This window comes from Pandoraea oxalativorans, from assembly GCF_000972785.3.
Taxonomy (GTDB): Bacteria; Pseudomonadota; Gammaproteobacteria; order Burkholderiales; family Burkholderiaceae; genus Pandoraea; species Pandoraea oxalativorans.
This window is the reverse complement of record NZ_CP011253.3, coordinates 1,836,601-2,067,286: the sequence shown is the minus strand read 5'-3', so window position 1 is coordinate 2,067,286 and position 230,686 is coordinate 1,836,601. Positions and strand designations below refer to the sequence as shown.

208 protein-coding genes and 2 tRNA genes (2 of these 210 running past the window's edge) are annotated in these 230,686 nt (G+C 62.9%); 66 read left to right on the top strand and 144 right to left on the bottom strand.

Going from position 1 to position 230,686, the window contains the following annotated elements:
• A protein-coding gene (locus MB84_RS09335) for an extracellular solute-binding protein (protein WP_084010024.1) crosses the window boundary here: on the bottom strand, positions 1 to 1,876 show its 5' portion. It extends 122 nt beyond the left edge of the window; 1,876 of the gene's 1,998 nt are visible here — the first part of the coding sequence; its start codon is at positions 1,874 to 1,876; its stop codon lies off the left edge, out of view.
• 303 nt (positions 1,877 to 2,179) lie between these two features.
• Between MB84_RS09335 and MB84_RS09330 the strand changes: the two genes are divergently transcribed.
• Complete coding sequence (locus tag MB84_RS09330) at positions 2,180 to 3,076, top strand: aspartyl/asparaginyl beta-hydroxylase domain-containing protein (protein ID WP_046291581.1); 897 nt, start codon at positions 2,180 to 2,182, stop codon at positions 3,074 to 3,076.
• Positions 3,077 to 3,173: 97 nt separating this feature from the next.
• Here the strand turns inward: MB84_RS09330 and MB84_RS09325 are convergent, their stop codons facing one another.
• From MB84_RS09325 to cysS, 8 genes are all read right to left on the bottom strand, one after another.
• Entirely contained in the window at positions 3,174 to 4,424 is a 1,251-nt protein-coding gene (locus tag MB84_RS09325) for an MFS transporter (protein ID WP_046291580.1), read from the bottom strand.
• 155 nt (positions 4,425 to 4,579) lie between these two features.
• A complete protein-coding gene (locus MB84_RS09320; RefSeq protein ID WP_039399124.1) occupies positions 4,580 to 4,921 on the bottom strand; it encodes an FKBP-type peptidyl-prolyl cis-trans isomerase in 342 nt (113 codons plus the stop codon).
• A 121-nt stretch (positions 4,922 to 5,042) separates the two neighbouring features.
• Positions 5,043 to 5,136, bottom strand: a tRNA-Ser gene (locus tag MB84_RS09315).
• A gap of 267 nt (positions 5,137 to 5,403) precedes the next feature.
• A complete protein-coding gene (locus MB84_RS09310; protein WP_046291579.1) occupies positions 5,404 to 6,654 on the bottom strand; it encodes an aspartate kinase in 1,251 nt (416 codons plus the stop codon).
• 459 nt (positions 6,655 to 7,113) lie between these two features.
• Positions 7,114 to 8,574 (bottom strand): tRNA lysidine(34) synthetase TilS, encoded by a 1,461-nt coding sequence (tilS, locus tag MB84_RS09305; RefSeq protein WP_065225768.1) that lies wholly within the window; start codon positions 8,572 to 8,574, stop codon positions 7,114 to 7,116.
• Positions 8,575 to 8,689: 115 nt separating this feature from the next.
• Positions 8,690 to 9,658, bottom strand: coding sequence for an acetyl-CoA carboxylase carboxyltransferase subunit alpha (locus MB84_RS09300; RefSeq protein ID WP_046291578.1), 969 nt, complete (start codon positions 9,656 to 9,658; stop codon positions 8,690 to 8,692).
• 177 nt (positions 9,659 to 9,835) lie between these two features.
• Positions 9,836 to 10,852, bottom strand: coding sequence for an endonuclease III domain-containing protein (locus tag MB84_RS09295; RefSeq protein ID WP_046293602.1), 1,017 nt, complete (start codon positions 10,850 to 10,852; stop codon positions 9,836 to 9,838).
• A 170-nt stretch (positions 10,853 to 11,022) separates the two neighbouring features.
• Positions 11,023 to 12,426 carry a cysteine--tRNA ligase gene (cysS, locus tag MB84_RS09290; RefSeq protein WP_046291577.1) on the bottom strand — a complete coding sequence of 468 codons (1,404 nt, stop codon included), beginning with the start codon at positions 12,424 to 12,426 and terminating at the stop codon, positions 11,023 to 11,025.
• 298 nt (positions 12,427 to 12,724) lie between these two features.
• On the opposite strand from cysS, the gene MB84_RS09285 reads away from it, so the two are divergent.
• The 4 genes from MB84_RS09285 (at position 12,725) to MB84_RS09270 (ending at position 15,482) form a co-directional block, all read left to right on the top strand.
• The gene (locus MB84_RS09285) at positions 12,725 to 13,399 is read left to right on the top strand and encodes a tetratricopeptide repeat protein (RefSeq protein ID WP_052653097.1); all 675 of its coding nucleotides are present in this window, start codon (positions 12,725 to 12,727) and stop codon (positions 13,397 to 13,399) included.
• Between the two features lie 64 nt (positions 13,400 to 13,463).
• Complete coding sequence (locus MB84_RS09280) at positions 13,464 to 14,069, top strand: peptidylprolyl isomerase (protein ID WP_425415892.1); 606 nt, start codon at positions 13,464 to 13,466, stop codon at positions 14,067 to 14,069.
• 45 nt (positions 14,070 to 14,114) lie between these two features.
• A complete protein-coding gene (locus MB84_RS09275; RefSeq protein WP_046291576.1) occupies positions 14,115 to 14,609 on the top strand; it encodes a peptidylprolyl isomerase in 495 nt (164 codons plus the stop codon).
• Between the two features lie 135 nt (positions 14,610 to 14,744).
• The gene (locus MB84_RS09270) at positions 14,745 to 15,482 is read left to right on the top strand and encodes a UDP-2,3-diacylglucosamine diphosphatase (protein WP_245725519.1); all 738 of its coding nucleotides are present in this window, start codon (positions 14,745 to 14,747) and stop codon (positions 15,480 to 15,482) included.
• 78 nt (positions 15,483 to 15,560) lie between these two features.
• Here the strand turns inward: MB84_RS09270 and cysE are convergent, their stop codons facing one another.
• Entirely contained in the window at positions 15,561 to 16,379 is an 819-nt protein-coding gene (gene cysE / locus MB84_RS09265) for a serine O-acetyltransferase (RefSeq protein WP_046291574.1), read from the bottom strand.
• Positions 16,380 to 16,685: 306 nt separating this feature from the next.
• A complete protein-coding gene (locus tag MB84_RS09260) occupies positions 16,686 to 17,504 on the bottom strand; it encodes an RNA methyltransferase (protein WP_046291573.1) in 819 nt (272 codons plus the stop codon).
• Between the two features lie 436 nt (positions 17,505 to 17,940).
• Between MB84_RS09260 and MB84_RS09255 the strand changes: the two genes are divergently transcribed.
• Complete coding sequence (locus MB84_RS09255; RefSeq protein WP_046291572.1) at positions 17,941 to 18,804, top strand: inositol monophosphatase family protein; 864 nt, start codon at positions 17,941 to 17,943, stop codon at positions 18,802 to 18,804.
• Positions 18,805 to 18,941: 137 nt separating this feature from the next.
• On the opposite strand, the gene gltX is transcribed toward MB84_RS09255, so the two are convergent.
• The 6 genes from gltX to ssuE all read right to left on the bottom strand — a co-directional run bounded on the left by gltX (position 18,942) and on the right by ssuE (position 24,650).
• Positions 18,942 to 20,333 carry a glutamate--tRNA ligase gene (gltX, locus tag MB84_RS09250; protein WP_046293599.1) on the bottom strand — a complete coding sequence of 464 codons (1,392 nt, stop codon included), beginning with the start codon at positions 20,331 to 20,333 and terminating at the stop codon, positions 18,942 to 18,944.
• A 230-nt stretch (positions 20,334 to 20,563) separates the two neighbouring features.
• Complete coding sequence (locus tag MB84_RS09245) at positions 20,564 to 20,779, bottom strand: TOBE domain-containing protein (RefSeq protein ID WP_010807342.1); 216 nt, start codon at positions 20,777 to 20,779, stop codon at positions 20,564 to 20,566.
• 75 nt (positions 20,780 to 20,854) lie between these two features.
• Positions 20,855 to 21,874: an ATP-binding cassette domain-containing protein gene (locus MB84_RS09240; RefSeq protein ID WP_046291571.1), complete on the bottom strand. Its 1,020-nt coding sequence runs from the start codon at positions 21,872 to 21,874 to the stop codon at positions 20,855 to 20,857.
• Entirely contained in the window at positions 21,871 to 22,782 is a 912-nt protein-coding gene (gene ssuC, locus MB84_RS09235; protein ID WP_157122673.1) for an aliphatic sulfonate ABC transporter permease SsuC, read from the bottom strand. Before ssuC ends, MB84_RS09240 begins: the two co-directional genes overlap by 4 nt.
• Positions 22,783 to 22,863: 81 nt before the next feature.
• Positions 22,864 to 24,021 (bottom strand): FMNH2-dependent alkanesulfonate monooxygenase, encoded by a 1,158-nt coding sequence (ssuD, locus tag MB84_RS09230; protein ID WP_046291570.1) that lies wholly within the window; start codon positions 24,019 to 24,021, stop codon positions 22,864 to 22,866.
• A gap of 14 nt (positions 24,022 to 24,035) precedes the next feature.
• Positions 24,036 to 24,650, bottom strand: coding sequence for an NADPH-dependent FMN reductase (gene ssuE / locus MB84_RS09225; RefSeq protein ID WP_046291569.1), 615 nt, complete (start codon positions 24,648 to 24,650; stop codon positions 24,036 to 24,038).
• Positions 24,651 to 24,903: 253 nt separating this feature from the next.
• On the opposite strand from ssuE, the gene MB84_RS09220 reads away from it, so the two are divergent.
• The 4 genes from MB84_RS09220 to MB84_RS09205 all read left to right on the top strand — a co-directional run bounded on the left by MB84_RS09220 (position 24,904) and on the right by MB84_RS09205 (position 28,827).
• On the top strand, positions 24,904 to 25,677 hold the full coding sequence (locus tag MB84_RS09220; RefSeq protein WP_046291568.1) for a helix-turn-helix transcriptional regulator: 774 nt from the start codon (positions 24,904 to 24,906) through the stop codon (positions 25,675 to 25,677).
• Between the two features lie 101 nt (positions 25,678 to 25,778).
• Entirely contained in the window at positions 25,779 to 26,144 is a 366-nt protein-coding gene (locus MB84_RS09215) for a tRNA-binding protein (RefSeq protein ID WP_046291567.1), read from the top strand.
• Between the two features lie 205 nt (positions 26,145 to 26,349).
• On the top strand, positions 26,350 to 28,032 hold the full coding sequence (locus MB84_RS09210; protein WP_211279361.1) for a phosphoethanolamine transferase: 1,683 nt from the start codon (positions 26,350 to 26,352) through the stop codon (positions 28,030 to 28,032).
• A gap of 72 nt (positions 28,033 to 28,104) precedes the next feature.
• Positions 28,105 to 28,827, top strand: coding sequence for an MFS transporter (locus tag MB84_RS09205; protein WP_052653093.1), 723 nt, complete (start codon positions 28,105 to 28,107; stop codon positions 28,825 to 28,827).
• A gap of 23 nt (positions 28,828 to 28,850) precedes the next feature.
• Here MB84_RS09205 and MB84_RS09200 read toward each other — a convergent pair whose 3' ends face one another.
• From MB84_RS09200 to MB84_RS09075, 26 genes are all read right to left on the bottom strand, one after another.
• A complete protein-coding gene (locus MB84_RS09200) occupies positions 28,851 to 30,071 on the bottom strand; it encodes a delta-60 repeat domain-containing protein (RefSeq protein ID WP_046291566.1) in 1,221 nt (406 codons plus the stop codon).
• A gap of 269 nt (positions 30,072 to 30,340) precedes the next feature.
• The gene (gene hisC, locus MB84_RS09195) at positions 30,341 to 31,411 is read right to left on the bottom strand and encodes a histidinol-phosphate transaminase (RefSeq protein WP_046291565.1); all 1,071 of its coding nucleotides are present in this window, start codon (positions 31,409 to 31,411) and stop codon (positions 30,341 to 30,343) included.
• A 16-nt stretch (positions 31,412 to 31,427) separates the two neighbouring features.
• The gene (locus tag MB84_RS09190; protein WP_046291564.1) at positions 31,428 to 32,615 is read right to left on the bottom strand and encodes an O-succinylhomoserine sulfhydrylase; all 1,188 of its coding nucleotides are present in this window, start codon (positions 32,613 to 32,615) and stop codon (positions 31,428 to 31,430) included.
• A 276-nt stretch (positions 32,616 to 32,891) separates the two neighbouring features.
• Entirely contained in the window at positions 32,892 to 34,412 is a 1,521-nt protein-coding gene (gene purF / locus MB84_RS09185; RefSeq protein ID WP_046291563.1) for an amidophosphoribosyltransferase, read from the bottom strand.
• 55 nt (positions 34,413 to 34,467) lie between these two features.
• A complete protein-coding gene (locus MB84_RS09180) occupies positions 34,468 to 35,403 on the bottom strand; it encodes a CvpA family protein (protein WP_157122672.1) in 936 nt (311 codons plus the stop codon).
• 1 nt (position 35,404) lies between these two features.
• Positions 35,405 to 36,427, bottom strand: a complete 1,023-nt coding sequence (locus tag MB84_RS09175; protein WP_052653087.1) for an SPOR domain-containing protein — start codon at positions 36,425 to 36,427, stop codon at positions 35,405 to 35,407.
• Positions 36,428 to 36,471: 44 nt separating this feature from the next.
• Positions 36,472 to 37,770 carry a bifunctional tetrahydrofolate synthase/dihydrofolate synthase gene (folC, locus tag MB84_RS09170; RefSeq protein ID WP_046293593.1) on the bottom strand — a complete coding sequence of 433 codons (1,299 nt, stop codon included), beginning with the start codon at positions 37,768 to 37,770 and terminating at the stop codon, positions 36,472 to 36,474.
• A gap of 240 nt (positions 37,771 to 38,010) precedes the next feature.
• A complete protein-coding gene (gene accD, locus MB84_RS09165) occupies positions 38,011 to 38,886 on the bottom strand; it encodes an acetyl-CoA carboxylase, carboxyltransferase subunit beta (protein ID WP_046291562.1) in 876 nt (291 codons plus the stop codon).
• Between the two features lie 151 nt (positions 38,887 to 39,037).
• Positions 39,038 to 39,862 carry a tryptophan synthase subunit alpha gene (trpA, locus tag MB84_RS09160; RefSeq protein WP_046291561.1) on the bottom strand — a complete coding sequence of 275 codons (825 nt, stop codon included), beginning with the start codon at positions 39,860 to 39,862 and terminating at the stop codon, positions 39,038 to 39,040.
• On the bottom strand, positions 39,816 to 40,688 hold the full coding sequence (locus MB84_RS09155) for a DNA-methyltransferase (RefSeq protein WP_039403618.1): 873 nt from the start codon (positions 40,686 to 40,688) through the stop codon (positions 39,816 to 39,818). The genes trpA and MB84_RS09155 overlap by 47 nt, the downstream gene beginning before the upstream one ends.
• A gap of 108 nt (positions 40,689 to 40,796) precedes the next feature.
• Entirely contained in the window at positions 40,797 to 41,999 is a 1,203-nt protein-coding gene (gene trpB / locus MB84_RS09150; RefSeq protein ID WP_046291560.1) for a tryptophan synthase subunit beta, read from the bottom strand.
• A gap of 75 nt (positions 42,000 to 42,074) precedes the next feature.
• A complete protein-coding gene (locus MB84_RS09145) occupies positions 42,075 to 42,749 on the bottom strand; it encodes a phosphoribosylanthranilate isomerase (protein WP_046291559.1) in 675 nt (224 codons plus the stop codon).
• Positions 42,746 to 43,546, bottom strand: a complete 801-nt coding sequence (gene truA / locus MB84_RS09140) for a tRNA pseudouridine(38-40) synthase TruA (protein ID WP_046291558.1) — start codon at positions 43,544 to 43,546, stop codon at positions 42,746 to 42,748. The genes MB84_RS09145 and truA overlap by 4 nt, the downstream gene beginning before the upstream one ends.
• A gap of 119 nt (positions 43,547 to 43,665) precedes the next feature.
• Positions 43,666 to 46,725 (bottom strand): FimV/HubP family polar landmark protein, encoded by a 3,060-nt coding sequence (locus MB84_RS09135; protein ID WP_046291557.1) that lies wholly within the window; start codon positions 46,723 to 46,725, stop codon positions 43,666 to 43,668.
• A 192-nt stretch (positions 46,726 to 46,917) separates the two neighbouring features.
• Positions 46,918 to 48,048, bottom strand: a complete 1,131-nt coding sequence (gene asd, locus MB84_RS09130; RefSeq protein ID WP_084009683.1) for an aspartate-semialdehyde dehydrogenase — start codon at positions 48,046 to 48,048, stop codon at positions 46,918 to 46,920.
• Positions 48,049 to 48,108: 60 nt separating this feature from the next.
• Positions 48,109 to 49,176, bottom strand: a complete 1,068-nt coding sequence (gene leuB / locus MB84_RS09125) for a 3-isopropylmalate dehydrogenase (RefSeq protein ID WP_039399163.1) — start codon at positions 49,174 to 49,176, stop codon at positions 48,109 to 48,111.
• Between the two features lie 34 nt (positions 49,177 to 49,210).
• The gene (gene leuD / locus MB84_RS09120; RefSeq protein WP_039403621.1) at positions 49,211 to 49,861 is read right to left on the bottom strand and encodes a 3-isopropylmalate dehydratase small subunit; all 651 of its coding nucleotides are present in this window, start codon (positions 49,859 to 49,861) and stop codon (positions 49,211 to 49,213) included.
• A 119-nt stretch (positions 49,862 to 49,980) separates the two neighbouring features.
• On the bottom strand, positions 49,981 to 50,109 hold the full coding sequence (locus MB84_RS09115; RefSeq protein WP_044455330.1) for an entericidin A/B family lipoprotein: 129 nt from the start codon (positions 50,107 to 50,109) through the stop codon (positions 49,981 to 49,983).
• Between the two features lie 55 nt (positions 50,110 to 50,164).
• The gene (gene leuC, locus MB84_RS09110; RefSeq protein WP_046291555.1) at positions 50,165 to 51,574 is read right to left on the bottom strand and encodes a 3-isopropylmalate dehydratase large subunit; all 1,410 of its coding nucleotides are present in this window, start codon (positions 51,572 to 51,574) and stop codon (positions 50,165 to 50,167) included.
• A gap of 283 nt (positions 51,575 to 51,857) precedes the next feature.
• A complete protein-coding gene (gltA, locus tag MB84_RS09105; RefSeq protein ID WP_046291554.1) occupies positions 51,858 to 53,159 on the bottom strand; it encodes a citrate synthase in 1,302 nt (433 codons plus the stop codon).
• Between the two features lie 29 nt (positions 53,160 to 53,188).
• Complete coding sequence (locus MB84_RS09100; protein ID WP_046291553.1) at positions 53,189 to 53,461, bottom strand: FAD assembly factor SdhE; 273 nt, start codon at positions 53,459 to 53,461, stop codon at positions 53,189 to 53,191.
• Positions 53,462 to 53,471: 10 nt separating this feature from the next.
• Complete coding sequence (locus MB84_RS09095) at positions 53,472 to 54,176, bottom strand: succinate dehydrogenase iron-sulfur subunit (protein ID WP_039368514.1); 705 nt, start codon at positions 54,174 to 54,176, stop codon at positions 53,472 to 53,474.
• A gap of 12 nt (positions 54,177 to 54,188) precedes the next feature.
• A complete protein-coding gene (gene sdhA / locus MB84_RS09090) occupies positions 54,189 to 55,964 on the bottom strand; it encodes a succinate dehydrogenase flavoprotein subunit (RefSeq protein ID WP_046291552.1) in 1,776 nt (591 codons plus the stop codon).
• A gap of 3 nt (positions 55,965 to 55,967) precedes the next feature.
• Positions 55,968 to 56,333 carry a succinate dehydrogenase, hydrophobic membrane anchor protein gene (gene sdhD, locus MB84_RS09085; RefSeq protein WP_039399175.1) on the bottom strand — a complete coding sequence of 122 codons (366 nt, stop codon included), beginning with the start codon at positions 56,331 to 56,333 and terminating at the stop codon, positions 55,968 to 55,970.
• 1 nt (position 56,334) lies between these two features.
• Positions 56,335 to 56,748: a succinate dehydrogenase, cytochrome b556 subunit gene (sdhC, locus tag MB84_RS09080; RefSeq protein ID WP_046291551.1), complete on the bottom strand. Its 414-nt coding sequence runs from the start codon at positions 56,746 to 56,748 to the stop codon at positions 56,335 to 56,337.
• A gap of 218 nt (positions 56,749 to 56,966) precedes the next feature.
• The gene (locus tag MB84_RS09075) at positions 56,967 to 57,827 is read right to left on the bottom strand and encodes a GntR family transcriptional regulator (protein ID WP_425415891.1); all 861 of its coding nucleotides are present in this window, start codon (positions 57,825 to 57,827) and stop codon (positions 56,967 to 56,969) included.
• Between the two features lie 350 nt (positions 57,828 to 58,177).
• Between MB84_RS09075 and MB84_RS09070 the strand changes: the two genes are divergently transcribed.
• The 6 genes from MB84_RS09070 (at position 58,178) to MB84_RS09045 (ending at position 67,010) form a co-directional block, all read left to right on the top strand.
• Positions 58,178 to 59,161 (top strand): malate dehydrogenase, encoded by a 984-nt coding sequence (locus MB84_RS09070; RefSeq protein ID WP_046291550.1) that lies wholly within the window; start codon positions 58,178 to 58,180, stop codon positions 59,159 to 59,161.
• Between the two features lie 611 nt (positions 59,162 to 59,772).
• Positions 59,773 to 60,255, top strand: a complete 483-nt coding sequence (locus tag MB84_RS09065) for a hypothetical protein (protein WP_046291549.1) — start codon at positions 59,773 to 59,775, stop codon at positions 60,253 to 60,255.
• A 233-nt stretch (positions 60,256 to 60,488) separates the two neighbouring features.
• Complete coding sequence (gene acnA, locus MB84_RS09060; RefSeq protein ID WP_046291548.1) at positions 60,489 to 63,197, top strand: aconitate hydratase AcnA; 2,709 nt, start codon at positions 60,489 to 60,491, stop codon at positions 63,195 to 63,197.
• A gap of 401 nt (positions 63,198 to 63,598) precedes the next feature.
• Positions 63,599 to 65,095 carry a DNA-3-methyladenine glycosylase 2 family protein gene (locus MB84_RS09055; protein ID WP_046291547.1) on the top strand — a complete coding sequence of 499 codons (1,497 nt, stop codon included), beginning with the start codon at positions 63,599 to 63,601 and terminating at the stop codon, positions 65,093 to 65,095.
• Complete coding sequence (locus tag MB84_RS09050; RefSeq protein WP_046291546.1) at positions 65,092 to 65,667, top strand: methylated-DNA--[protein]-cysteine S-methyltransferase; 576 nt, start codon at positions 65,092 to 65,094, stop codon at positions 65,665 to 65,667. The genes MB84_RS09055 and MB84_RS09050 overlap by 4 nt, the downstream gene beginning before the upstream one ends.
• Positions 65,668 to 65,831: 164 nt before the next feature.
• Complete coding sequence (locus MB84_RS09045) at positions 65,832 to 67,010, top strand: DUF2863 family protein (RefSeq protein ID WP_046291545.1); 1,179 nt, start codon at positions 65,832 to 65,834, stop codon at positions 67,008 to 67,010.
• A gap of 62 nt (positions 67,011 to 67,072) precedes the next feature.
• Here MB84_RS09045 and trmB read toward each other — a convergent pair whose 3' ends face one another.
• Positions 67,073 to 67,759 (bottom strand): tRNA (guanine(46)-N(7))-methyltransferase TrmB, encoded by a 687-nt coding sequence (trmB, locus tag MB84_RS09040; protein ID WP_046291544.1) that lies wholly within the window; start codon positions 67,757 to 67,759, stop codon positions 67,073 to 67,075.
• Positions 67,760 to 68,260: 501 nt separating this feature from the next.
• On the opposite strand from trmB, the gene MB84_RS09035 reads away from it, so the two are divergent.
• Positions 68,261 to 68,896 carry a BspC domain-containing protein gene (locus tag MB84_RS09035; protein ID WP_084009682.1) on the top strand — a complete coding sequence of 212 codons (636 nt, stop codon included), beginning with the start codon at positions 68,261 to 68,263 and terminating at the stop codon, positions 68,894 to 68,896.
• A 133-nt stretch (positions 68,897 to 69,029) separates the two neighbouring features.
• Here the strand turns inward: MB84_RS09035 and MB84_RS09030 are convergent, their stop codons facing one another.
• The 3 genes from MB84_RS09030 to yaaA form a co-directional block, all read right to left on the bottom strand.
• Positions 69,030 to 70,079, bottom strand: a complete 1,050-nt coding sequence (locus MB84_RS09030; RefSeq protein ID WP_157122671.1) for a hypothetical protein — start codon at positions 70,077 to 70,079, stop codon at positions 69,030 to 69,032.
• A gap of 674 nt (positions 70,080 to 70,753) precedes the next feature.
• Complete coding sequence (locus tag MB84_RS09025) at positions 70,754 to 71,902, bottom strand: M14 family metallopeptidase (RefSeq protein WP_046291542.1); 1,149 nt, start codon at positions 71,900 to 71,902, stop codon at positions 70,754 to 70,756.
• Between the two features lie 66 nt (positions 71,903 to 71,968).
• Positions 71,969 to 72,748: a peroxide stress protein YaaA gene (gene yaaA / locus MB84_RS09020; protein WP_046291541.1), complete on the bottom strand. Its 780-nt coding sequence runs from the start codon at positions 72,746 to 72,748 to the stop codon at positions 71,969 to 71,971.
• A 58-nt stretch (positions 72,749 to 72,806) separates the two neighbouring features.
• Between yaaA and MB84_RS09015 the strand changes: the two genes are divergently transcribed.
• Positions 72,807 to 73,319, top strand: coding sequence for a putative toxin-antitoxin system toxin component, PIN family (locus MB84_RS09015; RefSeq protein WP_157122670.1), 513 nt, complete (start codon positions 72,807 to 72,809; stop codon positions 73,317 to 73,319).
• Positions 73,320 to 73,409: 90 nt separating this feature from the next.
• The gene (locus MB84_RS09010) at positions 73,410 to 74,597 is read left to right on the top strand and encodes a pyridoxal phosphate-dependent aminotransferase (RefSeq protein WP_046291540.1); all 1,188 of its coding nucleotides are present in this window, start codon (positions 73,410 to 73,412) and stop codon (positions 74,595 to 74,597) included.
• An 88-nt stretch (positions 74,598 to 74,685) separates the two neighbouring features.
• Here the strand turns inward: MB84_RS09010 and MB84_RS09005 are convergent, their stop codons facing one another.
• A complete protein-coding gene (locus MB84_RS09005; RefSeq protein WP_046293589.1) occupies positions 74,686 to 75,333 on the bottom strand; it encodes a glutathione S-transferase family protein in 648 nt (215 codons plus the stop codon).
• Positions 75,334 to 75,739: 406 nt separating this feature from the next.
• Here MB84_RS09005 and MB84_RS09000 point away from each other — a divergent pair, with 406 nt between their 5' ends.
• From MB84_RS09000 to MB84_RS08970, 7 genes are all read left to right on the top strand, one after another.
• On the top strand, positions 75,740 to 77,305 hold the full coding sequence (locus MB84_RS09000; protein ID WP_084009681.1) for a 3-hydroxyacyl-CoA dehydrogenase: 1,566 nt from the start codon (positions 75,740 to 75,742) through the stop codon (positions 77,303 to 77,305).
• A gap of 15 nt (positions 77,306 to 77,320) precedes the next feature.
• Positions 77,321 to 78,100, top strand: coding sequence for an oxepin-CoA hydrolase, alternative type (locus tag MB84_RS08995; RefSeq protein WP_046291539.1), 780 nt, complete (start codon positions 77,321 to 77,323; stop codon positions 78,098 to 78,100).
• A 171-nt stretch (positions 78,101 to 78,271) separates the two neighbouring features.
• Positions 78,272 to 78,988: a histidine phosphatase family protein gene (locus MB84_RS08990; RefSeq protein ID WP_425415906.1), complete on the top strand. Its 717-nt coding sequence runs from the start codon at positions 78,272 to 78,274 to the stop codon at positions 78,986 to 78,988.
• A 136-nt stretch (positions 78,989 to 79,124) separates the two neighbouring features.
• Positions 79,125 to 80,243 carry a phosphotransferase family protein gene (locus MB84_RS08985; RefSeq protein ID WP_046291537.1) on the top strand — a complete coding sequence of 373 codons (1,119 nt, stop codon included), beginning with the start codon at positions 79,125 to 79,127 and terminating at the stop codon, positions 80,241 to 80,243.
• A 51-nt stretch (positions 80,244 to 80,294) separates the two neighbouring features.
• Complete coding sequence (locus tag MB84_RS08980) at positions 80,295 to 81,524, top strand: acyl-CoA dehydrogenase family protein (RefSeq protein WP_046291536.1); 1,230 nt, start codon at positions 80,295 to 80,297, stop codon at positions 81,522 to 81,524.
• A gap of 235 nt (positions 81,525 to 81,759) precedes the next feature.
• Positions 81,760 to 82,452 (top strand): glutathione binding-like protein, encoded by a 693-nt coding sequence (locus tag MB84_RS08975; RefSeq protein WP_046291535.1) that lies wholly within the window; start codon positions 81,760 to 81,762, stop codon positions 82,450 to 82,452.
• 206 nt (positions 82,453 to 82,658) lie between these two features.
• Complete coding sequence (locus MB84_RS08970; protein WP_039399211.1) at positions 82,659 to 82,994, top strand: YegP family protein; 336 nt, start codon at positions 82,659 to 82,661, stop codon at positions 82,992 to 82,994.
• A 208-nt stretch (positions 82,995 to 83,202) separates the two neighbouring features.
• On the opposite strand, the gene MB84_RS08965 is transcribed toward MB84_RS08970, so the two are convergent.
• Positions 83,203 to 83,658, bottom strand: coding sequence for a MaoC family dehydratase (locus tag MB84_RS08965; RefSeq protein ID WP_046291534.1), 456 nt, complete (start codon positions 83,656 to 83,658; stop codon positions 83,203 to 83,205).
• A 307-nt stretch (positions 83,659 to 83,965) separates the two neighbouring features.
• Here MB84_RS08965 and MB84_RS08960 point away from each other — a divergent pair, with 307 nt between their 5' ends.
• Complete coding sequence (locus MB84_RS08960; RefSeq protein ID WP_046291533.1) at positions 83,966 to 88,642, top strand: dermonecrotic toxin domain-containing protein; 4,677 nt, start codon at positions 83,966 to 83,968, stop codon at positions 88,640 to 88,642.
• 44 nt (positions 88,643 to 88,686) lie between these two features.
• On the opposite strand, the gene MB84_RS08955 is transcribed toward MB84_RS08960, so the two are convergent.
• The 23 genes from MB84_RS08955 to MB84_RS08845 all read right to left on the bottom strand — a co-directional run bounded on the left by MB84_RS08955 (position 88,687) and on the right by MB84_RS08845 (position 111,083).
• A complete protein-coding gene (locus MB84_RS08955; RefSeq protein ID WP_046291532.1) occupies positions 88,687 to 89,172 on the bottom strand; it encodes a DUF1178 family protein in 486 nt (161 codons plus the stop codon).
• An 80-nt stretch (positions 89,173 to 89,252) separates the two neighbouring features.
• The gene (locus tag MB84_RS08950; RefSeq protein ID WP_046291531.1) at positions 89,253 to 89,843 is read right to left on the bottom strand and encodes an NUDIX domain-containing protein; all 591 of its coding nucleotides are present in this window, start codon (positions 89,841 to 89,843) and stop codon (positions 89,253 to 89,255) included.
• 79 nt (positions 89,844 to 89,922) lie between these two features.
• Positions 89,923 to 90,234: a DUF2818 family protein gene (locus MB84_RS08945; RefSeq protein WP_046291530.1), complete on the bottom strand. Its 312-nt coding sequence runs from the start codon at positions 90,232 to 90,234 to the stop codon at positions 89,923 to 89,925.
• A gap of 105 nt (positions 90,235 to 90,339) precedes the next feature.
• A complete protein-coding gene (gene nuoN, locus MB84_RS08940) occupies positions 90,340 to 91,809 on the bottom strand; it encodes an NADH-quinone oxidoreductase subunit NuoN (RefSeq protein WP_084009680.1) in 1,470 nt (489 codons plus the stop codon).
• Between the two features lie 20 nt (positions 91,810 to 91,829).
• Complete coding sequence (locus MB84_RS08935) at positions 91,830 to 93,311, bottom strand: NADH-quinone oxidoreductase subunit M (RefSeq protein WP_046291529.1); 1,482 nt, start codon at positions 93,309 to 93,311, stop codon at positions 91,830 to 91,832.
• 18 nt (positions 93,312 to 93,329) lie between these two features.
• Positions 93,330 to 95,381 (bottom strand): NADH-quinone oxidoreductase subunit L, encoded by a 2,052-nt coding sequence (gene nuoL / locus MB84_RS08930; RefSeq protein ID WP_046291528.1) that lies wholly within the window; start codon positions 95,379 to 95,381, stop codon positions 93,330 to 93,332.
• 13 nt (positions 95,382 to 95,394) lie between these two features.
• Entirely contained in the window at positions 95,395 to 95,706 is a 312-nt protein-coding gene (gene nuoK / locus MB84_RS08925; protein ID WP_023596640.1) for an NADH-quinone oxidoreductase subunit NuoK, read from the bottom strand.
• A 9-nt stretch (positions 95,707 to 95,715) separates the two neighbouring features.
• Entirely contained in the window at positions 95,716 to 96,351 is a 636-nt protein-coding gene (locus MB84_RS08920) for an NADH-quinone oxidoreductase subunit J (RefSeq protein ID WP_046291527.1), read from the bottom strand.
• An 80-nt stretch (positions 96,352 to 96,431) separates the two neighbouring features.
• Complete coding sequence (gene nuoI / locus MB84_RS08915; RefSeq protein WP_046291526.1) at positions 96,432 to 96,923, bottom strand: NADH-quinone oxidoreductase subunit NuoI; 492 nt, start codon at positions 96,921 to 96,923, stop codon at positions 96,432 to 96,434.
• Between the two features lie 23 nt (positions 96,924 to 96,946).
• Positions 96,947 to 98,011 carry an NADH-quinone oxidoreductase subunit NuoH gene (gene nuoH / locus MB84_RS08910; protein WP_039399237.1) on the bottom strand — a complete coding sequence of 355 codons (1,065 nt, stop codon included), beginning with the start codon at positions 98,009 to 98,011 and terminating at the stop codon, positions 96,947 to 96,949.
• Positions 98,012 to 100,324: an NADH-quinone oxidoreductase subunit NuoG gene (nuoG, locus tag MB84_RS08905; protein WP_046291525.1), complete on the bottom strand. Its 2,313-nt coding sequence runs from the start codon at positions 100,322 to 100,324 to the stop codon at positions 98,012 to 98,014.
• Positions 100,325 to 100,353: 29 nt separating this feature from the next.
• On the bottom strand, positions 100,354 to 101,646 hold the full coding sequence (gene nuoF, locus MB84_RS08900; RefSeq protein ID WP_046291524.1) for an NADH-quinone oxidoreductase subunit NuoF: 1,293 nt from the start codon (positions 101,644 to 101,646) through the stop codon (positions 100,354 to 100,356).
• Positions 101,643 to 102,143: an NADH-quinone oxidoreductase subunit NuoE gene (gene nuoE, locus MB84_RS08895; protein WP_046291523.1), complete on the bottom strand. Its 501-nt coding sequence runs from the start codon at positions 102,141 to 102,143 to the stop codon at positions 101,643 to 101,645. The genes nuoF and nuoE overlap by 4 nt, the downstream gene beginning before the upstream one ends.
• 170 nt (positions 102,144 to 102,313) lie before the next feature.
• The gene (locus MB84_RS08890; protein WP_046291522.1) at positions 102,314 to 103,567 is read right to left on the bottom strand and encodes an NADH-quinone oxidoreductase subunit D; all 1,254 of its coding nucleotides are present in this window, start codon (positions 103,565 to 103,567) and stop codon (positions 102,314 to 102,316) included.
• A gap of 9 nt (positions 103,568 to 103,576) precedes the next feature.
• Entirely contained in the window at positions 103,577 to 104,176 is a 600-nt protein-coding gene (locus tag MB84_RS08885; RefSeq protein WP_046291521.1) for an NADH-quinone oxidoreductase subunit C, read from the bottom strand.
• A 12-nt stretch (positions 104,177 to 104,188) separates the two neighbouring features.
• On the bottom strand, positions 104,189 to 104,668 hold the full coding sequence (locus MB84_RS08880) for a NuoB/complex I 20 kDa subunit family protein (RefSeq protein WP_010807413.1): 480 nt from the start codon (positions 104,666 to 104,668) through the stop codon (positions 104,189 to 104,191).
• Positions 104,669 to 104,716: 48 nt separating this feature from the next.
• The gene (locus MB84_RS08875) at positions 104,717 to 105,076 is read right to left on the bottom strand and encodes an NADH-quinone oxidoreductase subunit A (protein ID WP_039368621.1); all 360 of its coding nucleotides are present in this window, start codon (positions 105,074 to 105,076) and stop codon (positions 104,717 to 104,719) included.
• 130 nt (positions 105,077 to 105,206) lie between these two features.
• Positions 105,207 to 105,291, bottom strand: a tRNA-Leu gene (locus MB84_RS08870).
• Between the two features lie 142 nt (positions 105,292 to 105,433).
• Positions 105,434 to 105,802, bottom strand: a complete 369-nt coding sequence (gene secG / locus MB84_RS08865; RefSeq protein WP_046291520.1) for a preprotein translocase subunit SecG — start codon at positions 105,800 to 105,802, stop codon at positions 105,434 to 105,436.
• A 100-nt stretch (positions 105,803 to 105,902) separates the two neighbouring features.
• Positions 105,903 to 106,670, bottom strand: coding sequence for a triose-phosphate isomerase (gene tpiA, locus MB84_RS08860; RefSeq protein WP_046293586.1), 768 nt, complete (start codon positions 106,668 to 106,670; stop codon positions 105,903 to 105,905).
• Positions 106,671 to 106,861: 191 nt separating this feature from the next.
• Entirely contained in the window at positions 106,862 to 107,875 is a 1,014-nt protein-coding gene (locus tag MB84_RS08855) for an NAD(P)H-quinone oxidoreductase (RefSeq protein ID WP_046291519.1), read from the bottom strand.
• Between the two features lie 445 nt (positions 107,876 to 108,320).
• Positions 108,321 to 108,719 carry a response regulator transcription factor gene (locus MB84_RS28890; protein ID WP_084009679.1) on the bottom strand — a complete coding sequence of 133 codons (399 nt, stop codon included), beginning with the start codon at positions 108,717 to 108,719 and terminating at the stop codon, positions 108,321 to 108,323.
• A gap of 390 nt (positions 108,720 to 109,109) precedes the next feature.
• Complete coding sequence (locus MB84_RS08845; RefSeq protein ID WP_046291518.1) at positions 109,110 to 111,083, bottom strand: sensor domain-containing diguanylate cyclase; 1,974 nt, start codon at positions 111,081 to 111,083, stop codon at positions 109,110 to 109,112.
• A 333-nt stretch (positions 111,084 to 111,416) separates the two neighbouring features.
• On the opposite strand from MB84_RS08845, the gene mutS reads away from it, so the two are divergent.
• A complete protein-coding gene (gene mutS, locus MB84_RS08840; protein ID WP_084009678.1) occupies positions 111,417 to 114,131 on the top strand; it encodes a DNA mismatch repair protein MutS in 2,715 nt (904 codons plus the stop codon).
• A 34-nt stretch (positions 114,132 to 114,165) separates the two neighbouring features.
• Positions 114,166 to 115,599, top strand: coding sequence for a hypothetical protein (locus tag MB84_RS08835; RefSeq protein ID WP_052653079.1), 1,434 nt, complete (start codon positions 114,166 to 114,168; stop codon positions 115,597 to 115,599).
• Between the two features lie 194 nt (positions 115,600 to 115,793).
• Here MB84_RS08835 and MB84_RS08830 read toward each other — a convergent pair whose 3' ends face one another.
• Entirely contained in the window at positions 115,794 to 116,321 is a 528-nt protein-coding gene (locus tag MB84_RS08830; protein ID WP_046291517.1) for an FKBP-type peptidyl-prolyl cis-trans isomerase, read from the bottom strand.
• 65 nt (positions 116,322 to 116,386) lie between these two features.
• Between MB84_RS08830 and MB84_RS08825 the strand changes: the two genes are divergently transcribed.
• Positions 116,387 to 117,607 (top strand): ribosomal protein uL16 3-hydroxylase, encoded by a 1,221-nt coding sequence (locus MB84_RS08825; protein WP_065225766.1) that lies wholly within the window; start codon positions 116,387 to 116,389, stop codon positions 117,605 to 117,607.
• 179 nt (positions 117,608 to 117,786) lie between these two features.
• Entirely contained in the window at positions 117,787 to 118,044 is a 258-nt protein-coding gene (locus tag MB84_RS29840) for a hypothetical protein (protein WP_072617452.1), read from the top strand.
• 134 nt (positions 118,045 to 118,178) lie between these two features.
• On the opposite strand, the gene MB84_RS08820 is transcribed toward MB84_RS29840, so the two are convergent.
• From MB84_RS08820 to MB84_RS08775, 10 genes are all read right to left on the bottom strand, one after another.
• Positions 118,179 to 118,970 (bottom strand): MBL fold metallo-hydrolase, encoded by a 792-nt coding sequence (locus MB84_RS08820; protein ID WP_046291515.1) that lies wholly within the window; start codon positions 118,968 to 118,970, stop codon positions 118,179 to 118,181.
• Positions 118,971 to 118,977: 7 nt separating this feature from the next.
• Complete coding sequence (gene bamC, locus MB84_RS08815) at positions 118,978 to 120,120, bottom strand: outer membrane protein assembly factor BamC (protein ID WP_046291514.1); 1,143 nt, start codon at positions 120,118 to 120,120, stop codon at positions 118,978 to 118,980.
• A gap of 51 nt (positions 120,121 to 120,171) precedes the next feature.
• Positions 120,172 to 121,089 (bottom strand): 4-hydroxy-tetrahydrodipicolinate synthase, encoded by a 918-nt coding sequence (gene dapA, locus MB84_RS08810; protein WP_046291513.1) that lies wholly within the window; start codon positions 121,087 to 121,089, stop codon positions 120,172 to 120,174.
• A gap of 42 nt (positions 121,090 to 121,131) precedes the next feature.
• A complete protein-coding gene (locus MB84_RS08805) occupies positions 121,132 to 121,743 on the bottom strand; it encodes a class I SAM-dependent methyltransferase (protein ID WP_169834994.1) in 612 nt (203 codons plus the stop codon).
• A complete protein-coding gene (locus tag MB84_RS08800; protein WP_046291512.1) occupies positions 121,740 to 122,942 on the bottom strand; it encodes a tryptophan--tRNA ligase in 1,203 nt (400 codons plus the stop codon). The genes MB84_RS08805 and MB84_RS08800 overlap by 4 nt, the downstream gene beginning before the upstream one ends.
• A gap of 26 nt (positions 122,943 to 122,968) precedes the next feature.
• On the bottom strand, positions 122,969 to 123,634 hold the full coding sequence (locus tag MB84_RS08795; protein ID WP_046291511.1) for a site-2 protease family protein: 666 nt from the start codon (positions 123,632 to 123,634) through the stop codon (positions 122,969 to 122,971).
• A 105-nt stretch (positions 123,635 to 123,739) separates the two neighbouring features.
• Entirely contained in the window at positions 123,740 to 124,366 is a 627-nt protein-coding gene (locus MB84_RS08790) for an L-threonylcarbamoyladenylate synthase (protein WP_046291510.1), read from the bottom strand.
• Positions 124,367 to 124,378: 12 nt separating this feature from the next.
• On the bottom strand, positions 124,379 to 125,212 hold the full coding sequence (locus MB84_RS08785) for a 3',5'-nucleoside bisphosphate phosphatase (protein WP_046291509.1): 834 nt from the start codon (positions 125,210 to 125,212) through the stop codon (positions 124,379 to 124,381).
• 200 nt (positions 125,213 to 125,412) lie between these two features.
• Positions 125,413 to 126,303, bottom strand: coding sequence for an alpha/beta fold hydrolase (locus MB84_RS08780; RefSeq protein ID WP_084010022.1), 891 nt, complete (start codon positions 126,301 to 126,303; stop codon positions 125,413 to 125,415).
• 148 nt (positions 126,304 to 126,451) lie between these two features.
• The gene (locus MB84_RS08775; RefSeq protein ID WP_084009676.1) at positions 126,452 to 127,384 is read right to left on the bottom strand and encodes a ferritin-like domain-containing protein; all 933 of its coding nucleotides are present in this window, start codon (positions 127,382 to 127,384) and stop codon (positions 126,452 to 126,454) included.
• Between the two features lie 49 nt (positions 127,385 to 127,433).
• Between MB84_RS08775 and MB84_RS08770 the strand changes: the two genes are divergently transcribed.
• From MB84_RS08770 to MB84_RS29835, 3 genes are all read left to right on the top strand, one after another.
• Positions 127,434 to 127,958, top strand: a complete 525-nt coding sequence (locus MB84_RS08770; RefSeq protein ID WP_046291507.1) for a gamma carbonic anhydrase family protein — start codon at positions 127,434 to 127,436, stop codon at positions 127,956 to 127,958.
• Positions 127,959 to 128,225: 267 nt separating this feature from the next.
• On the top strand, positions 128,226 to 129,161 hold the full coding sequence (gene hslO / locus MB84_RS08765) for an Hsp33 family molecular chaperone HslO (protein WP_046291506.1): 936 nt from the start codon (positions 128,226 to 128,228) through the stop codon (positions 129,159 to 129,161).
• A gap of 146 nt (positions 129,162 to 129,307) precedes the next feature.
• Complete coding sequence (locus tag MB84_RS29835) at positions 129,308 to 129,754, top strand: hypothetical protein (RefSeq protein WP_157122668.1); 447 nt, start codon at positions 129,308 to 129,310, stop codon at positions 129,752 to 129,754.
• Positions 129,755 to 129,859: 105 nt separating this feature from the next.
• On the opposite strand, the gene ftsB is transcribed toward MB84_RS29835, so the two are convergent.
• From ftsB to MB84_RS08710, 9 genes are all read right to left on the bottom strand, one after another.
• Positions 129,860 to 130,285, bottom strand: coding sequence for a cell division protein FtsB (gene ftsB, locus MB84_RS31590; protein ID WP_046291505.1), 426 nt, complete (start codon positions 130,283 to 130,285; stop codon positions 129,860 to 129,862).
• Between the two features lie 75 nt (positions 130,286 to 130,360).
• Positions 130,361 to 131,644, bottom strand: a complete 1,284-nt coding sequence (eno, locus tag MB84_RS08750) for a phosphopyruvate hydratase (RefSeq protein WP_046291504.1) — start codon at positions 131,642 to 131,644, stop codon at positions 130,361 to 130,363.
• 411 nt (positions 131,645 to 132,055) lie between these two features.
• The gene (gene kdsA, locus MB84_RS08740; RefSeq protein ID WP_046291502.1) at positions 132,056 to 132,910 is read right to left on the bottom strand and encodes a 3-deoxy-8-phosphooctulonate synthase; all 855 of its coding nucleotides are present in this window, start codon (positions 132,908 to 132,910) and stop codon (positions 132,056 to 132,058) included.
• A 32-nt stretch (positions 132,911 to 132,942) separates the two neighbouring features.
• Entirely contained in the window at positions 132,943 to 134,601 is a 1,659-nt protein-coding gene (locus MB84_RS08735) for a CTP synthase (protein WP_039399291.1), read from the bottom strand.
• A 287-nt stretch (positions 134,602 to 134,888) separates the two neighbouring features.
• On the bottom strand, positions 134,889 to 135,719 hold the full coding sequence (locus MB84_RS08730) for an alpha/beta fold hydrolase (RefSeq protein ID WP_046291501.1): 831 nt from the start codon (positions 135,717 to 135,719) through the stop codon (positions 134,889 to 134,891).
• A gap of 213 nt (positions 135,720 to 135,932) precedes the next feature.
• Complete coding sequence (locus MB84_RS08725) at positions 135,933 to 138,995, bottom strand: DNA internalization-related competence protein ComEC/Rec2 (protein ID WP_084009674.1); 3,063 nt, start codon at positions 138,993 to 138,995, stop codon at positions 135,933 to 135,935.
• A 44-nt stretch (positions 138,996 to 139,039) separates the two neighbouring features.
• Positions 139,040 to 139,897 (bottom strand): TatD family hydrolase, encoded by an 858-nt coding sequence (locus MB84_RS08720; protein ID WP_046291500.1) that lies wholly within the window; start codon positions 139,895 to 139,897, stop codon positions 139,040 to 139,042.
• Between the two features lie 206 nt (positions 139,898 to 140,103).
• The gene (gene lolD / locus MB84_RS08715) at positions 140,104 to 140,829 is read right to left on the bottom strand and encodes a lipoprotein-releasing ABC transporter ATP-binding protein LolD (protein ID WP_046291499.1); all 726 of its coding nucleotides are present in this window, start codon (positions 140,827 to 140,829) and stop codon (positions 140,104 to 140,106) included.
• The gene (locus MB84_RS08710) at positions 140,822 to 142,075 is read right to left on the bottom strand and encodes a lipoprotein-releasing ABC transporter permease subunit (RefSeq protein WP_046291498.1); all 1,254 of its coding nucleotides are present in this window, start codon (positions 142,073 to 142,075) and stop codon (positions 140,822 to 140,824) included. Before MB84_RS08710 ends, lolD begins: the two co-directional genes overlap by 8 nt.
• A 182-nt stretch (positions 142,076 to 142,257) precedes the next feature.
• Between MB84_RS08710 and MB84_RS08705 the strand changes: the two genes are divergently transcribed.
• Positions 142,258 to 143,337, top strand: a complete 1,080-nt coding sequence (locus tag MB84_RS08705; RefSeq protein ID WP_046291497.1) for a hypothetical protein — start codon at positions 142,258 to 142,260, stop codon at positions 143,335 to 143,337.
• Positions 143,334 to 145,031, top strand: a complete 1,698-nt coding sequence (gene recJ / locus MB84_RS08700) for a single-stranded-DNA-specific exonuclease RecJ (protein ID WP_046291496.1) — start codon at positions 143,334 to 143,336, stop codon at positions 145,029 to 145,031. The genes MB84_RS08705 and recJ overlap by 4 nt, the downstream gene beginning before the upstream one ends.
• On the opposite strand, the gene MB84_RS08695 is transcribed toward recJ, so the two are convergent.
• Positions 145,022 to 145,948, bottom strand: a complete 927-nt coding sequence (locus MB84_RS08695) for a LysR family transcriptional regulator (RefSeq protein WP_046291495.1) — start codon at positions 145,946 to 145,948, stop codon at positions 145,022 to 145,024. The two genes, recJ and MB84_RS08695, sit on opposite strands and share 10 nt — an antisense overlap.
• A gap of 336 nt (positions 145,949 to 146,284) precedes the next feature.
• Here MB84_RS08695 and MB84_RS08690 point away from each other — a divergent pair, with 336 nt between their 5' ends.
• From MB84_RS08690 to lysS, 4 genes are all read left to right on the top strand, one after another.
• Positions 146,285 to 146,518, top strand: a complete 234-nt coding sequence (locus MB84_RS08690) for a hypothetical protein (protein ID WP_046291494.1) — start codon at positions 146,285 to 146,287, stop codon at positions 146,516 to 146,518.
• A 102-nt stretch (positions 146,519 to 146,620) separates the two neighbouring features.
• Positions 146,621 to 147,725 (top strand): peptide chain release factor 2 gene (gene prfB, locus MB84_RS08685; RefSeq protein WP_211279360.1). Its coding sequence is split into 2 segments (ribosomal slippage): positions 146,621 to 146,692 and positions 146,694 to 147,725, totalling 1,104 coding nucleotides; the frame shifts between segments, so codons are not numbered across the junction.
• A 3-nt stretch (positions 147,726 to 147,728) separates the two neighbouring features.
• On the top strand, positions 147,729 to 148,208 hold the full coding sequence (locus MB84_RS08680) for an Ivy family c-type lysozyme inhibitor (protein ID WP_052653071.1): 480 nt from the start codon (positions 147,729 to 147,731) through the stop codon (positions 148,206 to 148,208).
• A 16-nt stretch (positions 148,209 to 148,224) separates the two neighbouring features.
• Positions 148,225 to 149,769: a lysine--tRNA ligase gene (gene lysS / locus MB84_RS08675; protein ID WP_046291493.1), complete on the top strand. Its 1,545-nt coding sequence runs from the start codon at positions 148,225 to 148,227 to the stop codon at positions 149,767 to 149,769.
• Positions 149,770 to 149,869: 100 nt separating this feature from the next.
• On the opposite strand, the gene MB84_RS08670 is transcribed toward lysS, so the two are convergent.
• The 3 genes from MB84_RS08670 to MB84_RS08660 all read right to left on the bottom strand — a co-directional run bounded on the left by MB84_RS08670 (position 149,870) and on the right by MB84_RS08660 (position 152,970).
• Positions 149,870 to 150,883, bottom strand: coding sequence for a hypothetical protein (locus MB84_RS08670; protein ID WP_157122666.1), 1,014 nt, complete (start codon positions 150,881 to 150,883; stop codon positions 149,870 to 149,872).
• Between the two features lie 245 nt (positions 150,884 to 151,128).
• The gene (locus tag MB84_RS08665; protein ID WP_046291491.1) at positions 151,129 to 151,731 is read right to left on the bottom strand and encodes a DUF1444 domain-containing protein; all 603 of its coding nucleotides are present in this window, start codon (positions 151,729 to 151,731) and stop codon (positions 151,129 to 151,131) included.
• Positions 151,732 to 151,791: 60 nt separating this feature from the next.
• A complete protein-coding gene (locus MB84_RS08660) occupies positions 151,792 to 152,970 on the bottom strand; it encodes a glycosyltransferase family 87 protein (RefSeq protein WP_046291490.1) in 1,179 nt (392 codons plus the stop codon).
• Between the two features lie 383 nt (positions 152,971 to 153,353).
• On the opposite strand from MB84_RS08660, the gene MB84_RS08655 reads away from it, so the two are divergent.
• Positions 153,354 to 154,040, top strand: coding sequence for a glycine zipper 2TM domain-containing protein (locus tag MB84_RS08655; protein WP_046291489.1), 687 nt, complete (start codon positions 153,354 to 153,356; stop codon positions 154,038 to 154,040).
• A 132-nt stretch (positions 154,041 to 154,172) separates the two neighbouring features.
• On the opposite strand, the gene iscX is transcribed toward MB84_RS08655, so the two are convergent.
• The 12 genes from iscX to uvrB form a co-directional block, all read right to left on the bottom strand.
• Positions 154,173 to 154,367: a Fe-S cluster assembly protein IscX gene (gene iscX, locus MB84_RS08650; protein ID WP_046291488.1), complete on the bottom strand. Its 195-nt coding sequence runs from the start codon at positions 154,365 to 154,367 to the stop codon at positions 154,173 to 154,175.
• A 50-nt stretch (positions 154,368 to 154,417) separates the two neighbouring features.
• Entirely contained in the window at positions 154,418 to 154,759 is a 342-nt protein-coding gene (gene fdx / locus MB84_RS08645; RefSeq protein ID WP_039399319.1) for an ISC system 2Fe-2S type ferredoxin, read from the bottom strand.
• A 22-nt stretch (positions 154,760 to 154,781) separates the two neighbouring features.
• The gene (gene hscA / locus MB84_RS08640; RefSeq protein WP_046291487.1) at positions 154,782 to 156,659 is read right to left on the bottom strand and encodes a Fe-S protein assembly chaperone HscA; all 1,878 of its coding nucleotides are present in this window, start codon (positions 156,657 to 156,659) and stop codon (positions 154,782 to 154,784) included.
• A gap of 85 nt (positions 156,660 to 156,744) precedes the next feature.
• The gene (gene hscB, locus MB84_RS08635; protein WP_046291486.1) at positions 156,745 to 157,275 is read right to left on the bottom strand and encodes a Fe-S protein assembly co-chaperone HscB; all 531 of its coding nucleotides are present in this window, start codon (positions 157,273 to 157,275) and stop codon (positions 156,745 to 156,747) included.
• Positions 157,276 to 157,369: 94 nt separating this feature from the next.
• Positions 157,370 to 157,600: a DUF3565 domain-containing protein gene (locus MB84_RS08630; RefSeq protein WP_245725518.1), complete on the bottom strand. Its 231-nt coding sequence runs from the start codon at positions 157,598 to 157,600 to the stop codon at positions 157,370 to 157,372.
• Positions 157,581 to 157,904 carry an iron-sulfur cluster assembly protein IscA gene (gene iscA, locus MB84_RS08625; protein WP_039399326.1) on the bottom strand — a complete coding sequence of 108 codons (324 nt, stop codon included), beginning with the start codon at positions 157,902 to 157,904 and terminating at the stop codon, positions 157,581 to 157,583. Before iscA ends, MB84_RS08630 begins: the two co-directional genes overlap by 20 nt.
• Before the next feature lie 29 nt (positions 157,905 to 157,933).
• Entirely contained in the window at positions 157,934 to 158,341 is a 408-nt protein-coding gene (gene iscU / locus MB84_RS08620) for a Fe-S cluster assembly scaffold IscU (RefSeq protein WP_039399327.1), read from the bottom strand.
• Between the two features lie 18 nt (positions 158,342 to 158,359).
• Complete coding sequence (locus tag MB84_RS08615; protein ID WP_046291485.1) at positions 158,360 to 159,583, bottom strand: IscS subfamily cysteine desulfurase; 1,224 nt, start codon at positions 159,581 to 159,583, stop codon at positions 158,360 to 158,362.
• Between the two features lie 31 nt (positions 159,584 to 159,614).
• On the bottom strand, positions 159,615 to 160,142 hold the full coding sequence (iscR, locus tag MB84_RS08610) for a Fe-S cluster assembly transcriptional regulator IscR (protein WP_039399331.1): 528 nt from the start codon (positions 160,140 to 160,142) through the stop codon (positions 159,615 to 159,617).
• A 116-nt stretch (positions 160,143 to 160,258) separates the two neighbouring features.
• Complete coding sequence (locus MB84_RS08605; protein WP_046291484.1) at positions 160,259 to 162,367, bottom strand: site-specific recombinase; 2,109 nt, start codon at positions 162,365 to 162,367, stop codon at positions 160,259 to 160,261.
• A 218-nt stretch (positions 162,368 to 162,585) separates the two neighbouring features.
• Positions 162,586 to 163,062: a low molecular weight protein-tyrosine-phosphatase gene (locus tag MB84_RS08600; RefSeq protein WP_046291483.1), complete on the bottom strand. Its 477-nt coding sequence runs from the start codon at positions 163,060 to 163,062 to the stop codon at positions 162,586 to 162,588.
• Positions 163,063 to 163,117: 55 nt separating this feature from the next.
• Positions 163,118 to 165,205 (bottom strand): excinuclease ABC subunit UvrB, encoded by a 2,088-nt coding sequence (uvrB, locus tag MB84_RS08595; RefSeq protein WP_046291482.1) that lies wholly within the window; start codon positions 165,203 to 165,205, stop codon positions 163,118 to 163,120.
• 332 nt (positions 165,206 to 165,537) lie between these two features.
• Between uvrB and MB84_RS08590 the strand changes: the two genes are divergently transcribed.
• Positions 165,538 to 166,737 carry an amino acid aminotransferase gene (locus MB84_RS08590; protein ID WP_046291481.1) on the top strand — a complete coding sequence of 400 codons (1,200 nt, stop codon included), beginning with the start codon at positions 165,538 to 165,540 and terminating at the stop codon, positions 166,735 to 166,737.
• A 244-nt stretch (positions 166,738 to 166,981) separates the two neighbouring features.
• A complete protein-coding gene (locus MB84_RS08585; RefSeq protein WP_046291480.1) occupies positions 166,982 to 168,223 on the top strand; it encodes a polyhydroxyalkanoate depolymerase in 1,242 nt (413 codons plus the stop codon).
• Between the two features lie 137 nt (positions 168,224 to 168,360).
• Here the strand turns inward: MB84_RS08585 and MB84_RS08580 are convergent, their stop codons facing one another.
• Entirely contained in the window at positions 168,361 to 168,999 is a 639-nt protein-coding gene (locus tag MB84_RS08580; RefSeq protein ID WP_046291479.1) for a TetR/AcrR family transcriptional regulator, read from the bottom strand.
• Between the two features lie 104 nt (positions 169,000 to 169,103).
• Here MB84_RS08580 and rsxB point away from each other — a divergent pair, with 104 nt between their 5' ends.
• Positions 169,104 to 170,012 (top strand): electron transport complex subunit RsxB, encoded by a 909-nt coding sequence (gene rsxB / locus MB84_RS08575; RefSeq protein WP_046291478.1) that lies wholly within the window; start codon positions 169,104 to 169,106, stop codon positions 170,010 to 170,012.
• 124 nt (positions 170,013 to 170,136) lie between these two features.
• Entirely contained in the window at positions 170,137 to 170,781 is a 645-nt protein-coding gene (nth, locus tag MB84_RS08570) for an endonuclease III (protein ID WP_046291477.1), read from the top strand.
• 138 nt (positions 170,782 to 170,919) lie between these two features.
• Here the strand turns inward: nth and MB84_RS08565 are convergent, their stop codons facing one another.
• Both MB84_RS08565 and MB84_RS08560 read right to left on the bottom strand, forming a co-directional pair.
• Positions 170,920 to 171,513 carry a malonic semialdehyde reductase gene (locus MB84_RS08565; protein WP_046291476.1) on the bottom strand — a complete coding sequence of 198 codons (594 nt, stop codon included), beginning with the start codon at positions 171,511 to 171,513 and terminating at the stop codon, positions 170,920 to 170,922.
• Positions 171,514 to 171,604: 91 nt separating this feature from the next.
• Positions 171,605 to 172,555: a DMT family transporter gene (locus tag MB84_RS08560; RefSeq protein WP_084009673.1), complete on the bottom strand. Its 951-nt coding sequence runs from the start codon at positions 172,553 to 172,555 to the stop codon at positions 171,605 to 171,607.
• Positions 172,556 to 172,722: 167 nt separating this feature from the next.
• On the opposite strand from MB84_RS08560, the gene MB84_RS08555 reads away from it, so the two are divergent.
• Positions 172,723 to 173,154, top strand: coding sequence for a DUF1841 family protein (locus MB84_RS08555; RefSeq protein ID WP_039399351.1), 432 nt, complete (start codon positions 172,723 to 172,725; stop codon positions 173,152 to 173,154).
• Positions 173,155 to 173,293: 139 nt separating this feature from the next.
• On the opposite strand, the gene MB84_RS08550 is transcribed toward MB84_RS08555, so the two are convergent.
• Together MB84_RS08550 and MB84_RS08545 are read right to left on the bottom strand one after the other, a co-directional pair.
• The gene (locus MB84_RS08550) at positions 173,294 to 173,695 is read right to left on the bottom strand and encodes a c-type cytochrome (RefSeq protein ID WP_039403682.1); all 402 of its coding nucleotides are present in this window, start codon (positions 173,693 to 173,695) and stop codon (positions 173,294 to 173,296) included.
• Between the two features lie 46 nt (positions 173,696 to 173,741).
• Complete coding sequence (locus tag MB84_RS08545) at positions 173,742 to 174,056, bottom strand: c-type cytochrome (protein WP_425415905.1); 315 nt, start codon at positions 174,054 to 174,056, stop codon at positions 173,742 to 173,744.
• Positions 174,057 to 174,388: 332 nt separating this feature from the next.
• Between MB84_RS08545 and MB84_RS08540 the strand changes: the two genes are divergently transcribed.
• The 4 genes from MB84_RS08540 (at position 174,389) to MB84_RS08525 (ending at position 178,181) form a co-directional block, all read left to right on the top strand.
• Complete coding sequence (locus MB84_RS08540) at positions 174,389 to 175,231, top strand: AAA family ATPase (RefSeq protein ID WP_046291474.1); 843 nt, start codon at positions 174,389 to 174,391, stop codon at positions 175,229 to 175,231.
• 13 nt (positions 175,232 to 175,244) lie between these two features.
• The gene (locus tag MB84_RS08535; RefSeq protein WP_046291473.1) at positions 175,245 to 176,420 is read left to right on the top strand and encodes a vWA domain-containing protein; all 1,176 of its coding nucleotides are present in this window, start codon (positions 175,245 to 175,247) and stop codon (positions 176,418 to 176,420) included.
• A gap of 140 nt (positions 176,421 to 176,560) precedes the next feature.
• Positions 176,561 to 177,757 carry a benzoate/H(+) symporter BenE family transporter gene (locus tag MB84_RS08530; RefSeq protein WP_046291472.1) on the top strand — a complete coding sequence of 399 codons (1,197 nt, stop codon included), beginning with the start codon at positions 176,561 to 176,563 and terminating at the stop codon, positions 177,755 to 177,757.
• A 79-nt stretch (positions 177,758 to 177,836) separates the two neighbouring features.
• A complete protein-coding gene (locus tag MB84_RS08525) occupies positions 177,837 to 178,181 on the top strand; it encodes a DUF2322 family protein (RefSeq protein WP_046291471.1) in 345 nt (114 codons plus the stop codon).
• Positions 178,182 to 178,319: 138 nt separating this feature from the next.
• Here the strand turns inward: MB84_RS08525 and MB84_RS08520 are convergent, their stop codons facing one another.
• The 5 genes from MB84_RS08520 to MB84_RS08500 all read right to left on the bottom strand — a co-directional run bounded on the left by MB84_RS08520 (position 178,320) and on the right by MB84_RS08500 (position 184,256).
• A complete protein-coding gene (locus tag MB84_RS08520) occupies positions 178,320 to 179,162 on the bottom strand; it encodes a class I SAM-dependent methyltransferase (protein ID WP_046291470.1) in 843 nt (280 codons plus the stop codon).
• A 116-nt stretch (positions 179,163 to 179,278) separates the two neighbouring features.
• A complete protein-coding gene (locus tag MB84_RS08515; RefSeq protein ID WP_046291469.1) occupies positions 179,279 to 179,815 on the bottom strand; it encodes a DNA-deoxyinosine glycosylase in 537 nt (178 codons plus the stop codon).
• Positions 179,816 to 179,820: 5 nt separating this feature from the next.
• On the bottom strand, positions 179,821 to 180,417 hold the full coding sequence (locus tag MB84_RS08510; RefSeq protein ID WP_046291468.1) for a chorismate--pyruvate lyase family protein: 597 nt from the start codon (positions 180,415 to 180,417) through the stop codon (positions 179,821 to 179,823).
• Positions 180,418 to 180,640: 223 nt separating this feature from the next.
• The gene (gene htpG / locus MB84_RS08505; RefSeq protein ID WP_046291467.1) at positions 180,641 to 182,527 is read right to left on the bottom strand and encodes a molecular chaperone HtpG; all 1,887 of its coding nucleotides are present in this window, start codon (positions 182,525 to 182,527) and stop codon (positions 180,641 to 180,643) included.
• 283 nt (positions 182,528 to 182,810) lie between these two features.
• Positions 182,811 to 184,256 (bottom strand): aminotransferase-like domain-containing protein, encoded by a 1,446-nt coding sequence (locus tag MB84_RS08500; RefSeq protein WP_052653070.1) that lies wholly within the window; start codon positions 184,254 to 184,256, stop codon positions 182,811 to 182,813.
• A 279-nt stretch (positions 184,257 to 184,535) separates the two neighbouring features.
• On the opposite strand from MB84_RS08500, the gene MB84_RS08495 reads away from it, so the two are divergent.
• The 5 genes from MB84_RS08495 to MB84_RS08475 all read left to right on the top strand — a co-directional run bounded on the left by MB84_RS08495 (position 184,536) and on the right by MB84_RS08475 (position 188,563).
• Positions 184,536 to 184,907, top strand: coding sequence for a DUF2917 domain-containing protein (locus tag MB84_RS08495; protein ID WP_052653068.1), 372 nt, complete (start codon positions 184,536 to 184,538; stop codon positions 184,905 to 184,907).
• 143 nt (positions 184,908 to 185,050) lie between these two features.
• A complete protein-coding gene (locus tag MB84_RS08490) occupies positions 185,051 to 185,737 on the top strand; it encodes a VOC family protein (RefSeq protein ID WP_046293573.1) in 687 nt (228 codons plus the stop codon).
• 77 nt (positions 185,738 to 185,814) lie between these two features.
• Positions 185,815 to 186,711, top strand: a complete 897-nt coding sequence (locus MB84_RS08485; protein WP_046291466.1) for a DMT family transporter — start codon at positions 185,815 to 185,817, stop codon at positions 186,709 to 186,711.
• Positions 186,712 to 186,853: 142 nt separating this feature from the next.
• Positions 186,854 to 188,044, top strand: coding sequence for an aminotransferase-like domain-containing protein (locus tag MB84_RS08480; protein WP_046291465.1), 1,191 nt, complete (start codon positions 186,854 to 186,856; stop codon positions 188,042 to 188,044).
• Positions 188,045 to 188,107: 63 nt separating this feature from the next.
• A complete protein-coding gene (locus MB84_RS08475; protein WP_039399369.1) occupies positions 188,108 to 188,563 on the top strand; it encodes a RidA family protein in 456 nt (151 codons plus the stop codon).
• Between the two features lie 155 nt (positions 188,564 to 188,718).
• On the opposite strand, the gene MB84_RS08470 is transcribed toward MB84_RS08475, so the two are convergent.
• Entirely contained in the window at positions 188,719 to 189,972 is a 1,254-nt protein-coding gene (locus tag MB84_RS08470) for an MFS transporter (RefSeq protein ID WP_046291464.1), read from the bottom strand.
• Between the two features lie 127 nt (positions 189,973 to 190,099).
• On the opposite strand from MB84_RS08470, the gene MB84_RS08465 reads away from it, so the two are divergent.
• Together MB84_RS08465 and MB84_RS08460 are read left to right on the top strand one after the other, a co-directional pair.
• Positions 190,100 to 191,365 (top strand): IS256 family transposase, encoded by a 1,266-nt coding sequence (locus tag MB84_RS08465; RefSeq protein ID WP_046290953.1) that lies wholly within the window; start codon positions 190,100 to 190,102, stop codon positions 191,363 to 191,365.
• A gap of 202 nt (positions 191,366 to 191,567) precedes the next feature.
• Positions 191,568 to 192,488, top strand: a complete 921-nt coding sequence (locus MB84_RS08460) for a LysR substrate-binding domain-containing protein (RefSeq protein ID WP_046291463.1) — start codon at positions 191,568 to 191,570, stop codon at positions 192,486 to 192,488.
• A gap of 28 nt (positions 192,489 to 192,516) precedes the next feature.
• Here the strand turns inward: MB84_RS08460 and MB84_RS08455 are convergent, their stop codons facing one another.
• From MB84_RS08455 to MB84_RS08420, 8 genes are all read right to left on the bottom strand, one after another.
• Positions 192,517 to 192,969 (bottom strand): CopD family protein, encoded by a 453-nt coding sequence (locus MB84_RS08455; protein WP_046291462.1) that lies wholly within the window; start codon positions 192,967 to 192,969, stop codon positions 192,517 to 192,519.
• A gap of 11 nt (positions 192,970 to 192,980) precedes the next feature.
• A complete protein-coding gene (gene parC / locus MB84_RS08450) occupies positions 192,981 to 195,317 on the bottom strand; it encodes a DNA topoisomerase IV subunit A (RefSeq protein ID WP_046291461.1) in 2,337 nt (778 codons plus the stop codon).
• Positions 195,318 to 195,571: 254 nt separating this feature from the next.
• The gene (locus MB84_RS08445; protein ID WP_065225765.1) at positions 195,572 to 196,519 is read right to left on the bottom strand and encodes a lytic transglycosylase domain-containing protein; all 948 of its coding nucleotides are present in this window, start codon (positions 196,517 to 196,519) and stop codon (positions 195,572 to 195,574) included.
• Complete coding sequence (locus MB84_RS08440) at positions 196,500 to 196,907, bottom strand: DUF4399 domain-containing protein (protein WP_046291460.1); 408 nt, start codon at positions 196,905 to 196,907, stop codon at positions 196,500 to 196,502. The genes MB84_RS08445 and MB84_RS08440 overlap by 20 nt, the downstream gene beginning before the upstream one ends.
• A gap of 163 nt (positions 196,908 to 197,070) precedes the next feature.
• Positions 197,071 to 199,050 carry a DNA topoisomerase IV subunit B gene (locus MB84_RS08435; RefSeq protein ID WP_046291459.1) on the bottom strand — a complete coding sequence of 660 codons (1,980 nt, stop codon included), beginning with the start codon at positions 199,048 to 199,050 and terminating at the stop codon, positions 197,071 to 197,073.
• Between the two features lie 319 nt (positions 199,051 to 199,369).
• Positions 199,370 to 201,301: an ATP-binding cassette domain-containing protein gene (locus MB84_RS08430; protein ID WP_046291458.1), complete on the bottom strand. Its 1,932-nt coding sequence runs from the start codon at positions 201,299 to 201,301 to the stop codon at positions 199,370 to 199,372.
• Between the two features lie 134 nt (positions 201,302 to 201,435).
• The gene (locus MB84_RS08425) at positions 201,436 to 201,915 is read right to left on the bottom strand and encodes a GNAT family N-acetyltransferase (RefSeq protein ID WP_084009672.1); all 480 of its coding nucleotides are present in this window, start codon (positions 201,913 to 201,915) and stop codon (positions 201,436 to 201,438) included.
• A gap of 152 nt (positions 201,916 to 202,067) precedes the next feature.
• Entirely contained in the window at positions 202,068 to 202,301 is a 234-nt protein-coding gene (locus MB84_RS08420; RefSeq protein ID WP_046291456.1) for a hypothetical protein, read from the bottom strand.
• Positions 202,302 to 202,447: 146 nt separating this feature from the next.
• Between MB84_RS08420 and MB84_RS29830 the strand changes: the two genes are divergently transcribed.
• A complete protein-coding gene (locus MB84_RS29830; protein ID WP_157122665.1) occupies positions 202,448 to 202,603 on the top strand; it encodes a hypothetical protein in 156 nt (51 codons plus the stop codon).
• 318 nt (positions 202,604 to 202,921) lie between these two features.
• On the opposite strand, the gene MB84_RS08415 is transcribed toward MB84_RS29830, so the two are convergent.
• Entirely contained in the window at positions 202,922 to 203,437 is a 516-nt protein-coding gene (locus tag MB84_RS08415) for a membrane protein (protein WP_046291455.1), read from the bottom strand.
• 175 nt (positions 203,438 to 203,612) lie between these two features.
• Here MB84_RS08415 and MB84_RS08410 point away from each other — a divergent pair, with 175 nt between their 5' ends.
• The 3 genes from MB84_RS08410 to MB84_RS08400 all read left to right on the top strand — a co-directional run bounded on the left by MB84_RS08410 (position 203,613) and on the right by MB84_RS08400 (position 206,901).
• Positions 203,613 to 203,813, top strand: a complete 201-nt coding sequence (locus MB84_RS08410; protein WP_046291454.1) for a hypothetical protein — start codon at positions 203,613 to 203,615, stop codon at positions 203,811 to 203,813.
• A 150-nt stretch (positions 203,814 to 203,963) separates the two neighbouring features.
• Positions 203,964 to 205,682: a glutamine--tRNA ligase/YqeY domain fusion protein gene (locus MB84_RS08405; RefSeq protein ID WP_046291453.1), complete on the top strand. Its 1,719-nt coding sequence runs from the start codon at positions 203,964 to 203,966 to the stop codon at positions 205,680 to 205,682.
• A gap of 316 nt (positions 205,683 to 205,998) precedes the next feature.
• The gene (locus tag MB84_RS08400; protein WP_169834993.1) at positions 205,999 to 206,901 is read left to right on the top strand and encodes an urea transporter; all 903 of its coding nucleotides are present in this window, start codon (positions 205,999 to 206,001) and stop codon (positions 206,899 to 206,901) included.
• 307 nt (positions 206,902 to 207,208) lie between these two features.
• Here the strand turns inward: MB84_RS08400 and MB84_RS08395 are convergent, their stop codons facing one another.
• On the bottom strand, positions 207,209 to 208,705 hold the full coding sequence (locus MB84_RS08395) for a cryptochrome/photolyase family protein (protein ID WP_046291451.1): 1,497 nt from the start codon (positions 208,703 to 208,705) through the stop codon (positions 207,209 to 207,211).
• Positions 208,706 to 208,796: 91 nt separating this feature from the next.
• On the opposite strand from MB84_RS08395, the gene MB84_RS08390 reads away from it, so the two are divergent.
• A complete protein-coding gene (locus MB84_RS08390) occupies positions 208,797 to 209,261 on the top strand; it encodes a hypothetical protein (RefSeq protein ID WP_046291450.1) in 465 nt (154 codons plus the stop codon).
• Positions 209,262 to 209,553: 292 nt separating this feature from the next.
• Here the strand turns inward: MB84_RS08390 and MB84_RS08385 are convergent, their stop codons facing one another.
• The 9 genes from MB84_RS08385 to MB84_RS08345 form a co-directional block, all read right to left on the bottom strand.
• Complete coding sequence (locus MB84_RS08385; RefSeq protein WP_046291449.1) at positions 209,554 to 210,063, bottom strand: MgtC/SapB family protein; 510 nt, start codon at positions 210,061 to 210,063, stop codon at positions 209,554 to 209,556.
• A gap of 25 nt (positions 210,064 to 210,088) precedes the next feature.
• A complete protein-coding gene (dinB, locus tag MB84_RS08380) occupies positions 210,089 to 211,255 on the bottom strand; it encodes a DNA polymerase IV (protein ID WP_046291448.1) in 1,167 nt (388 codons plus the stop codon).
• Between the two features lie 136 nt (positions 211,256 to 211,391).
• Positions 211,392 to 212,123, bottom strand: coding sequence for a hypothetical protein (locus MB84_RS08375; RefSeq protein WP_052653064.1), 732 nt, complete (start codon positions 212,121 to 212,123; stop codon positions 211,392 to 211,394).
• 196 nt (positions 212,124 to 212,319) lie between these two features.
• The gene (locus MB84_RS08370) at positions 212,320 to 213,438 is read right to left on the bottom strand and encodes a CaiB/BaiF CoA transferase family protein (protein ID WP_046291447.1); all 1,119 of its coding nucleotides are present in this window, start codon (positions 213,436 to 213,438) and stop codon (positions 212,320 to 212,322) included.
• A gap of 103 nt (positions 213,439 to 213,541) precedes the next feature.
• Positions 213,542 to 214,834 (bottom strand): CaiB/BaiF CoA transferase family protein, encoded by a 1,293-nt coding sequence (locus MB84_RS08365; RefSeq protein WP_084009670.1) that lies wholly within the window; start codon positions 214,832 to 214,834, stop codon positions 213,542 to 213,544.
• A 3-nt stretch (positions 214,835 to 214,837) separates the two neighbouring features.
• Positions 214,838 to 216,883 (bottom strand): aconitase family protein, encoded by a 2,046-nt coding sequence (locus tag MB84_RS08360; RefSeq protein WP_065225764.1) that lies wholly within the window; start codon positions 216,881 to 216,883, stop codon positions 214,838 to 214,840.
• Positions 216,884 to 217,011: 128 nt separating this feature from the next.
• A complete protein-coding gene (locus tag MB84_RS08355) occupies positions 217,012 to 218,088 on the bottom strand; it encodes an ABC transporter substrate-binding protein (protein WP_084009669.1) in 1,077 nt (358 codons plus the stop codon).
• 223 nt (positions 218,089 to 218,311) lie between these two features.
• The gene (locus MB84_RS08350) at positions 218,312 to 219,286 is read right to left on the bottom strand and encodes a LysR family transcriptional regulator (RefSeq protein ID WP_245725517.1); all 975 of its coding nucleotides are present in this window, start codon (positions 219,284 to 219,286) and stop codon (positions 218,312 to 218,314) included.
• 656 nt (positions 219,287 to 219,942) lie between these two features.
• Entirely contained in the window at positions 219,943 to 221,655 is a 1,713-nt protein-coding gene (locus MB84_RS08345; protein ID WP_342672642.1) for an ABC transporter permease, read from the bottom strand.
• A 386-nt stretch (positions 221,656 to 222,041) separates the two neighbouring features.
• On the opposite strand from MB84_RS08345, the gene MB84_RS08340 reads away from it, so the two are divergent.
• From MB84_RS08340 to MB84_RS08330, 3 genes are read left to right on the top strand one after another with little or no spacing between them, the layout of a single operon-like run.
• Entirely contained in the window at positions 222,042 to 223,139 is a 1,098-nt protein-coding gene (locus MB84_RS08340; protein WP_052653060.1) for an ABC transporter ATP-binding protein, read from the top strand.
• A gap of 59 nt (positions 223,140 to 223,198) precedes the next feature.
• Entirely contained in the window at positions 223,199 to 223,993 is a 795-nt protein-coding gene (locus MB84_RS08335; RefSeq protein ID WP_046291445.1) for a thymidylate synthase, read from the top strand.
• Entirely contained in the window at positions 223,990 to 224,478 is a 489-nt protein-coding gene (locus MB84_RS08330; protein WP_046291444.1) for a dihydrofolate reductase, read from the top strand. The genes MB84_RS08335 and MB84_RS08330 overlap by 4 nt, the downstream gene beginning before the upstream one ends.
• A gap of 56 nt (positions 224,479 to 224,534) precedes the next feature.
• On the opposite strand, the gene MB84_RS08325 is transcribed toward MB84_RS08330, so the two are convergent.
• Positions 224,535 to 225,974: a sensor domain-containing diguanylate cyclase gene (locus MB84_RS08325; RefSeq protein WP_046291443.1), complete on the bottom strand. Its 1,440-nt coding sequence runs from the start codon at positions 225,972 to 225,974 to the stop codon at positions 224,535 to 224,537.
• A gap of 144 nt (positions 225,975 to 226,118) precedes the next feature.
• On the opposite strand from MB84_RS08325, the gene MB84_RS08320 reads away from it, so the two are divergent.
• A complete protein-coding gene (locus tag MB84_RS08320) occupies positions 226,119 to 226,526 on the top strand; it encodes a helix-turn-helix domain-containing protein (protein ID WP_046291442.1) in 408 nt (135 codons plus the stop codon).
• Between the two features lie 110 nt (positions 226,527 to 226,636).
• On the opposite strand, the gene MB84_RS08315 is transcribed toward MB84_RS08320, so the two are convergent.
• The 5 genes from MB84_RS08315 to MB84_RS08295 all read right to left on the bottom strand — a co-directional run.
• A complete protein-coding gene (locus MB84_RS08315; protein ID WP_046291441.1) occupies positions 226,637 to 227,350 on the bottom strand; it encodes an ABC transporter ATP-binding protein in 714 nt (237 codons plus the stop codon).
• Positions 227,347 to 228,147: an ABC transporter ATP-binding protein gene (locus tag MB84_RS08310; protein ID WP_046291440.1), complete on the bottom strand. Its 801-nt coding sequence runs from the start codon at positions 228,145 to 228,147 to the stop codon at positions 227,347 to 227,349. Before MB84_RS08310 ends, MB84_RS08315 begins: the two co-directional genes overlap by 4 nt.
• Before the next feature lie 18 nt (positions 228,148 to 228,165).
• Positions 228,166 to 229,041 carry a branched-chain amino acid ABC transporter permease gene (locus tag MB84_RS08305; protein ID WP_046291439.1) on the bottom strand — a complete coding sequence of 292 codons (876 nt, stop codon included), beginning with the start codon at positions 229,039 to 229,041 and terminating at the stop codon, positions 228,166 to 228,168.
• A 13-nt stretch (positions 229,042 to 229,054) separates the two neighbouring features.
• Positions 229,055 to 229,936, bottom strand: coding sequence for a branched-chain amino acid ABC transporter permease (locus MB84_RS08300; RefSeq protein ID WP_046291438.1), 882 nt, complete (start codon positions 229,934 to 229,936; stop codon positions 229,055 to 229,057).
• Between the two features lie 127 nt (positions 229,937 to 230,063).
• Positions 230,064 to 230,686 carry the 3' portion of an ABC transporter substrate-binding protein gene (locus MB84_RS08295; RefSeq protein ID WP_046291437.1) on the bottom strand. The gene runs 529 nt beyond the window's last position, so the window shows 623 of its 1,152 coding nt (coding positions 530-1,152); the start codon falls outside the window, past its right edge — the gene reads right to left on this strand; the stop codon is at positions 230,064 to 230,066.

The window sequence follows — 230,686 nt, the reverse complement described above, 5'->3', positions numbered from 1 at the left end:
CGGCGGTGAAGTACAACGGCAGTTTCTCCGGGAATTGCAGATTGCGTTTGAACGCCATGCGATGCGTCGACGAGAACCAGTGCGGCACGATGTAATAGCCGTGCATCAGCACCCGGTCGAGCGCACGCGCGGCGGCAACGAGATCGTCGTAGGTATGCGCGCGCACGAGGCTGCCAAGCAGCGAATCGACCGCCGGATCCTTCAGGCCGATCACGTTATCCGACCCATCCACGTTCGCCGACTGGCTGCCGAAGCGGTCCAGCAGTTCGGTGCCGGGAATCTGCGAATCGGGATAGCGCAGCGAGATCATGTCGAAGTCGAACGTCTCGATGCGCTTTTGATAGAGCGCGAAATCGCTCTGACGGAAATTGAGCGTGATGCCGAGCTTCGCGAGATTGCGGGCATAGGCCGACGCCACCGGTCCCATCGCCCCGCCATCGTCGAGAAACTCGAAGACGAACGGTTCGCCCTTCGCATTACGCAGCGCACCGTCGCGGTACGTCCAGCCCGCCTGCGCCAGCAGTTCGCGCGCCTCGCGCAGATTGTCGCGCAGGCTCGCGGGAGGCGTCGTCGTCGGTTGCACGACCATCGGCCCGAATACCGCCGGGTCGAGCTTCTTGCGCAGCGGTTCGAGCAGTTTCAACTCCGCCTCGCCGGGCATGCCGCGTGCGGCGAGGTCGCTGTTCGTGAAGTAGCTGTAGATGCGCTGATACTGGTTGTAGAACAGTTGACGGTTAAGCCACTGATAGTCGAGCGCGAGATCGAGCGCCTTGCGCACGCGCACGTCTTTGAACAAGTCGCGACGCGTGTTCACGATGAAACCCTGCATGCCCGCCGCGTTGTGATGCGAGAACTCACGCTTGATCAGCTCACCGTCCTTGAAGCGCTTGCCGACGTAACTGCGCACCCAACTCCGGGCACGGTATTCGGTGATCGCGTCGAACTCGCCCGCCTTGAAGCCTTCGAGCCGCACGATGTCGTCGGAGTACAGCTTGTAGACGATGCGCTCGAAGTTGTAGGTGCCGCGTCGCACCGGCAGGTCGTTGCCCCAATACTTCGGGTCGCGCCGGAAGGTGATGCGACGTCCGCCGTCGTACGATTCGATCAGATAGGGACCACTCGCCACCGGACGCTCGAAGGTCAGCGCATCGAAGGCCTTCTTCTTGCCGTCCGCCCCCACGCTCCACTTGGGCGAGAAGACGGGTACCGTCGCCACGAGCAGCGGCAAATCGGGGCTCACGCGCTTGAAATCGAACCGCACACGACCGTTGTCGAGCACGCTCACGCCCTTCACATCGGCGAGCATCACCTTGAAACCGGGTGCCGACTGCGGGCTCATCAATGTGTCGAAGGAATATTTGACGTCCTGCGCCGTGACCGGGTCGCCGTTGTTGAACCGCGCCGCCGGGTTGAGGTGGAACGTGACGGAGGCGCCGTCGGGTGCAACGGCGATGTCGTCGGCCAGCAGACCGTAGACGGTCGCAGGCTCGTCGGCGCTGCCGATACCGAGTGTCTCGAACATGAGGCCGGACACGCCGGGCGCAGACGTGCCTCGCAATGTGAACGGATTGAATTTATCGAAGCTGGTGCGACGGTCGGGGTTCGCGAGCGTCAACGTGCCGCCGCGCGGCGCATCGGGATTGACGTAATCGAAGTGCGTGAACCCCTGCGGATACTTCGGCTCACCGTACTGGGCGATGGCGTACTTCGCGTGCGCCGGGGACGTCGCCAGCAGACCGGCAGCCAGTGCCGCTGCGACGGGCGCAGTGCGCGACACCGTGAGCACTCGGGAAATGCGCCGGAAGCCGAAGCGCACGGCGCGAACGGAAGAAACGGCAAGATCGGCGCGCGGCGTCGGGAGAAGCGATGACGCCATAGAGGTCACGAAACTGTGGAGCGAGCCCCGGTTCATGTGTGGATGCCGTGTTGTGCGCGCGTTCATGCGTCTCCTGTGTTGGTCGGCCAGCGCCAGCCTGCCCCGGGGTCCGGACGCATCCAGCCCCGCCCCTTCGATCCGCCAGAAACATCCCGTAACCACGCCCTCACGCACATTTCCCGCATGAGGCTTGGCGTCACGGCCGGACCGCGCGACAATTGTACCCAAAAGCCCGGCGTTCACCGCACTGAAAGACACAAGCTCGGCGGCCCGGTTCCCTCATTTCCGCCCTGGAGGCCGACGTTGAGTGCCACACGATCGCCCGCGCAGAACCCCAACCGTACCCTGCCCCGCTGGCTCGCCAGATTTTTCTTTCAGTGTGTGGAAGCGGCGCAACGGAGTATTGCCCGTCACTCGCTGGTTGGCGACAAGCCCATTTTCGATAACGCCCAGTTCCCCTGGGTCGAAGCGATCGAGGCCCAGGCACCGGCCATCGCCCGCGAACTCGAAGCCGTGCTCGCCACACCGGGGCGCCTGCCCGCGTTCCACGAGATCTCTCCCGACGTCGCCACCATCACGCAAGACCACCAGTGGCAGACATTCGTTTTCCTCGGCTACGGCATGCGTGCCGAGCGCAACCTCGCCCGCTGCCCCGCGACTGCCGCCGCCCTCGACGGCATTCCGGGCCTTCGCACGGCTTTCTTCTCGATTCTGTCGCCGGGCAAGAAGATTCCGCTGCATCGCGGCCCGTACAACGGTGTGCTGCGGCTGCATCTGGCATTGAAAGTGCCGCGCGAGCGCGAGAAGTGCTGGATCGAGGTCGATGGACAACGCTATGTCTGGCAGGCGAATCGCGCCGTGATCTTCGACGACGCCTATGAGCATCAGGTGCACAACGACACCGACGAGACGCGCGTGGTGCTGTTCGTCGACTTCGAGCGTCCTTGCAAAGCACCTGTCTCATGGCTCAACAAACTGCTGCTGTCGTTTGCCCCGCTCACACCGGAGTTGCAGCAAGCCAAGACCAATCACGAGAAGTGGGAGCGCGACTATTACGCGACGCCCACGCCCACGCCAACGGCATCGACAGCCACGTCTGCATCGCCATCGGGCGCACCATCCGGCACCCCACCCGCCCAGAGCGGTGCGGCGAAAGACACGCATGCGGAAACGGTCGCCGACGAACGCGCGCATGGTTGATCGCGGTTGTTGACGGGGCATCCGTCACCCACACGAAAAACGCCAGCGAAATCGTCTTCGCTGGCGTTTTTCATTGTGACGAATGAAACCGTCGGCATTACGCCTTTCGTGCGGGCTGCGCGAGCGCGTCTTGCGTCGGCGGCGGGACGAAATTCGCCGCGAGCACCGCGACGAGCGCCGCCGCCAGCATCGCACCGATGCCCAGCGCGGCATCGCCGAAATGCAGGTAGGCGAACTTCATCGCTTCGATGACGGCCACGGCCACGACGATGGTGATCATGCTGAGCATGCCTGCGACCGTCGCCCGGTTGGGACTGTCGACGGCGAACAGCGACTGGCGATACACCACGCCGTAGCACATGCCCATGCCGAACGCGTGCAGCGTCGTGCCGATCAGCAGCGCCGGATAGCCCGGCGCGAGGATGGCGGTGCCGACGAGCGACACTGCCGCACCGATCAGCATGGCCGCCACGCCGGTCGCCAGCAGACGCCCGTTCGACCAGCGCCCCACCTGACGCGCGAGCAGCACGTTGCCGAGAATCAGCGCCGCGAACACCGGCACTTGCAGCATGGCGTACTGCATCTGCGACAGCCCGGCGCGCTCGATCAGGAACACCGGCCCGAGCGCGATCCACGTGAGCAATGGCGTCACCGCCAGCCCCGTGAGCACCGCGCCGCGCCAGAACCGTCCACTGGAAAGCGGCAGCTTGTAGCCGGCCCAAAGTTGCCTCGCGTTCAGCGCGTTACGATCGTGACGCGACAACTCGGGCATCGTGCGATACAACCCGACGAACGAGAACACCGCGACGATGGCAATCAGCCAGAAAATGCTGCGCCACGGCCAGAACGACACGACGGCAGCACCCGCGAGCGGCCCGAACAGCGGTGAGAGCAGCGACACGTTCGCCATGAGCGCCATCACACGCACGGCGGTCTTCTCCTCGAACGCTTCATGCACCGTCGGGTACCCCACCGTCAGCACGAAGCAGCAGCCCATACCTTGCAGAAAGCGCAGCGCGATGAACTGCGGCATCGTTTGCACGTAATGCACCGCCAGACACGCGACGATGAACATGACAAGGCCACAAAGCAGCACACGACGGCGACCGAAGCGGTCGGCGAGCGGGCCCAGCAGCCATTGCAGACTCGCGTTGCCGAGCATGGCGGCGGTCAGCGCCAGCGTGGTCATTTCCGCAGACGCGCCGAACTCGCGCGTGACGAGCGGCATGCCGGGCATGATCATGTCGTTGGAGATGTAGACCGCGAACTCGAAAAGCACCAGCGAAAAGGGAAACCAGAATCTCGAGACGGGCGACCTGGGGGACAGCGGACTTACAGAGTGAGACACCTCGTAAAGGCTCCTTTGTGCGACCCACGCTCGTGACGTCGGCACACATGTATTTGAACTCCAAAAGACAACACCCCCGGTGCCTGCGAGGCACCGGGGGTGTCTGTTGCTTCGACTGTGCCGCCTCAGTGTGGTTCGGGCGGCGTTTCGATGCTTCAGACGTCCAACAGATCGACCTCGAAGACCAGGGTGGCGTTCGGCGGAATCACGCCGCCTGCGCCGCGTGCACCGTAGCCAAGTTCGGCCGGAATAATGAGTTTGCGCTTGCCGCCGACCTTCATGCCGGCAACGCCTTCGTCCCAACCGCGAATCACCATGCCGCCGCCAAGCACGAAGGCGAACGGATCGTTACGGTCTTTGCTGGAATCGAATTTCTTGCCGTCGGTGAGCCAGCCCGTGTAATGCACGGTCACGGTCTTGCCCGGGGTGGCTTCAGCGCCATCGCCCACTTGCAGGTCTTCGTATTGCAGGCCGGAATCGGTAGTGACAGTCGACATGGTTGTTCTCGCTCGAAGAAGAGAGGATATCGACGCGCGAGGTATCGCCAACGCGCGAACTCTGGAAAGAAAAAACCCCCGGCTCTCCGCGAAGAGCCGGGGGTGTTCCGCCAAGGCGACTTGGCGGAGACGGAGGGATTCGAACCCTCGATCCAGGTTTTGGCCCAGATGCTCCCTTAGCAGGGGAGTGCCTTCGACCTCTCGGCCACGTCTCCCAAACTTGTCGTCGCACCAGGGAGGTGATGCAACGAGACCGTGATACTACCGGCTGTTCTCGATGCCGTCAAACATTATCCGCATCGAAACCCAACTTTTTTTGCGTACCTGTCATGCACTCGACACGTACACGGGAATTTTCCCGCATCGCTGCCCGAAAATTCCGTTACGCGCCGCATGCATCACGCTCACATGCGGCACGTCTTTTTGCCATCCGAAGCGACGGCGTGCCATCGCTACGATCGTCAACCGTCACTTACGCCGATTCACGCCTGATCGAGTTCGAACGCCTTATGCAGCGCGCGCACGGCGAGCTCCATGTACTTCTCGTCGATCAGCACCGAGATCTTGATTTCGGACGTGGAGATCAGTTGGATGTTGATACCCTCTTCCGACAGCGTGCGGAACGCCTTGCTGGCGATACCCACGTGCGAGCGCATGCCCACGCCGACGATCGACACCTTCGACACCTTCGGGTCGCCGAGGACTTCGGCCGCACCGATATGGCCTTGCACGTCGCTTTGCAGCAGCGTCATGGCGCGCTGGTAGTCGCCGCGCGGCACGGTGAACGTGAAGTCGGTCTTACCCTCGACGCTCAGGTTCTGGATGATCATGTCGACATCGATGTTCGCGTCGGCGATCGGGCCGAGAATCTGGTACGCAATGCCCGGGCGATCCGGCACGCCACGCACGGTGATCTTGGCCTCGTCGCGCTGGAATGCGATACCCGAGATGATGGCCTTTTCCATTTGTTCGTCTTCCTCAAAAGTAATCAGCGTGCCCGAGCGCGCTTCTTCGTCGAGCGCGATCATCGGGTCGGTCAGGCTCGACAACACGCGAGTCTTGACTTGGTACTTGCCAGCGAATTCCACCGAGCGGATCTGCAGCACCTTGGAACCGAGGCTGGCCATTTCCAGCATCTCTTCGAAGGTCACCTTGTCGAGACGGCGAGCCTCGTCGACCACACGCGGGTCCGTCGTGTACACGCCATCGACGTCGGTGTAGATCAGGCACTCGTCGGCCTTGAGGGCGGCCGCGACCGCCACCGCCGAGGTGTCCGAGCCGCCGCGACCGAGCGTGGTCACATTGCCGTTCGGATCGATCCCCTGGAAGCCGGTGATGACGACCACGCGGCCAGCATCGAGATCGGCCATGACGCGCTTGTCGTCGATTTCCGAAATGCGCGCTTTGGTGAAAGCGCTGTCGGTCTTGATCGGTACTTGCCAGCCGGCGTAGCTCACGGCATCGACGCCGGCCTCTTTGAGGGCCATTGCCAGCAGGCCAACGCTCACTTGCTCGCCCGTGGCGGCAATGGCGTCGAGTTCGCGCGGATCCGGATTGGCCGAAATCTCTTTGGCCAGACCCAGCAGACGATTGGTCTCGCCGGACATCGCCGACGGCACCACCACCATCTTGTGACCGGCCTTATGCCACTTGGCCACGCGCTTGGCGACGTTCTTGATGCGCTCCACCGAGCCCATCGACGTGCCGCCGTATTTGTGTACGATCAGAGCCATAACATTGCTAACACATTGATTTAAAACCGTTTATGAATCCTGCGCGGATACCCCTTCATGGATATCGGTGACGTTTCGATTCGCGGAACTTTTGATTATCGCACGAATGTATCGCGTTGGCGTCGGTTTGACGCACATTGCGCTGCGATGAACCCACGAAGCCGCATCCGACAGCACGTTATGCTGAATTTCGCGGAAGTTTTAGTCGGCGGTGGCTCGTTTCTCTTCAGGCTCCGCTCCATTTCCTTGGGCCTTGGGCCTTGGGCCTTGGAACACTCAGGCCCCTCGCTCCGGCATCCGCCCGCCCAGCCCTCGCTACCTTCCGGGCCGCGGGGATTGGCAGCACCCGGCTAGGCTCCACTGAAAGTCGCTACGCCAGGGCGCCACCAATCCCCGCCCCTCAAACGCCCGGATCCCACCACTAACCTCGTCATATCTTTTATCGAAGCTCGCACCGGCTCACGCCTCGTCTCGCCACGCCATCGCCCATCGCTTGCCACCCGCCTCCCGTTGCGCCGCGCCGTCGATACCAAGCCGCGGGACGAAAACAATTGCCCCCCCCTGCCACACGATCGGCACGTTTCTCGACCACGCCGCAACACCCCGACTCTGATACCAATGCTTCAGCGACCGCGAATGCCCCTGCGCATGTTCCCGCCAGCGCTCGCCACCCATCCTCGCCCTTGCCACCAACGCGGATGCGCGCAATACCCCCTCGTCGATGCTTCCCGTCACTTCTTCATCGTCGCCCAACGGCGTGAAAACGATACTGCCCTTCCACTGGGGTAAATGCCACGCTCGCTCGCCCGCCCAACGCAACACGACGTCGGACGCCACATCGTCCGGATCCGCCGTCTCGTAGATCGCCGTCCACTGCAATTCGTCGCGATACAAACGCAACACCGCTTCACCATGCGGCAATTCGAGCGACGCCTGCGGCTGCGCATCGCGAATCTGACGCACCCATTCATCCAGACGCGCTTCCGGTGGCGTCGCCAGCCCGCGACGTGCCGCCCAGTAACGCAGCAAGTTCGCCAGACGTGCAGCGTCAAGACCCTGCAAATGCGTGCGCTGCAAACGCTCGTCGCCATTCGCAGTCGACGCACGCGCCCTCTCGAAATCGATCTGCGCCAATTGGTCGAGCAACGTCTGCGCCTGCGCAGCATGACGCGCAAATCGCGCCAGGGTCTCGCGATAAGCAGGCACGTGCGACGCAATCGCAGGCATCACGTCGTGACGCAACGCATTGCGCAAATAGTGACGGTCTTCGTTGGACGGATCCTCGACCCACGTCAGCGATCGCGCCTTCGCGTACGCACGCAGGGTCTCGCGCGACACGTCGAGCAGCGGACGCAACAGACGCACACGATCCGAGCCACGCCCAACAACCGGCAACACACCTTCCAATGCCATCGCGGCGACGCCCGGCAATCCGGCACCGCGCAGCATCTGCAACAGCACGGTCTCCGCCTGGTCGTTGGCGTGATGCGCCGTCAGCAAACACCCGACGTTATGCGCCAGACAGGTCGACGCGAGCGCTTCGTAGCGCGCCGCACGCGCCGCACCCTCGATGCCTTGTCGCGCATGGGTCGGCACACTCACGCGCCGCGCTTCGAAGGCAAATCCACGCAGGCGCGCCTCGCGCTCGCACACGGCGAGCCAGTCGTCGGCATGCTCGGAAAGCCCGTGATGGACGTGGATGGCCAGCGGCTGCGGCATCGCCTCGACCGCTTCGCCCGACGCCCCGGTTTCGCGGCGCTTTTGCACCCAATGCGCCAATGCATCGAGCAGCACCATCGAATCGAGGCCGCCACTGAGCGCGAGTGCGAGACGTGGCGTGGGCGATGAGACAGTTTCGCGAGGGGGCAGGACGTGCGCCGTCAGTGCAATACTTAACGCAAGACGTAAAGCGACGTCCACATGTGCAACTGCCGCGTCGCATCGGGCAGATGCGAACGCGGCAGCAGAGGATTCGTGATGAGGCATCGGATTCGGCGTCATCGCCACCACGGGCGACGACGCATCGGCACGCGCTTTACTTCGCGCCGGCTTCCTTGAATTTGCCATAGCTCATCAGGCGCTCGAAACGACGCTCAAGCAGTTCCTTATGGCTCATGCCCTGGAACTGACGCAGCGAGTCGGCCAGCGCACGCTTGAGCATACCGGCCATCCCGAGCGGATCGCGTTGCGCGCCACCCAGCGGCTCGTTGACGATCTTGTCGATCAGACCCAGCGCCTTCAGACGATGTGCCGTCAGGCCCAACGCCTCGGCAGCCTCAGGGGCCTTCGCCGCGCTCTTCCAAAGAATCGATGCGCAACCTTCCGGCGAAATCACCGAATACGTCGAGAACTGCAACATCATGACGGTATCGGCAACCGCCACGGCCAACGCGCCGCCCGAACCACCCTCACCGATGATCGTGGTGATGATCGGCGTTCTGAGTTCCGTCATCGCGTACAGGTTGTGACCGATGGCTTCCGACTGACCGCGCTCCTCGGCATCGATGCCCGGATAGGCACCCGGCGTGTCGACGAACGTGAAGAGCGGAAGACCGAACTTCTCCGCCATCTTCATCAGGCGCAAGGCCTTGCGATAGCCTTCCGGACGCGGCATGCCGAAGTTGCGCATGGCGCGCTCTTTGGTGTCGCGACCCTTCTGATGACCGATGACCATACAGGCCTGGCCATTAAAGCGAGCCATGCCGCCCACAATGGCGTGATCGTCCGAGAAGGTACGGTCGCCATGAAGCTCATGAAAGTCGGTGAAGATGTCGCGGATGTAATCGAGCGTATAAGGACGCTGCGGATGGCGTGCGATCTGCGAAACCTGCCACGGTGACAGGTTTGCGTAAATGTCCTTGGTGAGCTGCTGGCTCTTCTTGGAGAGGCGCTCGATCTCTTCGGAAATATCGACGGCTGAATCGTCTTGCACGAAGCGCAACTCTTCAATCTTCGCGTCGAGTTCGGCGATCGGCTGTTCAAAATCCAAAAAGGTGTTCTTCATCAGGTTTCCCCGGAAATGCGGCAGCGTATTGTACCGCCGGTAACGTCTACCCGGATGAGATAGGCAACTTTCATCGCCCGTCGATCCGCAATAGCCGTCAAAAATGACTGGATGAGACGGATTGGACGCGGATTATACGTCCTCACGTCTATAGAAACCGTAAATGATCGGTATCGATCAATATTCGACCGGCACTGGTTCGAGACTCCGCCACATGTACCACGTGGCGACGGAGCGCCAGGGCTCCCAGTTGGCAGCGACTTCGCGTGCTTCGCTTCGCGTGACAGGCTCGCCGCTGAAATAGTTGACGCTGATGGCGTTGATAAGCCCGACATCGTCGAGCGGCAGAACGTCGGGACGCAGCAGGTTGAACATGAGGAACATTTCCGCCGTCCACCGGCCAATCCCACGGATACCGGTCAGTTCGGCAATGACCGCCTCGTCGTCCATGCTTGCCCACGCATCCACGTGCAAGGCGCCGGACTTGAAATGCGTCGCCAGATCGAGAATGTACTCGGCCTTGCGACGCGACAGCCCACAGCCGGCGAGCGCATCGTGCCCCGCCTTGATGAACTGCGACGGCGAAAGCTTCGGGCAAATCGCCACGACACGATCCCACACCGCCTGCGCCGCCTTCACGGAAATCTGCTGCCCGACGATCGAGCGCGCGAGGGTGACGAACGGCTCGCCACGTCCGGTCAGATGCGCGGGGCCAAACTGAGGAATCAGCTTCTTGAGAATCCGGTCGCGCCTCATGAGATCGGCGCACGCCTGATCCCAGAAGTCGGGACGTGTTGCGTCGGGCGCAACCGGCAAAGGCACTACGCCCGTCACCGCCTGCTCGACTACCTCATGTTCGAGACGTTCGATCTCCGGCGTAACGATGCGCGTCTCACCGTCGCGCTTGGCGATAACGCGCCGCGTAGTGGCAGCGCTGGACGCGTCCGGTTTCACGGCGGTCTTGCGCGACGGCTTCACAGGCGTCTTCACCGGCAGCTTCGAAGCCGCCTTCTTTGCCACGACGGGTCCGGCCTTCGCAACCTTCTCCACCTTCCCGGCCTTCGACACCGACGCCTTGCGGGCTGCACCCACGCCGGACGTCTTCGCAGGCGCCTTGGCGGTCTTGCTCGCCGCTGGCTTGCCTGTCGGCTTGGTTGTCGGCTTGATGGCCGTCGTTCGCGTCGCGGATGCGATCGAGCCGGTCGACTTCAGCGGACTGCGACGCGCGCCGTCGACCGATGCCGACACCGGCTTCGCCGTCGTCGAACCTTTTGCCGAACGCTTCGCCGACGGGGTCCCGGTTGGGACCTTCGCGGCTACGGATTTACGAGTCACCATGAGTGTTTTGCCTCGATGCGTCGCGCTCAGGCACGACGCCATTCGGTGGCGCCTCCGGGACGGTCTTCCAGCACGACCCCTTCGGCCAGCAATTCGGCACGAATACGATCGGCTTCCGCAAAATTACGATCACGCTTGGCCTGGGCACGCGCTTCGATACGCGCCTCGACCGAAGCACGCAACGCGTCTCCATCACCCGCATCCTCGCCACCCGTCGCCCCTTGCAGGAACGACTGCGGATCGCGGCCGAGCAGGCCCAGCGTCGCCGCCAGCCCCTGCAACTGACGCACCAGCACAGGATTGCGCTGCTTGTTGATTTCACCCGCCAGCTCGAAGAGCACGGCGATGGCGACCGGCGTGTTGAAGTCGTCGTTCATCGCCGCGGCAAATCGCTGCGCGAACGGCTCGCTCCAGTCCAGCGGCGCACCGTCGCCCGCCGCATCCTTGAGCGCCGTGTACAGCCGCGTCAGACCGCCGCGCGCATCGTCCAGATGGGCATCGCTGTAGTTGAGCGGGCTGCGATACTGGGCGCGCAAGATGAAGAAGCGCACGACTTCCGCGTCGAACTTCGCCAGCACTTCACGAATGGTGAAGAAGTTGCCGAGCGACTTGGACATCTTCTCGTTGTCCACGCGCACGAAGCCGTTGTGCATCCAGTAATTGACGAACGTCTCGCCCGTCGCCCCTTCGCTCTGCGCGATCTCATTTTCGTGATGGGGGAATTGCAGATCCGCGCCGCCACCGTGAATGTCGAAATGGTTGCCGAGCAACTGGCAGCTCATGGCCGAGCACTCGATGTGCCAGCCAGGACGGCCAGCGCCCCACGGCGACGCCCACTTCGACTCTTCCGGCTCGGTGTCCTTCGCGCGCTTCCACAACACGAAGTCGAGCGGATCCTGCTTTGCCGTGTTGGCCGCCACGCGCTCGCCCGCGCGCAGGTCTTCGATGGACTTGCCCGATAACTGGCCGTACGTCGAGAACTTGCGCACGGCATAGTTCACGTCGCCGTCTTCGGCCTGATAGGCATAGCCGTTGCGTTGCAACGTGCCGATCATGTCGACCATTTGCGCAATGAAGTCGGTCGCACGCGGCTCATGGTCGGGACGCTGAACGCCGAGCGCATCGGCGTCTTCGTGCATCGCAGCAATGAAACGCGTGGTCAGGTCGCGCATGGTTTCGCCGTTCTCGACCGCGCGCTTGATGATCTTGTCGTCGATATCCGTAATGTTGCGCACGTACGTCACGCGATAGCCGAGCGTGCGCAACCAGCGCTGCACCATGTCGAACACCACCATCACGCGCGCATGACCAATGTGACAGTAGTCGTACACCGTCATCCCACAGACATACATGCGAACTTCGCCGGGAACGAGGGGTGCGAACGGCTGTTTATCTCGCGCGAGCGAGTTGTAGACACGGAGTGAATCCATAGATATGCGCTTGACCGGGCGGCAACAGCGCTGGACGCTGCGACGATATCCCCGTGTGAAACGAGAGCGATATCGCGAGGCGGGCTGCGCGCCGTGCGGTAGAAAAAACGAACCTGCGAACCGCCTCCACCGCCACATCGAGAAATGGCGCGGGCCGGGCGCAGGTGTTTTGTTAGAATGCGGCCGAGTATAGCATCTCTTGCGCACCTCTCAGGCATCCCAAGCACCCACTATGACGCAACGAAGCCGGTCACTTTTGTCTCCCCTGACGCACGTTCCTTCGCGCCTTCTTTCTCATGTGCGCCCGCTCGCCGCTGTCACGCGCAGCGCACGCGCACTCACGCTTGCGGCCGCGACGCTCGGCGTGGCCAGCGCGCTGTTCGCACTGCCCGCAGGCGCGCAGGCCATTACCGATCCGCCCCCGCCCGCGCCGCTGCAAACGCCGCAACAAGCGAGCGAATCGGCCATCAACAAGCTGGTCGAAGCAGACAAGTTCAACGACGCCCTGACTAAGATCGACGAGCATCTGAAACAGTACCCGCGCGACGCGCAGGTGCGCTTCACGCGCGGTCGTGTGCTGATGGAAATGGGCCGTAATGCCGAAGCCATCGACGCCTTCACGGCGCTCACGCAGGACTTCCCGGAACTGCCCGAGCCGTTCAACAACCTGGCCGCGCTCTACGCGCAGGCCGGCGAGTACGACAAGGCCCGTGCCGCACTCGAGAGCGCGATTCGCAATAACCCGAACTTCGCGACCGCGTATTCGAATCTGGGCGACGTCTACGCCAAGCTCGCGCAGCAGACTTATCAGAAATCTCTGAAGCTCGCGCCGACCGCTCGCGTGTCGAACCGCGAAAAGCTGCTGTCCAATATGCTGAGCCCGCAACGCGCCGCGCCTGTCGGTCAGACGCCGTCGCCGCAAAAGCCGGGCGAGGACGCGGCCGTGAAAAACATCGGCAAGTCGGGCAACTAAGCCCCGGGCAGCGACTCGAACTCCGTTCCACCTTCCCCCTTCTCATCGATACAGGGAGACACGCATGTCCTTTCCGAATCGCCTGCGTCGCGCCATGCTCGGTGGCGTTGCCACCGTGGCAGCGGCCGCAGTCCTGAGCGGCACGAGCCTGCCGGCCTTTGCACAAAGCGCGCAGCCGCAGGTGCAATTCAAGACGTCGCTCGGCAATTTCGTGGTCGAAGTCAACCCGAAGGCTGCACCGAAGACGGTCGAGAACTTCCTTCAGTACGTCAACGATGGCTTCTACAACGGCACGATCTTCCATCGCGTGATCAACGGCTTCATGATTCAGGGCGGCGGTTTCACCCCGAACATGGACCAGAAACCCACGCGCGCCGCGATTCCCAGCGAATCGAAGAACGGCCTGAAGAACACCATCGGCACCATCGCCATGGCGCGCACCTCCGATCCGAACTCCGCGACCGCGCAATTCTTTATCAATGTGAAGGATAATGCGTCACTGGATTACCCCAACCCGGATGGCTTCGGCTATACGGTATTCGGCAAGGTGGTGTCCGGCATGGACACCGTCGAGAAGATCAAGGGTGTGGCCACGACCCGCAAGGGCATGTATTCCGACGTGCCCGCCACGACGGTCGTGATCGAATCGGCCAGCGTCGTCAAACGCTGAAAATCCTCCGGCCCGCCGGGACCATTTCATTAGAAGGAAAGCATCATGGTTGAACTGCACACCAATCACGGCGTCATTCGCATCGAACTCGACGCTGCCAAGGCACCGAAGACGGTCGAGAACTTCCTGAACTACGTCAAGAACGGTTTCTATGACGGCACGGTGTTCCATCGCGTCATCAACGGCTTCATGATTCAGGGTGGCGGTTTCGAAGCTGGCATGAAGCAAAAGCCGACCGAAGCAACCATCGAAAACGAAGCCAACAACGGCCTGAAGAACGACAAGTACACGCTGGCCATGGCCCGCACGAACGATCCGCACTCGGCCACGGCCCAGTTCTTCATCAACGTGAACGACAACGACTTCCTGAACCACAGCTCGCCCACGCCGCAAGGCTGGGGTTACGCCGTGTTCGGCAAGGTCGTCGAAGGCCAGGAAGTGGTTGACGCCATCAAGGGCGTGAAGACCGGCTCGAAGGGCTTCCACCAGGACGTGCCGGTCGACGACGTCGTGATCGAGAAGGCTGTGATCGTCGCGTAAGCGCCCTCACGCGAACTGCGACACTCGATGCCAGTATCGACTGCGCGGTGCCCGCAATGCCCCGTGACACCACGGGGCGACGGGCCCGCGCTTTTCATTTCCGATCTTCACCTCTCGCCGGCCCTGCCGCGGACGGTGCAAGTCTTCGAAGACTTCCTCCGCGGTCCCGCGCGTGAAGCGTCCATCCTTTTCATCCTCGGCGATCTGTTCGAATACTGGATAGGCGACGATATGCTCGACGCCGACCGCACCAGCGGACATGCGCCTGCTCCCGCCACGCCAGCCAGCGAACCGCTCGGCGTGTTCGCGCGCCGCATGACGGCTGCGATGGCGGAACTCTCGGCCAGCGGTGTGCCCATCGCGGTGATGCGCGGCAATCGCGACTTCCTGCTCGGTAAGCGCTTCGCGCGGGCGGTAGGCGCGGTCATGCTCGACGATCCCTGCGTGTTCTCGTTTCTCGGTCAGGCGCTCGTGCTCAGCCACGGCGACCAGTTATGCACTGACGATGTGGGCTATCAGCGCTTTCGCCGCGTCGCGCACTCGCCGCTCGGTAAAGCCTTTTTCCTGACGTTGCCGCTGCGCGTGCGCATGAGGATTGCAGATCGCATCCGCCGACGCAGCGCCGCCAAGGGCGCACATCGCATGGCCTACGCCGACGCCAACGCCCATGCCATCGCGACGCTGCTCGACGCCGCGGGCGAGCGCACGCTGGTGCACGGTCACACGCATCGTCCGGCACGTCACGTCGACGGGCGACGCATACGCTGGGTCCTGCCCGACTGGGAATTCGATGTGGACCCGCCACGCGGCGGCTATCTGCAGTGGGACACGCACGGCTTGCGGGCCGTCGACCTTGCCCCCTCCGCGACATAAGCGTTGCAACGTAAAAACGGCTCGTTGCCAAACGAGCCGTTTTTGCTTGAATCGGTGACGACGAAACGCCCCACCACGTCACATGTCCTGAATTTCCTTGCCTAACTTGCGCAACTCGGCCGTGTCGATCTTGCTCGCGCCGAGCGCTTCCAGATGCGCGCCGAGTTGGTTGAGCGCCGCCACCATGACATCGATCTTGTGCGACTGCTCCGTGGCGTTCTCGATCAGGCCGTGAATCGCAAGCGAGACCGGGTCATCGGCGTTGGGCGTAATGCCGTAGGCCGAGAACTCCGGCGTTTCGGGCTGATTCGCCTTATTCGGCTGATTCGCCTTACCCGGCTGACACTCGCCCTCGCCAACCTTTGCGCCTTCGCGCGGTGCACCGGGCCGCACGACGCGCGCCGGGTTGCCCACCGCCGTGCCACCCGCCGGGACCGGTTTGACGACCACCGCGTTAGAGCCGATCTTCGCGCCCTCGCCCACCGTAAAGCCACCGAGCACCTTCGCCCCCGCACCGACGATCACCCCCGCCTCCAATGTCGGGTGACGCTTTGCGCCGCGCGTGAGCGACGTGCCGCCGAGCGTCACGCCCTGATAGATCGTGCAGTCGTCGCCGATCACCGCCGTCTCCCCGATCACCACGCCCATGCCGTGATCGATGAAGACGCGCCGGCCAAGCGTCGCCCCCGGATGAATCTCGATGCCGGTCAGAAAGCGAGCGTATTGCGAGATGTAGCGTCCGCTCCATTTGAAACCCGCCGTCCAGCAGCGATGCGCCACCCGATGCAACATCACGGCATGCAGCCCGGGGTAGCAAGTGAAGACTTCCCAGTTGCTACGGGCAGCGGGGTCCTTTTGCCGGATGGCGGCGATATCTTCGCGAAGACGAGTGAACATAAGCCTGAGTTCTGTCCTGTCATGCGGCGTCCGGCCGTCTTGGGGACGGATCGTCGCGTATTAGCGGGTGATTCCGGGAGTACGGGAATGCAGTGCGGCGGCCGTGGCGGCGGTGCATTGCGAAGTGGCGAAGCGGTGACGCACGCCGACGAAGCAATGCATCCCGCAGGTCAGCGCAGGGCTAACAACAGTGGACGTGGTAAGGCAGAGAGGCGGCGCAACGCTGGCGCAAACGATTCATATCCGCGAAAAGCGTATAAGTATATGACTGACGATTGTAGGGCGTTTTCGCGAGAATTGCAGCAATCAGCGGCGCACCTTGCGCTCCAGAATGTGCTTCGAGATGCCGCGCAGGATGTTGACCTCTTCGCGCTCCAGATGGCTCTTCGCGAACAGACGACGCAATCGCGTCATCAACTTCTTGGGATTGTCGGGGTCGAGAAAATCGAGTTCGACGAGCGCACGCTCCAGATGCGTGAGCATGCCTTCGACGTCGTCGCGTGTTGCCAGTGCGTCATGCGACGCAGCATCGGCGAGCGGCGTCGCCACCGTCACGACCTGTGGCGCGTCGCCGCGCGCCTGCGCCAGGCACGCCATGCGCATTTCCCAGGCGATCAGTTGCACCGCCTGCGAAAGGTTGAGCGAGCTATACACCGGGTTCGCGGGAATGTGCACGAGCGCGTTGCAGCGGTCCACATCCGCATTCGACAAACCGGTACGCTCGCTGCCGAACACGAACGCCACAGCTTCGCCCTGCCCCGCATGTTGCACGGCGATGGCCGCACTCTCGCGCGGCTCGGCGTTCGGCGGTCCGTACTCGCGTGAGCGCGCGGAGAGCGCCACGGCCCAGCTCACGCCCTGCAATGCCGCGACGAGATCGGGCACGATCAGCGTGTTGGCGAGCACGTCGTCGGCGCCGCTGGCAAGCGCGATGGCTTCCGGATCGCGCAGCACGTCCGCCCCGGCGCGTGGCGCGGCAAGCACCAAGCGGCCGAAACCCATCGTCTTGATCGCACGCGCGGCCGAGCCGACGTTACCGGGATGGCTCGTCTCGTTGAGCACGAAACGCACCTGATCGAACAACGACGAGGGGGAATGGGGAGCGGACGCAGCAGACTGTGACATGAGACGGCAATGGACGGGGATCGGGAGCGGGAGCGGGAGCGGAAACGACGCGCAGCGCAGGAGCCTGCGACAGCGCACAACGGCGCTATTTTGCCTTATTCGGCGCGACGGAGGGCAACGCCGGACATGATGCCTCCGTAATGCTCACCGTGATGCCGCCGTAATGCCCGACGAACATCCGCCGACAGCGCTGCCGACCCACCATGACATGGCGCAAAAACTGCAAAAAGGGTCAGAACAAACAGGTTCCGAAGCGCGCCCGCCGCATTTTTGCTAAAATACGCGTTTTCGCCCCTGCAAACGAGCCGCCACATCGTGCGCGGCGCTTGTCGGGGCATCGCTCTTGCTCAATTTGTTCGCTTTGTCTGCCACGCTTGCCGACCGGCCCAATGGGGGTCGCGCGTCTCGCGAGCGATGGCCTTAACAGGAATCTGTCATGCAGCATCCCATGCTCAATATCGCGGTGAAAGCCGCGCGCCGCGCCGGCACCATCATCAGCCGAGCCTCCCTCGACATCGATACCGTCAAGGTCAGCAAGAAGCAGCACAACGACTTCGTAACGGAAGTGGACAAAGCGGCAGAGCAAGCGATCATCGGCGTCCTCCTCGAAGCCTATCCCGACCACGCCATCCTCGCCGAAGAATCGGGCGAAGAGCACGGCAACTCCGGCTCGGAATTCCAGTGGATCATCGATCCGCTCGACGGCACCACCAACTTCATCCACGGCCTGCCCTACTACTGCACGTCGATTGCCCTCGCCCACAAGGGCGTCGTCTCGCAAGCCGTGATCTACGATCCGACCCGCAACGAACTGTTTACCGCCTCGCGCGGCCGCGGCGCATTCCTCGACGGCAAGCGTATTCGCGTCTCGCGCCGAGATCGTCTGGCCGACGGCCTGATCGGCACGGGCTTCCCGTTCCGCGATCTGCAAGGCGTGGCAAACTACCTGAAGATGTTCGGCACGATGACCGAGCATTGCGCTGGCATCCGTCGCCCGGGCGCTGCCGCACTGGATCTGGCCAACGTCGCCGCCGGCCGCATGGACGGTTTCTTCGAGCAAGGTCTGAACCCCTGGGATATGGCCGCCGGTAGCCTGCTGATCACCGAAGCCGGTGGTCTGGTCGGCAACTACACGGGCGAATCCGACTTCCTGTTCGAAGGCGAAATCCTCGCGGGCAACCCGAAGATCTACGCACAGATGGTCAAGCTGCTCGAAGGCTATTCGCTCACGAAGCGCCCGGCCCCGTCGGCCAAGACGGGCACGCTCTCCGTCTCCGCGGAAGGTAGCTCGCAGGCGTAAATCCCTGCGAGACATCAGGGACGCGGCACTGGCGGCGTCCCCAGTAAAAACCCCGGCGATGCTCACGCATCCCGGGGTTTTTTATTTCCAGCGCCGCCGTAGCCGCGCATGAATCTCGCGCAATGACCTCGAACCGGTCAGGCAGACAGACGCGCCAGCACTGCGTCGCGGCCCAGCAGTTCCAGCACGGCGTCGATGGCCGGCGTGTGTGTGGTGCCTACGACGAGCAGACGCACCGGCATCGCGAGTTGCGGCATCTTCATGCCGTGTTGCGCGAGCGTGGCCTTGAACGCCGGCGAAATGGCATCCTTCTTCCATTCGGGCAACGCAGCCAGCGCAGCCGCCAGATCCTTCACGGCAGCGCGTGCGGCGTCGGTCATGTGCTGCGTCATGTCTTGCGCAGACGGGGCCGGTGCACGGTAGAACATCTCGGCGCTGGCCGCGATGTCCTTGATCGTGTTGGCGCGATCCTTGAACAGACCGACGACACCGGCCAGCGACGGACCGCCCTCGATCGAGACGCCCGCCTTTTGCAGGAACGGCTCGGTCAGCCCGGCCAGACGATCGTTGTCCGCCTGCTTCAGATACTGATTGTTCAGCCACTGAAGCTTTTCCGGGTTGTGCTGTGCGGGCGACTTGCCGAGATGTTCCAGATCGAACCACGCCACGAACTGCTCGCGCGAGAACACTTCCGCGTCGCCGTGCGCCCAGCCCAGACGCGCCAGATAGTTCACCACGGCTTCCGGCAGATAGCCTTCTTCCCGGTACTGCACGACGCTCATCGCGCCGTTGCGCTTCGACATCTTCTCGCCCTGGTCGTTGAGCACCGTGGGCAAATGCGCGTACACGGGCCACGGCTTGCCCAGCGCTTCGAAGATGTTGATCTGACGCGGCGTGTTGTTCACGTGGTCGTCGCCACGAATCACGTGCGTGATGTCCATGTCGATGTCGTCGACCACCACGCAGAAGTTATACGTCGGCGTGCCGTCGGGACGCGCGATCACCAGATCGTCGAGCTCTTCGTTCGAGATTTCGATGCGCCCCTTGACCGCGTCTTCCCACACGACGCTGCCCGTCAGCGGGTTCTTGAAGCGCAGCACCGGCTGCACGCCGGCCGGCGGCTCGGGCAACAGCTTGCCCGGTTCCGGACGCCAGCGACCGTCGTAACGCGGCTTCTCGCCACGCACGCGTTGCTGCTCGCGCAGTTCGTCCAGTTCCTCCATGCTCATGTAGCACGGATAGACGTGACCGCCCGCCTTCAGTTGCTCCAGCACTTCGCGATAGCGATCCATGCGCTGCATCTGATAGAACGGACCTTCGTCGTAATCGAGGCCGAGCCATTCCATGCCTTCCAGAATGACGTCCACGGCCTGCTGCGAAGAGCGCTCGAGATCGGTGTCTTCGATGCGCAACACGAACGCGCCGTTGTTGTGACGCGCGAAGGCCCACGGATAGAGAGCGGAACGGATGTTGCCCAGATGGATGAAACCGGTCGGGCTAGGCGCAAAGCGGGTGCGGACAGTGGTCATGGTTTGGCTTCGGTGCATCGCGTTGGCGACAAACAAAAACGCCCGCAGCGGAGGGATTCGCGCAGGCGGGTCACCAACATTTGGAAGCCGTCATTATATCAGCCGAGTGCGTGCATTCGCGGCACAGTCCGAGACGGGACTCGGAATTTCCTGAAACCTGCATCGGGACGTCGCCCCCGCGCGCGCCCGATGCAGGCCGACGCCTCAGGAAAAGCGGGACGGACAACTCGTCAAAGCTTCGCGAGCGACACTTCGGTGGCCTTGACCAGCGCCACGACCTCGGAGCCGACATCCAGACGCAGTTCGTCGATCGAGCGCGTGGTGATGACCGACGTGACGATGCCGCTCGGCGTCTCGACGTCCACTTCCGAGAGCACTGGACCGCGCAGGATCTCGCGAATACGGCCCTTGAACTGGTTGCGCACGTTGATGGCGGTGATACCCATGATGAACTCCTGTGTTCGAAAAGATGTGATCGAGTAGTCGTAGATAAGCGCGTCGGGACGCGGGTAGAAATGCGGTTAGATCGCCCACCGCACGGTCGCCGCCGGCCACAGCGGCTCGGGGACCGGCGCATGCGAGGACGGCGCGACCTCGGTTTGCAGTACGCGCGCCAGCACCTGTGCTTCGAGCCCCGCGAATTCGGCGCTTCCGCGGGCTCGTGGACGTGCCAGCGACACCGTCTGATCGAGCCCCAGTTGCCCCTGTTCGATGAGTACGACACGATCGGCCAGCGCTACCGCCTCCTGCACGTCGTGCGTGACGAGCAGCGCCGTGAAACCGTGCGCGCGCCACAGGCGCTCGATCAGCGCATGCATTTCGATGCGGGTGAGCGCGTCGAGCGCGCCGAGCGGCTCATCGAGCAGCAACAGATCGGGTTGGTGCACCAGCGCACGCGCCAGCGCCACGCGCTGACGCTGACCGCCCGAGAGCTGACTCGGCCAGTCGCCGGCGCGCTCGGCCAGCCCCACTTCGCGCAGCACCTCGAGCGCCTTCGCATGCGAAGACTTCGGCAAACCGATGGCGACGTTCTCCAGCACGGTGCGCCACGGCAGCAGACGCGCGTCCTGGAACATGATGCGCGTGGCCACCTTGCCGGACGCGTCGCCCAGCGCGTGACCGTCGAGCGTGATACGTCCCGCGTCCGGCGTCTCCAGCCCGGCGATCAGACGCAGCAGCGTGGACTTGCCGCAACCGCTACGTCCCACGATGGCCGCGAATCCACCGCGCGGAATCGTCAGCGAGAAGTCCGACAGTACCGAACGTGCGCCGTAGCGCTTGCCCACGGCGTCGACACGCAATCCGCCGGAAGCAGGGTCCGCTGATGCTTGCGCGTCACCCGTCGGATGCACGACTTTAAGATTCGTCCCCACCGCGCCACGTTGTGCTGCCACGTTCGCCCCGAGCGGCAACCGCGTGCCGAACGGGTCGATCTGCGGATCGAGCGACAGCCGGTGGGCGTGGCCGGTGGCGCGCTGCTCGGCCGTCCATTCGGCTTCGATGTCTGCACCCGCGACCGGGGCCAGTTGTTGTGCGCTCATGCGGCGGCTCCTCGTTGAAAGGCCGGATGCCAGCGCAACCAGCGAAATTCCAGTTCCTTGGCCAGCACATCGGCCAGCTTGCCCAACAGCGCGTACAGCAGAATCCCCACGAGCACGATGTCCGTTTGCAGGAACTCGCGAGCGTTCATCGTCAGATAGCCGATGCCCGATTGCGCCGAGATGGTTTCCGCCACGATCAGCGTCACCCACATCAGGCCGAGCGAAAAGCGTACGCCCACCAGAATCGACGGCAACGCCCCGGGCAGGATCACGTCGCGATACAGCGCCCATCCGCGCAATCCGTAGCTGCGCGCCATCTCGACCAGCGCCGGATCGACGGCACGAATCCCCGCGTACGTATTGAGATACATCGGGAAGAACACACCGATGGAGACGAGGAACAGCTTGGCTTTCTCGTCGATGCCGAACCACAGAATCACCAGCGGAATCAGCGCCAGGTGCGGGATGTTGCGCAGCATCTGGAACGACGAGTCGAGCGCCGTTTCCGCCACGCGCGACAGCCCTGTCAGCATGCCCAGCAGCAGCCCGAGACCGCCGCCGATGACAAAGCCGATGACAGCGCGTCCGGTCGATACACCGATATCGCGCCAGATCTGCCCCGTGATCGCGAGTTGCCACGCGGCTTCCACGACGGCGGACGGTGCAGGCAGCACCCGTGTCGAGAGCCAGCCCTGCTCTGCGGCGAGTTGCCAGAGCGCGACGAGAACGACAGGCACGGCCCACGGCGCGAGACGGCGAGCGGCGCTACGTCCGTAGCGTTGCAACACGCCGGGCGCCGCCGCACCGGTAGCGGAGATGCCGCCGCCGGTGGTGGCGTCGGGGGTGACGCCGCTGGTGACGTCGTTAGTGACGTCGGTGGGCGAAGTCGTCAGCGTAGGTTGGGTCATGCGAATATCCCCCGGGGCATCGCGGCCCCGATTCCGTTCAATCCAATGAAGTCGATGTGTATCGGCGGCGAGGCTCGCGAATCAGCTTTGCGACGCCTGCGGCACGATGTTGTTGGCCATCACTTCGCCAATCGGCCCGGCCAACGGACCGTGACCGTTCCCTAGCTTCTCGCGCACGTCGCGCGGCAGATGCGGGAACACCAGTTCGGCGAAGCGATACGCTTCTTCAAGGTGCGGATAGCCCGACAGAATGAACGTGTCGATGCCGAGATCCGCGTATTCGCGCAGACGCTGGGCCACGGTCGGGCCATCGCCCACGAGCGCCGTACCCGCACCGCCGCGCACGAGTCCCACACCGGCCCACAGGTTCGGTGCGATCACGAGCTTGTCACGGCGTCCGCCATGCAACGCGGCCATGCGTCGCTGCCCTTCCGAATCCATCTTCGCGAACTGTGTCTGCACGCGCGCGATGGTCTCGTCGTCGAGCTTGCTGATAAGCGAGTCGGCGGCACGCCATGCTTCGTCTTCCGTCTCGCGCACGATCACATGCAAGCGCAGACCGTAGCGCAACGTGCGCCCGAGTTTGGCGGCGCGCGCACGCACGTCCGCGATCTTCTCGGCAACGTCGGCCAGCGGTTCGCCCCACGTCAGATAGACGTCGAGCTGCTCGGCCGCGATCTGACGCGCTGCCTCCGAAGACCCGCCGAAATACAGCGGCGGATGCGGCGTCTGCACCGGTGGATACAGCAGCTTTGCGCCCTTCGCGCGCAGATGTTCGCCGTCGAAATCGACGCTCTCGCCGCGATGCGATTTCTCCAGAATCGAACGCCAGATGCGCAGGAACTCGTCCGTCACTTCGTAGCGCTGGGCGTGATCGGCAAAGAAGCCGTCGCCTTCGAGTTCACCGGCGTCGCCGCCCGTGACGACGTTGATCAGCAGCCTGCCCCCCGACAGGCGATCGAACGTCGCCGCCATGCGCGCAGTGAGCGCAGGCGATGCGATGCCAGGGCGAATCGCGACGAGAAACTTCAGATGACGCGTCGCGCCGATCAGGCTCGACGCCGTCACCCAGGCGTCTTCGCAGGAACGCCCCGTGGGCAGCAAAACACCTTCGTAGCCGAGCGTGTCGACTGCACTCGCGATCTGTCGTGCGTAGTCGAAATCGAACACGCGCCCGCCGTCGGACGTGCCGAGATAACGGGTATCGCCATGCGTCGGAATAAACCAGAAGACTTGCATACGGACTCCGGCGCTCAGGCGGCGAGCGTTGCGCCCGCGGCGCGCGCACCGCGGGCATTCCGGACGCTTTCGGCGACCTTGCCGGGCCACTGACGGATCACCTCGCGCTCATGCAGCCATTGCGAGAGCTGATCGACGGTCGCGCCCAGACGTTCGGCGATGCCCGCATCGAGTGTGGCGCCCTCTTCTTTCGGTACTTGCAGATCGACGGCAAACACGCCGCGCAGAATGTGCTGCGCACCAAGCGCCGACAGCACGGGCTTGAGCGCATAGTCGAGCGCAAGCAAATGCGCGGGGCTGCCGCCAGTCGCGAACGGGGCGACGAGCTTGTCCGCGAGACCATCTTGCGGCAGCACGTCGAGGAAGGCTTTGAGCAAGCCGCTATAAGCCGCCTTGTAGACGGGGGTTGCGACGACGACCGCCTGTGCACCGGCCACTTGGGCGAGCGCATGACGCAGATCGTCGTGTGAGGTATCGGCGGCGAGCAGCGCAGCGGGCGAAAGCGCACGGATATCGATGCGGCGCACCTCGATACCGGCCGAAGCCAGATCGGATTCGACGAAACGCAGCAACCGGGCGCTGCGCGAGGCGGCCGACGGGCTGCCCGAGATCGTGACGGCGTATGTCATACTTCCCTGCCAAAGACGGGCCACTGCCCTGTGGAATCGAAGCGCGCCACGGGCACGTAAGCGGTGCCCGCGATGCAGGCCGGGACGTCGATAAGTACGCGCCGTCGGCCACTGGTGAACCAGTGTAGCGAGGCGTCCCGCGCGCCCGAACCAATCAATCCGGGATAGCTTTGCGCGTTTTCTCATAACCTGAAGTCATGCACCTTTGCCGCCTTATTCCTTCCGGCGGTGATTGCCGCACCACCTCATTGCCATGTCCACCCCGATCCTCGAACTTCGCGAGTACCGTCCCACCGATAGCACCGACACGCACGACTTCCACCAGGTCGTGATCGGACTGTCCGGACGCATGTCGCTCTCGCTCGACGGTCAAGCCACCCAGCACGGACGCGTGGGTGCGCGCAACGGCGCGGTCATTCCGGCGGGCGTACGGCATGGCTATCGGGGCGACGGGCCGAACCGGCAAATCGTGCTGGATGTCCCAGCCGCGATCGCGCACGCCACCGGCACGTCGCGCGCCTTCGCGCGGGAGGCATTCTTCGCGCTGGACGCCGGACTGCTGGCGCTGGTCCATCGGGTGAGCGCCAGCGTGGATAGCGGACGCCCGCTCGATGCCGACGACCCCGTCGTACGGGAATGGCTCGCCGCGCTTGCCCCCCGGTTGGCACCGGCACGTCATGCCTCGCGCACTGTGCGGCTGGATGTGTCGCAAGTCGATGCGCGTTTGCAGTCCGACCTCGCCACACCGCTCGACACTGCCACGCTCGCGCGGGAAGCGGGCATGAGCGTGCGGCATTTTCACGACTGCTTCGTCGCGATGACCGGCGAGACGCCTCACCGGCATCTCATGCGCCTGCGGCTCGCCCGCGCTGCCTCGCTGCTGCTGGGTGAGGATGCCCCGCTCGCGGACATCGCACTTGACGTCGGCTTCAACGACCAAAGCGCACTGACCCATGCCTTCCGTCAGCACTACGGCCTGACGCCCGCCGCCTGGCGACGCGCCCGGAGCGCCCGGAGCGCCAACTGACAGACGCGGCGGTCCGTCTGCCGTATTTCACAAGCCTCTTCCACGCGCGACGCGTTACGCTCTTCCGTTCCTTCCCCATCGCACCGCGAACGGAGCAGCAAATGACGGATTCCGAGCACAAGACCGAGACCCCGAACACCATCGAATGGCAGGACTTCGAGAAGATCGAGCTGCGCGTGGGCACGGTCGTGTCGGCACGCGTCAATGAAAAAGCGAAGAAGCCCGCCTACGTGCTGGAAGTCGATCTGGGCGAGTTGGGCGTGAAGACGTCGAGCGCACAGATCACGGTGCACTACATACCGCCGGCCCTCGTCGGCCGACAGGTACTGTGCGTTTGCAACTTCGGGCCGAAGCGCATCGCGGGCGTCGTGTCCGAGGTGCTGGTGACGGGCTTTGCCGACGCCGACGGGGCCATCGTCCTGGCCGGTGTGGAGCGCAAAGTGCCTAACGGTGCGCGCTTGCACTGAGCTTCAGCGACCTTCGGCGCAACAAGTTCCTCAGTCATTTCGGAATACCGAACGGCATTCGTCCCAAAAATTGCGTCCCCCCGACACCAAATACGCGATCTGCGGTCGAAGCTGCGACCCGATTGCTGCTGCTGGCGCCCAGGCCCCCGCAGCAGCAATCGAAAGACACGCCCTGACGTGTTGGCAGCTTTGGGGGACGACCATCTTGAAATCACTGTTTTGCCGCCTCGGGCTCGGCCTCGGCGGACTCGCCCTGTTCTGGGCGCTCGGCATGCTCAGCGCGAACGAGTTCGGCAAGAGCGCGGCGATCATGGCAACGGCCTTGCCGGGGCTCGGCGGCCTGTGCCTCCTGCTGCGCGCGAGACCGGCATGGCTCAGCGCCACCACGCTGGGCGTCATCGCCCTGTTCTTTCTCGATGCCGCAACCAAGGGCTTCCTGCGCGATTATTTCGGCCTGCGTCCGAATCACCTGCTGGTCTTGCAGGCGGTATTCAATACCAACCCGGCCGAGACGGGCGAGTTCTTTCGCCATAACTGGCGCGACGTAGCCGAAGCCAGTGCCGTCTTCACGATGCTGATGACGGCAGTCGCCGTGCTGGAGCGCCGCCTGTCGCGCGCGGAGGCTCACCGTCCACTGCGCCCGTTGCGACGCCGCAGCAAGCTCGCCGTGGCCACGCTCTTCACCGGCTTCGTCGCGCTGCATCTGAACCCGACGATGGCCAAGGAAAATCCGGTCCTCTACTGGCCGCATCGTTACCTCGACTACAAGGGACAGTTGGCGCACGCCGACGAATTGCAGCGTCAGCTCGATCGCAACATGGCGCAGCGTGCCGACTGGCAAGTGCAGTATCGCGGACCGGCGCAAAAGACAGTGGTGTGGGTCATTGGCGAGAGTTCGAACCGCAACAACATGTCGCTCTACGGCTACGCACGCAACACCACACCGATGCTCGACACGATGCGCGACGATCTCATCGTGTTCCGCGACGTCGTGTCCTCGGAACCGGCGACGATGGCCTCGCTCATGAAGATGCTCACCCCCGCGCATCTGAACGACCCCGACGCGTGGATGAGCAAACCCGACCTCGTGATGCTCGCCAAAGAGGCCGGATTCCGCACGTACTGGATCTCGAATCAGATGCCCAACGACGGCTGGCTCGGGTTGGTCGCCAACCGCGCACACGAGCGTGTCTTCATCAACAAGGGCGCCGGACGCGGCGAGAACAACTTCGACGGCAATCTGCTGCCGGACTTCGAAGCGGCGCTGGCGAGCGACGCACCGCGCAAGCTCATCGTCGTGCACTTGCTGGGCGCGCACCCGACCTACGATATGCGCTACCCCGACGAGTTCGCACGTTTCGACAATACCGACGACAGCGTGATGGCCACGCTCGAAGCACAGGGGCGCTCGCTCTGGGTACGTCATGCGCGCAACGACTACGACAACGCTATCGCCTACAACGACTTCGTCGTCTCCAGTCTGATTCGCAAGACGATGGCAGCGACCGGATCGTCCGACGCGAGTCTGCTGTTCAGCTCGGACCACGCGCAGGAGGTCGGCCATACGCGCAATCACTCGGGCCAGTCGGTGGCCGACGCGTCCGGTTACGAGATCCCGATGCTGGTCTGGTCTCGCCACGCCGTCGATGCGAAAGCGCGCCCGGCGCTGGAGCAGCGCCCGTACCAGACTGATCGTCTGGACCATACGATGCTCGGCCTGCTCGACATCGACACGCCGTACTACAACGCGTCGCACGACGTGCTTAGCGATGCATTCATGCCCATGCCCCGCCGCATCAACGGACGAACGTATGTGCCGAATATGCCGTCAGGGCACGCAGCCCTACCGGCCGACGCGGGCCAACAGCGGGAAACGTCAATTCAATAGTGAGAAACGGAGCGTGTGCAAACCGGGATCTGCCTAGACTCCCTTCGTGATATCGATCTCGAAGAGAGTCCCATGTCAGACGCGCGCCCGCCGCTCTCGTCGTGCCCGAGCGCAGCCACCGCCACAGCCGGGGCGGATGCGCCCACCGTACAAGACACCGCGTCGCCCGATACGCACGTTGTGTCGCTCGTCACGTCGCTGTCGCGCGCGAATCTCGCCGCACAGTTCAGCGAACAGATGACGTTGGCCGTCATTCCGATTGTGGCGGTGATTGCATTGCGGGCGTCCGCAGAACAGACCGTCGGCGCGGCATTGAGCGTATATGGCTTCGGGATGGTGTGCGGCGCGATGGGTTACGCACGCATCGCGCAGCGGCTGTCGTTCGGACGACAAATCCTTTTGGGGCCGGTTTGCGCGGCGGTCGCGGCGCTAACGTTGGCGTCGACATCGGTGCTGAGCGTCGGCGATAAGCACGGTGTGGCCCACGCGCTCGTCTTCATCGCGTTCTTTCTGTTCGGATTCGGCCCGATTGTGTGGACGATCTCGACGACGTCGCTGCGCCAGGTGGTCACGCCGGGCGGTCTGAACGCGCGCGTGTCGGCCGCGACGATGACGGCGACCTTCGGTGCGCGTCCGCTCGGCGCTTTTCTGAGTGCGTGGGTCGCATCGTCGCTCGGCATCAAGGCGTGCCTGATCGCGATGGTGTTGGGCTTCGCGCTGCAACTCACGATCATCCTCCGCTCGCCTGCGGCGCGATTGAGAACGCTGAGCGCATCTGTCGCGGTTGTCAGTTGATGCCAACGTTGGCAGTTGCACACTCAGAGAAGCATTCGACTCAACCGTGTCGGCGAGGAATGGAGGAGCGTAAACGCAACGATCAACAGTTCGCTGTCTGACTGGACCAGCAATTGATAAGGCGTCCATAGTGCATTCGGAGTGGGCAGTTCGGCCAGCACAATACCCCCGTCGCCAAAGCTCGGATCGGGCTCACCATTCGGCCCGATGCGCTCGAACAGGGCTTTCGAGACACCCAGGGTCGCACCGGTGGCTACGCCCTTGCCGTCGGGCGTGACCGCCAACGCGAGTCCCGACCACTGAACGTCGCCCGCCTGGGAAAAAAGCAGTTCACCACCGTTGAAAGACGTGTCGATCGAACCGTCGGGAAGCAGTCGCGAGTACCAGCTCAAGCTTTTGAATCCCGGGTCACGACAGTTGCCCATCAGCATGGACTTCCCATCGGCCTGCGGAACAACCCCCTGAACCTGCCAGGCCGAGGTGTCCGGAAATGTCTCCGAATACTCGAGATAGGCATAACCATCCGCACCGAACGACACGTCGGCCTGTCCATTGCTTAGGAAACGCGCCACCAACATCTTGGTCGGGGCGGGAGATGCCCCACCTCCAGCAAGTAGTATCTTGCCGTCAGGCAGCAAGCTCGCATGGAGAACGTTCACCCCCCTGGCAATGGTGCGGGCAAAGCCACCCTCGCCAAACGTGTAATCGAACGTGCCGTCGGGCGCCAGACGGACGAAAACTCCAATAAAGTTGTCCAGGCCCATGACACAATGAACGACCATCACAATCTTGTCGTCGGGCAACATCATTGCGCCCCGAATCCGGTTGCCCGGACCTTCCGGAACCTCGACGAGGGTCACGCCGCCATTGCCGAAAGTCTCGTCGAGGCGGCCGTCGGGATGCAGTCGCGCTACGAGCCCACGGCTGACGGTATCGGTGATATCCAGCGTGCCCGCGACCACGAATTTGCCACTGGACTGCCGCATCAGCTTGAACGGCCTAAAACTACCAAAGAAGTCATGGGGAAAACGAACCTCGACGCCCGTTTCGCCGAACGACGGGTCCGGGCGGCCGTTGGGCATCAACCGGTACACCATAAGACCCACAGCACTCGGCAGCGTACCGGCGAGAACAATCTTCTGATCTGGCAGCAACATTGCAGCCGGCATCTGCACCGACATATCCACGTGCCCACCCTGACCGAATGTCGGATCGAACTCGCCACTGCGCAACGATTTACTCATGATGCCCTCCACGCTGTGTAAGTGAAGAGGCCACCGTCCGTCTGTGCCACCCATTTCCCGCACGAAGACGGCTACCCCAGGAGACGCGGACGTCTCGCCGTCATACTGATCCGGGCTCCTTACGCGCAACAACTGTCAACGTTGACAGGTCCGCACTCGGGCGCAGGCGTCCCCCGCTGACATACGAACAAAAACGCGATGGGGGAAGGGCTCAATGTTGCGCCCCTCCCCCATCGCCTCCAAGTCGCGACCGGCCTGCCGTCTACGCGTTATGTCCCGAGCACCCCACGCAGCGCATCGGTCAATGCCGTGCACTCACTCTCTTTGCCAACCGTGATTCGCAGGAACTGGGCGATGCGTGCGTGTTTGAAGTGACGCACGATGATCGAACGCTCACGCAACGACGCCGCCAGTTGCGCCGCATCGTGCGACGGATGCCGCGCGAATACGAAGTTCGCCGTCGACGGCAACACGTCGAAGCCGAGTGCCGACAGCCGCACTGTGAGCGCATCGCGACTCGCGATCACAGCTTGACGCGTCTCGTTGAAATACGCCTCGTCTTCGATGGCCGCAACCCCCGCCGCTTGCGCCAGGCGGTCGAGCGGATACGAGTTGAAGCTGTTCTTCACGCGCTCCAGCGCTTCGATCAGATCCGGATTACCGATGGCGAAACCGAGACGCAACCCCGCCAGTGAGCGCGACTTCGACAGCGTTTGCACGACGAGCAGATTCGGATATTTCGCGATCAGCGTCGCCGCCGTCTCGCCACCGAAATCGACGTAAGCCTCGTCGATCACTACCACCGAATCCGGGTTGCCTGCCAGCAGACGCTCGATCTCGCCCGACGCCAGCGCGCGCCCGGTCGGCGCGTTCGGATTCGGGAAAATGATGCCGCCGTTCGGCTTGAGGTAAGCGTCGACGTCGATCTCGAACGTGTCGGTCAGCGGCACGTTCTCGAACGCCACGCCGTACAGCCCGCAGTACACGGGATAGAAGCTATACGTGATGTCCGGATACAAGATCGGCTTGTCGTGCCTGAGCAGGCCCTGAAACACGTTGGCCAGCACTTCGTCCGAACCGTTGCCCACGTGCACGTTAGCCACTTCCAGACCGAAGCGCGTCGCGATGGCCTGCTTGAAGCGGCGTGCATCCGGGTCCGGATACAGCTTCAGGGCATCGGCATCCGCGCCGAGCGCGTCGCGAATGGCGGCGAGCACGCGCGGCGACGGGCCGTACGGATTCTCGTTGGTATTGAGTTTGATGAGCCGCTGCATCTGCGGCTGCTCGCCGGGGACATAGGGTGTCAGTTCGGCGACGCCCGCACTCCAGAATTTGCTCATGACGTGTTCGATCCGCTCAGCTCACGAAACCGCGCGCCAGATCGGCCTGAATGTCGGCCGGCGACTCCAGACCGACGGCCAGACGGATCAGCCCCTCGGTGATGCCCGCTGCGGCACGCGCTTCCGGCGTGATGCGACCGTGCGTCGTGCTGGCCGGGTGCGTGATGGTCGTACGCGTGTCGCCGAGGTTGCCCGTGATCGAACACACCCGCGTGTTGTCGATCAGACGCCATGCGTTCTCACGCTGCTCGGCAGGCGTCGCGCCCTTGAGTTCGAAGGCGACAATCGCGCCCCCCGCCTTCTGCTGACGCTTCGCGAGTTCGTATTGCGGATGCGACGGCAGGCCCGGATAGTACACACGACCGATCTGCGGCTGCTGCTCCAGCCATTGTGCGAGCTCCAGTGCGTTGGCCGATTGCTTCTCGACACGCAGCGACAGCGTTTCCAGTCCCTTGAGCAACACCCATGCGTTGAACGCCGAGAGCGTCGGGCCCGCGCTGCGCACGAACGTGAAGACCTTGCCCATGATGAAGTCCTTCTTGCCAACGATCGCGCCACCCAGCACGCGACCCTGACCATCGAGGTACTTCGTCGCCGAGTGCACCACGACGTCTGCACCGTACTCGATCGGACGCTGCAACACCGGCGTGCAGAAACAGTTGTCGACGACGAACAGCGCGCCCGCTTCCTTCGCGATCTTGCCGATGGCTTCGATGTCGGCGATGTCGGTGAGCGGGTTGGACAGCGTCTCGAGGAAGAACATCTTCGTGTTCGGACGGATCGCGGCGCGCCAGGCGTCGAGGTCGGTCGGGTCGACGAAGGTCGTCTCGACGCCGAAGCGGCTGAAGATCTGCGAGAACACGTTCAGCGTCGAGCCGAAGATGCTCTGCGAACTGACGAGGTGGTCGCCAGCCGACAGGGCCGTCATCACGACCGAGACGATGGCGCTCATGCCCGACGCCGTCGCCATGCAGGCCTCCCCGCCTTCGAGTGCGGCCAGACGGTCCTGGAACATCGATACGGTCGGGTTGGTGAAGCGCGAGTATGTGAACCCTTCTTCCGAATGGGCGAAGCGCTCGGCGGCCTCGGCCGCGCTCTTAAAAACGAAGCTCGAGGTCAGGAACAGCGCCTCGGAGTGTTCACCAAACTCGGAGCGTTGCGTGCCCGCGCGCACCGCCAGGGTATCGAAGTCGAAGGAATCCATCGTGTGTCTCGTCATTGGGTCGGCGCACTCGCCAGCCAAAAAAAGAAAAGCCCGTTTCGCTTGTCAGCAAAACGGGCTCGAAATCCATCTGTCTAGGCCTCGCTTTAGCTGTTTCGGGGATATTCCCCCACGTCCGCAAGCTGAAATCAAATCGACGTGAGAAGCAGTGTAGCACGTTGCAACAGGAGAAGGAAAACCTCCGCCGACCGCTCCTGTGGCCTCGGCAGCCCCGGCCCGACAAGCCTTCCGGCCATGTCAGGCCCGGCCGCGCAAGGTTCAGAGGCCCAGTTGCGCGCCGCGCGGCTCGCCGTCATCGCCTTCGCTCGCTTCCACGACCGGCGCCTTCGGTGCCTTGCGTTGCTGCTCCAGGCGATTCAGGTACTCGGGCGTGACGTCGCCGGTGATGTAGTTGCCGTCGAAGCACGAGGCATCGAAGTCCGACAGCGCCGGGTTGATGTCGCGCACCGCGGCCTTCATGTCCTCGACGTCCTGATAGATCAGTTCGTCCGCACCGATGATGCGAGCCACTTCCTCGTCGCTGCGATCATGGGCGACGAGTTCGCTACGCGTGGGCATGTCGATACCGTACACGTTAGGGAACTTCACGGGCGGCGCAGCCGAGGCGAAGATCACCTTGCGGGCACCCGCGTCGCGCGCCATTTGCACGATTTCCTGGCTGGTCGTGCCGCGCACGATCGAGTCGTCGACGATCAGCACATTCTTGTCCTTGAACTCGACGCGCATCGCGTTGAGCTTCTGACGCACCGACTTCTTGCGCATCGCCTGGCCCGGCATGATGAAGGTACGGCCGACGTAACGGTTCTTGAAGAAGCCTTCGCGATAGTTCAGACCCAGACGCTTGGCGACTTGCATCGCAGCGGGACGGCTGGAATCCGGAATCGGCATGACGACGTCGATGTCCTTGTAATCGATCTCGCGGCGAATCTTCTCGGCGAGGTAGTCGCCCATGCGCAGACGAGCGTCGTACACGGGCACGCCGTCGAGCACCGAATCCGGACGGGCCAGATACACGAGTTCGAAAATGCACGGATGCATCGACGATGCCGGTGCGCATTGCTGCGACGTCAGTTCGCCGTCGTTGCTGATGAAGATCGCCTCGCCCGGCTTGACGTCGCGCTCGAATGCGAAGCCCATGCCTTCGAGGGCCACCGACTCCGATGCAATCATCCACTCCGTACCGTTCGGGCCGTCGAAGCGGCCGATACACAGCGGACGAATGCCATGCGGATCGCGGAAGGCGAGCAGACCGAAACCGGAGATGATCGAGACGATGGCGTACGAGCCGCGCAGACGGTTGTGCACCTTGCCCACGGCCTGGAACAGCGAGTCGACGGACAGGCCGTCGCGCGAGCTTTCCTGCAGTTCGTGCGCGAGCACGTTGAGCAGGACTTCGGAGTCGGACGTGGTGTTGATGTGGCGACGATCGACACGGAACATCTCGTCCTTGAGCTGTTCCCAGTTCGTCAGGTTGCCGTTGTGGGCGAGCACGATGCCGTAGGGGGCATTCACGTAGAACGGCTGGGCCTGTGCCGCACTCGACGAGCCTGCGGTCGGATAGCGCACCTGACCGATGCCCACCGTGCCCGGCAAGTCGCGCATGTTACGCGTGCGGAACACGTCGCGCACCATGCCGTTGCCCTTGTGCATGTAGAAGGACTGGCCATCCGTCGTCGCGATACCGGCGGCGTCCTGGCCGCGGTGCTGCAACAGCAGCAGACTATCGTAGATGAACTGGTTGACCGGGGATTTGGAGACTACACCGACGATGCCACACATGGCATGAATCCTTCAAAAAACATCGAAATCTGCATCAAACGAACTGTATTATCCGTCATTCGGAAACGTTGTGCAGGCCGGTCGATGGCGTGGACGATCCGTTGGATCCGCCACTGCGCATTCCCCACCCCTGCTGCTGGCCATTCGCCGTGTCGCCCGCGCCCTGCGCGCTCAATCCCGTTCCCGCGCCGCCCATCAGGTTCGACAATCGGGTCGAGACGGCCTTCGTAGCGCCTGTCTTCACTTCGTTCACCACTTCGGTCGTCACGCCGCGCGCCACCTGATCGACGACGCCGTTCGACGCACCGCTCTGTCCGTTCTGTCCGCCCGTCGGCTGGCCCGGCGCACCGGGCTGCAAGCCCCGACCACCCTGGCCGCCCTGGCCGCTTGCCTCAGGCGCACCACGATAAGGCTCCATTTGTGGCAAGGGAACCGTCATTCCCAATGGATTGACGCTCGGCACGGCGGCGTCCGGCTTGCGCAGGTAGTACTGCACCGGCTCCGGCAGATACGGCATCAGCCGCTCCAGCCCCGCCTCGACCCACGGACGCGTCACCGAATGCTGCCAGACCGGTTGTTGGGGCAACGTCGTTAACTTGGCGGCGACCATCAACAACATCAAGAGCAAAATGCCGCGAACAATGCCGAAAAGCATGCCCAACCCGCGATCGGCCGGACGCAGGCCGATCATGTCGGTCATGCGCCCCACGAGCGCGCTGACGATCCCGGCGCCGAACACCACGGCCACGAGCACCAGCAGAAAACCCAGCGCCCCTTGCGTCAGTTCGCCGCCCGGCAAATCGGCCGGTAGCCAGTGAGCGACGCTCGGACCGAAGGCGCGCGCGACGAAGAACGCGACCACCCAGCCCACGAGGTTGAACAACTCGCGCACCAGACCGCGCAACATGCCGAGCAACATCGACCCGACCAGAATAGCGATGGCCGCGTAATCCACCACGGTCAACAGACCGCTATGCACCGTATCGCCCAACTCAGCCCGCCTCGGCGACCTGCGCCGTCAGACCGGCGTCGCGAATCTTCTTGCCGGCCGCTTCGGCCGACGTGCGATCCGGGAACGGGCCTGCCCGCAGCAAATACAGTTCACGGCCGTCGACCGAACTCTTGACCATGTAGCTCGGCACGTTCACCAGCTTGAGTTTGACGAGCCACGCCTGCGCACGGTCCTGCGTCGAGAACGCGCCGATGCGCACCAGGAACTTGCCGTTCGAGGCGGTCTTCTGCGCGGTGTCGTGACTGTCCTGCTTGGCGGCGGGTTTGGCTGCCGTGTTGTTCTGCGCGAACTGCGCGATCGGGTCGGCGACGTTGTTGTTGACTTGCGCAGGCTTGGTCTGCGCCTTGGCCGCGTCATGCGAGTCCGGCTTGGGCGCAGGCTTCACGTCGGCGTGCTGTTCCGGCTTCTTGACATCGGGCTTGGCGTCCGGCTTAGGCTCCGGCTTGGCCTGCGCCACCTGCGGCTCGGGCACCACGCTCGGCGCCGGTGTCGGTGCGGCGGCAGACGGCGGCACGGCGGACGGTGCCGGTGCGGGCTTGGCGTTGTTCGCCAGCGAACTGCTGTCGAGCGCCTCCTCCCCCTTGTCGAGCGACGCATCGGAGGGCGGCACGGCAGCCGCCTGCGGCTTCACGCGCACGGGCGGCGAGTTGGCGTCTTTGCCGGGAATCTGGATGGCGATATCGTCGGCCGTCGGCTTCGGCTCGGGCGCGAGCACCATCGGCAAAATGATGACGGCCGCGAGCACCAGCGCCAACGCCCCGACCAGACGGCGGCGCGCGCGTTGCTTTTCGGGCAGCAACGGGTCGAGTTGCTCGTGCTCGCTGTACTCGCCCCCTCCTCCCGCCGTACGGGTGCCGGTGCGGCCGCTCCTGCGGCTACCGCGCTTCGGGGGAACGGCTTCGGCGTCTTTCTTGCGGAAGGAAAACAATCCCATAGGCCCTTGGCTCAGGTCGAAACTTGCGTCGTTGGACTGATCATCGCGCATCCGGTGCGTCGTGCGCATGACAATTCTCGTAAGCAAAAGTCACGGCATGCGCGCTTTCGCGCTCAATGGCGTTGCAATTTGCGGTGCGACATCACACCCGCCACCGTAAAGAACGATCCAAAAACCACAATTCTATCATTCTCGCCGCACTGCTCGAGCGCGGCAGCATAGGCTTTCTCAGGGGATTCGAAGGTTTCGACCGAATGATCCGCATCTTCGACAAACCCGACCGCGCGAAGCTTCTCTTCGAGCAGCGCCGGACTCGCGGCGCGCTCCGTCGGCAACGCGCACAAACGCCAGTGATCGACCTTGTCGACCAGATGCCGCAGCACGCCTTCGATATCCTTGTCGGCCATCGCCCCGAACACGGCGTACGTGTACGGAAAGAAGCCCATGCCGTCGAGGTTGTGACCCAGCGCTGCTGCGGCGTGCGGGTTGTGCGCCACATCGAGCACCACGGCCGGACGCCCCGGCAGCACCTGAAAACGCCCCGGCAGCTCGACCGACGCGAGCCCGAGTCGAATGTCTTGCGCCGAGACCGGCAACATGTCGCGCATCGATTCGAGCGCCGCGAGCGCCGCCGATGCATTGAGCAACTGATTCGCGCCGCGAAGCGCCGGATACGCAAGCGCCGGGCGACGCATCTGACGTCCGCCATAGCTCCACTGCTGCTTGTCGCCCTGATAGTTGAAGTCGCGACCGAACAGCCACAGATCGGCGCCGATGCGCTCGGCCTCGTCAAGCAGGGTCTTGGGCGGCATCGGGTCGCCGCAAACCGCCGGTTTGCCTGCACGGAAGATGCCCGCCTTCTCGGTCGCGATGGCTTCGCGCGTGTTACCGAGGTATTGCTGGTGGTCGATGTCGATGCTCGTGATGACGGCGCAATCCGCATCGACGATGTTCACGGCGTCCAGTCGGCCGCCCAAGCCCACTTCGAGAATGACGGCATCGAGCCCGGCCGTCGCGAACATATGCATGATCGCGAGCGTGGTGAATTCGAAGTACGTGAGCGAGACCGGTTCGTCGAAACTCGTGCGGGCTTTCTCCACCGCCTCGAAATGCGGCAGCAGCGTGGCGTCGTCGACGATCTCGCCGTTCAGACGCGCGCGCTCGTTGAACGAGATCAGATGCGGCGACGTATGGCAGCCGACGCGGTAACCCGCCGACAGCAGAATGGCTTCGATGATGGCGCAGGTCGAGCCCTTGCCGTTCGTGCCGCCGACCGTGAAGACGGGACACGGAAATTGCAGGCCGAGGGCGTCTTTCACGCGACCAATGCGCGTGAGACCCATGTCGATGCCCACAGGATGAGCGGTTTCAAGATGGGCGAGCCAGGCGTCGAGAGTGGAGTATGTCGGCATGATGTGCGGGCAGAAAAACAAAAACGCGGACGTCACGAACGTCCGCGCTTCCTATCCTGCTAAGTGATGCTTTCAGGCGCCGCGGGTGCAGCGCTTGCGTGGCGTTGCGCCATTCTACGCCGTTGCACCGCCCTTGGGGGCGCCGCAACCGCGCGCATAACGTCATCGCCAGCGTGAGCACGCGCAAGTCATGTGCGTCATGTGCGTCATGTGCGACTTGCGCGCGCCGGCCATCGCGTATCAGGCAACGGCGTCTGCCGGCTGACGCAGCATCAGCGCGATCAGGCGAGCGATCTCGTCACGCATGTCGCGACGGTTGACGATCATGTCGATCGCGCCCTTCTGCAACAGGAACTCCGAACGCTGGAAGCCTTCCGGCAGCTTTTCGCGCACGGTCTGCTCGATCACGCGCGGACCGGCGAAGCCGATCAGCGCCTTCGGCTCTGCGATCACCACGTCGCCCAGGAAGGCGAAGCTGGCCGACACCCCGCCCATCGTCGGATCGGTCAGCACGGAGATGAACGGCAGCTTGGCATCGGACAGCTTGGTCAGCATGGCCGTGGTCTTCGCCATCTGCATCAGCGACAGCAGACTTTCCTGCATACGCGCACCGCCCGAAGCGGTCACGCAGATGAACGGCACGCCCTGCTCCAGTGCGTTCTGCGCACCGCGCACAAAGCGCTCGCCAACGACGGAGCCCATCGAGCCGGCCATGAACGAGAACTCGAAGCAGGCGACGACGACCGGCAGCGTGTGAATCGCGCCGCCCATCACCACCATCGCGTCGGTCTCGCCGGTGTCGTCCATCGCTTCCTTGATGCGGTCCGGATACTTGCGGCTGTCCTTGAACTTCAGTGCGTCGACCGGCACGATTTCCTGGCCCAACTCATAGCGGCCTTCCGGATCGAGCAGCGCATTCAGACGCGCGCGCGCGCCGATGCGCATGTGGTGGTCGCACTTCGGGCAGACATGCAGATTGGCTTCCACGTCGGCGCGATACAGCACGGCTTCGCACGACGGGCACTTGATCCACAGCCCTTCCGGGATGCTCTTGTTGCGCTGCGTCGGATCGGTTTGCTTGATCTTCGGGGGCAGCAGCTTGTCGAGCCAGCTCATAGTTTCTCCTTGCCAAACGCCCGCCCCCAAGAGGGGACGGGCGTTTCCGGGGCATTTCAAGGCGACCGTGTAATACGGTCGTTTCAATTCAGCGTTTCACCGAGCAGATCTGCGTCGTGCAGCGCCATTCGGGCAAATTTCTGCCGCGAATTTACGCCGATTTGGCGCCCGAGTCGAGCGCCTGACGGATACCGCCGATAAATTCAGCCAGCGATTTTACCGCGTTCTGCCCCTCCAGATCACGCGGCGTGTTTTCCAGACGCTGCACGATGGCGCTGCCGATCACGACGGCGTCGGCCACGCTCGCCACCGCGCGGGCCGTTTCGGCGTCGCGAATACCGAAGCCCACGCCCACCGGCAGGTCGGCGACCGCCTTGATCTGGGGAATCTTCGAGGCCACGCTGTCCAGATCCAGACTTGCCGCGCCCGTCACGCCCTTGAGCGAGACGTAATACAGATAACCGCTGGCCTGACGCGCCACCGCAGCAATACGCGCATCGGTCGACGTCGGCGCGAGCAGGAAGATCGGATCGATGCCCTGCGCGCGCACGACACCGGCGAAGCCTTCGGCCTCCTCGGGCGGGTAATCGACGACCAGCACGCCGTCCACGCCCGCTTTGGCGGCACGTTCGGCAAAGGCGTCGAGCCCCATCGCTTCGATCGGATTGGCGTAGCCCATGAGCACGATCGGCGTGCGGTCGTTGGTCTGACGGAAGACGGCGACATAGCCCAGCACTTCGGCCAGGCTCACGCCACGCGCAAGCGCGCGCTCGGAGGCGCGCTGAATGACGGGACCGTCGGCCATCGGGTCCGAGAAGGGCACGCCGAGTTCGATGACGTCGGCGCCGTTGTCGGCCAGTGCATGCATCAGCTTGACCGTCCACCCCGGCTCCGGGTCACCGGCGGTAATGAACGGAATAAGGCCCTTTTTACCCTGCGCTTGCAAGGCTTGGAACGTCGCTTGAATGCGGGACATGATCGGAAAGTCTCTGAAGTCGTTGGTTTGCGAGCGCGTGGTAGTGCGCGTTCAGCTCATAGCCGACAAAACGCCGGCCGTGCAGCGCGCAGGCCACGGCTGTCGTGCCGCTGCCCATGAACGGGTCGAGCACGAGACCGCCGGGCGGGCAACTGGCCAGCACCATGCGCTCGATGATATGCAGCGGTTTCTGCGTCGGATGATCGACGCGTTCGGGGTCTTGCCGGTGCAATCGCGAGATCGACCACAGATCCTTGGGGTTATAGCCCAGCTCCAGCCACTTGCTGCCTTCGAAGATGCGGCGCGAGCGCGCCTTCTTCGTAGCGGCGTCGTACGGCACGCGCACGGCGTCGAGGTCGAAGTAATAGTCCTTCGAGATCGCGAAAAAGCCGATGTTGTCGTGCACGGACGAGAACCGCCGCGTACTGCCGCCCATGCTGGGCACGCGGCGATCCCAGATGATCTCGTTGATCATCAGCATGCGCTGCTTGAGGAAGACGAACAGTTCCGGGGCGTACTGCCACGTGCAGAACAGGTAGAGCGAGCCGCGCGGCGCGAGCTTCGGAATCGCCGCTTCGAGCCAACCGTACGTCCAGCCGAGGAAGTCCTCGCCGGAGCGCTTGTCGGAGTCATTGCCGTAGTCCTTTCCGAGCCCGTAAGGCGGGTCGGCAAGGATCAGGTCGACGCTGCCGTCTTCCAGTTCGTGCAGATGTTGCAGAAAGTCCGCATGACGCAACGTGATGTCGCCCGGCGCCCAACGCGCGCGCAACTCGCCGGCCGCTTCCATGGCCTCGAGACGTGCGGCGGCGGCTTCGGTGGCGTCCATGGGACGCTCGGTCCCGAGGACGTCATTCTGTGCCTTGCGATCAGTCAGATCGGTCATGCTGGTTCTGTTGTCCTTAACCTTAGGATCGATGGAGTCTCGCCGCGCCGCTCAGGTGCCCGAGGGCTCTGGCCTGGCCAGCGCCATCACCGTGTGCATGTCCTTGTCGCCACGCCCCGAGAGATTGACCAGAACGATCTGATCCTTCGGCAGCGTCGGTGCAAGCTTGCACGCGTAAGCGAGCGCATGGCTCGACTCCAGCGCGGGGATGATGCCCTCGATCCGGCAGCAATCGTGGAAGGCCCGCAGCGCCTCGTCGTCGGTAATGCCCACGTACTCGGCGCGCTTGATGTCGTGCAACCAGGCGTGCTCGGGACCGACGCCGGGGTAATCCAGACCGGCCGAAATCGAATGCGTCTCGGTGATCTGACCGTTGGCGTCCTGCAGCAGATAAGTGCGGTTGCCGTGCAACACGCCGGGCGTGCCGCCGATGATCGACGCCGCATGACGGCCGGTCTCGACGCCGTCGCCGGCCGCTTCCACGCCCACGAGCTTCACGTCCGGCACGTCGATGTACGGGTAAAAAATCCCCATCGCATTCGAACCGCCGCCCACGCAGGCCAGCACGTAGTCCGGCTGGCGACCCGCGAGTTCGGGCATCTGCACCTTGCACTCTTCGCCGATCACGCTCTGGAAGTCGCGCACGAGCATCGGGTACGGGTGCGGGCCAGCCACGGTGCCGATGATGTAGAACGTGTTCTCGACGTTCGTCACCCAGTCGCGCATGGCTTCGTTCAGGGCGTCCTTGAGCGTCTTGGAGCCGGATTCCACCGGCACGACGGTCGCGCCGAGCAGTTGCATGCGATACACGTTGGCGGCCTGACGCTTGACGTCTTCCGCGCCCATGTACACCACACACTCCATGCCGAAGCGCGCCGCGATGGTCGCCGTGGCCACGCCGTGCTGCCCTGCGCCGGTCTCGGCGATCACACGGGGCTTGCCCATACGACGCGCGAGCAGCGCCTGCCCGATCACGTTGTTCACCTTGTGCGCGCCCGTGTGGTTCAGGTCTTCGCGCTTGAGGTACAGCTGGGCGCCGCCCAATTCCTGGCTCCAGCGCTTGGCGTGATAGATCGGCGACGGACGGCCGACGTAGTGCTTCAGTTCGTAGTGGAATTCTTCGAGGAAGGCCGGATCGTGCTGATACTTGGCATAGGCCGCACTCAGTTCGTCGAGCGCGTGGATCAGCGTCTCGGCCACAAAGACACCGCCGTACGGGCCGAAATGGCCGCTGGCGTCAGGTAAATCGTACATGGTCGTCACTCATCGGTTGCCGGAGGGCGGGGAAACTGGGGAAACAGGCCCTGGCGTCCACCCCGGCGGGTTGCTTCACTGTGCGTCGGCAGCGAGAACCGCTTGCACGAACGCCGTCATACGGGCGTGATCCTTCACGCCCCGCGACGCCTCCACACCGCTCGACACGTCGACGGCATAAGGCGCCACCCGGCGGATGGCTTCAGCAACGTTGTGTGCGTTCAAGCCACCACTCAAAACGGCCCGACGCGCGATGTCTTTTGGAATAAGTGACCAATCGAAAACCTTTCCTCCACCGCCGTAGCCCTCGACCAGGGCATCGAGCAAGATGCCTTGCGCGGCGGTGTATGTATTGGCGAATTGTAGCAAATCGCCACTGTCTTTCGTGTCCGGGCCGATACGCATAGCGCGCATGTACGGACGGTTGCCCGCCGCCGCCGCCAACGCCGCGCATTGCTCGGGCGATTCGTCGCCGTGGAATTGCAGTGCGGTGAGCGCAACGGCGTCCACAGTGCGGGCGATCTCGTCGGCACTCGCGTTGACGAACAGTCCCACGAGGCTCACATATGCGGGCACCCGGCGGGCCAGCTCGGCCGCACGCGCGAGATCCAGGTAACGCGAGCTCGGCGGGTAGAAGACGAAGCCGATGGCATCGACGCCCAGCGCGACGGCGTGGTCGATGTCGGCAGCCTGCGACAGGCCGCAGATCTTGATACGCGTACGAGACTTCACAGCATTCGGGGATTTCATGACTTGGCCCACGGCATCGGGAACGGCCACGCAGCCCAATTGGGCTCGGGTACGTCGAATCGCTCAGGATACCCGACGCGCGCCAGATACAGGCCGTCGGGCATGAAGGTCGGGGCGGCCTGACGGCGGTCGCCGCTCGCGAGCACATGCGTCATCCAACTCGCCGGCTGCCGGCCACGGCCGACCGCGACCAGACACCCCATGATGTTGCGCACCATGTGATGCAGGAAGGCGCTCGCACGAAAGCGGAAAAGGAAGAAGTCGCCGTGCTGCTCGACATCGATGGCGTATAGGTGCTTCACGGGCGTCTTGGCCTGACATTCGGACGAACGGAACGCCGAGAAGTCATGCTCGCCGACGAGCGCCCGGCTCGCCTCACGCATAGCCTCGAGATCGAGCGGCGTATGCAGCCAGCCGCAACGACCTTCGAGCAACGGCGAGCGCACCGGATTCGCGTACAGGACGTAGAAGTACGTGCGCTCGAAAGCGGCGAAACGAGAGTGAAAATCGTCCGGCATCGCCTTCGCCCACTGCACGGCGACGGTCTTCGGCAGAAAAGCGTTAACACCGCGCACCCACGAGAACATCGCACGGTCCAGATCGGTATCGAAATGCACCACCTGGCCGATGCCATGAACGCCGGTGTCGGTGCGGCCCGCGACGGTGGTCGGCAGCGCCACACCGCCGAATTCGCGCAGCGCGGCTTCTAGCGTCTGCTGCACGGTGTTGCCGTGCGGCTGCGATTGCCAGCCGGAAAACGCCGTGCCGTCGTAGTGGATACCGAGTGCGATTCGCATAGGAAAAAGAAAAATGGGCGCTCAACCCACGAGCGCCCCAAACTACGGTCAATCAGTCTTGTTCGGGTCGGGCCTCGCGACGCACCCGCAGGCGCGTTGCGAGACGTGATGAACAGGGATTACTTGCCCAGCTCCGCCAGTCGCGAGCGCGCGACGGATTGCTGTGCGGCGTCGCCACCGGCAATCACTTCTTCGAGCAACTCGCGCGCGCCGTCATCGTCGCCAATCGTCTGGTAAGCGGTTGCCAGTTCGAGCTTCGTGTGGAACTCGTCCGGCACGCCGGGTTCGGCCGCCGGCGCCACCGGAGCAGCGCCTGACACGGCCTCGACCGGATGCGGGACGATCGCCTCAGGCGCATGCGCCACGGCTTCGGGGGCGGCCGCCTGATGCTGCGGCGCTGCGGGAACTTCGGCGTAAGGCGTGTGCGGTGCTGATGTCTCCAGCGTCTCGTGTTCGACCAGCGCTTCCTCGCCAGTCACGTCCGAGAGTGCCGGGGCGCTGACGAATGCCGGGGTCGCGTCGGGCGGTGCGTCGTCACCCTTCAAATCGAGGCTGAAGTCCGACAAATCGAACGACATCGGACGCAGCGACGGGGCTTCGTGCGCCGCATCGGTGAAGCTGCGTGGTGCTTCCGTGGCGCTGGCGGCCTGCTGCATCGCGGCCTCGAAGTCTGCGTCGCTCAGCTCATCGTCGAGGTCCGCCATATCCGTCATATCGCCGGAATCCGCCGTGTGGGCGGCTTCCAGACGCGGGTCCCCCGGGGGCGCCATCGTGAACTGCACCGAGCCGATACCGCGGCTCAACGACGGCAAGGCGTCGCTCGAAATCGTGCCGACATTCGTCGGCTGGCCCGGAATGCCCAGATCGAGATCGCCGAGCATGCCCGCCACACCGCCTTCGGGAGTCGCGCCCACCTGCGCCGCATGCCCTATATGAGAGAGCGTCCCGGCGGCAGCACCGTCGGTTGTGGCAGTTGCGCCCAGTGCTTCGAGCGACGTCAGCGCATCGTCGGCGTGCGCATCGGCGGACGCCTGCGGGGCAGACGTCTGACCCGCTTCTTCGGCAAATGCCGCATCCCAATCGATTTCCGGCTCGCTGGCGGCTTCTGCCACCGACTCCGGCTCGTAGGCCGCCACTTCATCCACCACAGGCTCTGCAGGCGCGTCGAAGGCCTCAGACGCGACTTGCTCGGCTTGCCCTGCGTCCTGCGATTCGGCAAGGCCTTCGGCATGCGCCGTCTCAGCCAGTTCGTCGGTCACCGGGGTCTGCTCGGCGTCCCACGCATCCGGCTCGTTCGATGCACCGGCGGTGGCATCCAGAGCGACTTCGTCGTGGGCGGCAGCTTCGGTCTCCGGCGCCGACCACGCTGCGTCGGCTTCCGGATGGAGATGTTCGTCGGCCTCGGCCTGATTCGCGGCGTACAGCGCGGCAGCCCCTGCGGCCCCCGCAGCGGCGACGCCCGCAGCCGTCGCAGCGCCGTGCGACGTCGGCTCAGCGGCATTGACAGCATCGACGGCGTGCGGCTTGTCTTGCGAGGACGTGGGCTCGACGTTGCCCCCCTGACCATCCCGACCATCGTCGTACGGTCCCGGCTGGCCCACCGGCGGCTCGGCGCGGCGACGGCGCATGAGCCACCACAGGCCGAGCAACACCACCAGCACGCCAGCGCCCGGCAGCACATACGGATTCTGCGTCACTGCACGCCAGTTCATGGCGGCGTTAGGCGTCGGCTTCGACTCGGCCGCCGGTGCGCTGGCCGATGCCGCGGACGCTGCGGCCGCATCGCTTGCCGGAGCAGCCACCGCCGTCGCTTCGGAGGCGTTCGCGTCGGCCGATGCGGTCGAGGCGGCCGAGGCGGCATCGCTCGCGGCTGCGCCGGACGCAGCCGCCGCCGTCGCGTTGCTCGCAGCGGCATCTGTCGGTTTGGCGTCGGCGTTCGCAGCCGCATTCGTCGCCGGTTGGGTGCCTGCGACCGCAGGCGCGGTCGTCTTGCCATCGGCGGATTTCGCCGTCTTCTCTTGCGCAGACGCCCCGGAAGCGGTGGCGGCCTGCTGCTCCAGATTAGCGACGGCCTGATTCTTCATCGCCAACAGCTTCTGGAGATCTGCTACGTTCTTCTGCAACTCATTCACCCTGCCCTGAGCCTCGGTCTGCGCCTTGCCCTGGGCGATTTGCTCTTCTTCGTTGCCGCCGGCACGGCCCGCCGTGCCTCCCTTGCCGGGTCGCGACAACTTCAACTCATCGCGTGTGGCGGGGGCGGCAGCTTCCGGTGCCTTGCCCGCCTCGATCGCGCCCTGTGCACTGCGGCCACCGGCCGGTGCTGCCTGCTGCGCCGTGGAATCGGCCAGCCGCGCGCGATACGCGTCAAACTGTTCCCGCGCAGCAGACACGAACTTGCGTGCCTGCGCAGGCGGAATGCTCTGCACTTGCGCATCGGCGGGACGATTCAACGTCGCCCCCTGGCGCAAACGGTTGGGATCGTTGCCAATGAACGCCGAACGATTCGATTCGAACAGCGCGGTCATCATCTGGGCCAGCGTCGTGCCGCCTTCCCCGCCCGTGTACTCGCGGGCAATCGACGACAGCGAGTCGCCGCGCGTCACCGTGCGGGCGCTCTCGCCCGAGGCCGCAGCACGCTTCTCAGCGCTATTCTCAACGCTATTCTCAGCACCATTACCAGCGCGCGCTGGCGCGGCAGTCGCAGCGGGGGTCGCTGAGCGAGACGTGGAAGCCGATGCGTCGGCACCGGCGGCAGAATTGGCCGCAGCGGCAGGCACGACAGCCTGCGGCTGTGCAGCGCTGGCTTCCGGAATGGCGGACAGCGTCACGGCATTCGACTGACGCCCCGTGCGCCATTCGAGCACCAGCAACAAATCGAGGAACGACGTGCTGACGGGCTCCGCCGAATCGACGTGCACGAGGTACGTGCCGCTGTACCCCGCGTCGCGACCGCCCGTGGGCGTCACCGACACGGACAGCTTGTCGAGCGTGGGGTCGTAGCGCAGCCCGGCCTGCCTGAAGGCATCGCGCGGCGCGAGCTTCACCGACAAGCCATCGGCCTCGGCCTGCGAGACATTGCCCAGCACGATCACGGCGCGCAACGGCTGGCCCGGACCCGAGCGAACCTGTTGCGGACCGAACTCGGCCGCGCCGGCGTTCAGGAGCCCGAGGCTCCACAAGACAGCTGCCGCCGCACTCAAGCGAAACGAATTGCGGGACGAATTTGCGCGCTTGCCGGTCGAGTATTTCCGCACTGTGTCTTGTCTAGCCTGTCAGTCGTTTGTCACTGGCCACTCATGCAATACGAGTGGCCTCCCAAAGCGCCGACGGCGGCCTCGCGGGCCGCCGTTCTTCACGATACGCTGCAACGCTTACGCGTCGAGCAGGATCCGCAGCATGCGGCGCAGCGGTTCTGCCGCGCCCCACAACAGTTGATCGCCCACCGTAAATGCCGACAGGTACTCCGGACCCATCGACATCTTGCGCAAGCGACCCACCGGGATCGTCATCGTGCCGGTCACGGCGGCAGGCGTCAAATCGGTCATCGACGCTTCGCGCGTGTTCGGCACCACCTTCACCCAGTCGTTCGCCTGGCCGATGATGTCGGTCAGTTCGTCTAACGGCACATCTTTCGTAAGCTTGATGCTCAGCGCCTGGCTGTGGCAACGCATCGCACCGATACGCACGCACAGACCGTCGACCGGAATGGCACGCGTGCCCGGGAAGCCGTCGCCCAGACCCAGAATCTTGTTGGTCTCGGCGCCGCCCTTCCACTCTTCCTTCGACTGCCCGTTGCCCAGATCCTTGTCGATCCAGGGAATCAGGTTACCGCCCAGCGGCACGCCGAACTGCTTCGTTTCGTCAGCGCTCAGCGCGTGTTGCTTGGCCAGGACCTTGCGGTCGATCTCGAGAATCGCCGAATGCGGATCGTCGAGCAGCGCCTTGACTTCGGCGTTGATCGTGCCGAACTGCGTGAGCAGCTCACGCATGTGCTGCGCGCCACCCCCCGATGCCGCCTGATACGTCATCGACGTCAGCCAGTCGACCAGACCGTGCTGGAACAGACCACCCAGACCCATGAGCATGCAACTGACCGTGCAGTTGCCGCCGACGAAGTTCTTCGTGCCCTTGGTGAGCGCGTTCTTGATGACGTCGAGGTTGACCGGATCGAGCACGATGATCGCGTCGTCCTTCATGCGCAGCGTCGACGCCGCATCCACCCAGTAACCGTTCCAACCCGCTGCACGCAGCTTCGGGAAGATTTCTGTTGTGTAGTCACCGCCCTGGCAGGTAATGATGATGTCGCATTTTTTCAGTTCGTTGACATCATTGGCGTCTTTCAGCGAAGTTTCGTTCTTCGCCATCGACGGGGCTTTGCCGCCCGCGTTGCTGGTGCTGAAAAACACCGGCTCGATCAAGGCAAAGTCGTTCTCCTGCTGCATACGCTGCATCAGAACAGAACCGACCATGCCCCGCCAACCTACCAGACCTACGGTTTTCATTTATCCACTCTCTTATCGTTGCAATTGCGCCGAGGGGCGTCTCCCGACGCCCCGTCAACGTTATAGCGCAGCAACCACTGCTGCGCCCATTTCGCGCGTACCGACCTTGGTCGCGCCTTCCTGCCAGATGTCGGGCGTGCGCAACCCCTGCGCCAGCACCTTCTTCACAGCGTTTTCGATACGGTCGGCCTGTTCGGCACGACCCAGTGTGTAACGCAGCATCATGGCAGCCGACAGGATCGTCGCCAACGGGTTGGCCACGCCCTTTCCGGCGATATCGGGGGCCGAACCGTGCGACGGCTCGTACAACCCCTTGTTATTGGCATCCAGCGAAGCCGACGGCAGCATGCCGATCGACCCCGTGAGCATCGCGGCCTCGTCCGACAGGATATCGCCGAACATGTTACCCGTCACCACCACGTCGAAGTTCTTAGGTGCCTTGACCAGTTGCATCGCGGCATTGTCGACGTACATATGCGAAAGCTCGACCTCCGGATACTGCTTCGCGACCTCGATCATCGTGTCGCGCCACAGTTGCGACGTCTCCAGCACATTGGCCTTGTCCACCGAGCAAAGACGCTTGTCGCGCTTGGCCGCAGCCTGAAAAGCCACGTGCGCGATACGTTCCACTTCGGGCACGCTATAGCGCATGGTATCAAAACCTTCGCGCGCACCTTCGAAAGCCCCATCCGGCGATTGACGGAAGCCCTTGGGCTGACCGAAGTAAATGTCGCCGTTCAGCTCGCGAATGATCAGGATATCCAGACCGGCGACGATCTCCGGCTTCAGGCTCGACGCGTCGGCCAGTTCCTTGTACAGAATGGCCGGACGGAAGTTGGCGAACAGCTGAAGGTGCTTGCGCAGCCCCAGAATCGCCTGCTCGGGACGCAGCGCGCGCTCCAGCGAGTCGTACTTCCAGTCGCCCACAGCCCCGAACAGGATGGCGTCGGCTTCCTTGGCCAGCTTGAGCGTGGCGTCCGGCAGCGGATGCCCCGCCGCCTCATAGCCCGCACCGCCCACCGGCGCCTCTTCCATCTCGAACTTCTCGCCAAGCGCGTTAAGCACATTGACGGCTTCCGTCACGATTTCCGGACCAATGCCGTCACCCGGCAACACAGCGATTTTCATGCAATCTCCTTGGATGTGCTCAGCAGCGCGGGACTCAGCCCGGCAAACGCGTTGCGAGCCACGGCTGCTTGGCAAGCCGCTCGGCCTCATAGGCGCGAATCTTGTCGGCGTGACGCAGCGTCAGGCCGATATCGTCGAAACCGTTCAACAGGCAGTACTTGCGAAACGGTGCGATGTCGAACTCATAAGCGCGACCGTCGGCCGTAATGACCGCCTGCTTGTCCAGATCGATGGTCAACTGATAGCCGTTAAACGCAGCCGTCTCGTTGAACAGATGGTCGACCTGCATCTCGGACAGCGCGATCGGCAGCAGCCCGTTCTTGTAGCAGTTGTTGAAGAAGATGTCGGCGAAGCTCGGCGCGATCACGGCACGGAAACCGTATTGCTGCAATGCCCACGGGGCGTGCTCACGCGAGCTGCCACAGCCGAAGTTCTTGCGTGCGAGCAGCACGGTCGCGCCCTGGAAGCGCGGCTGGTTCAGCACGAAATTCGGGTTGAGCGGACGCGTGCTGCAATCCTGGCCCGGCTGACCGACATCGAGATAACGCCACTCGTCGAACAGGTTCGGGCCGAAACCCGTGCGCTTGATCGACTTCAGGAATTGCTTGGGGATGATCGCGTCGGTATCGACGTTTTCGCGATCCAGCGGTGCCACCAACCCCGTATGGACGGTAAATTTTTCCATCACGAACCACCTGATCAAAACAGTTCGGCCGCGGCCTGCCGCGTGTATGGCGGGCCGTCAAACCGGAAATTTATAGGTGTGCGTGCCAGGCGTCTGCCCGCGCGACGCACACCGTCGCATCACTTCTTCGCGGCGTTTTCGAGCGCCGAGCCAGCGGCTTGCGTGTCTCTGCCGAGGCCCGCCATCGTGTTGCAACCCGCCACGCCCAACAGCAGCACCGCACCGATCAGCATCCACAGTTTCTTCATGGTCTTGTCTCTATCAAAGAAAATGGCCGACAACGGATAAATCGATGCTTGCCCGTCAGACGAGGCGACGCACGTCGACGAAATGGCCTTCGATGGCAGCCGCAGCCGCCATCGCCGGGCTCACCAGGTGGGTACGTCCACCCGCGCCCTGACGGCCTTCGAAGTTACGATTCGACGTGGAAGCGCAACGCTCGCCCGACTCCAGACGGTCGGCGTTCATCGCCAGACACATCGAGCAGCCCGGCTCGCGCCACTCGAAACCGGCGGCCTTGAAGACCTGATCCAGCCCTTCCTGCTCTGCCTGATGCTTGACCAGCCCCGAGCCCGGCACCACCATCGCCAGACGCACGTTCGACGCCACGCGTCGACCGAGCTTCTTCACCACATAAGCCGCCGCACGAATGTCTTCGATGCGCGAGTTGGTGCACGAACCGATGAACACCTTGTCGACATTGATGCTCGACATCGGGGTGTCCGGCGTCAGCGCCATGTACTCGAGCGCGCGCTCCATGGCGCTGCGCTTGACCGGGTCCTTTTCCTTCTCGGGATCCGGCACGCGATCTTCGATGCTCACGACCATCTCCGGCGACGTCCCCCAGCTCACCTGCGGACGCAGCGTGCTCGCGTCGATCTCGACCACGTGGTCGAACTCGGCACCGGCATCGGTATGGAAGCCGCGCCAGTAGGCTTCGGCTTGCTGAAACTCCACGCCGGTCGGCGCAAACGGACGACCCTTCACGTAGTTGATGGTCGTATCGTCAACGCCCACCAGACCCGCGCGCGCACCGGCTTCGATCGCCATGTTGCACACCGTCATGCGACCTTCCATCGTGAGCGAGCGAATCGCCGAACCTGCGAACTCGATCGTGTAGCCCGTGCCGCCAGCCGTGCCGATCTTGCCGATGACGGCCAGCACGATGTCCTTCGCCGAGCAACCGCGCGGCAGCGTGCCTTCGACCTTCACGAGCATGTTCTTGCTCTTCTTCATGAGCAAGGTCTGCGTCGCGAGCGTGTGTTCGACTTCCGACGTGCCGATACCGAACGCCAATGCGCCGAAAGCGCCGTGTGTGGACGTATGCGAGTCGCCGCAAACCACCGTCATGCCGGGCAAGGTCGCGCCCTGCTCCGGCCCGATCACGTGCACGATGCCCTGACGGACGTCGTTCATCTTAAATTGGGTGATGCCGTAGTTGTCACAGTTCGCGTCGAGCGTATCGACTTGCAAACGCGAGACCGGATCGGCAATGCCTTGCGTGCGGTCGGTGGTCGGCACGTTGTGGTCCGACACCGCGAGGTTGGCGGACAAACGCCAGACCGGACGCTGCGCGAGTTTTAGGCCCTCAAACGCCTGCGGACTGGTCACCTCATGCAACAGATGACGGTCGATGTAAAGCACGGTCGTGCCATCGTCCTCGGTATGCACGACGTGTGCATCCCACAACTTGTCATACAGCGTCTTGGCCATGATAAAAACGCGGGGGCGAAATAGTGTTCTGAGAACGCAAATTACGGTTCTGTGAACTTTTGATTATGCCATAGCGCTTTCGCGCCGGCGGAATACGAAATCCCCGGGAAACCGGGCGGTAAACGCACGATGAACCGGGGATTTGTGCGAATCACGGCAGCTTGTGCCGTGTATTCGAATATAGCGCAACGAGGGCTCGTTGCGGGCCGCACCGCCTTGCCGTTTCGGCAAGGTTGCGGTGTCGGCACGGCAAGCGGGGGCCGTGCCGGACGCCTCGACAGGCTTAGCGCTTGTCGATCGGCGCGACTTCGCGCGGCGTGTGACCGATGAACAGCTGACGCGGACGGCCGATCTTCTGATCCGGCTCGCCGATCATTTCGTTCCACTGCGCGATCCAACCCACGGTACGGGCCAACGCGAAGATGCAGGTAAACATCGACGTCGGGATACCCAGCGCGCGCTGAACGATGCCCGAGTAGAAGTCGACGTTCGGGTACAGTTTGCGCGACACGAAGTATTCGTCTTCCAGAGCGATCTTCTCGAGCTGCATGGCCAACTTGAACAGCGGGTCGTCGTGCAGGCCCAGTTCGTTGAGCACTTCGTAGCACGTCTCGCGCATCAGCTTGGCACGCGGATCGTAGTTCTTGTACACGCGGTGACCGAAGCCCATCAGCTTCACGCCCGAGTTCTTGTCCTTCACCTGCTTGATGAATTCGGGGATCTTGTCCGGCGAACCGATCTGCTCGAGCATGTTCAGCGCGGCTTCGTTCGCACCACCGTGCGCCGGGCCCCACAGACATGCGATACCGGCAGCGATACAGGCGAACGGGTTCGCACCCGACGAACCGGCCAGACGGACGGTCGACGTCGAAGCGTTCTGCTCGTGATCGGCGTGCAGGATCAGGATACGGTCGAGTGCGCGCACCAGCACGTCGTTGACCTTGTACTCTTCGCACGGGTTGGCGAACATCATGCGCATGAAGTTCGCGCTGTACGACAAGTCGTTGCTCGGGTACACGAACGGCTGACCGATGCTGTACTTGTACGCCATGGCGACGAGCGTCGGCAGCTTGGCGATCAGACGAATCGCCGAGACTTCGCGGTGGTTCGGGTTATTGATGTCGAGCGAGTCGTGGTAGAACGCCGACAGCGCGCCCACCGAACCCGTCAGCACGGCCATCGGGTGAGCGTCGCGACGGAAGCCACGGAAGAAGAAGTTCATCTGCTCGTGAACCATCGTGTGACGGGTCACCGTGTCGACGAATTCCTTCTTTTGCTCGGCGTTCGGCAGTTCGCCCTTGAGCAGCAGGTACGAGGTCTCGAGGAAGTCGCAGTGGGTGGCTAACTGCTCGATCGGGTAGCCGCGGTACAGCAGCTCGCCCTTGTCGCCATCGATGTAGGTGATGGCCGAATTGCACGACGCCGTCGACATGAAGCCGGGGTCATACGTGAATTTGCCGGTCTGGCCGTACAGCTTGCGGATGTCAATCACATCCGGGCCCATCGTTCCCTGATAAATCGGCAGCTCTACGCTGGGCGAATCGTCGGAGAAAGATAGGGTGGCTTTAACATCAGACGGAGTCATATCGCTTCCTCAAAAAAATTCCAAAACCCCTACACGGCACGCAAAAGCGCCAGCAGGCGCTGCACGTCCGGCCCGTCCAGATCCGCCTCGGGCTCTTTACGCGCTAGCAGCAGATCCATCAAATCGTTGTCGCTCAAATCGAGCAGCTTCGTGAGGGCGCCCACATCCTCGTCAGTCAGCGAAGCTTCGTACTTGGCGAAGAATCGTTCGAGAATGAGGTCGTTTTCCAGCAAACCGCGGCGTGCCCGCCAGCGCAGGCGGGCACGTTTGACCGGATCGGACTGGTGATTGATATCCGGCATGATCGTTGGGTCAGACGGCGCGACGCACCATCAGCTCCTTGATCTTGCCGATGGCCTTCGTCGGGTTCAGACCCTTCGGGCACACATCCACGCAGTTCATGATCGTGTGGCAGCGGAACAGGCGGTACGGATCTTCCAGATTGTCCAGACGCTCGCTGGTCGCCGTGTCGCGGCTGTCCGCGATGAAGCGGTAAGCCTGGAGCAGACCGGCCGGGCCGACGAACTTGTCCGGGTTCCACCAGAAGCTCGGGCACGACGTCGAGCACGATGCGCACAGAATACACTCGTACAGACCATCGAGCTCATCACGCTGCTCGGGCGACTGAAGACGTTCCTTCTCCGGTGCCGGCTCGGGGTTGATCAGGTACGGCTTGATCGAGTGGTACTGGTTGAAGAAGTGCGTCATGTCGACGATCAGGTCGCGAATGACGGGCAGACCCGGCAACGGCTTGAGCACGATCTTGTTCGGCAGATCGTTCATGTTGGTCAGGCAGGCCAGACCATTCTTGCCGTTGATGTTCATGGCGTCCGAACCGCACACGCCTTCGCGGCACGAGCGGCGGAAAGCGATGCCTTCGTCGATCTTCTTGAGCTTCACCAATGCGTCGAGCAGCATACGCTCGTGACCGTCGAGTTCGACCTCGTAGGTCTGCATGTACGGTGCGGCATCCTTGTCCGGATCGTAGCGGTAGACTTCAAAAATGCGTTTCATGATCTTGCGAATCCCTTAGAACGTCCGCGCCTTGGGCGGAACCGAGTCGACGGTCAGCGGCTTCATCTGCACCGGCTTGTAATCCAGACGGTTGCCTTCGCTAAAGAACAGCGAGTGGCGCATCCAGTTGGCGTCGTCGCGCTCCGGGTAGTCGCTGTGTGCGTGCGCACCGCGGCTTTCCTTACGGGCTTCCGCTGCGATCATGGTGGCCTTGGCCACTTCGATCAGGTTGTCGACTTCCAGCGCTTCCATACGCGCCGTGTTGAACACCTTCGACTTATCCTTCAGGTGGACGTGCGACACGCGCTCGGCCACTTGCTTGATCTCGTCCACGCCTTCCTTGAGCAGCTCCGAGGTGCGGAACACGCCAGCGTGCTTTTGCATCGTCGCGCGGATGTCGTTGGCGATGTCCTGTGCGTACTCGCCCGAGCTGGAGGCTTCCAGACGGCCGAGGCGCGCCAGCGCATTGTCGCCGGCATCGGCGGGCAGCGGCTTGTGGTCGCCGTGGTTCTTGACGAAGTCGACGATGTGGTTACCGGCGGCACGGCCGAACACCACGAGGTCGAGCAGCGAGTTCGTACCCAGACGGTTGGCACCGTGGACCGACACGCACGAGCACTCGCCCACAGCATAGAAGCCGTTGACGGGCACCGACGAGCCGTCCTTCTGCAGCACGACCTGACCGTTGTAGTTCGTCGGAATACCGCCCATTTGATAGTGGATGGTCGGCACGACGGGGATCGGTTCCTTGATCGCGTCGACGTTGGCGAACTTCAGTGCGATTTCGCGAATCGACGGCAGGCGCTTCATGATCGTCTCGGCACCGATGTGCGAGAGGTCGAGCAGCACGTAGTCGCCATTCGGGCCGCAGCCACGGCCTTCCTTGATTTCCTGGTCCATCGAACGCGACACGAAGTCACGCGGCGCCAGGTCCTTCAGCGTCGGGGCGTAACGTTCCATGAAACGCTCGCCGTTCGAGTTGCGCAGAATACCGCCTTCGCCGCGCACACCTTCGGTGATCAGCACGCCCGCGCCGGCCACGCCGGTCGGGTGGAATTGCCAGAACTCCATGTCTTCGAGCGGAATGCCTGCACGCGCAGCCATGCCCAGACCGTCACCGGTGTTGATGAACGCGTTGGTCGAAGCGGCGTACACACGGCCGGCACCGCCGGTCGCGAACAACGTGCACTTGCCTTCGAGCAGGTAGACTTCGCCGGTTTCGAGTTCCAGTGCCGACACGCCGAGGACATCGCCCTCTTCGTTGCGGATCAGGTCGAGCGCCATCCACTCCACGAAGAAGTGGGTCTTGGCAGCGACGTTTTGCTGGTACAGCGTGTGCAGCAGGGCGTGACCGGTACGGTCAGCAGCCGCGCAAGCGCGCTGGACGGGCTTTTCGCCGTAGTTGGCCGTATGGCCGCCGAACGGGCGCTGGTAAATCGTGCCGTCCGGGTTACGGTCGAACGGCATGCCGAAGTGTTCCAGCTCGTAGACGGCGTTCGGTGCCTGACGGCACATGAACTCGATCGCATCCTGGTCGCCGAGCCAGTCGGAGCCCTTGATGGTGTCGTAGAAGTGGTAATGCCAGTTGTCTTCGCTCATGTTGCCGAGCGAAGCGCCAATGCCGCCCTGAGCGGCCACGGTATGCGAACGGGTGGGGAACACCTTGGACAGCACCGCCACCGACAGACCGGCCTTGGCCAGTTGCAGCGAAGCGCGCATGCCCGAACCACCTGCGCCCACGATGACGACGTCAAAGCGGCGGCGCGGCAGCGAATTTTTAATTGCAGCCATTCTTTACACTCTCCACAAAATCTGCGCGGCGTAGCCGGCACAAGCCAGCAGCCAGACGATCGTCAGCGCATACAGCGCCAGTCGCACACTGACGGGCTTGACGTAGTCCATCCAGATGTCGCGAATGCCGACCCACGCGTGATAGAACAGCGCGAGCAGCGTAACGAACGTGGCCAACTTCATCCATTGATGCGAGAAGATGCCGGCCCAGCCTTCGTAGGAGAAGTTCTTGGCAGTGAAGAACCACACCAGCAGGATCACCGTGTACACGGCCATGATCACTGCGGTCATGCGCTGCGCAATCCAGTCGCGCAGGCCGTAGTGGGCGCCGACGACCAGGCGCTTGGAACCGATATTGTTCTGTGCCATCTTAGAACGCTCCGAACAGCTTGAGGGCGACGGCCAGCGTCAGCACCAGCGACACGGCCAGCACGACCACTGCCGAATTCTTGCCGCCTTCCTTGCTCACTGCGTCGTGATTGAAGTCCATGCGCAGGTGGCGCACGCCGGCACAGAAGTGGTGCAGAAAGCCCCACGACAACGCCAGGATGACGAGTTTGACAAACCAGTTGGAGGCGACGCTTCGAAGCGTTTCGAAGGTCAGTTCCGACGTGAGGCTCTGTTCGAACAAATACAGCGCGAACGGCAACAGAAGGAACAAGATGACACCGCTAATACGGTGCAGGATCGAAACGATACCAGCCGGCGGGAGACGGTACGTGACAATCTGTCCGATACCGATATTCCTGTAGACTGGCCGCTCTTTTTTTACCACTTCAGCCATGCTAGACCCCATGTAGTTACATCAGCCCCGGATTTTAGCGCCGATTCTAGTGCATTGCACCATACCGGTTCCAACGCTCCGGAAATTCCTGCCAACGGCGCACGACACGCCGCCCCCAAGCCTCGACTTTCAGGCATTTGCCGGCCACGACACCGGCGCATCCCTGGGAAAAGTCGCCCTACCCTCTCAACAAATTCACGTCAGACCCGACTTCGTCTTTAACTTAGTTCGTTCTGGTAATGATGTTCCGTGGTGACATACCAACCCCGGCGCACTTCCACCGGTTTATCTCCATAAGTGTAGGAAACGCGCTCCACACTCAGGAGAGGAAAACCCTTCGGCACCTTCAGCAGATCCGCCGTCATGTCGTCTGCGGCCACGGCGCGGACTTTCTCCACGGCGCGGATCATGCGCGTACCGAATTCGTCTTCGAACAGGCCGTACATCGGCCCCTTGTATTCATTGAGCTTTTCCGCCGTCAACCCACGGAACAGCGACCCGGGCAACCAGATTTCGTCGAGCACCGTCGGACGGTCCGAGAAATCCATCATGCGGCGGATGAGAATCACGCCGTCGCCGGCACGCAGATCCAGCTGACGTGCGATTTCCGCCGGTGCGCGCATACGGCGGCACTCGATCAGGCGACTGGGCGGGTGATGGGGTTCGCCCGAGTCGGGCGCGAGACGCAGAAACCGGAACTGCACCCGGTCTTCATGATGGGTAGCGACGAACGTGCCGCGGCCCTGACGGCGCACCAGCAGGTTCTCGGCCGCCAGCTCGTCGATGGCCTTGCGCACCGTTCCCTGGCTGACCTTGTAGCGGCCTGCCAGATCGACTTCGCTGGGAATGATTTCGCCGGGCTTCCATTCGCCGGCTTGCAGGCTCTGGGTAATGAGCCCCTTGATCTGCTGGTACAGCGGACTGAAGGTCGGCGACGCCCCGGCGCTCACGCCACCCTGCACGGCCTGAGCAGCCGATGCAGCCGGGGAGACCTGAGCGACATCGCGCGCGCTGTCCGATCGCTGCGGCGCGTCGACAGGCGGCGTGGTGTTGGATGTGTCGCGAACGTTCGCATTCATGGCGGGGATTTGACCACAAATCAAGACCTTCGTCCATCGAATAACAGCAATAATCCTATGTCTTATATAAGACATAAGATAGAGTTGACATTCGTTCTGGCGACTCCTACACTGGCGCGGGCTAACAGGGGCCTGCAGCTGCAGCACGGCTATCTTATAAGATAAGAGAGTCCGGTGCTTCGCACACGTCGACGGCAGCACTCCCCGCGCAGCCCGCAAGCTTCCGTAGGTCAAGGAATTTTAGAAGCTTGATGTGACGCGGCGCTGTCAGCCTGGCAAACGTTGCCACCCGGACGGTGAGCCGATCCTGAGCTTCGCAGGATTATTTGTACACGTCTGGAGAGATTCTCATGGCAAAACCCGCAATGCGTGTCGCCGTCACCGGCGCCGCTGGCCAAATCGGCTACTCCCTGCTGTTTCGTATCGCCAATGGCGACATGCTCGGCAAGGATCAGCCCGTCATCCTGCAACTGCTCGACCTCCCGCAAGCTCAAGCCGCCGTCAAGGGCGTCGTGATGGAGCTCGAAGACTGCGCGTTCCCGCTGCTGGCCGGCGTGGTCGTGACCGACGACCCGAAGGTCGCCTTCAAGGATGCCGACGTCGCCCTGCTGGTTGGCGCTCGTCCCCGCTCGAAGGGCATGGAACGTAAGGATCTGCTCGAAGCGAACGGCGCGATCTTCACGGTGCAGGGCAAGGCCCTGGACGAAGTCGCCAGCCGCAACGTCAAGGTGCTGGTCGTCGGCAACCCGGCGAACACCAACGCCTACATCGCCATGAAGTCGGCCCCGAACCTGCCGAAGGAAAACTTCACCGCGATGCTCCGCCTGGATCACAACCGTGCCCTGTCGCAACTCGCCGCCAAGACCGGCAAGCCGGTCGCAAGCATCGAAAAGCTGGCCGTGTGGGGCAACCACTCGCCGACGATGTACGCCGACTACCGCTTCGCCACGATCGACGGTCAGAGCGTGAAGGCCGTGATCAACGACGACGTGTGGAACAACGACGTGTTCCTGCCGACCGTCGGCAAGCGCGGCGCCGCCATCATCGAAGCCCGTGGCCTGTCGTCGGCGGCTTCGGCTGCCAACGCTGCCATCGACCACATCCATGACTGGGTGCTGGGCTCGAACGGCAAGTGGGTCACGATGGGTATTCCGTCGGACGGCTCGTATGGCATCCCGGAAGACGTGATCTACGGCGTGCCGGTGGTCTGCGAAAACGGCAAGTACAAGCGCGTGGAAGGCCTCGAGATCGACGCCTACTCGCGTGAAAAGATGGACTTCACGCTCAAGGAGCTCGAAGAAGAGCGCGCTGGCGTGGCCCATCTGTTGGGCTGATTTCCCAGGAATACCCCGGGATCCGGCCCCGCGCGACGCCAAAAGCGTCGCAACGGGCCGAAACTGCGCCGGCGGCTCCCCCCAGAGCCGGCGCAACTCCCCGCTTCACAAGCAGCACCCGTACGTTCCTTGAATCCAGAGTGACGACGTACCGCGCCTCGGTAGCACGCTATCACTTGCTACGGCGTTATGATCCCGCCACTCCCTCACGCATCATCGAGCGATTTCTTGGCCAAGCGAATGCAGCGTCCGATAGCCGCAAGCAATGCACCGCCCCGGATCTCCGGCGCCTGCGTAATGCCTGCGGCGAACGTCGTGAACGCCCTGCCGCACGGGGAACGGAACGCCCTCACCCGCGCCCCTTCGCGTTCGTTTCGCCAAGCACGCCGCCCGAAACACTGTCGAATTCGGTCAAACGCCGATTTGGCCAGCCTCTTAGCTTTGCGCACCGCAACACAATCCGTCGCGACGCCGGTACTTACCGCCGTCGCTTGTCGCGCTTGCGTGAAAGGAATTGAAAAAATTTGTGTGGTGACGTCGAACGACGCAGACTTCGTACGATAATCTGCGCTTTTGCAAACGACGGTTCTTACCCTCTGGAGAGACTCACCATGAAGAAGCTTTGTCTGACTGCGCTGGTTGCCCTGTGCTCCGTTGCCCTGGTCCCGACGGCATTTGCCGCTGAGCCGACCACCACGACCAAGAAGGCCGCTCCGAAGAAGAAGGCCCCGGCCAAGAAGAAGGCCGCTGTCGCTGCAGCCCCCGCGCAACCGGACGAAGGCTCGGAACTCTGGAGCTGCAAGGAGAACAATAAGTTGTACATCAAGGGCGACATGAAGCGCGACCAGATCCTGACGATGTTCTGGGAAGGCCGTAACTACAAGCTGCCGCGTCAAGGGACGACGACCGGCGCGGACCGTTTCTATGACGCAGCGAGCGGCATGGATCTGGTCGTGATTCCGACCAAGGCCATGCTCTTCACGCACCGCGACGGCGGCAATCGTCTGGCTGACGAGTGCATGACGCAAGCGATGTCGGAGCAGAACAAGACAGCACCGACGCAATCGAACGAGTTGATCAAGGTAACCAACTGAGCTGGCGCCGGGTCGACACCGGCGCAGCTCACGTGATGCGCCAGCCGCTTTCCTGATGCACTGTTGCACATTTGGTTTTACCGGTAATCATCGGAAGTCTTCGCAGTACCCGGCACGCCGGACGCATGACCTACCGGCATCGTAGCGGGCCCCCAGGCAGGTGCCTGCGCGATACCGGCCCCCACTCATCGCTTCACCACGCTTTGTTTTTCTGTATCACTCAAGGAAAGATCATGGCCCATAACCTCCACAAAACGCTTAAAGAGTTCAAGCTCGGCGGCAACAAGAAAGGCAAGTTCTACTCGCTGCCCCAACTGGGCAAGGCCCTGGGTGTGAACGTCGAACGCCTGCCGGTGTCGATCCGCCTCGTGCTCGAGTCCGTGCTGCGCAACTGCGACGGCAAGAAGGTGACCGAAGAGCACGTCAAACAACTGGCCAACTGGAAGCCGAACGCCGAGCGCACCGACGAAATTCCGTTCGTCGTCGCGCGTGTCGTGCTGCAGGATTTCACGGGCGTGCCGCTGCTGGCCGACCTGGCCGCCATGCGTAACGTCGCCGAACGTCAGGGCACGAACCCGAAGCGCATCGAACCGCTGGTGCCGGTGGATCTGGTGGTCGACCACTCGGTCACGATCGATCACTTCCGCGAGAAGAAGGCGCTCGATCTGAACATGCAACTGGAATTCCAGCGCAACAACGAGCGCTACCAGTTCATGAAGTGGGGGATGCAGGCGTTCGACACGTTCGGCGTCGTGCAACCGGGCTATGGCATCGTCCACCAGGTGAACCTGGAATATCTGGCACGCGGCGTGCACAAGAAGGACGACGTGTTCTATCCGGATACGCTCGTCGGCACGGACAGCCACACGACCATGATCAACGGTATCGGCGTGGTGGGCTGGGGTGTGGGCGGCATTGAAGCCGAAGCCGGCATGCTGGGTCAGCCGGTGTACTTCCTGACGCCGGACGTCGTCGGCGTGGAGCTTACCGGCCGTCTGCGCGAAGGCGTGACCGCCACCGACCTGGTGCTGACGATTACGGAAATGCTGCGTCGCGAGAAGGTCGTGGGCAAGTTCGTCGAATTCTTCGGCGAAGGCACGTCGAGCCTCGCACTGCCGGACCGCGCCACCATCGCCAACATGGCCCCGGAATACGGCGCGACGATGGGCTTCTTCCCGGTCGACGAAAAGACGATCGATTACTTCAAGGGCACGGGTCGCACGAAGGCCGAAATCGACGCGTTCGAATCGTACTTCAAGGCCCAGAACCTCTTCGGCGTGCCGAAGACGGACAGCATCGATTACACCAAGACGCTTAAGCTGGACCTCGGCACGGTCGCACCGTCGCTGGCCGGTCCGAAGCGTCCGCAAGACCGTATCGAAATCGGCAACGTCAAGTCGACGTTCAAGGACCTGTTCACGAAGCCGGTCGCCGAGAACGGTTTCAATCTGACGCAAGAGCAACTCGACGCGACGTACAAGACGGCGAGCGGCATCGACGTGCACAACGGCGATGTGCTCATCGCCGCCATCACGTCGTGCACGAACACGTCGAACCCGAGCGTGCTGCTCGCCGCCGGTCTGCTGGCGAAGAAGGCTGTGGAAGCCGGTCTGAAGGTCGCCCCGCACATCAAGACGTCGCTCGCCCCGGGAAGCCGTGTGGTCACCGAGTATCTGCACGCAGCCGGTCTGCTGGGATATCTCGAGAAGCTCGGCTTCGGCGTGACGGCGTACGGCTGCACGACCTGTATCGGTAACGCCGGCGATCTGACGGCCGAACTGAACGAGACGATCACGAAGAACGACATGGTCGCGGCCGCCGTGCTGTCGGGCAACCGTAACTTCGAAGCGCGTATTCACCCGAACATCCGCGCCAACTTCCTCGCCTCGCCCCCGCTGGTCGTGGCTTACGCCATCGCTGGCAACGTCACCCGCGACCTGATGACCGAACCGGTCGGCAAGGGTAAGGGTGGCCGCGACATCTTCCTCGGCGACATCTGGCCGACCAGCGAAGAAATCCACAAGCTGATGAAGTTCGCCATGAACGCGAAGGTGTTCAAGGCCAACTACGATTCGGTGAAGGAACCGAGCCCGCTGTGGGCGAAGGTCAAGGGCTCGACGGGGCAGGTCTACGATTGGCCGACGTCGACGTACATCGCCGAGCCGCCGTTCTTCGACGGCTTCTCGATGGAACCGAACGCCGACATCAAGCCGATCCAGGGCGCACGCGCACTGGGCGTGTTCGGTGACTCGGTGACGACGGACCACATCAGCCCGGCAGGCTCGATCAAGGAAACGTCGCCCGCTGGCAAGTGGCTGCTGGAAAACGGCGTGCTCAAGGCCGACTTCAACAGCTACGGCTCGCGCCGCGGTAACCACGAAGTGATGATGCGCGGCACGTTCGCCAACGTCCGTATCAAGAACCTGATGATCCCCGCAAAGGCCGACGGCTCGCGCGTGGAAGGCGGCCTGACGATTCACCAGCCGAGCGGCGAACAGCTCTCGATCTACGACGCCGCCATGAAGTACGTCGCCGAGAACACCCCGACGGTGGTGTTCGGTGGCGAAGAGTACGGCACCGGTTCGTCGCGCGACTGGGCAGCCAAGGGCACGCAACTGCTGGGCGTGAAGGCGGTCATCACCCGTTCGTTCGAACGCATCCACCGCTCGAACCTGGTCGGCATGGGCGTTCTGCCTCTGCAATTCAAGGGCACGGACAGCGTCGAATCGCTCGGCATCACGGGCGAAGAAACGTACGACATCGAAGGTCTGACGGCCGACATCAAGCCGCAGCAAGACGTCACGCTGGTCATCCATCGCAAGAACGGCGAAACGCAAAAGGTGCAGGTCCTGCTGCGTATCGACACGCCGATCGAAGTGGATTACTACAAGCACGGCGGCATCCTGCCGTTCGTGCTGCGTCAATTGCTGGCAGCCGCTTAAGTTCGGTCGCTGTCGATGTGACGCAAGGGGCTGGATAGCGATGTCGTCGTCTTCCAGTTCCCAGAATGACGAAACCCGGCCTCCGCGCCGGGTTTTTTCTTGGGTTTTCGATCTCTGGCGCTGACCCCTGAACCTCCCCCTGAAGTTCACCCCTGAAAACCCTCTCGCCCTCACCGCCCACACCCTCCCACAACGCAGCGGGACAGACGCAAGCAGGCACTTCCCGGCGCTCCACTGAAAGTCGCTTCGGTAAGCGCCTCCTTGCGTCTGCCTGTCTTGCCCAGGGCCACGAACCTCCCGCCACCTCGCTCCCCTCCTCCCTGCTGTCATGTCCGAAAATGACTAGCCGGACGTCCGGCGCGCGCGTAGAGTGACACCATGTTTCCCCCTCCCCAAACCCCATGAAGCTCGATCCGGATGTCTGCTACAAAGCAGTCTCTGCACGCGACCGACGCTTCGACGGCTGGTTCTTCGTCGGCGTCTCTTCGACCGGCATTTACTGTCGTCCCGTCTGCAACGTTCGCACCCCCCGCTTCGAGAACTGCTCGTTCCACGGTAGCGCCGCCGCCGCGGAAAAGGCCGGATACCGGCCCTGCCTCAAGTGCCGCCCCGAACTGGCGCCCGGCGGCGCACGCTTCGACGCCTCCCGCGAACTCGCCGACGCAGCCGCCGCCATGATCGACGAAGGCTTCCTTAATCACGCGCCTCTGCCCGATCTCGCCGCCCGTATCGGTATCACGGAACGCCACCTGCGACGCATCTTTGCCGACGAATTCGGTGTCTCGCCCGTCGAATACGCCCAGACGCAACGACTGCTGCTCGCCAAACGTCTGCTCACCGATACCGCGCTGCCCGTAACGGAAGTGGCGCTTGCCGCTGGCTTCGGTAGCGTCAGACGCTTCAACGGACTCTTCAAGTCCCGCTATGGCTTCGCCCCCGGACGCCTGCGCCTGAGCGCGCACAACGCCCGCCTGGCCGCTATTCCCGACGGCGATCTAGTGTTTCAACTCGCCTATCGCCCGCCCCTCGCATGGCACGCCCTCCTCGACTTTCTCGGCGACCGCGCCATCGACGGCGTCGAGTCCCGTGAAGGCGACGTCTATACCCGCACGCTGAGTCTTCAACGTCAGGATGGGCAAACCGTCGCCGGATGGTGCCGCATCTCGCCGCTCACGAATCGCCACGCCTTGCAGGTGACACTTCCCCCCGCCCTCGCAGGCAACGTGCCGCAAGTGCTCGGCAAACTCCGTCATCTGTTCGACCTCGGTGCGCGCCCCGATGTCATCGACGCGCATCTCGGCCCCCTCGCCCTCACCACGCCCGGCCTTCGCGTGCCCGGCACGGTGGATGGCTTCGAGATCGCCGTGCGGGCCATCGTGGGCCAGCAAATCACGGTCAAGGGCGCGCGTCGCCTGCTCGGACGACTCGCTGAACGATTCGGTACGCCACTGCCGACCCCCGTCCACGGTCTGACGCACACCTTTCCGAGTGCCGCACAAATGCTCGCCGTCCCCGTGGACGCCCTCGGCGAAGCCGGTATCATTCGAAGTCGTATCGCCGCAATTCACGGTGTCGCTCAAGCGATCGTGGATGGTAAGCTGCGGCTCGATCCGCTCGCGCCGCTGGACGCGACGACGGCGTCGCTCCTCGCCATCAAAGGCGTCGGCCCGTGGACTGCGCAGTACATCGCGATGCGCGCCCTCGGCTCGCCCGACGCCATGCCGGTGGACGATCTGGTGCTGCGTCAGGCGCTCGGGGTGCCCAACGGCCGCGCCGTCGCAACGCGTGCCGCCCAGTGGGCACCGTGGCGCGCGTACGCCGCATTGCACGTCTGGCGTGCTGCGGCACAAGGACCGGCTCGCCAGCCGGTCGTGAATTTGCAGGAGGTGGTTGCATGATCCGTACGACAACACATTACGAAGCCTTTTACGACAGCCCGCTCGGCGAGATGCTGCTCGTCGCCAATGGCGACGCGCTGACCGGCGTCTATTTCACCCAGCAGAAGTACTTCCCCGGGGATGGCCAGACGCGTCGCGACGGTGCAGGCATCAAAGTGCTCGACGCCGCCAGGCAACAGCTCGACGAGTATTTCCACGACGGACGCCGTCTGTTCGAACTGGATCTCGCCCCGGACGGCACACCGTTCCAGAAAAGCGTCTGGGACGAACTGCGCCGCATCCCGTTCGGCGAGACACGCAGCTACGGCGATCTCGCCCATTCACTCGGCGACGCAAACAAGTCGCGCGCCGTGGGCGCCGCCAACGGGCGCAATCCGATCACGCTGATCGTGCCCTGCCACCGGGTGATCGGCGCCGACGGCACGCTCACGGGCTACGCTGGCGGCGTAGAGCGCAAGCTCGCCCTGCTCTCGCTCGAAGGCGCAGCACTCGCCCCCGTCATCGGCGCCAGCGCCGCCACGACGCGTCATACGCGCCTGTCCGCCCCGGCGAATCTCGCGTTCGACTTCTGATTCGGCGTCAAACGCCGTCGGCACACTGCCCGTTTGGCACCGGCTCATCGATGGCGACACCCCCTATCGCCATCGGAGTCGACGCGTTTGGTGACAGCGTCCCATCTATCGCGTTCACGCATGCCGTACAATCGTGAGTTCATGTGTTTCTGCTTCGCACGACTATGCGCTCACGCACCGCCAAACGACTGACCCCCGACGCCGAGAAGCTGGTCGGCCACGCACTCGCGCTGGCTGCCTCGGGTAGCCGCATCGAAGACCGTTTCTGGGAAGCCCAGCTCGACACGCTGCTCACGCGCGTGCTGCGCACCGGCAACCAGCCGGCTATCGACGCCGCACTCGACCATCTCCAGGCCAACCATAGCGAAGCCTATGGCGCACTCGCCGATCTGATCGAGTCGCAAAGCGAATCCGCCGAACCGGAGGCCGAAGGCCAGACGTGGGACGGCCTGCTCGTCGCCATTCCGATCCTCGCCTGGACGCGTTACGCCATTCCGTCCGGTGCAGTGAAGCCGGACGCCCTCATGCCGGTGCGCGCCCATCTGCACGCGCATGTCCTCGCCGAATCGGCACGCGTGGCCATTTCGCCGTACCTCTACAGCATCGACCAGCTCCCGCGTACGCACTGCGAATCGTGGAAGGTGACGCAGCAACTCGTGCAGGCCGCCGTCAGCAACGCCGAAGTCAAGCAGCCCGGCAACGACCTGCCAGAGACAGCCCCCATCCTCGCCGATCCGCGTTTCCTGCTCGCCGCCGTCGCCGTACCCAAGGGTGCCGCCATGTTCCGCTGGCAGGAAGACGGTCCGCGTCACGCAGAACGCGGTCAATGCCAGGAAGCCTGGTCGGCGCAAGGCGGGCCGAATCTGAATGCGCTGTTGCCCGGCTGCGAGATCGAGTGCCTCCTGCCCGACGCTTACTACGCCAGTTGCCGCGAAGCCGACGAACGCATTCGTCCGCACACGATTCGTACGGCGCTGCGCTATTTGGAAGACGTCCTCACGCTCACGCCGCCGGAATTGCGCGCTGTGGTCGCCGGCTTCGGCGAGCAGAATATCGACGAGTACCGCATCGGCTTCACGCAACGCGGCAGCAACGACGTGATCTACGGTGTGGTGTGGCCGCTCTATGGTCGCGAGAACGGTGAAGTCGAAGGCGGTGCGCTCGACGAAGTCACGGACCTGCTGAAGGCTTGCGGCGTGACCGAGATCCGAAAGCATCCGGGCCGCTTCGATCCGGAATACTGCGACGACTGTGGCGTGCCGCTCTATCCGGACCCCGTGGGCGAAGTCGTCCATGCGGAAATGCCGGAAGACGCCGAACCGAGCCGCCCGCACTTCCATTGATCGTGCGTCAAGATAAGTCGGCCGTGCGTGATGAGCGCCCGGCCGATTGGCTTTTGCGACGATCAGCGAGGTGCCAGCGTCACCACGCAACGATGCAACGTATGTCCTGACGCCAGATACTTTCGCTCGAACGGCGTCATGGTCGCGGCACTGTCCTTCGGCACCCACGCCTCCACCTCAGGAGACACGCCGCTCAGCCATTCGGCGGCAAGCGCGAATTCCTCGATGTAGATATCCCAGTTGCTGCGGCATTCGAGCACACCCCCGAGCGCGACGACCGTTGGAAAAACGGCGTGCGCATGCCAGCGACGCGAGAGCTGTCCGATCTTCGGCCACGGATTCGGATAGAGGATGTAGTGACGCGCAGGACGAATGCCCGCGTCGTACAGTTGCCGCCAGAAGTCGACGAGATCGGCGCGCACCCACACAAAGTTCTCGGGCCATTCGCCGTCCCACCAATCCTTGCCGCGCACAATGCGGCTCTCCGACTGATCGATGCCGACGACGAAGTGGTCGGGAAATTGCGAGGCGAGCCGCAGCGTGCTCTCACCCACACCACATCCGGCGTCGATGATCAGCGGTGCGGCGCCCGCGCTGCGCCATGCGGCGATCGCCGCGTCGAAGGCTGCGGCGCTGTAGGCCGCGAGTGGCTTGCGAAAGGCGGCGTCGCGATGACGGCTCACCAGATCCGCCAATTTCTCGTGTGGACCGGTCTGAGCACTGCCGACCGTGCGTGAATTTGCAAACATGCCGAATAGAAAAATCGAGGATACGCGCAGGGCAATGCACGAATGCAACGCGCATGAACGGCACGGTCCGCGTGAAAAGCCCCGAAATGTGCCGCTATTCGAGCAATTGCGTCAACGTCTGCGATGACACAATGCGCCCCCTGTTGCCGCATCACCGCGCTGGAAGCTGCAAGAAACCTGCAAGAAAGAAAAGCGCTTTCCACGCCGACGTTCGTGTCGGGAAACGTCACCATGCGGCGTGAATGGCCCGCATTGTAGCGCGTCGTAACTTTCACGCGCGGTGCGATGCGGTCTACTGGCTTACCCGGCGGGCGTGAGCGGCTTTTTTTCGGTTAAGATGGATGCCGCTTCGCCGCTGTCTTTCAAAATGCGGTCAAGCTTCTTCGCGAGCGGCGCATGCCAGCGACTCATAAGATGAGTTCTCGCATGCCCGCATTGCTCTGCAATGCTCAGGGCCGGTTCGCACACATGGCCCTTACGCCCCCGAGAATACGTCAAGCAATGTCGAATCGATTTTTCCAACGCGCCGCAGGCGTCGTGATGCGTGCCGTGCGCCAGGTCGCAGGCATCGCATCCATCGCTGCGCCGCTCTGCCTGTCGGCCTTCACGGCCCCGGTACAGGCCTTCACGCTCGAACAGCATCGTGCCCTGGTCGAGCAATTTGTCAACACGCGTCACGCCGATCCGATGGTGGCCGACTGCGCTGCGCACGCGAGTTTCGTCGTCGCCACGCTCCCCGGCTACGAGAGTGTCGAATACGGCGAGACCGCACTCGATCCCGAACACGCGAAAATCGCACCCTGGAATGGTCCGTTCGACGATCGCAAACAACGGGTCGACGTCACGCAGATGGTCGAACTCGATGGCGTCGGCAAGCGCACGAACGGCCAGACCGACAACATCCACATCCGCTGCGGATACGCCGACGGCCGCATGATGGGCTTCGACTACACGTCGCCGCTCTCTCAGGTCGAGCAACCGGTGAAGCGCACTGCGCGGGGCAAGGCTGCTCACGCCACCGCGAAGTCGGGAAAGAAAGGCGCGACGACCAAGTCGACGGGAAGCAAGTCCTCGGCAAAAGCCTCGTCGTCGAAGTCGGCCAGCACGAAGAAGAGCGCGACGAAAAAGAAGAACTGATCGCTGCGCGCCGATTCCTTGGCGCGACCCGGTCTGAGCGAATGTCGGAACGCGTAGCGCGAGAGATCGCGCTACGCGTCGTCACGCCTGTAAGCGCGTATTCGAGAGCGCCGTCGCCGTTGCGTCGCGCGCACTATGCGCCGCCGTTGTTCGATTCGAACCGCGCCATCGTGACGCGTCCCGGCTGTTTCAACGTCCCGCTGGACGTGACGTAGTGCCTCAGAATGTGCGGCGCAACGCGTCGTTTGCTCGCCACGGCATCCAGTCCGCCCTCGGACGCGATGCCGTGCTTGCCTAGCGCCTGGATCTCCCTGAGCAGCGTCGGCGTGACTCGGGTGGTATGGGACGGATCGACGCCGTAGAGTCTGACCCGGCCGACGGGCGTCAACTGGCCTCGGCAGTCGATGTAGCTTCTTAACGTATCAAACGCCACGTGGTTCGCCGTCGCCACGGCGACAAGTCCGCCCGCGGCCTTGATGCCTTGCGGACCCAACGCTTCGAGATCGCGCAATAGCTCGTTGGATATCTTGGAAATGCGCGCGCGCCGCTCGCCCTTCATCAACCGCTTTCCGAGGTGCCCCAACACGCCTTTGCCATTGATGTGACTTCTCAGGCTGCTAAGAAAAACGTTATGTCGGTCAGCCAGGGCACCCAGCCCGCCTGCGGCGCGAATACCGCTCTCGCCAAGCCCCTCAATGCTGCGCAGCAATTCAGGCGTCACTGGCACCTTGGCGGCCAGACGAGCGGGATCACCGTGGTCAAGAAGTCTTGCGCGTCCCAGAACGGACGGCTTGCCGTACCGGTCGACGTAACCCTTCAGGGTGCGAAACGGAATACCCTCGTCCCGGGCAATGGCGCGAAGGCCACCCCTCGACTTGATACGTTGAGGTCCCATCTTTTCAAGTGCCCGCAACAAGCCGACGGTCACCTTTCCCGTGCGGAACCGACCGGTTTCAGCCGCCCGGTCGCTCGCCTCCGAGTACAACTTGCCGCATTTGGAAACATAGGTTCTCAACGTACTTCGCGCGATGCCGTGCGCATCCGCTATCCGGCCGATGCCGCCCTTGGCCGCTATGCCACTCGCGCCCAAGGCCTCAATGCGGAGCAAGAGCTCGCCGGTCACTTTGCGGCCGCGCCCGCTACGCCTGGCATTTGGCGCTGCACTGCGAGGTTGAACGGACATGGGACTATCGCCTGCAGCGAGCCTGGCGTCCGTGCCGGACATCGGCGGTTGCCCCGAGGGTGTCGTGGCAGGGCCTTCGGCCGCACCACTTGCATGGGCCGTTCGCTGTAGCCGCATGTGCGCCACGATCCCATGAATGTCGGCGGGCGTCAGATTTCGTTCCGTATGCGTGATGTGCGGCGACGTCCGTGGCCACGAGGTGCCGTCTGGACACAACGCTTTAGCCTCGTGAGCCGCACGGACGCCTGCCATGATTTGCGTAAACTCCACAGGCGTGGCAACCGGCGGTGGTCTCCACGGAAGGTCGTGCGACGGATCGGGCGCGTATAAGGGAGCGTATAAGGGAGCGTATAAGGGAGCGTATGAGGGAGCGTCAGAGAGAGCGTGACGGGCTTCCCCCGCGCCCGCGTCGAGACTCGCGATGAGCGAATCGACCTGACGCAAACCTTGCCAGGCCGATGAGAATGTGGAGAACAAAGTCGCGGGCACTTCAGGTGCCCATTGAGCAGAGGAAACGGGGGCGTGCCCGTTTCCCGCGTCGAATCCGATACGCATGCCGTCCCCTGACAAAATGAAATGGGAACGCGCTGCGTCCCCGTCACCTGTCAGATTCTGTAACGCAAAGGACACGTCCCTGCCGTTACCTCATGCGTTTTGGGCGTTTCGACTGCGCTTTACGCCTGATCGGCCTGCATCTGCGCCCAGATCGCGGCAAGCATCGACGCGCCGAGGGCCGCACTTCGCGCACCGCTCCAACCGACTTGCGAATCGGGCCGGTTCGCGTTGTCCTTGAACGGCATCTCCAGCGTGAGCGACAGGCAGCCGAAGCGATGCGCCACCCACTTCGAGGCCAGCTTGAGCGACTCCATGCCGTGCTTGCCCGGGGGGTAGCCGAACTTGTCCTGGAAGTCGAGGCTCACCGCCTTGAAGCGCTCGCTGAACGCCTTCTCGCGCGCCAGCACCGCCTCCGTGCCCCACTCGACACCGTCGTTACCCGCCAGGAAGACGTAGGGCAGCGCTTCGTCGCCGTGGATGTCGAAGAACATGTCGCAACCGGTCGCTTCGATGGCCGCGCGCACATGATGCACTTCGGGACTGCGCACGAGGTCCGGCTCAAGCCATTCGCGGTTGAGGTTCGCGCCCGTCGCGTTGGTGCGCAGATTGCCGCGCGCCGAACCGTCGGGATTCATGTTCGGCACGACGTGGAACACCGCTTCGTCGAGCAACGCCGTCGCGAGCGGATCGCCTGCCCAGTCCCCCGCGCCAAGCAAACGACGCAACATGCCTTCCACGAACCACTCCGCCATCGTCTCGCCGGGATGCTGACGCGCAATCACCCAGATATTGCGCTTGCCCGCGCGCGGCTCGCCCACTGTGAGCAACGTCATGTCGCGCCCGTCGACGGTCTGCCCCAGTGAGCGCGAACTCACCCGCGACGAATTCTGCGCAGTGCCGAGCAACGCCAAGTGACGCTCTTCCGAATACGGTTCGAAATACGCGAGATACACGCTGTCGTGTTCCGGCGTGAAGGCGACTGTCATCACCTGCCCGTCGTAAGACGTCGGCACACGGAACCACGTCACGCGGTCGTAAGACGCCACCGCGCGATAGTTCTCCCAGCCGCGCGGATAGGACGTTTGCCCCGCGTTGTCGAAAACGATGCGGCACGGCGTACCGCCCACGCCCTGCACGCGGAAATGGAACCACTGCGCGAACTCGGCCGCGCCGTCTTGCGCGATGCGCACATGGATGTCGTCGGCGCGCTCGGCGCTCACCACATGGATGGCACCACTGTCGAATCGGCTGCTGATTTGGACGGTCATGACGGATCTCGCTGGCGAAAATGAAAAGCCCCGGGATCTTGGCCGGGGCGTGCGGACAGGCTGACGTCAGGCCACGCGGCGGCGGAACACCCAGAGCGAATCGTTCGACACGCTGTCGTCGAACGCGTAGCCCTCGGTATCGAACGCCTTGAGTTGCTGCACATCGGTCACACCGCGCTCGATGGCGTAGCGGGCCATCAGCCCACGCGCACGCTTGGCGTAAAAGCTGATGATCTTGTACTTGCCGCTCTTCCAGTCTTCGAACACGGGCGTGATGACCGGCGCATTGACCAGACGGCGTTTGACGACCTTGAAGTACTCCTCGGACGCCAGATTCACCAGCACGCGACGCGTTTCGCTATGTTCGGCGAGCGACGCGTTGATCGTCTGCGTGACACGCTCGCCCCAGAACGCATACAGATCGCGGCCGCGCTTGTTCACGAAGCGCGTGCCCATCTCGAGACGGTACGGCTGGAGCAGATCGAGCGGACGCAACACGCCGTACAGGCCCGACAGGATGCGCAGATGCTTCTGCGCGAAGTCGAGCTGCGTGGCGTCGAGCGTGCGGGCGGAGAGACCCTCGTAGACGTCACCGTTAAAGGCGAGCACGGCTTGCTTGGCGTTGGAGGTATCGAAGCGCGGCGACCATTCGGCGTAGCGCGTCGCGTTGAGCGCGGCGAGCGGGTCGGAAATGCTCATCAGCGAGCCGACCTGTGCCGGGCTCAGTTCGCGCAGGCCTTCGATCAATTCGGCCGCGTCGTCGACGAACTGAGGCACGGTGTGCGTGCTCACGTGCGGCGGCGTTTCGTAGTCGAGCGATTTGGCCGGCGAGAGAACAATTATCATATCGGGTGAGGCGTTCCTGCCTGCGCAGGAAATTATCGTAAAACCGTCATTCTATCCAATGCTTCAAAACGCTGTTGCCACGCCCGCCGAGCGGGCCTTCGCCGAGCATCTCGACACCCTCGCCACGCCGCCGCGCGTGGTGCTCGACACCAATGTCTGGATCGATCTGCTCGTGTTCGACGACCCGATTGCCCGCCCCATGCGCGACGCGCTCGCCGAACACCGCCTCATGGCCCTGATGGCCCAGCGATGTCGCGACGAACTCGCTGTCGTGCTGACCTACCCCCAATTTGCCTCGCGTGAGATCGACAACGACGCCGCCCTCGCATGGGTCGATGCGCACACACACCGGATCGTTGTCCCGGACGATGCTGCGCCGCCCGCACAACTGCCGCTCTGCCGCGACCGGGACGATCAGAAATTCCTCGAAGCAGCACGCGACGGACACGCCCACTGGCTCGTCAGCAAGGACAAGGCCGTACTGAAGCTGCGTAGCCGGGTGACGCGTCAGTTCGGCTTTCGCATCGTCACGGCGAGCGCTTTTACGTCATTGCTCGTGGTTGGCGGTTAATCGACCCCGGCGCCCCCGGCGACTCCGCCCGCAAGCCGGGCGCGACGGCGGTAGAATGGCGGCCTGATCACTGCTTCGTCCACCCACCCCATGAACGCGCCTCACACTGGATCCACCACGCCTGCGCTGGTTGCCCCGCCGCTCGCGTCGCGTCTGCCGAACGTCGGCACCACCATTTTCACTGTCATGTCGGCGCTCGCTGCCGCGAAGCAGGCGGTGAATCTGGGGCAGGGCTTCCCCGATTTCTCGTGCGATCCGAAGATCGTCGACGCCGTGGCACGCGCCATGCGCGAAGACCACAACCAATACCCGCCGATGGCAGGCGTGCCCGCGCTGCGTCAGGCCATCGCCGACAAGATCGGCAATCTTTACGGACAGCGCTACGACTGGAACACCGAAATCACGGTGACGGCCGGGGCGACGCAGGCATTGCTGACCGCGATTCTCGCCACCGTGCACCCGGGCGACGAAGTGATCGTGTTCGAGCCGACGTACGACAGCTACGTGCCGTCGATCGAGCTGGCCGGCGGCAAGCCGGTGTTCATCACACTCGAAGCCCCTGAATTCCGTATTCCGTTCGACAAACTGGCCGCGGCCATCACGCCGCGTACGCGCCTGATCCTGTTCAACACGCCGCACAACCCGAGCGGTACGGTGTGGCATGAGCAGGACCTCGTGAAGTTGTCCGAGATCGTGGCGGGCACCGACATTCTGCTGATCTCGGACGAGGTCTACGAACACATGGTGTACGACGGCAAGCGTCACGAGAGCGTGGCGCGCCACCCCGAACTCGCTCGCCGCAGTTTCATCGTGTCGAGCTTCGGCAAGACGTATCACGTCACGGGCTGGAAGGTCGGTTTCGTGGCCGCACCGGCCGCATTGTCCGCAGAATTCCGCAAGGTGCATCAGTTCAATGTGTTCACCGTGAACACGCCAATGCAGGTCGGGCTGGCCGACTACATGCGCGATCCGTCGCCGTATCTCGAACTGGCGGGCTTTTATCAGAAGAAGCGCGATCTGTTCCGCGAAGGTCTGGCCGGTACGCGCTTCAAGCTGCTGCCGTGCGAGGGCACCTACTTCCAGTGCGTGGACTACAGCGCGATCAGCGATATGAGCGAAGCCGACTTCGCGCTGTGGCTGACCGGCGAAATCGGTGTTGCCGCCATTCCGGTCTCGGCGTTCTATCACGCGCCGCACGAGTCGGGTGTCGTGCGCTTCTGCTTCGCGAAGCAGGACGCGACCTTGCGTGAAGCGCTCGCGCGTCTGGCGAAGATCTAAGCACGTCGCTGGCGACCGGCGTCGCCTCCAACGAAAACGGCCGCCATCCCTCGGATGGCGGCCGTCTCCATTTGCGGTCCAAACAAGCTTACCCGGCCTTCTTCGCCTGCTGATAAGCCTTCTGTTCGGCGCGCACGCGCTGGAACGATTCACGTTCGGCAAGGCGCTTCGTGTACGCCTTCCAGTCGATATCGGCAGCTTGCAGGAAGTCCTCGCCATAGACGGCTTGCGTCGCCATTCCGAGAATCGGCAGATGAATACCTGCCGCGATGTCGGCCATCGTGAACGTGTCGCCCGCGACAAACGGTGCGAATTTCGCGAGGCGCTTGAAGGCGACGATATTCCGGCGCAACAGCTTCTCCGTGCGGCTGCGCGTGCCTTCCGACGCCGTGCCGCCAAAGAACGCCTGCCCGTACACTTCACGCACCACCAGCTCCAGATGCAATTCCAGCATCGTTAGCAACTCACGTTCCTTGGCCTGTCGCCACGGATCGCTGGAGAAGAGCGCCGGCGTCGGATGCGTCACCTCAAGGTAATCGCAGATCACCTGCGACTCAGCGAGGAAACCTTGTTCCGTTTGCAGATACGGCACCTTACCGAGCGGCGAGCATTGCAGCAGCGGCTCGTCCTGACACGGAATGGATTCGGACTCTTCGAAGGGCACGCCCTTCTCGTACAGCACAACCTTAACCTTGTTGTAATAGTTGCTTACCGGAAAGCCGTACAGCTTCAACATGATGTCTCCCATGTGAGTGAGCCGGTGGACGCGTCCACCGGTTACCGAAAGTGTACCGGCACGCCTCTACCATGCGTGAATTGAATTCAACCCCAGCTGTCCCGAATTCCGACGCTCCGCCGGTGCACGCGCCCCTCGCGCCCGCAAGAGCAGACATCCACGCACTCGACCGCGCAGCGGAACAAGCGCTGGCAACGGCGGCGAGATCGGCGACAATAGCCGCAACGCGTTTGGGCATCGGTTTGCATCGTCCGGCAATTCGGCAGGAAATTCATTTCCCGACCGACCGGTCGGACGATAGAATGACGAGTCCCGTGCACGCAGTGCCTGGTTAAGCCTCGCGCAGGCCCTGAGCGCCCACACAATACCGATCGACGACATCGACACCAACTTCGAGACACTCCGAATGACTGCATCCCCCTCGTCTTCCTCGTCTAACGTGGCGGCCGCTGCCGGCAAGGCCATCGACGTTCTGGGCATCGTCGGTGCCGGCGCCATGGGGCGTGGCATTGCGCAGATTGCCGCGCAAGCCGGTCTGACGGTCAAGCTGTACGACACCAACGCCGCCGCCGTACAAGCCGCGCTGGGCGCCTTGCGCGACACGCTGGACAAGCTCGCTTCCAAGGGCAAGATCGACGCGGCGAGCGTTGAGGCGACGATGGGACGTCTGCACGCGTGCAACGCGCTGGAGGACCTGGCGGATTGCCAGCTCGTCATCGAGGCAATCGTCGAGAAAATCGAGATCAAGCGCGACCTCTTCCGCGCGCTCGAAGGCATCGTTGCCGCCGACGCGATTCTGGCGTCCAACACGTCGTCGCTGTCGATTACGGCGATTGCGGCAGCGTGCGAGCGGCCCGAACGCGTAGCGGGCTATCACTTTTTCAATCCGGTGCCGCTCATGAAGGTGGTCGAAGTCATCGACGGCCTGCGCACCGACCGGGAAGTCGGCGACGCGCTGCTCGCCCTCGGCCAGCGCATGGGCCACACGGCCGTGCGTTGCAAGGACATGCCGGGCTTCATCGTCAACCACGCCGGGCGCGGCATGAACACCGAAGGCCTGCGCGTGGCGAGCGAAGGCGTGGCGAGCTTTGCGGACATTGACCGCATCCTGCGCGAGCAGGCGGGCTTTCGCCTCGGCACGTTCGAACTCCTCGACCTCACGGCGCTCGATGTCTCGCACCCCGTGATGGAGTCGATCTATCACCAGTTCTACGAAGAAGCCCGCTTCCGTCCCTCGCCGATCACCGCCGTGCGCTTCGCGGGCGGACTGCTCGGGCGCAAGGTCGGCGAAGGCTTCTATCGCTATGTCGACGGCAAGCAGCAGGTGCCGCCCGAAGCCCCAGCGCCGGACGCGCTGCCCGCGAGCGTCTGGGTGAGCCGTGCGGATACGCGCGGCTTTGCGGCCGTCGTCGAGTTGCTGGGTGCGACGGGCGTGACCATCGAAAGCGGCGAGAAGCCGTCCGAGACCGCCGTGATCGTCGTCACGCCGCTCGGTCTCGACGCCACGACGTGCGCCGTCGAACAGGGTCTGGACGCGACGCGCACCGTCGCCATCGACACGCTCCTGCCGCTCGCCGGCGCGAAGCGTCACACGCTGATGACCACGCCCGTGACGACGGCCGACGCACGCAACGCCGCCCACGCGCTGTTCGCCCACGGCGGCACGCCGGTGACCGTGATCCGCGATTCGGCCGGGTTCGTCGCACAACGCGTGATCGCCACCATCGTGAACATCGGCGCCGATATCGCACAACAACGTATCGCAACGCCGGGCGACATCGACCGCGCCGTCACGCTGGGGCTCGGTTACGCCCGGGGGCCGCTCGCGCTGGGCGACGCCGTCGGGGCGCGTCAGTTGCTCACGGTTCTGCGTCATCTGCAATCGTTCTACGGCGACCCGCGTTATCGTCCGTCGCCGTGGCTCACGCGTCGCGCGCAACTCGGCGTGTCGCTGCTCACCGAAGAAGCGTGATCCGGAGACCGACTCATGCCTGCTGAACTGCTCGCGGAACGCGTCGACCAGACGCTGGTGCTGACGCTGTCCAATCCCGGCGCGCGTAACGCCCTGCATCCCGACATGTACGCCGCCGGCGTCGAAGCGCTGACCACGGCCGAGCGCGACGCGTCCGTGCGCGCTGTCGTGATCACCGGGGCCGACAACTTCTTCTGCGCGGGCGGGAATCTGAACCGCCTGCTGGAAAATCGTCAGAAGGACCCCACGGTGCAGGCGGCCAGCATCGACGCGCTGGCCGAATGGATCGAGGCGCTGCGTGCGTGCCCGAAGCCGATCATCGCCGCCGTCGAAGGCGCGGCCGCCGGGGCGGGCTTCTCGCTCGCGCTCGCCTGCGATCTGCTCGTCGCCGCCGATAACGCCAAGTTCGTGATGGCGTATGTCAAAGTCGGCCTCACGCCCGACGGCGGCGGTTCGTGGTTCCTCTCGCAGGCCCTGCCCCGTCCACTCGCCACCGAGATCCTGCTCGAAGGCAAGCCGGTATCGGCCGCGCGACTCGCCACCGCGGGACTCGTCAACCGGGTCGTCGCCCCCGGACAAGCCCGCGCCGAAGCACTGAACTGGGCGACGGATCTGGCGCAACTTTCGCCGAACGCCGTCGGCCGCATCAAATCGCTCATCGACAGCGGCGCCAGCGAAACGCTGACCTCGCAACTCGGTGCCGAGCGCGATAATTTCGTCGCGTCGCTGCACCATGCCGACGGCCTGGAAGGCATCAGTGCCTTCCTTGAAAAACGTCCGGCAAAATACCCCTGAAACGCGTACCCGCAGAGGGCGTACCCGAACCACCGGCGTGCGCCCTCTCTTTATGCCTTGGCGCAGCATCTGGCCATCAAGTCTCGCTGGCCTGCTAGCCCGCTGCCCGCATTCGTTCAGGAGATTCCTCGCATGAGTTCACTCGGCCAACTCGGTACCCAGACCGGCCCGTTGACCTTCACGCCGTCGGCACGTCGGCGCATCTATCTGATGCGTCACGGCGATGTCACGTATTTCGACGACAGCGGCCACCCGATCGATGCCGACACCGTCCCGCTCAACGAACTGGGACGCACGCAGGCCAGCGCCGCCGGACGCGCCTTCGCCGCCGAGAACATTCGCTTCGACCGGGTCATCGTGACCGGCCTGCCGCGCACGCGCGAGACCGCCGAGCGTGTGCTCGCAGAAACCGGACAGGACGTCGCCATCGAGACGTGGCCGTGCTGGCAGGAAATCCGTGCGGGCAAGATCTCCGACCTGCCCCCCGCCGAACTGGCACAAGCGTTTCTCGCCGCGTTCGACGGTCTTGTGCCGGAAGACACACGCTTCATGAACGGCGAATCGGTGCGCGAACTGCTCGATCGGGTCGTGCCGCCGCTCGCGGAACTGCGCGCCGATAGGTCGTGGGACACGGTGCTGCTGGTGTTGCACGGTGGCGTGAATCGCGCGATTCTGTCGCATGCCCTGCATCCGCTGGGACGCCTCTTCCTCGGCCAGCTCGCCCAGACGCCTGCGTGCATCAATGCGCTCGACGTCGGCGACAAGCCGCAGGACTGGGTGGTGCGCCTCATGAATTTCGCCCCGCCACAGCCGCTGCATCGCGATAACCGGCTCACGGTCATGGAGAAGATTTTCGCCTCGTTCGTCCGTACGCGGCAGCGCGGCTGAACGGCACGCGTCGTCGTCATTGCGGGCCGGGACCGCCCCGGCCCCTCCTGTTTCATAGCGCGCCGCCGTACAACAGCAAACGCCGAACCCAAGAATCAGTCTCGATCAACGCAGCACCGGAAATGCAGGAGACAGCATGGCCGAGGAGCTTGTACAGGACTTTTCCGCATTTGCAGGCGAACGGGCGCTGGGCAGTCGTGCGCCGTTCGACACCGCCGCGCTGGAACGCTGGCTGACCGCCAACGTCGACGGCTTCTCCGGGCCGCTGACGCTCACGCAGTTCAACGGCGGCCAGTCCAATCCGACCTACCGTCTCACCACGCCCTCGGCCGCTTACGTGCTGCGCACCAAACCGGCCCCGGCGGCGAAGCTTCTCCCCTCTGCGCACGCCATCGAACGCGAATACCGCGTGATGGACGCGCTCGCCAGCACCGACGTCCCTGTGGCCCGCATGCGGGGCCTATGCGAGGACGAAAACGTGATCGGGCTGGCGTTCTACGTCATGGATTTCGTGGATGGGCGGGTGCTCTGGGACCCGTCGTTACCGGGCATGACGGCGACGCAGCGCGGCGAGATCTACGACGAAATGAATCGCGTCGTCGCAGCGCTGCATCGTGTCGATTACCGCGCCGCCGGTCTCACATCGTTTGGCAAGCCGGGGGACTACATCGCGCGTCAGATCGCACGCTGGAGCAAACAGTACCGTGCGTCGGAGACGGAACCCATCGAGGCGATGGACCGGCTCATCGAGTGGCTGCCCGCCCATCTGCCGGTCGGCACGCCGCACGCACCCGAGCGCACCACCATCGTCCACGGCGACTTCCGTCTCGACAACCTGATCTTCCATCCAAGCGAGCCGCGCGTGCTCGCCGTGCTCGACTGGGAATTGTCGACGCTCGGCGACCCGATTGCGGACTTCGCCTATCACTGCATGGCGTGGCACGTCAGTCCGGGCGTGTTCCGCGGCATCGCCGGACTCGACTGGACGGCACTCGGCATTCCGAGTGAAGACGTCTACATTCGTCGATACAGCGAGCGCACGGGCACCGTTCCGCCTGCGCAATGGCACTTCTATCTGGCGTACAACATGTTCCGCATCGCCGCGATTCTGCAAGGGATCATGAAGCGTGTGAGCGACGGCACGGCCGCGAGCCAACAGGCGCTGGACGCAGGCAAACGTGCTCGCCCGGTGGCCGAACTCGCCTGGACGTATGCGCAGCGTGCAATGAACGCGACGCGCCCGCGTGATGCCTGACTACGCGCCGACCCGCCCCGATGCAGCAGACAGTCACCGCACGGAGACCTCATGAACTTCAGCTACAGCCCGAAAGTCGACGCGTTGCGCTCGCGTCTTTCAGCGTTCTTCGACGAGCACATCTTTCCGAACGAGCAGCGTTATCTCGAGGAGATCGAGATCGCCCGCCGCAATGGCGACGCGTGGCAGCCCTCGCAAGTCATCGAACGTCTCAAGCCGCTCGCGCAGCAAGCCGGACTGTGGAACCTGTTTCTGCCCAACTCCGGTCGCGGTGCAGGCCTGACCAACGTCGAGTACGCGCCGCTATGCGAGATCATGGGACAGGTGCCGTGGGCCCCGGAGGTCTTCAACTGCAATGCGCCCGACACCGGCAACATGGAGACGCTTGAGCGCTACGCCACCGACGCCCAGAAGGCGCAATGGCTCGAACCGCTGCTGCGCGGCGAGATCCGTTCGGCGTTTCTGATGACGGAGCCGGACGTCGCATCGAGCGACGCCACCAACGTGCAGTGCCGTATCCGTCGCGACGGTGACGACTATGTCGTCAGTGGTCGCAAGTGGTGGTCGACGGGGGCGGGCGATCCACGCTGCGCGCTCTACATCGTGATGGGCAAGACCGACCCGGACGCCCCGAAACACGCCCAGCAGTCGATGATCCTGATTCCGGCCGACGCGAGAGGTGTCTCGCGCGTGCGTCCGCTCACGGTCTTCGGTTACGACGACGCGCCACACGGCCACATGGAGATCGTGCTCGACGACGTGCGCGTGCCCGCAAGCAGTCTGCTGCTCGGCGAAGGGCGCGGCTTCGAGATCGCACAGGGACGGCTCGGTCCGGGCCGCATCCACCACTGCATGCGACTCATCGGACTGGCGGAGCGTGCCCTGTCGCTGATGTGTCAGCGCACGCTTTCGCGCGTGGCATTCGGCAAACCGATCGCGACGCAGGGCGTCACGCGCGAGCGCATCGGCGAGGCGCGGTGTCTGATCGAACAGGCACGTCTGCTCACGCTCAAGGCGGCCTACATGATGGACACCGTCGGCAACAAGGCCGCGCGCGCAGAAATCGCGATGATCAAGGTCGTCGCACCGAACATGGCGTGTCAGGTCATCGACTGGGCGATTCAGGCCCACGGGGCGGCGGGGCTTTCCGGCGATTTTCCGCTGGCGTACGCGTACGCCAGCGCCCGCACCCTGCGTTTCGCAGACGGTCCCGACGAAGTCCATCGCAACGCCATCGCAAAGCTGGAACTGGCGAAGTATCCAGACGTCGCGCCCGAGTGAGAGTGACCGCCCGGTTGCAACGGGCGGGGCCTGCCAGACCCCGCCGACCGGGCGTCCGGCAGGGAAAAACGTTCTGTGGTGTAATTTCCCGGCAGTTTTCCCCGGGAGGACGATGCCGCCCTCCCGGCCCCTTTGCCATTTGCGCCATCACCGTGCCTCCGGGGCCGCCTGAGCGACCCACGCACGACGTGATCCGCCGGCGTCGCTCGCTCGACGCCTCCCTGAGGAGCCGCAATTGATTCAGGTCTACTCCTGGGCCACGCCCAACGGCCACAAAGTCCACATCATGCTCGAAGAATGCGGGCTGGCTTATCACGCACACGCCGTCGATATCGGTGCGGGCGATCAGTTCAAGGACACATTTCTCGCCATCTCGCCAAACAACAAGATCCCGGCCATCGTCGACGAGGACGGCCCGGACGGCAAGCCGATCTCCCTGTTCGAGTCCGGCGCAATCCTGCTGTACCTCGCGGGCAAGACCGGCCGTTTCCTGCCGGAAGACGTGCGCGGCAAATACGAAACGCTCGAATGGCTGATGTTCCAGATGGGTGGCGTGGGGCCGATGCTCGGTCAGGCGCACCACTTCCGGATCTATGCGCCCGAGAAGATCGACTATGCGATCAAGCGCTACACCAACGAGGCGCGACGTCTGTACGGCGTGCTCGACAAGCGTCTTGGCGATCATCCGTACGTCGCGGGCGACATGTACACCGTGGCGGACATCGCCATCTGGCCGTGGCTGCGCTCGTGGAAGAATCAGGGCGTGGAGCTGTCGGACTTCCCGAACGTGCAGAAGTGGTTCGAAGCCATTGAAGCGCGCCCGGCGGTGCAACGCGGCATCAAGGTGCTCGCCGACGCCCGCAAGCCGCTTCAGGACGACAAAGCGCGCGAAATGCTCTTCGGCGCGACGCAATACACCCGCCGCTGAGCGCGGTGTGACCGTCGAACGGCGGCGTCCCGGGCCGTTCGACGGGCTGTCACTCAAGGTGGTTTACACTTCGAAACAAAGTGCGGTTTCGCCAAAGCGCTGGCGGTGCTAATCTAGGCGCATTCTTCGACGCGGCGCTCTGCCGCCGTCACTTGCAGTTCGCAGTCCCTCGCCGCTGGCCATTGGAAGATCCGGGAGATCCACAAATGTCAGGCAAGTTCGAACTCAAGCGCAGCCCCAACGGTGAATTCCACTTTCATCTGCTGGGCGACAGCGGGCATACCATCCTTTCCTCCGAGACGTACAAGGCGCGAGCGTCTGCGCAAAACGGCATCGAATCCGTTCGCAAGAATTCCGCTGAGGATCACCGATTCGAGCGCAAAACGTCGACTTCCGGGCGCCCCTACTTCGTGCTCAAGGCGCGCAACGGCGAGATCATCGGCCAAAGCCAGATGTTCTCGACCGCCGAGCAGATGGAAGACGGGATTACCCAGGTCAAGCGAGACGCACCGGCGGCATCGGTGAGCGATTTGTCGCATTGACGAGTTGTGCGCCTGGCCGGCGCGACGCTTAAGTGCGAGGGGGGTGACATCGTAGCTTCGTCACGCCCGCCACGTCATATCGATCCCATCATGAGGCTCTTCGTCCCCGTCACTCTCTGGTGAGTGACATCTCTTCGTGCGTCCCGTCGGATGCATCGGCGACCGGATGCCTGGTCGGCTCGATGGCGAGGATCCGGTAAATATGCGCTCAGACCACGCGTTTGCGATACAGGCCGGTCCCCCGAAAACGGCACACTTCTTCGCCATGCTGATTCGTTGCGGTCCACAGCTGGCGCACGACACCGCGATCCGGACGGCTCTTCGACGCGCGCACTTCGAGCGTGCTGCTCGTGACCGTCACCGTGTCGCCGGGACGCACCGGCTTGAGCCATTCGATCTGCTCCACGCCCGGCGAACCCATGCTGGACGAGCGCGACAGCAACTTGTCGACATTCATCCGCATCATGATGCTGCACGTATGCCAACCGCTGGCGACCAACCCGCCGAAGTGCGATTCGCGTCCTGCGGCTTCGTCGACGTGAAAGGGCTGCGGGTCGAACTGACGCGCGAACTGGACGATCTCGTCGGCAGTGAATGTGTATTCGCCAAGGTCGAAGGTGTCACCGACTGCGAAGTCCTCAAAGTAGTACTCAAGCGTTGCCATGCCAACCTCCCGCTATACGCATAGTCCGAGTGGATTCGAGCAATTCCGGCCGTTCCTGTGATGCATCCGGTGATGCGACTGGCGCTGAAAATCGCTGCGCGTGAGGGACATTATGCATGACCGCACGACGCTCTCGCTGGCAGACTTTGCGCGCCGCACCTCCCCCCAAAGCCCCCCGCAATCGACAAGCGATATCTGAAAGTCCCTGCGCTATTGGCGCACTCACCATAAACGCCAGTGCCCTCAGCGCTCGCAGGCCTCCCCCGTGCGCCGGAATCTCCCTCTCACAAGCAGGAGCCGTCGAAAAATGATCCGCTCGACTCAGTTTCCGCTCACGCCGATCTCACGCTGGCCCGCAACGGAACACGCGCATCGTACCGTCACTGCGGCGGCGTTTCCCCCGGATCGGCCACCCACGCTGCAAACGCTGCTCACCGCGTCGCTGCCTTCCGATGCGCCGTACTGGGCCGACAGGATGACGCAAATCTGCGAAGACCATCCGGCGCTGCGCACGAGCCTTCGATGGTTTCTCGGCAACGTCCCGCTTGCCGAGATCGCGCAGTTTCTGGACAGCGGTATCGAGGTGCTGGCCGACGCGCTCGATGCCTCGCCCGATCTGGCGCACGGCATCCTGATCTCCTGGGAGAGCGCGTTGGCGCGACGGCATCCCGCCGAATCTCTGGATGCGACCTGCCTGCGTGTGACGTCGCCCTCGAATCTGCGAGACATTCGGCGGTCGATGACGCGGGCCACCGCGCGCGATGGCCAATCCGAGCCTATCCAAATGGCGGTCTGCGGCAAGAGCTGGACGCAGAACGTCACAGACACGTTCCAATGGTTGCGCATGGCGGGCAGCGGATTCGATCCGAACCTCCGTGAGGCCGATTACGAACAACGCGCGCGCGAACTGGCGCACAAGGTGAGTTGTGCGACGCCAGCGCTCCGCTTCGACAGACGCGGCGCCATCGGCACGTTGACCGGCTTGCTTTACGCCTACGCAAGTGCCTCATGCATCCTGAGTGAAATCGGCATCGCAGGCCAGTTGCCCGCACCTGGCCGCGTCCTGCCCGACGACAGCGGGCGCCCCTTATTTCGGGAAGCCATCGGCGAAGCGGTCGACGCCTGTTTGCGCGTGATCTCCGAGGGCGCGGAGCGTCTGACGAACGCCATGCCGGGTTACGATCCGCTGCGCTTCCCGGCCACGGCAAGCGCAGCGGTATCGACCGCGTCCCCGAACGCGCTGCGTCCCGCGCCGGACGGTGCACCTCCAGCGCGTCATGCGTCAGGTCATCCCGGCCAAATGCAAACGCCGAAACAGTCCCCGCTGGACAATTCGGCCGCAATGCGACGCATCGTTTCCCTCGCCGATGCACAGGAAAATCGCGCCCGGACCCGCGAAGCCTTGATCGACGCAATCTCGCCAGTTTTGAATTTGCGGCAATTCGTCGACCGCGAACTGATCTCGGCGCTCGCCAGCGTCGGCATCACGCAAGATCCCGATCGCCTCTACCTGAATCGATTCAAATACTTCGGACGCCCGAAGAAAATGGGACTGCCGCCGGAGACCCTCGCGCGCAGCGGCCTGATCGAATCGTTGACGCTTCGCGACGCCGCACGCCAATTTGCGACACGGCAGAACCACATCAGGGAGACCCCGCTCGCCTACGGCATTTATGTGCATAACCGCACGCAGGAGAGTCACTATGTCCCCCAGGACGAGGTCAGGGGGATGACTGTCCCGGCTTTCGAGACGACGATCGACGCTTGCAGACAGCGCTGGCTTCGCCATCTGCGTGAGTTGGAAGTCCCTCCCGCCGACGCCACTGACATCGAGGCGCTGTACGACCGGGCGTTGAGCGCACTCGATCAGCAGGCGGCCATCGCGTACAACGCCGGACGCATCTCCGGCGATGGTCTCGTTCTGGCACAGATCGTCGCGTACGCACCCGACGCCGCGCATCGTCGATCACACCCCGACGCCGACATCGGCAATGTCAAAGGACACGAGATCGTCATCGACGTACCCGGCAGAGGCCACGTCAGGCCTGCGGGTGCATTTGCCATTTCAGAGTATCCCGCAAGGATGACACGTCACCCGGGAAGGATACTTGTCGCCGTACTGGGAAGTGGTTTTCCGCTGAGGGAGTACGAATCGGAACAGAGTCTCGAACGGGATCTGGCCCGAGGAGAAGGCTCCGTCATCTACCGCGAACTGGTCGGTCGGATTCCCCTCGATATGCAGCCCGGGTGCTTCGGCGACACCCCGTGCCGGGTGATGCTTCCCGCCGCCCGGGGCGATGTGATCCGTCTCGCACTGAGCGCGAGCTTCAGGGTCATTCGCCACGACTTCAACGACGGTGGCAGCGCGCTGCTCGACGGGCGGCGAAGTGCCGTCTGGACAACATGGCTGGCCGGTGCGAATACCACCGACTTCGACACGGGAATGCGGGAAGCTGCGCCCGGCAACACAGGCTTTCCCTCCGGCTTCCCCCCCGACGCGCTCCCCCGCGAACGGCGTCTGCAACTCGACCGTGGCGCTATCGGAGCGGCTCACCGGGTGGGCCGACTGCGGGTCTGTGTCGCCGCAGCCTTGCCCGATCTATCGCGCGCGACCGAGGATTACATGACCGCACTGATCAGCACCTTGAGCGGTCGCACGGTCTTGACGCCGCGAACTTACCTCCATGTCTACCGGCAGCGTGTGAGTTCCACGCTCGAATTTCCGACGATCGACTGGAACGGCCCGGAGACCCCCATCGAATCGTCGTCGCTGACGCAATACCTGGCGAACCGGGTCAGCGGCGCAAAAACCGAAGCGCTCTCACCGGGCACCCGGGCGATCTTCTCGAACGATGCAAACCCCGTCGACGCACGCGAACTGACGATTCCGAACCTGACACCGGCAGATTTGCTTAACGCCATCGACGCGAAGTCATTCATCGATCGGCAAACCGAGGTCTTCGATACCTTCTGGCAAGATCACTCGCAGAATATGTATGTGTCGCTCAAGGGTGCCTTCATCATCGAGGCATTCGTACAACAGCAGGAAAGTCGCCTGCCGCCCGCAGCGGTGGACATCGCGCGACGCGTCGCCGGATGCGCCAGCCTATATTCGCTGGATCTCGAACCGATGCACATGCCGTCGATTCCGGACCCCGGTATTCGCATGTCGTGGCTGCACATCGGTGGCGCGAAATCGGACATTCAAATCTTCGAAGATGTCGGCACCGGCTGGATGCTCGTTTATGCCCCTCGCGTGCTGTCGGATCATCTGATCGCGTTTGCCCGGCCTTCGGCGTTGCACAGTTGGCTTACCGAACAAATCAGAGATTCGAATGCCCGCGAACGGCTGGTGAGCGCGTTCTCCGAAGCCGATCGCGAAACCGCGATTCGCACCGGCCTCATCGGTGCGCCAGCGCCTGGCAGAGGCATCTTCCCCGCCTTGTCATTCTCGACATCGCCTATTTCCGGCGACCCCTTCGCCGCATACCTCGATGCGTTCCGGGCGCGCATGAAGGAAGAAACGCATCCCCGGGCTCCGAGGCCAGCCGGTAGTGTCATCGCACCGTTGCTCGACACGCTTGCCGCCACCAACTTTGTATTTGGCGTTGCGTCCGTCTTCGGGGGCGCGTTGCCGGGTATCGGCGCGACTTCCGGCATGCTCTCTGCGATTACCTTCGCGATAGGCACTACCGCCGTTGCCTTCGGCGACGCACCGACTCGACGTGCGGGCTGGAACGCCATGCTTTCCGGGGGGGCCGGGCTGCCCATCGGCTGGTATATGGATGCCGCCGCTGCGGTGCGCGCGCAGTTGCGACCGTTTCTGGTGTCCGGGTCAGCGCAACGGCTGCATCAATTGATGCCCAACCTATATCGCGGCGAACAAGGCATGGTGGTGCGTTCCGGGGAGCATTATTTCAATGTCGACTATTTTCCCGACCGCAGGTCCTGGAACGTGATCGATCATGGCAGGCCCGGCTCGCCCGGCCCCTCGATCTCGCAAACCGCGAATTACGACTGGATTCTCAGAGATCTGAGCGCGCCCTCCACACCCGACGGCGCAGTGAGTGCAACCGTGTTCCATGACGACGTGAGCCTGAATTTCCTCGATCTCGAATACCGCTCGAAGCTTTCGGCGCAGCATCATGCGGCGTCGGCCCCCCATCGGGAAGCCTTTCGGGCGGGACGAAGCGAAGCAGAGCGGAGTCCGTTGAATCGCCCCCCGGAAGCGCGCCCGTCGGAACTGCTCAAGCTGGATTTCGTCGATCCCGCGACCAGCGACCCCCGACTGCTCGGCATTCTCTCGCGCCGTATCGAAGAAGCCATGCGTGTCGAGGCCATGGAGCGCGCTGCGCTCAACGCTCAGCGCATTGCAGGAGATATTCGTGCCGCCTCCGGAGAATTTCGACCCCTGCCACAAATGGCCTATACGGCAAGCAACGGCGATGGACGTACCGGATTCTGCTTGCCGCTGGTGCGCATGATGGCGGTCGCGCAACATCGGGGGGACATCACGTCGTTCATCAGGACGATAGAAAATGCCGTTCAAAGGCCGCAATCGCCTCACGCGCTTTCGCTTCGGGAGAAGCTCATACGACTGCATTCCAGCGTGGAGGCCAGCGCTGCGGAGACGCATCTCGGACTGTTCGACCTCGTCAGGCTGGAACAAGCGATCGCCGACGGCCCTGCCTGTGCGACGTATCTCGTCACTACGCGGCGTCATGCCATGTCCATCGTGGTCGAGCGTGCCGGCACCATCGTCTACGATCCGAATTTTGGCGTTGCCGAATTTCGCTCGACGGGCGACGCGCTCAAGGCTTTCGGGGCGTTGATGCAGAGAGGCGATCTGGCGCGTCAATACGGGGCGTTCGACGGCGTGGGCGAGATGCAGTTCGTCCTCAAGCGAGTGGACGCGGAAAGACTCGCCCGGGTCGACGTAGGGGGAACGAAGGTGGCCGAGATGGCGATTTCGACGTGGGGGTGAAGTCAAGGCAAGCGAGGGCCGCCACAACGCCCCCCGGCGAACCGCTACTGGAGGGTTTCCTTGACGCCGTCAGGCAGCGGCAACGACATGATGTCGATACCTTCGTCGGCAAGCGCCTCGGCTTCTTCTCGCGACGTCGTGCCGCGAATATTGCGCTCCGGGGCTTCCTGATAGTGAATCTTGCGCGCTTCCTCGGCGAATCGATTGCCGACGTCTTCCGTATTCGCAATGACGTGGCGCACGGCCTTCATCCACAACGTCTGCAATTGACGCTGGGCTTGCGCAACTTCCGGAGGCGGCGCATCGGCACGCACCGGCGCGCCACCCGGCTGCACCGCCGAGGTCTCAGCGCGCGACGTCGTTCCCGACAGATTCAAACGCGGCGCGGACGGCATGCGCACGACCGCCGTGTCGCCACAGACCGGGCACGCCACCAGCCCTCCGGACTGCTGCGAGAGGTAATCGTCCTCCGAGCCGAACCAGCCCTCGAAGGTGTGCTCATGGGCACAACGCAGATCAAAAACCTTCATGATGCAACGGATGTGTCCCCGCCCCGCCGTTCGATGACATTGACGGGACCGGGATCGAATAATGACCGTAAGACGGCGAATCAGCGCAACGGCGTACGTTCGCCGGGCTGCCAGACTCCCGATAATATCTTTTCCAGCCAAAACGCGCCGATAATCGATTTCACGTCCGTGACGCGCCCTTCGCGCACCCATTGAAGCAAGTCCGTCGCGGGCATCTTGAAAACGTCCAGAAACTCGCCTTCGTCCAGCTTCTGCTCGCCCTTCGTCAGATCGCGTGCCAGCCAGATATCGATGAACTCCGTCGAATACGAAATCACCGGGTGAATGCGGGTCAGGTAATCCCAGCGCTCGGCGCGATAGCCTGTTTCTTCCAGCAATTCGCGCTGACCGCACACCAGACCGCCCTCGGCCTCGTCGAGCTTACCCGCGGGCAACTCCGTCATCACGCGCTTCAGGGGATAGCGATACTGGCGCTCCATGAGTACCTGACCGTCTTCGAACAACGGGATCACCATCACCGCCCCCGGATGAGTCGTGTACTCGCGAATCGCCGTCTTGCCGTCGGGCAGACGCACGCGATCGCGCTTGATGGTGAGGAACGCGCCTTCGTAGACGGTATCGCTCTCGATGCCGGTCTCAATCAGGTGCTGGTCGTCTTGCTGTTGGGTCATAAGCCCTCCACGGCTGAAAATTGGCAAACCCTGAATACAAAACGCCGCCTCGGGGGCGGCGTCTTGCAAAGCATCCATCTCACGCGGCGGCCGCCGGTCGATGGCGCCACAAATACCGGTAGACGAAGCCCGGAAACGCAAACACGACAAACAGGCTCGCCGTCACGGCATAGAACTCCCAGCCCTGCGCGAACACGTTACCGATGCCGGCCTCGATCAGGTAACCCAGCGCACCCACGACCAAGTACGCCACCACCATCTCGATCAGTCGAAGCCACAGCGGCTTGACCGCCGACTTGCGTCCGAGAATCCCAAACAAGCGCTGGTTCACGAACGGCAGGTTCGCGCCCAGCACGGCCAGCAGAATGACTAGCGTACCGCCTGCGGACATCCCCATCGTTCGTCTCCCCTGCTCGCCTTGCTATCTCTGTCAAACGACAGGGCAGATCGTGCCGATCTGCCCTGTGCGTTTCCCTATTCCGTCGTGTCTGACGAATCAGCTCGCCAGCGTCAGCTTGATCGTACGCAGGCACCAGTCCATCAACGAACCCGGCATCAGGCCGAGATACAGCATGGCCAGACCGTTGATCGACAGCACGAAGCGCATCGTACCGCTGCCTTCAAGCGCATGGGTGTCGTCGGCTTTGTCGAAGTACATCAGCTTCACGACACGCAGGTAGTAGAACGCACCAATCAGCGACGCGATCACCGCGACCACTGCCAGCCACACCATACCGGCGTTCACGACGGCCTGCAGCACGGCCAGCTTGGCGTAGAAGCCTGCCAGCGGCGGAATGCCAGCCAGCGAGAACATCAACATCAGCATGACGAAGGCAAACCACGGGCTGCGCTGATTCAGGCCCTTCAGATCCGAGAGGTTCTCGGCTTCGAAGCCCTTACGCGAGAGCAGCAGCACGATACCGAACGTACCCAGCGTCGTGAGCAGATAGATCACGCTGTAGAACAGCGACGAACCGTACGCGTCGGCGATGCCGTCGATCTTGCCGCCCACCACGCCCGAGAGCATGCCCAGCAGCACGAAGCCCATGTGCGAGATCGTCGAGTACGCCAGCAGACGCTTGACGTTGGTCTGCACGATAGCCGTCAGGTTACCGATCACCAGAGAGAGTACCGCCAGGATGATCAGCATCTGCTGCCAGTCGATCGCCAGCGGCAGCATGCCTTCCACCAGCAAGCGCAGCAGCAGCGCGAAGGCACCCAGCTTCGGTGCGCCGCCGATGAGCAGCGTGACCGGGGTCGGTGCGCCCTGATAGACGTCCGGCACCCACATGTGGAACGGCGCAGCACCCAGCTTGAACGCCAGACCCGCGACCACGAAGACCACGCCGAACACCAGCACGATCTTGTTCACGGCGCCCGAAGCGATCACTTCGAAGACCTTGGCGAGTTCGAGCGAGCCCGTCGCGCCGTACATCATCGACATCCCGTACAGCAGGAAACCCGAAGCCAGCGCGCCCAGCACGTAGTACTTCATGGCCGACTCGGTCGCGTTCGTCGAATCGCGCCACACGGCAGCGAGCGCATACAGCGACAGCGACATCAGTTCCAGACCCAGATACAGCGTCAGGAAGCTGTTGCCCGAGATCATCACCGACAAGCCCAGCAGCGAGAACAGGCTGAGGACGTAGAAGTCGCCTCGGGCAAGACCGCGGGCTTCCAGATACTTCTGGCCGTAGACGAACGTGACGAACGTGGCCAGACCACCGAAGGCCTTGAGCAGGTTCGACATCGGGTCGGCGACGAACACATTGCCGAACAGGTAATGCGACGCCGGGTCGGCGGCGTTGCAAGCCCACAGCACCGACACGACAGCCGACGTGATGAGCGCCAGCACGTAGTTGAGCTTGCGCGTCTGGCCGAAGAACGCGTCGCACATCATGATCACGAGGATCATGAGCAGCAGGATGGCTTCCGGCAGCGCAGGCAGCAGATTAATGTTTTGCATGATCTAGATGTCCTCCCCGATTACGGCAGCTTGGTCTGCGCCACGTGGGCGAGGAGGTTAACCACGGAGGTATGCATCAGGTCCGTAAAAGGCTTCGGATAGATACCCATGAACAACGTGAGCGCCGCCAGCACTGCGAGCATGAAGAACTCGCGCTTGTTGATGTCGACCAGCTCGCGCACATGATCGTTGGCGATGGCGCCGAAAATCACGCGCTTGTACATCCACAGCGAGTAAGCCGCGCCGGTGATCAGCGAGGTGGCAGCCAGCAGGCCCACCCAGAAGTTCAGCTTCACAGCGCCCAGAATCACCAGGAACTCACCCACGAAGCCCGACGTTGCCGGCAGACCGCTGTTGGCCATGGCGAACAGCATCAGGAACGCGGCGAACTTCGGCATCGTGTTCACGACACCGCCGTAGTCGGCGATGTTGCGCGAGTGCATGCGGTCATACAGCACACCGATACACAGGAACATGGCGCCCGACACGAAACCGTGCGAGATCATCTGCACCATCGCGCCCTGCATGCCGATTTCGCTGAACATGAAGAAGCCGAGGATCGCGAAGCCCATGTGAGCGATCGACGAGTAAGCCACCAGTTTCTTCATATCCGTCTGCACCAGGGCCACGAGGCCGATGTAGACGATGGCGATCAGCGCAAGCGCGACCATGAAGCCCGACAGGTAGTGACTGGCGTCCGGTGCGATCGGCAGCGAGAAGCGCAGGAAACCGTACGCGCCGAGCTTCAGCATGATGGCGGCCAGCACGACCGAGCCACCCGTCGGCGCTTCCACGTGGGCGTCCGGCAGCCAGGTGTGCACCGGCCACATCGGCACCTTCACGGCGAAGGCCATGAAGAAGGCCACGAACAGCAATATCTGCACGTTCATCGGCAGCTTCGCGGCGTACCAGTCGGTCAGCGTGAACGAACCCGTCGCGTTGTACAGATAGATCAGCGCGACCAGCATCAGCAGCGAGCCGAGCAGCGTGTACAGGAAGAACTTGAACGCGGCGTACACGCGGTTCGGACCACCCCAGACACCGATGATCAGATACATCGGGATCAGCGTAGCCTCGAAGAACACGTAGAACAGCAGGCCGTCCTGTGCCGAGAACACGCCGATCATCAGACCGGAGAGGATCAGGAACGCGGCCATGTACTGCGCCACGCGTTCGGTGATCACTTCCCAGCCCGCGATCACCACGATCACCGTGATGAGGGCGGTCAGCACGACAAGCCACAGCGAGATGCCGTCGATGCCGAGGAAGTAGTTGATGTGGAAGCGTTCGATCCAGCTCGATTTCTCGACGAACTGGAACGAAGAGGCCTTGGCGTCGAAGTTCGAGATCAGCGGCAGCGTGGCCAGGAAGCTCAGCAGCGAGCCGATGAGCGACAGCGCGCGTGCGCCGCCCGGATTGCGGTCGTTACCCACCGCGAGGACAACGATCCCCGAGATGATGGGCAGCCAGATGGCCAGACTCAGAAGCGGTAGCGATTGCATTGTTATTGGCTCCCCCTATTACTTGCCGTTCAACGTCACAAACAGCGTCAGGAGCCCGAGCATGCCGATGATCATGGCGAACGCGTAGTGGTAGATGTAACCGGATTGCACGAAGCGGATGACGCCGGCGAACCAGCCCACCAGACGCGCGCTGCCATTCACGACGGCGCCGTCGATGAGACCCTGATCGCCTGCCTTCCACAGGCCGCGACCAATCTTGAGCGCGCCCTTGGCGAAGACCACTTCGTTGATCTTGTCCATGTAGTACTTGTTATCGAGCAGGTTGTAGACGCCCGAGAACCGGTTCTTCAACGCTTCCGGAATGTCCGGACGCTTGAGGTAGAAGAACGCCGCCAGAATGATGCCCAGCGCCGACAATGCGATCGGCAACGTGCCGAACGAGTGCAGCGCCATCGCCACCCAGCCGTGGAACTCGTGGCCGAGTTCTTCCATCGCCGGGTGATTCTCGCCGACGAAGATCACGTCCTTGAACGCCACGCCTTGCTTGAAGAACTCGCCGAAGAGCATCGGCGCAATCGCGATGGCACCGATGATGACCGACGGGATCGCCAGCAGAATCAGCGGAATCGTGACGACAGCCGGCGACTCGTGCGGCTTCTGGCCCGGGGCCAGACCGTGGTGCTCGTCGGGCGAATCCTCTTCTTCCTCGTGGTGCGCGTCGTGATGATCGTGCGCATGCGCCTGACCGAAATGCTCCTTGCCGTGGAAGACCAGGAAGTACATACGGAACGAGTAGAACGCCGTGACGAACACGCTCGCGACCACTGCGAAGTAGGCAAAGCCAGAACCCGGCAGATGCGAGGCGGCGACGGCTTCGATGATCGAGTCCTTCGAGTAGAAGCCCGAGAAGAACGGCGTGCCGATCAGCGCCAGCGAACCCAGCAGCGACGTGATCCACGTGATCGGCATGTACTTCCACAGGCCGCCCATGTTGCGCATGTCCTGATCGTGGTGCATACCGATGATGACCGAGCCCGCACCGAGGAACAGCAGCGCCTTGAAGAACGCGTGCGTCATCAGGTGGAAGATGGCGACCGGGTAGGCCGACACGCCGAGCGCGACCGTCATGTAACCGAGCTGCGAGAGCGTCGAGTAGGCCACGACACGCTTGATGTCGTTCTGGATCATGCCCAGGAAGCCCATGAACAACGCCGTGATCGCACCGATGATCGTGATGAACGACAGCGCGGTGTCCGACAGTTCGAACAGCGGCGACATACGGCTCACCATGAAGATACCCGCCGTCACCATCGTGGCCGCGTGAATCAGTGCCGAGATCGGGGTCGGGCCTTCCATCGAGTCCGGCAGCCAGACGTGCAGCGGGAACTGCGCCGACTTACCCATCGCGCCGATGAACAGGCAGATACAGGCCACCGTAATCAGACGCCAGTCGGTGCCCGGGAACGACAGGGCCGCAACGTCGTTGGCCTTGGCGAACACTTCACCGTAGTTCAGCGTGCCGGTGAAGGCCAGCAGCAGGCCGATGCCGAGCAGGAAACCGAAGTCGCCGACGCGGTTGACCAGGAACGCCTTCATGTTGGCGTAGATCGCAGTCGGACGCGTGTACCAGAAACCGATCAGCAGATACGAGACCAGACCCACCGCTTCCCAGCCGAAGAACAGTTGCAGGAAGTTGTTGCTCATCACGAGCATCAACATCGAGAACGTGAACAGCGAGATGTACGAGAAGAAGCGCTGGTAGCCAGGATCTTCCGCCATGTAGCCGATGGTGTAGATGTGCACCATGAGCGAGACGGACGTTACCACGCACATCATCGTGACGGTGAGGGTGTCGACGAGGAAACCGATCTCGAGCTTGAGCTCGCCGATGCGCGCCCATTCGTAGACCGTGGCGTTGAAGCTCGCCCCGTTCAGCACGTCGATAAAGGTCATGACCGACAGGACAAACGCGACCAGCACGCCGAGGATCGTGACCGTGTGGGCGCCCGCGCGTCCGACTTGCTTGCCGAACAGGCCGGCAATCATGGAGCCGACGAGCGGCGCCAGCGGAATCGCGAGCAGCAGGTTGGGATTCAATGTGGATGCCATAACAGCGTTCGCTTTAACCCTTGAGGCGGTCGAGATCTTCGACGTTGACCGTTTCGAGCTTACGGAACAGCGTGACCAGAATGGCCAGACCGATCGCAGCTTCTGCGGCGGCCACCGTAAGAATGAAGAACACGAATACCTGGCCGGCAATGTCGCCCAGGTAATGCGAGAACGCGACGAAGTTCAGATTGACCGCGAGCAACATCAACTCGATGGCCATGAGCAGCACAATCACATTTCTGCGGTTGAGGAAGATACCGGTAATGCTGATCGCGAACAGAATCGCGCCCAACACCAGGTAATGCGCTAGCGACAACGACATCATGCTGTCTCCTTATTCCGCCGCCGGCTTGTCGGTGCCGGTGGATTGCTGCCGGGCTTCGGCGGGCATCGACACCAGACGCACGCGGTCGCGTTTCTTCACGCGCACCTGCTTGCTCGGGTCGGTCTGTTTGTGGTCCTTACGGGTACGCATCGTGAGCGCAACGGCTGCCACGACGGCCACCAGCAGGATCAGACCTGCCACTTCGAAGGCGAAGATGTAGTCGGTGTAGAGCGCAACGCCGAGCGCCTTGGTGTTCGACACGTCCGGTGCCGACACGGCCTTCACCGGGGCACGCGTGGCGCCGTAGCCGCGCATCAGCACGAGTGCCGCTTCGACGATCATGATCGCGCCGACGGTGCTCGCCAGCGGAATGAACTTACCGAAGCCGCGACGCAGTTCGTCGAGATTGATGTCGATCATCATCACCACGAACAGGAACAGCACCATCACCGCGCCGACGTAGACGAGCACCAGCATGATGGCCAGAAACTCGGCTTCGAGCAGCATCCAGATCGCCGCAGCATTGAAGAAGGCCAGCACCAGGAACAGTGCCGACTGTACGGGGTTGCGCGAGGTCACGACCTTCAGGCCGGAGATCACGAGGATCAGCGCAAACACGTAAAAAAGAAAAGTTGTGAATTCCATAATCACCGGGTGTGCCGAGAATTAGCCAACGTCTGTTGCCGTACCGGGCGCGCTACCCAAGCACCGCGCCCTGCCCTGCTTTAACGGTACGGCGCATCGGCCGCCTTGGCCGCCGCGATTTCGTTTTCGTAACGATCGCCCACCGCGAGCAGCATCTCCTTGGTGAAGTACAGATCGCCCCGCTTCTCGCCGTGATACTCGAGAATGTGCGTCTCGACGATCGAGTCCACCGGGCAGCTTTCTTCGCAGAAGCCGCAGAAGATGCACTTGGTCAGATCGATGTCGTAGCGCGTGGTACGACGGGTATTGTCGTCACGCACATCCGATTCGATCGTGATTGCCATTGCCGGGCACACGGCTTCGCACAACTTGCACGCGATGCAACGTTCTTCGCCGTTCGGATAACGGCGCAGTGCGTGCAGACCGCGAAAACGCGGCGACAGCGGCGTCTTCTCTTCCGGAAACTGCACCGTCACCTTGCGTGCGAACGTGTAGCGCCCTGTGAGCGCCATGCCCTTGAGCAGTTCCAACAACAGGAAACTGCCGAAAAAGTCCTTGATTGCCCTTACCATGGGATTCCTCTACTCCGTTCGCCTCAGCCCCAGATGTTCCAGGGCGACATGATCCAGCCCCCAACCACGATCACCCAGAGGATCGTCAACGGCAGGAACACCTTCCAGCCCAGACGCATGATCTGGTCGTAGCGGTAGCGCGGGAACGTCGCACGCACCCAGATGAACACCGACAGCAGCAGGAACACCTTGAAAGCCAGCCAGAACACACCCGGGATGAACGACAGGAAGCCGAACGGCGCACTCCAGCCACCCAGGAACAGCACCGAGGCCAGCGCCGAGATGATGATCATGTTGATGTACTCGGCCAGGAAGAACAGGGCGAAGCCCATGCCCGAGTATTCGATCATGTGACCGGCCACGATTTCCGACTCGCCTTCCACCACGTCGAACGGGTGGCGGTTCGTTTCCGCAATACCCGAGATGAAGTAGACGACGAACATCGGCAGCAGCGGAATCCAGTTCCACGACAGCAGGTTCAAGCCCATGCCCGCGAACATGCCGTGCTCTTGCGAGCGCACAATGTCCGACAGGTTGAGCGAGCCGGCCGTCATCAGCACCGTGACCAGCGCGAAGCCCATGGCGATTTCATACGAAATCATCTGAGCCGATGCACGCATGGCGCCGAGGAAGGCGTACTTCGAGTTCGAGGCCCAGCCGGCGAGAATCACGCCGTAGACACCGATCGACGAAATGGCCATCGCGTAGAGCAGACCGGCGTTCACGTCGGCCAGCACCGCGCCCGGCTGGAACGGAATCACCGCCCAGATCGCGAACGCCGGCAACACGGCCATCACTGGCGCAATAGCGTAAATGCCCTTGCTGACTTGCGACGGCGTGATCACTTCCTTGAGCAACAGCTTCAGCACGTCGGCGATCGGCTGGAGCAGACCTGCCGGACCCACGCGGTTCGGACCGAGACGCACGTGCATCCAGCCGATGAGCTTGCGCTCCCACAGAATCAGATAGGCCACGCACAGCAGCAGAATCACGGCGACGACGAGAATGCGGACCAGCGCCCACACCGTCGGCCAGGCAACGCCCAGCAGCTGCGTGCCGTATTGATTGATGACTTCGTTCAGGCTCATTTACACCTTCTCCACCGAGATTTCACCGAACATCGCGCCAAGCGCGGCGGACGCCGGCGTGGCCGCCGGCACACGCACCACATTGGCAGGCAGCGTTTCCGAGCGAGCGGCCGGCAGCGTGACCACGGCGTCGCCCTGACGCACGCGAACCGCGTCGCCCTTGGCGAGACCCAGGCTGTCGAACAGCGCAGCCGGCAGCGTTGCGCGCAGCGCAGCCTTGGCATCGTTGGTCAGTTGCAGCGACGGTGCGCGGCGCACGAGGGCGTCGGCAGCGTAGATCGGCACATCGGCCAGACGCTCCAGACCCTGACTTGCAGCCTTCGGCGCAACCAGTGCCGCGCGGGCGCGGTTGTCGAGCGACGCAGGCGAGAAACCGGCCAGCGCTTCGTCACGCACCTGTTCGGCGGTATCTTGCTCGAAACCTTGCAGCTTGAGCAGATTGCCCAGCACGCGCAGCACCTTCCAGCCTGGACGCGTGTCGCCCAGTGCACGCACCACACCGTTGAAGTGTTGCGGCAGACCTTCGGCGTTGACGAACGTACCCGCCGTTTCCGTGAACGGCGCGATCGGCAGCAGCACGTCGGCGTATTCGAGGCCGTGCTTGAACGGCGAGAGCGAGACGACCATCTTCGCGGCGGTCAATGCCGTGAGTGCTTGCTTCGCGTCGGCCGAGTCGAACTCCGGCTCGGCGCCCAGCAGCAGGTAAGCCTGACGCGGTTGTGCGAACAGTGCCGCAGCGCCCTTCGCGCTCAACGCCTTCACGGCATAACCGCCCACCGTGTTCGCGCCTTCCGTCAGGAAGCCCAGCTTCGCGCCGGTGATGTCAGCGATCACTTGTGCGATGGCGTGCAATTGAGCGAATTGCGGATGCTGGACAACGGCGTTACCCAGCAGAATCGCACGACGCTCGCCGTTGATCAGCGAAGCGGCGATCGCCTTGGCGGCGTCGCTGGCGCTCACACCGGCCAGTTCTGCCGGGGCGGCAACGCCCTTGGCAGCCGCAGCGGCGACGGCGATACCTGCCAGTTCGCTCACCCAGGCGCTCGGTGCCGCGATGATCTTGTTGGCGAGCTTCACCAGCAGATCGTCGTCCGAGCCGTGCAGCAGATTCAGTTGACCACCGGCCTTCACGGCCGAGCGCAGACGCGAGGCGAACAGCGGATGATCCTTACGCAGGAACGAGCCGACAACCAGCGCGCTTTGCAGCGTATCGAGTTCGGCGATCGGCAGGCCGAGCCACGGTGCACCCTGGGTGCCGCCCGACACATCCGTCTGACGCAGACGGAAGTCGACGTTGTCGCTACCCAGTGCACGCACGAACTTCTGCAGCAGGTGCAGTTCTTCGACAGTGGCGTGCGGCGAGGCCAGCGCGGCAACGGCGTCGGCGCCGAAGTCGCGGATAATGTCCGTCAGACCGTGACCGACGTACTCGAGCGCCGTCTGCCAGTCGACTTCGTGCCACTCGCCGCCCTGCTTGAGCATCGGCTTGGTGAGACGTTCGTCGCTGTTCAGGCCTTCGTACGAGAAGCGATCCTTGTCCGAGATCCAGCATTCGTTGACCGCTTCGTTTTCGAGCGGCACAACGCGCATGACCTTGTTGTTCTTCACCTGCACCACGAGGTTCGCACCCACGCCATCGTGAGGGCTCACCGACTTGCGGCGCGACAGTTCCCACGTGCGGGCGCTGTAGCGGAACGGCTTCGAGGTCAGCGCACCGACCGGGCACAGGTCGATCATGTTGCCCGAGAGTTCGGAGTCGACCGTCTTGCCGACGAACGACGTGATTTCCGAGTGCTCGCCGCGACCCAGCATGCCGAATTCCATGACGCCGGCCACTTCCTGGCCGAAACGCACGCAACGGGTGCAGTGAATGCAGCGCGACATCTCTTCCATCGAGATGAGCGGGCCCACGTTCTTGTGGAACACCACGCGCTTCTCTTCCTGATAGCGCGAAGCCGACTTACCGTAACCCACTGCCAGATCTTGCAGTTGGCACTCACCGCCCTGATCGCAGATCGGGCAGTCGAGCGGGTGGTTGATCAGCAGGAACTCCATCACCGATTGCTGTGCCTTCACAGCCTTCTCGGAGTTCGTACGCACGATCATGCCGTTGGCCACCGGCGTAGCGCATGCCGGCACAGCCTTCGGGGCCTTCTCGACCTCGACCAGGCACATGCGGCAGTTCGCAGCGATGGACAGCTTCTTGTGGTAACAGAAGTGGGGAATATAGGTGCCGTTCTTCTTGGCAGCCTGGATCACCATGCTGCCTTCGGGCACCTCGACCTTTTGGCCGTCAATTTCGATTTCAACCATAGCGGTTCAATGCCAAGCGTCAAAAGGGATTAGTGAGCGCCGACCAAGCAATGCTTGTGCTCGACGTGGTAGGCGAACTCGTCCCAGAAGTGTTTGAGCATGCCGCGCACAGGCATCGCTGCGGCATCGCCCAGCGCGCAAATGGTACGGCCCATGATGTTCTCGGCCACCGAGTTGAGCAGGTCCAGATCTTCCTGGCGGCCTTCACCATGCTCGATACGATTGACCACGCGCCACAGCCAGCCAGTACCTTCACGGCACGGCGTGCACTGACCGCACGATTCTTCGTAGTAGAAGTACGACAGACGCAGCAGCGACTTCACCATGCAGCGCGTTTCGTCCATGACGATCACCGCGCCCGAACCCAGCATCGAGCCAGCCTTGGCGATGCTGTCGTAGTCCATCGTGGTTTCCATCATCAGTCCGGCCGGCACGACCGGTGCCGACGAACCGCCAGGAATCACTGCCTTGAGCTTCTTGCCGCCGCGCATACCACCGGCCAGTTCGAGCAATTCGGAGAACGGCGTGCCCAACGGCACTTCGTAGTTACCCGGCAGCTCGACGTCGCCCGACACCGAGAAAATCTTGGTGCCACCGTTGTTCGGCTTGCCCAGTTCCAGATACTGCTGCGGGCCGGTGGCCAGCAGGAACGGAACGGCTGCGAACGTTTCGGTGTTGTTGATGGTCGTAGGCTTACCGTACAGACCGAAGCTCGCCGGGAACGGCGGCTTGAAACGCGGCTGCCCCTTCTTGCCTTCGAGCGATTCGAGCAACGCGGTCTCTTCGCCGCAGATGTACGCACCGTAACCGTGGTGAGCGTGCAACTCGAACGAGAAGTCCGTGCCAAGAATGTTGTTACCCAGATAACCGGCTGCGCGCGCTTCGTCCAGGGCTTCCTCGAAGCGTTCGTACACTTCGTAGATTTCACCGTGGATGTAGTTATAGCCAACCGAAATGCCCATGGCGTATGCACCGATGGCCATCCCTTCGATCAACGAATGCGGGTTGTAGCGCATGATGTCGCGGTCTTTGAACGTGCCCGGCTCGCCTTCGTCCGAGTTGCAGACGAGGTACTTCTGACCGGGGAACGCGCGCGGCATGAAGCTCCACTTCAGACCGGTCGGGAAGCCAGCGCCTCCACGGCCACGCAGGCCCGACGCCTTGACGTCGGCAATCACCTGCTCCGGCGTGATGCCCTCTTTCAGAATACGTGCGAGCTGCTGGTAACCACCACGCTTGACGTAATCTTCGAGGTGCCAGTTCTCGCCGTTCAGATCGGCAAGAATCAGCGGCTTGATGTGACGGTTGTGCAGCGACGTCATGCTTTCTCTCCTGCTGCGCCCTTGGCCGTCAGCTCGTTGATGAGCGCGTCGACCTTTTCTTCGTTCATGAAGCCGCACATGCGATGGTTATTCACCAGCATGACGGGAGCGTCGCCACAAGCGCCCATGCACTCGCCTTCCTTGACCGTGAAGAGGCCGTCGGGCGTGATGTCGCCATACTCGACGCCCAATTTCTCCTTCAGGTACTTGGCCATTTCTTCGCCACGCGTGAGCTGGCAAGGCAGGTTCGTGCACACGGTCAACTTGAACTTGCCCACCGGGCTCGTGTTGAACATGGTGTAGAAGGTTGCGACCTCTTGCACCGCGACTGCGGGCATCTCGAGGTAGTCCGCCACGAATTGCATCACTTCGGGCGACAACCAGCCTTTTTCGACCTGCGCTACGGCAAGGGCGTGCATCACTGCCGACTGCTTCTGCTCGGCAGGGTATTTGGCAACGGCACGGTCGATTTTCTTCAGGGCTTCGGGAGAAAGCATTTCCGATCCGACTGTTCTCTAAAACGTTATCCCCGCTCGTGCCAGCGCGGGCGCGCCGATTTTGTCGACTGCCCACGCACTGCTGGCACGGCTACTGGAACGGCAACGGAATCGACCTGCGAAACCCCGCCGAATAAAACTCGCGGACGCGCAATGCGTCCGCTGCGCACTTAGCGATCGATCTCGCCGAACACAATGTCCTGGGTGCCGATGATCGCCACAGCATCGGCAATCATGTGACCCTTCGCCATCTCGTTGAGCGCCGAAAGGTGGGCAAAGCCCGGCGCACGAATCTTCAGGCGATACGGCTTGTTGGCACCGTCCGACACCAGATAGATACCGAACTCGCCCTTCGGGTGCTCGACAGCGGCATACGTCTCGCCGGCGGGCACGTGGAAGCCTTCCGTGAAGAGCTTGAAGTGGTGAATCAGCTCTTCCATGTTCGACTTCATTTCGACGCGCGACGGCGGAGCCACCTTGTGGTTGTCGGTGATCACCGGACCCGGATTCTCACGCAGCCACTTCACGCACTGGCGGATCAGGCTGGCCGACTGGCGCATCTCTTCCACGCGCACCAGATAACGGTCGTAGCAATCGCCTTCCTTACCCACCGGAATTTCGAAATCGAGGCGGTCGTACACTTCGTACGGCTGCTTCTTGCGCAAGTCCCAGGCAATGCCCGAACCGCGCAGCATCGCGCCGGAGAAGCCGAGCTGCATCGCGCGCTCAGGCGACACCACGCCGATACCCACCAGACGCTGCTTCCAGATACGGTTGTCGGTGAGCAGCGTTTCGTACTCGTCGACACACCTCGGGAAACGGATGGCGAAATCTTCGATGAAGTCGAGCAGCGAGCCTTCGCGGGCTTCGTTCATCTTCTTGATCGCGCGCTCGTTGTGGATCTTCGACGCACGATATTTCGGCATCGTGTCCGGCAGGTCGCGATACACGCCGCCCGGACGGTAGTAGGCCGCGTGCATACGCGCACCCGAGACGGCTTCGTACACGTCGAACAGGTCTTCGCGCTCGCGGAAGGCGTACAGAAACACGGCCATCGCGCCCACGTCGAGGGCGTGCGAGCCGATCCACATCAGGTGGTTCAGCACACGCGTGATCTCGTCGAACATCACACGGATGTATTGTGCGCGAATCGGCACGTCGACGCCGAGCAGCTTCTCGATCGCCATGACGTATGCGTGCTCATTGCACATCATCGACACATAATCGAGACGATCCATGTACGGCACGGATTGCAGGAACGTCTTCGATTCGGCGAGTTTTTCGGTCGCGCGGTGCAACAGGCCGATGTGCGGATCGGCACGCTGGATGACTTCGCCGTCCAGCTCGAGCACCAGGCGCAGCACGCCGTGCGCGGCCGGGTGCTGCGGACCGAAGTTCAGGGTGTAGTTCTTGATGTCTGCCACAAGGCCACCTTAATGTTTCAGACCGGCGTAATGCTCTTCGCGGATGATGCGCGGCGTAATTTCGCGCGGCTCGATCGTCACCGGCTGATAGATCACTCGCTTCTGCTCCGGGTCGTAACGCATCTCGACATAACCCGACGTCGGGAAGTCCTTGCGGAACGGGTGACCGATAAAACCGTAGTCCGTGAGAATACGGCGCAGGTCCGGGTGACCTTCGAACACGATACCGACCAGATCGAATGCTTCGCGCTCGAACCAGTCGGCCGAACTCCACAGATCGATCAGCGAGGCCACGACCGGCAGATCGTCTTCCGGTGCGAACACGCGCACGCGCAGACGCCAGTTGTGGGTGAGCGAGAGCAGATGCGACACGGCGGCGTAACGCGGACCGTCGTAGGCGCCATCGCCGTAAGCCGAGTAATCGAGACCGGCAATGTCCATCAGCTGCTCGAACTTCAGCTCGGGATGATCGCGCAGCGTACGCGCCACTTCGAGATAGTCGCTAGCCTTGACGGTGAGCGTGAGCTCGTCGAGGGCTTCCACCAACTGCTCGGCCCGGGGGCCAAGCACGTTTTGCAGGGTGGTCTTGAGTTTTTCTAGTGTAGACATGGGCGGTAGCGGTTATTTACGCGCGATCGTCGCAGTCCGCTTGATCTTCGACTGCAACTGGATGATGCCGTAGACCAGCGCCTCGGCCGTCGGCGGACAGCCCGGCACGTAGACGTCGACCGGCACGATGCGATCGCAACCGCGCACCACCGAGTAGGAATAATGATAGTAGCCGCCGCCGTTGGCGCACGACCCCATCGAGATCACCCAGCGCGGCTCGGCCATCTGGTCGTAGACCTTGCGCAGCGCGGGCGCCATCTTGTTGCACAGCGTACCGGCCACGATCATCACGTCCGACTGACGCGGGCTGGGGCGGAACACCACGCCAAACCGGTCCAGATCGTAACGCGCCGCGCCGGCGTGCATCATTTCGACCGCACAGCACGCGAGACCGAACGTCATCGGCCAAAGCGAACCCGTACGCGTCCAGTTGATGAGTTTGTCAGCCGTGGTGGTGACGAACCCTTCGCGCAAAACCCCTTCGATGCTCATATGCTTACCCTGAATCCTTCTGCAATGCTGCCAATTACGTTGACGGTCTTATTCCCAGTCGAGCGCACCGCGCTTCCACAGGAAAACGAAACCGACGAGCAGTTCAAGCAGGAAACCCATCATGGAGATAAAGCCCACCCAGCCGATATCGCGCAGGGCGACGCCCCACGGAAACAGAAATGCCGTCTCGAGATCGAACAGGATGAAAAGGATGGCGACGAGATAGTAGCGCACATCGAACTTCATGCGCGCGTCTTCGAAAGCCTCGAAGCCGCACTCGTACGGAGAGAGTTTTTCGCTGTCGGGATTGTTGGGGCCGAGGAATTTACCGACGCCAATCAGTACCGCCCCAAGACCGCCACCTACCAGAAGAAACAGCAGGACGGGATAATAGGTTCCGAGGTTCAACTCTACCCTCTTTCGGTTAGTTCAAAGAACCGCTCTCGTCGATGGTGTGGGGACCGGAAAGCGGATGAACGGTGAGCACAAAATAAAATGCCAGCCAAAGCATAAACGCAAGGCTGGCATCGTAGAACTGTGGTGCCGACGGCGAGACTCGAACTCGCACAGCTTTCGCCACTACCCCCTCAAGATAGCGTGTCTACCAATTTCACCACGTCGGCATTCATAGTCTGCAATCCGCTGTCACTTACGAATCGCTTCAAGACCGCTATAGTAGCGCCCTTCAGCATTTTGTTCAATGCACAAATCGATTTTTTTTCAACTTTCTTTACAGCGTATTACTTGTCACAAACGCGATGCCCATTACTTCGGCACATCTTGCGGATTCGCAGCCGAAGCGGGTGCCGGAGCACTTGCAGCAGCGGATGCGGAAGCCGTGGCCGGCGCAGTCGCCGCAGGCAAATTACCAAGGACACCGATGTTTGATGCCGGCTTGTACGAACCGAGATAAGTGAGGCCCAGCGTGGTCACAAAGAACACGGCAGCCAGTGCAGCCGTGGTGCGAGACAGGAAGTTGGCCGAACCCGATGCGCCGAAAAGACTCCCCGACGAACCGCTGCCGAATGCCGCGCCCATGTCGGCGCCCTTGCCATGCTGCAACAACACCAGACCGATGATGCCCAGCGCGGAAAGCACCTGCACCACGATCAACAACGTTTTCAACAACCCCATCTCACCACCCGTATAGAAGAATCCGATTCATTCGATTCGCAGCGAAATTGATGCGCTGCATCATGACTATTTCATACCGTTACAACAAACGGTATTGGCGTCAGCGCGACAGACCTGCCTCGCAAATCGCCAGAAAATCTGCTGCCTTCAATGCCGCACCGCCGATCAGACCGCCATCGACGTCCGCCATCGAGAACAGTTCGGCCGCGTTATCCGGCTTCACACTACCGCCGTACAACACCGCCACATCCACAACCGCCTCACCCTTTGCACGCAGCAGCGAACGCAGATGCGCATGCACTTCCTGCGCTTGCGCCGACGTCGCCGTCTTGCCCGTGCCGATCGCCCAGACCGGCTCGTAGGCAACGACGATCTTCGCCGCCTGCTCGAGCGTCAGTGCCGCGAGCACCGTTTCGAGCTGACGCGTGACGACTGCCGTCGTCTCACCGGCTTCGCGCTCGGCCAGCGTTTCGCCGATGCACACGATCGGCGTCATACCGGCATCGAGCACACGCAGCGTCTTGGCCGCCACGCTCGCATCCGTCTCGCCGTGATACGCGCGACGCTCCGAGTGACCGACGATCACGAACTTCGCGCCGAATTCGGCGATCATCTGCGCGGCAACTTCGCCGGTGAACGCGCCGTTCACATGCGCCGATACGTCCTGCGCACCGAAGCCCAGCACCTGCCCCGAGAGGCGGGCCTGGCATTGGGCGAGATAGGGGAACGGCACACAAACGGCCGCGGTCACGCCCGGTGCGCTCAGCACAGGCGAAGCCAGCAGGTCGCCCAGCAGCGCCTCATTGCCGGCCAGACTGCCGTGCAGTTTCCAATTGCCCACGACGAGCTTGCCAGCCTTACGGCTGATAGTGCGAGCCGAAGCTGCGGTACCAGTTGTCACGCCTTATCCCCCAATGCGTATAGACGAAAAACCTCTCATTCTAGTGCGTCCGGGGCATAGGGGTCAATTTCGCCGGTTTTCCGACGTGCGAAACCGCATGGAATGGGTCATTCACGCGGATTCACAGCACCGGGCCCGGCGAATCGGACAGAACGTGCTTACCAGGTCAGCACGATCTTGCCGACGTGCGTGCTCGTCTCCATCAAAGCATGGGCTTTGTCCGCCTGTTCGGCCGGAAAGGTCTGATAAATCACGGGACGAATCTTGCCTGCGGCGAGCAACGGCCAGACCTTGTCGTGCAGGTTCCTGGCAATAGCCGCCTTGAAGGCCACCGAGCGCGGACGCAGCGTCGAGCCCGTCACGGTGAGTCGGCGACGCAGCAGCGCCCCCATATCCAGCGTCGCCTTGCTACCGCCGAGCAACGCGATGATGGCGATACGCCCGTCGAAGGCCAGCGCCTGCACTTCGCGCGGCAGATAATCGCCGCCCACCATATCGAGCACGACGTCCACGCCGCGGTCCTTGGTGAGTTCCTTCGTGACGGCGACGAAGTCTTCCGTCTTGTAGTTGATGCCACGCTCTGCGCCGAGCGTCTCGCAGGCACGCGCCTTGTCTTCGGAGCCGGCCGTGGCGAACACACGATGGCCGAGGGCGACGGCCAGTTGAATCGCCGTCACGCCGATCCCGCTCGTGCCGCCCTGCACCAGCAGCGTCTCCTTCTCGCCCGCTTCGTTCTCACCGAGACGTGCGCGATCGAACATATTGCTCCAGACCGTGAAGAACGTCTCGGGCAACGACGCCGCCTCGACGTCCGACAACCCATCGGGCACCGGCAGCACCTGCGCGAGCGGCGCGGTGCAGTACTCGGCGTAACCGCCGCCCTGCACCAGCGCGCATACCCGCGAGCCAACCTTCAGGCCCCAGCGGTTGTCCGCGCCTTCAAGCACTCCTTGCGCGCCTTCCACGATTTCGCCCGCCACTTCCAGCCCCGGCAAGTCCGATGCACCCGGCGGGACCGGGTACTGCCCGATGCGCTGGAGCACGTCGGGACGGTTCACGCCCGAGGCGCTCACCTTGATGAGCACTTCGCCCGGCTTGAGTTCGGGACGCGCACGCTCGGTGAGCTTGAGCACTTCCGGTGCGCCGTACTGGGTGATTTCGATGGCCTTCATCGTGTCTGTCCTCGATTCCTGAAGCGGTCTCGCCACGCAAGCAAAGCGCCGCCCCTACTTGTTGGGGTGTCGACGGTGACGCGCAGACATTCGGACCGACGCTTAGCGCGCGGCTCGTCCGTCATGACACGCACCTTCCGTGAAAATTTTGTTGAGCCTGCACCATATCACCGACTGCACAATCGCGTCGGTCGTGAGTGCACACAGAGCGCGACGGCCGGGCCATTCCGAATTAATCGGGACGCGGGCGGGAGGTGGGCGGGAGGTGGGCAGGAAGCGGAAAGCGATGCCGAACGAACGGAAGGCGGTGCGAGCGCCAACGCAAGCGCCGGGGACGCGCTTCGCAGACACGCCCGTGACGGGCGCGCCGCAACGATCATGACGACCGCTCGCGACGCGCCGGGTTGACTTGCCATGTGAGGATCTGCTTCGCACCGAATACGCCTCAGGCGACGCCCTCGCTCCCTTCATCGATCAGACCGTGCCGGACGGCGTAGCCGATCAGTTCTGCGCTGTCTCCCAGCGCGAGCTTATCCAGAATATGGGCGACGTGCGACGCGACCGTGCGCTCGCTCAGATGCAGCGCGTGGGCGACCTCGTTGACGGCCAGGCCGTCGACCAGCATATGAAACACTTCGTTTTCACGAACCGACAGACTGCAATGTCTTGCATCGTTGTCCCGCGCGTCGGTCTCCGAGCGCGTTCGTGGTCTGCGATGCCAGGCCCGCGGTGGATCATGGCGCGCGCCCTCACCGGCTGCCTTGCCTGTCCGGCCGGCGTCGCGCCACCCTGCGTCGGAAGCCGCCCGCGTGACTGCACGGCCTCGTCCGCTTTCCAGTTTCATGCCCGCCTCCTTTTTACGAAGACTTTCGAAACCTCCTGAAGAACTTCCTCACCCCCGACCGGCGGCGGCGTCGAGAACGGCCAACGAACACACCGCCGACGACGGGCGTCGCTCATTGTGCGTCAGACAATCGACGCTCGTAACTTCAGGGAAGATGATCGTTGGCACCGTTTCGATTGCCTGCGCCCAATGCAGGGCAACGCTCGACGCAACGGCGCGCCACCCCTGTGAGCGCCCGCTTACTGCATCCGTTGACGGTGCCTGCTGACGGTGCCTGCTGACGGTGCCTGCTGACGGTGCCTGCTGATGGTGCCTGCTCTGGTGCCCGCTGTGGTGCCTGCTGTGGTGCCTGCTGTGGTGCCTGCTGCGGTGCCTGCCGATGGCATCTGCTTACGGTGCGCGTTCGGCGTTGCCGTTGCTGAGGACGAACCGCCCGCGTCCGCCGTGCTTCGCCTCGTAGAGCGCGCGATCGGCCGCTTCGAACAGCATGTCCGGCGTCTTGTCCTCGTTGCGCGCGACCATCGCCACGCCGACGCAAGCACCCACTGACACCTCACCGACCGAGAGCATCATCGGTCGCGACGCCGTATCGAGAATGGCCATCGCCGCGCGCTCGACATCGAGCAAGTCCTGCACGTCGCGCATGATCACGGCGAATTCGTCGCCCCCGAAGCGGGCAATCACATCCCCCTCGCGTACACTCGCGAGCAATCGTTTGGCCAGACGCCGAAGCAACTCGTCGCCCAGCGAATGGCCCCAGGTATCGTTGACCAGCTTGAAGCGATCCAGATCGACGAAGAGCAGTGCCTGTGCGCCCGCCCCTTCACGCGCACGACGCACCGCGCCCGACACCGCCTGATCGAAGCCCTTGCGATTGAGCAGCCCCGTCAGATGGTCCGTATGCGACTCGCGCCGCCAGCGCCGCTCGTTCGAGCGCTCGACGGTGATGTCACGCACGAACACGTGCACGCCGGCCAGCACGTTATGCGTCGCCCACTCCGGCTGAAAACTCACTTCGAAGCATCGATAGGCCGTGTCTTCACCGAAGTCCCAGACGAACGTGGCCGCCTCGCCAGCGAAGGCGCGCGCAAGATGCGGCGCGAACTCGCGATACAGCGACGGCCCAAGCAACTCGCGCGCCGTCACGCCCAGAATGCGGTCTCGCGAACGCCGCAGCCGCACCTCGCATGCGCGGTTCACGAAGGCAAACCGCTCGTCGCCGTCCAGAAACGCAACGAGATACGGCACGCGATCTGCCACTTCCTGCATCCGTCGCACGTTCGCGCGCGCCGCCTCACGCGACATCTCAAGCGCTTCCGTGCGTTCGCTCAATTGCTCCATCATGCTGCGGAAACTGTTCGCCAGCGCACCGATTTCATTGGCGCGCTGCACGGGCAACGATTGCACCGCGCGCATGTCGCCTGCGCTTCGCTCGATCAGATCGCGCAGCGTGTCGAGCGGCCGCAGCAAGCGCCGCGCCACCCACCACATCACGAGCGCAGCGATGCCGATCGCGGCGATGGCCAGCAGCACTACCTGACGCCGAACGCGGGAGATCGGATCGAACGCCTCCGCACCGGGCAGCACCGCCACGACGTTCCAGCCGGTTGTCGTCATCGGGGCACGCGCCACCAGCGGATGCATATGGACGATGTCGTTCGAGCCGGCGTCGCGCACGCCGCACATCGTCTGCACCGGACCGACCGGCGTGAGAATCTTGGTGACGTCCGCCTGAATCACGTAGCGCGGCGGCTGCTCGTTCGTGATCAGACAGTACCGCCCCGTCTCACCGACGCTGTTGCTGGCGAGATCGACGATGAAGTTCTGACGCAGCAGATTGACCGCACCGCCGACGACCGCGATCACCTTGCCCTGCGCGTTTGTCACGGGCACCGCGAGGACAATACCCGGCGAGGCGGTGATCTTGCCCGCAATCACGCTGGACGCTGCTTGCGGCGCGCCCGCCAGCAACTGACGGAAATAGTCGCGGTCGGCGATATTGATGGAGGTTGCGGCGAAGGTGGAATCGTAGAAGAGATGACCGTCGGGCGCGGCCACGAAGATCGTATTGAACGTCTCCGGCATCGACACCGAGCGCCCCACGAAGGTCTCGAACTGCGCAGGCGTCATCGCGGCGGGGTCGCCGATATTGCGCGCCATGCGATGCAGCTCGATGAATTTGGCGCGCAGCTTGTCGTCGAGCTGATCGGCCGCGAGCTTGACGTGCGTGTCGAGTTGCGCCTGCATCGAGTTTCGCAACTCTCCGTAGACGAAAAACTCGATGCCGACCGCCAATCCGACGATCACTATCATCGAGACGAGTGCGGTCGCCGCTGCGACTCGTCCCTTCAACGACTTCACCATGCTGGCCCGTACGAGAGTAGCTTTTGTCTTGCTTTCGCTTATTTTGGCGAGAGATTACCACCCGAAACGGCACATTTTCATGAAACTTGAGAAATATTCGACGCCCCCTTGATGCTTTCACGCGACATCCTCATCGGCAGCGATGAATGACATGGGTAAAGGATGGATAACGGCGCACCCCGAACCCGTCGTAAAATTGCGCATCCAACGCGCCACGATGGTGCAAACCGGCAAGACCGACGAAATTGGCCTGCCGACTCACTGAGAGATGTGCCGGGCGGAAATCCCCGCCGGCGCGCATCGTGACCCGACCTGCCCGACCCGAATTCATTCATGACGAGCACCCAAGCGACTCCCGCGGCACCGGCCGCGACCACTGCGACACCCGCCATGACGCCGATGATGCAGCAGTACACACGCATCAAGGCCGAGCATCCGAACATGCTGGTGTTCTACCGCATGGGCGATTTCTACGAACTCTTCCACGACGACGCTGCCAAGGCCGCGCGCCTGCTCGACCTCACGCTCACCGCCCGCGGGCAGTCCGGGGGCCAGCCGATCCGCATGGCGGGCGTGCCGCACCACGCTGTCGAGCAGTACCTCGGCAAGCTGGTCAAGCTCGGCGAATCCGTCGCCATTTGCGAACAGATCGGCGACCCGGCAACGTCCAAGGGGCCGGTCGAGCGCAAGGTCGTACGTATCGTCACCCCCGGCACGCTCACGGACGCCGCCCTGCTCAGCGACAAGGTCGATCAGTACCTCCTCGCCGTGCAGATGCCGCCCGCGAGACGCGCCAGCGAACGCGTGGCCGGTCTCGCGTGGCTATCGCTGGCCAGCGGCGAATTGCGACTGATGGAAGTGGCCGCCGACAAACTGCCGCGCGAACTCGAACGCATCCGTCCGGCGGAAACGCTGGTGCCCGACAGCGCCGTCGAAGCTTTCGGCAACTTCTCGCTCGGCACCACGACGCGCGTGCCCGACTGGCATTTCGACACCGCCGCAGGCACGCAGCGTCTGCGCGACCAACTGGGTGTTGCGAGCCTGACGGCGTTCGGCTGTGACGGTCTCGATCCCGCGCTGGGCGCGGCAGGTGCGTTGTTGCAGTACGCAGCCGCCACACAGGGTCAGTCGCTGCGACATGTGCAAAGTCTGAACGTGGAGCGAGAAGCGGCCTATATTGGCCTCGACGCCGCGACGCGCCGTAATCTGGAACTCACGGAGACGCTGCGCGGCACCGAATCGCCCACCCTGCTCTCGCTGCTCGACACCTGCGGCACGACGATGGGCAGTCGTCTGATGCGTCACTGGCTGCACCATCCGATGCGCGATCAGCAAGTGCCGCAGTCGCGTCAGTTGGCGATTGCGACGCTGCTCGAAGGCCCCGGCACGTGGCGCGCGCTCAATAGCGAACTGCGTCATGTCGCCGACGTCGAGCGCATTACCGCGCGTCTGGCGTTGCTGACGGCGCGTCCGCGCGATCTGTCGAGCCTGCGCGACGCGCTGCGCCGTCTGCCCGAGTTGCACACGACGTTGCGCGCGGTCGAAGCGCGTTCGCCGCTGCTGGCGATCCTGCACGAAGACCTCGCGATTCCAGACGACGCGCTCGCGCTGCTCACGCGCGCCATTGCCGAAGAACCGGCAGCCATGCTGCGCGACGGCGGCGTCATCGCGCGCGGCCACGACGCCGATCTCGACGAGCTGCGCGACATTTCCGAGAACTGCGGCCAGTTCCTCGTCGATCTGGAAACGCGCGAGCGCGCGCGCACCGGCATCAACAATCTGCGCGTCGAGTTCAACAAGGTGCACGGCTTCTATATCGAAGTCACGCGCGGTCAGACGGACAAGGTGCCCGACGACTATCGCCGGCGCCAGACGCTCAAGAACGCCGAGCGTTACATCACGCCGGAACTGAAGACGTTCGAGGACAAGGCGCTGTCGGCACAGGAGCGCTCGCTCGCGCGCGAGAAGATGCTCTACGACGCGCTGCTGCAATCGCTGCTGCCGCACATCACCGAATTCAAGCGCATTGCGCAGGCGCTAGCGCAGCTCGACGTGCTGGCCTCGCTCGCGGAGCGCGCCGAAACGCTCGGCTGGGTGAAGCCCCAACTCGTACAAGACCGTGTGGTCGACATTCGTCAGGGCCGACACCCCGTCGTCGAGCAGCAAGTCGAACGATTCATCGCAAACGATTGCTCGCTGGGCGATCCGCGTCGCTTGTTGCTGATCACCGGTCCGAACATGGGCGGTAAGTCGACGTTCATGCGTCAGACCGCACTGATTGCGCTGCTGGCGTACGTCGGCTGCTACGTGCCCGCCGAAGCTGTGCGACTCGGACCGCTCGACGCGATCTTCACACGTATCGGCGCGTCGGACGACCTTGCGGGCGGTCGCTCGACGTTTATGGTCGAGATGACCGAATCGGCGGCGATTCTGCACACGGCCACGGATCAGAGCCTTGTGCTGATGGATGAAATCGGACGCGGCACGTCGACCTTCGACGGTCTCGCGCTCGCATGGGCCATCGCCCGTCACCTGCTCGGCCACAACCGTTGCTACACCCTCTTCGCGACGCACTATTTCGAACTGACGCAATTGCCCGACGAGTTCCCGCAATGCGCGAACGTGCACCTCTCGGCGGTGGAGCATGGTGAGGGGATCGTGTTCCTGCACGCCGTGCAGGACGGCCCCGCGAGCCAGAGCTACGGCCTGCAGGTGGCGCAACTCGCGGGCGTGCCGATGCCGGTCATTCGCGCCGCGCGCAAGCATCTCGCGCTGCTCGAACAGCAGGCGCTCGACCCGGCCGCGCCGCAACTCGATCTGTTTGCGCCGCGCGCGGCCGTTGAGCTTGCGGGAGCGGATGCGGCCGACGACGCCATCGCACCGCGCGCAAACGGGGCGCAAGCGCACAGCGCCCCCACCCTCGATCCGGCATCGGAGGCAGCACTGGCGCGTCTGGCGGAAATCGATCCGGACGATCTGCGTCCGCGCGAAGCACTCGATCTGCTTTATGAACTGCGAGGCCTGATGCGCGGCCGAACGCCCGACTGACGCCCCTATGTCGAGCCTTCGTCGCCCACCCGTCATGCATGACACCCGCACCGGCCTGCTGGTCGTGTGTCTCGTGACGCTTTCTTTGGTGATCGGCTCGACAGCGGCGATGGCGACCTCGGGTGGCGCGAAAGCGTCGACCCGAACCGCCGCGAAGACACAACCCAAGGCACCGGCCAAGCCACCGCCGTTCGAGTTTGCGGTGCTCGGCAATACCCCGTTCAACAGCACCGAGGTGCCCGTCACGCGCAGTGTACTGGCGAGCATCGGCGACACCCCAGCGGCGTTCGTCGTACACGCAGGCAATCTCAAAAGCGTTTCGGAATCGTGTCGCGACGACCTCGTCACGCAGCGTCTGAGTCTGCTGGCCAGTTCGCCCAAGCCGATGATCTACGTGCCCGGCGCGAACGATTGGGCCGATTGCGAACGCGCAACCGACGGCAGCTACAACCCGGTGGAGCGGCTCGACTTCCTGCGCGATCACGCCTTCGACGACGACGCGCTACTGGGCCCCGGCCCGGTCGGCTATGCGCAGTTCGACCTCACGCGTCAGAGCGACATGGCGCGGTTTCGGCAGTATCACGAGAACGTGCGATGGTTTTATCGCGGTGTGGTTTTCGTCGGCGTGAATCTCCCGGGCAACAACAATAACTATCGCTCGGCTGGCGGACGCAATGGCGAGTACGAGGATCGGGTCATTGCGACGCGCGTCTGGCTGCAACATGCGCTCGTCTATGCGCAGCAGAAGGACGCGCTCGGCATGGTCGTCATCGCGCAGGCCGACCCGGAGTTCGAGCCAGCGCGCGGCGGCGGACTGGGCGGCATCTTCTCGGATCGAGCAGGACGTCGCGGCGTGGACGGCTATAAGGACTTCCGCACGCAGTTGCAACGCCTGGCGGCGCGCTTTAAAGGGCCGATGCTGCTGATCGACAGCGGCAAGACGATGCATCACTCGCAACCCTTGCGCGACGCTCATGGCGCACCGGTGAAGACGTTCACGCGGCTAAGCACCTTCGGGTCTCCCACGAGCAATCGGTGGGTACGCGTACACGTCGATCCCCGAACGTCTTCGCTATTTCGCTTCGAGAGCGCACTCCTGCCGCCGAACAGCACCGCCGCGCCAACGGTCAGCGGTCAGCGCAGTAGCGGTGCGACAGCCGCACAAAGCACCGCCTCGGGGGCGGATGTGACACGGGCGACGACAGGGAGTGGCATATTGGCACCGGCTGCGGTGCCCGGGGCTGCGCCCGCAAGCCACGCGACGCCGTCGGCGACACCTGCATCGACATCCACCGCGTCCACCCCATCCAGCGTAACACCCGCATCCGTGCCCTATGCGGTGCTCTACCCGGCCTCTGGACTGACGAGCAACACCGCCATCAGCCTGGACCCGAACGAGGGCATCATGCCGATCGGCCCCGCGATGCTCCCGAAAGCCACGTCTCGCAGCACGGCGCACGGCAACTGAGCCGGTTTGCGTCGCAATGCGGATCAGGACCGCATTTCCGCCCGCCTTACCCGGCCACGCATTACACAAATTCACGTCTGGAAAATGCAAACGCCGGACAGGCGCATCGCATTTCACGATGCGCCTGTCCGGCGCTCTTGCTCATACTGCTCGCGCGCTCCGCGTCACGGGGTGACGCTTAGCTCGTACCGCGATTAATGCAGCGTGGGCGCGTCGTCTTCGTCCTCGTCGACGATCTCGAGACCCGACGCGCCATGCGCGTGCTGGTGCTCGATTTCCTCTTCGGTGGCCTGACGCACGTCCGTCACCTTCAGTTCGAAGCGCAGTGCCATGCCCGCGAGCGGGTGATTGCCGTCGAGTACGACCTTGTCGTCGGCCACGTCGGTCACCGTGTAAATCAGCGTGTCGGCCTCTTCGTCGCCATCTTCCGGCGTGCCTTCGAACTGCATGCCGACTTCGAGCGGATCCGGGAAACGGCCGCGCTCTTCGATCTTGATCAGCTCGGAATCGTAGTCGCCGAAGGCGTCCGTCGGCTCCAGTTGCAGTTGGGTCTCAAAGCCGACGTCCTGACCATCGAGCGCTTCCTCGATCTTGGGGAACGTGCCATCATAGCCGCCGTGCAGATAGACCATCGGCTCGGCGCCGCTTTCTTCGATCAGGTTGCCCTGAGCGTCCGACAACTTGTAAGTCACCGAGACGACGGTATTCTTTTCGATCTTCATCAAACTCTCCGAAAAACAGCCCGCATTATACGCGCAGCCGTATGACAGCGGCCCGGCTCCCACGAATGACGACCTCTCGCTCCCCATTGCCGTTGCTCGGCGGCCTCGCTCCCGACGCTTTCATGAAGCGCTACTGGCACAAGCGCCCGTTGCTCATCCGTCAGGCGATCCCGGGCTTTTCCGCACCGCTCTCGCGTGAGGCGCTGTTCGCCCTTGCTGCGCAGGACGATGTCGAGTCCCGCCTCATCACCCATGCGCGCAAACGCTGGCAACTCGATCACGGCCCGTTCGACATCGACGCTCTGCCGCCGCTCACGCGCAAGCAATGGACGCTTCTCGTGCAGGGCGTGAACCTTCACGCGCCCGCGGTCGACGCCCTCATGCAACGGTTTCGCTTCATTCCCGACGCGCGTCTCGACGACGTGATGATCAGCTACGCGAGCGACGGCGGCGGCGTCGGCCCGCACCTCGATTCGTACGACGTGTTTCTGCTGCAAGCGCACGGCAAGCGCCGCTGGCGCATCGGAGCGCAACGCGACACGACGTGGCTGGACGACGTGCCGCTGCGCATTCTGAAAAACTTCGAGGCCGAAGAGGAATGGGTACTGGAGCCGGGCGACATGCTGTATCTGCCGCCGGGCTACGCGCACGATGGCGTGGCCGAAGGCGAGTGCATGACGTACTCCATCGGATTCCGCGCGCCGCTCGAACAGGAGATGCTTCAGAACTTCCTGTATTACCTCGCGGAAAACGCCGCCGACCTGCCGTTTGCGCGTCATTTCGCTGGGCGATACGCGGATCCGAAGCAACCCGCCGTCAAACATCCGGCCGCACTGCCCGATGCGATGATCGACACACTCATCTCGCAGCTCGAACGTGTGCGCTGGGGGCAAAAGGAAGTCGAAGATTTCCTGGGGCGATGGCTGAGCGAACCGAAGTCGCATGTGTTTTTCGATCCCCCCGAGAAGCCGCTTTCGACATCACGCTTCGTGCACGAAGTATCTACACGAGGCGTGACGCTCTCGGCGAAGACGCAATTGTTGTATCGACGCAACCGGTACTTCGTCAACGGCGAACCACTTGAAGTGCCTATCAGTGCGCGATCTACATTACGAATCCTTGCAGATCAGCGCGAGCTGGATGCAGCAGAATGTGCGGATTTCGAGCAAAAAGACCAAGAAATCGTTGAAATTCTGTACGATTGGTATGCTTCGGGATGGCTGCTGCTTGGACCCGACGCGAAAGGCGTGCGAAAGTTGCGCGCCGTAAGGAAAAAAGCGGGGTAAATCCGCGAGATTGACGTGACGCCTTGGGGAAAACCCAATATAATTTCTCGCCAAGCAGCTTGCATGACCAAGGGTAATCCTCAATTGCCAATGTCTCGCAATCGGCTTTGCGCTGGCAAGAGCGTATTACCGTAACTAATATTCAATTCGCTTGTCTTCTACCATAAAAGGACGTGATCATGAAGAAGTCTCTCCTCGTCGCTTCGTTGTTGGCTATCGCCCTGACCGCCTGCGGCAAGAAGGAAGAAGCCGCTGCTCCGGCTGCTGACGCTGCCGCTTCGGCTGCTACGGCTGCTTCGGACGCCGCTTCGGCTGCTGGCGCTGCTGCTGATTCGGCTGCTTCGGCTGCCGGTGCTGCTGCTGACACGGCCGCTTCGGCTGCTGGTGCTGCTGCTGACGCCGTTGCTTCGGCTGCTGACGCTGCTGCCAGCAAGTAAGCTCTCGCTGCCGCAAGGCAGTTGAGCAAAAAAAGCCGGTCTTCCGACCGGCTTTTTTACGTCTGTACGTTTCGTATTTGCACGCCTCGCATCACATACATCACACCGACGAACGGCGCACGCTGCGAGACGCCTTAGCACATCAGCCAGTCGAATCCGCCCGCCTGCGTCGCCACCAGGATCTCTGTGGCCTCTGTGCCGATGACTGCGGTCATCGCCGCCATCGCCAGTTCCGGCGTATTGTTCTGCTCACTCAAATGCGCACAGACCACACGCTGAAGTTTTGCCCGGTCGATCGCCCCGAGAATCTCCGCAGCAGCGGCGTTCGCCAGATGCCCATAGGTGCCACCGATGCGCGCCTTGAGCGACGGCGGATATTTGCTGTTGGCCAGCATCTCGCGGTCATGATTGCATTCGAGCACCAACGCGTCGCAACCGCCCAGCGTAGCGATGACGTGCGCCGTCGGACACCCGGCATCGGTCAGCACACCCAAGCGGCGAGCACCGTCGTAGAACACGAATTGCAGAGGCTCGCGCGCGTCGTGGGGCACGGTATAGGGATGCAGCTCCAGGCCGCCCACCGTCAGGCGCTCGTCGGAACGACACCACCGCACGAGCGCGTGGCTGTCCTCGACAGAGAGCGTCGTGGCGACCTTGACGGCCTGCCCCGTTCCCCAGCTCATGATGAGCGGGATTCGATACTTGCGTGTGAGGGAAAGTGCACTGCCGATGTGATCGGCGTGTTCATGCGTGATGACAATGGCGTCGAGCGACGCCACGTCGATCGAGCGTGCCGTGAGGCGACGCTCGACCTCTCGCATCGAGAAACCGCAATCGAGGAGAATGCGTGTCGTGGAAGCGCCTTCCGACGCCTCCACCAGCAGGGCATTACCTTCGCTGCCGCTGCCTAGACTGGCGAACCGCACGCCCGCCTTAACGGAGCTGGTTGCCGATCACGCTGATGATCGTCTGCGCGATCTGCGAGTTGTCGACGTTACCCTTGTCGTCGAGCACCTGCACGCGCGTCTGGCTGTCGCCGCGACCCTGTACGTTCACGCTGTACTTCTTGGCCTTCTTCTGATCCTGCACTTCCTTCGCATGGAACAGGCTGTAGAAGAAACCGTTGTCCTTCGCCAGCGATGCCGGGTCGACATAGCTCACGAAATACAGGCCCTTCGCGCGGTCACGGTCGTCCACAGTGAAGTTACCGCGATCGAGCGCCACACCCACACGACGCCATGCGCGGTCGAACGGCTCGTTGATGTCGAGGTACGACGCATCGGCCGTCTTCACGACCTGACTGGTCGGACCGCCCGCCTTCGCGCTTTCGACTTGGGCCTTGGCCTGATCGGCCTGCGCACCGAAGCGCTGCATCAGCTTCGTGAGCATGATGGCTTCGAGACCCGGATCGTTCGGCGCCGGCTCCCACTTGGTCGTGTCCTTCTGCGAGTTCGTGAACACTTCCACCATGCGACGATGCGTGATGTAGACGTCCGTGCCACCGTTCGGATCACGCTCGACACGGGTACGGAAACGATCGCGTTCGCCGGTCGAATACAGACCGTCGAGCACCTTGCCCAGCAGATCGCGGATGATGTCCTGATTCAGCTTGGCCCGGTTCTCCGCCCAGTCGGTTTCCATCACGCCGGTATCGGCCGAGTCGATCGTCAGCACGAAACCGTTTTCCTGCCAGAATTCGCGCAGCGTCGGCCACAGCTCGCCGGCCGGCTTCTGAATCACGAGCCAACGCTCGTTGCCGTCGCGCACCACCTTCATGCCCGGCACGGCGGGCAGCACCGTGTCCGTCGGATTGGCGGCAACGACCTTCTGCTGCGTCTCGTAGGTCGACAGCGTGGCGGTGCCGCCCGGCGTCACGTACTTGCGGTCAGCGGCCTGAACGTTCGTCAGATCCGGCGGGACGTCGAGCGAGGGGCCGGTCTTCGAGCTCTTGTAGTCGACCTTGTCCGAAGACAAGGCGCTCGACAGCGAGCTGCATCCGGCGACGAGGGCCAACGAGGCAATAGCGGCCCATGCCAGCACGGGACGAGCTACGGAATTACTGACGATTCGTTTCATGAGTCGCAAAAAAATGGGTGGGCAATCGAACCCGGGTGCCTGAACGACAGCTTAGACAACGGCGATGTTGGCCGACTTGAGGGCTTCGAGCACCGTGTCCTGATACGGCTGCGCAAGCGGCGTGAGCGGCAGGCGGATGCCCGACGCAATCATGCCCATCTTTTGCAGCGCCCACTTCACGGGGATCGGATTGGCTTCGACGAACATGGCACGATGCAGTTCGAACAACTTGAATTGCAGTTCACGTGCCTTTGTCACGTCGCCAGCCAGTGCAGCGACGCACAGATCGTGCATCGCACGCGGTGCTACGTTGGCGGTGACCGAGATATTACCCTGACCGCCCATGAGCATGAGCGCAACAGCCGTCAGGTCGTCGCCGCTGTACACGGCGAAGCTCTTCGGAGCGCGCCGGATGAGGTCGATGCCACGATCCAGGTTGCCCGTGGCGTCTTTCACGCCAACGATGCCTGGCACTTGCGCCAGACGCAGCAGCGTATCGTTGCTCGCGTCTGCCACGGTACGGCCGGGCACATTATAGAGGATGACCGGAAGCTCAACGGCTTCGGCAATGGCGCGGAAGTGCTGGTACTGGCCTTCCTGCGTCGGCTTGTTGTAGTACGGCACGACTTGCAGCGACGCATCCGCACCGACCTTCTTCGCATGCCGGGTCAGTTCGATGGCTTCGGCCGTCGAATTGCCGCCGGTACCGGCAATCACGGGCACCTTGCGCCCACGCGACTGGCCGGCTTGCGCGGTTTGCTGGACGGCGATCTCGATGAGCTCGCAGTGCTCTTCCACGTTCACCGTCGGGGACTCGCCCGACGTGCCGACGATCACGATACCGTCCGTGCCTTCGTCGACGTGCCAGTTGATCAGGTTACGCAGTGCTTCGCGGTCAAGGCTGCCGTCCTCTGCCATCGGCGTGACAATCGCGACGATACTGCCTTGAATCGGAGTTTGGGTAGTCATGGTTGATCGAACAATTCAGCGATAAGGGTGGATTGTAGCGGATTACGCTGTCGCCTCGTACAGGGCGGCGATGCCGGGGTTTTCCCCGGGGACCGCCGCGCGTGTTGCGCACATTCGCTGCACACACGCCGCACGCGGCGCGGGCAGCGTGACATCCTCGTAAGCCGCGACACGCAGGCCCGCCGCATGCGCGACGTCGAGCAACTCGCCCGGCGCCAGCAGAAACAGCGGATTGGACGGTTTCCCGTACCTTTCGTTTCCCTGGGCAAAGGTTTCGTAAATCAGCACGCCGCCCGGCGCTACGCTCGCAGCGATTTGCGCAAGCAGCGGACGATGCAGATAGTTAGTGACGATGACGGCGTCGAACGGCGCGTGCGCCGCCAGCGGCCACGGCGCGCCTTCCAGATCGGCGCTGAGCGTCGTCACGTTCGGCAGCGTTGCCATCGTGGCAAGCGCTGCGTCGTCGCGATCGACCGCCATCACGTGCACACCCCGCCCGGCAAGCCAGCGGGCGTGACGTCCATGCCCGCACGCAAGATCGAGCACGCGCGCGCCCGGCGCGATGAGATGCGCCCAGCGCACCAGCCACGCAGACGGCGCACCCGTGCCATGTGCGGCACCCGAGGCAGCGACCGTCACGACGTCGGCCATCATGAATACTGAAGCCCCATGGCTTCACGCACGTCGCGCATGATTTCCTGCGCCGACTTGCGGGCCTTTTCGCAGCCGTCGGCCACGATGGCCCGCAGCAGCGACGGATCGTCCATGTACTTTTGCGCGCGTTCGAGCATCGGCTGTTGCTCACGCAGGATGCCTTCGATGACCGGCTGCTTGCATTCGATGCAACCGATGCCCGCGCTGCGACAGCCCTTCTGGACCCACTCGCGTGTGTCGTCGTCGCTATAGACCTGATGCAACTGCCACACCGGACACTTGTCGGGATCGCCCGGATCGGTGCGACGCACGCGCGCAGGATCCGTCGGCATCGTGCGGACTTTCTTGGTGATGGATTCCGCGTCTTCGCGCAAGCCGATGGTGTTGTTATAGGACTTCGACATCTTCTGACCGTCGAGCCCCGGCATACGCGACGCCGGCGTCAACAGCGCTTGCGGCTCCACCAGGATCAGCTTGCGCGCGCCTTCGAGGTAACCGAAAAGACGCTCGCGATCGCCCATCGACAACGACTGCGATTCGGACAGCATGGCGCGCGCCTGTTCGAGCGCCTCGTCGTCGCCCTTCTCCTGATACGCATTGCGCAACTCGAGATACAGCTTCGAGCGCTTGCCACCGAGCTTGCGTGCGGCCGCCAGCGCCTTCTCTTCGAAGCCCGCTTCGCGACCATACAGATAATTGAAGCGACGTGCGATCTCGCGGGTCATTTCCACGTGCGGCACCTGATCTTCGCCCACCGGCACATGCAGCGCGCGATACAGGAGAATGTCCGCCGCCATGAGCACGGGATAGCCAAGGAAGCCGTACGTCGACAGGTCCTTCTCCTTGAGCTTTTCGATCTGCTCCTTGTACGTCGGCACCCGTTCGAGCCAACCCAGCGGCGTGCTCATGCCGATGAGCAGCGCCAGTTCGGCATGCTCGGGCACCTTGCTCTGGATGAAGAGCGTGGCCTGATTCGGATCGATCCCGGCGGCCAGCCAGTCGATCAGTACGTCCCATACGTTCTGTTCGATGACGTCAGGCGTCTCATAGTGCGTGGTGAGCGCATGCCAGTCGACCACGCAGAAGTAGCACGGATACTCCGACTGGAGCTGAATCCAGTTCTTGAGCACGCCGTGATAGTGGCCGAGGTGCAGACGACCGGTCGGTCGCATGCCGGAGAAAACGCGTTCGGGGTACATGGTCTAGTTATGAGTCTGCAAAAACGTCAGGAAGCCAGCGACAGCAGCGGCGTGAGCATCCACACGATCACGTCACGCCCCCACTGAATCAACGGCCACAGCCAGACACGGCCGAGCACGCCGCTGACAACCAGCGCCATCACAATGAAAAAGCCGTAAGGCTCGACGCGTGAGAGCGTATAGGCCGCACGCGCAGGCAGCAGCGATACCAGCACGCGTCCGCCGTCGAGCGGCGGCACAGGAAACAGGTTGAACATGCACATCACGAGGTTCACCACGACACCGGCCTGCGCCATCATCATGAAGAATGGCTCGCGAACCTCCGCGATCTGAAGCCCGACGGTGACCAAGGCCCAAAGGATCGCCTGCGCAAAGTTGCACAGCGGACCGGCCAGCGCCACCCAGATCGTATCGACGCGCGGATTGCGCAAGCTGCCGAACGCGACCGGCACCGGCTTCGCGTAACCGAACAGGAAAGCGCCGCTCGTCATGAAATAAAGCGCCAGCGGCACGAGGATCGTGCCGATCGGGTCGATATGCTTGAGGGGATTGAGGGTGACGCGCCCCATCAGAAATGCCGTGGGGTCGCCGAAATGCTTGGCGACGTAGCCGTGCGCAGCCTCGTGCAAAGTAATCGCGAAGAGGACGGGGAGCGCGTAGACCGCGATGGTCTGGATCAGGTCTGCATTCATAGCCGACTATTGTAACAAGCAGACCTGCACGCCAGTATTACCCACCCTTACAAAGATTTTGGGGCCGACGCGGGCAAGCGGACAGGCACGGCGACATCCACGCCATCAGGACAGACCGAACGGTGTCAGCGAGCCGCGTCCGCGGCGTAACACTTCCGGCGGCGTCACCGTCAGATCGACCACCGTCGACGGCTCCTTGGGGCACGCTCCGCCGTCGATCACGAGGTCCAGTTGCTTCTCGAGGCGCTCCCGGATTTCCTCCGGGTCGTTCAGCGGCTCGGTTTCATCGGGCAGAATCAGCGTCGTGGCCAGCAGCGGCTGGCCCAGTTCTTCGAGCAGCGCCAGCGTAATGGCATGCTCCGGCACACGCAGGCCGATCGTCTTTCGCGATGGGTGCGAGAGGCGTCGCGGCACCTCTTTCGTCGCTTCCAGAATAAAGACGTACGGCCCCGGCGTCGTCGCCTTGATCAGCCGGTACTGCCGATTGTCGACGATGGCGAATTCGGCCAATTCGGACAAATCGCGCACGAGCAGCGAAAGCATCTGCTTCTCGTCAAGCCCGCGAATACGCCGCAGGCGGTCGACGGCCTGCTTGTCGTCGATATGACAGGCAATCGCGTAGCTCGAATCGGTCGGCAACGCCACGATGCCGCCTTTATCGATGATCTGTGCCGCTTGCTTGATGAGACGTGACTGAGGATTTTCCGGGTGAATCTGGAAGAATTGCGACATGTTGGCGGTAAGTTACTGCCAGCGGCTCCAGACCGGGGTGAGATCGTCGGGCAACGGTGGCAGCTTGCCGAGCAGCGCACGGCTCTCGGTCGGTCCATGGAAATCCGAGCCGCGCGACGCCAGAAAACCGTACTGACGCGCGACGTCGGCATACTCGCGGTACTGATCCGGCGTATGGCTGCCGGTCACGACTTCAATCGCTTCGCCGCCCAGTTCGCGGAACTGATCGAACAGCGCGCCGAATTCCAGCGGCGTGAATTTATAGCGCCCGGGGTGGGCTACGACGGCAATGCCACCCGCGCCACGAATCCACTTGACGGACTCCTCGAGCGTCGCCCAACGGTGCGGCACGTAGCCTGGGCGTCCCTCCGAAAGATACTTTGCAAAAACGTCGGAGACCGACGCGCATTTGCCGATTTCCACCAAAAAGCGCGCGAAGTGCGTGCGGGAAATCAGATCCGGGTTGCCGACGAAGCGCAGCGCACCTTCGTAAGCGTCGGGAATACCGGCGGCCGCCAGTTGCTCGCTCATCAGTTGCGCCCGGGCGGCACGACCGCCGCGCGTCGCCGCGAGGCCGTCGATCAATGCCGGATTGTCGGGGTTGATGTTCAGTCCGACGATATGCACCGTGCGGTTCGCCCACGTAATCGAGATTTCGACACCGCTCACGTAACGCATGCCCAGCGCTTCGGCCGCCGCCCGCGCTTCGCGCTGGCCGCCGATTTCATCGTGGTCCGTCAGCGCCCACAGGTCGACACCGGCCTCAAAAGCGACCTGCGCCACTTCGAACGGCGTTAGCGTGCCGTCCGACACCTTGGAATGACAGTGAAGATCCGCGTTGAGCATGATGAGCCGCCGGACGATGGCGCGATACCGGATTTCAGTGACCTCGGCAGCCTCGCTGCCCGTTCAGCCCCATCGCTCCGTGATTGACCCTCCGACACCGGCGTATGACGTGGTAATGACGCCCTCATTCTACCGCTCAAGTGCACGCGACGCGAGTTGCCGCGCGCTGCACGAACTTGTCGCGCTGCGCTGGCACGCCACTAGTCACGGCAGAAATCCTCGATCAGGCGCGCGACGACCTCCGGCTGGTCGTGATGCAGCATATGCCCCGCATCGTCGACGAACGCCTGCATCAAATTCGGAAAGACCTCGAACCGTTCGCGAAAGGCTTCCTTACCCTGCGCCCCGCAGAAGTGTTGCAGCACGTCCGAATCCGTCGCCTCGACATGCAGCACGGGCGCGCTCACGTTGCTCCACACCGCCATGGCTTCATCCAGCCGGTACGGATACGGGTTGGCCATCTTGTGGGCCGCATCGGCAAGCAAATGCCACTGGCCGTCGTTCACCTGACGTGCCCAGCGCGGCGCAAGCCATGCCGCGCGTTCGGGCGTGAGACGCGGGTTCGTCTTGCGCAGGCGCGCCGCCACGTCGTCGAGCGACGCATACGGGCGAAGCGTCGGCGGCGTCTGTACGTCGTCCAGCCAGCGACTCAGTTGACGGATCGCGGCGGCCGGTGGCGACGCAGGCAAACCGAAGCCTTCGAGATTCACCAGACGCCGCACCCGCGCCGGACGCACGCCCGCGTAGAGACAAGCCACGTTGCCGCCCATGCTGTGGCCGATCAGATTGATGGCTTCACCGGGTTCGGTGTAGACGTCGACGAGCGCGTCGAGATCGGCGATGTAGTCGGGGAACCAATAGCTAGCGGCGCGTCCATCGGCGACGGGCCAGTCGGTGAGGCCGAAGCCGCGCCAGTCGGGCGCGAGCACGTGCCAACGCTGCGCGAGCGTCTGCGCAACAAACTGGAACGACGCAGATACGTCCATCCAGCCATGCAGCGCAAACAGTTTCGGCGCACCGGGCGTGCCCCACTGGCGAACGTGGTGGCGCAGGCCACGCACCATCAGAAACTCGGATCGGGAATCGGTCATATCGGTCACGTCAGTCATGACACCGGCAGAAAATGAATATCTGAACGAATGAGGAACGTCGAGTATATCGACGGACGTTGCCACCTCGGAAGCGGCGTCAAAAAGCGGAATGCACCCTCACGCACGCAGTTTCCCGACGACGCCGCCCTCACTCCCCGGCCTGAAGCGCCGCGAGTTCGGCATCGTCGAACCCGGCAGCCCTGCGCGCCTCGAGATTGAACGGTCCGCGCAGGCGTGGCGCGCCGTACTGTGCGGCCAGTCGCGCGTACGTCTCGACAGGTTCACAGCCCGCGCGCTCGCAGCCCCAGCGATACCAGCGATTGCCGATGGCGACATGCCCGATCTCGTCTCGCAGGATGATGTCGAGAATCGCCGCACCGGCCTTGTCGCCCGCACTGGAGAGTTTGGCCTTGATGGGCGGACTGGCGTCCAGGCCGCGCGCTTCCAGCGTTCGCGGCACGAGCGCGAGGCGCGCCAGCCAATCGCCGGATGTGCGTCGCGCCATATCCCAGAGCCCGTCGTGCGCCGGAAAGCAGCCGTAGTCGTACCGATCGCCCAACGTTCGCAGATGCGAGACGAGCAGCGAGAAGTGGTATGCCTCCTCTGCCGCGACCTGAAGCCAGTCGTCGTAATAGGCGCTCGGCAGGCCGTCGAAGCGCCACAGGGCGTCCAGTGCGAGATTGATGGCGTTGAATTCGATGTGAGCAAGGGCGTGCAACAACGCGGCGCGCCCGTCGACCGATGTCACTGCTCGCTGCTTCAACTCCCTGGGCGAAACCAGTTGCGGTGTCGCGGGACGCCCCGGAATCCCGGCCTCATGCTCACCGTCCCCACACAGGAATTGACGCGCAGGATGCCAATGTGCCGCCCCGTCACGAACGGCATCGCGCAACGCCGTGACGCCTGCGGCCTTCTCGAACGGATCGCAGACGCGCAGCAATTCGAGCGCGCGTTCGCGAGCACAGTCGGACACATCGGCCGACGACGACACAGCAGCGCAGGCAGCGGAAATTCCGACGGATTGGCCGGAAACGGCGTGGCGCGCGGCATCGGCGCCGGGTGCAGGAGTGAAATCGGCCATGACGTTACAATAGGGGTTTCGTCGATTTTAACCGCGAACCGAAGCCGCCATGCCGATCTATAAACTTGGAGACAAGACCCCGCAGATCCACGAGAGTGCTTTCGTGGCCGACACCGCCACCATCATCGGTGAGGTGATTCTTGCGGAAAATAGCAGCGTGTGGCCGGGCGTGGCGATTCGCGGCGATAACGAACCGATCAAGGTCGGCGTCGGCACCAACGTGCAGGAAGGCGCTGTGCTGCATGCCGATCCGGGCTATCCGCTCACGCTGGCCGATGGCGTCAGCGTGGGTCATCAGGCCATGCTGCACGGCTGCACCGTCGGCGAGAATTCGCTGATCGGCATTCAGGCCGTGTTGCTCAACGGCGCCGTCATCGGCCGCGACAGCCTGGTGGGCGCAGGTGCGCTGGTCACCGAGCGCAAGACATTTCCGGACCGTTCGCTGATTCTCGGCGTGCCCGCCAAGGTCGTACGCGAACTGACCGATGAGGAAGTCGCCAATCTCAAGCGCAATGCCGACGTCTATGCAACGCGTCGGCAGGTTTTCAAGGAACAACTGGTGCGCATCGGCTGAACGCACGTCCGGCAGCGGCGCGCGCGGCCAGTCGGGAGCGCTAGCCTTCGCTGCCGACGTGTTGAAAATGCGGCGCGCGCCCCCAGATATCGCAACATTGACGCGCCAATCGCCGGCGATTGTGCGCTGGTGGGTCCGTCAGAACGAGCGAATGCAGAAGCACTCGTGCGATTCGTGGACCAGAGGGTCGCCAACGCCCGCGGGGCATACCGCGCCCGCCGGCCCACTGCACCGACCGCCGTTGCCGCATTTTTCAGGAATTCGACCGTGTCCGACCAACTTCAGAAATTCATGTTCGACGCCGCCCCTGTGCGCGGCGAATACGTCAGCCTCAACGCCACCTGGCGCGCTGTGCTGGAACGCCACGACTACCCGGCGCCCGTGCGCAACCTGCTCGGCGAAATGATGGCGGCGGCCGCCCTGCTGACCGCGAACGTCAAATTCGACGGCGCGCTCATCCTGCAACTGCACGGTGACGGCCCGGTCAGCATGGTGGTGGTGGAATGCAATGCCGACCTCACGATGCGCGCCACCGCGAAGTACAGCGGCGAGATCCCGGAAGACGCGACGCTCAAGTCGATGCTCGACGTGAATGGTCGCGCCAGCTTCGCCATCACGCTCGATCCGCGCGTGGAGCAGCCCGGCCAGCAGCCGTATCAGGGCGTGGTGCCGTTGTCGGACGAACACGGTCCGCTGCCCGACATGGCGTCGGTGCTTGAGCATTACATGCACCATTCGGAGCAGCTCGACACGCGCCTTTGGCTGGCCGCAGACGAAGACCACGCGGTCGGCATGCTGCTACAAAAGCTGCCGGGCCACGGCGGCACGGCTGGCAGCGGGGCCGAACGTGCCCCCGAGGAAGACGAGGACACGTGGGATCGCGTCTGCCATTTGGGCAACACGCTAAAGCGCGACGAAATGCTGAGCACGGACCGCGAGACGATGCTGCATCGTCTGTTCTGGGAAGAAACGGTCCGTGTGTTCGACCCGCTGCCCACGGCGTTTCGCTGCACCTGCTCGCGCGACCGTGTGTCGAATATGCTGCGCACGCTGGGCGAAGCCGAAGTCATGAGCGTATTCGACGAACGCCCCAGCCTCGAAGTCGCTTGCGAGTTCTGCCGTCAGACCTATCATTTCGACAAGGTCGACGCGGCCCAACTCTTCACTCAGCAGTCTCACGCCGCCCCGGCCGGGCAGCACTGAACGACAGATTTCCTGCGGCGCGCGGAACGTCCCGCGTGCCGGGGAATCTGAGTTCACATCCGGCGAGATGCGGGGCCGCCCCGCATCGGATGCCATTGCCCTCCGCCCTCGGAAAGGACGGAACCACACCGGGTTATCGCGCCATCATGCCCCGAGCCACCTCCGAAGCCTCCCCCGATATCGCCGCACACACCGCAAACGCGGCGCGCCCGTGGCGCGCGCCGGCAAGCTTCATCGCGCTGTTGGCGCTCACGCTTGCCACCGGCTGTGCGCAATTGCAGTTGCCGCCGCCCGACGCGCCTTCTGCACGGCTGCCGCAATCGCAGGAAAGCGCGCCTGCCATGACGGAGGCGCAAAAGCAGGACCTGACGCGGCTGAACAAGCACATCTACGACGAGCAGGAATCCGCGATTGAGCGTGAGCGTGCCGAGCGTGCGCTGAACGACGCCGTCCGCAGCTACTACAGCAACGCCTACTTCGATGGCGGCTGGGGTGGCCCGGGTTGGTATGGCCCCGGTTGGTACGGGCCAGGCTGGTACGGTCCCGGTGGGTATGGCCCGCGATCCTCGGTCGGCGTGAGCATCGGCTTTTGAGTTGCGGTATCTGACGGCCAATAGAAATGGCGCTCCCGAGGGAGCGCCATTTTTGTACTGCGTCTGTGCGAGACTGCCAGGGACGGCGGCAGCGGCCAGTGAGGATCAGCGATGCTGCGCCTTGGGCGCCGACTGCGTCTTGCCCTTCGTCTGAGACGGTGGGGGCGGTGGCGCAGCGGCGACCGTCTTGTGAGCCGGTTCGGTCGACGAGACGAGCGGCGCGTCGGCACCGGATGCGCCTTGCGGCGCGCCAGTCCCATCCGCACCGACGAATTGCACGAACACTTCGCCGTCCTTGGCCATCCCCAACTCGAAACGAGCGCGTTCTTCGATCGCCGAAGTGCCGTCCTGCAGATCCTGCACTTCGCCGGCAAGGCGATCGTTACGTTCTTTCAACTGCTCGTTCTTCTGCTGTTCGGCGCTCAGTTCGTCGCGCAGTTCGTGCACGTACAACCAACCACCGTGGCCGAACCAGAGCGGATACTGGATGACAACCAACAACGCCACCAGTACCAAGGTCACCATTCGCATGCTTTCGCCTGGCAAGAATTCCGGGAAGAAGGGCCTGACAACCGTCTGGCCCTAAGTGCCCCCGGGGAAACGGAATTAGCGCAGATTGTAAAACGTTTCCTTGCCCGGGTACGAAGCGATATCGCCGAGATCTTCCTCGATGCGCAGAAGCTGGTTGTACTTGGCGATACGATCGCTGCGCGAGAGCGAGCCGGTCTTGATCTGACCTGCGTTAGTGCCCACGGCGATATCGGCAATCGTCGAGTCTTCGGTTTCGCCCGAACGGTGCGACACGACAGCCGTGTAACCGGCGCGCTTGGCCATTTCGATGGCGGCGAACGTCTCGGTCAGCGTGCCGATCTGGTTGATCTTGATGAGGATCGAGTTGGCCACGCCCTGCTCGATCCCTTGCTTCAGGATCTTCGTGTTGGTCACGAACAGGTCGTCGCCGACCAGTTGCACCTTCTTGCCCAGCTTGTCCGTCAGGATCTTCCAGCCGGCCCAGTCGTCTTCCGACATGCCGTCTTCGATCGAGACGATCGGGAACTTGTCGCACAGATTGGCGAGGTAGTCGGCGAATTCTTCCGAGGTCAGCGACAGGCCTTCACCGGCCAGTTCGTACTTGCCGTTCTTGTAGAACTCGGTCGACGCGCAGTCCAGCGCGAGCAGCACGTCGTCGCCCAGACGATAGCCAGCCTTTTCGACAGCTTCCTGAATGGTCGCGAGGCACTGTTCGTTCGATTCGAAGTTCGGTGCGAAGCCGCCTTCGTCGCCCACAGCCGTGCTCCAGCCCTTCTCGGCGATCAGCGACTTGAGTGCGTGGAAGATTTCCGTACCGCAGCGCAGGGCTTCACGGAAGCTCGACTGACCGACCGGCATCACCATGAATTCCTGGATGTCCAGGCTGTTGTTGGCGTGTGCGCCGCCGTTGACGATGTTCATCATCGGCACCGGCATTTGCATCGCGCCCGAACCGCCGAAATAGCGATACAGCGGCAGGCCGGCTTCTTCGGCGGCTGCCTTCGCGACGGCCATCGACACGGCCAGCATGGCGTTCGCACCGAGGCGCGACTTGTTGTCCGTGCCGTCGAGTTCGATCAGGGTCTTGTCCAGGAAGGCCTGCTCGGCAGCATCCAGCCCCATGATGGCTTCCGAAATCTCGGTGTTGATGTGCTCCACAGCCTTCTGCACACCCTTGCCGAGATAGCGCGACTTGTCGCCATCACGCAGTTCGATCGCTTCGCGCGAGCCGGTCGATGCGCCCGACGGCACTGCCGCACGGCCCATCACACCCGACTCCAGCAGCACGTCGCACTCGACCGTCGGATTACCGCGCGAGTCCAGCACTTCGCGCCCGATGATATCTACGATTGCACTCATGTATTCCTCGGTATCTATAAGACAAAAACGCTAAAGGGAACCAGCTTCGCGCCGCGATCCTGCCTGACACCTGCCGCTTCCACGTCGGGCGCTGACCGCGAACCGGCAGCGCGCCGAATCCTGACGTGGCGGCCGATGCCGCGCATGTGCGCGCACCGGTGGGCAATACGTAGACGGGGGAACAACGGCGCCTCGAAATGAGGCACGGCGGCCTGTGGGGTGACTTCGATGTCGACGGTGCACTCGGCGTGCTGCACGCGGACCTCTCCTCCGGGGACTCGCCCTCGCGGCGGCCGTTGACGACCACTGCGCGACAAGCTTAACGACTCGACGCCGTGCTGCCAAGGCGTCAGGCCGCTATACCCGTCCTGTGGGCATGCTGATAGTGGCCCCAGGACGGTGTGTCTCATTTCAGTTGAAATTGTTTTCCAGGAACTCGCCCTGCTTCACCGCCATGTCAATCGTCTTGAGCGTGGTGAGCAGTTCGCGCATGCGTCCCAGGGGTACGGCATTCGGGCCATCCGAGAGTGCGCATGCCGGATCCGGGTGCGTCTCCATGAAGAGGCCCGAGACACCGACGGCCACGGCGGCACGCGAGAGCACCGGCACGAATTCGCGCTGACCGCCCGAACTGGTGCCTTGTCCGCCCGGCAGTTGCACCGAGTGCGTGGCGTCGAACACCACCGGCGCGCCGGTCTCACGCATGATCGCCAGCGAGCGCATGTCCGAGACCAGATTGTTGTAGCCGAACGAAACGCCCCGCTCGCAGGCCATGAAGACGTCATCGGGAAGACCGGCTTCGCGCGCAGCGTCGCGGGCCTTGTCGATGACGTTGATCATGTCGTGCGGCGCGAGAAACTGCCCCTTCTTGATATTCACCGGCTTGCCCGACTGGGCGCAGGCGCGGATGAAATCGGTCTGGCGGCACAGGAACGCCGGCGTTTGCAGTACGTCGACGATCGGCGCGGCAACCGCCACATCCTCTTCGGTGTGCACGTCGGTGAGCACCGGTACGCCAAGCTGGCGGCGCACTTCTTCCAGGATCTTCAAGCCTTGCTCGCGGCCCGGGCCGCGATACGACTTGCCCGAGCTACGGTTCGCCTTGTCGAACGACGACTTGTAGATGAACGGAATGCCGAGCGAGCTCGTGATTTCCTTGAGCTGCCCCGCGACGTCGATCGTCATTTGCTCCGACTCGACGACGCAGGTACCCGCGATCAGGAAAAACGGCTTGTCCAGGCCAACATCGAAACCGCACAGTTTCATGGGAACTCCTTGTTTCTCGCTCGCTGCGCGGCTCAGGCGGCCTTCTTGCGCGCTTGCTGACCGGCCAGCGCTGCTTCAACGTAAGCCTTGAAGAGCGGGTGGCCATCGCGCGGCGTCGAGGTGAACTCGGGGTGGAACTGAACGCCCACGAACCACGGGTGCACCTGTTGCGGCAGCTCCATCATTTCCGGCAGATTCTCGGTCGGCGTGCGTGCCGAGATCACCAGACCGGCGGCTTCGAGCTGCGGGACGTAATGGTTGTTGACTTCGTAACGGTGGCGGTGACGCTCGTTGACCGTCTCGCCATAAATGCGCGACGCCAGCGTTTCGGCCTTGACCGGCACACGTTGCGAGCCGAGTCGCATCGTGCCGCCCAGGTCCGAGTCTTCGGTACGCTGCTCGACCTTGCCATCGCGATCCTGCCACTCGGTAATGAGTGCAACGACCGGATGCGGCGTCGCCGGCTCGAATTCCGTGCTGTTGGCGTCGGCCAGATTGGCGACGTCGCGCGCGAATTCGATCACGGCCAGTTGCATACCGAGGCAGATGCCCAGATACGGCACGCGGTTTTCGCGAGCGTAACGGATCGCCTTGATCTTGCCTTCCGTACCGCGACGACCGAAACCGCCCGGCACGAGAATCGCGTCCAGATGCTTGAGCGCATCCGTGCCGTCCTTCTCGATCTGCTCGGAATCGATGTACTCGATATTCACGCGCGTTTCCGTGTGGATAGCAGCGTGACGCAGCGCTTCGATCAGCGACTTGTACGACTCGGTCAGATCGACGTACTTGCCGACCATACCGATCGTGACATCGTGCTTGGGATTCTCGACGGCATGCACCAGACGCGTCCACATGGACAAATCAGCCGGCTTGGCTTCGATCTTCAGCTCGTCGCAGATGATCTTGTCCATGCCCTGGTCGTGCAGCATTTGCGGAATCTTGTAAATCGTGTCGACGTCCCACACCGAAATCACGGCGTCTTGCGGGATGTTCGCGAACAGCGAAATCTTGGCGCACTCGTCTTCCGGAATCTGACGGTCCGCGCGGCACAGCAGCACGTCCGGCGAGATACCGATCTCGCGTAGCTTCTGCACGCTGTGTTGCGTCGGCTTGGTCTTGAGCTCACCGGCCGTCGCAATGTACGGCACGAGCGTCAGGTGCACGAAGGCCACGCTGTTGCGGCCCAGGCGCAGGTTCATCTGACGCGCGGCTTCGAGGAACGGCAGCGACTCGATGTCACCGACCGTACCGCCGATTTCGACGATGGCGACGTCGGGATGGCCGTCCCACGTCGAGCGCGCACCGCGCTCGACGAAGGCCTGAATTTCATTGGTGATGTGCGGAATGACCTGAACGGTCTTGCCGAGATACTCGCCACGGCGTTCCTTACGGATCACCGACTCGTAGATCTGGCCCGTCGTGAAGTTGTTCGCACGACGCATCTTCGCGCTGATGAAGCGCTCATAGTGACCCAGATCGAGGTCGGTTTCCGCACCGTCCTCGGTCACAAACACCTCGCCGTGCTGGAACGGGCTCATCGTGCCCGGGTCGACGTTGATGTAGGGGTCAAGCTTGAGGAGGGTGACTTTGAGGCCACGCGATTCGAGAATCGCGGCCAGAGATGCGGCAGCAATTCCCTTACCAAGAGAGGAAACCACGCCGCCCGTGACAAAAACGAATTTGGTCATCGCAGTAATTGCTCGCGGGAAAGCCGGATTATACCCGAAACCGGCCCCGCCCTCGAGGGGCTGCGCGGCAAATTTTGGCCTTGACAGGCGCCCTGCGCGGCGTCCCGTCACGACCGGCGCGCTCTGGCATGAAACTCTGCGATCCCAGGCCCTGCTCAGCACAAACTACTGCCGGTGCCGACTGACAAGCGTATCGCCCCCCTTCCGTCTTCATCTGACCGGCATCCGAAGCGCACGACCACCGGCGGACGAGACGAGACGTCGAGAATGCCGGGACCGCCCGTCTTTCAGGCGGCCAGCGAACGGCGATGCCCGCCGCGCAATTCCGCGAGCATGTCGCTGATGGCGGCCGCCGTGTCCAGCGGACGCTCCATCGGAAAAAGATGGGTGCCGGGGACGTAACGCAGATGCGTGCCGACAATCCGGCGCGTCGCCCCAATCCCGGCCTGACGCAATTCGCGAGACTCGGTCCCCGCGAGGAAGCCGACCGGCACCGGCACGCCTCGCATGGCGCGCACGGCGAGCAACGGTGGCAACGTCAGATAGATCCGGTACTCGATCTCGCGCGCAAAAGCGAGACGCCGGGCTTCGCCCTCGCCCGTCGGCAACGTCCCGCAATCGATGTAATCGCGCAGCACGTCCGGATCCCAACTGGCGAACGCCGGTTTGCTCGCAAAATGCTGCCACGCACTTTCCCAATCCGGCCATTGGTCGCGACGCTTCTTGGTCACGCCAGCAGGGGACATCCGTTCGTAAAGTCCGGTCAGCATGCCAAGGCGGAGCATTTGAGTGCGCCAGCCCGGCGTCACGATGGGCGAGTCCACCATCACCACGCCACGCACGCATTGCGGGGCTTTGAGTGCCGCCATGAGACTCAGGAAGCCACCAAGCGAATGCCCCACGAGCCAGACCGGTTCGCCACGATACTGACGCACCAGCGTGTCGACCAATTCGTTGCGCAGATACCGCCAACCCGGCGTCACCGGATAACGCGGGTCATGCCCGATACGGTCGATGGCGCGCACGTCGTACTCGTCGGCCAGCGCACCGAGCATCTTGCGATAGACCCCGGCGGGAAAGCCGTTGCCGTGCGAAAAATGGATGATGTCTCTTGTCATGGAATTCGTTGTCTTGGCGAGCGCGCGTCATGCGCCCCAGGGACGACGGCGCGCGGCGTCGCACGCATGTGCATTCGGCACGAGGATCAGGCCGCATGACATTCGCCGGACCATTCTAGCTAACCGCTCGTAGAGTGCCCGTAGAGGTTTCCGTCGAATTGCCGTGCGGTGTCATCCGGAAAAGTGCACACACATGTGACACGCCACCGCTTTTCAGGACGAATCGGGCGATAAGGCGTGCCAGTAACGCCGATAACTCGCACGGTAAGCTTGGGCCGTCATGCCGTCCGGCGTGCTGGAGAACCGAATCCCGCCGTGCGTCACGCTCTGCCAGAGCGTCGCACCCGCGGACCGATAGCGGGCGACCACGGCTGCTTTCGGATGCCCGAAGCGGTTGCGATACCCCGTTTGAAACACCACGTGGGCTGGCGATACCGCCGTCACGAACGCCGAGCTCGACGACGTCAGGCTGCCGTGATGCGGAGCAAGCAGCACGTCCGAGCGTAGCGCCCGCCCATAGCGGGCCACCATCGTGCGTTCCTGGGGGCTTTCCGCGTCGGCCGCGAGCAACGCGCTGTGCCGTCCGTTCGCAATTCGCAGCACACAGCTCACACTGTTGGGCCCCGCCCTCCCACGTCGGCCGTCACGCAACGCCGCTTTGTCCGGGTGCAAAAACCGGAAGGTGACGCCCTCCCACTGCCACTGCTGCCCGGCAAGGCAAGTGCGATGCGTTGCCGAGGCGCGCCGAACCCGATGCCCTTCGGGCAACGACGACAGAACCTGGGCCTCCGGAAACGCCCGCAACACGCTCAACGCGCCGCCGAAGTGATCGTCATGCGCGTGGCTGACGACCATCCGATCGAGCCGCGCTATCCCCATCGAGCGCAAATAGGGAACGATGACACGCCGCCCCGCATCGCCGCCCCGCCCCAAAGGCGGGCCGCTGTCGAACAGTAACGTTCGCGTCGCGGTTTCGACCAGCACAGCGTTGCCCTGACCAATGTCGAGCATGGTCACGCGAAACTCGCCCATCGCGGGCCGTTGCGGGGACGCCAGTGCCGCTGGCCCCATCAGCGCCACCCCGGCAAGCCGCATGCCGATCACCCACCGTCTCGCCGCACGAACCCACTGCGGCATCGGCACGAGACAAACCACGACACCGACGACGGCCACCATCTGCGCCCAAACCGGTGCGACCGGCGCTCGCCAGACAGCCCAGGGCATTGCCGCAAGTGTGCCCAGCCAGTCCGCCAGCCAGACGACCACCGCATGCGCAACAAAGAGCGCCCAGTGCGCAAGACCGGAAGGCAGCATCAGGCTTGCGAGCGCGAGCGGCGTCACGATCAGCGTCATCACCGGAATGGCGACGGCATTCGCCAATGGTCCCAGCAACGGCACTGAGCCGAACCACGCGAGCGTCAACGGGATGAGACCGATGGTGACCGCATACTGTGCGCGGGCAGCGGGTGCCAATCGGCGGCATAAGGCGACTCCCCAGCGCCCCATCCATCCTAAGGCTCGCCAAGCTGCCGAGGCGCTGCTCGCCTCATCGATCTTCAACGTGCCCGTCTTCGGCACCAACGTCTCGCATGCCGGGGTTGCGGCAACGGCCTCCAACCGTGTGGCGGCTCCGCGTTTCCGCCGGACGTCGGCATCTTCAGCCCCCTCAGCGTCCCGTGCGCCATCTGGGCGTCCGCTCGAGTTCGAGCGGGCCCTGTCGCCCCGCCTCGCGGCCAACACGAGCGCCGTCACCGCACCGAACGACAGCCACAAACCGGGCGTGACGACGGCCCACGGATCCAGCGTAACGACAACCGCGAGCGCCCATGCCAGCGCATAAGACGGCGCGGCAAATCGCCCCGTGAGCAACGCCAGCACCACCATGGCGACCATGCCGACGGCGCGTCTCACAGGCACACCCCAACCCGCAATTGCGCCATACGCCACCGCCGCCAGCAACCCTGCGACAGCCGCCGCCTTCGGCGCTGGCAACCACAATGGCAAGCGCCGTCGCCCAAAGCTCGCTCGACGCCACAGCCCGCCAACGATCACAGCCATCGCCCCGGCGACCAGCGAGACGTGTAACCCCGAGATCGCCAGTAAATGACTCACACCGGTGTCGGCAAACATTTGCCAGTCGTCATCCGCGATATCGCCGCGCTCTCCCAGCGCCAACGCCATCAGCACGCCGCCATATCTCGCCGACGGATCGAGGGCAGCCCGAAAATCGTCTCGCAATCGCTCACGCCATGCCGCGAATCCATACCCCGGCAACGGCCCCGCATGCAGGCGACGTGAGCGAACCGCGTTCGTTTGTCCACCTCTGCCAAACGACGTCCGTACGTATCCCGATGCCCGAATGCCCCGAACCAGCGCCAGCAATTCCGCATCGAAGCCGTGCCAGTTGGCGAAGCCACGCGGTGCCTTGAGACGAACCGGCATTCGCCATCGCTCACCTGCGCGAGGCAGTTGCGTCCCGGCCACCGCCGCAGCACCCTCCGATGCGTCGCCTGCACCGAGGTCAGCGACGCCGCGTCCCCCGAGCTCCTCGCCCTTCCAGCGTTTGCCGCCTTTCCCACCGAAGGCCGAACGCATTGGCAAAACCAACTCGATGCGCTTCGGCACATGCACCGCACCACATGCCAAGTCACCCCCGCCGGTGAGTCGTCTCGGCGCAAGCGATGCCCCTGCGCCTCCGCCATCGCCGATGCCTTTGCCATTCCCACACACCGACGGTGCGCCACATGTATCGCATCCGCCGATGCGTTCATCGCCCCGCGCCAGGGCGTGTGCGCGTTCGACGTCGAACACGAACCGCACGCCATCGCCCGTGGTAATGGGCAGCCCCGCCACCACGCCGGTCACCAGCACGTCCTGACCCTCAAGTGCAGCGGGCAAGCTGTCCCCCAGCCGCACTTCCGCCCGGTAGGCTGCCCACGCATATCCGCCAACGCCTGCACTCAACGCGAACGCCGCCACCGCCAGCCATCGCGGCCAGCCGTGGTTCACAGACGCTGCGCCACCGGCCTGACGGTCATCGACACCACGACCGGCCAGTGCTGCCTTGCCTCCAGGACGGCATCGCCCGCTCGTCGCCCCCCACGGCTGTGCATATGACCGAGTGCCTCCTGCCACCCAAATCACGCGCAGCGCACCCGCAACGAATACACACGCGGCAATGCCGACCGCTATCGCAAACCCTTGCCCCGTGGGCAGCGCCGAGGCTTGTTGCAGCCACCAGACGCCCGCCACCCAGGCGAGCAGCACCATTCTCATGACGTCACCACGTCATGTTTCGACAGTCGCGCGACGCCCGGGCGTCAGCGCGATTGCCCGGAAGTGTCGGGGGAAATCAGAGAGAGGTTTGTGGCGGGACCGTCACCCGGCCCCATCGCCATGGCACCGGACAAGCGCGGCAGCACGCGCCAGGCGTTGGCACACGTCGCCTGAGAAAGCACCTCAGGTGCGACGCCGCGCAGCGCCGCCAACACCTGCGCAATGCGTGGCAACTCCACGGGACTATTGCGTTGTTTGTAGCGCCATTCAGGCGCAATGTCGGGCGCATCCGTCTCCAGCACGATGGATTCCAGCGGCATGTCCACGGCCAGACGACGAATTTGCAAAGCGCGATCAAATGTCATTTGCCCGCCGAACCCGAGACAAAAGCCGCGCTCGACGAACATGTCCGCCTGCTGCCGACTGCCATTGAATGCGTGGGCGATGCCGCCTCGCGGCTTAAAGATCCGAAGCTGTTTGAGCAAGGCATCCTGGGAGCGACGCACATGAAGAATGACCGGCAGATCGAAATCGCGTGCGATCTTCAGTTGCTCGACGTAGAAGAACTGCTGACGCTCGGGGTCGAGCGTCCTGACGAAGAAATCCAGCCCGATCTCGCCAATGCCGACGAAGCGCGGATCCCCCATGGCAAGCTCGACCGCCCGACGCAGCGTCGCGATATCCTCCTCACGCGCACGTGGCGTGTAGAGCGGATGAATGCCCAACGCATACGCGCCGCCCGGCACTGCGCGAGCGGCAGCACGGGCCGCGTCGAACGTCGCACATTCGACCGCCGGCACGACAAGGCCGACCACCCCCGCAGCGACGGCGTCGGTAATCACAGTGGTGCGGTCGGCGTCAAACTCGGCCGCATCGAGATGGCAATGGGTATCGATCCACATGGTCAGGTGTCCTTACGCGTCAATTCTACGGGGCGACGACAAGGCTCGCACGTCGTCGTTGTCGTGACCATCGGACAACACCGCATCATGGTCTAGGACGTTGCCGAAAAACGCGTTCGCACGCCGTCCCGAAAATGCAAAACGCCGGGGAAATCCCCGGCGCTTCTCTGTCCGCCATGACGAGCGACAACTCGCCTTGCACAACCTTACGCGGACTCCAGAACCCCTTCGCGAAGACGCAAGGCCCGATCGCAACGACGCGCCAGATCGATATCGTGCGTGACGATCACGAAGCTGGTCTTGAGCGTCTCGGACAACTCCAGCATGAGTTCGAACACGGTCTCGGCAGTATGTCCGTCGAGGTTACCGGTCGGCTCGTCAGCCAGCACGCATGCGGGTTGCGTGACCAGCGCCCGCGCCATCGCGACTCGCTGACGCTCACCGCCCGACAGCTCCGACGGACGATGCTTCATCCGTGACCCCAGACCGACCCGCTCCAGCATCACCTGTGCCGCTGCGCGTGCCTGCTCGGTCGGCAGACGGCGGATACGCAGCGGCATGGCCACGTTATCCAGCGCGGAGAACTCGGCCAGCAGATGGTGAAACTGATAGACGAAGCCGAGCGACTGATTACGCTGCGCCGTCTTGTCGCGCTCGCGCAGCGACGAAAACGGCTTGCCGAGCAACGACACCTCGCCGCGCGATGGATCGTCGAGCCCGCCCAGCACATGAAGCAAAGTGCTCTTGCCGGAACCCGACGCGCCGACGATCGCCACCTTCTCGCCCGGCGCAACGTCAAGACTCGCCCCGTTGAGCACGGTCACATTCAACTGACCTTGCTTGAACGTCTTGTGCAGATCGCGAGCCCGCAACACAGGACCGTCGTAAGCCAGATTCGGCACCGGGGCCATCGATTGATTCGCATTACTCATAGCGCAGGGCCTCCGCCGGTTTGACGCGCGAGGCACGCCAGCTCGGATAGATCGTCGCAAGCGCCGAGAGGATGAAGGAGATCACCCCGATGCGGATCACGTCGGACGATTGCAGATCCGAGGGCAATTCGGAAATGAAGTAGATGTCTTGCGGCAGGAAGTGGATCCCCAGCAAATGCTCGATGAACGGAACAATCGTTCCGATATTCACCGAAATCAGACAACCAAGGCCGACACCGAGCAACGCCCCGGCAAAGCCGATCGTCACCCCCTGCACGATGAAGATCTTCATGATCGAGCCGGGCTGCGCACCCAGCGTTCGCAGAATGGCAATGTCCGCATACTTGTCGGTCACCGTCATCACCAGCGAGGACACCAGGTTGAACGCAGCCACCGCGATGATGAGCGTCAGGATGATGAACATCATGCGCTTTTCGGTCTGCACCGCCACGAACCAGTTCTTGTTCTGCTGAGTCCAGTCGCGCACCCACATGTTGCCGGAGAGCGTCTTGGCCAGTTCGCGCGCCACGAGCGGCGCCTGCTCCATGTCCCGAATTTTCAGACGCACGCCCGTCGGGCCGTCGAGTCTGAATAGCGTTTGCGCGTCATGCAGGTCGATCAACGCGAGCGAACTGTCATATTCGTAATGCCCCGCCGTGAAGATCGCGACCACCGTGAACTGCTTCACGCGCGGCAACACGCCTGCGGGCGTGATCGTCCCCTGAGGAGCCACGAGCGTGATCTTGTCGCCGATGCTCACGCTTAGCGCCCGCGCCAGCTCGCGTCCGAGCACGATGCCGAAGCTGCCCGGCGTCAGGTTATTCAGGGTGCCATCCGTAATTTGCTTACCGAGGTCGGAGACCTTCGCTTCCTCGCTCGGGACGATGCCGCGCAGCACCACGCCGCGCACGTTGTCGTCTCGCGTAAGCATGGCTTGCTCGCCCACGTAAGGCGCAGCCGCAATGACGTTCTTGTTTTGCAGCGCTTCGGCGGCGGTGCGCTGCCAGTCCGGCAGATTGCCGTCGACCGCGAAGACTTCGATGTGCGCCAGCACGGAGAGCATGCGGTCCCGAACTTCCTTCTGAAAGCCGTTCATCACCGAGAGCACCACAATGAGCGCCGCCACGCCCAGCGCAATGCCGGCCATGGAGATGAAAGAGATGAAGGAAATGAAACCGTTGCCGGATGATCGCTTGCCGGTGCGCGTGTAGCGCCAGCCGATCTGCCATTCGTATGGGAATTTCAAACGGATTCCTGATTCTTGATAAGGATCGATCGGAGCGTACCGGCGCCGGTTTGCAACCGCGCGGGCCCAGTACCCAAACTCCGCCCCCGGCCCCTGCCCGGCGCGGTGAATGGTACGTTCCGTACCTGACGTCAGGGTCACCCAACTGCCAGCGCGAAGTTTGCCATACAATTCGCCTCGACATGGATACACCTGCCCTGCACTTTCTCTTGCCGTTCGCGCTCCCCGCGTCGGCCCATTTGCCCGCACTGCTGGCCGAATTGGAGTTGCCCGCGCTCGAAAAGTTGCTCGCGCGCGGCGTTCAGTCGGCGCAGGACGTGCCGGAAGACCCGTTTGTCCCCACGCTGCCGCACGAACGCTGGCTCGCCGACGCTTTCGGGCTGCCCGGCGGCCCTGCGCGCGCGCCGCTCGCGCCGTTCATGTTGTTTGACGACAGCGGCGCGCTCGACACCCGGTTCTGGTACTGCGCACAACCCGCTCACATTCACATCGCCACCGACCATCTCGTGCTGACGGACCCGGCCGAACTGGCATTGAGCGCGGAGGAATCTGCCGCCCTTTTCGCGACGGCGCACGGGCTGTTTGCCGAAGAAGGCGGCGATTTGATCGCGCCGCGCCCCGACCGGTGGTATCTGAGCGCCCCCGCGCTGGGCGACCTTCTCACGGCGTCGCCTGCGCGCGCCGCCGGGCGCAACGTCGACATCTGGCTGCCTCAGGGCAAGGCCGAACTGACGTGGCGCAAATGGCAAAACGAAGTGCAGATGGCCTGGTACGACCACCCGGCCAATCAGGCGCGCGAAGCGCGCGGCTTGCCGCCCGTGAACGCGATCTGGCTGTTCGGCGGCGGTCAGCGCATTGCCGCGCCCCGCATGAATCGTCCGTGCGTCACGGTCCTGGCCGACGCCCCCGCCACGCGCGGATTGGCGAATCATATGCAGATCGCACTGCACCCAACGTCGGCGGGTATCGATGCTGCCGACGGCCGCACGCTGGTGCAAATCGACACACTGACATCGTATTTTCTGGTGGAAGACTGGGCACGCTGGCGCGACGCCCTCGTCGAGCTCGACCGTCGCTGGCTGGCACCGGCGTTGGAGCGTCTGCAAAAAGGGCAAGCGCGTGAAGTCGCGCTCACGCTGTGTGGCGACAGCCATTGCGTGACCCTTCGCGCCCGTAGCGGCGACCTTCGCAAGTTCTGGCGTCGCCAGGGGCTCACGGCACGCATGGTGCCGCTGGCCCGGCTAGGCGAGGAAGTGGCATGACCGATATCGTCACCCGACGCGTCGACGAGACGACCGCCGACACCCTCTCGCGTGACGGCGTCCACCCCGTGCTGGCCCGTCTGTTCGCCGCGCGCGGCGTCCTCGAGAGCACCGAGACCGAAACCGCCCTCGCTCGCCTGATTCCGCCGACGCAGCTCAAGGGAGCGCAAGAGGCCGCCGTATTCCTCGCAGACGCCATCGCCGCGGGCAAACGCATGCTCGTCGTGGCCGACTATGACTGCGATGGGGCGACGGCTTGCGCCGTGGCCGTACGCGGGCTGCGCATGTTTGGCGCGAACGTCGAGTATCTGGTGCCGAACCGCTTCGAATATGGTTACGGACTCACACCGGAAATCGTGACGCTCGCCGCACGCGGCAAACAAGGTCCGCCGGATGTCCTGATTACCGTCGACAACGGCATCGCCAGCCTCGATGGCGTGGCTGCTGCGCAATTGCTTGGCATTGAAGTCGTGGTCACCGACCACCACTTGCCGGGTAGCGAACTGCCCAACGCGCGTTGCATCGTCAATCCGAATCAGCCGGGCTGTGAGTTCCCCAGCAAGAATTTGGCAGGGGTCGGCGTGATGTTTTACGTGCTGCTGGCGTTGCGCGCCGAATTGCGTGGACGTGGCGCTTTCGACGCACGCGAACAACCGCGGCTCGATACGTTACTGGACCTCGTCGCGCTGGGCACCGTGGCCGACGTGGTCAAGCTCGACGCCAACAATCGCATTCTGGTGGCACAGGGCCTGTCGCGTATGCGCGCAGGACGGATGCACCCCGGCATCAACGCCCTCTTTCGCGCCGCCGCCCGCAACGCACGGCAGGCCGGGAGTTTCGATCTCGGCTTCGGTCTGGGCCCGCGCCTGAACGCCGCCGGACGCCTCGCGGATATGTCGCTCGGCATCGAATGCCTGCTGACGGACGACGACGCCCGCGCCTGGACGCTCGCGCAGGAACTCGACGCGATGAATCGCGAGCGTCGCGAAATCGAAGCGGGCATGCAGCAGGAAGCGCTGGCCGACCTGGCGCGTTTCGATCCACGTGCCGCGACCACGCTTTGCGCGTTTAACGAAACGTGGCATCAAGGCGTGATCGGTATCGTGGCGGCCCGCCTCAAAGAGAGGTTCTACCGCCCGACCATCGTGTTCGCACCGGGGGACGACGGTCAGATCAAAGGATCCGGACGCTCGATCCCCGGCTTCCATTTGCGCGACGCGCTCGACCTCGTCACCAAACGCGAACCCGGCCTGATCGGCAAGTTCGGTGGCCACGCGATGGCGGCCGGTCTCACGATCGCTGCCGACGCGCTGCCGCGTTTTCAGGCCGCGTTCGAAGCCGTCGGACAGGAATGGCTCGACGAGAAGACGCTCTCCCGCGTGATCGAAACCGACGGCGACATCGGTGACGATTGCTTCGTCCCACCCTTCGTCGCCATGCTCGACGCCCAAGTCTGGGGACAGGGCTTTCCGCCCCCCGTGTTCTCCGGCGAGTTCGACGTGCTCTCGCAAGCCATCCTGAAAGACAAGCACCTGAAGCTGCAACTCGGACGGGGCCGCATGCGCTTCAACGCGATCTGGTTCAATCACGCCGACACGTTGCCAAGCCGCGCGCAATTCGCGTATCGCTTAGCTGCGGACACGTTTAATGGCGTATCGCGTGTGCAAATGATCATCGAGCACGCTCAGGGCTGAACACGTGCTTCACCGAGACGTGTTTCGGGCTGCGCCTCTGCAACGTATTCACGCATCACGCGCAGGAACGCTTCGCGTGCCGGATGGACCTCGACGCCCCGATGACGAACGAAGAAGTTCGGCACCGAGGCGAGGTCTTCCATCGCGTGCCCGACAATGTTCGCTTCCTGACGGTAACGCAGGTAAATCCCCCGCGGCACCAGCGAATAGCCGACCCCCGCACCGACACACGCCACGATGGTTGCGTAGCTGCCATAGCTGAGAATGCGCCCCGGCGTGACCGCATTTGCGGCGAGCCACTGCTCCATCGTGCCTCGATACGGACAGCCCGGCGGCCACATGAGCAATGTCGCCCCCGAGAGATCGGCCGCTTCATGGACCCGCCCGGCGCGCGCTGGCGCCACCAGCACGATCGGCTCCCGGTAGATCTCGTCGGCCACGACCGACGTCTGCGCCTGTGCCTCCAGACACGCGGTGCCCGCGATCAGCGCGGCGTCGACCCGGCCGTGCTGAATTTCGTCGAGCAGATTCAGCGACGTATCCGTCACCAGATTCAGACGCACTTTCGGATAGGCCGCGTGGAACCTTGCGAGCACAGCCGGCAGTCGCGAGGTCGCGGACGATTCGATCGCGCCCAGCGAGAAGTCGCCGGACGGCTCGTTTGCCGGATTGAGCGCAGCGCTTGCCTCGCGCGACAACGCCAGAATGCGGTCGGCATAACCGAGCAGCGTGCGGCCGCTGGGCGTGAGTTGCAGACGGCGTCCCTGACGATGGAAGAGCTTCACGCCCACCGTGTGTTCGAGCGAGCGGATGCGCGCCGTCACGTTCGACTGAACGCAATGCAACGCCTCGGCGGCCCCCAGCACGCTGCCTTCGTCGACGATGGCCTTGAAGGTCTGAAGTTGCAGAAAGTCCATGACGATGCTCCGGGGGCGGCCAGCAGGAATTGAGGAATTGAGGAATTGAGGAATCGACGAATCGAGGCGCCGCGAAACAACGAAGGCAAATCGCCGGAATCCATTGGGGAGCGGCGGCTGCACCTGTCTGTCCGGGACAATACCGGGAGAATGTCGGGCGATTCGAATGTTAAGCGACGAATGACGTCACTTCAATAATAGTGAACAAAATCAGCTAAACAATTCACTTTTTCAGCGCATGGGAAAGGAATAAGCTTCGGGTTATCCCTAATGCGACGTCAGCCATGACATCCCGTCTCCGGCCTGCACGCCGCGCCCTGTGAAGGAAATCACATCATGTATCGCCCTCTGTCCGCCGCTGCCGATCTGAACGCCACCGTGAACGCCACCGCGCCGGTCGTTGCTGCGCCGGTCACACCGCTCGGCCTGTTCTTCCGCGCCGTCGATCAATGGCGTCTGCACTACGAGCAACAACGCCAGGTCGAAGTGCTCGCCACGTTCGACGATACGTCGCTCGCGGATGCCGGCTACGCGCGCGATGCGTTCGGTCTGCGCCACACATCGCGCTAAGCCACTGTCCGAAAGTCGTTGAAAGCCCCCGAAAAATGGGGGAAACGAGGGCTTCGCTGCGTTATAATTCCGGTTTTCCCGAATTTGCAAACGCCCTAGCTCATGGAAGCCGAACGCCTCAACGCCCTCGAATCCCTGCTCGCCGACCTGCGCACCCGCGTTGGCGAGCTCAGGGGGTATCTTTGACTTCGATGTCAAGCAAGCTCGCCTGACGGAAGTCAACAAGGAACTCGAAGATCCCAACATCTGGAACGATTCCAAACGCGCCCAGGCACTGGGCAAGGAAAAGAAGGCGCTCGACAGCGTGGTCACCAACCTGACCGAGCTCGACACCGGCCTTTCCGACACGCAGGAATTGTTCGACATGGCCCGCGACGAGGGCGATGAAGACTCGCTCCTGGCGCTCGAAAGCGACACGCAGGGTCTCGCCGCGCGCGTGGGTGACATGGAGTTCCGCCGGATGTTCAACAACCCGGCCGATCCGAACAACTGCTTCATCGACATCCAGGCCGGCGCCGGCGGCACCGAAGCCAACGACTGGGCCGGCATGCTGCTGCGCCAATACCTCCGCTACTGCGAACGCAAGGGCTTCAAGGCCGAAGTGCTCGAAGTGTCGGACGGTGACGTCGCCGGCATCAAGAGCGCCTCGCTCAAGGTCACGGGCGACTACGCCTACGGCTATCTGCGTACCGAGACCGGCGTTCACCGTCTGGTGCGCAAATCGCCGTTCGACTCGTCGGGCGGCCGTCACACCTCGTTTGCCAGCCTGTTCGTCTATCCGGAAGTGGATGACTCGATCGAAATCGACATCAATCCGGCCGACGTGCGTACCGACACCTATCGCGCGTCGGGCGCGGGTGGCCAGCACATCAACAAGACCGACTCCGCCGTGCGTCTGACGCACCTTCCGACGGGTATCGTCGTCGCCTGCCAGAACGACCGTTCGCAGCACCGAAACCGCGCCGAAGCGTGGGACATGCTCCGCTCGCGTCTGTTCGAACACGAGATGCGCAAGCGCCGTGCCGAGCAGGACAAGCTCGAATCGAGCAAGACCGACGTGGGTTGGGGTCACCAGATTCGCTCGTACGTGCTCGACCAGTCGCGTGTGAAGGATTTGCGTACCAGTGTGGAAACCGGCAACACCGGCAAGGTGCTCGACGGCGACCTGGACGACTTCATCTCGGCGAGCCTCAAGCAGGGAGTGTAAGGAATGGCGTTTGTCCGCACGCTAGCCGTGTGGGTGGTGAGTGCGCTGTGTCTTCAGCGCGCCGCCGTGGCTGCCCCGGCGAGTACGCCGGGTGCACCGGGTGCGAATCCCGAGACGGGACCGTATCTGCATGAACTGCTCAAGCGCCCGGATTTCTCGGGCGCTTATGCACGCATCGTTGCACCGCGCAATGTGCCCGCGTGGGTGCGTCAGGGGGGAACCTCGACGCCGTCGCAACGGGTGAGCGTCGCCGGCAAGCCCTGGTTGCTGGTGCAGAGCTGCAAGCCGCACGACTGCCCTAGCGAGTACGTCCACATTTTGTACGAGCCGCGCTCGCAGTCGATCGCGGCGCTGTTTGTGCGGGACCCGAGCGCTGCGGCCAATGCCAGCCCGCATCAGGATCGCACCGAATTGATCTGGCTGGGCGCGCCCGATGGCTCGCTCAAGAATGCGCTGCTCCACACGCTGCGTTTTACCGAATAACTTCATCGCTCGCATCATGACCGATCAAAACACTCCGGCCGACTCGGCCAATCAGGCCAACGACCTGCCGCAGGACGACAACAAGCTCATCGCCGAGCGTCGCGAGAAGCTGACGGCGATCCGCGCGGGCGGCGTTGCGTTTCCGAACGACTTCCGTCCCGAACAGCACGCCGGCGATCTCCAAACCCGCTATCAGGGCGTGGAGAACGAAGCGCTCGAAGCCGAGCCCATCGCGGTGTCGGTGGCCGGTCGCATGATGCTCAAGCGCGTGATGGGCAAAGCCGCTTTCGCTACCGTGCAGGACGGCAGCGGTCAGATCCAGTTCTTCATCGGGCGCGACGACGTCGGTGCCGATTCGATGACCGCCTTCAAGGGCTGGGACATCGGCGACATCATCGCGGCAACCGGTACGTTGTTCCGCACCCGCACCGGCGAACTGTCGGTCAAGGTCAAGGAACTGCGACTGCTCGCCAAGGCACTGCGTCCCCTGCCGGACAAGTTCCACGGTCTGGCCGATCAGGAAACGAAGTACCGTCAACGCTACGTCGATCTGATCACGTCGCCGGAGACGCGCAACACCTTCCGCGCCCGCGCGAAGGCTATCGCATCGATTCGTCAGTACATGACGAGCGCCGATTTCATGGAAGTCGAAACGCCGATGCTGCACCCGATCCCGGGTGGTGCGGCGGCCAAGCCCTTCATCACGCATCACAACGCGCTCGACATGCAAATGTATCTGCGTATCGCGCCTGAGCTGTATCTGAAGCGCCTGATCGTCGGCGGCTTCGAGCGTGTGTTCGAAATCAACCGTAACTTCCGTAATGAAGGCGTGTCGCCGCGCCACAATCCGGAATTCACGATGATGGAGTTCTACGCAGCCTATACGGATTACCGTTGGCTGATGGACTTCACCGAAGCGCTGATCCGTCGGGCTGCGATCGACGCACGCGGCACCGCGACCATCGAATATCAGGGCCGCGAACTCGACCTGTCGAAGCCGTTCCATCGCCTGACGATCGTCGAAGCGATCCGCAAGTACGCACCGGAGTACACCGATGCACAACTCGCCGATATCGATTTCGTGCGCGGCGCGCTGGGCAAGTACGGCGTGAAGGTCGACGCGCCGCAGTTCAAGAACGCAGGCCTCGGCGCGCTGCAACTCGCGCTGTTGGAAGAGACCGCCGAGAGCCAGTTGTGGGAACCGACGTTCATCGTCGATTACCCGGTGGAAGTCTCGCCGCTGGCGCGCGCCTCGGACACGCTGCCGGGCATTACCGAGCGCTTCGAACTGTTCATCACGGGCCGCGAAATCGCCAACGGTTTCTCGGAGTTGAACGACCCGGAAGATCAGGCTGCGCGCTTCCGTGCGCAGGTCGAGCAGAAGGACGCCGGCGACGAGGAAGCCATGTACTACGACGCCGACTACATTCGTGCACTCGAGTACGGCATGCCCCCGACGGGCGGCTGCGGCATCGGCATCGATCGTCTGATCATGTTGCTCACCGACAGCCCGAACATTCGCGACGTGCTGCTGTTCCCGCACCTGCGCCGCGAAGACTGATCGGAGGATGGATCGCGTTGACGCGGCATGACGTGTCAACGCTCATCTCATACCGCCCGGCAACGCAAAAGCCGCAGCCCTTTCGGGTTGCGGCTTTTTTTCATCGCCACAGGTAATTTAAGCGTTGCGAGATCCACGACTGTCCCCTGTCTTCGCCCGCCGCCGCCTGCAATTCAGGTGTGGTCCCCTCCACTTGCGCAGGCACCGCTATCGTCGATGTGTTCGTCACCGCTTCTGTGCAAGCTTCACGACGACGTGTGAGCGCATCCTCCCCTTCCCGGCCCACCACCGACTTCCGCCAGTCGGTCCCTGCACATGCGACGAGAACGTCGTTGATCTCGATCACCGAAACGGTTGCCGCTTCGCCCGCCTCCCCCATTCGCTCCACCGATCGAGTTACGTTCCCAAGACAATCGACAAGCCCGCCCGCATGCATGTGAAACGCTACGATGCGCGCGCAGATAGTATCCGCAATGTCCCCCTCTTTGCGGGTGGCAAGATGCGGAAGAATGGCGCGGCCAACTGCACAAAATAGCGCCGTATTCGGATCGGCTGCCCACATGGCTTCGTCGATCACCGGTATCACCGCGCGCCACGACGGGGCCAATGCACGCCAGCCGAGGTCGTACTCGAGCGCCGCCATCGTTCCCGGCTCGAAGCCCGGTTCACGGATATACACCGACGGTAGCGATAACGCCTCGACGGTAGCGAATTCACTGACGTCCACGTTTGGCGCTGCCGCCACAGGGGTGTCCGAGACCGCTGCGGCGTTCGCCTCCAAAGGTGGATGAATTTCGCGCCCCGGCTCTGACGCGCCTACACCGAGGCATGCCATACGCTGACTAATCTCCGAGGGCACGTCGCCCGCGCGAACGTTGGCAGGACATCCGTCTGCGGCACGCGTCGCGTCGAGCATCTCCATCCAGAGCACGCCAGCCCGGTGCCCTTTCAGAAACGCCACGCGGTCCGGTTCGGTATTCAAACGCATGATGGTGCGCCCGTCGATGTGCACCTCTACAGGCGCATCACGCGGCAGCAGCGCCCGACACGACGCGCGCGACACCGGTTCGGCGACGGCACGCAGAATCCGAGCGCTGTCGAGATCGGACGCCATGGTCATGTTCGGTGGGCGGTCGGAAGCTATCGGCGACAGTGCAGGAAGTCCGCCGCCGATTGAATTGAGAGAGGGAGCGGCATAGGCGCTTGCAGCGTGGCCCGGTATCGATGGCAAAGCTGGCATACGTAGTCTCCAATGACGGCAGCGAAATGTGCCGTCAATGAGTCTAGGTAGGCATCGATGTCACGTTTTCGGGTCGCGAGCAGCAGCTATGTGAAACGAGTCAATACAAAAGTCCGGTTTTAGAAAGCCGGACTTCCTCGATAAGCGGACGGCCAGTCGCCATCGAGACGCAACCAGCTACGCGAGATGGGGAGCACCGCACCGTTCGATGCACCCTCGACCAATTGACGCAGCGCCAGCGACGAAAGCGTCTTCGCGTCGGTGGGAAACGCCACGACGAAGGTTCGGTTCACGGCGATGGCCGCAAATTCCGTCGTCGCAAAATGCTCGACCATCGACTGGTAAAGATTGCCCAGCACGAGTGCACCGGCGGGGGCCATCCAGTTGCCTCGCGAGCCGCCGATCATCGTGCCGTCGTCCAGACGCGCAATACCGAACTCGAAGTGACGCGCCGTCCAGGCCCGCGAGAGATTCGCGGCGGCCTGCGCGAATACCGCTTCAAAGGTCAGGTCGGCCGTCTGCAGATCGTTGCCGTGCAGGCGTCGAAGTCCCGTGGGGCTATCGAGGACAAGCGTGACGAACACGTCGTCGGAAAATGGCTCGGTCACCTCCCCCTCGGGATCGTGCGCGTCAACCCACGCACGTTGCACGACGTACGGATAGATATGCGGATGGCTAGCCGCATCGAGCGGCGTATCAAGAGCGGGTAGCGTATCGATCATGACGGTGGGACAGGTCGATGGGAATGACGTTCACAGACAATGCGCGCCATTATGCGCGCGTCACGTCGGGCGCGGATGCGTCCATCGGCGCGCGCGCATCACGATCAGTATCATTAGCGTCGGCAGTACCCACACCCCCCACTGCCCCATCGGCGTCCACAGCACAGCGAGATACGCTTGCAGCGGCAACACCCAGGCAACCGCCAGCAGCAAGTCATCCAGCCGTTTCCATGGTCCGCGCGACACATCGGTTTGATGCGAACCCAGCCGTGCCTGATCTATCGGCACGGCAAGGCATAGCAAAGGCACGATCAACCACGCCAGCTCGTAGTAGAGCAAGTACGGTTGGACGAGAAGCGTAGCGACCATGGCGGCAGCCACGCGCAGCGGCAACGGCGCCTGTCTCACCCACAACCACGCCGTAAAGAGCACCGACGGTATCGCTACGAGCCCGTACACCACGTACGCCGCAGGCAGCGTCGCGCCCTGCAACCGCGCCATCGCAAACACCGTAGGCATCGCGTGCCAGATATCTCCCGCGCCCTGCTGGACGATGTCTGCGTTGAACGTTGCCACCGCCGCAAAAAACGCCTGCCACAATGGCCATCCGCCCCACAGCAGCGTGAGGGCGCAACAAGCGCCCCCTGCAAGCACCATCGCCCCTAGCGCTTGCCATTGTCTGCCGCATAGCCACCACAGGGGCAACAGCAGCGCGAACTGCGGCTTGATGACGAGCAAACCCGCGCACACCCCCGCCAGCAGCGGGCGCACACTCGCCTGAGTCAGTGCGACGGTCATCAGCAACAACGTCACGATGGAGTTCTGACCGACAAGCACGGCCACCCAAAGGCCGGGAAAGGCCATCACCACGCGCCACGGCCAACCGGCCCATCGTCGCCATTGCATCACCGCCAACGCAAACAACGCGACGCTCACGGCGACGTATATCGCGTACGTCCACGAATAAGGCAACCACGAGAGCGGCTGGATCAGCCATTGGAATGTCGGTGGATAGAGCCAATGCCCGAGTTCGGTGTAGGCAGGAAAGAACTGGAGCTGTGCGGCGTCGAGCGTGTCCGGGTGAAATGCCGACATCGGACCGAGATGCGTCGTCATCCAGGACACCGTCCAGTAGATACGCAGATCGTGGCCGAGCGGTGGCATGCCGTTCTCGCCGCTGCCGTCGCTCGTCAACCAACTCGCGGCCCACGCACCCAGTGCAAGCCACTGAACGAGCATGACGACGACGGCTGCGACGACGACCCCGCGTGAGAATGTGATGGCCCCCGAAGCCTTGCCTGGCTGCCGAAGTGGCCCACTTGACGTCACCGTCTGTCGATTCACGTCTTGCCTCCCCCACGGCTTGTTTCTTTTGTTAATTGCGCCCCGTCCGACTTGGGGAACGCTCGCTGTCACCGATGAACAATGTTTATATTTTTCAATAACTTAGAAAAACATCAGGATCGATCGGCACAGGTCGCAGCGATGCACATCTTACATCGCGTTACAAAATGAAACGGATGCCGCGCTTGCCGTGACGGAAACTTTTCTCATGCGAAATCGCCCGTGCACGCCAGCACGCAGAAGGGGATTCGCACTTACCGCACGATGGAGAAAAGAACATGGATAACGATGTGCAACCGCGCCGCATGCATCCCCTGGTCGCTGCCGCTGCTGGCAGCGTCGTCGTAGTCAGTCTGCTGGGCGTCGCCGCCATTACCGGCGTGCTGCCCGTGGCCAAGAGTACGGATGGCCCCGCGCCGTCGGGCAACAGTTCGCAATATGCGCTGACGTCGCCGCAACCGCCGTCGCTCTCGGCACAATCGCAATCGCAACCCTCCGCGACGACCGCCCCGCAGCAAGCGCAATATGCGACGCAGCAACAAGCGGCAGGGCGCGCCCCGGCTCCGCAGCCCTCGTATGCGCAACAAACGGCAGCACCGGCACAACCGACGCAACAGCAAGCCGCAGCTTGCTCTACGTGCGGTACGGTGCAATCGGTGCAGCCGATCCGTACGGAAGGTCATGCCTCGGGCTTGGGTGCCGTGGGGGGCGCCGTTGCTGGCGGTCTGCTCGGCAATCAGTTCGGCGCAGGTAACGGCCGTACGGCAATGACGGTGGTCGGCGCGCTCGGCGGGGGTCTGGCCGGTAACGAAGTCGAAAAGCGCGTGCGCTCCGACACCGTGTATCGCGTCTACGTCCGCATGGATACTGGCAAGACGCGCTACTGGACCTATCAGTCCGAACCGGGTGTTCAACCGGGTGACCGCGTGCGCCTGGAAAACAACGGACTCGTTCGCGCAAGCTGAGGCGTCGGCGGCCTGTCACCGCCAGCACGAGCATTCGTCTCCCAGAAACACAAAAGCCGCTCTCCCGAGCGGCTTTTGTTTTGAGATGCGATGACTTACAGCGCATCCTTTCGTCTCTCACGACATCCCGACTTAGTCGGCTTCGTCGATCCATGCCAGTTGAATGGCTTCCAGGATCTTCTCGCCGGAACGATCCGGGGCATCGTCGAAACCATCGAGCGCGATCACCCACTTGTGCAGGTCGGTGAACCGCACATATTGCGGGTCGACGTCGGGATGCGCCTCAGTCAACGCAATCGCGATTTCCAGGCTGTCGGTCCATTTCATGGGGAAGCTCCTTTGTTGTCTCGTCACTGCACGAGGCCAAACGGCGTCGATCAGTGATTTTCCTTGGCGTGGTTGATCGTGTACTTTGGAATCTCGACCACCAGATCGGTGTCGTCGGGCATCAGCGTCTGGCACGACAGGCGCGACGTCGGCTCCAGACCCCAGGCCTTGTCGAGCAGATCTTCCTCTTCGTCTTCTGCGGCTTCCAGCGATTCGAAACCTTCGCGCACGATCACGTGACACGTCGTACAGGCGCACGACAGCTCGCAGGCATGCTCGATCTCGATGTGGTTATCGAGCAGCGCACGGCACACCGACGTGCCCGGCGCAACCTCCAGCACAGCGCCCTCCGGGCACAACTCGACGTGAGGCAATACAACGATTTGCGGCATGGCTTTGAATTCCGTGTGTGTCTTACAGTTTGTCGATATCCGCAACGCGTCGCCCGGCCAGCGCGGCACGGATACTCTTGTCCATGCGGCGTGCGGCGAACTCGTCGGTGGCGTGCGAAAGCGTTTCGGTGGCCGTCTTGATGGCGACCTGATCGTCGCCGCCAGCCTTCTGACGCAGATCGGCGAGTAGTCCGTCGATTTGCGTGCGCTCTTCGGCATTGAGCAGTTCCGGATCGGCCTGCAGCGCGCTATCGATGGCGACCAGCAGACGTTCGGCTTCCACCTGTTGTTCACGTAGCGCGCGGGCGCGCATGTCTTGTTCGGCCGAGCCGAAGCTGTCCTGCAACATGCGCGAGATGTCCTCGTCGGCCAGTCCGTAAGACGGCTTGACCTCGATGGACGCCGCCACGCCGGAGTGCATTTCCTGCGCGAACACGGACAACAACCCGTCGGCATCGACCTGATACGTGACACGAATGCGTGCCGCACCCGCCGTCATCGGCGGAATGCCGCGCAACTCGAAACGCGCCAGCGAACGGCAGTCGGACACCAGCTCACGCTCGCCTTGCAGCACGTGAATGGCCATGGCCGTCTGACCGTCCTTGAACGTCGTGAATTCTTGCGCGCGCGCCACCGGAATCGTGGCGTTACGCGGAATGATCTTCTCGACCAGACCGCCCATCGTCTCGACACCGAGCGAGAGCGGAATCACGTCGAGCAGCAGCCAGTCGTCGCCTTCGGCCTGATTGCCGGCCAGCAGATTCGCCTGCACGGCGGCCCCCAAGGCAACGACCTGATCCGGGTCAAGGTCGACCAGCGGTTCGCGATCGAAGAAGCTCGCGACAGCCGCCCGCACCTGCGGCATGCGCGTCGCGCCGCCCACCAGTACTACGCCCTTGACGTCTTCCGGTCCCATCCCGGCGTCTCGCAGCGCCTTGCGCATCGGGCCGATCGTGCGTTGCACGAGCGGTGCGCCCAGCGCGGTGAACTGCTCACGCGTGAGTTCCAACGAAAGGTTGCGATCCCCGGACAACGTCACGCTAAGGGGCGCTTGCTCGGCATCCGTGAGCGCCTCCTTCACGGTACGTGCGTGGTCCAGCAAACTGCGTACGTCTTCGGGCGTCAGCGACGCCGTTTCGATACCGGCGCTCTGCACCGCCCAGCGGTAGATGGCCAGGTCGAAGTCGTCGCCACCCAGCGCCGAATCGCCGCCCGCGGCGAGGACTTCGAACACGCCCTTCGTCAGACGAAGGATCGAGATGTCGAACGTACCACCGCCGAGGTCATAGACCGCGTAGAGTCCTTCGGCTGCGTTGTCCAAACCGTACGCAATCGCAGCTGCCGTCGGCTCGTTGAGCAGGCGCAGGACATTGAGACCGGCCAGACGCGCGGCGTCTTTGGTCGCTTGCCGCTGCGCATCGTCAAAGTACGCGGGCACCGTAATCACGGCACCGACGAGATCGTCGCCCAGGGTGTCTTCGGCGCGCTGACGCAGCGTCGCGAGAATCTCGGCGGACACTTCCACCGGGCTCTTCACGCCACCTGCCGTGTTCATCTGCACCATGCCCGGCGCGTCGACGAAATCGTAGGGGGCGTTGTCTGCGTGGGCGACGTCAGCGAGACCCCGGCCCATGAATCGCTTGACGGAGATAATGGTGTTGCGCGGATCGGTGGCGGCAGCCGTCTTGGCGTCGTACCCGATCTGCGTGCGGTGACCGCCCAGATAACGGACGACGGACGGCAGCAATACGCGCCCCTGATCGTCGGGGAGGACTTCGGCCACACCGCTGCGCACGGAGGCCACGAGCGAATGCGTCGTGCCCAGATCGATGCCCACGGCGAGTCGCCGCTGGTGCGGCGCGGGGGACATGCCGGGTTCGGAAATTTGCAGAAGGGCCATGACTTTGCAATGCGGGCGACGCGTGAGCGCGTCACCCTGTTCTCAAGCAGTTCTCAATGACATGTGACGGCGCCGCACCGGGCCATCACGCGTTTTCCAGCATTTCGATGCGCTGCGCGATATCTTCCTCGGCGCGCGCAATGAACATCAGTTGCCGCACGGCTTCCGCCGCAGGCTGCCAGGCCGCGCTGTCGAGCCAGTCGCCCAGCTTCGACAGCCGCACGCGACGGTCGTCGCGCAAGGACCTGGCAAGCGCGTCGAGCGCGCCAATATTGCGAGCCGCGACAGCGTCGTCGATCGCTTCGCGCCACTCCATCTGCTGCATCAGGAAGTCGGGGGCCATCGCGGTATTGTTCTCCGCGCCCACATCGATACCCTGCAACGTCAGCAAATAAGTCGCGCGCTGCAACGGATCACGCAGCGTACGGTACGCCGCATTCGCCTGTGCGGCCCATTGCATGGCCACGCGACGCTCTGCGTCGCTCGCACTTGCGAACCGGTCCGGATGCACGCGCGATTGCACCGCACGATAGGCTGCCTCCAGCGCTTCGGCATCGAGCGCGAAGCCCTGCGGCAGATCGAACAGCGTGAAATAGTTGTCAGTCAATGCACTCATCGCGCTCCGGGCTCGCATTCGGCCCGTAAAAAAAGCGGCTCGCGCCGCCTTGTTGCCTACGCTACTACGCCCCGCTTGCCAGACCGACCCAGCTTCATTCGTCGACTGGCTCGCCGCGCTCGCACTTGCGGCACGGCAACTCGCTGCCCAGCATCGCTTCGCGGCCTTCCGGGCTTTGCGTCCACGTCCGGATCTGCCACGGAGGCAGATGCCGGACATGTTGCCCATGCCCGCACGCGAGTCGCGCGACCCACTGGCCTTCGTCGTCGTGCCGAAACCCGATGATCTCGCGCAGCGGTGCAGCCTCAGACGCGGAACGACTCACCGCAGCCGCACTCGTCCTTGACGTTCGGATTGTTGAAGCGAAATCCTTCGTTCAGGCCTTCGCGCGCGAAGTCCAGCTCGGTGCCATCGATGTACGGCAGGCTCTTCGGATCGACGATCACCTTCACGCCGTGGCTTTCGAAGACTGTGTCTTCACCCGCCACGTCGTCGGCGTACTCCAGCTTGTAGGCCAGGCCCGAGCAGCCGGTCGTCTTCACGCCCAGCCGCAGGCCCACGCCCTTGCCGCGCCGCGTCAGATAACGCGTAACGTGCTGCGCGGCCTTCTCGGTCAATGTAACGGCCATCTTGCCTGATTCCTTATTCGTCGCGCTGCTTAGGCAGCCTGAGCGGCATCGGCCGACTGGCCGTGCTTCTGCTTGTAGTCGGCAACCGCCGCCTTGATGGCGTCTTCGGCCAGAATCGAGCAGTGAATCTTCACCGGCGGCAAAGCCAGTTCCTGCGCGATTTCGGTGTTCTTGATTTCGAGCGCCTGATCCAGCGTCTTGCCCTTGACCCACTCGGTCACCAGCGACGACGACGCAATTGCCGAGCCGCAACCGTAGGTCTTGAACTTGGCGTCTTCGATCACGCCGGCTTCGTTCACGCGGATCTGCAGCTTCATCACGTCGCCGCAGGCCGGTGCGCCGACCATGCCCGTACCAACGGCGTCGTCGCCCTTCTCGAACGAACCGACGTTACGCGGGTTTTCGTAGTGATCCAGAACTTCCTTGCTGTACGACATGGCTAACTCCTTGAATACTCAGTGTGCGGCCCATTGGATCGAATTCAGATCGACCCCGTCCTTGTACATTTCCCACAGCGGCGACAGATCGCGCAGCTTGCCGATCTTGCTCTTGAGCAGTTCGACCACATAGTCGACTTCCTGCTCGGTCGTGAAACGACCCACCGTGAAGCGAATCGAGCTGTGCGCCAGTTCGTCGTTGCGACCCAGCGCGCGAAGCACGTACGAAGGCTCGAGCGAGGCCGACGTGCACGCCGAACCCGACGACACCGCCACATCCTTGATCGCCATGATCAGCGACTCGCCTTCGACAAAATTGAAGCTGATGTTCAGGTTGTGCGGGACACGTTGTTCCATGTCGCCGTTCACATACACCTCTTCCATCTCCGTCAGGCCCTTGAGCAGACGATCGCGCAGCATACGCACGCGCTCGTTCTCGACGGCCATCTCTTCACGAGCCAGACGGAACGCCTCGCCCATGCCGACGATCTGGTGCGTAGCGAGCGTGCCCGAACGCATACCGCGCTCATGACCGCCACCGTGAATCTGTGCTTCGATACGCACGCGCGGCTTGCGACGCACGTACAACGCGCCGATACCCTTCGGGCCGTACGTCTTGTGCGCCGAGAACGACATCAGGTCGACCTTCAGTGCGGCCAGATCGATCGGCATCTTGCCGGTCGCTTGCGCAGCGTCAACGTGGAAAATGATGCCCTTCTCGCGGCAGATCTCGCCAAGCGTGGCGATGTCCTGAATCACGCCGATTTCGTTGTTCACGGCCATGATCGACACGAGAATCGTGTCCGGACGCAGCGCCGCCTTGAAGACTTCCAGATCCAGCAGGCCGTCGTCCTTGACGTCCAGATAGGTCACTTCGAAGCCTTCGCGCTCCAGCTCACGCATCGTGTCGAGCACAGCCTTGTGCTCGGTCTTCACGGTGATGAGGTGCTTGCCCTTGCCTTGATAGAAGTGTGCCGCGCCCTTGATGGCGAGGTTATTCGACTCGGTCGCGCCCGACGTCCACACGATTTCGCGCGGATCGGCATTCACCAGCTTGGCGACTTCCTCGCGAGCCTCTTCCACGGCCTTCTCCGCAGCCCACCCGAACGAGTGGCTGCGCGACGCCGGGTTGCCGAACTGCTCGCGCAGGAAAGGCAACATCTTGTCCACGACGCGCGGGTCAATCGGCGTCGTGGCGCTGTAATCCATGTAGATGGGGAGGTTGAGGGTGTCGTTTTTCATGGGGTGCTCCAGGATCGTGCCGTGGCGCCTGTTATGAACGGGCCATATCAAAGACCGAATTGGGGATACGCGTCGTCATCGTCTGGTTATTGTTGCCAGACTCGCGCGTGTCGCGCAGCACAGCCTGTTGGGCTTGCTTGCTGCGCTGCTGCTCGACGAGGTCACGCAGGGAAACGGAATCGAGATACTCAACCATCTTCTGGTTGAGCGTCGCCCACAGTTCATGCGTCATGCAGTGGCCGCGATGGCCGTCCTGGCCCTTCTCGCAATTGCCCTTGCTGCCGCACTGTGTGGCGTCGAGCGGTTCGTCGACCGCAATGATGATGTCGGCGACCGTCACCTCTTCTGCGCGGCGCGCAAGACTGTAACCACCGCCCGGACCACGCACGCTCTCCACGATTTCGTGGCGGCGAAGCTTTCCGAACAGTTGCTCCAGATAAGAGAGCGAAATTCGCTGACGCTGACTAATGCCCGCAAGCGTCACGGGACCCGCGTCCTGGCGCATGGCCAGGTCGATCATCGCCGTGACGGCGAAACGGCCTTTCGTGGTAAGTCTCATGATGATGCAGGGGATTAATCTCGACTATTTTCGTCAAGTATAAATTCCCTACGAATTTAGTCAAGTACTTCTGGCTCATTTTTTGCAGAAGTTCCCTCGTCCGCCTGTGAAAGTTCTTATTTTTCGGGACGGGCTTCCGACCGGGGCGAGCCTAGGGGAAACAGCAGCACCAGGGGATTGCGTAACACAGCGCGCCAGATGGCGCGGTGAATTTGCCGACGGTCTCCCAACCGCAGTGGACGCGATCGAAGCGCCATATGGAATGCTAACGCAAAACTGACACCGACGTTGAGCAGCCCCATGGCCGCCACACCGGCGAACGCCAGCCACAGCGCAGGGTCGTGAAGCACGGAACCACCCAACACGCCAATCGAAGTCGCGATCGCTCCGGTCGACAGGGTCACGTGACGGACCTCGAACGGCAAAGCAAATGCCGTCAGCACGGCCGGCACGAGTCCCAGCATGAAGCCGAGCATGAGATTGCCCAGCACCGGCGCGATATGGCGTCGACACCAGTCGGCAAGCCGCGCCGCCCCTTGGCGTCCAAAAACGAAACGTAGACGGCGGTTGTACGCAAGAACGTCGCCAATGCCATGGAGGGCGAACCAGTTGTCCGCCCAGCCTGAAATCAGGCTGGAGCACCACAACAGCACACCGGTCAGCGCCGCAAAGAACGGCGTCACACCGAGAATCGAAAACGAGTTCAGCGTTGCGTGCGCTTTTTCCGGTGAGATGGTGTTTGCACCCAGCGCCGCCGACACCGCCCACTGCACCAGCAGGCAGAACGGGAAGACCATCGCCAGATTGCCGAAGATGGCTGCTGCCTGGGTACGCACCAGCGCAATCACCTCACCGACGAAAGCATCCATCCCCGCTGGCGTATTGACATCGTCGAGCTTGCTGGCGATGGCTGGCGCCGTCATGGCCGGTTGCTTGGTGGCCAGCGTGAAATGGCAAAAGTGCATGAACAGGAAACACAATGCGTAGTTGGCCCCGGCAAAGAAACCCTCCACCACGGTCGGGAAGTGGGCCCCGGCAATCATGAACTTGATATAGACGGTCACGACCGTCACCAATCCGCCGCCGCAGGCCATCTTCAACATCGAGAAATACTCGCTGCGATTGCGTGCGATGTAATGCTCGCCGGTCTCGGCACTGCGCTCGACGACCTTGCGCGCGAGCAAGCCAAACGACGTTCGCGCCAGTTCGCCCACGCTTTGACTCGCCCGGTTAGCCCTCACCAGGTCCGCGAGCAACCGTACGCGCGCTGTGGCCCTATCGCCGCGATCCCCGTAGGTCAGCCACGCCTCCAGCAAACGTTCGAGACGACGAATCCGCGCCTTCGCACGCTCGACCTGAAACACGATATCGACGCTGACACCGTTCTCGTCGAGGTGTGCATACACGTCACGGACCGCGCGGCCACAGTCGTCCAGCAATGCGCGAAAGACATTGATCTGCTGCACGAACAATTGCGACGGCGGCGCGCCGTGCGCGAACTCCTGACCGGCATCCTCAAGCGCCTGCATCGCGCGCCCGAGCCGATAAAACGGCGAATCGGTGACGCGGGAATACGTAAGACGCGAGCGGACGGCCTGTGAAAGCCCCGTCGACGCGATCTGGTCGACGAGGTGATGCATCGCGGCAAGGAGATCCTCGGCGAACGGATTCCAGTCCATGTCGTCGTCGTCCGCCTCGCCGTGATGAAGCAGCGCAATCAGATCGCCCAGCAACTCGGCGGGCAAGGCAGCGATCCAGTCGGCGGCATCCCCGTCGGGAAACATCAGAGAACACAAGGCAGAGAGGTCCCGTCGCGTTGGCGGCGGCGGAATCAGCGCTTTTTCGATGCGCTCGGCCAACGCCCCCCAAAAGCCAGGCCGTACCGGCATACCGGTGTCGCAGAGCAGCGAAATGGCATCGCTTTCGTTGATAACGCTACGCAGCGTGCGCGCGACCGGCAGTCGCCACTGTGGATTGCGCTCCAGCATTTGCAGTAAATAGCGTAGGCGCGTGTGCGGCCGGTATCGAGCGGCCTCCCCCTCTGCGCGCACTTCGTTGGCAATCGCGCCGCGCTTTTGTACCCAATGGGCCAACTCGATCAACCATTGATTGCGTACGGCCAGCGGCGCTGCGGGATCCGCGTGCGCGAGCAGTTCGTCGAGTTGATGGCCGGCATGGCGCGAGGCGCGCCACTTGCGCCAGTACAAAGTGAGCGAATTGAACATGGATCGGAAAGTGCGTAGTCAGCGACAGCGTCAGCGACAGAAACAGGAGGGACACGGGAGTCACAGGCACGTCTGGTGTACGACAAATCGCACTGCCCGGCCTCATCCCGTCAAAGAGGGTCGAATGATAGCCTTGTTGGGGCAACTCGCGAAGCGATCTCGTCACCGATCACGACGCACACACTGTTCCCCACAAGGATGCACGCGCCGCGAAGCGATCAGTCGGCCTGTCCCAAACGGACGAGCAGGCCATCAAGACCGTCTTCAATATAGTCGAGCACCGTCTCGAATCCTTGCGCGCCGCCGTAATAAGGATCGGGCACTTCAGTCGCGTCATGACGCGTCGCAAAATCCATCAACCGGACGATCTTGTGACGAAACGCTGCGGGGCTGCGTGCTGTGAGCTCCGCGACGTTCGCGTTGTCCATGGCCACGATCCACTCGAAGCGCTCGAAATCGCTCGCTTCGACGCGACGCGCCCGCAGTGCGCTCAGATCGTAGCCCCGCCGCTCGGCCGCCGCCTGCGTACGCTCATCCGGGGCGTGACCGATGTGATAACTGTGCGTCCCCGCCGAATCCACTGCGACGAGATCGGACCAGCCCGCTTTGGCGAGTCGGTCGCGAAAAATGCCGTCGGCACTCGGGGAGCGGCAGATGTTGCCCATGCAGACGAACAAGACGGAGGTTTTCTTCATTTAGATTCAGTTTATCGAAGGCGCGAGGCATCGACGTGCCTCGCTACCGTCATCTTCAGGCCTTCGGGCCCAATTCCGCCTCGCTGGCGCCATCGGTACCGAACACCAGCGCCTTGACGTGCAGCAACTGGTCTCGCACCTTGGCCGCCTTCTCGAACTCGAGATTACGCGCATGTTCTTGCATCTGCTTTTCGAGCTTCTTGATCTCGCGCGCCAGTTGCTTCTCGGACATGTCCTGATAGTGCGCTTGCTCTTTCGCCTCCGCCATTTCCGCCTTGGCGTCTTCCGGATCGTAGACACCGTCGATGATGTCCTTGATGCGCTTCTTCACGCCTTGCGGCACGATCCCGTGCGCTTCGTTGTGCGCCATCTGCTTGGCGCGACGACGCTCCGTCTCGCTAATCGCCCGCTTCATCGATTCGGTCATCTTGTCTGCGTACAAGATGGCGGTACCGTTCACGTTACGTGCGGCCCGCCCGATCGTTTGAATCAGTGAACGCTCGGCGCGAAGGAAGCCTTCCTTGTCCGCATCCAGAATCGCGACCAGCGACACCTCCGGAATATCCAGCCCCTCACGCAGCAAGTTGATACCGACGAGTACGTCGAATGCGCCCAAACGCAGGTCACGGATGATTTCTACGCGTTCAACGGTGTCGATATCGCTGTGCAGATAACGGACCTTCACGCCGTTATCCGATAGGTACTCGGTCAATTGCTCTGCCATTCGCTTCGTGAGCGTCGTCACGAGGACGCGCTCACCTACCGCCACGCGTTTGTTGATTTCCGAGAGCACGTCGTCCACCTGCGTACGGGCCGGACGCACTTCGATCGTCGGATCGATCAGCCCGGTCGGACGCACCACCTGCTCCACAATCTGCCCGGTACGCTTGGCCTCGTAATCTGCGGGCGTCGCAGAGACGAAGATCGCCTGACGCATCTTGCGCTCGTACTCGGCAAACTTCAGCGGACGGTTATCCAGCGCCGACGGCAGACGGAAGCCGTAATTGACCAGATTTTCCTTGCGCGCACGGTCGCCGTTGTACATGCCGTTGAACTGGCCGATGAGCACGTGGGACTCGTCGAGGAACATCAAGGCGTCCGGCGGCAAATAGTCGACGAGTGTCGGCGGCGGCTCGCCGGGCGCTGCCCCCGACAGATGTCGGGAGTAGTTTTCAATGCCCTTGCAGAACCCCAGCTCCTGCAACATCTCCAGATCGAAGCGAGTCCGCTGTTCGAGACGTTGCGCTTCGACCAGCTTGCCTTCCTTATAGAAGAAGTCGAGCCGCTCGCGAAGTTCGTCCTTGATCGTTTCGATCGCTCGCAGCACCGTCTCTCGCGGAGTCACGTAATGTGAGGACGGATACACCGTGAATCGCGGCACCTTCTGGCGCACACGCCCCGTGAGCGGATCGAAGAGTTGCAACGAGTCGACCTCGTCGTCGAACAACTCCACGCGCAGCGCCAGCTCGGCGTGTTCCGCCGGGAAGATATCGATGGTGTCACCACGCACACGGAACGTGCCGCGCCCGAAATCCGTCTCGTTACGCGTGTACTGCATCGCGATCAGTCTTGCGATGATCTCGCGCTGCCCCAGCTTGTCGCCCTGACGCACGGTCAGGATCATCTGGTGGTACTCGCTCGGATTCCCGATACCGTAGATGGCGGACACCGTCGCGACGATTACGACATCGCGGCGTTCCAGCAGGCTCTTCGTCGCCGACAACCGCATCTGCTCAATGTGCTCGTTGACCGACGAGTCCTTCTCAATGAACAGATCGCGCTGCGGCACGTACGCTTCCGGCTGGTAATAGTCGTAGTATGAGACGAAGTACTCCACCGCATTTCGCGGGAGGAATTCGCGAAACTCGGAATACAACTGTGCCGCCAGGGTTTTGTTCGGTGCAAACACGATGGCCGGACGTCCCATACGGGCAATCACATTCGCCATCGTGAACGTCTTGCCCGAACCGGTCACGCCCAGCAGGGTCTGAAACGCGAGCCCGTCATCGATCCCCTCGGTCAACTGGGTGATGGCCGTGGGCTGATCGCCTGCCGCAGGAAACGGGCAATAGAGCTGATAAGGCGAGTCGGGGAACGTCAGGAACTTGCTTTCGTCGAGATCGGTGTCAGCCGCAGGGGTCATGGCGGGGGCGCGAGCATGAGGGACGTAATCCGGCATTTTAGCGCGTCGGACGATTCCCTGAGTCCGATGGGTGACGGCCATCCCATCGGGCCACCGCAAACAACGCTGACGCAGTTCGCGGGAGGCGCCCGCGCGTCACGCCCCCCCTCGATTTCGTCAAATTCTGGCATTGCGTGGCAGTTTTCGTGCCGAAAAGGCACGATTTCGTGCGCAGCGGGCCGGTGTTTACCACAAGCGCGGGTAATCTTCGCTAAAATAGCCAGCTGGGCCGAACCTGCGTAAGTTGCGGCCGACCCGCAGCATTTTCCTACTACCTGCCTCGAGCCGTCGAAATGACTCTCTTTTCCGCTGTCGAACTCGCCCCGCGCGACCCCATTCTTGGTCTGAACGAAGCCTACAACGCCGATCACCGCACCGATAAGGTGAATCTGGGTGTTGGCGTGTATTTCAATGCAGAAGGCAAACTGCCCCTGCTCAAGGCCGTGAAGGCAGCGGAAGAACAACGTGTGGCAGCGGGCCTGCCGCGTGGCTATCTGCCGATCGAAGGCATTGCTGCGTATGACAAGGCCGTGCAGGAAATGCTGTTCGGCAAGGAATCGCCTGTGCTGGCCGAAGGCCGCGTGATCACCGCCCAGGCGCTGGGCGGCACGGGCGCACTGAAGATCGGTGCCGATTTCCTAAAGCAACTGAACCCGAACGCCACCGTCGCCATCAGCGATCCGAGCTGGGAGAACCACCGTGCCCTGTTCACGACGGCTGGCTTTAACGTCGTCTCGTACCCGTACTACGACGCCGAATCGCACGGCGTGAACATCGCCGGCATGCTGGACATGCTCGGCAAGGAACCGGAAGGCACGATCGTCGTGCTGCATGCTTGCTGCCACAACCCGACCGGCGTCGATCTGACGATGGATCAGTGGGCGCAAGTGGTGGAAGTCGTGAAGGCCCGCAAGCTGGTGCCATTCCTCGATATCGCCTATCAGGGCTTCGGCGACGGCATCGACGCCGACGCTGCCGTGGTGCGCCTGTTCGCCTCGACCGGCCTGAACTTCTTCGTCTCGAGCTCGTTCTCCAAGTCGTTCTCGCTGTACGGCGAACGCGTTGGCGCCCTGTCGATCGTGACGGGCAGCAAGGACGAATCGACCCGCGTGCTCTCGCAGCTCAAGCGCGTGATCCGCACCAACTACTCGAACCCGCCGACGCACGGCGGCTCGGTCGTCGCCGCAGTGCTGGGCAACGCCGAACTGCGCGCCCTGTGGGAAGAGGAACTGGCCGAAATGCGTGAGCGTATCCGCGCGATGCGCCTTGCACTGGTCGAAAAGCTGCGCGCTCACGGCGTGGAACGCGACTTCTCGTTCGTGATCAAGCAACGCGGCATGTTCTCGTACTCCGGCCTGACGGCCGATCAGGTCGAGCGTCTGCGCGAAGAGTTCGGTATCTATGCCGTGAGCACCGGCCGTATCTGCGTGGCCGCGCTCAACGACAAGAACATCGACACCGTGGCGTCCGCCATTGCACAAGTGCTGCGCTGATCGATCGACGGTTTGCCGCGGTCATCGATCGGGGCTACCGTTGCGACAGAAAAGCCCGCCCACCGGCGGGCTTTTTTGCGCCCCGAATTGTTGCATTGCAGCAACGATAGTTAATAACAATGGGTCGAATAATCTAAAACTATCGACCTGATGCACAAATGCCATATATCAGGGTTATGCTGCGTTGCACACCCGCGATAAACGGTTGCATAATTCCCCCATCATCCGCCTCAGGGCACATAACATGCTGTATCAGATTCATGAGTACAACCGTGCGTGGCTGAATCCTCTCACCACGTGGGCAAAGGCGGCGGCGACGACTTTCGTCAACCCGGGCAGCCTGCTTGCCATGATGCCGGGCGCGCCCCGCATCGCCGCCGGATATGAATTGCTCTACCGGCTTGGCAAGGACTACGAAAAGCCCGAATTCAACATCAAGGCAGTCGAAGTGGACGGTTACAACATCCCGGTCGTGGAAATGTCCGCGATGGAGAAGCCGTTCTGCCGTCTGCTGCGTTTCAAGCGATACGCCGACGACGCGAGCGCCGTGGGGCAACTCAAGGACGACCCGGTCGTGCTGGTCGTGGCCCCGCTCTCGGGTCACCATGCCACGTTGCTGCGCGACACCGTTTCTACGTTGCTTAAGGACCACAAGGTGTACATCACCGACTGGGTCGATGCGCGTATGGTGCCGCTCGATGCGGGGTCATTCCATCTGGATGACTACGTTGCGTACATCCAGGAATTCATCCGCCACATCGGCGCTGAGAACCTGCACGTCATCTCGGTCTGCCAGCCGACGGTGCCTGTGCTCGGCGCGATCTCGCTGATGGCGTCGAACGGCGAGAAGACGCCCAGGACCATGACGATGATGGGAGGCCCGATCGACGCTCGCAAGAGCCCGACGTCGGTCAACTCGCTCGCCACGAACAAGTCGTACGAATGGTTCGAGAACCACGTGATTCATGCGGTGCCCTCGAACTACCCTGGCGCCGGACGCCTCGTGTATCCGGGCTTCCTGCAGCACGCCGGCTTCGTCGCCATGAATCCGGACCGCCACCTGAAGTCGCACTGGGACTTCTATCTCGATCTGATGCGCGGCGACAGTGATGACGCCGACTCGCACCGCCGTTTTTACGACGAGTACAACGCGGTGCTGGATATGGCGGCCGAGTACTATCTCGACACCATCAAGACGGTGTTCCAGGACTTCAGCCTCGCGAGCGGCACGTGGGATGTGGCGGGCCAGCGCGTGCGTCCGCAGGACATCAAGACCACGGCGCTCTTCACCATTGAAGGCGAGTTGGACGACATCTCCGGCAGCGGGCAAACGCAAGCTGCGCACGACCTTTGCACCGGCATCCCGGCCAAACGTCGCGCGCATTTCACCGCGCCGAAGTGCGGGCACTACGGGATTTTCTCCGGCAGCCGCTGGCGTAACGTGATCTATCCGCAGATTCGCGACTTCATCGCGAAGAACGCCTGACCGTCGTTCGGTAATCCCGACGGACATACGAAAACCGCCGCGAGAGCATGGGCTCTCGCGGCGGTTTCGTTTTGCGGCCTTCGGATCGGATGCCTCGTCGGAGGTCTCATCGAACTCCGCAGATCGCGGCCATCCACTTATCGCGTGCGCAGTGAATCCAGCAGCATCTGCGTATTGAAGGACGAGTACGTTTTTCGCGACTCGTCGCTCATGACATCGCGCCCCATCACGATGGAAAGCGTATGTCGATTCGACATTACGTAATACCCCATCGCCGAGATCGTCACGTACAGGTCGACCGGATCGACGCCCTGACGAATTTCGCCACTGGCCTGACCGCGCTTCAGGGTCTGCGCGAGCAGTTCCACGATCGGTGAGACCTGCTGACGAATTTCCGTCGACTGACGCATCGACTTCGCTTCGTGCAGATTTTCGTTATTGATGAGTTGGATCAGTTCGGGGTGATCGGCGTAGTAGTCCCACACGAAATGGGCGAGTTCGGCCACGGCCTCGAGCGGCGCAAGCAGATCGAGTTTGAGCGCATGTTCGGCGCGATTGAATTCGCCATAGACCTCTTCGAGCACGGCCAGATACAACTGATCCTTGTTGCCGAAGTAGTAATAGAGCATTCGCTCATTGATGTCGGCTCGGCGTGCGATGCTGTCCACGCGAGCACCACTGGAACCACGTTCCGCAAATTCCTCGATCGCAGCGGCAAGAATGCGCTGGCGGGTGCGTTCCGGGTCACGTTTGATCTTCGTTTCTGATGTTGTCATGATCGGCCGGTCGTTCTCATCGGGCGGAATTATGGCACAACGGTTTCAGTGTTTCTGCAAAATGCAGGATAATTCTAGTTTCCGCCGAATCCCCTACAAAAGACGTGTCCGAAGTCAGCGCGCTCGCCCAGCGCATCGATGCCCTATTGCCCCAGACGCAATGCACCAAATGCGGTTACGCAGGTTGCCGTCCGTACGCCGACGCTATCGCGAGCGGGCAAGCCAGCTATAACCAATGCCCGCCGGGCGGGGCCGAAGGTGTCGAGCGCCTTGCGAAGCTGCTCGGCCGCCCCGTCATTGCGCTCAATCCGGAGAACGGCGTCGAACGCCCGCGCCCACGGGCTGTGATCGACGAATCGCTCTGCATCGGCTGCACCCTGTGCATTCAGGCCTGCCCGGTCGACGCCATTGTCGGCGCGGCCAAATTGATGCATACGGTCATAGAAGACCGCTGCACGGGCTGCGATCTCTGCGTACCGCCCTGCCCCGTCGACTGCATCGACATGGTGCCGGTGACCGGAGAACGTACCGGCTGGGACGCCTGGTCGCAAACGCAAGCCGACGAGGCTCGCGTCCACTTTGAGGCCCATCAGGCGCGTCTGGAAAAGGACAAGGCGCAGCGTGAAGCCCGTCTCGCGGCACGCGCTGCGCGCGTTGCACCCGAACCGCAAGGCACGCCCACCGCAGAAAACGTCCAGCCGCAGATCACGGCACCTCACGCGGAAGCACCGTCGGTTTCGAAAGATGGAACCGCAGGCGCAGCGGCCGCCGACGACGAAGCGGCAACGGCAGCGGCAGCGGCACGCAAACACGCGATCATTCAGGCTGCGCTCGAACGCGCTCGCCAGAAGAAGGCCGCGTTGGCCGCCGAAGGCCTGGGTCCCAAGAACACCGAAAATGTGTCAGCGGCGGTGCAGGCGCAGATCGACGAAGCGGAGGCTCGGCGTAAGCGGCTGGGACTTGAAGCAGGCAGCGACGCTCCGGGTGCCGAAAACGCTAAAGACAACGATTGATGTAGGGCCTGTTCGCCAGAAGTGCGAAGCTCGGACGCTTAGGACGGACGACAAACTAGCCACCCGACGGGCTTCTCAACGTCCCCGATAACAAGACAAACGCCACGCCACACGCGCCCCCGCCATGAACGACGCCAAACGCCGTGCCCTGTTCGAGACACTGCAACAGCTCAACCCCACACCGACGACGGAGTTGGAATACACGTCGCCCTTCGAGTTGTTGATCGCGGTGCTGCTCTCCGCACAGGCGACCGACGTCTCGGTGAACAAGGCCACCCGCAAGCTTTACGCCGTGGCGAACACACCCGCAAAAATGATTGCGCTCGGCGAGGCTGGCGTGTCCGATTTCATCAAGACGATCGGGCTGTATCGCACGAAGGCGAAAAACGTCATCGCCACCTGTCAACTGCTGTTAGACAAGCATGGCGGGGAAGTTCCGCGATCGCGTGAGGCGCTCGAAGCATTGCCGGGGGTTGGCCGCAAAACCGCGAACGTCGTACTGAATACGGCGTTCGGCGAAGACACGATTGCCGTCGATACGCACATTTTCCGAGTTGCCAACCGCACGGGACTGGCGCCCGGCAAAGATCCGCTGGCCGTCGAACTGGCCCTGGAACGCGTGATACCTCGCGAGTTCAGACATGACGCGCATCACTGGCTCATTTTGCACGGCCGCTACGTATGCAAGGCACGCAAGCCGGAGTGCTGGCATTGCGCCATCGAACCGCTCTGCGACTTCCGGCCGAAAACACCGGCGCCGAAAGCGTGACACATCATTAACGCTCGTCGACATCGGCCACGGTGGGTGCGAGCACAAACGACAACGGGCGGCCCCATATCGGGACCGCCCGTTTTGTTTCTACGCCTCAGGCATCACATGCTGTCGTGTAGCGTCGCCAAACTTACGTCAGATAATGCGCGCCGCTTCGTCGAACGACAAACGCGGGTTGCGAGGGAACAGCTTGTCCTGATCGCCGTAGCCCAGATTGCAGATGAAGTTCACACGCCATTCGGTGCCAGCAAAAAACGTATCGTTGACCTTCTGAGCGTCGAAACCGGCCATCGGACCGCAATCCAGACCCAGTGCGCGGGCAGCCAGAATGAAGTAGCCGCCTTGCAGCGAGCTGTTCATGTGGGCGGCGCCTGCTGCCTTGGCGGCATCCCCCGAGAACATCGGCACCATCTTCTCCGCACCGTTCGGGAACAGTTTGGGCAGGTGCTCGTAGAACTTCAGGTCATACGCAATGATGGCCGTCACGGGGGCCGTACGCGTCTTGTCCACGTTCCCGGGCGCCATGCAGTCGATCAGCTTCGCCTTGGCCTGCGCACTCTTCACGAAGACAATCCGGGCAGGCGTCGTGTTGGCCGACGTCGGGCCCCATTTCACCAGATCGTAGAGTTCGCGCAGCGTCTCGTCGCTGACAGGCTTATCGAGCCACACGTTGTGCGTGCGGGCATCGGTGAACAATTGGGCGATGGCTTCTTTGGCAATGATGCTCATGACGAGTGACCTCGGGTGTTGAATAGCGAACGAAGGGCGATTGTACCGTTGCCGCCCGACGGGCGCTGGCGCGCCAAAAATGCACGTGGAATCAGGCGTTTGCCGATGTCCCACGCGCGGACAGCCAGAGCACGCCCGCCAGAATGAGTGCCCCGCCCGCCCACTGTCCCGCCGTGAGCGTTTCGCCGAGCAGCATGGCCGCGAGCAGCACCGTCACCACAGGCTCCAGCGTCGAGAGCATGGAGGCGCGTCCCGCGCCAAGACGCTGCAAACCGGCGAAGAACGTCAGAATCGCGATGACGGTAGAACAGACGGCGATCGCGGCGAGCGCCGCCCATCCGCCGATCTCTGGAGGCCAACGCAACGGCAGTCCCTGCAAGTGACGTATCGCCGCCATTCCCCCGAAAGATACCGTCGCCGCGAGACAAACGAGCGTTGCCGTCGCCCGTGCGTCGATGCCCCACGTCAGCCGGGCACCCACGACGATGTATCCCGAATAGATCAACGCGGCGGCAACGGCCAGCGCCATGCCCAACGGCTGCCCCTCACCGCCGCCGACGGTCAGGGCTGTCCCCAGCGAGCAAAGTACCAGCGCACCGAGCTTTACCGGCGTCAGGCGTTCATGCAAAAAAACGGCCGCAAGAAGTGTGACAAACACCGGGTAGAGGTAAAGCAGCAATGCGACGAGCGACGCCTGTGCATACTGCAACGCGCCAAAGAAACACAGCGATTGGCCGACGTAGCCGATGCCGCCCATCAGCGCGATATGCAACGACTGGCGGCGCGACGGAAAGCGGACCCGCCGTATGCGGCACCAGAGAAGCAGCAGCATGGCCGCGACGAAGAAACGGAACAGCAGCATGGCAAACATGTCCGCCCCGGAAGCCGTAGCTGCGCGCGCGAAAATCGCCATCGCCCCGAACGCCGATGCCGAGATGGCGATCAATGCAATGCCGCCCCACGCGGACGGCGGGGTGTGAGGCGAGGCGGGAACGCCGTTCGGTGCGGTGCCTGCGGCGGGGATACGGGGGCTTTGCGACATGATTACGCGATTTGAGGGACAATACAGCGTGATTTACATGCGTTACTGGCGCGTCCCGTCCATCACCGGCACGCCCGGCGTCTTGCGGTCTCGTGCGAACGGATTCGCCATTGTGGCCACCGCAAGGCGCGCCGCAAGACGCCTCAAAAGAACCCCACGGAGTCCCCATGTTCAATCCGAGCCGCGACGAAGTCCGGCAATTCTTCTGCACCACGTGGCAAAAACAGCGTGACGGCAATATCCTGACGCCACTTGAAACGATTGCCGCCGACTGGATCAACGAACATCCCGAGTACCACGACGCGCTCGCCGATACCGAAGACGCCAGCGCACGCGATTACTCGCCGGAGGCGGGCCAGACCAACCCGTTCCTGCATTTGTCCATGCACCTGGCGATCAGCGAGCAGGTCTCCATCGATCAGCCGCCCGGTATCCGCGCCGCGTACGAAAAGCTGACGAATCGTCTCGACTCACCGCACGAAGCGCAGCACCGCATCATGGAGTGTCTGGGGCAGACGCTGTGGGAAGCCCAGCGCAGCGGTCAGCCGCCCGATTCGGACGCCTACCTCCAGCGCATCGAGCAGCAGGCATCGCGCTAAGCGCCCTCCGGTGATAGCGGCAGCACGCATATGACGTGGCACCGTCGGCGCGCACTGCACACGCATCAACGAGCGCACGAACGCAAACGACCGTTGCCCTCACAGCAACCGTCGTTTTTTCATGCAGACGTCGAAACGCTTACTTTTTCGTCACGAGATCGCCGGGCAGCGACTCGATGTAAGCGGAGATGTCCTTGAGCTCCTGTGACGTGAACGGACGCGGCTTGCCGTCCTTGTCGAGCGTCGCCGGATTCGACATGACCTGCGTCTTCATAATGGCGTTGCTGCGGCCATACACCAGACTGTGTTCGTTCTGATACGCACGCAATGCGTTATAGACGTAATCCGCGTACTGACCAGCCAGCTTCGGGTATTCCGGGGTGATCGGCGCGTTCAGGTTAGCGCCGTGGCAACTGGCGCACATACCTTTGTCGACGAGCGCCTTGCCGTTGGCGATATTGCCCGCGGCGACTGCATTGCCGCTCGTTGCGGCGAGCATCGCGCCCAGCGTCAGGGACACCGCCGCAGCGGCCTTTGCCATCGAATGCATCGAATGCTTCATCGTGTTCTCCTCAGCCACGCACGTTTTACTTCTGGGGATTGACCGGCGTCGACGCCGTCTGCGCCGCGTAGTACGCGGCGATGTCGACGATGTCCTGTTCGGTCAACGTGGCTGCGATGCCATGCATCGTCTGGAACTTGCGATCGCCCTTCGAGTATTCCTTCAGGGCGTTTTCGATGTACTTCGCGTTCTGTCCGCCGATCTTGGGGACGTGATACACCTCGGGGAACGCGGTGCGATAGTCGGCAATGCCGTGGCAGCCGATACACATGGCCACCTTGCTCTTCGCCGCCTCCATATCGGGCTTGAGTTCGGCCGCATGAAGAGCGCTGACCGACATGAACGACGTGCTGCCAAGCGCCAGCGCCATCATCGTGAGGAACTTTTTCATGGTCTTCTTGGGAACGTTTTTGGTTGGAATACCGGCCCGCAACACGCAGATCGACGTCCCGGCTCCAAGGCGGTCGACCTGTGAAAAAAGCAATCGATTATAACCCACACCCTCCGAGGCGCAAACTCGGTGCTGACCCGCACAGTTCTCCGAAGTTTTTCCGCAAGCCATTGATGTGAATGCACATTTTCAACGCGCGAGCGAGCCATATGCGCAATGTCTTATACTGAACTTTTTCCCTGCCCGGCCGGTTGGCCGGCTGTTTGCGGACGGCTCTGACAATGCGCTTCGAAGGCTCTTCCCAATACGTCGCCACCGACGACCTCAAGCTCGCCGTGAACGCGGCGGCCACGCTGCAACGACCGCTGCTCATCAAGGGCGAACCCGGCACCGGCAAGACCATGCTCGCCGAGGAAGTGGCCGCAGCCCTCGATATGCCGCTGCTGCAATGGCACGTGAAGTCCACCACCAAGGCACAGCAGGGACTCTACGAATACGACGCCGTGTCGCGGCTGCGCGATTCGCAACTGGGTGACGAGCGCGTACGCGACATCGCCAACTACATCGTCAAGGGCGTGCTCTGGCAGGCGTTCGAGGCCGACCAGCCGGTCGTGCTGCTGATCGACGAGATCGACAAGGCCGACATCGAATTCCCCAACGACCTGCTGCGCGAACTGGATCGCATGGAGTTCTATGTCTACGAGACGCGGGAACTGGTGAAAGCCCGCCACCGTCCGCTCGTCATCATCACGTCGAATAACGAGAAGGAACTGCCCGACGCCTTCCTGCGCCGTTGCTTCTTCCACTACATCAAGTTCCCGGAACCGGCGACGATGCAGTCGATCATCGACGTCCACTTCCCGAACATCCGTCGCGAACTGGTGAACGCCGCCATGGCGACGTTCTTCGAAGTGCGCGAGATCCCCGGCCTGAAGAAGAAACCGTCGACGTCGGAACTGATCGACTGGCTCAAGCTGCTGATGGCCGAGGAAATCGGCCCGGAAGCGCTTCGTAGCGCCGACAACAAACTCGCCATTCCGCCGCTTGCGGGCGCTTTGCTCAAGAACGAGCAGGACATGCACCTGTTCGAGCGGCTCGTCTTCATGAATCGCGCCAACCGATAAGCGCGCTCACGTCATGCTGATCGACTTCTTCTACACCTTGCGCGCGGCAAAATTGCCGGTCTCGGTCAAGGAATACCTGACGCTGCTCGAAGCGCTGCAGCGTCAGGTGATCGCGCCCTCGCTCGACGAGTTCTACTATCTGGCGCGCCTCTCGCTCGTCAAGGACGAGAAGCACTACGACAAGTTCGATCAGGCGTTCGGTGCGTATTTCAAGGGCGTGCAACACATCGTCGACGCCTCCGGCGAAGTGCCGCTCGACTGGCTCAAGAAACGGATGCAGCGCGAGTTGTCCCCCGAAGACAAGGCACGTATTCAGGCGCTGGGCGGACTCGACAAGCTCATGGAACGTCTGAAGCAACTGTTCGACGAGCAGAAGGGGCGGCATGAAGGCGGCAGCAAGTGGATCGGCACGGGCGGCACATCGCCGTTCGGCAACGGCGGCTTCAACCCCGAAGGCATCCGCATCGGCGGCGAGAGCAACGGCAATCGCACCGCAGTCAAAGTATGGGACCAACGTACGTACCGCGACTACGACGACACCGTAGAGCTGGGCACACGCAACATCAAGGTCGCACTACGCCGTCTGCGCAAGTTCGCGCGTGAAGGCGCGGCCGAGGAGCTCGATCTCGACAACACGATTCGCGCCACGGCGGCCAACGCTGGCTGGCTCGATCTGAAGCTGGTGCCCGAGCGTCACAACAATGTGAAGGTGCTGATGCTGCTCGATGTGGGCGGATCGATGGACGATCACATTGCGCGCACGGAAGAACTCTTTTCGGCCGCGAAGTCGGAATTCAAGCATCTCGAGTTCTACTATTTCCACAACTGCGTCTACGACTATCTCTGGCGGCAGAACCGTCGCCGTCACAACGAGCGATTCGAGACATGGGACGTGCTGCGCAAATATCCGGCCGACTACAAGCTGATCTTCGTGGGCGACGCGACGATGAGTCCGTACGAAGTGCTGCAACCGGGGGGCTCCGTCGAGTACAACAACAAGGAAGCCGGTGCGGTCTGGCTGCGCCGCTTCATCGACCGGTACCCGCATCACGCATGGCTCAACCCTGAGCCGGAAGCCATTTGGCAATATCGTCAGTCGATTTCGGTGATCCGCCAGCTCTTTGCGAATCGTATGTATCCGATTACGCTCGCGGGGTTGGAATCGGCCATGCGGGTGCTAAGCAAGTAACGTCGAAATCCCCGCATCACAGCAGATACACCGCAGATGCACGGCATAGCGCGCCGTCCGCACACAACGGCACGCCGTACCATGCGGCAGAACCGCCGCACATTACAACCACAACGCAACCAAAGAGACAGCACGCCATCATGACGTCGAGCACCGCTCCCCTGCCCCCGCTGCGCCCGCTGGCTGACACTTCGCCGTCGGCCATCGTGGCCGGCTTCGTGGCGATGATGACCGGCTATACCAGCTCGCTCATCCTCATGTTCCAGGCCGGACAGGCCGCCCATCTCACGCCTGAACAGATTTCGTCGTGGATCTGGGCGCTGTCCATCGGCATGGGATTGACGACCATCGGGCTATCGCTTCGCTACCGCACCCCCGTCGTTGTCGCGTGGTCGACGCCGGGCGCGGCCTTGCTGATCACATCGCTGCCGGGTGTGCCGTACGGTGAAGCCATCGGTGCGTTCATCGTCTGCAATGCGCTCATCGCAGTCTGCGGACTGACGGGGGGCTTCGAGACGATCATGCGGCGCGTGCCGCCCGCGTTGGCGTCCGCGCTGCTGGCGGGCATTCTGTTTCGCATCGGACTGGAGATTTTCGTCGCCGCGCAGCACCAGACGGCACTCGTGCTCTCCATGTTCTTCACGTACCTCATCGTCAAACGACTCGCCTCGCGCTACGCCATTCTGTCGGCGCTGATCGTGGGCACAGCCGTTGCCGGCGGACTGGGGCTGCTCGATTTCAGTCATTTCAACGTATCGCTGGCGAAGCCGGTATGGACCACGCCGTCGTTCTCGTTGTCGGCGACGATCAGCATCGCGATCCCGCTGTTCGTGGTGGCCATGGCGTCGCAGAACGTACCCGGACTCGCCGTCCTGCGTGCGGATGGTTACAAGGTCCCCGCATCGCCGCTGATCTCGACGATGGGTATCGCGTCGGTGCTGCTCGCGCCGTTCGGCTCCCACGGCATCCACCTGGCGGCCATCACGGCAGCCATCTGCACGGGACGCGAAGCGCATGAAGACCCCGCGAAGCGTTACACCGCAGCGGTGTGGTCAGGCGTCTTTTACCTGATCGCCGGGACATTCGGCGCGACCATCGCTGCGCTATTCGCGGCATTTCCGAAGGCGTTGGTCGTCTCCATTGCAGCACTGGCCCTGTTCGGCTCGATCATGAACGGGCTGGCGAACGCCATGCACGACACGAAGCAACGCGAAGCCGCGCTCATCACGTTCATGGTGACCGCCTCGGGCCTGACGTTGCTCTCCATCGGGTCCGCCTTCTGGGGACTGATCGCCGGGGTGGTGACGCTGGCGATTCTGCAATGGCGACGCACCTGATTCCGCCCGGGCCGGAGTGATAACATTCGGCCCGCAGCGATTTCAATTCATCTGACGTAACCGCAGGAGCAGTACAACCATGGCAGTCATCGAACCGACCCCGGTGTTCAAGGAAAACCTCGCCCAGATGGCCTCTATCGGCGGCATCGAAGGCATCGCGCGCATCGACTTGCGCAATGCTGGCGGCGCCGTCGTGGGCACCATCGAAAATGCACCGGGCAAGCAAGGCTCGCTCGCCGTCTACCACTACCTCAAGCAAGCCTTCGGTACGCTCGACGCCAAGGCCGCCGAGCATGCACTGGCGGTCTTCGGCGAGCACACCGCGGATGCACGCAACCGTCCGGGCGCGCACCCGAACGTCGACCGCCTGCTGGCGATCGTCGCCGGTGGCGAAGCGCTGACGATCGACGAAGTCGCCGCCTGACGCGGGTCGGTGTACGGTCCCTGCGTTTAGGGACTGCACGCCGCGCAAAAGAAAAAGCCAGCCTCTCGGCTGGCTTTTTTGCGTCTGCCGCAAACGGCGGCTTCTGCAATACAGCGACGCGTAGCTACGCGAACAACGTCAGACCGTCAGTACCGGACCGCCGTCGCCATTCTTCTCGCGAAGCTGCTTGACCCAACGCTTCGCAGGCAAGCCGGTCGCGGCTTCCACCACCTTGGCGCGCGCTTCCACGTCCTTCCATTCCACCGACAGCAGCGGACCGTTGAACGCCAGCACAATGACGTTGCCGTCATGCACTTCCGGGAATTCGATCACACGGTTGTCGAACGCCTGACGCAGACGACGGATATTCTTCGGATAGCTGTCGTGATCGCCGAAGAGGTTCATGGTCAGCATGCCCGGCTCGCGCAACGTGGCGCGGCATGCCTTGTAGAACGCCGGGGTGTCATGGACCGGGCCGCGGGCGGTGGCGTCGTACAGATCGATTTGCAGGACGTCGACAGCACCGTGATTTGCGGTGTCGGTGACGTAGTCCCACGCATCCACTTCCAGCACCTTCAGTCGACGCGAATCGCTCGGCAGATCGAACATCGTGCGGGCAGCGACGACCACGGCCGGGTTCAACTCAACGGCTGTCACTTGCGTGCGCGGGAACTGCTTGGCCGAAAACTTCGTAATCGAGCCGGTGCCGAGGCCCAGTTGCACCACGTGCTTCGGTGCGCGCATGAACAGCAACCACGCCATCATCTGCTGCGCATATTCCAGTTCGATACGATCCGGCTTCGACAGACGCATCGCCCCTTGCACCCATTCCGTGCCGAAATGCAGGTAACGCACGCCACCGATTTCAGAGAACGTCACCGGCGCGAAACGCGGCTTGTACGTGGGGCGCGGTGAACGGGCGGCACGGTCGTCGGCGACGAACGCTTCGGCTTCGATGGATTTGCGTTTGATGAGGGTCATGTGTCCTTCAGTATTGCTCGGGATATTCCGATGGGTTCGCATTGTACCGGGTTCACGCGCTTCGCCTGTCGGTGACGGGGTTCTCCCCGCCGTAAGCGCAACGTTTCACGTCGCCCTCAGCGAGCAGATGAGACGTCCGGCGTTCCCAGCCAGTCACGCAGTACCAGCCAGGCGTCGCGTTTGGTCGCGAACGGGATCGTATAGGCGGGGCTGCTCGACGGTAGCAGCACGACCGGCAACGGTACGTTGGCCTGGGCGAGTGCGCGCTGGCCAATGCGCGCTGCCGTGCCGCCATTGAAGGCGATCGCGCGCAGCGACGGCAAGGTGCCGATCAGGCCCGCGAGGTCGCTGCCCGCATGCAATCGGATGTTGCTGTCGAGACTGCCCTCGCGACGCGCCTCCGCCACCACATCCCAAAGCCCCACGCCGTGGGCGCGCAGCACGTCGAGACGTGCTTCGTAGGGGAGCGTCGGCAGCGCTTCGCCCACGACCTCGCCCACCAGATGCCAGAAACGATTCTGAGGATGCGCGTAGTACTGCTGGTGCGCGAGCGAGACCTCGCCGGGCAAGCTGCCGAGGATCAGGACACGTGTGTTGGCGTCCACCACTGGCGGGAAGTTGCGTTTGAGTTCGGGCACGGATGGCGTTGGCATGGCGCTCAATCGTTCACCGTCTCGCCATGCATCGCTTGCAAACGACGCCAGAAGCGCGGCAGAAACGCCTCGGTGACGAGCAGCGGGGCACCATGACGCAAAAACACCGAACGACGGGCCCACAATCGCGCGCGCGGGTGGGCATTGACGAGCGGGTCCCGTGCATCGTGTCGCGCACGACCGTGCAACAGATGGCGTGGTCCAAGCGGACTGGACACCAGCTCGGAACGGGTGACCGTAGGATCGTGATAGAGCAGATCGGCGAGCGGACGGGTACGCAGGCGACGCATCGTCTGCCAGATTGAACGGCTATGCGTGAGCGGCGTGACGCTGTGCGCCACAACGACCGGCTCGTCGTCGACCAGCAGGATGACGTCGCGCGCCCACATCGGCGTACGCAACGGCACGCCAATCGCACGGCATTGATCTGCGTCGGCGGGCATCACCCGTTCGGCCACCACGCGCACGCTCACCCGGCCGAGCGTGGACAAATGACGCGTGAGTGCGCCGCCCCGGGTCAGCCAGTCCTTGTGACGACGCGACAGCGCCGGTGCCGGGACAGCCTGCCAGCGCCGCCCGCTTACATCGAATCGGAAAGTCATGGCTCGGCATTATAAGGGCGCAACATGTCGGCGCGCCGCTCACGCGGCGTCAGTCGGCTGCGGCTATGCCCCCCGCAAACAAAGGCGTCACCGGCCGTTGCCGGATTCCGTCGGACAAGAAAAAGCCCCCGCGACATTTCGTCACGGGGGCCTTCGTCGCTACGAGGACAACACTACGCAGACGGCGTTACGCCAAAACAGTCCCGTCGTCTGTGCTATGTGATCAGCGTGCGGACAGCAGCAAGGCGTTGGTACGCTTTACGAACGCCGCCGGATCTTCCAGATTGCCGCCTTCGGCCAGCAACGCCTGTTCGAACAGGAGCTGTGTCCAGTCGGAGAGGTCGGCGCTCTCGGCCGTGAGACGCTTGATCAGCGCATGCTCCGGGTTGATCTCGAGAATCGGACGGAACGCCGGCATCTTCTGACCGGCCGCCTTCATCAGGCGTTGAAGCGTGCCGCTCATGTCGTTCTCGTCGGACACCAGACACGACGGCGAATCGGTCAGACGGAACGTCACCCGCACGTCCTTGGCCTTGTCGGCGAGCACTTCCTTCATCTTTTCGACGAGCGGTTTGAGGTCGTCGCTGGTCTTCTCCTGCGCTTCCTTCTCAGCGGCGTCTTCCAGCGCGCCCAGATCCAGATCGCCGCGCGCCACGCTCACGAGCGCCTTGCCGTCGAACTCATGGACGTATGAGAGCATCCATTCGTCCACACGGTCGGTCAGCAACAGCACTTCCACACCCTTCTTGCGGAACACCTCGAGATGCGGGCTGTGACTTGCGGCCACCCAGTTCTCCGCCGTCACGTAGTAGATCTTGTCCTGACCTTCCTTCATGCGGCTGACGTAATCGGCCAACGATACCGTCTGCTCGGCCGAATCGTTATGCGTGCTCGCGAAACGCAGCAGCTTGGCGATGCGTTCACGGTTGGCCTGATCTTCGCCGGTGCCTTCCTTGAGCACCTGACCGAATGCGCCCCAGAACTGGGTGTACTTATCCTGCTGGTTCTCTGCCAGATCCTCCAGCAGACCGAGCACGCGTTTCGCGCACCCTTCGCGGATGGCCTTCACATCGCGGCTTTCCTGAAGAATTTCGCGCGAGACATTCAACGGCAGGTCTGCCGAATCGACGACACCACGCACGAAGCGGAGGTAGTTCGGGAGGAGTTGCTCCGCATCGTCCATGATGAAGACGCGCTTCACGTACAGCTTCAGGCCACCTTGCGAATTGCGATCCCAAAGGTCGTACGGCGCGTGACCCGGCACGTACAGCAGTTGCGTATATTCGCTGCGCCCTTCTACGCGGTTATGCGTCCATGCCAGCGGCGCCTGCATGTCGTGCGCGATGTGCTGGTAGAACTGCGTGTACTGCTCGTCGGTGATCTCGCTCTTGCTGCGGGTCCACAACGCGCTCGCCTGATTGACGGTCTCGTCCGTCTCGGCGGGGACCATCGCCTGCTTTTCTTCGTTCCACGACTCGCCGCGCATCACGATCGGCAGGGAAATATGGTCCGAATACTTGCGGATGATCGATTGCAGTCGCCACGACGACAGCAACTCGTCCTCGCCCTCACGCAGGTGCAGCGTGATGGCGGTGCCACGCGACGCGCGTTCGATAGTCTCGACCGAGAAGTCGCCCTCGCCTGCCGACGACCAGCGCACGCCCTCTGCGGCGGGCAGCCCGGCACGACGCGATTCGACCGTCATGCGGTCGGCGACGATGAAGCCCGAGTAGAAACCCACGCCGAACTGACCGATGAGGGCGGCGTCCTTTTGCTGATCGCCGGACAGGTTCGAGAAGAATTCCTTGGTGCCGGACTTCGCGATGGTGCCGAGGTGCGCAACGGCTTCATCGCGGCTCATGCCGATGCCGTTGTCCTCGATAGTGATGGTGCGGGCGTCCTTGTCGAACGACACGCGAATCTTGAGTTCCGGATCCTGCTCGTACAGCGCTGCGTTGTTGATCGCTTCGAATCGCAGCTTGTCGGCGGCATCCGAGGCGTTGGAGATCAGCTCGCGCAGGAAGATTTCCTTGTTGCTGTACAGCGAATGAATCATCAGTTGCAGAAGCTGTTTGACTTCTGCCTGAAAGCTCATGGTTTCTTGCGCCATGGTCGGGAACCCTCATGAATCGGTGAGATGAATGGAATGTCCGGCGTGTCAGCCCGTATCGCCGCCGGGCGCACTTGTGCGCGCGCGCTGCCGCAACGGCGGTACAGGTCGGAACATAGGGACGGGCGGCGTGCATTTCAAGGCCACCAGCAAGGTTATTTCAACGCTATTTTGCTGACGAATGAGCCAAATTAGCGGGAAAAGCCGCAAGACCCGGCAAAAGCCCAAAGCCAGGGCTCGCATAAGGGCGTACTGGCCGCCGTCGCCACCGGCTCATTCCGTCTCATGCCGCCAACTCCAATTGTCGCGACAGGAACGACAACATGGACGGATCGCTGCAGCACGCGATGTTCATGCGCATCCACGTGCTGGGGGCCTGACGCGGCGAGAACAACGCCCCCGGCGCAAACAGGAAACCGGCCTCGTGCCCGGCGGCCGCAATGGCGTTCGTGTCGATGCCGGTATCGACCCAGAAGAACATGCCGGAGGTCGGTTCGCCGAACATGCGCAACCCCATACGCTCCAAATTGCGTCGCGCGCCGTCGCGGACCTCGTCCAGACGGGTACGCAACCGCTCCACGTGACGTCGGTAATGCCCTTCGGTCAGCGCCTTGTAGACGATGCGTTCGTTGATCTCCGGCGTGGTCGATCCCGACAGCATTTTGTGGTCGACGAACGTCTTCGCCAACTCCGGCGAACAGGCGACGAACGCCACACGCAGGTTCGCCGCGAGGGTCTTCGAAAAGCTCCCCATGTAGATCACGCGCTTGAGCTGATCGAGACTCGCCAGACGCGCCACCTGCTGATGCGGCGGACACAGATCGCAGTAGATATCGTCTTCCAGCACCATGAAGTCGTACTGCTCCGCGAGACGGAGAATCTGGAATGCGCGGGCGGGCGTCAGCGACGTGCCCGTCGGGTTCTGCAGAATCGAATTCAGAATGAGCAGCTTGGGACGGTGCTGCTGCACGAGCCGCTCCAATGCCTGCATGTCGAGGCCGTCCGGCGTGTAGGGCACGCCGACGGTATTGGCCCCCTGCGACGCGATTCGGCCGAACACGACGAACCACGCCGGATCGCCGACGAGTACCGTATCGCCCGCACGCACGTACAGCCGCAACAAGAAGTCCACAGCCTGCGTAATCCCGGACGTCAACACGATCTGGTCGGGCCTCGCGCCGATTTCCAGCTCCGCGAGTTGCGTCTGTAGTTGGACACGCAGCGGCAGAAAGCCCAGCGGATTGCCCGCCTGGAGCAAATGCGCGCTCGACTGTCGGCTCATCGAGCGCATCGCAGACGTCATCATGTCCGCGTCGAGCCACGTCGCAGGCAGATACCCCATGCCCGGGCCGCGCTCGGGGGCCACCTGATGCAGCATGCTACGTACGAGCCATGCGACATCCAGCGGCCCCTGCGTGACCATCGGTGCGGCCGCATTTTGCGGCGGCATAACCGGTCGCTCGCGCACGTAGAAACCGGACCCGCGCCGGGCTTCGAGATACCCCTGTGCCACCAGTCGCTCGTACGCTTCGACAACGGAGAAACGCGAAACGCGTTTGTCTTCCGCCAGCGAGCGGATCGACGGCATGCGCATGCCCGGCAGAAAAACCCGCTCCTCGATACGCAGCCTTGCCCAGTGCACCAACTGATCGACAAGCGTCATTCGCGCGGTGTCCAGCGCGGCGTTGTCCGCAAGAATCAGCGGAGAAATGCGGTTCGTTGTCGTCATCCTCATTCACCTGTGTCGTGCCCCGGCAGGACACGCGAGATACGCATCACGCGCAGGTCGTGCCCGCGCGTGCAGTGCTTCGGGGAGCAGCGATCGGTGCCCCCACCCGGTTGACAGCCCCATTCGTATCGAAGTGTCTGCCCCTGCCGCTCATGGATTGCCACTCTACGCCAGCCAGTATCCCTGTCAACTCATAACTGTACCGAGAACTACCTCACCATCTGTATCGGTACTGTACCGGAGTTAACCGATAAAGTGTCCTCTCAACTGGAGACCGCCATGCGTGAAATCCGATTTTTCGAACTGGACCGGGAACAGACCGTCGTCTGGCAGAGCCCGGCTGCCGAACCGCCGCAGTCGCTGCAAGTGTTGCAGGGCCTGCTCTGGCTGACCGTGGAAGGCGAACCGCACGACCATTGGCTGCGTGCAGGCGAGAGCTTCGAGATTCGCGGCGGGCAGCGCGTGTGGCTGGGCACCTGGCAGGAAGGCGCGCGCATGCGTGTGAGTCAGCCCGCAAAAACGCTTTCTGCGTTGGGCCGCGGACGCGTACTCGGTACCGGATTGCGGGTGGTGTGGCGCAACCTTGCGGTGCGTCTGGCGAATCGCACGAAGCGAGCCGACGGGACGGTAGCGCGACTCTCGCGCGGTTAACTCAGGCAACACGAGACGCGCAGGTCATGCTGTCGACCGTTCCTGCCGGACTTGCCGACGCTGGCCTCGGAAGACGCGGCATCGGCGCGCAGGCAGAGTAAGCTATCGTTTTTTGTCGCCCGTCTTTGCTGCCCGAACCGAACATGACCGCACCTCACGCCCTGAAACTGGACCATCTCGTCGTCGCCGCAGAAACGCTGGAAGCGGGCGAAGCGCACGTCATCGAGCAACTCGGCCTCACGGACGTCGTGCCGCAACGCGGCGGCAAGCACGCCCGCATGGGGACACACAACAGTTTGCTGGGTCTGTGGGGCGGCGCCTATCTGGAGATCATCGCCATCGATCCGGAAGCCCCCGCACCGGGCCGTGCGCGCTGGTTCGGTCTCGACGATGAAACCGTTCGGACGCGCCTTGCTCGCGGTCCCTACCTTGCGCACTGGGTGGCGCGCGTCGATCGTCCGCGGTCGCTGCCGCGCTGGCAGGCGCAGTATCCGCAACGCCTGGCGCCGGTCGTGGCGATGCAGCGCGGCGCGCTGACGTGGCAGATCGGCGTGCCCGACGACGGCAGCTTGCCGTCATGGCAAGGTGCGGGGCAGGGCCTGCTGCCGACGCTGATCCAGTGGGATTCACCGCAACATCCCGCAGATGCGTTGCCGTCTGCGGATTGCGCCGTCACCAAGCTGCGTGGGTTCCATCCGCAGGCGACGGTGATCGCAGAACAATTGCAGTGGCTGGGCGCCGATGCCCTCATCAACGTCGAAGCAACGCTGGTCGAGCCGTCGCTCGCGGCAGAAATCGAAACCCCCGACGGCCCGCGCACCTTGCGTTAGGCCGCACCCGATCCAAACGCCCGGCACAGTGCATGGCGGGCGGACAACATAGAAACAGAGAACCACGAGGCGACACCATGAATTCGCGCGAATCCCGGGGCATGCTGATCGGATTGATCGGCGTGCTCATCTTCAGTCTGACGTTGCCCATGACGCGCATCGTCGTGGCGGAAGTCAATCCGCTGCTTAACGGACTGGGACGCGCGCTGGTTGCGGCCGTCTTCGCGGGCGCACTGCTCTGGTGGCGCAAGGAACCGTGGCCGACGTGGCCACAAGTCAAGAGTCTGGCCATCACCTCGCTCGGCGTGATTATCGCCTTCCCCGTTTTCTCGGCGTGGGCCATGAAAACCATCCCCGCGTCCCACGGGGCCGTGGTCAACGGCCTGCAACCCTTCTTCGTCGCGATCTACGCTTATTGGCTGGGTGGCGAACGTCCTTCGCGTGGCTTCTGGGTGTTTGCCCTGCTCGGCAGCGCCCTCGTGGTTGCCTTCGCGCTTCGTGCCGGTGGCGGTAGCCTGCATGTGGCGGACGGACTGATGCTGCTTGCCGTCGTCATTGGCGCACTGGGTTATGCAGAGGGCGGCAAGCTCGCGCGCGACATGGGCGGCTGGCAAGTGATCTGCTGGGCGCTCGTCGTCTGCGCACCGGTGTTGCTGGTGCCGGTCGGCTGGCTTGCGTGGCAGCAACCATGGCCCGTGAGCGGCAAGGCCTGGGGCGCGTTCGCCTACGTCACCCTCTTCTCGCAGTTCATCGGCTTCTTCGCCTGGTATGCCGGTCTCGCCATGGGCGGCATCGCGCGCGTGGGCCAAGTACAATTGCTTCAGATTTTCTTCACGATTGCGTTGTCCGCGCTCTTTTTCGGCGAACAGGTCGATGCGCTCACCTGGCTGTTCGCCGCCGGTGTCGTACTGACCATTGCACTCGGCAAAAACATGAAGATCGGCGCCTCGCGACTCACGGGCAAACCGGTCTGACGACACGTCGCGGCGCATGCGATCCCTGCGCCGCGATGGGTCAGCCCCCCTGACGTTGCGCGCGCCTTCACGCGCCCGGCAACCGCAACGCTCGATACTCGCGGCCGCTCAGAAAAGGCCGCATTCTCAAAGCGAGACCATCATGCACGATTGGCAATATTCCGAACGCGCCCGCAATCTGACCAGCTCGGCCATTCGCGAAATTCTCAAGGTAACCGAGCGCCCGGACGTCATTTCATTTGCTGGCGGCCTGCCCTCGCCCGCCACGTTTCCCGTCGCACAAATGCGGGAGGCCGCCGATCGCGTCCTGACCGAATCGCCGCAAGCGGCGCTGCAATACAGCGCGACGGAAGGCTTCGCGCCCCTGCGCGAATGGGTCGCCAAGCGTTACTCACGCGACGGCCTGACGATTGCGCCGGAGAACGTACTGATCACCACCGGCTCGCAGCAGGGCCTCGATCTGATCGGCAAGACCTTCATCGACGAAGGCAGCCGCGTGCTTGTCGAGGCACCGAGCTATCTGGGCGCACTGCAATCGTTTTCGTTGTTCGCCCCGAAGTACGTGCCGGTGCCGACCGACGATCACGGCCTCCTGCCCGAGGCACTGACGCCGGAACTGGTGGCAGGCGCACGCTTCCTGTACGCCATGCCGAACTTCCAGAATCCGACGGGGCGACGTCTGCCGATGGCACGACGCGAGGCGCTGGCCGCCATCGCCAAACGCGACGGCCTGGCCATCATCGAAGACGACCCCTATGGCGAACTCGACTATGAAGGCCAGCGATTGCCGAGCCTCATGTCGCTCGCGCCGGAGCGCGTGCTGTACATGGGATCGTTCTCCAAGGTGCTCGCACCGGGATTGCGACTCGGCTTCATCATCGGCCCGAAGGCGGTGATCGCCAAGCTGGTGCAGGCCAAGCAGGCCGCCGATCTGCATACGCCGAGCCTGACGCAACGCATCGCATACGAAGTGGTCAAGGATGGCTTTCTCGACACGCACATCCCGTCGATTCGCACGCTCTACGCCGCACAGGCGCAGGCCATGCTCGCTTCGCTGAAGGAGCACATGCCAGCCGACGCCACGTGGACCACGCCTGCAGGCGGCATGTTCATCTGGTTGACATTGCCTGCAGGCATCGACACCATGCAGTTGCTGGAGAAAGCGATCGCGCAGAATGTCGCGTTCGTGCCCGGCGCGCCCTTCTATGTCGGGACGCCGCAATCGAATACGCTTCGACTGTCGTTCGTCACGGTGCCGCCCGAGAAAATCGAAATCGGTGTCGCGCGTCTTGGCGCGCTGATCGCCGACGCGCTCACGCGCCGCGCCGCCTGATCCGCCACCGGATTCGATGATCCGCGATTTTGTTCCATTAACGAATTTGCAAGGAAGCCGTACATGTCCGTCTACGACAAACTGAAGCAACTGGGTATCGAACTGCCGTCGTCCGCCGCGCCCGCCGCCGCTTACGTGATGGCCGCGCAGACCGGCAACACCGTGTTCCTCTCCGGCCACCTGCCCAAGAAGGATGGCAAGATCTGGACCGGCAAGCTGGGTCAGGACGTCAGCGTCGAAGACGGCAAGGCGGCGGCGCGCGCCACCGCCATCGAACTGATCGCCACGTTGCACGCCCACACGGGCGACCTGAACAAGGTCAAGCGCATTGTGAAGCTGATGAGCCTCGTGAACTCGACGCAGGAATTTACCGAGCAGCACCTGGTGACGAACGGCGCATCGGAACTGTTCGGCGAAGTGTTCGGCGACGCAGGCAAGCACGCGCGCTCGGCCTTCGGCGTGGCGCAGATTCCGCTTGGCGCATGTGTCGAAATCGAACTGATCGCCGAACTTGCCTGACGGCACGCTGCGTAAGTCGGTGATCGTTTGCGCCACGCGAATCTGCGTGGTGCAAGTTGCGACCTGACCTCGTTCGCAGTCACTTGCGTCGAAAACGACGACAGCCACCCGAGGGTGGCTGTTGTTTTATGGGAATGCCGGTGAAGTGAAATCGGCTAAACGAGGGCGGCTGGCTTGCCGGTGCCGTACGCACGACGCATGGCAATCGCCACACCCAGCGACAGCACCACGGCCACCGACAACAACGCAACCACGCCGTGCCAGCCGTGCGACTTGAGCATGACGCCCGAGAAGCTGCCAAGCAGGCTGGACCCCAGATAGTAGAAGAACAGATACAGTGCGGAAGCAATCGCTCGCCCTTCCGTGGCACGTCGGCCGACCCAACTGCTCGCCACGGTGTGCGCACCGAAGAAGCCGAACGTGAAGATCGCCAGACCGATCACCACCCCGGACACCTGCGACGCGAGCATCGTGAAAAGCCCCACCATCGCCAGCGCAACGAGCGCCCACAAAAGACGGGGGCGGCCCACGCGATCCGACAGCGGCCCTGCAATGAACGAACCCACGACGCCGATCAGGTACATCGTGAAAATCGCACCGATGGCTGCATGCGGCAGATGAAACGGCGGCGCCGACAGATAGAACCCGAGATAGTTGTAGACGCTGACGAAGCTGCCCATCATCAGGCCGGCGAACAGGTACAAGCCGAGCAACGCCGGGTCACCCAGATGTCGGCGTGCATGCCCCAGCGCTTCACGTACCGTCATATGACGCGGGGTGAAGCGGCGCGAATGCGGCAGGCTGCGGGCAAACTCAAGGCGCATTGCAAGACACACGAGGCCGATCAGCCCTACCGACACGCGCCACGAGAACATGTCGGCGACAAACGCCGCCATCACCCGCCCCGCCATCCCGCCGAGGATGTTGCCGCCGATATAGAGCCCCATCGACATACCGAGCGAGCGCTGATCGATTTCCTCGCTCAGATACGCCATGGCGATTGCCGGTAGTCCGGACAAGGCCAGCCCCTTGAGCGCCGCCAGAATCACGATGGTCTCGAAGTTCGTCGAGAAGGCGCTGGCCAGCGTGAGGACGGAAGAACTGAGCAGTGCAATCGTCATCATCCGCTTGCGGCTCACGCGGTCGGCCGCGACACACGTCACGAGCAAACCGAGCGCCATCATCATCGTGGCTGCAGATACGGACCAGCTGGCCTGCGCCGGGCTAATGCCGAACGTGGTGGTGAGCAACGGCAGCAGCGACTGCATGCAGTAAAGCTGCGCGAACGTCGAAAAACCACCGAAGAACAGGGCTCGGCTGATGACGGCGTATTCGCGCGTGCCGCGCGCAACGCCCGCCGGTAGTTTGGGAGCAGACGCACTACCGGCGGGCGCGCCGCCGGAAGACAAAGAGCTATTGTCGAATCTGGTGTACGGGGTGCTTTGGGAAATATGAGAAGGCGGTGGCGGTTTAGCTGAGAATGTTGCTTGTCGAAGGCACACCGAGCAAAGCCGGCGCGAGCCGGCCCCGACCACCATGAAGAAGATTATGAAAGAAACGAACGGCAGAAAAGCACAAACGAAGAGCGCGCTCGATGAACTGATCCAGCAAGGCGCGCGGCAGATCATCGAGCAGGCAGTCGAAGCGGAACTGGCGAGCATGCTTGAACAGTACAGCAACGTGAGGTCGATCGACGGTCGGCGTGCCGTGGTGCGCAACGGCTACCTACCAGAGCGCGAAGTCGTCACGGCCATCGGTCCGGTGCCGGTTCGGGTACCGAAGGTGCGTGATCGCTCGGGTTCGGGCATCCGCTTCAATTCGGCGGTCGTGCCGCCGTACGTTCGCAAATCCGCACGCGTGTCGGCCGCACTACCGTGGCTGTACCTGCGAGGCATCTCGACGGGCGACATGAGCGAAGCCATGGGCATCATGCTGGGCGGCCAGGTCAGCGGCCTGTCGCCAAATGTGGTGAGTCGTCTGAAGGCGCAATGGGCCGATGAGCATGCTCAGTGGAATCAGCGTGAGTTGTCGTTGGCGCGCTGGGTGTACTGGTGGGCTGACGGCATTCACACCGGCGTGCGCAGCGACGATTCCGACGGCCAGTGCCTGTTGGTGATCATTGGTGTCAAACCGGACGGAACGAAAGAGCGTGTGGCGATCAGTGACGGGTATCGGGAATCGAAGGCGTCGTGGGCCGAACTGCTGCTCGATCTGAAAAAGCGCGGTCTGCAGTCAGGGCCGCTGCTGGCTTGCGGAGATGGTGCGATGGGATTCTGGGCAGCGATGGAAGAAGTGTTCCCGCAGACCAAGCATCAGCGCTGCTGGTTCCACAAGATGGGCAACGTGCTCAACGCGCTGCCGAAATCGCAGCAGGCCCGCGCCAAAAAGGCGATGCAGGACATTTGGATGGCCGCCACGCGTGCCGAAGCGCTGGTTGCCTTCAATCACTTCGTTGATACCCACTCGGCAAAGTATCCGAAGGTGGTCGAAAAGCTGACGCAAGATCGCGACGAGCTGCTGGCATTTTACGATTTCCCGGCCGAACACTGGCAGCATCTGCGCACGACGAATCCGATTGAATCGACCTTCGCGACGGTGCGTCACCGCACCAAGCGCACGCGTAACTGCGTCTCGCGCGCGACGTTCCTCGGCCTGGCATTCAAGCTGATCGAGTCGGCCGAAGACTCGTGGCGGCGCATCCGCGCCCCCGAAAAGATCGCGACGATGCTTGACGGGATGACGTTCAAGGATGGAGAGCCGGTGACCGACAGCACACCGGCTCAGCAGCCCCTGGCCGCCTAATCTTGCTCACGCCCCGTACACCAGATTTGACTTTAACTCGAAGACAAAGGTAGGGAGTTGGTTGATGCCATGACGCTGGCCCGCCTCACGCGAACCAAGGGTGAAATGTATACGACGAATGATAGGTTTGCCGTTACCTCGCGTCCAATATATATTTAAGGCTTATTTTTATATATAAAACAGATCAATCGAGGCTTGAGGTATGGAACTGCGACACCTTCGCTACTTCGTCACCGTCGCCGAGGAACTGCATTTCAGCCGGGCCGCGCAGCGCCTGAACATCGGGCAGCCGCCGCTATCGATGCAGATTCGGGCGCTTGAGGATGAATTGGGCGTGCCGCTCTTCGAGCGCTCGCAACGACGTGTCTTCCTGACGCCCGCGGGTCGCGCGTTCCTCGTGCGTGCACGCCAGATTCTTGCCGATGCCGAAGCGGCCCGACTCGAAGTGCAGCAAATCGCCGGGCTCGATGCCGGGGAGTTGCGTATTGCGTTCACGACGTCGGCGCCCATGACGAACCTGATGAAACGCGTACTGACGACTTACCGTCAGCGTTACCCGCGCGTGACGCTAACGCTCAGTGAGGCGCCGTCGGAGCGCCAACGGGAAGCCCTCATCGAACGGACGCTGGACATCGGATTGCTCCGTCAGGCGGAGAACGCGCCGCCAGTCGCGGGACTCAGTTTCGAGACGTTGATCGACGAAGCGCTGGTCGTCGTCCTGCATCAGGGACATGCGTTGGCCAAGCACGCCAGCGTGTCGATTGCCGATCTGGCCAACGAAGCGTTCATCATGCATCCCAACGGCGTCGGGACGGCGGTCGACGGACAGATTCGAAGGATGTGCGAGCGCGCGGGTTTTACACCGCGTGTCGTTCAGGAGGCGCGCGAGTCGACGACCATCGTCGCCCTCGCGGCAAGTGGATTGGGGGTTGCGGTACTGCCAGCCGCCGTGCGTTGCATTCAGATTGAAGGCGCGCACTTCATGGACTTCAGCGAACCGGACGCGCACTCGGCGCTGCTACTCGGCAAGCGCCGCGACGATAACAGCCCACTCGTGCAAGCGTTCGTCGCCCTGTGCCATGAAGTGGCCGGGACCGTCAACGACGAAGCCCGGCCAGCGTGAGTCTCAGCAATCGCACCGATCGCACCGATCAGCCGCGAAGCGACGCCGCCAGTCCGATCGTAACGATGCCGAGCACGAGATTCAGAATCACGAGACGACGAATACCGTTGACCGCCGCCGCGCCCTCCGGCCACGACTGCGCCTGCACGGCCCGTTGCAAGCGCGGGAACAGTGCGAAGCGAATGTGACCGAAGACGAGCATCATCAGCACGCCGCCCCCCGCCATGGCGTGCACAGGCCAGCGGGCATGCAGACCGCCCATGCCCATCATCATGTGCCCGCCGGACAGCAGGATCAGCACGATGGCAACGCCCACCCACGTGAAGAACCGTGTGAGCGCCGCCTCCCACAACGGCAGACGCTGCTGCGGCGACAGTTCCGACGACGCGGGCCGCAGACAGGCCAGCGCAAAGAACATCCCACCGATCCATACGGCCACGCTGACCAGATGCAGAAACAGACTGAAGGCGTAAACGCTCATGCGGGACTCCGTCAGGATGCCTTCGGCGCGGCCGGCAACACCGGCTCGAGCGAACGCGGTTTGAACGTCGCAAACTTCACATTCGGCGAACGGCCCTTGCGCGCACGCTTGCCGATGTTCGGCGCAAGCGATGCGCCCGACAGCGTCTCGGACTGAATCTTGCCGCCGCGCACTTCGCCGTACACCGTCACGCCTGCCTCGCTGATCGGCACGACCGACACCAGCGTCTGCTTGGCTTCGAGACCGATCAACGTCACGCCGCGCCCACCGCCCGTCAGTGCCTTCATTTCGTCCATGCCGAACACGAGCAAGCGCCCGTCGCTCGACAGACACGCGACCGCACTGGCGCCCTGCCAGATCGGCGTCGGCGCAAGCGGCTCCGCCCCATCATCGATGGTCATGAACGACTTGCCCGCCTTCACCCGGCTCACCATATCGCCGAGCTTGGTCGTGAAACCGAACCCGGACGACGTCGCGAGCAGCAGCGGCTGATCGCCGGACGCTGCGTAGTAATGCAGCAGACGCGACCCCGATTCCAGTTCGATCAGCGACGTCAGCGGCACACCATCGCCACGGCCGCCCGGCAACTGGGCCACGGCCACCGAATAGACGCGTCCGTTGCTGCCCCAAGCAATCAGCGGATCGACGGTGCGGCATTCGAACGCGCCATACAGTGCGTCGCCCTGCTTGAACGAGAAACCTTGTGCATCCAGTCCGTGGCCCTTGAGCGCACGCACCCAGCCCTTGGCCGACACCACGACCGTGACCGGTTCGTCGACCACGCGGGCTTCCGCGACCGCACGCTTCTCTTCCTGAATCAGCGTGCGACGATCGTCGCCGAATTGCTTCGCGTCGGTTTCGATTTCCTTGATGATCAGACGCTTCATCGTGCTTTCGTTGGCAAGCAAGTCTTCGAGCTTGGCCTTCTCGTCGCGCAACGACGCCAGTTCCTGCTCGATCTTGATCGCTTCCAGACGCGCCAACTGACGCAGACGAATTTCCAGAATGTCTTCCGCCTGACGCTCGCTCAGCTTGAACGCGCTCATCAGCGCGGCCTTCGGCTCGTCCGACTCGCGAATGATGCGAATGACTTCGTCGATATTCAGGAAGACGATCATGCGGCCTTCGAGAATATGGATACGGTCGTCGACCTTGCCCAGACGGTGACGCGTGCGACGCGTGACCGTTTCGAAGCGGAACCCGATCCACTCGGTGATGATGTCGCGCAGCGACTTCTGGCCCGGACGGCCGTCGGCCCCCACCATCACGAGGTTCACCGATGCGCTCGACTCCAGGCTCGTATGCGCGAGCAGCATCGTGATGAATTCCTGCTGATCGATGCGGCTCGACTTCGGCTCGAACACCAGACGCACGGGTGCGTCTTTACCGGACTCATCGCGCACGGCGTCGAGCATGGCCAGCATCGACTGCTTGAGGTTCTGTTGCTCCGGCGTGAGCGACTTCTTGCCGAGTTTGACCTTCGGGTTGGTCAGTTCCTCGATCTCTTCGAGTACCTTCTGGCCCGACGTATTCGGCGGCAATTCGTACACCACCGCCTGCCACTGGCCGCGCGCCATTTCTTCGATCTTCCAGCGCGCGCGCATCTTGAGGCTACCGCGTCCGCTCTCATACGCGGCGCGAATCTCGGCTGCGCTCGAAATCAGTTGCCCGCCGCCGGGGAAGTCCGGTCCCTGCACGTGAGTCATCAACTCAGCGTCATCCAACCTGGGATTACGGATCAACGCCACGGCCGCCGAGGCCACTTCGCGCAAGTTGTGCGACGGAATTTCCGTCGCGAGACCCACAGCAATGCCCGACGCGCCGTTGAGCAATACGAACGGCAAGCGCGCAGGCAACAGGCGTGGCTCTTCGGTCGAACCATCGTAGTTCGGCACGAAGTCGACGGTGCCCGCATCGATTTCGTCGAGCAGCAGCTTGGCAATCGGCGTCAGACGGGCTTCCGTGTAACGCATGGCCGCCGCGCCGTCGCCGTCGCGTGAGCCGAAATTGCCCTGACCATCGATGAGCGGATAGCGCATCGAGAAGTCCTGCGCGAGACGTACCAGCGCGTCGTACGCGGACTGGTCGCCGTGCGGGTGGAACTTGCCGAGCACGTCGCCGACGACGCGCGCCGACTTAACCGGCTTGGCATCGGACGCGAGGCCCATTTCGTTCATCGCGAACAGAATGCGGCGCTGTACCGGCTTCTGGCCGTCGCAGACATCCGGCAGTGCCCGGCCCTTGACCACGCTGATCGCGTAGTCCAAATAAGCACGCTCGGCATACGCGCCGAGCGTTAGCGTGTCGTCATCCGACGGTTGCGTAAAGAGATCTTCTACTTGTTCCATAAAACCTGTGGGTTTGCTGCGAACGTTTGACGAGAGTTCGAGTGGACGTCGACCGCGAGATCATACCAAGCTCACCGGCACATTTCGGCAAAAACGCGTCCGAATGGCAAAGCAAGACGTGATTTCGGAGTGACGACCGTCCAAATTGCCGGGATTGCGTGCGGATTTCGGAGAATTCCGAGCCGACCACCGGAAGACACGCGAGACTTCGAAGGCGAATCCGAAGATGCCGCCAAGCGGCGTCAACCGACGCCTCAGTCGGTGGCTGACGGCGCTGACAGTGTCGACGCAGTCGAGTCGCGTATCGACGCGTTCGGCATGGTAGCAGGCACGACGGGCAGCCCTTGCGGCGCGCCCAGAATGACGTGAATGCGGCCGTCGCGCGATCCGTTGACGCGCGCGTTGCCAATCTTGCCGCCGCCCCCGCTCGCGCGGAGCACGCCATTGCCCGGTGCGGCGTCGTCGCCCTCCGGGTTAAAGCGTCGATAGAGTTCCAGCACGGCGGCGACGTAATCGCGCGTCTCCGCATACGGTGGGATCTGATCGGCGTGACGCGCCACAGCCCCCTCGCCCGCGTTGTACGAGGCGAGCACCAGTTCGAGGCGATCGGGATAGCGCGCTTGCAGATCACGCAGGTAACGAGCGCCCGTCAGCACATTGGTACGCGGGTCGGTAAGTTTGTCGGCGACGGTGCGACGCGCATCGGCGCGCACGCCGTAACGCTCCCCGGTCGTGGGCAGCACCTGCATCAGACCCACCGCCCCTTTGGGCGAGACGGCGTCGCTATCGAACCCCGACTCGGCCGCGATGACCGCTTTGAGCAAGGCCGCGTCGACGTGAAACTTCTGCGCTGCCTGCGCGATGACGGGCGCGAGCTTTCTCAGATTGGGATGACGCGCCAGCGCATCGTACAGACGCGAGCGGTCCGCACCGGTGACGACCCCGCCCTGCTGCTGTGCGCGCAAGTCGACGTTGCCGCCATTGCCAACAACGAGCCGATAGCGCGCATCGAGTTTGCGTGCCGCCAGATGCGCGACACCGTTCTCGTCGACGTAACCGTAGAGTTCGGCGTGCGCGAGCGGCGTCGCGACAAGCAGCGCAGCGGCCAGCGCGGGCCCTGCGAGTTGCCGCAGAGAGAGCTTTCGGCGCAGGGCCTGGAGGCACTGCGCCGTCGAAACGTGATTATTGCTGACCTTTGACATGCACCTTGATCGTCTGGCTCATGGCCGGACCGTAGGAGCGATGGGCACCGTCGGCGAATTGCATCGTCAACGTGTGATCGCCCGGCGTCAGATTGACGCTCGTTTCGGTCTGACCTTTGCCGAAATGCAGGTGGCTGTCGTCGGTAGGAACGACCTGACCTGCCGGAATCGAATCGCCGTCGATGATGAGATGGTGATGGCCGGTATTAGGCAACACTTCGCCCGCCGGTTTGATCGCCATGCCTTCGACGCCGAACTGGACCTTTACCGGATTGGACACCGTTGCGCCGTCCGCAGGGGCAACGAAGAAGACGCGCGGCTGGGCCGACTGTGCCAATACGGTGGCGCTTGCGCTGGCAAGCAACATCGGCACGAAAATGCAACGCATAGAACGCAACATAACGCGACTCCCGGAAGGGTGAAGGAAGGATTATCCCACTATGTGAGCACTCACGCTGGTTTGGCCTGCGTGAGTGCGACTTCGCTACGCTTCACGTACTGTACCTGCAAGTACCGACGCCGCGCCCGCGACCCTTCCTGTGTTGTCAGGCTTAGATGTCGGCTTCCACTTCATTGCCCTTGGCTTCAAGCCAGCTACGGCGTTGCGCCGCCTCGCCCTTGCCCATGAGCATGTTCATGCGCGCCACGGTGGCGTCGAAATCCAGATGGCCGAGCGCCACCGGACTCAGACGGCGCGTGTCGGGATTCATCGTCGTTTCCCAAAGCTGTTCGGCGCTCATTTCGCCCAGGCCCTTGAAGCGGCTGATGGACCACGCGGCTTCGCGCACGCCGTCCTTGCGCAGCTTGTCGAGGATGGCTTCGAGTTCGCCTTCGTCCAGCGCGTAGAGCTTCTGCGCCGGTTTTTTGCCACGCGCAGGCGCATCGACGCGATACAGCGGCGGGCGCGCCACGTACACGTGCCCGGTAGCGATGAGTTGCGGGAAGTGACGGAAGAACAACGTCAGCAGCAGCACCTGAATATGCGAACCGTCGACGTCGGCGTCGGAAAGGATACAGATCTTGCCGTAACGCAGATTGGACAGATCGGGCGTGTCGTTCGCACCGTGCGGGTCGACGCCAATCGCCACCGCGATGTCGTGGACTTCATTGTTGGCAAACAGCCGATCGCGCTCGGTCTCCCAGGTATTGAGGACCTTGCCGCGCAGCGGCAGAATCGCCTGAAACTCCTTGTCGCGGCCCATCTTCGCCGAGCCGCCGGCCGAATCGCCCTCGACCAGAAACAGTTCGTTGCGGGTAATGTCTTCGGTCTCGCAATCGGTCAGCTTGCCCGGCAAAACGGCCACGCCCGAACTCTTCTTCTTTTCGATCTTCTGGCCGGCACGCGTACGCGCCTGCGCCTGACGAATCACGAGTTCGGCGAGCTTCTTGCCATGCTCGACGTGATGGTTGAGCCACAGCTCCAGCGCAGGGCGCGTGAACGACGACACGAGCCGCACGGCGTCGCGACTGTTCAGACGTTCCTTGATCTGCCCCTGGAACTGCGGATCGAGCACCTTCGCGGACAGCACGAACGACACGCGTGAGAACACGTCTTCGGGCAACAACTTCACGCCCTTGGGCTGAAGATTGTGCAATTCGATGAAGCCGCGCACCGCCTGGAACAGACCTTCACGCAACCCCGATTCGTGGGTGCCGCCAGCAGGCGTAGGAATCAGGTTGACGTAAGACTCGCGGACCTGCGCGCCATCCTCGGTCCAGGCCACGACCCACGCAGCGCCTTCGCCTTCGGCAAAGCTGTCTTCGTCGCCTTCGGCAAAGCGCTCGCCTTCGAAGAGCGGAATCAGCGGCTCTGCACCGCCCAGCGATTCCACGAGATAGCCCCGCAGGCCGTGCTCGTAGAACCACGTCTGTTCTTCACCGTTCTTTTCCTGACGCAGCGTGACGCGCACGCCCGGCAGCAGCACCGCCTTCGAGCGCAGCAGACGTTGCAGTTCGCCCAGCGGCAATGCAGGGCTGTCGAAGTACTTCGCATCCGGCCAGACGGTCACGCGCGTGCCGCTCTTCTTCTCGCCACGTTGCGACGCACGCGAGTGAAGTGCCACGTTGACGTTGCCGCCATCTGCGAATTCGAGTTCCGAGACCTGACCGTCGCGCCAGACGGTCACGGCCAGCCGGGTCGCCAGGGCGTTCGTTACCGACACGCCAACGCCGTGCAAGCCGCCGGAGAACGTATAAGCGCCGCCAGCCGCCTTATCGAACTTGCCGCCTGCGTGCAGGCGCGTGAACACGATTTCGACCACCGGCACACCCTCTTCCGGGTGAATGCCGACAGGAATACCACGGCCATCGTCCTCGACGCTGACCGAACCGTCTTTGTTCAGGGTGACGAGAATCTGCTTGCCGTAACCGCCCAGCGCTTCGTCCGAAGCGTTGTCGATGACTTCCTGAATGATGTGCAGCGGATTCTCGGTGCGGGTGTACATGCCCGGGCGCTGCTTGACCGGCTCAAGACCTTTCAGGACCTTGATGGACGCTTCGCTGTACTGGGCAGGCGTATTTTTTTTCGACATAGCGTGACTAAATTAGGGCACGACGCGCGCTTATCCACATTTCCTGTGGACAACCACGGGGAAAACCCATTAACACATGACAAAAGTGACGCCGGATCAACGACTTGTGTTGCGGCGCCCACATAATGGGCACTTCGAATGGCACTTCGGGTGCGCACGATGCCTGCCGACAACGGCGGGGCCATGGCGCCCGATGAATCGCGGCCTATTGTACTGTCACTCGCACTGCACTCGAATGACATGGACCATCGGCCCAATGAAACGCGGCCGGAAAACCGGCCGCCAACGACGTTGTTACGACGCAAGCGTGCTCACGTGCTCACGCGTTCTCGCCGCGCTGCTTGGCTTCAAGCACTTCCCAGCGTTCGAGCGCTTCGAGCAATTCCAGTTCAATCGCTTCGAAACGTTCGGACAGCGCCGCACCCGCAGCCGGATCTTTCACAAAGATCGACCCGTCTTCGATCTTCGCTGCCGCGTCCTTCTGCTCGTTTTCGAGCGCGGCAATGCGCTCCGGCAATCCGTCCAGTTCACGCTGCTCTTTGTAGCTGAGCTTGACGGTGCGGTTCGTGCCGCGCTTGGGCGCTGCCGCCGATTCCTTCGGTGAGTCGTCCACTGGCGCACGCTGCGCAGCGAGCGCCGCCGAGCGTTCGCTCTGCACTTGCCAGTCGGTGAAACCGCCCACGTACTCGCGCCAGTAGCCGTCGCCTTCGGCCGCAATCACCGACGTCACCACGTTGTCGAGGAACGTCCGGTCGTGGCTCACGAGGAACACGGTACCGGTATATTCCTCCAGCAGTTCTTCGAGCAGTTCGAGTGTCGGGATGTCGAGGTCGTTGGTCGGTTCGTCAAGCACCAGCACATTGGCCGGACGCGCAAACAGACGGGCCAGCAACAGACGATTACGCTCACCGCCCGAAAGCGATTTCACCGGAGAGCGCGCGCGCTCGGGCGAGAAAAGGAAGTCGCCGAGATAGCTCATCACGTGCTTGCGCGCGCCATTGATTTCGATCCAGTCGCTGCCCGGGCTGATGGTGTCGAGCAGGCTGCGTTCGGGATCGAGCTGCGCGCGCATCTGATCGAAGTACGCGACCTGGAGGTTTGTGCCGACGCGAATCTGACCGCTGTCCGGCGTGATCTCGCCGAGGATCAACTTGAGCATCGTCGTCTTGCCCACGCCGTTCGGGCCGACCAGGCCAACCTTGTCGCCGCGCATGAGCGTCGCCGAGAAGTCACGCACGATAGTGCGTCCGCCGTACGCCTTCGTCACGTTGGTGAGTTCGGCCACGATCTTGCCGGACTTCTCGGCCTGCGCCACGTCCATGCGCACGTTACCCTGCTGCTCACGACGTTCTGCCCGCTCGTTGCGCATCGTCTTCAGACGCTCGATGCGTGACACGCTGCGTGTGCGGCGAGCCTCGACACCCTTGCGGATCCACACCTCTTCCTGCGCGAGCAGCTTGTCGAACTTCGCATTCTCCACGCGCTCGATTTCAAGCTGTTCGGCCTTGCGTTCCTGATACTGCGTGAAGTTACCGGGATAGGACAGCAGACGTCCGCGATCGAGCTCGACGATGCGGGTGGCCACGCGGTCGAGGAAGCTCCGATCGTGGGTGATGAACAGCAACGCGCCGCGATAGCCGATGAGCAATTCTTCGAGCCAGCGGATGGCGTCGAAATCGAGGTGGTTGGTCGGTTCGTCGAGCAGCAGCACGTCGGGTTTGGCAACCCATGCCTGCGCGAGCGAGACGCGTTTTTGCATCCCGCCGGACAGCGCCCCCACACGTGCGTGGCCGTCGAGTCCGAGCTGCGCGATCGTCGTCTCCACGCGAGTCTTCAGTTGCCATGCGTCGGCTGCATCCAACGACGATTGCAAGCTGTTCAGGCGGGCAAGCAGCGCGTCGTGTTCCGCGCCTTCCGGCGCCACCGACAACGCTTCTGCGGTGCGGTCGTACTCGGAGAGCAACACGTGCGACTCGCCGAGGCCGAGCGCCACGGCATCGAACACGGACTGCTCGGGATCGAACTCGGGCTCCTGTTGCACGTAGACGGTGTGCAAACCGGCCTGACGGGCGACCAGGCCGTCGTCCGGCGCGGTAATGCCCGCCACGATCTTGAGCAGCGAGGACTTGCCGGCGCCATTGCGCCCGATAAGCCCGACGCGCTCACCGGCTTCGAGTGAAAAATCGGCATTGTCGAGCAATGCCAGGTGGCCGAACGCCAATTGGGCGCCGGTGATGGAATACAAGGCCATGTGTCGGGAAGCGCGTGAACTACGATGGGAGATATTGTAGTGCCGAGCGCGATGGCCCGGCCGATATTGCATTTTGCTGCTTCGCTCAGCGTGCGATCGTGCGATTGCGCGATCCGCAAACGCGCTGTCGGTCGCTATTGCGGCTGCACTGCGGGGCGTACCATTTCGATGTGCATGATGCCGTCTTCGTCATACGGCTCACTCGCCTTGACGAAGCCGAACCCGCCATAAAACACCTCGAGATGCGCCTGCGCGCCGATGCGCACGGCAGCGCTCGGCCATTGCGCTTCGGCAATGGCCACCGCCCGCGCCAGCAATTCGCGGCCCAGACCGGTGCCGCGATGCGAAGCGGCGGTGATCACGCGTCCGATCGACGCTTCGTCGTAGGCCAACCCGGGCGGCAGAAGTCGCAAATACGCGGCGATTCGCGGGTCGCTTGCCGGGTTCGCGCTGTCGCGCACTTGCCCGACCAGATGCAGGCTGTACGGATCGCGACCGTCGATGTCCTGATACGGGCACTGCTGCTCGACCACGAATACTGCGTTGCGCGCGGCGAGGATTCGGTAAAGCAGCGCGCTGCCCAGCTCATCGAACGACTTGCACATCCATTCCATTACCGACTCTCCAGCCATTGCAGTGCGAAAGGCCGGACTATAGCACCGTCGCAAAGCGACGATGCCAGCATCGCGCACATCAGATATGGGGGAAAGAAGCGGGAAAAACCGGGAAAAATCGGGACGAGGTAATGCGCAAGCGGCCGTCGACCTTACTGGTAGTAGACGATGCCCTGTTCGATATCGGCACGGGCGTTGCGCTCGGCGTCGTCGAGGGCGTTACCTTGCGTGGCAAAACCGTAGGCGCTCTGAACCTGATAGGCACCCACTTTTTCCATGCCGCGCTGTGTCGGGCGGTGAATCTCGTAGAACGCGTCCCAACGGGCGTTGTCTCGCTCGACTGCATGGACGCTGTACTGGAATTCTTGGTATTGCGATGTTTTCATTTTGTATCCTTCTTTACTGCAAAAAATTTGACTAATAACTATCCCTCTCGAATCGGCTTACGGTGATGAGAGTGCAATTTCGCACAAATGTTTCCGTGAAGTGCACGCAGCCTATCTGCCCAATATGACGGTAATGCGACATAAGCATGACTGACATACGACAGATGACGCTGCTGGACGTCGCATACGGCAAAAAACCGGGTGCGTTCCGTCATGCGCACGCAAGGCGCAATTCGGGTGTTCCGTACGACTTCCTGTTTCGGGGATCGATGGCCAGCCGTTTTGTCGTAACGGCGGCGTGAACGTTTAAGCGTTCAAGGTGACATGTGTCGGCACAGCGTGCGACACATCTGTAGTGATTTTCGTGCCACACGTGGGCTGAGGGTACCGGGCGGGTGAAACACCTGCCGGGCGCTTCATGCCACGGAAGACTGCCTTCAGCACATCCGAAGATGACGGACGCATGGATGCAGTTAAGGCATCATAACAGAAAAATCTGTTATTTGCACCAAAGTGCGTTCACCCGACATATCGACCGGCCGACGGCTCGACGCGCGGGCTTCCACCGGCCAGGTCACTGCCCCGTCCCGCAAGAGTTTGCGGGACATTTCATGAGGCTTTCAGGCGGTCTCCGCCCGCTCCTCCATCTGACGCAGCACCCAGTACATGTAGCCCGCGAAAGCACCGAAGATGATGTGTCCCGCCAGCATCGTCCAGCCACGCGACTCGGTGAACCACGGGAACATCTGCGTCATGACGTAGAAATTGACGACGTACACGATCAGCCCGAAGACGCCACCGGCAACCGACACCGTAACGACATCCGAGTCCAGTCGGAACGGCGCGATGATGGCCCCGAGAACCACGCCGAGCACGACACCGATGGCCGCATGCACCATCAGCGCCATCGCCACGATCGACACATCGAACGTCGCGGGCTGCGACAGGATGCCGGGGCCAAGTACGATGGCGGCCACCATGCGGGGCGGCACCCACGGGCTCTGCCCCGAGACGAGCAGCACCATGAGCATTTCGACGGCAGAAAAGAAAGCGCAGGCGACGAAGCCGGCGACGGCGGCGGCCGCCCAGTCCGGCGAGCGGTGCGTATAGCGATGCGAGCTGAGATGCAGTTCCATGACTTCCTCCCTTGAGGGGGACCAAAGCACGACTGGCCCCACCGGTGCGACCGGCAGTGTTTTCAGGATAGGACACAATCCGGGAACCGTTGGGAAGCCGGGCAAAGCCCTCCGCCCGTCTGCCTATACTTGCCGGTACGCCCTGCAATGGGTGGGGCGCTTCGGGAGACATCTCATGGCTAACTCGTCAGGTTTGCTTGCTCTGCTCGCCAGCATCGTGCTCATCGGCTTTCCCGTATGGCGGATTCTCACCCGGCTCGGCTTCTCCCCCTGGTTCACAGTGCTGGCGTTCATTCCGGTCGTCAACGTCGTCTCTCTGTGGCTTCTGTCTTACGCCAGTTGGCCGATCCAGCGCACCTCGGTGCAGACAACCTGATCGGGGCCCCGGGCGGTCCCGGATCCATCGACTGTGAACCACGACGTCCGGCATCACGGGGTGATGTTGCGTCGACGCCCGATCAGACGCTCGCCCGTGGTGCAATGCGGTACGGTAGAATATTCGCCAAACTCCGAACACTGGACAGGCATGAGCACAGAGCTGAACGCGGCATCCAATTTCATCCGCAACATCATCGACGAAGACAATCGCTCGGGCAAATGGGGCCAGCGCGTGGAAACGCGCTTCCCGCCGGAGCCCAACGGCTATCTGCACATCGGTCACGCCAAGGCTATCTGCGTGAACTTCGGCATGGCGCGTGATTACGGTGGCGTGTGCCATCTGCGCTTTGACGACACCAATCCCGAGAAGGAAGAGACCGAATACGTCGACTCGATCATCGATATGGTCAAGTGGCTCGGTTTCAACTACGAGACGCCGCAGAAGGAACATCTGTATTTCGCCAGCGACTACTTCGAGCAGCTTTATCAGGCGGCCGAGATCCTGATCCAGCGTGGCAGCGCTTACGTCGACAGCCAAAGCGCCGACGACATGCGCGCCAACCGCGGCACGCTCGTGGAGCCGGGTAAGGATTCGCCGTTCCGCAATCGCACCGTCGAGGAAAACCTGGACCTGTTCCGTCGCATGCGCGCGGGCGAATTCGCCGACGGCACGCACGTGCTGCGCGCGAAGATCGACATGGCGTCGCCGAACATCAACCTGCGCGATCCGGCCATCTACCGGATCCGCCACGCGCATCACCACCGCACGGGCGACGCGTGGTGCATCTACCCGATGTACACGTTCGCCCACCCGCTCGAAGACGCCATCGAGAACATCACGCACAGTCTCTGTACGCTGGAGTTCGAAGATCAGCGTCCGTTCTATGACTGGGTGCTCGGTGAGCTGGCCGATGCAGGCATGTTCTCGCGTCCGACGCCGCAGCAGATCGAATTCGCCCGCCTGCAACTGACGTACGCCATCACGAGCAAGCGCAAGCTGCGTCAACTGGTCGACGAAAAATACGTCGACGGCTGGGACGATCCGCGTATGCCGACGCTTGTCGGCCTGCGCCGCCGCGGCTTCACGCCCGAGAGCCTGCAATTGTTCTGCGATCGCATCGGCGTGGCCAAATCGGCGTCGTGGATCGATATGAGCATCCTCGAGCAAGCCCTGCGCGACGACCTCGATCCGAAGGCCCCGCGCGCCACGGCCGTGCTCGATCCGCTCAAGCTCGTCATCGACAACTATCCGGAAGGCAAGCAGGAAGACTGCCACGCCCCGGTGCACCCGCACTTTCCGGAGCGCGGCATGCGCACGTTCCCCATCTCGCGCGAGCTGTGGATCGAGCGTGAGGACTTCCAGGCAGAGCCGGTCAAGGGCTTCTTCCGTCTGTTCCCGGGCAACAAGGTGCGCCTGCGCTACGGTTACGTCGTGGAATGCACGGGCTTCGATACGGATGCCGACGGCAACGTCACGGCCGTGCATTGCAACTACTTCGAAGACAGCCGTTCGGGTACGCCGGGCGCAGACACCTACAAGGTCAAGGGCAACATCCACTGGGTCAGCGCGTCGCACGCGCTGGCGGCGGAAGTGCGCATCTACGACCGTCTGTTCCTCGATCCGAATCCGGATGCCGGGGAAAAGAACTTCCTCGACGCCCTCAACCCGAACGCCAAGCGCGTGACGCAAGCCTACGTCGAACCCGGCATGCTGAACTTTGCACCGGACGATCGCGTGCAGTTCGAGCGTCACGGTTATTTCGTGGCCGACCGTCACGATTCGGCCCCGGGCAAGCCGGTCTTCAACCGTATCGTCTCGCTCAAGGACAGCTGGGCCGTCAAGCCAGCCAAGGGCGGCGGCAAGTAAGTCAGCCCTGCCCCGTCGTCCGCAAAAGCCCGCGCCGCCAAGCGCGGGCTTTTTGCATTTCGGCGGGCAACGGTCAAAACGCCCCTCGGCCCCAGCCCCTTGAAATCTGCAATACCGACTATAAGGCGTTGACGCACCTGAATATCGGGGTTCGGCGTAACCTCGCGCCCTAGGCTCAGCGCTGCGCTATGTCCGCTTGTCCGCTATGACGCGACGCACAGTGGTCGATTACGCGCTCGTCATCCGACTCGCCCGATCCATCGTCACCCTCATGTCCCTGTCTCATCCACCATCCGTTCCGGCATCGCCTTCTTCGATGACTACGCCCTCGCCGACTGCTCAACCGCATGGGTTGATGGGCGAACTGCGTGGAACGATGGCCAACTTCGCCCAAATCTATTTCATCCCGTCGGCCGGTATCGGTGCTCTGCTGCTGGCCCTGCTGACCCTCTCGGATCCGGCTGCCGCCGTGACCGGACTGGCCGCGAGCGTCACGGCATCCGGCGTCGCCGTCGCGATGCGCTTGCCGCACGCGCAACGTCACACGGGGTTGTTTGGCTACAACGGCGCGCTGACAGGGGTCGCCTTTGGCGCCCTGTGGCAGCCGGACGCGATATTTGCCGCGTGGCTGGCCCTTTGCGTCGCCCTGACCGTCGTGGCAACGGCCGCCCTCGTCCGACGCGAACTTCCGGCACTGACGGGGCCGTTCGTGGCCGTCATGGCCCTTTCCTGGGCCATGTTGCCGTGGCTCGAACTCTCGCCACGGACACGTTCGCTCGCTTGCGACATGGGCTCGCCGAGCTTCGTGTTCTGCTCCGTGGGACAGGTCGTCTTCGTTGCGCCGCTGGTGCTGGGTTTGCTGACCTGGTACGTGCTGGCGCTCTGGAATGCCCGCGCGACCGTGTGGGCGCTGGCTACCGGGGTGACCGTCTGGGTGCTTTTGGTCACGCTGGCTTCGCGCTGGCCGTCAATGGCAGCTCAGGCGAGCGGTGTCGGCATCAACGCTTTCCTCGCCGCGCTGGGTCTTGGCGTTTTCGGACGCCGCCTCACAATGCGACTCACCGGTGCCGCGCTCGCGGCCGTGATTTGCGTGATTCTGGGCAGTTGGCTCACGCCACGCGGATGGCCGTACTTCACGTTGCCGTTCAATCTGGCCGTGTGGATCGTTCTGGGTGTGACGGCCAGGGATCGGCCGGGTCGACGCGCAGGCGGCGCATAAAAAAATACCCGGAACGCTGACGTTCCGGGCACTCGCTCAACGCGAACCCCGTGGTTCGAAGCTACCGTCTGTGCGGCGAAGGATTTTCTCCAAGCTTCCCCGTGTGGTTTTGGCCTGCCCTTGCTCGTTTCAGAGCATTGTGAGCACATCGCTATTGTTTTACTGCTTCCTCCCTGACGCCCACTAACGCCCCCCGACGTTGCGAACCGATACCGAAGCCCAGGCCTCTTGCGTGCCATAACCGTATAAACGGCCGATAACGGAAAAAGTTGACCGGGGTATACACGTATCGGGGTAAACCGGGGACTTAATCCTCATCGTCACTATTCGCCGGCCGGGAAGAGACCGCTGGCGTCTTGACGACCGCATATCGCGCCAGCGTCTCCTTGCGGGCGAGGTCGTGGGCCACCACCGGTTGGGGGTAATCGCGTCCGAGCGTCACCTTCGCGTCGGCCAGCGTCTGCGCATCGGCGCGCCAGGGTGCATGGATGGCCTTGTCGGACAGATGCGCCAGTTCGGGCACGTACTTCCGGATGAAGCGCCCCTGCGGGTCGAACTTTTCGGACTGGGTAATCGGATTGAAGATGCGGAAGTACGGTTGGGCGTCGCACCCGGTGGAAGCGGCCCATTGCCATCCGCCATTGTTCGCGGACAAATCGAAATCGTTCAACTGACGCGCGAAATACGCCTCGCCACGGCGCCAGTCGATGCCGAGATCCTTGACCAGAAAGCTGGCCGTCACCATGCGCAGCCGGTTGTGCATATAGCCGGTCTGGTTGATCTGACGCATGGCCGCGTCGACCAGCGGATAGCCCGTACGGCCCTCGCACCACGCCTCGAAGTCGGCATCCGCCGCGTCCCCCGTGGCCCACTCGATGGCGTCGTATGCGGGTTTGAACGCGTGGCCGACGACTTCCGGGTGATGATGCAGGATCATGAAATAAAACTCGCGCCAGATCAGCTCGCTCAGCCATGTTTTCGCGCCATTGCCTGCGTCCCCACCCTTGAGCATCGCGGCGTGTGCCTCCCGCACTAAGGTCCGGATCGACACCGTACCGAAGCGCAGATGCACGGACAGATAGCTCGGACCGCGCAGCCCGGGGTAATCGCGCCGTTCGTGATAGTGCGTCATGCGCGGCAGGAAATCGTCCAGCAACTGCTTGGCGCCGGACTCGCCCGCAGCAAGGGCCATCCGGCGCGCGTCGGGCACTTCAAAGCCCAGCGATGCCATCGACGGCACCTCTCCAGCCCCATGCGACGGCTTCGCAAGCCTGAGCCAATCCGCCTTCCGGCCGTGCGGTGCCAGGTCGACCGGGCGCAACTGCTTCAACCAGGCGCGCGAGTACGGTGTGAAGACACTGTACGGCTCACCCTGCGCCGTCAGAATCTCGCTCGTGTCGAAAATCACCTGGTCCTTAACCGTCTCGAAGGCAATGTCCAGCGCCTCCAGCGAGCGTGCGACCGAACGGTCCCGTTTGACAGCGTCCGGCTCGTAATCCCGCCCGGTGAAGACGACCTGCACGCCGAGCGACTTCGCCAGCGCGGGAATCTCCTCGGTCGGGTCGCCATGCCGGACGATCAGCCCGCCCCCCAAGCCCGCCAACGTCTGCGCCAATTCGCTCACGCTGTCGTGAATGAACGCGACGCGTCGGTCGTCTCGCGGTAATCCGCCGAGAATCGTCGTATCGAAGACGAACACCACGGACACTTCACCGCATGTCGCAAGCGCCTGTGCCAGCGTAGCGTTATCGTTACAGCGCAGATCGCGCCGCAGCCATACCAGCCCTTTTTGAAATTCGCTCATGTCTGAGTAGCGCCACAACGACGCGCCGGATCCGTCAAATCCCTTACCATAGCGAGATCGCGGACTTTACGCCATCGGCCTCGATTACCTCATGACTCGGAAGTTTCCGATTTTGGCTTTTCCCCGCCGCGCCGCCCCGGTGCTGTGTTCCCTTGCCGTCGTCGCGATGCTCACGGCTTGTGCCGCCCCCTCGAGCCCTCACGCGAACGCGAACACCTCGTCGGCACAACGCCCCGCGGCTATCGATTCGGCCACGTTGCGCGAGCGTCATCTGGCCGCCGCGGACGCGGCTGCGGATCAGTACCGCACCTGTCTGTATGGCCACGTCGCACGCTACGTGAATCTGGTCCCCGACCCGATTCGCCTGGCCGACGAAGCCGCCACCGAATGCGCCCCGATTACCCAGCGATTCCATCGCGAACGTCAGGCGGCCATCGTGACGTACACCTCCCCGACAGATGCCGCACAGCAAGCCGACGCGGCCACGCTCTCCCTGCAAGCCGACGGTTTGCGGGTGGCCCGTGCCCGGGCGACAGAGTTGCGCGCGCTTCAATGACGCAACGCACGCGGCTTCATGCTTCAAACGCTCGGAAGAAAATTAGTCGCAAGAGCGGGCGTCGATTACGTAGTCACCCGAACGTGCTTTCCCTAATCGGGCAAGCCCCGATTGGCGAAAGATGGTCCGGCGACCAAAATGAAATCGCCCTCTTACGTCCTTTTGGGGGTACTGCGACAACGTCATTTGCCCGCTTCGGCGGGCATTTTTCTTCGGTATCCGCAGGAATTTGCCCATGACGTCGAGGGCGAGGAGGCCGCGATGTGTGTCTTCAGCATCAACTGCGTAGATGTCACTTGCCGTCGTGCCCATGCCGCGCCGACGCGTCCTCGTCAGGCGAACCCGTCGTGGGGTCGTCGTGCCCCAGCCAACGGTGCGCGAGCGATTCGATACGCCCGCCGAGTGCCAGCACGATAAGTAACAACACCATTGCGGCGAGTGCGATATGCCAGCGGCCGAGCCCGCAGATGATGCCGATGCCCGTGGTACTCCACAGCGCTGCCGCCGTGGTGAAGCCGTGCACGGAAGCGCCGTGATTCGGCCGGATGATGCAGCCGGCACCAAGGAACCCGATCCCCGCCACAATGCCCTGTACGACCCGGCTCACGGAGGAGCTGTCATAAGGCAGTGCCGTGCCTGGAAACGGCACGACCGCGAGCACGAATAACGCTGACCCGAACGACACAATGGCGAGCGTTCGCAAACCGACCGACTTGTGGTGCAAATTGCGATTGAGCCCGACCAGTCCGCCAAGAATCAATGCCGCTGTGAGCCGCAATGTGACCTCGATGATCTCCGCCATCCCTCACCTCGCTCGTCTACGCGATCTAAGTTTCCGATGGTGCATTATCACCTGATGCGGGCGATGTGCGGGACGCTCCGTCATCCCAGTCGTCAAACAGGCGCAACTGACGTGTCGCCTGCGCTTCGAGCAAACGCACCCCGACCCCCATCAATCGCACCGCACGCCGCTTGCGCCCCACCGCTTCTGCCAGCAGCTCGCGGCATTGCACCGGATCGACACCCAACGCGCCAGCCTCAGCGGTCGTCCGCGAAAAATCGGCAAATCGAATCTTCACGAAGACCTTCGCGATCGCCAACGGCTCGCTGCGGCGCGCGCGTCCGATTCGCTCGGACAACTGATGAAGCAGTGGTTCCAGCGCCGTTTCGCACTCCGCGAGTGTGCGCAGGTCACGTGTGTAAGTCGTCTCGACGCTGATCGATTTTCGCTCGCGATCCGGGCTGACCTCCCGGGTGTCGATACCGCGACAGCGCTCGAACAGCCGCTGCCCGAACACGCCAAAGCGTTCGGTCAGATCGGCCATCGAGTGGCTGCGCAGATCACCGCAGGAATCGACGCCCAGCGCCCGTAACTTTTCCGCCGTCACCTTGCCCACGCCAAACAGACGCTCGACCGGTAGTATGGCGACGAAAGCATCGACCTCGGCAGGCTTCACGACGAACATGCCGTCAGGCTTACGCCAATCGCTGGCGATTTTGGCGATGAACTTGTTGGGTGCGACGCCAGCCGACACGGTCAACCCGACTTCATCCGCAGTACGCGCACGAATCTCACGCGCAATCAATGTGGCCGAACCCCCGCAGTGTTCACTGTCGGTAACGTCGAGGTACGCCTCGTCGAGCGACAACGGCTCGACCAGATCGGTGTAATCGCGATAGATCGCCATGATCCGCTTCGACGCCTCCTGATACCGATGCATCGACGGCGGGATGATGCGCAAGTCGGGACACAATTTGACGGCCTGCGCGGACGGCATGGCCGAACGCACCCCAAAGGCACGCGCTTCGTAATTGCACGTCGCGACCACACCGCGCTGATCCGGCTGGCCGCCGACGGCCAGTGGTATGCCGCGCAACGACGGGTCGTCCCGCATCTCGACGGAGGCGTAGAAACAATCGGCGTCGCAATGGATGATCTTGCGCTGAGAGGCGGTCACGGTGGCAGGCGAAAACACTGTGCAAATATACAGCATCCGTGCATTTTTCGCGCTTTATCCGTAACACCGCCGCATCCTGGCCTCGGTAGATTCTGCGGCCACCCTGCGCCGCTCGCCTGCACCGACGAAGCTCACCTGCTCGCCATCGCATATCGACTCACGTCAGCGCACATCAACGCACAGGCAAAAACTGGAGGAACTGCGCGCCCAGCAAGTTCTGCACGTAGCCGATCCCTGCCCGTCGATACTTCTCGTCGAGCATCTCGGCCAACAGATCCAGCCGCCCGATGATCTTGCCGAACTCCCGCTCGAAGCTCACGTTGCGCACGTCGGCCATTTCATTGGCCAACAGCAACGGCTTGCCAGCCATGTCCCGGCGACTCCCCAGCAGCCACGCCGCGATCTCCACGTTGCGCGCCGCGTTGTAGATACGCTGCGCATCGAGTCCGTCGCTCAGATAGAACACGGTCGTGCCGCCATGCGCCGTGACGATCGTGTCCGAGAGACTGAAAACGAAGGCCGCCACACGGTCGCCGGTGAATGTCGGATCCAGCGACAACGACAGGGCGCGAACATCGCGCAAGTCTTTCAGATCCGCCAGTGCGCGACGCCCCTCAATCGCGGCACGCAGCTGCGCCATGGCTTCGGTTTGCGTCGCCGCGCCACCCTTGCGCCATTCGCGGGGATTGCGCTTATAGAGCTTGTCGGCCAGAAGATACAAACTCTCAAGATTCGCCCGCATGCCCAGCGTCGCCATGCGATTGATATCCGTTTGCGCGAGATCCGCCGTCGTCATCGACGTCGAGCGGACCTTTCCGCGATCCAGAGGGGCGTCCTGATACGACACGCATCCGGTCAGGGTCGCGGTCGTCGACACGGCACAGAGAATGGCGGTCGCCGCCAAACGTCGTCGCGCGGGTCGGAAAGTCGGCGTCGGTGGATGGGGCAAGTCGAACCGTCGGGTCATGGGCGTGTCGTTCTCGATCAGCAACGACTCTACGCGATGGGCCTGCGGACTTCGCGTCTCCCGACGTCGAAAAATTGTGACATTCGGTAACGCGCCTGCAAGCGTCGAGCCATCCGGCTGGCGACAATCGATCTCATGGCAGCAGCGCGTCGCGCAATTGCGCAAACAGCGGATGCATCATCGCCTCCTCCAGCCGGAGCACCGGCGTCACGCAGCAATCGGCATCGGCGAAACGCGCGACCCAGTCGGCTTGCGTTGCGGCAGCAAACACCACCGCCAACTCTGCACGCAATGCGAGTGCATCGTCTCCCCCAACCTCCTGTCCAAGCGTCCAATGCCGGGCCTTCCAGTCGCTGCGGCCAAGCACATCGCACAGCGATTCCCAGAACTTCAGTTCGAGCGCACCGACCGCCATGTACCGGCCGTCCTTCGTGCGATAGACCTGATAGCAGGGCACACCCCCGTTGAGGAGATCCTTTCCGGCGCGCGAGACGTGCCCCCGACGATGCATCGCCACCGCCGGCACGACGTTCGAGCGGAACACCTCATGCGTCATCGAAATGTCCAGCCATCGCCCGTGCCCGATGCGCTGTGCGGCGACCAGCGCGGCCAGCACTTCCTGAACGGCAGCCTGAGCGCCGCCGTACAGGTCGCCGATCTGAAAGTTGGGGACGATGGGCGCGTCCTGCGCATCGCAAAGCTGATCGAGGACGCCCGCGTACCCGATGTAGTTGATGTCGTGCCCGGCGGCTTGCGCCATCGACCCTTGCTGGCCATAACCGGAAATCGACGCCATCACCAGCGATGGCCGCACACGTGCCAGCGCCTCGTAGCCGAAGCCCAGACGCGCCATCACGCCCGGGCGAAACCCCTCAAGCAGTACATCGGCGTGGGCAACGTGATCGAGGAAGGTCTTCCGATCCGCGTCGCTTTTGAGATCGAGACGTTCGACAGTCTTACCGCGATTGAGCAGTCGCCAGAAGGCGCTGGGGGGCGATTCGTCATCGGCCAGCATCATTTCCCGGGCGTAGTCACCTGCGCCCTTGTCTTCGATCTTGATGACGTGCGCCCCCATTTGCGCAAGACGCAACCCGGCGAGCGGACCTGGCAGCAGACGCGTGAGGTCGAGCACTGTCACGCCCGATAGCGGCTTATCGAGCTGTTGGGACTGCGACGGGACTGGTGACGAAGACGACGAAGCAGACGAAGTAGACGTTTGGCGGGCGTGGGCGGCGTCGAGCGGTTCGGTCATGACGGTGGGGTGGCGTGTTGGCGGTAGACGTTCATACCGTACCGCGCCCTACCCGGTGCCCGCAAGCAGACAACACGCCGACCTCCTTCGGAAAACTCTTATTTCAGCGCGTTCCGCGTTGACCTGGGCTGTCCTTCCAAAAAACGGGACCGGCGGTATCGCCCGCGCCGGATGCATCGTCCGGCGTCGATCCGTCCTCCGGTCCCGCCACCACCCCCTCGCTCAACAGACGCTCGATCTGGTGATCGGGATATCCCAAATCTCTCAGAATTTCGCTTGTGTGCTCACCCGCCACCGGCAACGCACGGCGTGCGGGCAACCGTTGCCCCGCCATCGTGATCGGCAGCAACGGCACTTGCGTTTGCTCACCCGTTTCCGTCGTCAGGTCGCCCAAGCCGCCGCTGGCGAGCAAATGCGGGTCGTCGAACAGCGCGGCAGGCTGCACGATCGGCGCAAAAGGCAATCCGTGACGCTCGAACGCCGCAGCCAGATAGCTGGCGTCGAAACCTTGCATCATTTCACGCAACAACGGGAGCAACCAGTCGCGTGCCCTCACGCGGTCATTGTTCGTGGACAGTCGCGGGTCGTCTGCCAGATCGTGACGGCCGAAGAGGTCGCAGAAAATGCGCCACTGCGTATCGCTGACGACGGCGAGGAAGATCTGCACGCCGTCGCGCGCAGCAAAGACGTCGTAAATACCCCACGCGGACACGCGCGCCGGCATCGGATCGGGTGCCACGCCCGTCACTGCGTACTGTTGCATGTGCTGCGCCGCAAGCAGTACGCAATTCTCGAAGAGCGCGCCCTGCACTTCCTGCCCGCGCCCCGTGGTCTTTCGCTCGTAGAGTGCAGCCAACGCAGCCAGTGCACCGAACACACCGCCCATGATGTCGTTGACCGATGTCCCCGCACGCAACGGTTGGCCCGGCGGTCCCGTCATGTACGCAAGTCCCGCCATCATCTGCACGACCTCGTCCAACGCGGTGCGCGTAGCGTAGGGCCCCGGCAGAAATCCCTTCAGCGAAACATAGATCAGCGCCGGATTCAGCCGTGACAACGTGGCGTAATCCAGTCCGATTTGCCGCATCCGCCCGGGCTTGAAATTCTCCGTCACCACATCCGACGTACTGATGAGTCGAAGTATCAGCTCTCGCCCTTCGGGCCGCGTGACATCCACGACCAGACTCCGCTTGTTGCGATTGAAGGCGCGGAAAAATCCCGCACCGGTCCCCAGCAGATGACGCGTGGCGTCGCCGCCTATCGGCTCCACTTTGATGACATCGGCCCCGAGGTCGCCCAGCACCATGCCGCAGGCCGGCCCCATGACCATGTGTGAGAATTCCACGACACGAATGCCTTGTAACGGCATCGGTGCCGCAGAGGTGACATCCGGCATCGGCTACCCTCCCCTGCCCGCGTGCGACGCCCCGCCGTCCCCACGGCCCGGCGCGGCAAGCGCGGCGGGGTGAGAGACCGGATGAGACGCAAATCCATCGCGTTGTAACTGATCGAAACCCACGATATAGCCCGCCAAAGCGCTCGCAGCCACGGTAGCCGGGCTGCCGAGCCACATCTGCCCGGGGCCCGAACGCCCGGGGAAATTGCGATTCTGTGCGCTGATGACCACCTCGTTCGACGTTTTGGAAACGCCCGGTCCGGCATTGACGCATGCGCCGCAGCCGGGCGAGAGCATCGTCACACCTGCCGCCTTGAAAACGTCCGCATACCCTTGCGCCTCGCACCATGCGCGCACGTCTTCGCTGCCATATTGCAGGTAGAAGCGCACGCCGTCTGCAACGCGATGCCCTTGCGTCAACCCCCAGGCAAGCACGTCATGACAGGCCCGTAAATCGTCTCGCTTGCTGCCGGTGCACGACCCGCCGTAAGCGATATCGATGGCCACCTCCGTCGACAAATCTGCCAGCGCAATACCGTTACCCGGATCGCCGGGACTCGCCACCATCGCGCTAAGCGACGCGCAATCGATCTCGATGACATGGGCGTACGATGCTTGCGGATCACTTTCCATCCACGCATCAAGCGTGAAATCGATGCCACGCCGCTCGCGCAGGTAGCGGACAGTCTCCGCGTCCGGCACCACCAGTCCGGTGAGTCCGCCAATTTCGGCCACCATGTTGGTGAGCGTCGCGCGCTCGTCGGTCGACAGGTGCGCAACGGCTTCACCGGCGAACTCTACGATCTGTCCGATGGCGCGTCCGTCGCGAATGTAAGGCAGATGCAGCAGGTGCAAAGCCAGATCTTTCGCGCCGACGCCCGCAGGCAATCGCGAGCGCAGATGCACGAGGCACGTACCGGGCACGGCGAGTCGTGCGTCCCCGGTAAGCCACGCATTGGCCATTTCGGTCGCCCCGACACCGAAGGCGAACGCACCGATGGCGCCGCAATGCGGTGTGTGCGAATCGGTGCCGACGATTACCTGCCCCGGCAGCGCATAGCGTTCGAGCATCAACGCGTGGCAGATGCCCTCCGAACCACCGGCTGCGGCACGGCCGTGCAGACGCACCCCATGCCGGGCGCAAAACTCGCGCTGGACTGTGCCGAGACGTCGCGCGGCGTCCACGATTTGCGGGGGCCGACTGCCATCGGCGGAAACGGCATCGAGGTGCGTCAGATGATCTTCAAAGCACAGTACCGAAGCGACGTCGCGCAGCGCAGGTATCTCGTCGCCATAGGCGTGGCGCAGGAAACTCACCGCCATCGGCGTCACGTATTCATGAGAGAAGCGCCAGTCTGCAGGCACGAACACCGCGTCCCCCGCCCTTACACGCGGGATCCCCATCGCTCGCGCAATGATCTTTTCTCCGTAAGTCATCGCGCCGGGGGCGTGCGCAGGCTGCGGCGGTACGATAGCTCCGGACAACCTTCGCTGCGTATAGCCGAATAGCCCACCGCTACGCACGATGGCCTCGGCCAGTGGATCGCAATCTTCGAGAAACGCTTCGATGGGGATTGTCTCGCCGTCCTGCAAGCGCTCAGCCAACGTCAGATCGGTCGACATCAGCAGACCGAGGTTCTGACAGTTCTGTGCATAAATGCGCTCGAAGCTCTCGGCGATCACGATGCGGATGCCGGCGCACCGTTCCGCGAACGGGCTGGCTTCACGCGACGACCCCTTGCCACGTCGCAGGCCTGCCACGGACAACGCAAAACCGCCTTCGCGCACCGCCTTCTGCGTGACAGGAAACACGCCTGCTGCATCGCTCGAATCGTCATGGCATCGCAACCCTACGTAGACGTAGTCGCCAAGCGATTCGTCAAACGCCAGACAAGCACGTGCCGGTGTCATTTCGTCGGTGGAAATCTGGTCGCGCAGCGAGCCGGCTTCGGATCGCGTGAGTGTTTCCCCCGCCAATTGACGGGTGATGGCTTCGGCGCTGGCGCTCAACCACAGCACACGGCCGTTCAGTTGCACGGTGGCTTGCATGAGATCGCTCCTCGAATGTTCCCGCATGGGTTCACCCATTTCGATCGCAAGTTACGTGCCGACGCAGCATGCGGCAGCGTGGAAAAAGTGAAGTCATTTCGTCCAAACGCACGTTCGTCGGATAGCGCTCAGGGATATTGGCGATTCGCCTGCGTAGCGAACGTGTTGGTCCAGGTGTCGCCTAACCGGATCTGCGACGGCTTGACCTCCGGCGTGAACGACGCCAGCGCTTTCAATGCGGTCGCCGGACCATCGGCGAGCATCATGCCGTCCTGGGAAAAGGCTTCACGACAATTCGCGAACGCCTTCAGATAAAGCGTCTTGTCACCGAGGAGATAGGGTTCCGGCACCGTCTTGAGCAATTCTTTCGCCGATGCATGTTGCAGCCATTTGTCCGCACGTACGATCGCGTTGGCCAATGCCTGCACCGTACGCGGGTTCTTCTGGATGAAGCTCTGCGGCGCGTACATCACCGCCGCGGGCATCGGACCGCCGAACATTGCGCGGGTGCCCGCTTGCGTACGCGTGTCGATGAGTACCTTCACGTCGCCCGACTCCTGCAACAACGTCATCATCGGATCTACGTTGGAAACGGCATCGACCTGCCCGTTGCGGGCCGCCGCGACCACCGTCGCATTGCTGCCCACTCCCACTATCGAGACGTCGGTGGGTTTGAGACCCGCTTTGGTCAGGGCGACACTCACCAACATATGCGTACTCGATCCTGGTGCGCTGACGCCAACCCGCATTCCTTTCAGATCCTTCACGGACTTCACTTCGCCCGCCTTGGACTTGACGACGCCAAGGACCAGTTGCGGCGCAGCCCCCAGCACAACGAACGCCTGGTAAGTCAGTCCCTTGGTCTGCATGAGCAGTGTGTGTTCGAACGCCCCCGTGCCGACATCGGCGCTACCGCCAACGACCGCCTGTAGCGCTTTGGCCCCCCCGGCGAAGTCGTCGATCGTGACGTCGAGGCCTTCGTCCTTGAAGTAGCCCAGTTGTTCGGCAATCGTCAGGGGCAAGTAGTAGAGGCCGGGCTTTCCGCCCACGGCGATGGTGATCTTCGGTTTTTCGAGGGGTTGCGCCGGTGCAGCGGAGGCTCCCCCGCTCAGGCTGAGTGCTATGAGGGCCAACGCCATCAGCGTGAGAACGAGAATCAGACGTCCCACGGCTTCGCGCACACGGCGCGCTTCGGCATGTGTCATCGCGTGTCTCCTCCCGCACAATGCGAGATACGGCGCGCCCCGGCTCGTCGGCCGGAATCGCTATCGGCTCCCAGAGCATCCGTCGGCCCAGAGGCGACGGCAAGAGGTGTTTCGGCATGCCAGACATCGCGGTTCACGATGTTTGCCGCGTCGACATCCCTTTTTGGCACGGTCTGGCGAGGGCTTGCCTCCACCGTCGGGCACGTCGTCGTCGCGCGGCTGTTCAGGCGTTCTCCGCCCCGTCCGCGCGTCCGCAATCGTCCGTTCCCTGCGTTCCCCCCGATGTTCCCGTTACGTTACGTGCGCACAGGTGGTCGACCAGCATGCGCGACGCAACGGGCAGCGCATCGTACCGGCGGACGCAGACAACCAGCCGCCGCTCGGCCCAGGGATCTGTCAGCGGTACGATACGCAACGCTTCTCCGTCCGGCACCTGCGAATAGATGCCAACCGCCTCGCGCGGCGCGATCGCCAGGCCAAGTTGGGCCCTCACCATACGACACACCGCTTCGAACGTTGAAACATGGATTCGGAACTTGACCGTCTTGCCCTGTTCGGCGGCAAGGCGTCTGAAGACGGTGTACATCGCGCTATCCGGATGCACGCCGATCTGATCGAAGTCGAGGGTTTCGATGAACGCGAGCTGCTCGGCGCAGGCGAGCGGATGATCCCGGTGCAGTACCGTGACGATCTGATCGTGGCGATACGGGAAGACCTCGACCTCGCGCGTGTCGACCGCGTCCCAGCAGATACCGATGTCGGTCGCCCCGTCCGCCACACCGCGCACCACTTGCGCGCTTGTATGTTCTTCGAGATCGACCTTCACGCCTTCGTGGCGACGCAGAAATGCGCCCAGTTCGTCGGGTAATGTTTCGACAATCGAGGAAACGTTGGCGAAGATGCGGATGTGGCCGCGTACGCCACTTGTGTACTCGGACAGGTCCCCCTGCATCTTCTCCAGACTGCGCAGTACGTTGCGTGCGTGATGCAGCAGCGCCTCGCCCGCCGGCGTCGCCCGCACCCCCCACTTGTGGCGTTGGAGGAGCGCCGATCCGACCAGCGACTCGAGATCGTTGATCCGTTTGCTGACGGCCGAGGGCGCGATGAACTCACGCTCGGCCGCCCGGGCAATGCTGCTCTCTTCACAAACAGCGACAAACAGCCGCAATGAGACAAGATCGATCCGCCATAGCGCCATGCCGGTCTCCCGAAGGCACTGCATTGCCAGCGATTCTGCGGCGCGGGTGACAAAAACGCCACTCGGAGCCGCCCCTGACGACACCGGAAAACAACAACTTGTCCGGCGCCCAACGTCCATCAATCTACGTCTGCCTACGCCAACCTATGCCGTCGGCGCTATCAAGGCGAAGTCGAAGCGTCCAATAGAATGCGCAACGTCTCTGGGGGAAGGAGTATCGGGCATGCAAAACGGGCGTGACGTCAATGACACAGAACCCACCGGGGACCAAAAGGTTGCACGCCACCATCGGACGCCTTGCGTCCGGTGAAATGTCCTCGCGTCGGTCCCTCCCAGGACAACCGCCTAGCGCATCGCTCCGGTCAGCAACACGGCACTCCAGCCGCCGTCAGCCGTGTTGAGCGGTGCGGCCGTGGGCGGTGGTGCCAACGCCAAGGCCATGAACAGCCAACATTTGCAAATGACGATCGCAATCATTTTTGTTGACGCTCAATCATCCCGGCTGAGTTGCCGGGATGATTCGACTATAGTGCGGCGCTATCGGGGCGGCAACTGTGAAACGTCTCTAGATTCGATAAAACGCACGGCGGATCATCGTTCTGCCACGGTTGTCGACGCGGCAGTTTGCGTGAAGAAACCAGCGGACCGGTCGCCCCTCAGGCACGCCGGGCAATGGCCCGTGCCAGCACCAACACCGGTAGCAGCCCCACCAGCACCAGGGTCAGCGCCGGGACGGCGGCTTCGGCGAGCCGTTCGTCGGCGGCGAGACGGCTGGTGACCACGGCGAGCGTATCCATGTTGAACGGCCGCAACGCAAGCGTGGCCGGTAGTTCCTTCATGACGTCGACGAACACCAGCAGGGCTGCCGTCAGTACGCTGCCTCGCAACAGCGGCAAATGCACGCGACGCAGCATCGCCCATCCGCCCACCCCGAGACTGCGCGCACTGGCGTCGAGATTGGGTGCGATACGGGCGAATCCCGCATCGACGCTTTGCAGCGCCGCAGGCAGGAAGCGTACAAGGTAAGCGTAGATCAAGACGCCGCCCGTGCCGGCCAATACCAGCCCGTTTGCCCCGAGCGCGTTCCCCATCCATGTGTCGAGATGCAGCACAGGAGTGAGAATACCCAGCGCAATAACCGCCCCGGGGATCGCGTAGCCTACCCCTACGAGGCGTACGGCAATACGTGTGATACGTCCGGGCGCAAGTCGCTGGGCGTAGCCAAGCACGATGGCGAACGCGCACGCGACCACCGCCGCCACCGCCGCCAACCGCACGGTGTTGTAGACCCACTCACCATAGCGCGGCCAAGGCACCTGATCCAATTCCGAGACAGCCAGGCGCAGCATGATGATCGCCGGCAGTGCAAAGCCCACGATCAACGGCAGGGCGCAACCAGCGGCAACCAGAGCGCCACGCCATCCGCGCAGCGCCGTTCGGCGTGACGTCGTCGGCGCACGCCCCGGTGCCCCGTAATACCGCAGTCGCGTTCGGCTACGCGCTTCTGCCGTCAGCAAGAGCAAAACGGCGAATAGCAGGCATGCCGACAGTTGAGCCGCCGCGACGCGGTCGCCCATCGACAGCCACGCGCGGTAGATGCCCGTCGTGAACGTCGGCACCCCGAAGTAAGCCACAGCGCCGTAGTCGGCGAGCGTCTCCATGAGCACGAGTGCGACGCCCGCCACCAGCGCCGGACGCGCTAGCGGCAACGCCACGCGAAAGAACGCTTGCAACGGTGTGCACCCCAGCGTACGTGCCGCCTCAAAGAAGCGCTGGCTGTGTTCCGCAAACGCCGTACGCGCCAACAGATAGACGTACGGATAGAACGCTCCCGCGAAGACCCATGCCGCGCCGTACCACGAGCGAATCTCGGGAAACCACGTCACGCGATCGACGGCCAGCGCTCGACGAAGCGCGCTTTGCACCGGCCCGGCGAATTGAAGGAAATCGGTATATGCGTAGGCGGTGACATAGGCGGGCATGGCCAGCGGCAGAATCAGCGCCCACTCAAGCACCCGACGGCCGGGAAATGCATAGTGAACCACAAGCCACGCCGTACCGACGCCCATCAGTAACACCCCACCGCTCACGGCCAGCGAGATGCGTAGTGAGTTGAGCGCGTATTCAGGCAACACCGTGTCGAGCATATGGGCAAGCACGGCGCGCGTGTCGGCATCGCCCGCCCCCAGCGCCGCCACGATGCCGAACATTGGCACAAGCACGATCAGCGCGGGAATCCAAGCCACGAGCCGCCAGCCGAAGACACTCGCAGAGCGCCAGCCTCGTCTAGCCCCCCCGAGGTGCGACGATCCGCCGGACGACGCCGTCTGTGCTTGCACCACAGCGGCGCTGGCGACCGGAGTGGCCAATGCAGGCGAATCTCCGGACAACCGGCCAGAAGACAAGTCGGGAGGAACAGAATCGGTGGCGGCGCGTGACTGGGGCGTCGATGACATGGAAAAGGTCGGGATCAGGATCTGGAAAAGCGGTGAATGTGTGGAAAATGGAAAACGAATCTGCGTCGTCGGCCGTCGTCCTCAAGCCCCAGATTACTCAAAGTACGTATTGCCTGAGGGAACCGCGAGTTATTCTCCGGTCTAAAGCGTTGTAATTTCGTTGTAAATTATACGCATTCGCAACTGCGACTCTGACGCGGCCACTCGCGGAAAGTGCCCGCACTTTGCGTAAAGCCGCCGTTCGCGCACCTGATTTCCTCCGCGACCCAATCCCCCGACCTACGTTCGTTCCGACACCAATGCCACTGCCTTATCTGCTGCTCGACCACATCTCGGTTAGTTACGACACCACAGGCCAGACGCATATTGCGGTCCGCGATCTGTCGCTGTCCTTGGCCCGCGGTGAGATCGGCTGCCTGCTGGGGCCATCGGGATGCGGGAAGACGACCGTGCTTCGTGCGGTGTGCGGTTTCGAGCCGCTGGCAGGCGGGCGGATCGTGCTTGACGGTCACGAAGTCGCCAACGCACAGTTGTGCGAGCCGCCTGAGCGGCGTCATGTCGGCGTGGTGTTCCAGGACTACGCGTTGTTTCCGCACCTGAACGTCGCGCAAAACATCGGCTTTGGCATTAGCCGCATGGCGCGGGGGGAGCGCCAGGCTCGCGTCGAGATGCTGGCCGAGCGGGTCGGTCTGGCGGGCACGCTAAAGAAGTACCCGCATGAACTGTCCGGGGGGCAACAACAACGCGTCGCGCTTGCCCGTGCGCTGGCGCCCGCGCCTGCGTTGCTCCTCCTCGACGAGCCTTTCTCAAACCTCGATCTCGACCTGCGCGAGCGTCTGGCGGTGGAGGTTCGGGAGATCATTCGTGCCAGCGGCGCGACGGCGATTCTCGTCACGCACGATCAGCACGAAGCCTTCGCGATGGCCGACCGCATCGGCGTCATGCACGCGGGTGCCATCGCGCAGTGGTCTGCGGCACGTGAGCTCTGGCGGTCCCCGGCCAATCGCGTCGTCGCAGACTTTATCGGGCGTGGCGCGCTCATTCCCGGCACCTTCCGCGGCAACGCCGATGGCGGGGGCATCTCGCTTGAAATCGGGGAAATCCCCGTCTCGCCCACGCTTGCCGACAAGCTGATCCGAAGCGCCGCCCGCGATACCTATCCCGTGAGTGTCGATGTACTGCTTCGCGCAGACGACATTGCCCACGACCCTGCCAGTCCATTCGAAGCCATACTTGTGCGTCGTGCATTTCGCGGGGCCGATCAGTTGTACACGCTGCGTCTCGCGTCCGGCATCGAAGTGGTCGCGCGCGTCGACGGCGAACTGGCGCACGAGACCGGCGAGCGTGTCGGACTGCGCCTGACGGTGCAGCATCCGGTCGCATTCGCCACCGCCTGAGGGCAGGCAAGCACATCGTCACTCGGAGGCTGGTAAAATCCCGCAAAACGGATGGGCCTATGAAACAGTACCTAGACTTCATGCGCCATGTACTCGAACATGGCACAGACAAGACCGACCGCACGGGCACGGGCACGCGCTCGGTGTTCGGCTATCAGATGCGCTTCGACCTGCAGGAAGGGTTCCCGCTCGTCACCACGAAAAAAGTGCACATCAAATCGATCGTGCACGAACTGTTGTGGTTCCTGCAAGGCAGCACCAACGTGCGCTATTTGCAGGAAAACGGTGTCTCCATCTGGAACGAATGGGCGGATGCCGAGGGTGAACTCGGCCCCGTCTACGGCGCGCAATGGCGCTCGTGGCCGACACCCGATGGCGGTCACATCGACCAGATTACGCAGATCGTGGACCAGATCCGCTCGACACCGGATTCGCGCCGCCTGATCGTGTCCGCATGGAACGTCGGCGAGATTCCACGTATGGCGCTGCCCCCGTGCCATGCGTTCTTCCAGTTCTACGTTGCCGACGGCAAGTTGTCCTGCCAGCTCTATCAGCGTAGTGCGGACATCTTCCTCGGCGTGCCTTTCAACATCGCCAGCTACGCATTGTTGACGCACATGGTGGCGCAGCAAACGGGCCTGGATGTGGGCGACTTCGTCTGGACCGGTGGCGACTGCCATCTGTATAACAATCACCTCGAACAAGTGCGGACGCAGCTCGCGCGCACGCCGTTCCCGCTACCGAAACTGGAGATCGCGCGCAAGCCCGATTCGATCTTCGATTACAAGTTCGAGGACTTCCATATCGCGGGATACGAAGCGCATCCGCACATCAAGGCGCCGGTGGCCGTATGACGATTCTGACGCTTGTGGTCGCCCGCGCCGAGAATGGCGTGATCGGGCGTGACAATCAGTTGCCGTGGCGTCTGCCTGAGGACCTTGCGCACTTCAAGCGCACCACGCTGGGCAAGCCCATCGTCATGGGACGCAAGACGTTCGACTCGATCGGCCGTCCGCTGCCCGGACGTCGCAACATTGTGGTTTCTCGCAATCCCGACCTGAAAATCGACGGCTGCGAAGTCGCTGGCTCGCTGGTGGACGCCATGCGGCTGTGCGTCGGTGCGGAGGAAATTTGTCTGATCGGCGGTGCGCAGCTTTATGCCGAATCGCTTGCCAGTGCCGACAAGGTCGTCGTGACGGAGATCGCCAAAGCGTTCGAGGGCGATGCGCATTTCCCCGACCTCCCGGCCGCCCAATGGCGTGAGACGGCACGCGAAACGCACCATTCCCCTGCCCCGAACGATTTCGACTATTCGATCGTGACCTACGAGCGCGTCTGACGCAGCTCGCTCCGGTGTCTGTGCCGATCGGCTCAGACACCTGCCCACGCACTAGTTCACGCACTCAGGTTGGCATGCGACGCATCGGCGGCGGCGCCGCCAACGTCTTCACTATCAGCCGGCACTCCCTGTGCCACCTCAACACGGTCGCGACCAAGGCGCTTGGCTGCGTAGAGTGCATCGTCCGCTAGCGCAATCAACCGGTCGGGCGTGTCTTCGGCGTTCCCTTGCTGCGGTACGTGGGTTGCGCATCCGACGCTGACGGTGACATAGCCTTGCGGCCCCGGGCCGGGCTTCGCCAACGCTCGTACGCTCTGCGTGACCCGTGTCGCCACGAACAGCGCGCCACGCTCGTCCGTATCGGGCAGCACGATAACGAACTCCTCGCCGCCGTAGCGGGCGACGAGATCGGCGGGCCGATGCGTCGCCCGCATCAGCGCAAGCGCGACGTGCTCAAGACACTCGTCGCCCACCGGGTGACCGTAGGCGTCGTTGTAGCGCTTGAAATGGTCGACGTCGATCATCAGCAGCGATAGCGGTCGGCCCGCGCGGCGCGCCTGCTCGTAATCGCTGGGAAACCGGTCGTTGAAATACCGGCGATTGTAGATGCCGGTCAGCGCGTCACGATTGCTGTATTCGATGAGGCGCAGGTGGGCCCGGGTAAGTTCGCGATACAGCCGCGTCACTTCCCACACGAGCACGCAGACCAGCAGGCCCGGCGCCGACATGCTGAAAAAGCGCGCGAGATACCAACCTAGTGAGAAGCGAACCGTACTCATCAGGCTAAGTACCGTATCCGTCACACAGGCGAGCACAGCAAGCGCCACCCAGAGGTCGAGCACCGTGCGCAACCTTCCGATGCCCAGCACGGCCCCGAGCGCAACGAGGTTCAGCACCAGCAGCACGATACCAACGACACCGCTGGAGAAATCGCCGGGGGACGTGGCAGGCGAGAGCGCGGGCGGGAGCGGGACGGTCAATGCCACCAGACAAAGCAGGACGCCCACAGCAAGCGGCATGCCGACGTAGATGCCGATGCCCTTACCCGGTGAGGGCAATTGCGTGATGGATTGGGGCGCGAACAGCCGTCGCGAGATCATGGCGATCAGGACCAGCGTAGGAAAACCAGCGTGCCAGAAGACCCAGATCCACCCGGAGGTCGTTGGCCTTGCGCCCAATAGCCCGCTCGGCGCGAAGAGGCCTGGAAAAGTAAGCAACTGCATGGCGACGGTGAGCGCCGTGAAGGCGTAAGCGCCTGCGAGCAAGCCGAAGACGGGCAGACGCGTCACGTGGAACTGTCCGCAGAGCAAGTACGCCACAATCGTGGCCGTCGTGAACACCGTTAGCCCGCACATCGGCAGGAACGGCGCGACGGCGGGTAGCACAGCCGTGGCTTGCGGTGCCGCGAGTATCAAGGCGGCGAGGATGGCGATCGCCAGACAGCCAGCAAACGCCCGTTGCCCTCGCGATGCACGCTCCATCAGAAAGCCGTCCATGAAGGCCCCTTGCTCCCTCGCGGGTCGTTGTCGTGGTGTGATATTCGAAAGGCGCACTCCGGTCCGGTGCATCCGTCGAGAGATCAGGACTGGAGATTCGGGAAGCATGCACCAAATTCCGCCCCATGCCAACGGCTGAGAATCATGGACATATTCATCGGCGCGGCCCGCCGGGCGACCTGTTCTTCTCGAGGCAAGCGCCTCAATTTACGCTCCACGGCCCCAATATTTCTGCGGTTCCCCACGTACGACGGACATCGTACGCAAGGCACAGTATGGAAACACCTCGCAAAACGTGCGCAGTATTTCATCGGGCACACAGGTGTCACCGCAGGTGAACGCGTCGAAGAATGCCTTACCTTCGATGGGGATAGGTATGTAACCCTCTCTCCGAGAACCGTCGAGTCACACATCGACGCCCTGCGCAGAGCATTCCAGGTGACCAACCGCACACAGCTCATTGAGGCCGCGATGGCCGCCGGGTACTTCACGAGCATTCCGGAATCGCTGTTCAATCGGCAGTTGTCCCTCATGCTGAGTCAAAGCGGGTGACGGCACAAAAAAACGCCGATGAATCGTTAAAGATCCATCGGCGCCTTTTGCTTCTTCGTGACGAACTCGTTAAACATGACGAGATTCTTCAGACTTGCCTTATGCGGTCGTCAGCCGCCCAGATACGCCTCCAGCACCCGCGGATTGCCCAGCAGATTCCGGCCGGTGTCGTCGAGCACAACTTTGCCCGTCTCCAGCACATAGCCGTGCTGCGCAATCTTCAGCGCCTGACGCACGTTCTGCTCGACCAGGAAGATGGTCAGGCCGTCAGCGTTGATCTCTTTGAGCGTAGCGAAAATCCCCTGGACGATGATCGGCGCGAGGCCCATGGACGGTTCATCGAGCAGCAATAGCTTCGGGCGCGCCATCAACGCACGACCGATCGCCAGCATCTGCTGCTCGCCGCCCGACAGGTTCCCGGCCATCTGATCGATGCGCTCGGCGAGTCGCGGAAAACGCTCCAGCACCTTATCCAGATCGGGCTTCACGTTTTGTTTGTCGCGCCGCGTATAGGCTCCAAGTTCGAGGTTCTCGCGAACGGACATCGTCGTGAGCGTGGCACGCCCCTCGGCCACCTGCACCAGCCCGCGTTGCACGATCTTGTTGGGTGCCAGCCCGCCAATGTCCTCACCTTCGAAGAGAATCGTGCCGCCCTGCTTCTTGATGAGGCCGGATAGCGCCAGCAGCGTGGTGGACTTACCCGCACCGTTCGCCCCAACAAGCGAGGTGATTTCATGCTCGCGCAACGCAAAATCGACGCCCTTCACAGCCTCGATATGCCCATAGGCCACTTTCAGACCCTTCACTTCGAGCAGCGCGCTCATGCCTTGTCCTCCGCGCCAGCCGCCAACGCAGCCGCATCGTCGTCGTCATCGCGGCCCAGATAGGCTTCGATAACCTGCGGGTTGTTCTTGATCTCGTCCGGCTTGCCTTCGGCGATGATGCGTCCGAAGTTCAGCACCGCGATACGCTCGCACAAGCCCATCACGAAACGCATGTCGTGCTCGATCATGAAGATCGTGTAACCGCGTGCCTTGATGTTCTCGATCTCGCTCATGAGATCGACTTTCTCGCCGGTGTTCATGCCCGCAACCGGTTCGTCGAGCAGCAGCAGCTTGGGCTCGGTCGCCAGCGCTCGCGCCAGTTCGAGCTTGCGCTGATCGCCGTACGAAAGATTGTCGGCAATGTCGTACGCCTTGTGGTCGAGCTTGACCCACGACAGCAGTTCATGGGCACGCTCGCGAGAGCGCTTCTCCATGTCGCGGAAGCCCGGCAACGAGAGCAGCAAGCCCGCCGGACCATACGAGAGGTGACGGTGCATGCCGACCACCACGTTCTCGATCAGCGTCATCTCTTTGAAGATGCGGATGTTCTGGAACGTGCGGGCAATACCACGCTGCGTGATCCGGTGCGGCTTTTCGCCGACCAGACTCTCACCGTTGAACGTGATGCTGCCGCCGGTAGGCTGCAACAAGCCCGTGATCAGGTTGAAGACAGTCGTCTTGCCCGCACCGTTCGGGCCGATCAGGCCGAAGATGGTGCCCTGCGGCACCTCGATATTGACGTCCTGCAGCACGTGCAGACCGCCGAATCGCTTGGAAATATTGGAAAGCTTAAGCATGTCGTGTTCCCCGTCCGCTTACGTGGAAGACGCCGAACGCGTCTTGCCGGCACGGAACCAACGGCGAAAACGCACCGGATCCCAGATGCCCTTGGGCAGGAACAACACGATCAGCACCAGAATCAGGCCGTTGACCACCAGACGGAAGTCGTTGAATGCGCGCAGCAGTTCGGGCAGAAGCGTCAGAATCGTGCTGCCGAGCACCGGCCCCACAAGGCCATTGATGCCGCCGAGGATCGCCATCGTCAGAATCTCGACGCCGCGATCGAACCCGAATTCGTTCGGTCCGATGAAGAACGTCAGATGCGCATTGAGGGCACCGGCAAGACCGGCCAGCACCGCGCCGAGCACGAACGCCAGCATCTTGTAACCCGTCACGTTGATGCCCATCAGCCCTGCGGCCGTCTCGTCTTCCTTGATTGCCTCGAACGCACGGCCAACCTTGGAGCGACGCAGACGCCACAGCACGGCAAGCGCGATCACCACCGCGCCGGCCACATGCCACCACTGCGTGAGTTGCGGAATGCCGTTCAGACCGAGCGCACCGCCCGTCAGATCTTCCGTGTTGAGGATGAGCACACGCACGACTTCGCCGAAACCGAGCGTCGCCATCGCCAGATACACACCCGACAGACGCAGCGTCGGCTTGCCGATGATGAATGCAACCAGCGCAGGTGCGGCCATGCCGCCCGCCAACGACACCGCAAACGGCGTCTCGTAGTTCATCGTCAGCAAGGCTGCGGTGTACGCTCCGATTCCCATGAACGCGGCGTTGGCCATCGCCAGCATGCCGCACGACAGCGTGAGATAAATCGACAGGGCCAGCAGCGCATTGGTGCCGAGAGTCAGCACCAGATTGCTATATACCGCCCAGAAATTATTGAACCAGTCCATTGCGCCCCCGTGATTACGCTTTGCGTTCGAGCACTTTGCCGAACAACCCCTGCGGACGCACCAGCAGGATCAGGAACAAGAGGCCGAACGCCACGGCGTCGCGCATGTTCGAGCCGATGTAAGCCACCGACAACACTTCGGCAAAACCGAGGAACAAGCCGCCAATCATCGCGCCGCGAATATCGCCCATGCCGCCAAGAATGATCACCGCAATGCCCTTGTGCAGCATGGGTTGCCCCATGAGCGGGAACACAGCGTTGGAGTACAGGCCGATCAGCACACCGGCCATACCGCCCAGCCCCGCTGCGGCGAACGACGTGGCGAGGAACAGCCCTTCGACGTTGATGCCGAGCAGGTACGCCGCCTTGGGCGACTCGGCGATCGCGCGTAGCGCACGTCCGAGCTGCGTCTTCTTGATCGTGGTGATGAGCACGGCCATCAGCGCGAACGAGATGAAGATGATCGCAAGTTCGAGCACCGTCATGTGGACGCCCGCCACGGTCAGGGTGTCCTGCGAGACGACGTCGTACGGGAAGCGCAGGTTCTCTGCGCCGAAGATGCCCTGCACTCCGTTGTTGAGCAAAATGCCCACGCCAATGGTGGCAATCATCGGAATCAGGTGAGGCGCACCGCGCTTGCGCAGCGGTTTGAGCACGAGCACGTCGATGACCAGGCCGAGCAGGCCCGACACGATCACGGCCGTCACAATGGCCGCCCACAGCGGCAGATGCAGATGCACGACGGCTTGCAGCGCCGCGTAGGCGCCGACCATGAAGACCGCGCCGTGCGAGAGATTGATAACGCCGAGGATGCCGAACACGAGGGTGAACCCGAGCGCGAACAAGGCGTACACGCACCCGAGGGAGAGCGCGTTGACGAGTTGCTGTTCCAGCATGGTGTGTATTCCAGCCTGAGGGACGGAGGCACGCGTCGCGAGGGGGGGCGACGTGTACCAGAAACGCCGATGGGCGTAGCGCCTTTCGGCCCTACGCCCATGCGGACTTCTTCAAGTACTGCCGGGCTTACTTCTCGATGACGTACTTGCCGCCCTTCGTCACGCTGACGATCGGCGCTTGTTGTGCATCGTAGCCAGCCGGCTTGCCGCCCTTGCCCGTTGCCTGACGGAACGCGAACTTGCCGGTTGCGCCATCATGCGTGACCTTCGGCAGCGCATCGCGCAGTGCCTTACGGTCTGCGTCGAGGTTGCCGGAGATCTTCACGTTCTTGATCGCGCCGGCAGCGATGTACATCGCGTCGTACGACTGTGCGGCGAACTGATCCGGTGCCACGTTGTACTTCGCCTTGTAGGCAGCGATGAACTTCGTGTTGGCCGGCGTGTTGTTCTCGATCGACCACGGGCTACCCACCCACAGGCCATCCGAGCTGCCCTTGGCCAGATCGAAGATCTTGACCGAGTTCATGCCGTTGCCGCCGATGAACGGTACATTGATACCCAATTGACGGGCTTGCACCATGATCGGCGCGCCTTCGGCGATCAGCGCCGACAGCACGATGGCGTCCGGGTTCGAGGCCTTGATCTTCGTGAGCTGAGCCTTGAAGTCCACGTCGCCCTTGGCGAACGTTTCGGTCGTCGTGACCGGGATCTTCAGGTCTTCGAGCGCCTTCTTGAAGTTGTCGTAACCGC

What these genes read in the sequence shown, in the direction of transcription:
- MB84_RS08995 (WP_046291539.1), top strand. Translation starts at nt 77,321, where the DNA reads ATGCCTGCTGAACTGCTCGCGGAACGCGTCGACCAGACGCTGGTGCTG.
- MB84_RS08530 (WP_046291472.1), top strand. Translation starts at nt 176,561, where the DNA reads ATGACGTCGAGCACCGCTCCCCTGCCCCCGCTGCGCCCGCTGGCTGAC.
- MB84_RS09300 (WP_046291578.1), bottom strand. Translation starts at nt 9,658, where the DNA reads ATGAAGAACACCTTTTTGGATTTTGAACAGCCGATCGCCGAACTCGAC.
- MB84_RS09010 (WP_046291540.1), top strand. Translation starts at nt 73,410, where the DNA reads ATGAACGCGCCTCACACTGGATCCACCACGCCTGCGCTGGTTGCCCCG.
- bamC (WP_046291514.1), bottom strand. Translation starts at nt 120,120, where the DNA reads ATGAAACGAATCGTCAGTAATTCCGTAGCTCGTCCCGTGCTGGCATGG.
- MB84_RS09280 (WP_425415892.1), top strand. Translation starts at nt 13,464, where the DNA reads ATGTCCTTTCCGAATCGCCTGCGTCGCGCCATGCTCGGTGGCGTTGCC.
- MB84_RS09055 (WP_046291547.1), top strand. Translation starts at nt 63,599, where the DNA reads ATGAAGCTCGATCCGGATGTCTGCTACAAAGCAGTCTCTGCACGCGAC.
- MB84_RS08825 (WP_065225766.1), top strand. Translation starts at nt 116,387, where the DNA reads ATGACGACCTCTCGCTCCCCATTGCCGTTGCTCGGCGGCCTCGCTCCC.
- MB84_RS08560 (WP_084009673.1), bottom strand. Translation starts at nt 172,555, where the DNA reads ATGTCGCAAAGCCCCCGTATCCCCGCCGCAGGCACCGCACCGAACGGC.
- ssuE (WP_046291569.1), bottom strand. Translation starts at nt 24,650, where the DNA reads ATGACATACGCCGTCACGATCTCGGGCAGCCCGTCGGCCGCCTCGCGC.
- MB84_RS08590 (WP_046291481.1), top strand. Translation starts at nt 165,538, where the DNA reads ATGACTCTCTTTTCCGCTGTCGAACTCGCCCCGCGCGACCCCATTCTT.
- MB84_RS08845 (WP_046291518.1), bottom strand. Translation starts at nt 111,083, where the DNA reads ATGGTGAAGTCGTTGAAGGGACGAGTCGCAGCGGCGACCGCACTCGTC.
- MB84_RS08525 (WP_046291471.1), top strand. Translation starts at nt 177,837, where the DNA reads ATGGCAGTCATCGAACCGACCCCGGTGTTCAAGGAAAACCTCGCCCAG.
- MB84_RS08795 (WP_046291511.1), bottom strand. Translation starts at nt 123,634, where the DNA reads ATGAATGCAGACCTGATCCAGACCATCGCGGTCTACGCGCTCCCCGTC.
- trmB (WP_046291544.1), bottom strand. Translation starts at nt 67,759, where the DNA reads ATGTTTGCAAATTCACGCACGGTCGGCAGTGCTCAGACCGGTCCACAC.
- MB84_RS08485 (WP_046291466.1), top strand. Translation starts at nt 185,815, where the DNA reads ATGAATTCGCGCGAATCCCGGGGCATGCTGATCGGATTGATCGGCGTG.
- MB84_RS08490 (WP_046293573.1), top strand. Translation starts at nt 185,051, where the DNA reads ATGACCGCACCTCACGCCCTGAAACTGGACCATCTCGTCGTCGCCGCA.
- trpB (WP_046291560.1), bottom strand. Translation starts at nt 41,999, where the DNA reads ATGTACGATTTACCTGACGCCAGCGGCCATTTCGGCCCGTACGGCGGT.
- nuoG (WP_046291525.1), bottom strand. Translation starts at nt 100,324, where the DNA reads ATGGTTGAAATCGAAATTGACGGCCAAAAGGTCGAGGTGCCCGAAGGC.
- MB84_RS08605 (WP_046291484.1), bottom strand. Translation starts at nt 162,367, where the DNA reads ATGTTCAATTCGCTCACTTTGTACTGGCGCAAGTGGCGCGCCTCGCGC.
- hscB (WP_046291486.1), bottom strand. Translation starts at nt 157,275, where the DNA reads ATGAGTGCATTGACTGACAACTATTTCACGCTGTTCGATCTGCCGCAG.
- MB84_RS08775 (WP_084009676.1), bottom strand. Translation starts at nt 127,384, where the DNA reads ATGGCCGATTTCACTCCTGCACCCGGCGCCGATGCCGCGCGCCACGCC.
- iscU (WP_039399327.1), bottom strand. Translation starts at nt 158,341, where the DNA reads ATGTCGTACAGCAAGGAAGTTCTGGATCACTACGAAAACCCGCGTAAC.
- MB84_RS08360 (WP_065225764.1), bottom strand. Translation starts at nt 216,883, where the DNA reads ATGCAAGCCACCGTGCAACTGAACGGCCGTGTGCTGTGGTTGAGCGCC.
- MB84_RS08300 (WP_046291438.1), bottom strand. Translation starts at nt 229,936, where the DNA reads ATGCTGGAACAGCAACTCGTCAACGCGCTCTCCCTCGGGTGCGTGTAC.
- asd (WP_084009683.1), bottom strand. Translation starts at nt 48,048, where the DNA reads ATGAAAACCGTAGGTCTGGTAGGTTGGCGGGGCATGGTCGGTTCTGTT.
- MB84_RS08515 (WP_046291469.1), bottom strand. Translation starts at nt 179,815, where the DNA reads ATGCCAACGCCATCCGTGCCCGAACTCAAACGCAACTTCCCGCCAGTG.
- MB84_RS08405 (WP_046291453.1), top strand. Translation starts at nt 203,964, where the DNA reads ATGAGCACAGAGCTGAACGCGGCATCCAATTTCATCCGCAACATCATC.
- MB84_RS08800 (WP_046291512.1), bottom strand. Translation starts at nt 122,942, where the DNA reads ATGTACCCCGAACGCGTTTTCTCCGGCATGCGACCGACCGGTCGTCTG.
- MB84_RS08945 (WP_046291530.1), bottom strand. Translation starts at nt 90,234, where the DNA reads ATGTCCGCAGGCGGTACGCTAGTCATTCTGCTGGCCGTGCTGGGCGCG.
- MB84_RS08500 (WP_052653070.1), bottom strand. Translation starts at nt 184,256, where the DNA reads ATGACGACAACGAACCGCATTTCTCCGCTGATTCTTGCGGACAACGCC.
- yaaA (WP_046291541.1), bottom strand. Translation starts at nt 72,748, where the DNA reads ATGATAATTGTTCTCTCGCCGGCCAAATCGCTCGACTACGAAACGCCG.
- gltX (WP_046293599.1), bottom strand. Translation starts at nt 20,333, where the DNA reads ATGACCACTGTCCGCACCCGCTTTGCGCCTAGCCCGACCGGTTTCATC.
- MB84_RS08855 (WP_046291519.1), bottom strand. Translation starts at nt 107,875, where the DNA reads ATGAAGGCCATCGAAATCACCCAGTACGGCGCACCGGAAGTGCTCAAG.
- MB84_RS08550 (WP_039403682.1), bottom strand. Translation starts at nt 173,695, where the DNA reads ATGGCAAAGGCCGCTGCGGCGGTGTCCCTGACGCTGGGCGCGATGCTC.
- parC (WP_046291461.1), bottom strand. Translation starts at nt 195,317, where the DNA reads ATGGAACAAGTAGAAGATCTCTTTACGCAACCGTCGGATGACGACACG.
- MB84_RS08580 (WP_046291479.1), bottom strand. Translation starts at nt 168,999, where the DNA reads ATGACAACATCAGAAACGAAGATCAAACGTGACCCGGAACGCACCCGC.
- MB84_RS09310 (WP_046291579.1), bottom strand. Translation starts at nt 6,654, where the DNA reads ATGGCTCTGATCGTACACAAATACGGCGGCACGTCGATGGGCTCGGTG.
- MB84_RS09015 (WP_157122670.1), top strand. Translation starts at nt 72,807, where the DNA reads ATGCTTCAAAACGCTGTTGCCACGCCCGCCGAGCGGGCCTTCGCCGAG.
- leuC (WP_046291555.1), bottom strand. Translation starts at nt 51,574, where the DNA reads ATGGCCAAGACGCTGTATGACAAGTTGTGGGATGCACACGTCGTGCAT.
- acnA (WP_046291548.1), top strand. Translation starts at nt 60,489, where the DNA reads ATGGCCCATAACCTCCACAAAACGCTTAAAGAGTTCAAGCTCGGCGGC.
- accD (WP_046291562.1), bottom strand. Translation starts at nt 38,886, where the DNA reads ATGAGCTGGCTCGACAAGCTGCTGCCCCCGAAGATCAAGCAAACCGAT.
- MB84_RS08555 (WP_039399351.1), top strand. Translation starts at nt 172,723, where the DNA reads ATGTTCAATCCGAGCCGCGACGAAGTCCGGCAATTCTTCTGCACCACG.
- nuoI (WP_046291526.1), bottom strand. Translation starts at nt 96,923, where the DNA reads ATGGTAAGGGCAATCAAGGACTTTTTCGGCAGTTTCCTGTTGTTGGAA.
- cysE (WP_046291574.1), bottom strand. Translation starts at nt 16,379, where the DNA reads ATGTTCACTCGTCTTCGCGAAGATATCGCCGCCATCCGGCAAAAGGAC.
- ftsB (WP_046291505.1), bottom strand. Translation starts at nt 130,285, where the DNA reads ATGCGAATGGTGACCTTGGTACTGGTGGCGTTGTTGGTTGTCATCCAG.
- MB84_RS08395 (WP_046291451.1), bottom strand. Translation starts at nt 208,705, where the DNA reads ATGAGCGAATTTCAAAAAGGGCTGGTATGGCTGCGGCGCGATCTGCGC.
- MB84_RS08310 (WP_046291440.1), bottom strand. Translation starts at nt 228,147, where the DNA reads ATGCTTAAGCTTTCCAATATTTCCAAGCGATTCGGCGGTCTGCACGTG.
- truA (WP_046291558.1), bottom strand. Translation starts at nt 43,546, where the DNA reads ATGCGAATCGCACTCGGTATCCACTACGACGGCACGGCGTTTTCCGGC.
- nuoL (WP_046291528.1), bottom strand. Translation starts at nt 95,381, where the DNA reads ATGGCATCCACATTGAATCCCAACCTGCTGCTCGCGATTCCGCTGGCG.
- MB84_RS09320 (WP_039399124.1), bottom strand. Translation starts at nt 4,921, where the DNA reads ATGTCGACTGTCACTACCGATTCCGGCCTGCAATACGAAGACCTGCAA.
- MB84_RS29835 (WP_157122668.1), top strand. Translation starts at nt 129,308, where the DNA reads ATGCCCCGAGCCACCTCCGAAGCCTCCCCCGATATCGCCGCACACACC.
- MB84_RS08615 (WP_046291485.1), bottom strand. Translation starts at nt 159,583, where the DNA reads ATGAAAAACGACACCCTCAACCTCCCCATCTACATGGATTACAGCGCC.
- MB84_RS08695 (WP_046291495.1), bottom strand. Translation starts at nt 145,948, where the DNA reads ATGGACTTTCTGCAACTTCAGACCTTCAAGGCCATCGTCGACGAAGGC.
- MB84_RS09075 (WP_425415891.1), bottom strand. Translation starts at nt 57,827, where the DNA reads ATGAATGCGAACGTTCGCGACACATCCAACACCACGCCGCCTGTCGAC.
- MB84_RS09190 (WP_046291564.1), bottom strand. Translation starts at nt 32,615, where the DNA reads ATGGATTCCTTCGACTTCGATACCCTGGCGGTGCGCGCGGGCACGCAA.
- MB84_RS09275 (WP_046291576.1), top strand. Translation starts at nt 14,115, where the DNA reads ATGGTTGAACTGCACACCAATCACGGCGTCATTCGCATCGAACTCGAC.
- MB84_RS08885 (WP_046291521.1), bottom strand. Translation starts at nt 104,176, where the DNA reads ATGTCTACACTAGAAAAACTCAAGACCACCCTGCAAAACGTGCTTGGC.
- MB84_RS09035 (WP_084009682.1), top strand. Translation starts at nt 68,261, where the DNA reads ATGTCGAATCGATTTTTCCAACGCGCCGCAGGCGTCGTGATGCGTGCC.
- MB84_RS09260 (WP_046291573.1), bottom strand. Translation starts at nt 17,504, where the DNA reads ATGTCACAGTCTGCTGCGTCCGCTCCCCATTCCCCCTCGTCGTTGTTC.
- MB84_RS08325 (WP_046291443.1), bottom strand. Translation starts at nt 225,974, where the DNA reads ATGGACGGCTTTCTGATGGAGCGTGCATCGCGAGGGCAACGGGCGTTT.
- MB84_RS08320 (WP_046291442.1), top strand. Translation starts at nt 226,119, where the DNA reads ATGGACATATTCATCGGCGCGGCCCGCCGGGCGACCTGTTCTTCTCGA.
- mutS (WP_084009678.1), top strand. Translation starts at nt 111,417, where the DNA reads ATGACGAGCACCCAAGCGACTCCCGCGGCACCGGCCGCGACCACTGCG.
- MB84_RS08435 (WP_046291459.1), bottom strand. Translation starts at nt 199,050, where the DNA reads ATGTCGAAAAAAAATACGCCTGCCCAGTACAGCGAAGCGTCCATCAAG.
- MB84_RS08420 (WP_046291456.1), bottom strand. Translation starts at nt 202,301, where the DNA reads ATGAAAACATCGCAATACCAAGAATTCCAGTACAGCGTCCATGCAGTC.
- MB84_RS09050 (WP_046291546.1), top strand. Translation starts at nt 65,092, where the DNA reads ATGATCCGTACGACAACACATTACGAAGCCTTTTACGACAGCCCGCTC.
- MB84_RS09045 (WP_046291545.1), top strand. Translation starts at nt 65,832, where the DNA reads ATGCGCTCACGCACCGCCAAACGACTGACCCCCGACGCCGAGAAGCTG.
- MB84_RS08460 (WP_046291463.1), top strand. Translation starts at nt 191,568, where the DNA reads ATGGAACTGCGACACCTTCGCTACTTCGTCACCGTCGCCGAGGAACTG.
- MB84_RS08600 (WP_046291483.1), bottom strand. Translation starts at nt 163,062, where the DNA reads ATGAAGAAAACCTCCGTCTTGTTCGTCTGCATGGGCAACATCTGCCGC.
- MB84_RS09240 (WP_046291571.1), bottom strand. Translation starts at nt 21,874, where the DNA reads ATGAGCGCACAACAACTGGCCCCGGTCGCGGGTGCAGACATCGAAGCC.
- purF (WP_046291563.1), bottom strand. Translation starts at nt 34,412, where the DNA reads ATGTGTGGCATCGTCGGTGTAGTCTCCAAATCCCCGGTCAACCAGTTC.
- MB84_RS09255 (WP_046291572.1), top strand. Translation starts at nt 17,941, where the DNA reads ATGCAGCATCCCATGCTCAATATCGCGGTGAAAGCCGCGCGCCGCGCC.
- MB84_RS08335 (WP_046291445.1), top strand. Translation starts at nt 223,199, where the DNA reads ATGAAACAGTACCTAGACTTCATGCGCCATGTACTCGAACATGGCACA.
- MB84_RS08480 (WP_046291465.1), top strand. Translation starts at nt 186,854, where the DNA reads ATGCACGATTGGCAATATTCCGAACGCGCCCGCAATCTGACCAGCTCG.
- MB84_RS09145 (WP_046291559.1), bottom strand. Translation starts at nt 42,749, where the DNA reads ATGAAATCCCCGAATGCTGTGAAGTCTCGTACGCGTATCAAGATCTGC.
- MB84_RS09030 (WP_157122671.1), bottom strand. Translation starts at nt 70,079, where the DNA reads ATGTCCGTTCAACCTCGCAGTGCAGCGCCAAATGCCAGGCGTAGCGGG.
- MB84_RS09200 (WP_046291566.1), bottom strand. Translation starts at nt 30,071, where the DNA reads ATGAGTAAATCGTTGCGCAGTGGCGAGTTCGATCCGACATTCGGTCAG.
- nuoH (WP_039399237.1), bottom strand. Translation starts at nt 98,011, where the DNA reads ATGAGCCTGAACGAAGTCATCAATCAATACGGCACGCAGCTGCTGGGC.
- MB84_RS09070 (WP_046291550.1), top strand. Translation starts at nt 58,178, where the DNA reads ATGGCAAAACCCGCAATGCGTGTCGCCGTCACCGGCGCCGCTGGCCAA.
- MB84_RS08440 (WP_046291460.1), bottom strand. Translation starts at nt 196,907, where the DNA reads ATGCGTTGCATTTTCGTGCCGATGTTGCTTGCCAGCGCAAGCGCCACC.
- MB84_RS09205 (WP_052653093.1), top strand. Translation starts at nt 28,105, where the DNA reads ATGTCAGACGCGCGCCCGCCGCTCTCGTCGTGCCCGAGCGCAGCCACC.
- MB84_RS09000 (WP_084009681.1), top strand. Translation starts at nt 75,740, where the DNA reads ATGACTGCATCCCCCTCGTCTTCCTCGTCTAACGTGGCGGCCGCTGCC.
- MB84_RS09100 (WP_046291553.1), bottom strand. Translation starts at nt 53,461, where the DNA reads ATGCCGGATATCAATCACCAGTCCGATCCGGTCAAACGTGCCCGCCTG.
- iscA (WP_039399326.1), bottom strand. Translation starts at nt 157,904, where the DNA reads ATGGCCGTTACATTGACCGAGAAGGCCGCGCAGCACGTTACGCGTTAT.
- MB84_RS08970 (WP_039399211.1), top strand. Translation starts at nt 82,659, where the DNA reads ATGTCAGGCAAGTTCGAACTCAAGCGCAGCCCCAACGGTGAATTCCAC.
- MB84_RS08960 (WP_046291533.1), top strand. Translation starts at nt 83,966, where the DNA reads ATGATCCGCTCGACTCAGTTTCCGCTCACGCCGATCTCACGCTGGCCC.
- leuB (WP_039399163.1), bottom strand. Translation starts at nt 49,176, where the DNA reads ATGAAAATCGCTGTGTTGCCGGGTGACGGCATTGGTCCGGAAATCGTG.
- sdhD (WP_039399175.1), bottom strand. Translation starts at nt 56,333, where the DNA reads ATGGCACAGAACAATATCGGTTCCAAGCGCCTGGTCGTCGGCGCCCAC.
- MB84_RS29840 (WP_072617452.1), top strand. Translation starts at nt 117,787, where the DNA reads ATGAAGAAGTCTCTCCTCGTCGCTTCGTTGTTGGCTATCGCCCTGACC.
- MB84_RS08935 (WP_046291529.1), bottom strand. Translation starts at nt 93,311, where the DNA reads ATGCAATCGCTACCGCTTCTGAGTCTGGCCATCTGGCTGCCCATCATC.
- MB84_RS08655 (WP_046291489.1), top strand. Translation starts at nt 153,354, where the DNA reads ATGGATAACGATGTGCAACCGCGCCGCATGCATCCCCTGGTCGCTGCC.
- MB84_RS29830 (WP_157122665.1), top strand. Translation starts at nt 202,448, where the DNA reads ATGACTGACATACGACAGATGACGCTGCTGGACGTCGCATACGGCAAA.
- MB84_RS08920 (WP_046291527.1), bottom strand. Translation starts at nt 96,351, where the DNA reads ATGGAATTCACAACTTTTCTTTTTTACGTGTTTGCGCTGATCCTCGTG.
- kdsA (WP_046291502.1), bottom strand. Translation starts at nt 132,910, where the DNA reads ATGAAACTGTGCGGTTTCGATGTTGGCCTGGACAAGCCGTTTTTCCTG.
- MB84_RS08730 (WP_046291501.1), bottom strand. Translation starts at nt 135,719, where the DNA reads ATGACAAGAGACATCATCCATTTTTCGCACGGCAACGGCTTTCCCGCC.
- MB84_RS09115 (WP_044455330.1), bottom strand. Translation starts at nt 50,109, where the DNA reads ATGAAGAAACTGTGGATGCTGATCGGTGCGGTGCTGCTGTTGGGCGTG.
- MB84_RS08415 (WP_046291455.1), bottom strand. Translation starts at nt 203,437, where the DNA reads ATGGAACTGCATCTCAGCTCGCATCGCTATACGCACCGCTCGCCGGAC.
- nuoE (WP_046291523.1), bottom strand. Translation starts at nt 102,143, where the DNA reads ATGCTTTCTCCCGAAGCCCTGAAGAAAATCGACCGTGCCGTTGCCAAA.
- MB84_RS08735 (WP_039399291.1), bottom strand. Translation starts at nt 134,601, where the DNA reads ATGACCAAATTCGTTTTTGTCACGGGCGGCGTGGTTTCCTCTCTTGGT.
- MB84_RS08315 (WP_046291441.1), bottom strand. Translation starts at nt 227,350, where the DNA reads ATGAGCGCGCTGCTCGAAGTGAAGGGTCTGAAAGTGGCCTATGGGCAT.
- MB84_RS08680 (WP_052653071.1), top strand. Translation starts at nt 147,729, where the DNA reads ATGGCGTTTGTCCGCACGCTAGCCGTGTGGGTGGTGAGTGCGCTGTGT.
- MB84_RS08670 (WP_157122666.1), bottom strand. Translation starts at nt 150,883, where the DNA reads ATGGCGTCCGATCTCGACAGCGCTCGGATTCTGCGTGCCGTCGCCGAA.
- leuD (WP_039403621.1), bottom strand. Translation starts at nt 49,861, where the DNA reads ATGGAAAAATTTACCGTCCATACGGGGTTGGTGGCACCGCTGGATCGC.
- MB84_RS08785 (WP_046291509.1), bottom strand. Translation starts at nt 125,212, where the DNA reads ATGCTCAACGCGGATCTTCACTGTCATTCCAAGGTGTCGGACGGCACG.
- MB84_RS08540 (WP_046291474.1), top strand. Translation starts at nt 174,389, where the DNA reads ATGCGCTTCGAAGGCTCTTCCCAATACGTCGCCACCGACGACCTCAAG.
- lolD (WP_046291499.1), bottom strand. Translation starts at nt 140,829, where the DNA reads ATGAGTAATGCGAATCAATCGATGGCCCCGGTGCCGAATCTGGCTTAC.
- MB84_RS08305 (WP_046291439.1), bottom strand. Translation starts at nt 229,041, where the DNA reads ATGGACTGGTTCAATAATTTCTGGGCGGTATATAGCAATCTGGTGCTG.
- MB84_RS08950 (WP_046291531.1), bottom strand. Translation starts at nt 89,843, where the DNA reads ATGACCCAACAGCAAGACGACCAGCACCTGATTGAGACCGGCATCGAG.
- iscR (WP_039399331.1), bottom strand. Translation starts at nt 160,142, where the DNA reads ATGAGACTTACCACGAAAGGCCGTTTCGCCGTCACGGCGATGATCGAC.
- MB84_RS08565 (WP_046291476.1), bottom strand. Translation starts at nt 171,513, where the DNA reads ATGAGCATCATTGCCAAAGAAGCCATCGCCCAATTGTTCACCGATGCC.
- gltA (WP_046291554.1), bottom strand. Translation starts at nt 53,159, where the DNA reads ATGACTCCGTCTGATGTTAAAGCCACCCTATCTTTCTCCGACGATTCG.
- MB84_RS09245 (WP_010807342.1), bottom strand. Translation starts at nt 20,779, where the DNA reads ATGGGTATCACCGCCATCAACGTGCGCAACCAGTTCAAGGGCCGTATT.
- nuoF (WP_046291524.1), bottom strand. Translation starts at nt 101,646, where the DNA reads ATGACGTCGCTGCACAACCGTCACATCAAGCCGCTGATTCTTGCCGAT.
- MB84_RS08790 (WP_046291510.1), bottom strand. Translation starts at nt 124,366, where the DNA reads ATGTCGCAATTCTTCCAGATTCACCCGGAAAATCCTCAGTCACGTCTC.
- MB84_RS09215 (WP_046291567.1), top strand. Translation starts at nt 25,779, where the DNA reads ATGACGGATTCCGAGCACAAGACCGAGACCCCGAACACCATCGAATGG.
- MB84_RS09220 (WP_046291568.1), top strand. Translation starts at nt 24,904, where the DNA reads ATGTCCACCCCGATCCTCGAACTTCGCGAGTACCGTCCCACCGATAGC.
- MB84_RS08455 (WP_046291462.1), bottom strand. Translation starts at nt 192,969, where the DNA reads ATGAGCGTTTACGCCTTCAGTCTGTTTCTGCATCTGGTCAGCGTGGCC.
- MB84_RS08535 (WP_046291473.1), top strand. Translation starts at nt 175,245, where the DNA reads ATGCTGATCGACTTCTTCTACACCTTGCGCGCGGCAAAATTGCCGGTC.
- MB84_RS08370 (WP_046291447.1), bottom strand. Translation starts at nt 213,438, where the DNA reads ATGACCGAACCGCTCGACGCCGCCCACGCCCGCCAAACGTCTACTTCG.
- MB84_RS08465 (WP_046290953.1), top strand. Translation starts at nt 190,100, where the DNA reads ATGAAGAAGATTATGAAAGAAACGAACGGCAGAAAAGCACAAACGAAG.
- MB84_RS08545 (WP_425415905.1), bottom strand. Translation starts at nt 174,056, where the DNA reads ATGTCGGTCAGCGCTCTTCATGCGGCCGAACTCAAGCCCGATATGGAG.
- uvrB (WP_046291482.1), bottom strand. Translation starts at nt 165,205, where the DNA reads ATGACCCCTGCGGCTGACACCGATCTCGACGAAAGCAAGTTCCTGACG.
- nuoK (WP_023596640.1), bottom strand. Translation starts at nt 95,706, where the DNA reads ATGATGTCGTTGTCGCTAGCGCATTACCTGGTGTTGGGCGCGATTCTG.
- dinB (WP_046291448.1), bottom strand. Translation starts at nt 211,255, where the DNA reads ATGCTGTATATTTGCACAGTGTTTTCGCCTGCCACCGTGACCGCCTCT.
- MB84_RS08495 (WP_052653068.1), top strand. Translation starts at nt 184,536, where the DNA reads ATGCGTGAAATCCGATTTTTCGAACTGGACCGGGAACAGACCGTCGTC.
- MB84_RS09005 (WP_046293589.1), bottom strand. Translation starts at nt 75,333, where the DNA reads ATGTTGAAGCTGTACGGCTTTCCGGTAAGCAACTATTACAACAAGGTT.
- ssuD (WP_046291570.1), bottom strand. Translation starts at nt 24,021, where the DNA reads ATGCAAGTCTTCTGGTTTATTCCGACGCATGGCGATACCCGTTATCTC.
- MB84_RS09025 (WP_046291542.1), bottom strand. Translation starts at nt 71,902, where the DNA reads ATGACCGTCCAAATCAGCAGCCGATTCGACAGTGGTGCCATCCATGTG.
- hscA (WP_046291487.1), bottom strand. Translation starts at nt 156,659, where the DNA reads ATGGCCCTTCTGCAAATTTCCGAACCCGGCATGTCCCCCGCGCCGCAC.
- secG (WP_046291520.1), bottom strand. Translation starts at nt 105,802, where the DNA reads ATGGGGTTGTTGAAAACGTTGTTGATCGTGGTGCAGGTGCTTTCCGCG.
- MB84_RS08350 (WP_245725517.1), bottom strand. Translation starts at nt 219,286, where the DNA reads ATGGCGCTATGGCGGATCGATCTTGTCTCATTGCGGCTGTTTGTCGCT.
- fdx (WP_039399319.1), bottom strand. Translation starts at nt 154,759, where the DNA reads ATGCCGCAAATCGTTGTATTGCCTCACGTCGAGTTGTGCCCGGAGGGC.
- htpG (WP_046291467.1), bottom strand. Translation starts at nt 182,527, where the DNA reads ATGGCGCAAGAAACCATGAGCTTTCAGGCAGAAGTCAAACAGCTTCTG.
- iscX (WP_046291488.1), bottom strand. Translation starts at nt 154,367, where the DNA reads ATGAAATGGACCGACAGCCTGGAAATCGCGATTGCGTTGACTGAGGCG.
- MB84_RS09065 (WP_046291549.1), top strand. Translation starts at nt 59,773, where the DNA reads ATGAAGAAGCTTTGTCTGACTGCGCTGGTTGCCCTGTGCTCCGTTGCC.
- MB84_RS08720 (WP_046291500.1), bottom strand. Translation starts at nt 139,897, where the DNA reads ATGTGGATCGATACCCATTGCCATCTCGATGCGGCCGAGTTTGACGCC.
- MB84_RS08475 (WP_039399369.1), top strand. Translation starts at nt 188,108, where the DNA reads ATGTCCGTCTACGACAAACTGAAGCAACTGGGTATCGAACTGCCGTCG.
- dapA (WP_046291513.1), bottom strand. Translation starts at nt 121,089, where the DNA reads ATGACTACCCAAACTCCGATTCAAGGCAGTATCGTCGCGATTGTCACG.
- MB84_RS08330 (WP_046291444.1), top strand. Translation starts at nt 223,990, where the DNA reads ATGACGATTCTGACGCTTGTGGTCGCCCGCGCCGAGAATGGCGTGATC.
- MB84_RS08965 (WP_046291534.1), bottom strand. Translation starts at nt 83,658, where the DNA reads ATGGCAACGCTTGAGTACTACTTTGAGGACTTCGCAGTCGGTGACACC.
- nth (WP_046291477.1), top strand. Translation starts at nt 170,137, where the DNA reads ATGAACGACGCCAAACGCCGTGCCCTGTTCGAGACACTGCAACAGCTC.
- MB84_RS08510 (WP_046291468.1), bottom strand. Translation starts at nt 180,417, where the DNA reads ATGACTTTCCGATTCGATGTAAGCGGGCGGCGCTGGCAGGCTGTCCCG.
- eno (WP_046291504.1), bottom strand. Translation starts at nt 131,644, where the DNA reads ATGAGTGCAATCGTAGATATCATCGGGCGCGAAGTGCTGGACTCGCGC.
- MB84_RS08725 (WP_084009674.1), bottom strand. Translation starts at nt 138,995, where the DNA reads ATGAGAATGGTGCTGCTCGCCTGGGTGGCGGGCGTCTGGTGGCTGCAA.
- MB84_RS08520 (WP_046291470.1), bottom strand. Translation starts at nt 179,162, where the DNA reads ATGACCCTCATCAAACGCAAATCCATCGAAGCCGAAGCGTTCGTCGCC.
- MB84_RS08835 (WP_052653079.1), top strand. Translation starts at nt 114,166, where the DNA reads ATGCATGACACCCGCACCGGCCTGCTGGTCGTGTGTCTCGTGACGCTT.
- MB84_RS08705 (WP_046291497.1), top strand. Translation starts at nt 142,258, where the DNA reads ATGGATACACCTGCCCTGCACTTTCTCTTGCCGTTCGCGCTCCCCGCG.
- MB84_RS08985 (WP_046291537.1), top strand. Translation starts at nt 79,125, where the DNA reads ATGGCCGAGGAGCTTGTACAGGACTTTTCCGCATTTGCAGGCGAACGG.
- MB84_RS08430 (WP_046291458.1), bottom strand. Translation starts at nt 201,301, where the DNA reads ATGGCCTTGTATTCCATCACCGGCGCCCAATTGGCGTTCGGCCACCTG.
- ssuC (WP_157122673.1), bottom strand. Translation starts at nt 22,782, where the DNA reads ATGACCCAACCTACGCTGACGACTTCGCCCACCGACGTCACTAACGAC.
- nuoN (WP_084009680.1), bottom strand. Translation starts at nt 91,809, where the DNA reads ATGCAAAACATTAATCTGCTGCCTGCGCTGCCGGAAGCCATCCTGCTG.
- MB84_RS08770 (WP_046291507.1), top strand. Translation starts at nt 127,434, where the DNA reads ATGCCGATCTATAAACTTGGAGACAAGACCCCGCAGATCCACGAGAGT.
- MB84_RS08355 (WP_084009669.1), bottom strand. Translation starts at nt 218,088, where the DNA reads ATGACACATGCCGAAGCGCGCCGTGTGCGCGAAGCCGTGGGACGTCTG.
- sdhA (WP_046291552.1), bottom strand. Translation starts at nt 55,964, where the DNA reads ATGGCTGCAATTAAAAATTCGCTGCCGCGCCGCCGCTTTGACGTCGTC.
- hisC (WP_046291565.1), bottom strand. Translation starts at nt 31,411, where the DNA reads ATGAGCAAATTCTGGAGTGCGGGCGTCGCCGAACTGACACCCTATGTC.
- MB84_RS08425 (WP_084009672.1), bottom strand. Translation starts at nt 201,915, where the DNA reads ATGGAATGGATGTGCAAGTCGTTCGATGAGCTGGGCAGCGCGCTGCTT.
- MB84_RS08880 (WP_010807413.1), bottom strand. Translation starts at nt 104,668, where the DNA reads ATGAGCATCGAAGGGGTTTTGCGCGAAGGGTTCGTCACCACCACGGCT.
- MB84_RS08365 (WP_084009670.1), bottom strand. Translation starts at nt 214,834, where the DNA reads ATGCCGGATGTCACCTCTGCGGCACCGATGCCGTTACAAGGCATTCGT.
- MB84_RS08980 (WP_046291536.1), top strand. Translation starts at nt 80,295, where the DNA reads ATGAACTTCAGCTACAGCCCGAAAGTCGACGCGTTGCGCTCGCGTCTT.
- MB84_RS08585 (WP_046291480.1), top strand. Translation starts at nt 166,982, where the DNA reads ATGCTGTATCAGATTCATGAGTACAACCGTGCGTGGCTGAATCCTCTC.
- MB84_RS09175 (WP_052653087.1), bottom strand. Translation starts at nt 36,427, where the DNA reads ATGCGCACGACGCACCGGATGCGCGATGATCAGTCCAACGACGCAAGT.
- MB84_RS08445 (WP_065225765.1), bottom strand. Translation starts at nt 196,519, where the DNA reads ATGTCAAAGGTCAGCAATAATCACGTTTCGACGGCGCAGTGCCTCCAG.
- sdhC (WP_046291551.1), bottom strand. Translation starts at nt 56,748, where the DNA reads ATGGCTGAAGTGGTAAAAAAAGAGCGGCCAGTCTACAGGAATATCGGT.
- folC (WP_046293593.1), bottom strand. Translation starts at nt 37,770, where the DNA reads ATGCCGACATACTCCACTCTCGACGCCTGGCTCGCCCATCTTGAAACC.
- cysS (WP_046291577.1), bottom strand. Translation starts at nt 12,426, where the DNA reads ATGGATTCACTCCGTGTCTACAACTCGCTCGCGCGAGATAAACAGCCG.
- MB84_RS08955 (WP_046291532.1), bottom strand. Translation starts at nt 89,172, where the DNA reads ATGAAGGTTTTTGATCTGCGTTGTGCCCATGAGCACACCTTCGAGGGC.
- trpA (WP_046291561.1), bottom strand. Translation starts at nt 39,862, where the DNA reads ATGTCCCGCATTCAAGCGACGTTCCAAGCCTTGCAAGCGCAGGGTAAA.
- MB84_RS28890 (WP_084009679.1), bottom strand. Translation starts at nt 108,719, where the DNA reads ATGAAACTGGAAAGCGGACGAGGCCGTGCAGTCACGCGGGCGGCTTCC.
- MB84_RS08690 (WP_046291494.1), top strand. Translation starts at nt 146,285, where the DNA reads ATGTATCGCCCTCTGTCCGCCGCTGCCGATCTGAACGCCACCGTGAAC.
- MB84_RS08780 (WP_084010022.1), bottom strand. Translation starts at nt 126,303, where the DNA reads ATGACCGATTCCCGATCCGAGTTTCTGATGGTGCGTGGCCTGCGCCAC.
- MB84_RS08410 (WP_046291454.1), top strand. Translation starts at nt 203,613, where the DNA reads ATGGCTAACTCGTCAGGTTTGCTTGCTCTGCTCGCCAGCATCGTGCTC.
- MB84_RS08400 (WP_169834993.1), top strand. Translation starts at nt 205,999, where the DNA reads ATGACTACGCCCTCGCCGACTGCTCAACCGCATGGGTTGATGGGCGAA.
- recJ (WP_046291496.1), top strand. Translation starts at nt 143,334, where the DNA reads ATGACCGATATCGTCACCCGACGCGTCGACGAGACGACCGCCGACACC.
- lysS (WP_046291493.1), top strand. Translation starts at nt 148,225, where the DNA reads ATGACCGATCAAAACACTCCGGCCGACTCGGCCAATCAGGCCAACGAC.
- MB84_RS08340 (WP_052653060.1), top strand. Translation starts at nt 222,042, where the DNA reads ATGCCACTGCCTTATCTGCTGCTCGACCACATCTCGGTTAGTTACGAC.
- MB84_RS08830 (WP_046291517.1), bottom strand. Translation starts at nt 116,321, where the DNA reads ATGAAGATCGAAAAGAATACCGTCGTCTCGGTGACTTACAAGTTGTCG.
- MB84_RS09155 (WP_039403618.1), bottom strand. Translation starts at nt 40,688, where the DNA reads ATGGACGCCACCGAAGCCGCCGCCGCACGTCTCGAGGCCATGGAAGCG.
- MB84_RS08390 (WP_046291450.1), top strand. Translation starts at nt 208,797, where the DNA reads ATGACTCGGAAGTTTCCGATTTTGGCTTTTCCCCGCCGCGCCGCCCCG.
- MB84_RS08660 (WP_046291490.1), bottom strand. Translation starts at nt 152,970, where the DNA reads ATGCTCGTTCAGTGGCTTGCACTGGGTGCGTGGGCCGCGAGTTGGTTG.
- MB84_RS08385 (WP_046291449.1), bottom strand. Translation starts at nt 210,063, where the DNA reads ATGGCGGAGATCATCGAGGTCACATTGCGGCTCACAGCGGCATTGATT.
- MB84_RS08805 (WP_169834994.1), bottom strand. Translation starts at nt 121,743, where the DNA reads ATGATGGCCGACGTCGTGACGGTCGCTGCCTCGGGTGCCGCACATGGC.
- MB84_RS08665 (WP_046291491.1), bottom strand. Translation starts at nt 151,731, where the DNA reads ATGATCGATACGCTACCCGCTCTTGATACGCCGCTCGATGCGGCTAGC.